Genomic DNA, 221,594 nt, shown 5'->3' on the forward strand with positions numbered 1-221,594 from the left:
CGCCGGGCCGGCACCGGACGAGGGCGTGCGCCGGGATGCCGGTCTCGTGCACGGTCTCGACGAGTGCCTGGGACGGGGTGAGGCCACCGAGTTCGAGGCCGACGCAGAGCTCGACGCGGTCGGCGCCGTGGTCGCGGGCGACGACGGCCCCGGCGGGTGACGTCACCGCGATCTCGAGGGCGACGGGGACAGTGGTCACGCGATGGCTCCGAGCGGTTCGTTCGACGGCGGGATGATCCGGGCGCCGAGGTCGGGCGCCGACGGGAACTCCCGATCGTAGGGGAACATCGGCCGCTGGATCCTGTGGTGCCCGAGCCGCTCGAGGTCCTGGTCCACGCCACCCGGGGTGAGCGCGAGCATCCAGTCCGCAGCCATGTCGAAGAGTTCGGGTTCGAGGTACCCGATCTTCACGATGACGACGTCGGCGTCCCGTGGGGCGAGGTCGAGGTCGGTGAAGTCGTGCTCGTGGTGGTACGGCTTCCGGAGCGTCGTGAGGATCGCGAACACCGACCCGACCTGGAGCACGACCTCGGTCTCGGCGTCGCGGTCCCCGTGCTTGACGGCGTGCACCCGGCCGGTCATGGTGAGCGGCCCCGCGTGCACGGCGTCGACCGCAGCCCCGGCGGTGACGGTCACGGTCGCACCGACCCCGGCCTCGACGGCGGTGGCGACGGCCTCGGGCCCGGGGACGCTCGCGTAGATGACGGTCGGGCCGTCGGGCGACGAGAACGCCGGGTTCGCGAGCACCTGCGTCAGCCCCCACGTCATGTCGCCGGAGCCGCCTGCGGTGGGGTTGTCGCCCGAGTCCGAGACGAAGTACGGTCGCGCGGCCCCCGGCGCGAGCGCAGCGGCGAGGCACTCGTCGAACGAGCCGGTCGGTGCGACGAACACGAAGTCCTCGCGGACGTCCCAGAACGCGCGGGCGAGCCGTTCGGCGCCGGCGGCGACGGCCTCGCGGTCCCACCCGGTGACGACCGTGACGGCGCGGTCGCGGGGCTGGTCCGCCCAGGCGTAGCCGACCCAGATCGCGGCGTCGAGGACACCCGGGGTGGCCTCGACCTCCGGCACCTGCGCGTACAGCGAGGCCGCGGGTTCGATGCGCGTCGAGGTCTGCTCGCCGGGCAGCAGCACGGGGATCGGCACCCAGGCCTTCACGGGACGTTGCTCGCCGACCGGCTTGGTCGTGAGCACGTCGACGAGGTTGCGGACGGCGCGCTCCTTCGTCTCGAGGGCGTCCTCGTGCGGGGCCATCCGGTAGCAGGTGACGAGGTCGACCTGGTGTGCGAGCTCCGCGGTGACGTTGCCGTGCAGGTCCATCGAGGCCGACACGACGACGCCCGGTCCGACGACCGCGCGGATGCGTCCGAGCAGGTCCGTCTCGGCGTCGTCGAGGCCCTCGACCACCATCGCGCCGTGGATGTCGTACCAGAGGCCGTCGACGGCCCCGTCCGCGACGATCGCCGCCAGCCGGTCACAGATCTCGGTCGCGAGCGACTCGTACGAGTCGCGGTCGACCATGCCGCCGGGAAGGGCGTGCCCGATGAGCGCGCCGCGGAAGTCGGCCCGGTCGGCGTACGACGCGAGGAACGGGTACCGCGCCACGACCTCGTCGCCGCGGTCCGGGTGGAACGCCGGTGCGTGCGTCCGGGTGGGGGTGAACGTCGAGGTCTCGATGGCGAGCCCCGCGATCGCGATCACCGGGCGACGGACGCCGGACGCAGCGGGCGCGGCAGGCACGGACTCAGACACGGACTCAGACACGGACGTTCCTCTTCCTGACGGTGGACTGGGGGATGGGCGCCGAGAGCTCCTCGAGCGAGGCGGTCAGGCCCCGCTGCAGCGCGAACTGGCCGGCGCCGACGAGCCCGGCGTCGGCGCCGAGCGACACCGGTTCGATCGCGAGGTGCTGCGTCATGAGCGGGTGGCAGCTCTCGTACAGCTGGCTCCGGACGGCGGCGATGAACGGGTCGAGCGTCGACAGGATGCCGCCGAGGTAGACCGCGTCCGGGTTGAAGAAGTTGACGTTGGCCGCGAGGACCTCACCGAGGTACCGGCCGGCGAGCCGCACGGCACGGGTGGCCTCGGGGTGCGCGTCCGAGGCGAGCCGGACCACGTCGGCCGTGGACTCGACCGCGACCCCGGCGTTCGACAGGATGCGGACGAGCGCGGCACCGGAGGCCACCGTCTCGAGGCAGCCGGTGTTGCCGCACGAGCACGGGGTGTCCCCGGCCGCGTCGATGCGCACGTGCGTGATGTCGCCGGCGGACCCGGTCGACCCGCGGTAGAGCCGGCCGTCGATGACGATCCCGGCACCGATGGCCGAGCCGGCCTTGATCGTGATGGTCTGCCGACGCGACGGGTCCTGCACGCTCCGCTCACCGGCGGCCATGCAGTTCGCGTCGTTGTCGACGACCGCCGGCAGCCCGAACCGCTCGGTGAGCCAGGACGCCACCGGGAAGCCGTTCCACCCGGGCATGCGGCTCGGCAGGTCGACCACGCCGGCCTCGACGTCGACCGGGCCGGGCAGGCTGAGGCCGACCCCCCGGAGCCCCGCGCGCCCCTGCTCGTCGGCGAGACGCTCGAGCATCCCGGCGAGTCGCTGGAGCCCGGCGGTCGGACCGTCGGCGAGCGCGAACGGGACGTTCGCGACGGACTCGAGCGCGCCTCCCGGTCGGACCACGCCGATGCGGGCGTGACCGCCACCGACGTCCGCGGCGACCGCGTACTCGTCGGCCCCGCCGATCCGGAGCACCTTGCGGGGGCGCCCGCCCGTCGAGACGTCGGTGCCCTCCTCGGCGAGGAGCCCGTGCGCGAGCAGCTGCGCGACCACGTGCGAGACGGTCGACGGCGCGGCACCCAGCAGCGTGGCGATCTCGGTGCGGCTCGAGGCCTGTCCCGAAGCGACGAGCTCCAGGACGCGGGCGCTGAGGTCGGCCACGACTTTCTCCAATCCGGTGGAAAGCGATCGGCGACCGCCCGTGAGTCCGAGCCTAAGCGGCAGATCGACCCGTCCACCCTTTCGCCCGAACCGCAGAAACGAACTATTTACATCGGATTGTTTGTTTTTCCAACGCCTTTGGTCATTGACTGTCCCCGTGCCGACCGGCACGCGTGCTCCACACCCCGACACCTCCCACGCACCAGGAGACACACATGACCAAGCCCCGTCGCTGGGCGCTCCTCACCGGAGCCGCGATCGCCGTGAGCGCGCTGCTCGCCGGCTGCTCCGGAGGCGGCAACGCCTCGTCCGGCAGCAGCAACACCGACGAGATCAACTACGCGCTGCCGGCGAACTTCACGCCGAACTGGATCCTGCCGATCGGCACGGCAGCGCACCTCAACACGAACAACGGCTCGATCGCGCAGTCGCTGTACGAGCCCCTCGTTGCGTACGACGGCTCGACGGGCAAGATCGCGTGGAACAAGGCCGGCTCCGTGGCCACCGACGCAGCGTTCGCGAAGGACGGCACGAGCGTCACGATGACCCTCGGCGACCGCCACTGGTCCGACGGCAAGCCGATCACGAGCCGCGACGTCGAGTTCTGGTTCAACCTCATCAAGGCGAACAAGGACCAGTGGGGCTCGTACTCGAAGGGCAAGGCGCCCGACAACTGGACCTCGTTCAAGGCCGTCGACGACACCCACTTCACGATCACGTTCGACAAGGCGTACAACGCCGACTGGATGCTCGCGAACCAGCTGAGCCACATCATCCCGCTGCCGCAGCACGCCTGGGACAAGACGAGCGCGAGCGGTTCGGTCGGCAACGCGGACGAGACCACCGCGGGCGCGAAGCAGGTCTGGAAGTACCTCAACACCGCCGCCGGCAAGATCTCGGACTACGCCAGCGACGACCTCTGGAAGACCATCTCCGGCCCGTACGGCGTGAGCGCGTTCACCACCGCCGGCAAGGTCACGCTGACGGCCAACAAGGAGTACGACGGCGGCGAGGAGCCCGCCATCAAGACCGTCAACCTGCTGCCGTTCACGTCCGCCGACGCCGAGGTCAACGCCGTCCGCTCGGGCGGGGTCGACTACGGCTACATCAACGCCACCGACATGGACCAGAAGGCATCCTTCGAGGCCAAGGGCTACGAGGTCAAGCCCTGGACCGGCTGGGCCATCACGTACATGCCGTACAACTTCAACAACCCGACCATGGGTGCGGTCTTCAAGCAGCTCTACGCCCGCCAGGCCGTGCAGATGTCGATCGACCAGACCTCGCTGTCGAAGGTCGTGTTCAACGGCACCGCCACCTCGACCTACGGCCCGATCCCGCAGGCGCAGGAGTCCGACTACGTCTCGTCCGTGCAGAAGGACAACCCGTACCCGTTCAGCACCTCGAAGGCCAAGGCGCTCCTGACCAGCCACGGCTGGGAGGAGCAGGGCGGCACCATGGTCTGCACCGACCCGGGTACGTCCGACAGCCAGTGCGGCGAGGGCGTCGACAAGGGCACGAAGTTCACCATGAACGTGCTCTCGCAGTCCGGTTCCACCGTCACCGACAACATGATGAGCGCGATCCAGTCCTCGCTCGCGAAGACCGGCATCGGCTTCACGATCAAGACCGCGCCGGTGTCGAGCGTCCTGTCGCAGACGCCGACCTGCACCAGCGACGAGGCCAGCTGTGACTGGGACCTCTCCTTCTTCGGCACCGCGGGCAGCTGGTACTTCCCGGCCTACCCGACCGGTGAGTCGCTCTTCCAGACCGATGGTTCGGCCAACTTCGGGTCGTACTCGAACAAGGAGGTCGACCAGCTCATCGACGCGACCACCACGTCGACCGACTCGACCGCCGTGCAGGACTACAGCGCGGCCGTCGCGAAGGACCTCCCGGTCATCTGGCTCCCCGAGCCCGACTACCAGATCTCGGTCGTCAAGAAGGGTCTGACCGGGTTCGACCAGGACTCCCTCGCGAACTTCCACCCCGCCCAGTGGAAGTGGAGCAAGTAACACCCAGGACAGCCGGGAGGCGCGGTGCGCGTCCGACGCGCACCGCGCCTCCCTCCCGGCTCACGTCTCCAATCCGACCATCGGAAGCCGCATGACCACCGCTCTCTACCTGCTCCGGCGCGTGCTGCAAGCACTCGCCGTGGTCCTCATCGTCACGATCGTCGTGTTCTGCCTGCTGCACGCCCTGCCGGGCGGACCCGCCCGCGGCGTCCTCGGCGTCTCCGCGACGCCGGCGCAGATCGCCGCGTTCAACCAGTCGCAGGGACTCGACCAGCCGCTGCCCGTGCAGTACCTCCGGTTCCTCGGACGCCTGCTCACCGGCGACATCGGCATGTCGTACACGCTCAACGAGCCGGTCTCGCAGCTCATCGCCGAGCGCCTGCCGAAGACCCTCGTGCTCACCGGCATGTCCGCCGTCCTCGGGCTCGTCATCGCGATCCCGGTCGGGATGTGGCAGGCCGTCCGCCGCAACGGTGCGGTCGACTACGCGGCCACCGCGCTGGCGTTCGTGTTCTACTCGACGCCCGCGTTCTTCCTCGGACTCGTGCTCATCATCGTCTTCAGCCAGCAGCTGCCGTGGCTGCCGTCCCAGGCGCCGAGCGGGAACACCCTCGCCGAGGTGTTCCAGGACCCGGCCGGCCTCGTGCTCCCCGTCGTCACCGGCGCCCTCGCGATGATCGCCGTGTTCAGCCGGTACATGCGGGCCTCGACGCTCGAGAACCTCCAGGAGGACTACGTCCGCACGGCTCGGGCCGGGGGAGCCTCGACGGCGACGATCCTCCGGCGGCACGTGTTCCGGAACTCGCTCACCCCGGTGGTCGCGATGCTCGGCTACTACCTGCCCGTGCTGTTCGGCGGGGCCCTCGTGACCGAGCAGCTGTTCAACTACCCCGGCATGGGGCTGCTGTTCTGGAACGCGGCGCAGACGTCGGACTACCCGACGCTGCTCGGCTGCGTCCTCGTCATCTCGATCGCGACCGTCGTGGGCACGCTGCTCGCCGACGTCGCGCAGTCCCTCATCGACCCGCGAACGAAGGCGAGCCGCGCATGAGCGTCGTCACGTCCCTCATCGACACTGCGCCCACCGACGACGTGATGGGAGTCCGCGCATGAGCGTCGTCACGTCCCTCATCGACACTGCGCCCACCGACGACGTGATGGGAGTCCGCGCATGAGCGCCGTCGCGTCCCTCATCGACACTGCGCCCACCGACGACGTGATGGGAGTCCGCGCATGAGCGCCGTCCAACTGGCACCGGAGGCCCCCGGCGCACCGGTCACCGTCGCCGCGACCGGCTGGAAGCTCGCGGTCCGACGCTTCCGCCACAACACCCTCGCGGTGATCGGCCTCGTCGTCATCGTGGTGGTCGTCCTGTTCTGCTTCGTCGGCCCGTTCCTGTACCCGACCGACCAGACCCACACGCAGCTCGACCAGGTGAACCTCGCCCCGAGCGCCGCGCACCTGCTCGGCACCGACGCCGTCGGCCACGACGTCCTCGGCCGCCTGATGTTCGGCGGCAAGGTGTCGCTCTTGGTCGGCATCGCGGCGGGCATCCTCGCCACCGTGGTCGGCACGCTGTGGGGCTCGGTCGCCGGGTACGTCGGGGGGTGGGTCGACGCCGTGATGATGCGCGTCGTCGACGCCGGCATCGCGATCCCTGCGCTGTTCATCCTGCTCGTCATCTCGGCCATCACGACCCCCGGGGTCTGGGGGCTCGTCGTGATCCTCGGGCTCGTGTCGTGGCTCGTGCCCTCCCGACTCATCCGCGCCGAGACCCTCACGCTCAAGAACCGCGACTACGTCCTCACCCTGCGCGCCATCGGTGGCTCCCACGCCCGGGCGATCGGTCGCCACCTGCTGCCGAACTCGGTGTCCACGATCGTGGTCGCGGCCACGTTCCAGGTCGCCGACGCGATCCTCCTCGTGGCGTACGTCTCCTACCTCGGACTCGGCGTCCAGGCCCCCGCCACCGACTGGGGCGGCATGCTCTCCGCCGGCCTGACCTCCGCCTACTCCGGACGCTGGTGGCTCATCGTGCCACCGGGACTCGCCGTGATCCTCGTCGTCTGCGCGTTCAACGCCGTGGGCGACGGGCTCCGGGACGCCTTCGACGTGAGGGGCCGCTGATGTCCGTCCTGACCACCACCGACCTCGGGGTCACCTTCTCGACCGAGTCCGGGACCGTCGACGCCGTCCGCGGTGTCACCCTGCACGTGGAACCGGGGGAGACGCTCGCGCTCGTCGGGGAGTCCGGCTCCGGCAAGTCCACCGTGGCGCTCGCCGCGATGGGACTCCTCTCCGGCAACGCCACCGCGACCGGCAGCGCCGTCGTCGACGGGCACGAGGTCGTCGGCGCCCCGGAGTCCGCACTCCGTCCGCTCCGCGGGTCGACCGTCTCGATGGTCTTCCAGGAGCCCGCGACCGCGCTCGACCCGCTCACCCGGGTCGGCGCGCAGATCGCCGAGGTGATCCGGAACCACGAGGACGTGTCCGCCGCGGCCGCGTCGGCCCGTGCGGTGGAGCTCCTCGACCGGGTCGGCATCCCGTCGCCGGCCTCCCGCGCGAGGGCGTACCCGTTCGAGCTGTCCGGCGGACAGCGGCAGCGCGTCGTCATCGCGATGGCGATCGCGAACGCGCCGAAGCTCCTCATCGCCGACGAGCCGACGACCGCGCTCGACGTGACGGTGCAGGCGGAGATCCTCGAGCTGCTCCGCGGACTCGCCGCCGACACCGGCACGGGCGTGCTCCTCGTGACGCACAACATGGGCGTCGTCGCGGACTTCGCGGACCGGGTCGCGGTCATGCTGCAGGGCGAGGTCGTCGAGACCGGCGGCGTCGAGGAGGTCCTGCTCCGTCCGCAGCACGACTACACGAAGCGGCTGCTCGCCGCGGTGCCGCGGCTCACGGTCGCGACGGGCGATCGGCCGTCGGCGTCCGACGCGGCCGTGACGGCCGGGAGGCACGACACACCCCCGGTGGTCGACCTCCGGGACGTCTCGGTGACGTTCGGGCGCGGGGCGCGTGCGGTGCACGCCCTCCGTGGGATCGACATCGCCGTCCACGCCGGGGAGACCGTCGGACTCGTCGGCGAGTCCGGCTCGGGCAAGTCCACGGCCGCACGCGTCGCGCTCGGCCTGCAGAAGCCGACCTCGGGCAGCGTGCACCTCTTCGGGACCGACCTCGCCCGGGCTCGCGGACGCGATCGCCGCACGCTCCGCTCCGGCATCGGCGTCGTGCTGCAGGACCCCGTCGCCTCGCTCGACGCCCGCATGTCCGTCGCCGAGTGCATCGCGGAGCCGCTCGCCGTGCACCGTCGTGGCACGTCCTCGGCCGACAAGCGGCGCCGCATCGACGAGGTCCTCGACGCCGTCCGACTGCCCCGGACCCTCGCGTCCCGGGCGCCGCGGGAGCTCTCCGGCGGGCAGCGCCAGCGGGTGTCCCTCGCGCGGGCGCTCGTGCTGTCGCCACGGCTCCTCGTCGCCGACGAACCGACCAGCGCGCTCGACGTGAGCGTGCAGGAGACCGTGCTCGACGTGCTCCGGGAACTCCAGGGCGAGCTCGGGTTCGCCTGCCTGTTCGTCTCGCACGACCTCGCCGTCGTGCAGCAGTTCGCCGAGCGCGTCGTCGTGATGCGTCAGGGCGTCGTCGAGGAGCAGGGCGCGACCGGTGCCACCCTCGTCCACCCGGAGACCGACTACACCCGGCGGCTCCTCGCGGCCGTCCCGGTGCCCGACCCCGTCGTCCAACGTCGCCGCCGCGCCGAACGGCTCGCCGGACTCGGTACGGTGACCGCATGAGCGCCGAGGTCATCGCCGGCATCGACGTCGGCGGGACGAACACGAAGGTGCTGCTCACCACGCCGGACCTCGAGGTGCTCGACCGCGTCGACCTGCCGACACCGGCGCACGCCGGCGGGGCGGCCATCGTCGCGACCGGCGTGCGCGCGGTGACGGACCTGCTCGACCGGCACCGGGCCTCCCTGGCGGGTGTCGGGATCGGCGCAGCCGGTGTCGTCGACGCGGGGACCGGCACGGTCCTCGTGACCGGCAACTCGTTCACCGGTTGGGCCGGGTACGGCGTGACCACGGCCGTGTCCGAGGCCCTCGGCGTCCCCGCGACCCTCGACAACGACGTGAACGCGTTCCTCCTCGGCGAGGTCGCGACCGGCGCCGTCGCGGGGGAGCCCGACGTGCTCGGCATGACGCTCGGCACCGGGGTCGGCGGGGCGCTCGTGCTCGGCGGGACGCTCTTCGCCGGGCCGCGCGGTGCCGCGGGCGAGATCGGACACGTGCCCGGCTTCGGGGACGCGCTGTGCACGTGCGGACAGGTCGGGCACCTCGAGACGCTCGCCGGAGCCCGCGGCATCGCCGACCGCTACGCCGAACGCTCCGGACGCCGGGTCTCCGCCCGCGAGGTCGCCGAGGCCGCCCGTGCGGGAGACCTCGACGCCGCCGCCGTGTTCGAGCGGGCCGGGTGGGGTCTCGCGCGTGCTGCCCTGCTCACGGCGGGGATCCTCGACGTGACGACCGTCGTGATCGGCGGTGGGATCGCCCGCTCGTGGGACCTCCTCGAACCGGCCGTGACCGCCGCCATCGCCGCCGAACCGCCCGTCAGCGGCGCCCCGATCCGGCTCGCGCAGTCGACGCTGGGGTCCGACGCCGTGGCGCTCGGCGCGGCGGCGCAGGCGCGGGACCTCGTGCTCGGGGGCGCGCCCGTCGTCTGACGCGGAGGCGCCGCCGCCGACTGCACGACCGCCGGGCGCGCCCGGCGACCGCACCGTCGTGCGCCGCCGCCGCACAACCGAAGACAGTGCGAACCGTGGATCTCCACGGTTCCGACGGACTTCGGTTGTGCGGCGGCCATCCGCGTCGGCGCGCAGCCGGGCGCGCGCCCGTCGGCCGCCGGCGCGCGCCGGCGTCCGATGCGCGCAGCCGCCCGCACGCTGGACCGGTACCGAGCGAAGCGCGGGCATCGTGGGCGCATGAGCCAGTACGACAAGCGCGACCCGAACACCCTCTACCCCGCACCGCCGTACCCGGAGCAGGAGCAGTCGCTGCCCGGTGCCGCGTGGAAGATGGACCCCGAGCCGGACCACGGCGAGCAGAGCTACGTCGGCAAGGAGCGGCTGACCGGCTACCGCGGCATCGTCACCGGCGCCGACTCGGGCATCGGCCGCGCCGCCGCGATCGCACTCTCCCGCGAGGGCGCCGACCTCGTGCTCTCGTACCTCCCCGACGAGCAGGAGGACGCCGAACAGGTCCGCAACCTCCTCGAGGGCGAGGGGCGACGCGCGGTCCTCTTCCCCGGCGACATCTCCGACGAGCAGTACTGCCAGGACCTCGTGCAGAAGGCCGTCGACGAGTTCGGTGGCCTCGACACCCTCGTCATGGTCGCCGGTCGGATGGACAGCAACGACGACATCCTGACGCTCAGCACCGAGCACTTCGACTCCACCTTCAAGACGAACATCTACTCGCTGTTCTGGCTGACCAAGGCCGCGGTGCCGCACCTCGAGCCCGGGTCGACGATCGTCACCACCGGGTCGATCCAGGCGAGCACGCCGTCGCCGGACAAGATCGACTACGCGGTGTCCAAGGGGGCGGTGAAGCTCTTCACCGAGGCCGTCGCCCAGCAGCTCGCACCGAAGGGCATCCGGGTGAACTCCGTCGCCCCCGGTCCGGTCTGGACGCCGCTGCAGCCGGGGTCCGACGACGCCGAGACCGTGGCGCACTTCGGCGAGTCGTCGCCGTTCGGCCGTCCCGGGCAGCCCGCCGAGCTCGGTGCCGCCTACGTGCACCTCGTCAGCCCGGAGTCGAGCTACCAGTCGGGCTCGACCGTCACGATCGCGGGCGGGACGCCCGCCTTCTAGACCTGCCCAGGAAGCAGACTGGCGCGCCCCGCTCGGCGGCGACGCGAAGCGTTGCGCGGGGCGCGCCGACCGAGCCTGCGAGGGAGGTCGGTGCCAGCTGGCACCGCGCCTCCCGTCCGTCACCCGGCCGCCTTCGCGACCGGCGGCCGTCAGCCCTGCGGGGGCGCGTACAGCTGCAGGTCGTTGCCCTCGCTGTCCGTGAACGGGACGATCCGTCCCCACGGGTGCTCACTGATGTCGCCCGTGAACTCGGCCCCCTTCGACCGGAGGGCGACGACCTCGTCCTCGAGGCTCCCGTCCGGCTGGAACGTGACGACCGCGCCGCCACCCTCCGACGGGGTGGCCGACTCCCGGGCGTTCAACCCGAGCCGCAGCCCGTTCGCGTCGATCTCGCTCCAGTCGTCCGACTCGCTCGCGACCGCTCGCTGCATGTCGCTGACCGGTACCCAGACCGCTGCCACTCCACTCGCCATGGTGTTCCCTCTCGTCGTCGTTGTCGTGCCCGGCCGACGGTGGGTCGCGCGGATGGGCACGGTCACAGGCGCGGAGGTGTCCCAGCCGGGCACGGGCAGCATGGGTCGTGACGACGGGAGCAGCGATGGCAGGCGTGACACACGTGGTACTGGTGGCGTGGAACGGGACCGAGGGACTGGCCGCGCAGGCAGACGCCCTCGCGCAGGAGCACCTGCCGCGCATCGACGGCGTGGAGTCGGTGCGCTCGGGCCCGAGTGTCAGCACCGAGGGCCAGGAGGGTGGTTTCGACTGGATGCTCGTCGTGCGGTTCCGCGACCGGGCGGCGCTCGACGGGTACCTGCCACACCCCGAACACCAGCCCGTGTCCGCGCACATCCGAGCGGGCAGCGAGCGCGTCGTGGTGTTCGACGTCGCGGACTGACCGTCACGGTGGGGCTCGCGCCCGTCATCGCTCCCGGTCCGGCTCCCGTGGACGACTGACCGGGCCGAAGAAGTCGGCGTAGACGGGGTCGTGGGGCAGGTTCTCCGCGAGTCGTCGGTGCACGAGGGCCTCGACGTCGGCGGGGTGGAGCATGCCGCGGCGGTGCCACTCGCGGCGGTCGTGGACGTGCCCGCAGGCCACGTCTTCGTCGTCGGACCGCTCGAACGTCCCCATGCGCGCCCCGCTCGTACATCACCGTTCAGGGGTAACACTACACAGACGGATCCGTGCCTCGGGAACTGCTGGTTCGCGCGTTGCGGTATCGTGTTGAGCACGACGGGCCGGTTCCCGGGACGTCGCCAGCCGAAGGCCCCGTACGTGGGGCCTTCGTTCTTTCCAGGGACGGGGTCAGGGGACCCACGTCTGCCGGTGAACGACCACGGGCTCCACGAGGTCCCACTGCCGTCGGAGCGTCCGGCGGGCCGCTTCGTGGCGAGAGCGCACGCGCTCGCGCCGGTAGTGCACGTACAGCGCGAGGTCGACCACCTGCAGTCCGTCGCTGAGCCTCGACGTCGCGAAGTTGATCGGCGCCGAGAGGTGCGTCAGACGAGACGGATGCTCGCCCGAGGTGCCGAACGCCTGGTAGCCGGTGAAGGCTCGTTGGTGCTCAGCCTGGGTCGTGATCTCGTCCGCGACGATGATGGCCTGCTCGTCAGGGTCGTGCATCCCGACGTAGTGGTCGATCTGCTCGAGGAGGTGCGCGAACACGATCGCATGGGGTGGCTCCGGGTAGCGGAACCTCGCCTTCAGGCGGGCGACGTCGAGTCCGCGGAAGATGTACCGCACACCGCTCTCGCGCGCTGCTGACAGTGCTGCGAAGGAGATTCCGGCAGCTTCTCGGTGGCGACCCCGGAGCGCCGCCCACGGCCCGGTGCCGCCCATGAGTTCGTGCCCGTGGAACTCGATGTCGTGGGCGGTCCCGTGCTCGCGGGCGGTGCGGTGCCGAACGGCGCTGAGCCGAGACGAGAGCGTCTCCCACTCGTCGAACGTGGCGATGGCGGCACCGATGAAGTAGGCATCGCGATCGTACGATTCGTCGACGTACGCGATGAGCATCGGACAAGCGTTCCATGACCGCGCCGGATCTGCCGGGTCCTGTGGATACGGGATGGGTGAGCGCCGGAACGGAGGCGCGGGGTGGGCCCGCACCGCGCCTCCCGTCCGATGTCGGCCCGTACGGGCCGTGCGGAGGCGCGCGTTCTCGTCAGGCCGCTCGAGGTGCGTCCGCACGTGCCGCGCGACGGCGCACCATCGCGTTCCCCGACGCCCGGACGAGCACGGCGAGCACGAGGAACCCGACGAGCAGCGCGGCACAGTAGAGCGCGACCCCGCCGTGACCACCGACCCGTGCCGGGTTGAAGAACGGGTACGAGCGAGTACGCGGTGTACACAGCAGGGACGATCGCGGCCGCCCAGATCATCGAGACGGGCTGGCGGTGCCGCGGGCGGTCCACGAACCAGTCGAGCACCACCGCTGCGGGGATCACCATGTGGTGCACCACGTTCACCCACGGCACGAGCTCACCGAGGTCCGCGCCGGCCAGCAGCGTGTTGAACACGAGCCCCACGAAGGCGAGGTACACGACCGACGCTCCGCGCACGACCTCCCACACGCGGGACGACGGCACACCGCGCAGCAGGCGGACCGCACCGACCACGAAGACCGTGCTGGCGTAGAGGTTGCTGAGGATCGTGAAGTAGCTGAAGACGCTGACCAGGCTGAAGTCGGCACGGATGCTCAGCACGACCTGCGTCACGACCCCGGCGACCGACGCGGCGGCGAATGCGAGACGGTCGGCAACCAGGAGGGCTGTCTTCACGGGGCCACCATGACGACGGCCCGGCACCCTGGTCTCCCGCACACGCACGCACCTCGGTGCCTAGGCTGGTGGCGTGGCCGACACGACCGGAACGACCGTCCTGCTCACCGCCTTCGAGCCGTTCGGCGGCGCTGCGACGAACCCGTCCTGGGACGCGGTGTCGGCGCTCGCCGCACACTGGGACGGCCCGGCTCGGCTCGTGACCGAACAGCTCCCGGTGGTGTTCGCCGAGGTGCGGCAGCGCCTCGCGGCGGCGATCCTCGAACACCGGCCCACGGTGGTCATCGCGACGGGCCTCGCCGAGGGACGGACCGCGGTCACGCCGGAGCGGGTCGCGATCAACGTGCAGGACGCCCGGATCCCCGACAACGCCGGAGCGCAGCCCGTCGACGAGCCGATCGACCCGAACGGGCAGCCGGCGTACTTCACGACCCTCCCGATCAAGCGGATCGTCGCCGAGGTCCGCGCCTTCGGCATCCCCGCGGCCGTGTCGAACACGGCGGGGACCTTCACGTGCAACCAGGCGTTCTACGAGGTCATGTCCCTCGCCGGCCGTGAGGGACTGCGTGCCGGCTTCGTGCACGTGCCGGCCACCCCGGGTTTCGGTGACGGAACAGCGCCGACCCTGCCGCTCGACGACGTCGTCCGTGCACTCGAGGTCGTCGTCCGCGAGGCGCTCCGCGGCGGGCCCGACCTGGTCGAGGAGGGTGGCGCGGAACACTGAGCCGGCCGCCGGGGTCCCGGTCGCTGAACGGTCTCTGATGGATCGTCACGGGAATCGGGGCCGCGGTCGTCGCCGACCTGGGACGATGGTCGGATGACCGCCGACGACTCGCAGCTCCGCCGCTCGTCCGCCGATCGCGACGTCGTCGGCATCCTCGAGCCCGCCCGGTACCCGCTCGCGTCGGTGCTGCTGGCCGTCGTCGCGGTGCTCGTGATCACAGGGGTCGGGTTCACGCTCGGGACGCTCGACCTCGGGCTGTCGAAGGCGCTCAACGCACTGCACACCGGGGTCATCGGCGCGTTCACCGACGCCGTGTACCACGTCATCAGTCCGGTCCCGGCGATCGCGATCACGTTCGTCGTCGTCGGCGTGGTCTGGTGGCGGACGCGCGACCTCCGGCCGGCGATCGCGTTCGGCGGGACCATCGCGATCACCTGGATCCCCTCGGCCGTCGTGAAGGAGATCGTGCACCGCGCGCGGCCCGACGTCGCCGTGCTGCCGCACCCGTTCCCGGTGCAGCCGGACCCGGGCTACCCGAGCGGGCACACGGTGTACATCACGGCGTTCGTGATCGCCCTCATCTGGCTGCTGCGCGAGAACCGCTGGCACCGGGTCGTGCTCGTCGCCGGTGTCGTGGCGATCGTCGTGGTGTTCTTCGCGGTGTCGATCGACGCCGTGCACTACCCGACCGACGCGGCGGCCTCGATCCTGTGGTCGCTCGCGGTGGCCCCGGGCGTCCGGGTCGTCTGGGTCGACTGGCTCATGCCGCGCATCCCGTTCCTGCGCGGTCCGCGTCGGGCCTGAGCGCGACGGTCTGGCCCCGGGCCGGGCCGGGCCGGGCCGGGCCGGGCGACGAAACGCGCGCGTTTCGACGTTGCACGCGTCGATCGACGCGCGGGACGTCGGAACGCGCGCATTTCGTGAGCTCGCACTCGCACTCGCACTCGCACCCGCACCCGCACCCGCACCCGCACCGAACCCCGCGTGCGTCAGTCCTCGATCGGGAGCAGGCGCCGGGCGCCCGCGCCGTCCGCCCCCATCGCGTCGCCCGGGTTCATCACCAGGCAGGCGTTCAGTGAGACGCACCCGCAGCCGATGCACTGCGTCATCTCGTCCTGCAGTCGCTCGAGTTCGAGCTGACGGGCCCGCAGTCGCGCGCGCCACCGCTCGTTCAGCCGCGCCCAGTCCCGGAGCGACGGCATCCGGTCGCTCGGCAACGTCTCGAACTGCTCGGCGACCTCGCTGAGCGGGATACCCAGCCGCTTCGCGACCTGGATGATCGCGATCCGGCGTTCGACGTGCCGCGGGTAGAGCCGTGTGCCGCCGGTCGTGCGCTCGGGGTGGATCAGGCCCTTCCGCTCGTAGAAGTGCAGGGCCGAGGCTGCGACACCGGTCCGGCGGACGACCTCCCCGATCGAGAGCAGGTCGGTCGGCTTCGGCGTCGGGATCTCCACCATGGTGAAGATCGTACGCACACACCCGGTTCCCATCGCACCTGACATTGCATCAGACCGGCAACATGTTGGACATCAGAACGCCGACGCAGGGTCGGCGGCAACCTGAAGACGACCATGACTGTTCTCTCGCAGCAGGACATCGCCCGCCCCGTCTCCTCGAACTGGCCCGCACCGACCGGCAACCCGGCTCTGGATGCGGTGCTCTCCGGCCTCGAGCTGTTCGCCGCTGCTCTGCCCCACGCCCTCGCGGTGCCCGTGATGGTCGCGCACGAAGCGCTCTGCACCCTCACCCAGCACCGCTGACGGCGGGTCACCGCACGAGCGTCCGGCCCCGCAGTCGCTCCCGGGACAGCGCCGGCAGCGCGATCCCGGTGTCCTGCTCGAGCACGTGTGTGCCCGGCGGAACCTCGAGGTCGACCGCGTCCAACAGGTCATCGTCCAGCGCCACCTCCGACGCCTGGAGGAACGCGTCCAGGTGAGAGGACGTCCGCGGCCCGACGACCACGCTCGACACGTCCGGGTGGGTCAGCACGAAACCGACGGAGAGCTCGAACAGCGTCAGCCCGGCCTCGTCCGCGATCCGCCCCAACCGGTCCACGACCGCGAGCTTGCGGCGGTTCCCCGGCGACTCGACAGCGTAGGCGTCCGGGTCAGCCGCCGCTCGTGGGGACACCGGCTGGCCGCCCCCCTCCCGGTAGGCCCCCGCGAGCCACCCTCCTGCGAGCGGTGCGCCCGCGAACACCCCGAGCCCGAACCGCCGTGCGACGGGCAAGACCGTCCGTTCGGCGGTCCGGGCGAGCAACGAGTAGGGCACGTGGGTGGCTGTCGCGCTCTTGCCCCCCGAACGCAGCCATTGCGCCTCGACGAGCTCCTCCGCGGGGAACCCCGGGATGCCGAACGCCCGGATCCGTCCGAGCGCCACGAGGTCCGCCAGTGCGTCGAGCGTCTCGTCGAGGGAGGTCGCCGGGTCCGGTCGTGCGGGCTGGTAGAGGTCGATGACGTCGACGCCCAGTCGGTCGAGGCTGCGTTCCACCGCGCGGAACATCCACCGGCGTCCGTTGCCGCGGTGCGCCGGGTCCGCATCGACCGGGTCCCCGAACCGTACGGACACGAAGACGTCGTCACGCCGACCCGCGAGGGCCGCCCCGACCGCCTCCTCGGCCAGACCGGCACCGTCGGCGTCGGACACGTCGACCGCGGTGACCCCGCGCTCGAGCGCCTCGTGCACGAGTGCGGCCGCGGCGCCGAGGTCGCGTGCCGCGACCCCGGCCAGTGCGCGGGTGCCGAGCGTCAACGCGCTGACGGGAGCCCCCGTCCGTCCGGTGCGTCGCTGTTCCATGCGCGACACGATAGGTGGCCTGCCGGGCACCGCGACCGCCGGTGACGCAGGGTTACCGCCCGTCGGCCGGGAGGCCCGTCGCGGCGCCGACCCGTGCCTCCCGGCCGACAGGCGGTACCCTCGACAGCGCAAGCAGAACACGCAGTGTGTATCTACCGGCCGTCGGCCGCCCCACGGGGCCCGACGGACAGCGGCGGCACCCGATGGGCCCGCCCCCCTGTCCGGCCGGGCCGAGAAGGCACACCCCCATGCTCCAAGCACGACCCACCTCCCTGATCGGCCACGCCGGCCGGTGGTACTTCCCGATCGCGTTCATCGCGCGGCTCCCGTTCGCGATGATGGTCGTCGGCGTCCTGACGCTCGTCGTCGCCGCCCGCGACTCGGTGGCGCTCGGCGGCATCAACTCCGCGTCCGTCGGCATCGGCTCGGCGGTCTTCGGCCCGATGGTCGGGGCGGCGGCCGACCGCTTCGGCCAGCGACGCGTCCTCGTCCCGGTCGGCATCGTCAACGGCGTCCTGCTCGGGGCGCTCCCGTTCGTGGTGTCGAGCGCGGCGCCGGACCTCGCCGTCCTCGCGATGTCCTTCCTGATCGGTGCGTCCGCGCCGCAGGTCGCCCCGATGTCCCGCACGCGACTCGTCGCGATCATCCGGCAGCGGATGGCGGCGGACCGGCACGAGAAGGTCCTCAGCGGCACCATGGCGTACGAGTCCGCCGCCGACGAGACCGTGTTCATCATCGGCCCGTTCCTCGTCGGGGTGCTCGCGAGCGCGATCGCGCCGTGGGTCGCCGTCGCGGGGGCCTCGGTGCTCACCTTCGTGTTCGTGACCGCGTTCGCGCTCCACCCGACCGGGAAGCTCGCCGTCGCCGCGTCCGGTCCGGTCGCCCAGGCGCCGGCACGGGAGCTGCTGCGGCCGCGTCTCGTCGTCGTGGTGCTCGGCATCCTCGGCATCGGTCTGTTCTTCGGCGCGACGCTGACCTCGTTGACGGCGTTCATGGAGTCGCACGGCGGAGCCTCCCGCGCGGGGCTCCTCTACGGCGTGATGGGCATCGGGTCGGCCGGGCTCGCGCTCGGGTCCGCGGCGTTCCCGCGGCGGTTCGGCCTCGGGTGGCGCTGGCTCGTGTTCGGGGCGGTGCTGCTCGCCGGCGCGGTCGCGTTCGCGCAGGCGGACTCCGTCGCCGCGGTGGCGATCGTGCTCGGCGTGATGGGGATCGGCATCGGGCCGACGCTCGTGACGCAGTACTCGCTCGGGTCGGACCGTTCCCCGGTCGGGCGCTCGGCGACGACCATGACGATCCTCGGCTCGGCGGTCATCGTCGGGCAGTCGCTGGCCTCGGCGGTGACCGGTGAGGTCGCCGAACGGTCGGGGGCAGCGGGCGCGATGGTGCTGCCCGCTGTAGCGGCGGCCGTGGTGGTGGTCGCGGCGGTGGCGAACCTCGTGCTGTCGCGGGCCCGGCGCCCGGCCTGACCCGCCGAGCGCCACCGGGCTCCTCGGGGTCCGGCGTCGGGAGCCGTGAGGTCCGGCGCTGCCGCTGCCGGACGACAGGCCCGTCGACGTACGACAGCGGCGATGTCGTCCGTTGCGGACGCGGCCAGTGCGCGCGTGCAGCGAGCGACACGTCCGTTGTCGTACGACAGCGGCGGTGTCGTTCAGAGACGGACGGGACCGTCCGCGGACGCCCGACATCCGGCACCCGCCTTGCCACGCCCGACGCCCCCGCGCCGTCAGGGCTACTCGGTGTCGTCGTGCAGCAGCGCGTCGTGGCGGTAGTCGCCCGACCGGAGTCCGGCCCGCGCGATCATGTGCGTCGACACCGGCACCAGGAACAGCTGGAACACCATGATCGGCAGGACCACCCAGAACGCCGTCCACGTCCACACCGCCACGACGACCGCCGCGAGCGCGAACGCCAGCCCGAGGACCTGCGGCTTCGCCATGGCGTGGAGCCGGACGAGCGGGTCGGGGAACCGGACGATGCCGACCGCGGCTCCGAGGGACAGCACGGAACCGACGAGCAGCAGCCCGACGGCGATCCACGCGCGGACGCCGGCGCCGTCGACGAAGCCCTCGATCAGTTCGATCACGGTGTCTCCTCCTCGATGGCGTGCTCCGGGGTGGTGACGTCGGACCCCTCGTCGGACGGGTCGGACGACGGCGTGACCGCCCGCGCCACGGCGATCGTCGCGAACACGCTCGTCGCCGCGATGACCACGAGCACGGGGACGGCGGTGAGGTCGCGCCGGAGCACCATGGCCGCGGCGATGACGAGCAGGACGGTCGTCAGCACCATGTCCGACCCGATCATCCGATCGAGGATCGTCGGCCCGCGCACGATGCGTCCGACCGCGAGCGCCAGCGTGACGCCGAGCAGGAGCAGGACGAGGGCGATGCACACCGCCATGACGGCCACCGCGGCGCTCACCGGACCACCTCCGGCAGGGGTTCGGACAGCTCCGAGACGTCCTGCCTCGAACCGAGTGCCCGGATGACCATCGCCTCGATCCGGAGCGCGGTCCGCCGTTCGGCATCGACCTGCTCGAGCCGCTCGGTGTCGAGCACGTGCAGCAGGATCCTGCGGTGTCGGAGGTCGACGTCGGCGACGTACGACCCCGGCACGAGCGAGATCGCGATGGTCGCGAGGGTGAAGGTCATCTCGGACGTCGTGTGCAGCTGCACGAGCACGATCGAGCTGCGCCGCACCCCGCGCGGTCGGAACGCCGCCCAGGCGACCCGGAACGATGCCGCGACGACGAACCCGCTCCACACCACGAGGAACCGGAGCGCCGACGGGACGGAGAACCGCGCCGACAGCGGGACCGGCGGCAGGGGCAGCAACTGGGTCACGAGGAGCGCCACCACCAGGCCGCAGAGCAGCGTGAGCGCAGTCCACGATCCCCAGAGGAGCGCCCACAGCACGGTCAGCCCGGCGACGAGCGGGACGTCGTAGCGCCAGGCGACGGCGATCCGCCGCGCGTTCGTGATCCGTCGGGTGTCGCTCACCGGTCACCCCCGAGCACGGCCTGCACGTAGCGGTCCGGTGACTCGAGCGACTCGGCCGCGCGGGTCGCGTAGCCGTACAGGGGTCCGGCGACGACGGTCAGGGCGACCGACCCGAGGACCGCGACGGTGGTCACACCGACGAGCATGCGGGGGAGGCGGACGCGTCCTGGCGCCTCGCCTGCGGTGGCCGTGGAACCTGTCGCCGGACGGGAGGCGGTGCTCACGTGCGGTGCGTCGGTGACGGTCACCGAGCCTCCCGGGTGGTACGCCTGACCGCTGTCCTCGGACACCGTCAGCGGCGCCGGTTCCGGCGACCGCAGGTGCGCGTGCGGCTCCGCCGTGCTCGCGTGCGGCGCGGCCGGCTCGGCGGCCGGTTTGGGCCGCCAGAAGGCGGCGTCCCAGACGCGCATGAGCGCGTAGAGGGTCAGGAGGCTCGTGACGACCCCGGCGGCGATCGTCGCGTACGCGAGGGGGGAGCCGTCCTCCGCGGCGGCGCGGAACAGGCCGAGCTTGCCGATGAACCCGGAGAACGGGGGGATGCCGCCGAGGTTGAACGCCGGCACGAGGTACAGGGCCGCCAGCAGCGGAGCGGCCTTGAGGAGCCCGCCGAGGGACCGTGTCGAGGTCGTCCCGCCGACGCGTTCCATGAGTCCCGAGACCAGGAACAGCGTGGTCTGCACGACGATGTGGTGGACCGTGTAGAACACCGCCGCTGCCGTGCCGACGACCGAGCCGAGCCCGATGCCCATCACCATGAAGCCGATGTGGCTGATGAGCGTGAAGGACAGCAGCCGTTTCACGTCCGTCTGCGACACCGCGCCGAGCACCCCGACCACCATCGTGAGGATCGCCACCACGAGCAGCACCGTGTTGAGCTGCGGCCTCGGGAAGATGATCGTCTCGAGGCGGATGATCGCGTAGATGCCGACCTTGGTGAGCAGACCGGCGAAGACGGCGGTGACCGGTGCCGGGGCGGTCGGGTACGAGTCGGGCAGCCAGAACGCCAGCGGGAACACGGCGGCCTTGATGCCGAACCCGATGAGCAGCATCGTGTGGAGCAGGAGCTGCACGTGCTCGGGCAGGTCGGCGACGCGCTCGGAGATCTGGGCGATGTTCACCGTGCCGGTCGCCCCGTACACGAGCCCGATGGCGGCGAGGAAGATCGCGGACGCGATGAGGCTCGTCACGATGTACGTCGTGCCGGCGCGGACCCGCTGCTCGCTGCCGCCGACGGTGATGAGCACGTACGAGGCCACGAGCAGCATCTCGAACGCGACGTAGAGGTTGAAGAGGTCGCCGGCGATGAAGGAGTCGAGCACACCGGCCGCGAGCACGAGGTACGTCGGGTAGAAGATCGTGACCGGGGCGTCCTCGTCGTCGTCGGCGAGCCCCTGCCCGATCGAGAAGAGCAGGACGAGCAGGAGCACGCTCGCGCTCACGGTGAGCAGCAGCGCGCTCAACCGGTCGACGACGAGCGAGATGCCGTACGGCGCCTGCCACCCCCCGACCTGGACCACGATCGTGCCGTGCCGGTCGACCAGCACCATGAGCGTCGCGGCGACCACCACGGCGACGACGAGCACACCGACCGTGATCGCCCGCTGCGTCTTCTGGTGGCGGACGAGACCGAGTGCCGCCGCCGCACCGAGCAGCGGGACGAGCACGAGGAGGGGGACGAGCCAGGTCATCGAGTGTGCTCCTCCTGCTGGGCGGCCTCTGGGTCGGTGTCGAGCTCGGGGTCCTCGTCGCCGGGGTCCGCGTCGGCGTCGTCGTCGCGTTCCCGACCGATGGCGACGTCGGCCTCGTCGACCTCGACCTCGTCCGCGCGCGAGAGCTTCCAGGAGCGGTGGATCAGCGCGAGGAGGAACGCGCTCACGGCGAAGGTGATGACGATCGCGGTGAGGGCGAACGCCTGCGGGAGCGGGTCGGTGATGCCCTCGGCGGACTTGCCGATCGGTGGCTTGCCAGCGGCACCGGACATCACGAGCAGGAGCAGGTTGAGGGCGTTGCCGAGGAGCAGGAACCCGAGGAGCATCCGCGTGAGCGAGCGTTCGAGCAGCAGGTACACGCCGCACGAGAACAGCACCGCCATGGCGATGACGAGGACCAGGGTGACGGTCACGTGGCACTCCCTTCCGGGGTGGCGGCGGCGGCGTTGTGGGCGGGGTCGGACTCGGTCGTGTCGGCGATGGGCGCGCGGGAGTCCTCGAGGCGCTGTCGGTCGACCTCGGCGCCGAGGCTGCGGAGGACGTCGAGCACGAGTCCGACGACCACGAGGTAGACGCCGATGTCGAAGACCGTCGCCGTGACGAACTCCACGTGCCCGAGCACCGGGACGGTGGCCTCGACGAACTCCGAGTACAGGGCTTCCCGGCCGAAGAACAGCGGCACGAGCGCCGTGACGGCCGCGGTCGCGACACCGAGCCCGAGCAGGCGACCCGCGCGCACCGGAGCTGCTGCGCCGAGTTCGGCCGGGCCACCGGCGAGGTACCTGGCGGCGAGCGCGATGCCGGCGACGAGGCCCCCGGCGAACCCACCGCCCGCGGCGTTGTGCCCGGCGAAGAGCAGGTACACCGACAGCACGATGAGGCCGTGGAAGAGGAGTCGGACGACCACGTCGAGGAGCGCCGAGCGACCGGTCGGGATCGCGGCGCTCGTCGGCAGCCAGGCGCGGGGTTCACCGTCGGGGCGGTGCTTGTCGCTCGTGATGCTCGACGGGAGGTCACGGAGCCGCGGCAGCGTGTCCTCGCGCGAGTTCACGAAGATGAGGCTCGCGACGCCCGTGGCGGCGGCGACGACGACGGTCAGTTCGCCGAGCGTGTCCCACCCGCGCAGGTCGACGAGGGCGACGTTCACCACGTTGAGCCCGTGCCCGAACGAGCTCGTCAGCGCAGGGAGGTCGGGCCAGAGCGGCTCGGCGGTGCGGGAGGACGCGGCGACGACGACCACGATCGCGAGGGTGAGTCCGGCCAGCCCGGCGAAGAGCGCGCGCACGATGCGGAAGCGCGAGGGGTTCGCCGTCGCGATCCGCGGGGGCAGGCGACGCAGGACGAGGACGAACGCGATGAGCGTCACCGTCTCGACCACGAGCTGCGTGAGTGCGAGGTCGATCGCGCCGTGCAGCACGAAGAGGACCGACATGCCGTACCCGGTGACCCCGACGAGGACCGCGGCGGCGAAGCGGGTCTTCGCGGTGAGCACGGCGATCGCGGCGATGCCCATCACGACGACGACGGGGACCTGCCCCCACGAGTCCGCGAACCGGACCGAGAACGCCCACGGTCCGCCGAGGACGAGGTTCAGGATCGCCCCGGCGACGAACACCGAGAGGATGACCGTCAGGTAGTAGGGGAGCGAACCGCGCTGGAGTGCGGCGGTCAGCCCGGTCGCGGCCCGGTCGAGTCCGCGCATCACCTGGCGGTAGGTGCCGGCGGCGCTCGGAGCGCCGGCGAGACGGTGCTGCAGCGCCTCGACCGGGCGGCGAACGAGGAAGAGCGCGACACCGCCGACGAGCGTGATCGCGGAGATGCCGAGCGCCGGCTCGAGACCGTGCCAGAGGGCGAGGTGCGGGACCGGCGCGGCGCCGATCGACGCGGCGCTCGCGGCCGGTTCGATGCCCTTCGCCACGAGCGGGGTGAGGACACCGAGCACGAGGCCCGCGATGCCCAGCACGGACGGCACGACGCCGAGGCCGTGCAGGCCGTGCGGCGTCGTCTGGGCGACACCGGGCTTGCGGGCGAACGCGCCCCAGACGAAGCGCAGCGAGTACGCCATCGTGAGCACCGAACCGACGGTGACGCCGACGAGGGCGAACCACGCCCAGGCGCTGCTGTCGCCGTGCAGCGCCTCGACGAAGCCGGTCAGCACGGCTTCCTTCGCGACGAAGCCGATCGTCGGGGGGAGCCCGGCCATCGAGGCGAGCGCGAGGACCGTGACGACCAGGAGCCAGGGCATCCGGCGTCCGAGGCCGCTCAGACGGGTGAGGTCACGCGTGCCGGCCGCGTGGTCGATCGCCCCGACGACGAGGAACAGGGTCGACTTGAACGTCGCGTGCGCCACGAGGAGCGCCACCCCGCCGAGGGCGATCGCCGGCTCCCCCCAGCCCACGGCGAGGACGAGGAACCCGAGCTGGGCGACCGTTCCGTACGCGAGCAACAGCTTGAGGTCGGTCTGCCGGAGCGCGCGGTAGCCGCCGACCACCATGCCGAGGACGCCGAGGACCGTGACGGTCTCCCGCCAGCCGTCGACGAGCGCGAACGCCGGGGCGAGTCGCGCGACGAGGTAGATGCCGGCCTTCACCATCGCGGCGGCGTGGAGGTAGGCGCTCACCGGGGTCGGCGCGGCCATCGCGGCGGGCAGCCAGAAGTGGAAGGGGACGATCGCGGACTTCGTCAGGGCGCCGAGCAGCACGAGCGCCACGGCCACCGGGACGAGTGCGCCGCCGGACGCCGCGAGCGCGGGACCGTCCTCGACGATCGCGCTGAGCGAGGTGGTGCCGGCGCGGACGGAGAGCAGGACGAGCCCGGCGAGCATCGCCAGCCCGCCGGCCGTGGTCACGACGAGCGCCTGCATCGCGGCGGCCCGGCTCGCCCGCTTCACGGCGTCGTGACCGATGAGCAGGTACGAGAAGACGGTCGTGGCCTCCCACAGGACGAACAGCACGATGACGTCGTCGGCGACCACGAGCCCGTACATCGAGCCGGCGAAGGCTGTCAGCACGCCCGCGAAGCGCCCGAGACCGACCTCGCGCTCCTCGAAGTACGACGCGCAGTAGACGAGCACGAGGGTCCCGACCACGGTCACGACGAGCGCCAGCACCCACGAGAGGGCGTCGACCCGGAGACCGACGGCGAGGTCGAGCTGCGGCACCCAGGTGAACCGCTCCCGGACCCCGGGGCCGAGGGCGCGGGGCGTCTGGGCGATCGTCAGGACCGCGGCGGCCGCCGGCGCGAGGGCGGCGACGAGGAACACGCGGCGCCCGAGCCAGGGCGTGAGTGCCGGCACGATGAGGGCGAGTGCCGTGAACGCGACGAGGACGGTGACCATGGGGCACCTCCTCGGGGTCGGGCTGCAGTCCGGCTCACTGGATGCTCCCAGCTTACGAAGCGTCGGATGGGCAGAACCTGTGTGCCCGGACAGCGTTGGTGGTCGCCCGCGCGACCACGGGTCCACTCTGCTCGTGTCCCGGTAGCGTCGTCCGGTCAGCGACCGTGCGCCCGCGCGGGGATCTGCGTCGCGAGCTTGCCCCCGGACACGTCGACGAGCGTCCCGGTGATGTACCCGGCCGCGTCGCTCGCGAGGAACACGAGCAGGTCGGCCACGTCGTCGGGCGTCTCCCACCGCCGGAGCGAGAGCGTGTCGAGCAGCCGGTCCTGCTGCTCGGGCGGCATCTCGGCGAACCCGTTCATGGCAGTCGGCACCATCCCCGGCGCGTACGCGTTCACGGTGATGCCCCACGGCCCGAGCTCGGACGCGAGCACCCGGGTGAACTGCACCACGGCCGCCTTCGACGCCGCGTAGGCAGCGCTCCCGACGCTCGGCACGATCGCCGCGAACGACGCCGCGTTCACGATCCGACCGCGGCCGGCGGCGCGCATGACCGGCGCGACCGCCTGGCTCACGAGGAAGGTCCCACCGACGTTCACCTCCATGCAGCGCCGCCACGCGTCCCAGTCGAGGTCGGCGACGAGTCCCTCGACGTTGATGCCCGCGTTGTTGACGAGCACGTCGATCGTCCCGTGTCGCTCAAGGACGGTGTCGACCGCCGTCCGCACGGAGTCCGGGTCGGTGACGTCGCACACCACCCGGTCGACGTCGGGACCGGGACCCGCGGCCGGGTCGAACGCGAGGTCGAGCGCGACCACGCGGCACCCCTCGGCGGCGAAGCGTGCGGCGATCACGGCGCCGATGCCGCGCGCGGCTCCGGTCACCACCACCACGCGGTCGGTCAGGTCGAGGTGCATCGTCGCTCCCGTCGTCGGTCCCCAATAGGCATACTATTCACCCATGACGGATGCACGGGTGCTCTGGATCACCGGCGGCGGGAGCGGCATGGGTGCCGCGGTGGCGGTGCAGGCCGCGAGCGACGGGTGGACGGTGGTGCTCAGCGGCCGCAGGGTCGAGCGGCTGGACGCCGTGGCCGAGCAAGTCCGCGCAGCCGGCGGCAGCGCCGACGTGCTGCCGCTCGACACCGCCGACGTCGAGGCGGTCGCGACCGCTCGGGACACGCTGCTCACCCGCCACGGCCGGCTCGACGGGCTCGTCCTCGCTGCCGGCCTGAACGCCCCCGAACGTCGCTGGGACGACCAGTCCATGGCCGACTTCCGGGCGATCGTCGACACGAACCTGACCGGCGTGGTCGCCGCCGTGGATGCCGCACTCCCGTCGCTCCGCCTGGCCGGCGGCACGGTGGTCGTGGTGTCCTCGTACGCCGGGTGGTCCTTCCAACCCGGTGCGGGCGTCGCGTACTCGGCGTCGAAGACCGCCCTCGCCTCCGTCGTCCGGACGCTCAACCAGCAGGGCGCCGAGCACGGCGTCCGTGCGACGCACCTCTGCCCGGGCGACGTCGCGACGGACTTCCTCGACCGTCGTCCCGTCGTCCCGGACGCCGCTGCCCGCGCGGTGATGCTCCAGCCGGAGGACGTCGCGCGCGCCGTCGCCTTCGTGCTCGAGGCGCCCGCACACGTGCGGGTCGACGAGCTCGTCATCAGTCCGGTCGCACAGCGGTGATCTACGACCGGGTCCTCGACGACCTCGGGTCGGCCGTCGTGCACGGCGCCTTCGGCACCGATCCGGTGAGCATCGACGACCTCGTGGTCCGGACCGGCGCGAGCCGCAGCATCGTCCGCGAGGCGGTCCGCGTCCTCGTCGGCGTCGGGCTCCTCCGGGCGCGGCGGCGGGTCGGCGTCGTCGCGCTCCCCGCGGCCGAGTGGGACGTGCTCGACCCACGCGTGGTCGGGTGGCGGCTCACCGGACCGGACCGGCAGGTGGCCCTCCACGAACTCCGCGCGCTCCGCCGCGCCGTCGAACCGGCCGCGGCAGCGGCTGCGGCGTCCGCGACCGGTGACGCCGACGGCCTGGAGGCACTGCTCGCCTCCGCCGACCGTCTCGCCGCCGCCGCCGGTCCAGACGACGCCGCCACGTTCCTCCAGGCCGACCGCGACCTGCACCGACGCGTGCTGGACCGGTCCGGCAACGCGCTCTTCCGGCGCCTGCACGGCGTCGTCGAGCGCGCGCTCGACGAGCGCGTCGGGATCGGACCCGACGCGCACGACGTCCGCCTGCACGGCGCGCTCGCGCGCGCCGTCGCGGACGGCGACCCGGCCGCCGCCCGGGCCGCGATGCAGGAGATCGTCGACCGGACGTGACCCACGGCCGGTGCGATGCTGGCCGTACGACCAACGCGAAGGAGCGTCATGGAGTTCACCGAGCTCGTCCCCGACCCGTCCGCCGTCGAGCGGATCGCCACCGGGAGCACCTGGGCCGAGGGGCCGTGCTGGGTCCCCGCGACCAGGACCCTCCGGTGGTCGGACATCCCCGGCGACCGCATCCTGCAGTGGCACGCGGACACCGGCGAGGCCGGCACGTACGCCGAGGCCGTCGAGTTCACGAACGGGCGGTTCCTCGACCGCGACGGCTCGGTCGTGCAGTGCTCGCACGGCCTCCGGCGGGTCGAACGGGACCGTGACGGCGAGGTGACCGTGGTCGTCGACGGGTGGAACGGCGGCCGGCTCAACTCCCCGAACGACGTCGTGGTCGCATCCGACGGCGCAGTGTGGTTCACGGACCCCGCGTACGGCATCACCCAGCCGCGCGAGGGACACCCCGGCGTCCGCGAGTACGGCGATCACTGGGTGTTCCGGTGCGGACCGGACGGGGCCGACCTCCGACCGGTCGTCACCGACGCCGACGAACCGAACGGCCTCGCGTTCTCGCCGGACGAGCGGGTGCTCTACGTCGCGAGCTCCTCGGGTGCGCTCCCGGTCATCCGGGCGTACGACGTGGACGTCGACGACGTCGGCGTCCGCGTGAAGAACGGGCGCGAGTTCGCACGGCTCGGCGCCGACGAGGGCATCCCGGACGGCATCCGCGTGGACGAGCACGGGAACGTGTGGTCGTCGTCGCACCGGGGTGTCGTCGTGTTCGACCCGGCGGGCGAGCGGCTCGGCGAGGTCCCGGTGCCCGAGGTCGTCTCGAACCTCTGCTTCGGCGGGGACGACGGCACCGAGCTGTTCTGCACTGCGACCACGTCGGTGTACCGGCTCCGGACCGGGACGCGGGACGCCCGACAGGGGGCGTACGCCGTATCCTGAGCCGGCCATGCAGTGCGACTACTTCGACCGCGGGGTGTGCCGATCGTGCACGCTCATGGGCCAGCCCTACGCCGACCAGGTCCTCGACAAGGAGATCCGGACGCGGGAGCTGCTGCACGACGCGGTCGAGGCGGCCGGGGGTCCGTCGGCCGTCGACTGGCTTCCGGCCGTCACCAGCCCGGAGTCGGCCTACCGGAACAAGGCGAAGATGGTCGTCGGCGGATCCGTGCAGCGCCCCACGGTCGGGATCCTCGATCACCGGCAGCGCGGGGTGGACCTGCGGCACTGCGGCATCTGCACGCCCGGCATCCAGCGGGCGCTGCCGATCCTGGCGCAGTTCATCGAGGACGCCCGGCTGATCCCGTACGACGTCGCGACCCGTCGGGGTGAGCTCAAGTTCGTGCTCGTCACGGAGTCACCCGACGGCGAGCTCATGGTCCGGTTCGTGCTGCGCTCCGAGGGGCAGCTGCCCCGGCTCCGCGAGCACCTCGGCGCGCTCCGGTCGGTGCTGCCGGAGGCCGTGGTCGTCACGGCGAACCTGCTCCCCGAACACAAGGCGGTCACTGAGGGCGACCGGGAGATCGTGCTGACCGACCAGGAGACGCTGCCGATGCGGATGGGTGCCGTCACGATGCACCTCCGCCCGCAGAGCTTCTTCCAGACGAACACCACCGTCGCCACGCAGCTCTACGCCCAGGCGACGACGTGGATCGACGAGGTGGACCCCGCGTCGATGTGGGACCTGTACTGCGGCGTCGGCGGCTTCGCCCTCCACGCGGCCCGGCCGGGGCGTGCGGTGACGGGCATCGAGACCAGCCGTGAGGCCGTCCGGTCCGCGGGGCAGTCCGCACGCGAGGCGGGTCTCTCGGACGTCCGGTTCGCCGCCGACGACGCCACCGAGCACGCCCTCCGTGCCCGACCGGACACCGTGCCGGATCTCGTCGTCGTGAACCCGCCGCGACGCGGGATCGGGGCGACGCTGTCCGAGTGGCTCGAGCAGTCGACCGTCGAGCACGTCGTGTACTCGAGCTGCAACCCCGTCACCCTCGCGAAGGACCTCGCACGCATGGCGTCGTTCCGGCTCGACCGGGTCCGGGTGCTCGACATGTTCCCGCAGACCGGCCACCTCGAAGCGGTGACGCTGCTCTCGCGGTGGTGAGGGGTGCCTCCAGGCCGGTTTTCCCAGGGAATTGCCAAGGGAACATCTTGGGGTACATGGTGATCTGCGCTACGGCGGCGATCGCCGCGTACAGGAAGACGCCCGGGGGACACAGCACCACTGGGTAGAACCGTTTGTCTCGGTTTGATAACGGTGCGGAGTTTCCTATGGTGGCCCACCGAGGTGCCACCGGCGCGAGACCACTGCCCCCGGTGGCGCACCCCACAACGTGACCGCGGACGGTCGGGGTGGGCAGTGGACAGCCGGATCCTCCCGGCGCGTGACCCCGGTGGAGCAATCACATGAAGAAGCTTTCCCGTACCCGCACCATCGTCGGTGGCCTCGCCTTCGCAGGCATCGCCGCGACGGGTGTCGGCCTCGCGGCGGCGCCCGCGAACGCAGCGTCCGGTTCGACCTGGGACGCGCTCGCACAGTGCGAGTCCGGCGGCAACTGGGCCATCAACACCGGCAACGGCTACTACGGCGGGCTGCAGTTCACCCTCGGCACGTGGCAGGCCAACGGCGGCTCCGGCAACCCGGCCTCGGCGAGCCGTTCGGCGCAGATCGCCGTCGCCGAGCGCGTCCTCGCCTCGCAGGGTTGGGGTGCATGGCCGGCGTGCTCGGCCAAGCTCGGCCTGAGCGGCACCACCGGCGCGGCCCCGCAGGCCGCGGCGCCGGCGCCCGCTCCGCAGCAGAGCACCACGCAGGCGGCTCCGCAGCAGGCGGCGCCGCAGCAGGCCGCCCCGCAGCAGGCGGCGCCGCAGCAGGCTGCCCCGAAGGCCACCGCCCCGGCGGCGTCCAGCAAGCCGGCTCCGGTGAAGACGAGCGGCAAGACCTACAAGATCGCCTCGGGTGACACGCTCGACAAGATCGCGACGAAGCTCGACCTCGAGGGCGGCTGGAAGCAGCTCTGGGCGGCGAACACGTCGACCATCGACGACCCGAACCTCATCTACGCGGGTCAGACCCTGCAGCTCCCGGCCTGATCGCCGTGACTATGTGACGAACCCCCTCGGTCACGACCGAGGGGGTTCGTCGTCCGTCCGGCACTACTGCGGGTTCGCCTCGAGCCAGGTCGCCACGTCGTCGGAGCGCAGCGCCTGCGACAGGGACTGCACGGCGAGGTCGTTCAGCGTGACGTACGACTGATCGTCCGGCGACGTGCCCCCGCCCGCGCTCGGCATCGTGAAGGTGACGAGGTCGGACGAACGAACGTCCCGAAGGGACCACCCGAGACCGGCCAGGGTCCGGAAGTCGAGCCCGGGGTCGACCGAGAGGTGCTCGCTCGTCGCCGACACGAAGTCCTGGATGCGCCCGGGGTTCGTGATCGTCCCCTTCGACAGCACGCCGTCGACGACGCCGCGCATGAACGCCTGCTGGTTGCGGACGCGGGTGTGGTCGCCGTCGGCGAAGGCGTGTCGCTCGCGCACGAAGGTCAGGGCTGCATCGCCGTCGAGGCGGTTCGGGCCCGCGGAGAAGTGCGTGCCCGCTCGCGCCGTGAAGTCGGACGGCGATCGCACGGTGACGCCGCCGAGTGCGTTCGTCATGTCGCGGAACCCGGCGAAGTCGATCTCGGCGACGTGGTCGATGCGGGTGTCGAGCAACTGCTCCACGGTCTGCACGACGAGCGGCACGCCACCCCAGCTGTACGCGGCGTTGATCTTCGCCCTGCCGCGCCCCGGGACCTCGACCCACGAGTCGCGCATGATCGACATCAGGTACACGGCGTCCCGGTCCGCCGGGACGTGCGCGAGCATCAGGGCGTCGGAACGGCCGCCGGCCGCGCGGTCGCCGTCCGGGTCGTCCTGCGCGCGCGAGTCCGACCCGATCAGGAGGATGTTCTGCGCTCCGTCGGTCGCCGCGGGACGCGGACCCGACGGGAAGGCGTCCGGGAGCGTCGTCGTCCTGTCGTCGAACGACCGCGCGAGGCCCCCGACGAAGAGGCTCGCGGTGACAGCGATCACCGTGGCGACGCCCAGGAGCGAGCCGAGCGTCGCGATGAGCGCGACGAGGAACGGGCGCTTACGGCGCGCCGATCGATGGGCGACCGCGACGGCGTCGGCGGCGGTACGGGCGGCACGGCGTTCGGACATGCGGGCTCCTGCTCGACAGGTCGGCCCTGACGCCGACCTGGCCAGCGTACCGCATGCGGTATTCCAGATGCTAGGGTGCGCGCTCGATGATGGCGGCGAGTGCCTGACGCAGGCGCTCGTCCTCGGGGAGGACCTCGCGCTCGACGTGCTTCGCCGTGTCCCAGGCCGCCCGCCCGGCGTCGGTGACCGTCACGACCCGACGCCGACGGTCGTCAGGGTGGGGTGACCGCTCGACGAGTCCGTCCCGCTCGAGCCGTTCGAGCGTGCGCGACATCGTCTGTGGCTGCACCCGTGCGACCCGGGCGATCGTGTCCGCTCCGGTCGGCCCGGTGCGGATGAGGATGTCGATCGCGATGAGCCCGGCGTGCGGGAGCCCGATCTCGCGGAGGCGCTCGTCCCAGTCGCGTTCGACCCGTCGGGCGGCCGCGGCCAGCAGGCGACCCATGGGCCAGGCTGCGGGCTCGTCGTGCATGGATGCAGTCTACGGAGGCCGCATCGACACCAGATGATCAGCATGCTGACGATCCGTGTACGCTCGCACCGTGTCCCGCTTGCTCCGCATCGTGCTCCCCGCCGTCGTCATCGTCGCCTGGCTCGCCGTCGCCTCCGTCGGCGGACCGTACTTCGGCAAGATCGCCGACGTCTCGACGAACGACCAGACCTCGTTCCTGCCGGCATCGGCGGACGCCACGAAGGTGCAGGAGCGTGCCGCCGAGTTCCGGCAGGCGTCCGGGGCACCGGCGATCGTCGTGCTCGAGCGCGACGGTGGACTGACCCGGTCAGACCGCACCGCCGCCGCGCAGCTCGCCGACAGGCTTGGTGACCGCGGCGACGTGCAGGGCGTGAGTCCTGTGATCCCGAGCGAGGACGGCGACGCCCTCGAGATCGTCGCGACGCTCACGCAGTCCGCGGAGACCGGTGACGCGGTCGAGGCGATCCGCGCGGACGTCGACGACGCCCTCCCGTCCGGGTTGCGCGGGTACGTCACGGGACCGGCCGGGTTCACCGCCGACCTGACCGAGGCGTTCGCCGGCATCGACGGGCTCCTGCTCGGTGTGGCGCTGGCCGCGGTGTTCGTGATCCTCATCGTCGTGTACCGGTCGCCGCTCCTGCCCGTGCTCGTCCTCGGCACGGCGTCGTTCGCGCTCTGTGCCTCGATCCTCGTCGTGTACTGGCTCGCGAAGGCCGACGTCGTGACCGTCAACGGCCAGGTGCAGGGCATCCTCTCGATCCTGGTCATCGGCGCCGCGACCGACTACGCGCTGCTGTACACCGCGCGCTACCGCGAGGCACTCCGAGACCACCGGACCGGATGGGGTGCGACGAAGGCGGCCCTGCGCGGGAGTCTGGAACCGATCCTCGCGTCGGGTGGCACGGTCATCGTGGGCGTCCTCTGCCTGCTCTTCTCCGACCTCAACTCGAACAAGGCGCTCGGCCCGGTGGCGGCGATCGGCATCGCGTTCAGCCTGCTCGCGGCGCTCACGCTCCTCCCCGCGCTGCTGCTCGCCTTCCGGCGCGCGGCCTTCTGGCCGCTCCGGCCGGCGCACGGGTCCGCCCACCCCGTCGTGTCGGGTCCGGACGCGAAGGGGCTCTGGGCATCGGTCGGGAGGCTCGTGGCACGTCGGTCGCGGATCGTCTGGGTCGTGTGCACGGTCGGCCTCCTCGCCATGGGGGCGGGGCTGTTCGGCCTGCGTGCCGACGGCGTGCCGCAGAGCGACCTCGTGATCGGGGCGTCGCAGGCCCGCGACGGCCAGGACGTGCTCGCCGACCACTTCCCGGGCGGTTCCGGCAGCCCGGCGCAGGTCATCGGGAGCGCAGCGCGGCAGGACGCGCTGGTGCGGGCGATCTCCGACGTCGACGGCGTGGACGGGGTGACCGCGGCGGCGAAGGACTCGCCGTCCGGCACCGTGCCCGTGAGCGGCGAGCGCGACGGGACGACCGGCGGTGGCGCCGGCGGGAGCTCGGGCGAGCCGACCGTGTCACGCGGGGACGTCCTGCTCGAGGCCACACTCGCCGACCCGGCGGACTCAGCGGCCGCCGAGCAGACGGTCCGCGACCTCCGGACCGCCGTCGAGCGGGTCGACCCGGACGCGATCGTCGGCGGGGTCACGGCGACGGCCCTCGACACGAACGACACGGGCATCCGCGACCGCTCGGTCATCATCCCGATCGTCCTCGTCGTGATCCTCCTCATCCTCATGCTCCTGCTGCGGAGCATCGTCGCGCCGCTGATCCTCATCGGCAGCGTGATCGTCTCGTTCGCGGCCGCGCTCGGCGTCGGTGCTCTCGTCTTCGACCACGTGTTCCACTTCCCCGGCGCCGACCCGAGCGTGCCGCTGTACTCGTTCGTGTTCCTCGTGGCGCTCGGCGTCGACTACAACATCTTCCTGATGACCCGGGTCCGGGAGGAGGCCCTGCTGCACGGCCCGCGCGAGGGCGTGCTGCGGGGCCTCGGCGTCACCGGTGGCGTGATCACCTCCGCCGGCATCGTCCTCGCGGCGACCTTCGCGGCGCTCGGCGTCATCCCGATCCTGTTCCTGGCGCAGATCGCGTTCGTCGTCGCGTTCGGCGTGCTGCTCGACACCGTGGTGGTCCGGTCCCTGCTCGTCCCGGCCCTGACGTACGAGCTCGGACGGCGGGCATGGTGGCCGTCGCGCCTCTCGCGCGCTGCCCATCACATGTGACACGCTGGGCGCATGCCAGTGCCCTCCACCCAGCCCGCCGCCGAACGGAAGCTCCTCCGCGACACCGTCCAGGACAAGATCCGCGACGCGATCATGGACGGCACCCTCGAGCCCGGTGAGCGCCTGAACGACGACGACCTCATCGCCTGGCTCGGCGTCTCCCGCACCCCCATCCGCGAGGCCCTGGCAGAGCTCTCCCGGTCCGGCCTGATCGAGATGGCACCGAACCGCTACACCCGTGTGGCAGCGCCCACGAAGGACGAGCTCCTCGACGCCTACCGGACCCTCGGGGTGATCTACGGCGGGGTCGTGCGCCTCGCGGTCCCGCGCTTCACCGAGTCGCAGCGCAAGAAGGTCGTCAAGATGCTCGACGACGTCGTCGCCCGCTCGTCGAAGGGCAAGCAGGACGAGGTCGCCCGTGACGGCGCGAACATCTACGCGATGTGGGTCGAGGCCTGCGGCAACGCGTCGCTCGCGTCACTCTGCCGGTCGACGACCGACGGCCTGGCGTTCAAGCTGAGGGTGCCCGAACTCGCCGAGCTGATCCCCGTGGACACGGTCGTCCCCGAGCTCGAGAAGCTCAAGGCCGCCGTGCTGGCGAAGGACCCGATCGCGGCCGAGCTCGCGATGGAGGCCGTGCACCTGCTGCCCTCGCGCGACCAGTAGCGAGGGTCGCGGACGCGACCACCCAGCGGACGGGAGGCGCGGTGCCGGCCCGCACCGCGCCTCCCGTCCGTCTCGTGGTCACGGCGGTCCGGAGCGACCTGCCAGGCGTTCTCATGGCAGGTTCGAGCACTGCAGTTACCCTTTCCGGGTGAGCGATGCACCCGACGAGACGACCCGCCGCGCCCGGCGCGGCTCCGTGCCGCCCCGCCACGGGCGGCAGAAGCGGCGCCTGAGCGCCGTCTTCCCGGCGATCGCGGGTGTGGTCACCATGGCGATCGCCCTGAGCGGCGCGTACGCCTTCTACACGTACGACCAGCTGGCGGGCAGCGTCACGATCGTCAACGCGATCACCGGCAAGAAGGACACCAAGAACGACGTCGACGGCGAAGCGCAGAACATCCTGCTCGTCGGCGACGACCACCGGCCGGACAACGCGACCCCCGAGCAGATGGCCGAGCTCAGCACGACGAGCGACGGCGGGGCGACCAACACGGACACGATGATCGTGCTCCACATCAACGCCGACGGCTCGCAGGCGACGATGATCTCCTTCCCGCGCGACTCGTACGTCGACATCCCGGGCGTCGGCAAGGGCAAGCTCAACAGCGCCTTCTACTACGGCACCCTCAACGGCGGGGGCGACACCGGCGGTGCGAAGCTGCTCATCAAGACGATCGAGAACGTCAGCGGACTGCAGATCGACCACTACGTCCGCGTCTCCCTGCTCGGCTTCTACCAGGTCGTCAAGGAACTCGGGCCGGTCGACGTCTGCCTGAACAACGCGGTGAACGACCCGTACTCGGGCGTGAACCTGCCCAAGGGCAAGAGCTCCCTCGACGCAAAGCAGGCGCTCTCGTTCGTCCGCCAGCGCCACGGTCTGCCGAACGGCGACCTCGACCGCAACGTCCGCCAGCAGTACTTCCTGTCCCAGGAAGCCCGGAAGGTCCTGTCCGCCGGCACGCTGCTCAACCCGGTCAAGCTCGGCAACATCCTCAAGGCGGTCGGCGGATCGATCCAGACCGACACCGACCTGGTGTCGCTCGCGGCCCAGATGCGCGACCTCCGACCCGGCAACATCCAGTCGGCGACGATCCCGACGCTCGGCACGCCGACGATCTACGTCAACGGGTCCGCGCTCTCGATCGTCCAGGTCGACGAGGTCGGTCTGCCCGCCTTCGTCCAGGGTCTCGTCGGGCAGCCCGAGGCCTACACCAAGGCCACGAGCGCACAGCCGGCGAGCACGACGGTCACCGTCCTGAACGGCAGCGGGGTCACCGGCGCCGCGGCGGCCGCGACGCAGAACCTCACCGCGCGCGGCTTCCAGGTCGGGACGCCCGGGTCCTCGGAGACCACGAAGGCCACGCAGGTGCAGTACCCGAAGGGCATGGAGTCGCAGGCGAAGGCCGTCGTGGCGGCCACCCCGGGGGCCGTCGCGGTCCGGACGAACGACGTCACGGGCGTCACGCTCGTGCTCGGCTCCGACGGCAAGACGGTCTCCGCTCCGGCCCAGCCCGGGTCGTCGGCCTCGACGCCGACCGCCGGCGGGTCGGGCTCGTCCGGTGGGTCGTCCTCCGGCGGGTCCTCGTCCGGTGGATCGTCCGCGAAGCCGAGCAGCGAGCCCTCGCCCAAGTCGACCGACGTGCACAACTACGGCAAGGCGAACGTCTGCATCAACTGACGCCGGCGCCCGGTGTCACGCCGCGGTCGCGTGCTGCCGGATCGCCGCGATCGCGGTGTCCAGGCCGACGACGAGCGGTCGCACGTCGCGGTGGACCTGCGCGAGGAGCAGGCCGCCCTGGAGCGCCACCATCACGGCGGTCGCCAGCGTGGCCGGGTCTGCGTCGGTGTCGAGCACGCCGCGCTGCTGCATCGTGGCGATCCCCCGGCGGAAGCCCTCCTCCCAGCGGCTGAACCCGGCGGACACCAGACCGCGTGCGGCGCTGTCCCGTTCGGCGACCTCGGTGCCGAGGGAGCCGAGCGGACACCCGCCCACGCAACCACCCGCGTGCGCGCCGTCCACCATGCGGTCCCGCCAGCGTGACCAGGCCTCCCAGGTCGAGAGGTCGGCGTGGTCGGCGCCCTGGTGCGTCAGGACCGCTTCCGCCTGCCGGTCGATGACGTCGTGGACGAGTGCGTCCTTGTCCGAGAAGTAGTGGTACAGCTGCGACCGCCCGACACCGGCAGCAGCACCGATGTCGTCGAGGGTCGTGCCGGTGACGCCGCGGGTCAGCATGAGCTCCGCGGCGACGTCGACGATGCGGGCCCGGGTCCGCAGTCCCTTCGCGGTGCTGCGGCGAACGGTAGCGGGGCTGGTCCGTGTGGCGGGCATGTGGAGAGTGTACTTGTGAGTCCATTTTGCAGCATGCAAAATACCGGATATGAACGACGAACTCCTCGCCAAGCGCTCCCAGGAGCGCGACCTGATGCTCGCGGTGGCCGCCGGTGACCGTCGCGCGTTCACGGCCCTGCACGAACGCTTCCGCCCGCTCGTCGAACGGTACGTGCGCCACCAACTGAACGACCCCAGCCAGGTGGAGGAGGTCGTGCAGGACGTGTTCCTCGAGATCTGGCTGATCGCCGAGCGCTACGACCCCCGACACTCGGTCATCGCGTGGGTCCGGACGATCGCGCAGCGCCGGGCCATCGACCGTGTCCGGAAGAGCCGCGCCGACCGAGACCGCGACCTCCGCATCGGAGCCCGGGACCACGAGGTCGTCGACCACTCCGCCACGGAGCGTGCCGAGAGTGTCCTCGACCGCGCGGCCCTCCGCCGTGCCGTCGCCGAGCTGCCCCCGAGGCAGCGCGAGGCAGTCGTGCTCCGGCACCTCGTGGGGCTCTCCGGGCCGGAACTGGCGACCGAACTCGGGGTCCCGGTCGGGACCGCCAAGACGCGGGCCCGGGACGGCGTCATCGCGCTCCGGCGGGTCATGGTCCCGGAGCCCGCGTGATCGGTAGGTTCGACGGGTGAGCAGCGCCGAGCGTCCGATCACCCTGATGACGTACAACATCAAGAACCCTGATCCCGCACACGACTGGCCCGCGCGGCTGCCGGTGCTGCTCGACATCGTGCGACGCCACGACCCCGACGTCCTGTGCGTCCAGGAGGCGTTCGACCACCAGATGGACGACCTGCGTGCCGGACTGCCCGGGTACGGCGACGTCGGTCAGGGCCGGGAGGGCGGGAGCGCGGGTGAGCACGCTGCCGTGTTCTTCCGACGTGATCGACTCCGTCCCGTCGAGCACGGGTCCTTCTGGCTGTCGGACACACCGGACGAGCCGGTGTCCAACACCTGGGGGAGCGTGTTCCCCCGGATCGTCAACCACGCGCGGTTCCTCGACGTCGACGGCGCGGCCTTCACGCTCGTGACGACCCACCTCGACCACGAGGAGGGCCCGCACGGTGACGAGGTCCGGGCGAGGAGCACGGCCGTGATCGCGGAGCGCACGGCCGCCGTCGACGGGCCGGTCGTGGTCGCCGGGGACTGCAACGAGCCGGCCGGCGTCGGTCGGGCGTCCCGGGTGCTCGTCGAGGCCGGGTTCACGGACGCGTGGGACGTCGCCGGGGACCCCGAGGACCGGACCGCGACCTTCAACGACTGGGAGCCGCCGGTGGCGTCGGGTGAGCGCATCGACTGGGTGTTCACGCGGGGTGTACGCGCCGTGGACCGGGTCGTGATCGACCACGACGGGCCGGAGACCTGGTTCGCGAGCGACCACTTCCCGGTCGTCGCGACGATCCGGGTCTGAGGATCAGCAGCCGTTCGTCGCGTTGACCGGCATCGGGGAGCCGAGCACGGTCACGGTGGTGTCGTCGGTCAGGGCGGAGACACCGTTGCGCTCGGTGTCGTCGCCCCGGGGGTCCTTCGCGCCGTCGGTGTCCTCGTCCGACGCCGCACGCGCGCGGCGGTCGTCGCTCGACCGGTCGTCGCTCGACCGGTCGTCCGTGCGCTGCTCGGTGTCGTCCCAGCCGCGCTGGAGGAGCACCTGCCAGGCCGAGGGGTCGTCCGAGTCGTCCGAGCCGAAGGACATCCGGTCCTGCGGGGCGGTCCGTTCGATGCGTCGCTCGATGTCGTCGCCGACCTGCACGCCGTGCGGACCGGACAGCTCGACCATCGACCCACTGCGGGACCGGACCTCGTCACGGAGGACGCGGATCTCGACGGCGTTGCCGAGCTCGGCGGGCGTGGCCAGTGCGGCGACGCGGATCGCACCGCCCCAGGTGTAGGTCGTGCCGGCCGGGAAGCACGCCCCGCCGTCTCCCTCGGCCGTCTGGGTGCGCGACGGCGTACCGAGGAGCCGGTTGAGCAGTGAGACGGTCGACCGTGCATCGCGCATCGACACGTCGACGACGGTGCGGTCGTCACGCTCGAGGACGAGCGACTCGGCGCGGAGCTCGATGGCGTCGACGCGCTTGAGCTTGCCGTTCGACACGGACGACGTCGAGGTGGCCGTCTGCGTGGGTTCCGCCGCCCCGGCGGGTGCGCCGGTCGCGAGCACGGTCGCCGAGGCGGCCAGCACGGCGACGCCGAGCGCGAGGGAGGGGCGGAAGGTCACCAGTCGACCGTACGGCCTCGGACCTCGGTGGACGACGGGTGTTACCGAATCGGTTCCGGGCCGTCACCGCACCGTGACATTCGGCGACACCCGTCGGGGGACAGTGCCTGGACGTCGGCGCTGCCCGGCCTGCGTACCGTACGGCGCATGACGGACCAGTACACGATGCAGGACCCGACCGCGATGTACGCGGACAAGAAGCCCGACGAGCAGTACCTGCCCGGCGCCGGCACCGACGAGGAGATGGCGCAGAACGTGCCGGCCGACCACGGTGAGGACACCTACCGCGGCTCCGGTCGTCTCGAGGGCCGGAAGGCGCTCGTCACCGGCGGGGACTCCGGCATCGGCGCCGCCGTCGCGATCGCGTACGCACGGGAGGGCGCCGACGTCGCGATCTCCTACCTGCCCGAGGAGGAGGAGGACGCGCAGCGCATCGTCGGACTCATCGAGGCCGCCGGACGGACGGCGGTGGCGCTGCCCGGGGACATCACGTCGAAGGAGTGGTGCGAGGAACTCGTCGCGAAGGCCGTCGAGGGCCTCGGCGGACTCGACATCGTCGTGAACAACGCCGGCAAGCAGCAGAACGTCGACTCGATCACCGACATCGAGGACGAGGAGTTCGACGAGACCTTCAAGACGAACGTCTACGCGACCTTCCGCATCACGAAGGCCGCCGTGCCGCACCTGGCTCCCGGGTCGACGATCATCAACACGACGTCGATCCAGGCGTACGCGCCGTCACCGCACCTCGTGCACTACGCCGCGACGAAGGCGACCGTGAACAACCTCGCCAAGGGCCTCGCCGCGCAGCTCGCGCCGAAGGGCATCCGGGTGAACGCCGTCGCACCCGGTCCGATCTGGACGCCGCTGCAGCCCGCCGGCGGGCAGAAGCCCGAGGACCTCCCGAGCGCGGGCGAGCAGACCTACCTCGGTCGCTGGGGCCAGCCCGCCGAGCTGGCGCCGGCGTACGTGTTCCTCGCCAGCGGCGAATCGTCCTACGTCGTGGGGGAGACGCTGCACGTCGACGGCGGGATGCCGACGCCGTAGCGGCGACCACGTGACGGACGGGAGGCACGGTGCCGGCTGGCACCGTGCCTCCCGTCCGTCAGACCGCGAGCGCCGTCAGTGCGCTCGCGGCGTCCGCAGGAGCAGCCACACGAAGTACGGCGTCCCGACGAGCGCGGTGAGGATGCCCGCGCCGAGCTGCGCCGGCGCGATGACCGTCCGTCCGAGCAGGTCACCGAGGCAGACGAGCACCGCACCGAGCAGCACCGCCACCGGCACGACCCGGGCGTGCGCTCGACCCACCAGCGAGCGGGCCGCGTGCGGAGCGACCAGCCCGACGAAGCCGATCGTGCCGACCGCCGCGATCGCCGTCGCGGTGAGCAGCACCGAGAGCGTCAGGAACCCGAGTCGGGTCCGGCCGAGTCGGACGCCGAGCAACCGGGGCGAGTCCTCGTCGAGTGAGACGAGGTCGAGCTCCCGGTGCGCCGGCAGCACGAGCACGAGCGCGACGACGAGCACCACGACGACCGGGAAGGAGTCCTGCCACGTCCGGCCGTACGTCGAGCCCGACAACCAGGTCAGTGCCTTGTTCGCGTTGAACGGGTCGGTGACCACGATGAGCAGGCTGATGAGTGCCGTGAGCCCGGCCGACACCCCGACGCCGACGAGCACGAGGCGGTTCTGTCGGAAGCCCCCGCGGGCAGCGAGACCGAACACCACGAGCGCCGCCAGCGCGGCACCGGCGAACGCGGCCCCGGCCACGCCCCACGTCGACGCCGCGGGGACCGCCGTCACGACGAGCACGGCACCGAGTCCGGCTCCGCTCGAGACGCCGAGGACCCCGGGGTCGGCGAGCGGGTTGCGGGTGACGCCCTGCACGAGCGTCCCGGCGAGTGCCAGCGCTGCACCGGCGAGGAGCGCGGCGGTGACCCGCGGGACGCGGGTGTCGAGGATGAACGAGATCGCCTGGTTCGCCCGGCCGGTCAGCCAGTTCGTCACGTCACCGAGCAGGAGCTTCGCGTCCCCGAGCAGCACCGATGCGACGACCACGCCGACGAGCACGGCCACGAGGGCGACGACCGTCAGGGTGACCGCGAGTCGACCGGGGATGCGCGAGACCTCGAGCGGGGTGGTCTGCCCGGTGTCGCGCATCCGGAGCGCCATCACGACGAGGAACACCGCGCCGACGACGCTCGTGACGACGCCCGTGGGGACGGTCACGGCCCGGTCGCCCGACACGACGGCGCGGAGCAGGACGTCCGAGGCGACCACGATGCCGGCTCCCACGAGGCCCGAGACGGTCAGGAGCGCCCAGGAACGGTGCAGGGTGGGGAAGGTCCGCGCGACCGGACGGACGAGTGCCGGCGCGCACAGGCCGACGAAGCCGATCGGTCCGGCGATCGTCACGGCCGCGGCGGAGAGCAGCACCGCGAGGACGACCGCGACGATGCGGGTGCTCCGGACCGGGACGCCGAGCCCGCGGGCGGCGTCGTCACCGAGTGCCAGGGCGTCCACCCGGTGGGAGAGGACGAGGAAGCCGACGACCCCGACCGCCACCACCGGGAGCATCGGCAGGATCGTGTCGTACCCGTTCTGCGCGATGCCGCCCTGGTTCCAGCTGTAGAGCCCCCGGGTCTGCTGCGGGAACAGCAGGACGAGCGCCTGCGTGACGGAGCCCAGGCCGAGGGCGAGCGCCGTGCCGGCCAGGACGAGCCGCAGGGTCCCGCTGCCGAGTCCGGACAGCGCGAGCACCAGGGCGGCGGCCGCGAGTCCCCCGAGGAAGGCGATGCCGGACTGCGCGACGACCGGCAGTCCGATGCCCGACACCGAGACGATGCCGAGCGCGAGGTACGCGCCGGCGTTGACGGCGAGGGTGTCCGGCGCGGCGAGCACGTTCCGGGTCACCGCCTGCAGTGCGGCGCCGGCGACACCGAGCGCGAAGCCGACGACCAGCCCGGCGACCGCACGGGGGAAGCGGGAGGCGACGACGACCGACGCGTCGGCGCCGTCCACCCGGCCGGTGAGGGCCTTCCAGACGTCGGCGACCCCGACGTTCGCGGTGCCCTGGGTGGTGTCCACCGCGGCGAGCACGGCGACGAGCGCGATCCCGGCGACGAGGAGCAGGACGCCGAGCGCGGGCCGGGCGACGCTCGTGGAGCGCCTCCCGGCCCGCGCCTGCGTGGCGGTGCCGGTCACCGCTACTTCGTGAGCGCGGCGACCGCGGCGTCGACGTAGGCGTCCATCGCGCCGGGCCCGCCGAACATCCAGATGCCGTCGTCGAGACGGTGCACGTGGTCCTGCTCGACGAACGGCAGCGACTTCCACACGGCGTTCGACGCGAGGGTCTTGCCGAAGACGTCGTCCTCGCTCGCGGCCTTGTTGTCGATGTAGAGGAACTGCGTGTCGGCGGGGAGCTTCGTCAGTCCCTCGACGTCGGTCGAGCCGAGGCCGTACGCCGCGTCGCCCTCGATGCCCGTGCCGGACCAGGCGTCCGCGAGCCCGAGCTCCGCGTTGACCTGACCGATGAGCGAGCCCTTCGTGTACGGACGGATCGTGACCTGGTTCGACAGGACGTACCCCCGTCGGCGAACGCCACCTTCGTGCCGGCCTTGCCCGCGTCGGCGATCTCCTGCTTGCCGTCCGCGATCTTGTCCTCGAGGGCCTTCCACACGGTGTCGGCCTTCGCGGTCGTGCCGGTGGCCTCCGCGATGAGGTCGAGCGTGTCCTTGATGGTCTCGAGCTGGGCGCCCGACTTCGCCGAGGCGATGACGATCGTCGGGGCGATCTTGCGGAGCTGCGTGATGACCGAGTCCTTGAGGTCGGTCGTCGCGACGATGAGGTCCGGGGCGATCGAGGCGATCGTGTCCGTACTCGGCTCACCGCGGGTACCGATGTCCTTCGGGTCGCCGGTCAGCGGGACCTTCGAGTCCCACTGGCTGTAGCCCTTCACGTCCGCGACGCCGGCGGGTGCGACGCCGAGGGTCTCGAGGTCCTCGACGACGTTCCACTCGGTGCCGACGACCTTCTTCGCGGGGCCGTCGAGCGTCACCTTCGTGCCCTGGGCATCGGTGACCGTGATCTTCGCGGCGGAGGGGCTGGCGTCGGAGGCCTCCTGCGTGGAGCCGCAGGCGGTGAGGGCCAGCGCGGCTGCGGCGGCGATGGCGGTGGCGGTGAGGAGTCGTCGCTTCATGGCGGCTCGGGTTCTTCCTGTTCGGTGGGGGTGGAGCTGTCGGTCGGACGCGTGCTGCGCGCCCCGTCGTCAGCGGGTGGGTGCAGGGGTGGTCCGGGAGTGGTGTCGACCGACCGCGCGGGTCCGGAGTGCACCGGTGGAGGGGTCGTGGTCGACGTCGATGCGGATGCCGTACACGTCCGAGAGTCGCTCGGCGTCGAGGACGTCCTCCGGGGTGCCGTCCGCGACGACGACGCCGGCGCGGAGGAGCACCAGCCGATCGGCGACGGCTGCCGCCTGGTCGAGGTCGTGCAGGACGACGCCGACCGCCGTCCCGTGGACGTCCGCGAGGTCGCGGACGAGGTCGAGCAGCTCCACCTGGTAGCGGAGGTCGAGGTACGTGGTCGGCTCGTCGAGCAGGAGGACGCCGGTCTGCTGTGCGAGGCAGCTCGCGAGCCACACCCGCTGCAGCTGCCCGCCGGACAGCTCGTCGGCCGGCCGCTCGGCGAGGCTGGTCAGTCCGGTCACGTCGAGCGCGTGGGCGACGACGACCTGCCCGTCCGGGTCCTGTCCGCCGAAGCGGCCGCGGTGCGGGTGCCGACCGAAGGTCACGAGGTCGCGCACGCGGAGTCCGCCGGGCACCGGGCGGCCCTGGGTCAGCAGTGCGACCTGGCGGGCGAACGCCTTCGGGGTCAGGGCGAGGCCGTCGACGACGTCGCGTCCGGCGTCTGCGGCCACGCGTGCCGTCGCCGTCGGCCTGGAGGCACGGCTCGCGGCGTGCGCATCGGTCGCGCCGCGCAGGTGCACGGTCCCGGAGCGCGTGGGCTGCAGCCGTGCGACGGAGCGCAGGAGCGTGGACTTCCCCGACCCGTTCGGGCCGACGAGGGCGGTCACCGTCCCGGCGGTGAGCTCGAGCGAGGCGGCGTGGACGACGTCCTCGCCGTGGTAGCCCACGGTGACGTCGCGTGCGTGCAGATCGACCACGGAGGTAAGGGTAGCCTCACCTACTTAGGTTTACCTAACGTGTGACGGGATTCCTTCGCGTCGCCCGGTCAGCAGGGTGCCCCGCAGGTCCGCGCCAACCGTTCGAGGAGCTCACGGGCGGACAGCGCGGCGGCCAGTTCCACCTCGACCGGGTTGATCCCGATCGCCCGCTCGAACGCACGGCGCCGTGCCTGGTCCGCGATCGGGACCTCGGGGCGCTGGGGGAGTTCGGCGATCGCCCGCGCGGCGGCGTCGAACGCGCCGACCGGTCGACCGAGCTGCTCCCACATCGTCCGGACGTCGTGGGCGACCTGGTCGGCGTCGCCGCCGAACTCGAAGCCGGCGGACGCCATGGTCGCGAGACCGTGCGCGATCGAGTCGTTCGGGGTCATGTCGGCATCGTCACACGACCGGCCGCGAACGGGCTGAGCGGGATGCTTGTCCCCCGGAATGCCGACACCCGGACCGGGGATTCTGGTGTCCCCCGACATCCACCAGGATGGGGTGTGCACTCGTTCCGGGTGCAGCACGCGCCCCACGAGGGCGCCCCGGACAGGACGTCCGGCGATCGGAGGGCACGATGCTCGAGAACACCAGCGCGGACACGCACGCGGCAGCCGCTGCGGCCGCCACCCTGCACCTGCGGATCACGATCGTCGGGACGACCGTCGACCTCCTGCGCGACGTGCCCTTCCACGAGGCGCGGCCGGAGCAGGTCGCGGAGCGCATGGGGATCACGGTCGCCGAACTCGAACTGCACTTCCCGTCGTGGGACGGTCTCGTCCTCGCCGCCGTCGACCGCTGGAACGGCGGCCGCATGGAGGAGGTCACGGCGGAGGTCGGCGACGCCGCCACGGTGGACTTCCTCCGCGCGATCGTCGCGTCGAACGCCGAGGACCCGGCACTCATGCGGCTGCTCGTCGCCCTGCTGTCCGTGGCCGGCAACCCGTCGCACCCGATGGCCACGTACCTGCGCTCGCGCTACCAGCTGTTCTTCTCGCAGATCAAGCGCGGACTCGAGCGGGACGTCGCCGTCGGCCGGGCGCCGCACACGATGGACCCCCGCCGCGGGGCCGAGCAACTGATCGCCCTCTACGAGGGGCTGCAGCTCCAGGCGCTCCTGCGAGCGGACATGGACCTCGTGCAGGCGTTCGACCGGGCCGTGGCGCGGCTCGAGGCCGGCTGGATGGAGCGGTACCAGCCGCGCGCCCAGGTCCAGCACGCCACGTGGAGTGACCCGGGCAGCTGGGAGATCTGACCGCACACGGCCCGGTGGGGTTGGCCGGGATGCGCGGAACCGTGCCGGGGCAGAGTCCGGCGGGGGTACTCGGTGGAGACCCCAACCGGAAGGAGCCGTCGTGGCGAACCCCAACCCGATCGAGATCCAGAAGTACCTGAGCGGCATCGAGTACCCGGCGTCGAAGGACGACATCGTCGCCACCGCCGAGCGTGAGGGCGCCTCGGGCGATGCGCTCGAGGCGCTGAAGAACATCCCGGACGGCGACTACGACGCACCCACCGCGGTGTCGAGCGCCGTCACCGAAGCCAGCTGAGTCCCGGCACGACCGGCAGCGCGGCCGGCCGCGGTCACCAGCGCGGTCGGCTGCCGTCCCCGGGGTCGTAGCCCGAGTCGCGGATGACGCGGAGCGCGGTGGTGTCGCTGTGGACCGAGTGCACGACGACCTTCCGCGCGCGCCGGAGGGCTCGTCGGGCACCCGGCGTCGCGAAGAGCCCGCCGAGGACGAGACCGGCGCCGATCGCGAGCGCGACGGTCACGGCGGACACGAAGTCGAGCGCCGAGGTCGACGACCCGGACATCACGTTGAGCAGGGCGTTCGACACGGCGACACCGGGGAGCAGCGCGCCGCAGAACGCGGGGACGGCGATCGCCCCCACCGCGGTGCGCATCCGTGCCGCCGCGATCGTCGCGAGCACGCCGAGCAGCACGGACGCGAGGAACGTCGCGCCGAGCAGGGGCAGCCCGAGGTGGCGCATCGCCCACAGCGACGCTCCGGCCGTGACCGAGAAGACCACCGCGACCGGGATCACCCGCGCGCTGGCCTGCTGCACGAAGCAGTTCGCCGCGGCGGACACGACCGTGAGGGACAGCGACGCCCACAGCGGGAGCGGGTCGAGCACGATGCCGGACGGGTCGACCTCGATGCGGAGCCAGTGGGTCAACGCGATGCCGGCCGGGACGCCGACGACGATCGCGGCGATGACGAGCAGGATCGAGAACGCCCGCGCGACCGCCATCGCGCGGAACCCGGAGATCGCGTCCTGCGCCCAGGTCACGAGCGAGACGTGCGGCAGCAGGAGCACCACGAGCGCCGCCACCATGGTCGCCGCGCCGGCCGGACCGAGGATCCCGGCCGCGATCGCGAGGGTGCCGAGTGCTGACGCCACCGCCCCCTGCGCACCGGAGACGAAGAACTGCGGGAAGCCCCGACCGGTCAGCCACCGGCCGGACACGATGATCCCCATCATGAGGACGAACGCCCCGAGACCCGCACGCCAGCCACCGCCCGCCTGCATCGCGATCGAGGTGCCGAGGACGGCGAGCCCGACGTCGGCGAGCCAGGTCGGCCAGCGGGGCGGCATGCGGAGCACGGCGACGAGCGCGCTCACGGCGGAGGTCATGTCGCGCGAACCGTGCACGAGGTCGTCCACGATCTGGTTCGCCCACGCGAGACGCCCGAGGTCCGACCCGTCGATGGTCACGGTGCGGAACTTCACGAGCGCGGGACCGTCGGCCGGTGCGTACTGGATGGTCACCGAGCTGCCGGTGAGGTCGAGGTCGAGCGGTGCGAGGTTCCACTTCGTCGACACCGCGACCACCGCGGTCTCGACGCTCCGGGTGTCGGCGCCGGAGGCGAGCATCACCTCGGCGAGGTCGAGGCAGAAGTCCACGATCTGCACCGGCGAGTACTGCTCGCGCGGTCGGAGGTCGGGGGTGACGTCCTCGTAGATCGTGCCGCGCAACCGGGCACGGGCGTCGCGGAGGTCGTGCTGCGCGACCTTCCGGACGCGGGGCCGCGGCGGGCGGCCGGGCCTCGGCGCGCCGGGGAGGAACTGCTCGGCCATCCCGCCATCGTGCCAGCCGCTCGGCGCCGAGTCCGGATGCCGGCTGAACGTGGCCGTGTCGTCGGCTGGGCGGGTCAGCGCGGCCCGCGGAAGCGAGCGCTCAGGCGTCCGGCGGCGAAGGCCGCGACGACCGCGCCCACCGCGGCGGTCAGCGGGCCGACGACCTGCTGCCACGAGTGCGTCACCGGGTCGAAGACCGTCCCCGCCAGCGGGGCGTACGCGAACCAGCCGAACGACGCGCTCGGCGCAGTGGCCCAGATGGTCACGCCCGCGACCAGGGCCGCGAGGCCTGCCCACAGGGCGAGCCAGGTCGGGGTGGCGAAGCGGCGACGTCTCACGCTGGTGAGCGTACCGACGACGGACGGGAGGCGCGGCGCCAGCCGGCACCGTGCCTCCCGTCCGGAACGCAGTCGCGTCAGCGACGCGTCGTGACTACTGCTCGAACGTCGCGCGCAGCTCGATGTCGACGCCGGTGAGGGCCTTCGAGACCGGGCACGTCGCCTTGGCCTCGTCGGCGGCCTTCAAGAACGCTGCCTCGTCGATGCCGGAGACCTCGCCGCTGACGGTGAGGACGATGCCGGTGAGCTTGAAGCCGTCGGCGGAGTCCGGGCCGAGCGAGACGTCGGCCTTGACGTCGAGCGCCTCGACGGTGCCGCCGGCCTCGCCGAGGATCGCCGAGAACTGCATGGCGTAGCACGAGGAGTGGGCTGCGGCGATGAGCTCCTCGGGGCTGGTGGTGCCACCAGCGTCGTCCGCGGCGCGCTTCGGGAAGGACACGTCGTAGGTGCCGACCTTCGAGCTCGAGAGTTCGACCTGGCCGGAACCGTCGTTGAGGCCGCCGTTCCAGGCGGTGCGTGCGGTGCGCGTGGGCATTCCCGCTCCTTTCGTGTGGGGTCGGCCCCGTTCGGAGCCGTCGACTCCGGTCCGGAGCCAAGGCCGAGTCAATCGGAGAACGACCGTTCTCGCAACCTGCTCACGGGGAAGACGCAGGTCTGCCCTACGATCGGGCGCATGGGGGACAGCACGTCGTTCCGGTCGCGCGTGACCGAGCAGGGACCGGTCGACGTGTCCCGACGCCCGGACGTGGCCTGGGTGCGCTTCTGGACGCAGGGCTGGCGGTTCCACGGCCGCGCCAGCCGGACCGAGTTCTTCTGGGTGATCGCCCTGCAGGCAGTGGTCACCCTCGTGGTGTGGTGGCTCGTCGAGCAGCTCGGCATGACGGCACGCTGGACGGTCTACGCCGACCCGTTCGGCATCGTCCCGTCGCCGCAGGTCGGGTTCCACCTGTTCGAGATCCACCAGGGTCGGTACTCCTCTGCGTGGTGGGGGTACGGATCGGGTCGCGACGCCTGGCCCGACAGCTGGGACGTCGCGATCATCATCGGCCTCCTCGCGACCGCGATCCCGCGGTGGTCGTTGCTCGTGCGGCGCCTCCACGACCGCGACCACACCGGGATGTGGATCCTGCTCCTCGTCTTCACCGGCCCGATCGGGTGGTTGGTCGTCACCGGCATGGTGGTCAGTCGTCCCCGCGTGCGTGGTGCGCGCTTCGACCGTGGGCTGTTCGCCGGGCGTCGCGAGTCCCTGCCCGACCCGGATCCGGGCCCGGCACTTACGCAACAGGTGTAGTTTGGCGGTGGATCGGCCCGATCCGATCGCGACGCCGCACCCCCTGACGCCCGACGAGTCGAGTCGACGCTCACCAGTGACCCGTCAGAAGGAGCAGCAACCATGCGTGCCGTCGTGTTCGAGCAGTACCAGACCTTCCCGTCCCTCAGGGACGTGCCGAAGCCCACGCCCGGGCCGGGCGAGGTGTTGCTCGAGGTCGCCGGCGCCGGGGCGTGCCACTCCGACGTCGCCGTCTACCGCGAGTTCCGCGAGGGCCAGCCGGGAGCGCAGGCACCCGCGTTCGTCCTCGGGCACGAGAACTCCGGCTGGGTCGAGTCGGCCGGCCCCGGCGTGACCGGGTTCACCTCGGGGGACGCCTACCTCGTGTACGGCCCCGTCGGGTGCGGGCACTGCTCGTACTGCTCCAAGGGGCAGGACACGTACTGCGAGAACGCCGCCACGAACCCGTACGCGGGCATCGGCCTCGGCCGGGACGGCGGCATGGCCGAGTACGTCGTCGTGCCCGCGCGGAACCTCGTGCCCCTCGGCGATGCCGACCCGGTCGCCGCGGCACCGCTCAGTGACGCAGCGTTGACGCCGTACCACGCGATCAAGGCCTCGCTGCCGAACCTCGCGGGCGGTGGGAAGTACGCGCTCGTCGTCGGACTCGGCGGTCTCGGGCAGATCGCCGTGCAGATCCTCACCGCGCTCACCGGTGCGACCGTCATCGCGACGGACATGAAGCAGGACGCCATGGACCGTGCGGCGGCCCGCGGCGCGATCACGGTCCCCGGCGGCCCGGACCAGGTCGCCGCCATCCGGGAGATCACCGGCGGACGCGGCGTCGACGCGGCCTTCGACTTCGTCGGTGCGACCCCGACGGTGAAGACCGCGCAGGCGTCGATGGCGATCGGCGGCCGCTTGACGGTCGTCGGGATCGCCGGGGGCACGACCGAGTGGAACTTCTTCTCGACGCCGTACGAGTCGACGATCACGAACACCTACTGGGGCACCATCGAGGACCTGCACGAGGTCGTCGCGATGTACCGGGCGGGACAGATCGTGCCGGACGTCGAACGGTACGCCCTCGACGATGCGCTCGAGGCGTACCGGAAGCTCGAGGCCGGCGAGCTCTCCGGTCGAGCCGTCGTCGTGCCGACCCTCGGTCGCTGACGATCCGCACACTGACGATCGGCACGCTGACGACGATCCGGTAACGCTCCCGGTGTGCTCGGTCCCGCCGGGGCTACCGTGGAGTCGTGGGGCAGCGGCTGCTCCGCAGTGGGGAGCAGATCATGTCGACGAACCCGGACTACACCGAGGCTGTCAGGCCGCGGAGCTCAGGCGACGGGACCACCGACGGTGGCATGACGATGGGGATCCCGTACGACGCCCCGGGACGTGGCCTCGTCAGTGGAGACGTCGAGCCGGTCTCGCGGTCGGGGCTCGCCTGGCGGGTCGTCGCGTCGCTCGTCCTCGCCGCGATCGGCATCAACGCCCTCGTGGTCGTCGTCCGGATCCTGGCCGGGCCCGCGGACGTCTGGGCGGGAGCCATCGGGATGGCGCTGGTGGCCGCGCTCGCGCTCGCCTACCCCGTCGTGAACGTGGTGCGCTGGGTGCGCGTCTCCCGGCGGTAGACCCGCGCGGAAACCGACGGGAGGCACGGTGCCAGCTGGCACCGTGCCTCCCGTCCGTCGTCAGCGCGCGATCGCGTACCCCTGAGCACCCCGGGAGTTCGCGGCTGCTCCCACGACGCCGGTCGACGGGTCGCGGGTGACACAGCACAAGCGGCCCAGCGACCAGTCACCGGCGCGGGTGACGACGTGGCCGCGTGCCTCCAGCGCCGCGATGACGTCGTCCCCGAGTCGGTCCTCGACCACGAGGCCCGCGGGCTCCCACGTCCGCGGCCAGAAGGAGCCCGGGAGTGACGTCGTGTGCAGCGCCGGAGCGTCGATCGCCTGCTGGGGTGAGTAGCCGCCGACGATCCACCGCAGCAGGAAGAGCAGCTGCCACTGGTCCTGCTGGTCGCCGCCGGGGGAGCCCAGGGCGGCCACCGGTCGATCGTCGCGCAGGACGAGCGTCGGCGTGAGGGTGGTGCGCGGTCGTTCCCCCGGCGTCAGCGTCGAGGCGGTGCCTTCCTCGAGCCAGGTCATCTGCAGCCGGGTCCCGAGGGCGAACCCGAGACCGGGGACGGTCGGCGAGGACTGCAGCCAGCCGCCCGACGGGGTCGCGCTGATCATGTTGCCCCACCGGTCGACGACGTCGATGTGGACCGTGTCTCCCCGAGTCTCGCCGGTCGGGGCGACGAACGGCTCGCCGCGGTCTTCCACCGGGACGGCCCGCTCGGCGTCACGGGCGACCCGGACGGTCGGTTCCCCGGCGCTCCCGCCCGCATCGGCGTCGTACTCGGTCCGGAGGGGCGGCGCGGCGGGCGCGACACCCGGGACGGTCCCCGGACGCAGCTCTGCCGAGGCGCGCTCGCCGATCAGGGCACGACGTTCGTCGGTGTACGCGTCCGAGAGCAAGACCTCGAGGGGCACGTCCCCGTCGCCGTAGAACAGCTCCCGGTCGGCGAGGGCGAGCTTCTGCGCCTCGACGACGGTGTGCGCACCGAGCTCGGTGGACGGGTCGAGCAGGGCGTCGTCGAGGGGATCGAGCAGTCTGAGGGTCTCGAGGAGCGCCGGACCCTGACCCCACGGTCCGGTCTTGGCGACCGTGCACCCGCGGAACTCCGCCGTCGTCGCCGGCTCGTAGGTCGCCCGGAACGCGCGCAGGTCCGACGCCCGCAGCACGCCGGCGTGGTCGGTGCCCGATGCATGGCGGTGCGGTTCGCGGACGAAGCGGTCGATCGTCTGCGCGACCAGGCCCTCCGCCCACTCGGTGCGAGCAGCGTCGATGCGGGCCGTCCGACCGGCGTGCTCGCCGCCAGCGGCGACGAGCCGCTCGTAGACGGACGCGAGTGCCTCGTTGCGGAGGAGGTCCCCGGGGACCGGCACCGTGCCTCCCGGCAGCCACTGCGCAGCCGACGTGGGCCAGTGCTCGCGGAACAGGTCCTGCACGGCCGTGATCGTCCGGACAACACCGGCGGTGACCGGGTGACCGTCCCTGGCGTAGCCGATCGCCGGGGCCAGGACGTCCGCGAGGTCCCACGTCCCGCGATCACGGAGCAGGAGGAGCCAGGCGTCCACCGCCCCGGGCACCGCGGCCGCGAGGGCGCCGGCGCCGGGGACGAGGTCGAGGCCTTCCGCGGTGAAGTGTTCCGGCGTCGCGCCCGCCGGCGCCGGTCCCTGCCCGCAGAGCACGACCGGTGTCGGGTCGTCCGCCGGCGCGAACACGGCCGTGAGGTCACCGCCGGGGCCGTTGAGGTGCGGCTCGACCACCTGCAGCACGAAGGCCCCAGCCACCGCGGCGTCGAACGCGTTGCCGCCGCGCTCGAGCACCGACTGGGCCGTGGCGGTCGCGATCCAGTGTGTGGACGCGACCGCTCCGAACGTGCCGGCGAGGTCTGGGCGGGTCGGTGTCGAGGTGGGCGGGACGAAGGCGGGGTTCGGTGTCGGCATGCTCACCATCCTGCTCCGACGACACCGTGCCCCCGGAACTGGGGTTGTCCTCAGGAACGCAGAACACCGACCATCGTTCGGTGACTCGTGCAGGGCGGGTCGCAGTCCGTGCAGGGGCACGGCGCACCGACCAGCAGGGGAACCATGACCAGCAACCCGTCCACCGCCACGCGTCCGCGTCCGGCGTTCCGAGCCCGCGCTTCCCGCCTGGCGGCAGGCCTCGCGGCGCTCGCCGTCGTCGCCGGCGGCATCGTCGGCACCGCGGCGCCGGCGTCCGCGTCCGTCGTCTGGAAGGGATCCGTCCCGGCGGGCACGACACTGAACCCGGGTGACTCGGTCACCTCGCCGAACGGACAGTTCCGACTCGTCCTGCAGGGTGACGGCAACCTCGTCGAGTACGGCATCGGCAACGCCGTGCTGTGGGCGTCGGGGACCTCGAACAAGCCCGGCGCGATCGTGAAGATCGGCAAGAACCGCGCGGTCGACCTGCTCCTCGGCGGCAAGCGGGTCACGCGGTGGTCGTCGGCCGGCACGAAGCAGTCGACCTCCTTCGTCCTCCGCGGCGACGGCACGATGGCGTTGCTCTCCGGTGCGACGCCGATCGTCAACTGGAAGGGCTACCAGGACCGTGTCCCCGCCGGGTACACGATCCTCGGCGGCACCACCCTCCGCTCCGACGCGAGCGCCACCCGCACCCTCGAGATGCGCACCGACGGCAACCTCGTGCAGTCCGTGTCCGGCAAGGCGGTGTGGTCGTCCGGCACGTCGGGGAACCCCGGGGCGTACGCCGCCGTGCAGGCCGACGGCAACCTCGTCGTCTACACGGCGGCGAACGCGGCCAAGTGGTCGACGCGCACCTACAAGTACGGCGGCGGTCAGCTCCTCGTGCAGGTCGACGGCAACGTCGTGCTCTACGGGAAGAGCGACACGCGGGTCTGGTCGACGAAGCCGGTGACCGGCCTGCGCTGGCCGGTCGCGAGCACGAAGATCTCCGGACGCTTCGGCGACGACCGCGGGGCGAACCACACCCCGCGGTACCACCAGGGCACGGACTCCCCGGTGGCCGTCGGCACGCCCGTCTACGCGTCCGGGGCCGGCACCGTGACGACCACCGTCTCCAACAACGCCACGTACGGGAACTACGTCGTCGTGACCTACGGCAACGTGACCGTCCTGACGGCGCACCTCAGCGCGATCCAGGTCAAGAAGGGCCAGATCGTGTCGCTCTCGACGATGATCGGGAAGTCGGGCAACACCGGGCAGTCGACGGGGCCGCACGTGCACGTCGAGACCCGGCGCGGTGGCACCCTCATCGACCCGCTGTCGGTCCTGCACTTCCGCTGACGCGGCGCACGGTCGCCGCCGCAGCTCGGCGCTGACCCTGCCCGGTCCCCGTCGGGCAGGAACGGCCCGCACGCTCCATGCGTGCGGGCCGCCCGTCTCAGTCCTTCCGCCAAACGTCGAGCAGGAGCCTGGCGACGGCCACGAGCAAGCTCGCGACCGGCAACCAGGACACCCGACGCCTGGGCTCGGACCCGTTGTCCTTCGACAACGAGACCTCCTCCGTGTGTCAGCGCCGGCGGACACGAGGAGCGGGGGTGCCGAGGGGTGCGTCCGTGACCGCGGTCACGTACGCTGGTTCCGAGCGTTTCGCTCGGGACGTACGCGGTTCCTCTGCACTCCACTCGGAGAGCAACTCGAAGCCCATCACCGTTGCCCCGGTGGTGGGCTTCAACCTTGCCCGGGGCGATCGTCCGGCGAACCGCCGCCCCGCACGGCAGCCCACGGCCTGTGATACTCCAGTTCCACGCGGCGCGCGCCGTAGGCTGGGACGATGCGCCGGACCCTCGCCCTCGTCGCGATCGGCATCGTGGCCGGACTCCTCTCCGGGCTGTTCGGCGTCGGCGGCGGCGTCGTGGTGGTCCCCGCGCTCATGGCGGTGCTCGGCATGGACCAGCGCCGCGCCTCCGCCACCTCGCTCGTGGCGATCGCCCCCGCGGCCGTCGTCGGCGCGGTCACCTACGGCGTGCAGGGCGAGGTGCACTGGCTCGCAGCGCTGACCCTGGCGGTCGGCAGCGTGGTCGGTGCGCCGATCGGTGCCCGGCTCCTCCGGACGATCCCGCTCCGCGCACTGCCGTGGATCTTCGTGGGCTTCATCGCGGTGGTGCTCGTGTCGCTCTTCTCGACGGTCCCGACCCGCGGCGGCGACGTGCACTTCGGCGTCGTCGAGGCCCTGGTGTTGCTCCTGCTCGGTCTGCTGTCGGGCGTGCTGTCCGGGCTCGTCGGCGTCGGCGGCGGCGTCGTCATCGTGCCGGGGCTCGAGGTCGCCCTCGGCGCTGGTGACCTGCTCGCCAAGGGGACCTCCCTGCTGACGATGGTCCCGACCTCGGTGTCCGGCACGGTCGCGAACCTCCGTCGGCGTGCGGTGGACGTCCGGGTCGGCCTGACCGTGGGCACCACCGCGGCGGTGTGCTCGCCGGCGGGTGCGTGGCTCGCCCGACTCGTCGACCCGCAGGTCGGCACGTGGATGTTCGCGGCGTTCCTCGTGGTGGTCGCCGTGATCGTGCTGCGGCGCGGTCGCCGGGCCCGGCCGACGGCGGAGGCGACCGACGGGGAGGTCGCGTGACGGGCCTCCAGGCCGGTGGGTCGGCGGAGGACGTCATCTCGGCGCTCGCGCGCACGAACGGTGACGTCGCGGCGGCCCGCAGGGTCGTGCGGCGGTTCGCCGCCCTCGACGAGGGCGAGCGCTCGGCGCTGCTCTGGAGCGAGGACGCGGGTGCGCGGCTGGTCGCGGTGCTGCTGCTCGTGCGGGCGATGCGGGCGCATCCGGACGACGAGCTGACCGAGGAGTACCTCGCGGCGGCGAAGGCCGAGCGGTTCGACGACCCGATGCTCGTGGACCTCGCGGCGGAGGAGCTCGTCGGCGCACCCCTCGTCGCCAGCGGCTCCACGGGGCAGCTCTTCGCGCTCGCGAAGTCGGACGTGGCGATGGTGCGGCGGATCGCGGTGGTCGCGACGCTCGCGTTCGTCAAGCAGGGCGACGCGGACGTCGCGCTCGGCATCGTGGGCCGGCTCGTCCGGGAGCGCGGCGACTCCGTGCAGTCCGCGGTCGGCTGGGTGCTGCGGGAGGTCGGGAAGCGCGCGTCGGAACCGGCGCTCGTGGCGTTCCTGGAGCGGCAGGGTCGCTGGCTCTCGCCCGGCGCGCGTGCGACCGCGACGGAGCACCTGCCACCCACGGAGCGGGACCGCTTGCGCGGGTGACGGCCGGGAGGCACGACTCGCCTCCGGCGGGCCGCTCCTGCGAGCAGACTGTGCAGTCGGTACTGCCGACCAATTGGTCGGTTAGGCTCGCGGTGTGACAGCGACCTCCTCCGTGCCCACCGTCCGAGCCACGCCGCGTGAGTGGGCGGCGCTCGGCGTCCTGACCCTCGCGGTCGTGCTGCTCGCGATCGACGGGACGGTCCTCGCGCTCGCGGTGCCGTCGCTGACCGCCGACCTCGGCCCGAGCGCCACGCAGCTGCTCTGGATCGGCGACGTCTACTCGTTCGCGCTGGCCGGGCTGCTGGTCACGATGGGCAACGTCGCGGACCGGATCGGACGGAAGCGCCTGCTGCTCATCGGGTCGGTCGCGTTCGGCCTCGCGTCGGCCGGGGCGGCGTTCGCGCAGTCGCCCGAGGTGCTCATCGCGGCGCGTGCGCTGCTCGGCATCGCGGGCGCGACGCTCATGCCGTCGACGCTGTCGCTGGTCCGGACGATCTTCCGCGACGCCCGGCAGCGCACGACCGCGATCGCCGTCTGGTCGGCCGGTGCGACGGGCGGTGCGGCCGCGGGGCCGCTCGTGGGCGGTGCGCTCCTCGAGCACTTCTGGTGGGGCTCGGTGTTCCTCATCAACCTGCCCGTCATCGTGGTGATCGTGGTCGCGGGGGCCGTGCTGCTGCCGGAGTCGCGGGGGAGCGCGCGGAACCCGATCGACCTGCTCTCCGCCGCGCTCTCGGTGCTCGCGATCGTGCCGCTCGTGTACGCGGTGAAGCACCTCGCCGGGCACGGTCTCGACTGGACGGTCGGCGCCGGGGTGGTCGTCGGCGTGCTCGCCGGCTGGTGGTTCGTGCGACGGCAGCGACGGCTCGTCACACCGCTCATCGACCTGCAGCTGTTCCGCATCCCGGCGTTCAGCGGGGCCGTGGTGGCGAACTCGCTGTCGGTCTTCGCGTTCAGTGGCCTGCTGTTCTTCTTCTCGCAGTACCTGCAGCTCGTCCGGGGCTTCACCCCGCTGCTCGCCGGGGCGGCGGAGCTCCCCGCGACGCTCGCGTCCATCGCGGTGATCGCGGTGGTCGGACTGCTCGCGCGGCGGGTCGGCCCGGGGCGGTCGATCGGACTCGGGCTCGCCGTGGCGGCGCTCGGCATGGCGGGACTGGCGTTCGCCGAGGGGCTCCCGACCTACGTCGGGATCGCGGTCGCCCTCGCGGTCGTCGGGCTCGGCGTCGGGGTGTCGATGACGCTCGCGACCGACGCCGTCGTCGCATCAGCGCCCCGCGAGCGTGCCGGTGCGGCGAGCGCGATCTCGGAGACCGGGTACGAACTCGGCGTCGCGCTGGGCATCGCGGTGCTGGGCTCGCTGCAGACCGCCTTCTACCGCGGTGCGCTCGACCCCGACGCCCCGTCGGCGGTCCGGGAGTCCCTCGCGAGCGCAGCGCAGGCCCTCGACCCCGCGTCGCCGCTCCTCGTGCACGCCCGTGAGGCCTTCACCGGTGGCATGCAGCTCGCGTCGGTGTGCGCGGCGGTGATGCTCGCGGTCGCCGCGGTCATCGCGCTCCGGGTGATCCCGAACCGGCAGGATGGACCGCATGAGCACTGACCGCGATCGCGAGCGCACCCGAGCGGCCGTCCTGGAGTCGGCCGAGCGGCTGCTCACCGAACGCGGAACCCGGGTGAGTGTCGCCGAGGTCGCCGCGGACGCAGGGGTGTCGAAGAGCGGCCTGCTCCACCACTTCCCGTCGAAGGACGCGTTGCTCCTCGCGGTCGCCGAGCACGGACTCGCGACGTTCAAGGCGGAGGTGTTCCGGCACGTCGACCTCGCCGAGAACCGGCCGGGCAAGGTGCTCCGCGCCTACGTCCGGACGCTGTGCGGCGGCAGTCCCCGGGCGATGGCGGTGTTCTCGCCCTCGACGCTCTGGACCGGGCTGACCGCGGTGCCCGGGATGGGGCCGATCACGGCGGCGGACGCGGAGGACTGGCGTGGGACCTTCGCGCGCGACGGGCTGCCCGAAGCGCGTTCGCTCGTCGTCCGGCACGCGGCCGAGGGGCTCGCGGCGGCCGCGGGGATGCCGCCCTACCTCGACGAGCGCGAACTCGCCGTCGCGCGGGACGCCCTGCTCGACCTTGCCGAACCGGACGCGTGACGCATGTCCACCGACGCGCCCCGCATCGACGCCGACCTCGTCCGACGGCTCGTGGCGACGCAGTTCCCCGAGTGGGCCGGACTGTCGGTCCGCGAGGTCGCGCACCAGGGATGGGACAACCGGACCTTCCGGCTCGGTGACGACCTGAGCGTCCGGCTCCCGAGCGCCGCCGGGTACGTGCCCGCGGTGGAGAAGGAACAGCGGGTCCTGCCGTACCTCGCTGCACGTCTCGACGTCCCCGTGCCGGAACCCGTCGCGCTCGGTTCGCCGGACGCCGACCACCCGTTCCCGTGGTCGGTGCGCCGGTGGCTCCCCGGCTCGGTGCTGATGGACGTGCCGGACCTGGACCGTGCCCGACTCGCGGCCGACGTGGCGACCGTCCTCGTGCAGTTGCGCGGCGTCCCCGTCGGTCCGGGGCTGGCCGCGGGAGCGCACTCGTTCCACCGTGGCGCACACCCGTCGCGCTACGCCGCCGAGGTGGTCGCCGCGCTCGACGCGCTCGGCCCCGGCGTCGATCGCCGTGCGTGCGAGGCCGTCTGGGGCGCCGCGACCCGCTCGACGTGGAGCGGCCCGCCCGTGTGGTTCCACGGCGACGTGGCTCCCGGCAACCTCCTCGTGGACGACGCCGGCCGCCTCAGCGCCGTGATCGACTTCGGGACGTGCGGCGTGGGCGACCCGGCGTGCGACCTCGTACTGGCGTGGACGTTCCTCGACCCAGACGCCCGCCGGGTGTTCCACGACGCGGTCGGCCTCGACGCGGGCACGTGGGCGCGGGCCCGGGCGTGGGCGCTGTGGAAGTCCCTCATCATGCTCGCCGGGAGCGCCGGACCCGGTGGTGCGGCCGAGCACCGTGCGGTCCTCGATGCGGTGCTCGCCGACCCGGTCACGCCGCCGGACGCGGTCTGACCGGGCTCGTCATCGCGCTGGGCCGGTGCGTCGGGTCAGTCCGCCGGGTCGGTCCGCCGGGTCGGGCTCCGGCGCGAGCGCCGCGCGCAGCACGACGTCGAGCGCGGCCGTCTGCCGCGCGGGCGCCCAGTGGTCCGGGTCGCCGGCAGCGAGTGCGGTGACGCCCTCGACCGCCGCACCGAGCGATGCCGCCCGGGCCGCGCTGGTGTCCGCGGGCAGGCCGGTCGCGGTGCCGATCAGTCGCGCGAGCCGCTCCGTGAAGGCCCGGGCGTTCGTGGCGTGCCGCTCGGCGAGGACCGGGTCGCCGAGCGCCGCAGCGAGGAAGCCGACCCAGACGCGGGCCTCCGCAGCGCGGTCGGCGTCGGTGGCGAGTGCCCCGAGGGCCACCGCACGGACGGCGGCAGCGGGGTCGGCAGCGGTCGACTCAGCCTGCTCGGCGCGTGCACGGGTGCGCTCGTGCAGGACGTCTCGGGCGTGCAGGAGCAGTGCGCGCTTGTCCGGGAACGTGTGCAGGACGAGCCCGGTGGTGCAGCCCGCCCGCTCGGCGACGGCGCGCAGGGTCAGCCCGGTGGGGCCGAGTTCGGCGATGGTCGTGAACACGGCGTCGGACAGGCGTGCGCGCTGCGCTGCGTCGTCGCGGGTCCGTGGCACACCGGAAGCGTAACAGGTGTTACCGTAACGATCGTCACGGAGAGGACCGCCATGCCACCGCTCGCCACGCCCTGGATCATCACGACGACGCCGTTCGACGACGCCGACGCCGACCGGCTCCGCCGTGCACAGCGCCGGGAGCTCGACGCCCGCTACGGCTCGAGCGACCACGAGCCGGGCGTACCGCCCTCGGCCGCGGACGTCCCGGTGTTCCTCGTGGCGCGGAGCGAGGACGGCACCGCGCTCGCGTGCGGCGGGCTCCGGCCGCTCGCCGACGACGTGCTCGGGCCCGGCGTGGTCGAGGTGAAGCGGATGTACACCGCCCCCGAGGCGCGGGGCACCGGGGTCGCCACCGCCGTCCTCCGAGCGCTCGAGGAGGAGGCCCGTCGGCTCGGTGCCACCCGGCTGGTGCTCGAGACCGGCACCGCGCAGCCCGACGCGATCCGGTTCTACCAGCGCGAGGGGTACGCTCCGATCCCGCTGTTCGGCGCCTACGTCGGTTCCGGCAACTCGGTCTGCTTCGGCCGGTCGCTCGACGCCGGAGCCGACGGCGCGTCCGGCGCGGCCGGTGCTCAGCGCGCGAACACGTCGTCGAGCGTGTAGGTCCCGAGGCGGCGCTGCCGGAGCAGGCGTCCGAGGCGAGGGAGCGCACCGATCGTCCCGGGGTGGTTCGCGTGCCCGATGACGATCCGACCGGCCGTGAACCACTGGTCGGCGAACCCGACGATCTGCCCCGCACCGATGTCCCCGGAGTCCGCGAGCGTGCCGTACCAGAGCAGCGGCGTCGTGTAGCCCACGCGCGCGGCTGCCGCGTCGACCCGGGCGTCGTGGTACCCGTACGGCGGCCGGAAGTACGGGCGCGCGTCCACGCCGAACGTCCGCTCGATGAACTCGTGGTTGCGCGTGAGCTCGTCCTCGATCGCCCGGTCCGACAGTCCGGTCAGGGCCGGGTGGTCCCACGTGTGGTTCCCGATCTGCACCTGCCCCGACGCCACCAGCGGCCGGAGGGCCGCGGCGTGCTCCGTCCACGACGGCCGCACCCCGTTGACGAAGAACGTCAGACGCGTGCCGGTCTCCCGTGCGAAGCGGACGTAGGCGCCGACGACGTCGGAGGACGCGCCGTCGTCGACCGTCCACGCGATCCCGGGGGTCCCCTCGGGCAGGCCCGTCACCGTCCCGGTCGGGAGCGGCTTCCGCGCGATCGCGGGCGGTGTCCACGTGGGGCTCGGCGTGGGCGTGGACACGGCGGTCGAGGTGTCGATGGCGATCGGCGAGCGCGACGGCTCCGACACACGACGGGGTGCGGTCGGCGAGCACGCCGACAGCGCCGAGGTGGCGAGCAGGGCACCGGCTCCGGCGAGCAGGGTGCGGCGGGTGGTGCGGTGGTCCATCCCCACCACCATCCGTCGTGGTCGGGTCCCGCACATCGCCTCGCGGAACGATCCTCCGGTGGCCGGTCGGCCATCGCGCGCCTGCTGTGCGTCGGCTCGCGGGCCGGTCTGGAGGCACGGGGCGCGTCCGGTGCGCGCCGCGCGTCGTGGACGCGGCTGGGAACGCGCCACGGGGCGGGCGGGTAGCGACGGGGCGGAGACGAGCCGTGCCTCCCGGCCGGCCCGAAGCGACCACGAGAGGAACGCGACGTGCGCGCACTGACCTGGCAGGGCACCGAGAAGGTGTCCGTCGAGACCGTCCCCGACCCGACAATCCAGGAGCCGACCGACGCGATCGTGCGGATCACGTCGACCGCGATCTGCGGCTCCGACCTGCACCTGTACCGGGTGCTCGGCCCGTACATCGACAAGGGCGACGTCCTCGGGCACGAGCCGATGGGCATCGTCGAGGAGGTCGGGTCCGGTGTCACGAACCTCAAGGTCGGCGACCGCGTCGTCATCCCGTTCAACATCTCGTGCGGCCACTGCTGGATGTGCCGGCACGGCTTCCAGTCGCAGTGCGAGACGACCCAGGTGACGGAGTACGGCTCCGGTGCGGCCCTGTTCGGGTACACGAAGATGTACGGGCAGGTCCCCGGCGGCCAGGCTGAGTACCTCCGGGTGCCGCACGCCGACTACGGGCCCATCGTGGTGCCGGAGTCCGGCCCGGACGACCAGTGGCTGTTCCTCAGCGACATCCTCCCGACGGCGTGGCAGGCGGTGCAGTACGCCGACGTGCCCAAGGGTGGCACGCTCGCGGTGCTCGGTCTCGGCCCCGTCGGACAGTTCGCGGCCCGCATCGGGAAGCACCTCGGCTACCGGGTGCTCGCCGTCGACCCCGAGCAGGTCCGGCGTGACCTCGGGGCGAAGCACGGCGCCGAGGTGTTCGACCTGTCCGACGACCTCGTGCCGCAGCTGGTCGACCTGACCGACGGCCGCGGACCCGACGGCGTCGTCGACGCGGTCGGCATGGAGGCGCACGGCAACCCCGTCGCCGGGTTCGCGCAGCGTGCCGCCGGGCTGCTGCCGGACAAGCTCGCACAGAAGGCGATCGAGACCGCGGGGGTCGACCGGCTCGCCGCCGTGCACACCGCCATCGACCTCGTCCGCCGCGGCGGCACGGTGTCGCTCAGCGGGGTCTACGGCGGGATGGCCGACCCGATGCCGATGATGACGCTGTTCGACAAGCAGATCACGATCCGCGAAGGGCAGTGCAACGTCAAGCGGTGGATCGACGACATCATGCCGCTCGTGCAGGACTCGTCAGACCCGCTCGGCACCCTCGACCTCACGTCGCACCGGGTGTCGCTCGAGGACGCACCGCACATGTACTCGGTCTTCCAGAAGAAGGAGGACGACTGCGTGAAGGTCGTGCTCGACCCCGCGACGGCGGCGGCGTGACCGGCGGGATCGTCTGATGCGGATCGTCGTCGTCGGGGCGACCGGGAACGTCGGGACCGCGCTCCTGCGTCGGCTCGCCGCCGCACGCCTCGCCGGGGAGTGGTCCGGCGCGGGCTCCGGTGACGGAGTCGGTGACGATGACCTGCAGGTCGTCGGTGTCGCGCGCCGGCTGCCGGACGCCCGGGTCGCCCCGTACGACGTGGCCGTGTGGCACGCGCTCGACGTCGGCGACCCCGGCGTCGTGCCGCAGCTCGCCGCCGTGCTGCAGGGCGCGGACGCCGTCGTGCACCTCGCGTGGGCACTCCAGCCGACGCACGACATCCCGGCCCAGCGGCGCACCGACGTCGACGGGCAGGCGCACGTCCTCGAAGCGGCGGTGCGGGCCGGCGTCGGACACGTCGTCATCGCCTCGTCCGTCGGGGCCTACCGCGGCGTGGACCCGGCGGGGAAGCGCACGCCCGTCGACGAGACCTGGCCCGCCACGGGCATCCCGACCGCGACCTACTCGAAGCACAAGGCTGCGAACGAAGCCGCCCTCGACGCCTTCGCCGCCGCGCACCCGACGATCACCGTGTCGCGACTCCGCCCCGGGCTGGTGTTCCAGCGGAACGTCGCGGCCGAGGTCCGGGGCCTGTTCCTCGGACACCTCGTCCCGATGCGCATCGTCCGCTGGGTGCGGTGGGCGGTGCTGCCCCTGCCGTACCCGTTCGTGTTCCAGGCCGTGCACGCCGACGACCTCGCCGACGCGTACTGGCGTGTCGTGGACCGGCGAGCGGCTGGAGCGTTCAACATCGCTGCGGCGCCCGTGCTCAACCCGCCGCGGATCGCCCGGGCGCTCGGCATGCGCGGGGCCGTCCGGATCCCGCTCCGGCTGCTCCACGGGATCGTCACGCTCACGTGGCGGCTCCGACTGCAGCCGACCGACGTCGGGTGGATCGACATCGCCGCCGGTGTACCGGTCATGCGCACCGACCGTGCGCGGTCCGAGCTCGGGTGGGAGCCGCGGTACACGGCGGAGGAGGCCCTGCGGGAGCTCGTGAGCGGGTTCACGGACGGGGCGAACGTCCCGGCGTCCGGTCCGCTGCGGGGTTGAGGTCGGGACCTCGTTCGCGGGGCAGCACGACCGGCACGGCGTCCACTACGGTCGGAGCAGTCCGACGAAGGGGGACCACGTGTTCGGAGACGAGATCGAGGTCGGCTTCGGTGCCTTCGGGGTGCTGTTCGGGATCGTCTCGGCGTTCATCGGCCTCGGGTTCGTGGCCATCGTCGTGACGATCGTCGTCCGCAGCAGCCGGATGGCGAAGCGCGGGCAGAACCCGTTCACGATGCAGGAGGACCTGGCCTACCAGGCGATGCGGAGCCAGACCCTCGCACCCGCGAAGTCGCTCGAGCAACGGCTCGCCGAGCTCGACGACCTCCACGCCCGCGGCGTCATCTCCGACGAGGAGCACCGGGCGGCCCGCGCGGAGGCCCTCGGCGGGTGAGCATCCCCGACCACGACGTCGAACCCGCCGCCGGGCCGCGGTTCTGGGCGGTCCTCCTCGGCGTCGTCGGGGCGGTTGCCGGCGTACTCGCGGTGATCGGCTGGCCGCTGCCCGTCGGCGGCGGACGGTACGGCGTCGACGAGGCCGCATGGGCGCGCACCGTGCACGGCGTCCAGGCCTGGTCCACGCACGAAGGCTGGCGGGTGTCCGGGTCGTCCTGGGTGTTCGGCGCGGCCGCGGCGGCCGCGCTGTCCGGTGTCGCCGCGCTCCTGCGCCCGTCGTGGCCGGACCGGCGGCGAAGGTTGCTGGTCGTCATGCCTGCTGGCACGCTGCTCCTCGTCGGGCCGGCGACGCAATGGGCCCTCGGCCTGCCCTGGTCGAACTACGGTGTCGGTTCGACGGCCGGCATCGCCGGCGGGCTGCTCGCCGCGGCCGCCCTGGTGGCGGTGGGCTCCGCAGTGTGGCTCGCGCTCCGTCGTCGCCCGCGTGCACCCGACGGTGCGGGTCCGCGGTCGTAGGGTGGACGGGTGCTGCAGCCGACGGACCTCCTCGGGGAGTGGGAACTCCGACGGAGCGTGGTCGACCGGCTCGCCGGCGTCGAGGGCACCGTCACGGGGAGCACGACGCTGTCCCTGACCGACCCGGACGAGGTGCGCTGGGACGAGTCCGGCACGATGACCCTCGACGGCCGCACGGTGCCGGTCTCGCGCACGCTGTCCGTCCGGCGGAGCGATGACGACGTGTGGACGGTGCACTTCGCCGACGGTCGCGTCTTCCACCCCTGGGTGTGGGGCACGTCCGTCGCCCACGCCTGCGCGCCCGACGACTACACGGGCGTCCTCGACGGCGACGCCGAGCGGTGGACCGTCCGCTGGGAGGCCCACGGCCCGGCGAAGGACTACACCCTCACCAGCGAACTCCGACGTCGGACGCGCGCGGCAGACTGAGCACATGGCCCGCAGAACCGACGGCACCGACGCCCCGCGCACCACCGTCCCGTCCCCGTCCGACCTCGAACCGTGGACGCCCGGCCCCGGCGACGTGCTGTCCGGCGACCGGATCGAGGGCAAGCGCATCGCGGTGCTCGACCTCGCCGGCGAGCGCCTGCCCGACGTCGAGCTCGAGGAGTCCGTCGTCGAGACCCTCCGCGCCGGCGACGCAGACCTCCGTGGGCTGCGGGTCCGGGACACCGTGGTCGAGGAACTGGACGCACCCGTGCTCCGCGTCTCGAGCAGCACCTGGCGCGACGTCCGGGTCACGGGCGGGCGCGTCGGGTCCGCCGAGCTCTACGACTCCGGGCTGAACGGCGTCGAGTTCGTCGGCATGAAGCTCGGGTTCGTGAACCTCCGCGGAGCGTCCCTCACCGACGTCGTCTTCCGCGACTGCGTGGTCGACGAGCTCGACCTCGCCGACGCGAAGCTGCTCCGGGTGGCGTTCCCGGGCACGCGGATCCGGGCGGTCGAGGGGACGAACACCCGGATCGAGCACGTGGACCTCCGCGAGGCCGACCTCGACCGGGTGGAGCGGCTCGAAGGCCTCCGCGGCGCGACGATCGGCACCGACCAGCTCTACACGCTCGCTCCGCTGCTGGCGGCGCAGGCGGGCTACCGCGTCGACTGAACCCGAGGCGAACCCGACCCCGACGCCGCCGCCGCAGCAACCGCCTCCGCGAGCTCCGCCTGCACGAGATCCCCGTGCACGGCCGCACCGACCGCCGTCCCCGCAGCGGCGGACGCGATCACCGTCGCCATCGGCGCGGTCACGTTCCCGGCCGCGTACACGCCACGCACCGCCGTCTGCCCGACCCCGTCGACCGTCAGCGCACTCCCGAACCGGTGGTCACCCACGACGAAGTCGGTGGCCTCCAGGCCGACCCCGGAGAGGAAGTCCACCCGCGCCTCGACCGTGCTCGCGGCGGCGAGGGCGTCGAGGGCCACGAACTCGCCGGACCCGAGGGCCACGCCGGTCAGTCGGTCGCCCTCGGACTCCACCGCCGCGACCGGCTGGCGCACGACCGTGATCCCGCGGGCGCGGAGACCTGCCAGAGCGGTGTCGTCGACGAGCGTCTCATCGGCGACGAACGCGGTCACGTCATCGCTCAGTGCGCGGAACACGAGGGCGTGGTGGGCACCGTTCGGGGTCGTCACGAGCACGCCGATGCGCCGATCGCGGATCTCCCACCCGTGGCAGAACGGGCAGTGCACGACCCCGCGCCCCCACTGCTCCGCGAGCCCCGGGACCTCCGGCAGGACGTCGACGGCGCCGGAGGCGACGACCAGCCTGCGTGCCGTCACGACCGCGCCCGAGTCGAACGTGACCGAGAAGCCGACGGCGTCGGTCCCGTCTCCGTCCGTGGCGGACGTCGCCACGATCCTCCCGGCCGTCACCTCGACGCCGTAGTCGGCGACCTCCTCGCGACCGACGCGACCGAGCTCCGCGGGTGACGCTCCCTCGCGCCCGAGGTAGTTGTGGATGCCTGCCGCGGGGGCGTTGCGGGGCTCGCCGGCGTCCACGACCAGGACCGAGCGCCGGGACCGGCCGAGGATGAGGGCTGCTGACAGGCCGGCGGCCGCGCCGCCGACGACGATGACGTCGAAGTGATCTCGCATGCCGACAGCATGCGCAACGCGACTGCCGATCAGCAAAGAACGTTGCCGTCATGGCAACATGGCGTCATGGCACACGACCGGGAGGCACGGATCGCCCCGCGCACGACGGCCGACGTCGTCGAGGCGGTCGGTCCACGACTCCGCGCGCTGCGCGGGCGACGCGACGTCACGTTGGCGGCGCTCGCCGCCGAGACCGGGATCTCGGTGTCGACGCTCTCGCGGCTCGAGTCCGGGCAGCGCAAGCCGACGCTCGAGCTGCTCCTGCCGCTCGCGCGGGCGTACCAGGTGCCGCTCGACGACCTCGTCGGGGCGCCGCCGACGGGGGACCCGCGCGTGCACCTCAAGCCCGAGGTGCACGGCGGGCGCGTGGTCGTGCCGCTCACCCGGCGCACGGGTGGGGTCCGGTCGTTCAAGCAGCTCATCCCACCGGAACCCGCGAACACCGACCGGACGCTGCGGACGCACGAGGGCTACGAGTGGCTGTACGTGCTGTCCGGTCGGCTCCGGCTCCTGCTCGGCGACCGGGACTTCGACCTCGGGCCGGGCGAGGTCGTCGAGTTCGACACGCACACGCCGCACTGGGTGGGCAACACCACCGACGAGGTCACCGAGGTGCTCTGCCTGTACGGGCCGCAGGGGGAGCGGGCGCACATCCGGTCGCGCCCGGCCCGTTAGAAGACGTGCGCGACGACGTCGTCCAGCAGGCCCGAGGTCGACACGTTCGACTGCTGGACGTGGATGCCGACGTCGCCGCGGGTGAAGTAGGTGTCGCCGTCGGTGACGGGGTACTGCGCGTTCTGCGAGACCTTCTGGCAGCGGTAGCCGTACCCGTCGAGCGAGCAGTCGTAGCCCTGGAGCGCGCTCTGCAGGTGCGGGTACGCCGTCGTGGAGTCCACGACCGCGACGCGGATCGACAGGAAGGTGGTGTCCGCCCGAGGGTCACGCCAGACGCAGTACAGGGACTTCCCGTCGGGCTGCAGCACCGGCGTCAGGGCGTCCTTCGGCACCTCGACCGGGTCGCCGACGACGCCCGGGTCGTTCAGCGGCGCCGAGGCGAAGGCGTCGTCCCACCTGCCCGCGGTGATGAGTCCGGTGCAGGTGTCGGGGAGTGCCCCGGCGTCGTCGTCCACACCGGGGACCGGGGTGATCGTGGAGGTCGGGCGCGGGGTCGGTGCCGCCGAGGTCGGGCCCGCCGTGGCTGCGTCGGCGGTCGCGGTGGGCGTGCTGGTCCCGGAGAACGGACGCGCGGTGGGATCGGCTGCGGTCGTGGGTGTGCATCCGGTCAGCGTGAGGACCGTGAGGAGCGCGAGTCCGATGCCCGTCCCGACCACCGACCCCGCCCCGACCTGTCGTTGCCTGCCTGCCATGACCGTCCCCTTGGTCGCTCGTGCACTCGATCGTCCTCGAGGTGCACGGTAGCCCCGGGTCCGGTCGTCCGGATCGCCGCCGGCGAGGTCGTCACCGAATCGTGTCCGGCCGGCCCGGACGGCGAGCATCAGCCGCGTGGCGGGGTCAGCCGCGCCAGACCACCCGCGGCGCGAGCAGGCGGTGGCCGGTCGTGGCCGGCAGGACCGAACGACCAGACCCCATCAGGAGCTCGACCGCCGCCGAGGCCGCCGCGTCCAGGGGCTGCTCGACGCTCGAGATCCCGACGGCCTCGGCGACCGGGGTGTCGTCGTACCCGACCACCGGCACCTCGGGTCCGAGGGCGAACCGGGCCCCGAGCGCGAGCGTGTCCGACGCGCAGACCACGGCGTCGAAGGCCGCCCCGTCGTCCACTGCCCGGGATGCGGCGGCCGCGGCCGCAGCGACGTCGTCCTCGCACGTGAGCGGCACGGGGTCGTCGTCGATCCCCGCTGCCGCCAGGGCGTCGCGCCAGCCGAGCCGGCGTTCGTCGCCCTGTCCGGATGGGCTCGGCCATCCGAGGAACCCGATCCGCCGGTGGCCTCGCGCGACGAGCCCGGCGGTCGCCTCACGGAGACCGGCCCGCCCGTCGACGTCGACCCAGGGGTGCGGGGCGTCGTCCATGTCCGGCACGCCCCACGGCCGGCCGAAGGTCACGAACGGCACGGCACGCTCGCCGAGCCATGCCGCACGCGGGTCGCCGTGGGCCGTGGAGGTCAGGACGAACCCGTCGACGTCCGACCCCTCCACGAGCCGCTCCATGTGTGCGAGCTCGTCGTCGAGGTCCGTCGCGGTGAAGAGCAGGATGCGCATCCCGCGTTCGTCGGCGCGCTCCACGAGGGCGTGGAGGAACCGGTCGAGGACCGCCCCGGAGATGCCGTGCACCGGCGGGAGTCGCACGCCGAGCGTGGAGCTCTGCCGCGTCCGGAGACGCCGGGCCGACGCGTGCGGCCGGTACCCGAGGTCGTCGATCGCGGCGCGGACGCGGGTGAGCGTGTCCGGCCGGACGACCTCGGGCCGGTTCAGCGCGTTCGACACCGTCTGCCGGGACACACCCGCGGCAGCGGCGACGTCGGCGACGGTGGCTGGTTGGGACACGGGGTTCACGCTAGCGCGTCGAGGGTGTACCGTGGACGCGTTTGATCGATCAAATTTGAACGATCGAACCCAACTCGACGAGGAGTCCTCCCTGATGCAACGACGCACAGCACGCAAGCTGACCGCCGGCGCGATCGCGCTGACCGCGGCCCTGACCCTCTCCGCCTGTGGCTCGGGCTTCTCCGGCTCCGGCGGTTCCGGCGGCTCCGGTGACGCCGGGAAGCTCACCTCGAGCGACAAGGCCCTGACCGTCCTGATCGGCTCGTCCGGCGACGCCGAGACCGCTGCGGTCAAGAGCGCCGCCGCATCGTGGTCGAAGTCGTCCGGTACGAAGGCCACCGTGCAGGCCGCCAACAACCTCGACCAGCAGCTCGCCCAGGGCTTCGCGTCCGGCAAGCCCGCGGACGTCTTCTACGTCAGCACCTCGTCGCTGGCGGGCTACGCCTCGAACGGCTCGCTCCTGGCCTACGGCGACCAGCTGCAGGACAAGGGCGACTTCTACCCGACCCTCACGAAGTCGTTCACCCTCGACGATCAGCTCTACTGCGCGCCGAAGGACTTCTCGACCCTCGCGCTCTTCATCAACAAGGCCGACTGGAAGGCCGCGGGGCTCACCGACGCCGACGTGCCGACGACCTGGGCCCAGCTGAAGTCCGTGTCCGAGAAGCTCACGCAGGACGGTCGCGTCGGACTCGCCGTGAGCCCGCAGGTCGAGCGGCTCGGGGCCTTCATGGCGCAGGCCGGCGGCGCGCTGACCAACAGCGACCAGACGAAGGCCACGGTCGACTCTGCCGCGAACGTCGAGGCGCTCGACTACGTCAAGGGCCTGCTCGACGACGGCTCGATGAAGTTCTCGAGCGACCTCGGCGAGAGCTGGGGCGGTGACGCGTTCGGCAAGAACAAGGCCGCGATGACGATCGAGGGCAACTGGCTCACCGGCGCGATGTCGTCCAGCTACCCGAGCGTCGGCTACGAGGTCGCGAAGCTCCCCGCGGGGCCGAAGGGCGCCGGCACGCTGCAGTTCACCAACTGCTGGGGCATCGCGAAGGACTCCCCGAACCAGAAGGCCGCGCTGTCCTTCGTCGAGAAGATGGTCGGCAAGGACCAGCAGCTCGCGTTCGCGAAGGCGTTCGGCGTCATGCCCTCCGTCGAGTCGGCCGCGGGCACCTGGAAGCAGGAGTACCCGCAGTACGCGCCGTTCCTCGACCAGGCCGGCGACGCGGTGGGCCTGCCGACGAAGAGCGGGACGGCCGACGTCATCGCGGACATGGACTCGAAGCTCGGCACACTGAGGAGCACCGACGTGAAGACGCTGCTCGAGGGCGTCCAGAAGAACATGTCCGCCGCGCTGCAGGGCTGACCGACGTGTCCCGGAAGAACCGCGGCGAGACCGTCTCCGGCTGGCTGTTCACGGCACCCACGGTGATCGTGCTCGGCCTGTTCCTCCTCGTCCCCGTGGTCATGGCCGCGTGGGTGAGCGTCTCGGACTGGCGCGGCGTCGGCAGCCCGTTCTCGTCCGGCGTGCAGTTCGTCGGCGGGCAGAACTACGCGAAGATCCTCGGCGGGGGCGGCCTCGACGAGCAGAACTTCGGCACCGCCCTGCGGAACAACCTCTGGTACGTGGTGTTCGTCGTGCCGCTGCAGACCGCCGTCGCGCTCGGTCTGGCCGTCCTCGTGAACGGTCGGGCCCTGCGCGGCCGCGGGTTCTTCCGGACCGCGTTCTACTTCCCCTCGGTGACGAGCTCCGTCGCGATCACGGTGCTCTGGCTGTTCCTGTTCTCGTCCACCGGTGCCGTCAACGCGATCATCGGGTGGATCGGGGTGAAGGGGCCGAACTGGTTCAACGAGCCGACCGGCATCTTCCAGCTCGGAGGGGGCAACCCGCCCGCCTTCCTCGCCGACCACACCGCGCTCGGCATCCCGTGGTCCGAGTGGCTCGCCGGGCCGTCGGTGGCGATGACGGCGTTCATCCTGCTGGCGGTGTTCACGACGAGCGGCACCTTCATGCTGCTCTTCATCGCGGCGCTGCAGAACCTGTCGCACGACGTCGACGAGGCCGCGATGATCGACGGCGCCGGCGCGTGGACGCGGTTCTGGCGGGTCACCCTGCCGCAGCTGCGCCCGACCCTGTTCACGGTGCTGACCCTCGGGCTGATCGGGACGTGGCAGGTGTTCGACCAGATCTACACGGGCACCAGGGGTGCGCCGGCGAACACCACCATCACCCCGGCGTACCTGTCGTACTCCACCGCGTTCGGGAGCCAGCAGTGGGGCGTCGGTGCGGCGATCGCCTTCATCCTGTTCGGCATCATCGTCGTCTTCGCGCTGCTGCAGCGCTGGGCGCTCCGCGAGCGTCCCGTGTCGCGGCGCCGCATGCGCTGGATCGAGCAGGGAGGTTCACGATGACCGCCACCTCCACCCGGCCGGGAGGCGCGGTGCCCGACCTCCGCGCCGCCACCGTCACGCAGTCGCCCGGCCCGGGCCGGCGGCCGCGTCGGCTCACCGGGCGCGGGATCGCCCTGCTCGTCGTCGGCGCCGTCATCGCCGTCGTCTACCTGCTGCCGTTCTACGTCGCGATCGTGAACGCCTTCAAGACCGACCAGGACGCATCGCTGCACCCGCTGGCGCTCCCCGCGACGTGGACCGGTGCCGCCTTCCGCACCCTGTTCGAGAACTCGGACTTCGGCGTGTGGGCCATGAACTCCGTCATCGTCGCGGTCTTCGTGACGCTCGGGCGGATCTTCTTCGACTCGCTCGCCGGGTACGCGCTGGCACGCCTGCGGTTCCCCGGTCGGCAGACCGTGTTCGCGCTCATCATCGCGGTGATGGCGGTGCCGAACGTCGTGCTGCTCATCCCGAAGTTCCTCGTCATCAACCAGCTGGGCATGTACGACTCGTACTCGGGCATGATCATCCCGCTGCTCGTCGACGCCGCCGGGGTGTTCATCATGAAGAACTACTTCGAGTCGATCCCCGCGAGCGTCGAGGAGCAGGCGAAGGTCGACGGTGCCGGGGTGTTCCGCACGTTCTGGTCGATCGTGCTGCCGATGGCACGACCGGCCGTCGTCACCATCACGATCCTGTCGTTCCAGGGTTCGTGGAACGAGCTCGCGCACTTCATCGTCTCGACCTCGTCGCCGAGCCTCACGACCCTGACGAAGGGCGTCGCGTCGCTCGCGTCCGGGGCGCTGAGCGCGGGCAACCAGTACCCGATCAAGCTCGCCGCCGCGTTCGTCATGACGATCCCGGTCGCCGTCGCGTTCTTCGTCTTCCAGAAGCGCATCATGAACTCCAGCGAAGGGGCGGTCAAGGAATGACCACCACGTCCACCAGCACGCCCACCACGACCGCCGAGGCCCACGTGACGCCCCTGCAACCGCTGCTCCACGACGAGGTCGTCGTGCTCGCCGCACCGACGCAGGCGTGGTCCGACCGGAACGGCGCCGTCGGCACGAACCCGGTCCACGGCTACTGGACCGGCGACCAGCGCGTGGTGTCCGCGGTCGGCGTGAGCGTCACCGGTTCGGACCTCGAGCCCGTGTCCGTCGCCCCTGCCTCAGCGCGCGAGGTGGTGTTCTCGGCGCTCCTCCGCGGACTCGACGCTCCGGGTGCCGACCCCGACGTCCGACTCGACCGCCGTCGCACCGTCCGGACCGACGGCGTGCGCGAGACCCTCCGGATCGAGGACCGTCTCGCGTCCTCGGCGGCGGGGACGGACGGCCGCACGCTCGAGGTCGTGGTCCGGATCACGCCGGACGCGAGCGGCATGGACGCGGTGAAGGGGGGCGGCGCCCCCGCGCCGGTGCCGGCCGTCCTCGCACCGGACGCCGACGCTGTCGGGGTGCGCCGTGCCTCCTGGACGGCCGGTTCGGTCGACGTGACGCTCGACGCCCCCGGAGCCGACGTCGGGCTCGACGACGGCGACGTCGTCCTCACCTGGCGCGTCCCACGCGCCCGGATCACCGAACTCGGCTGGGACTGCGCGGTCGTCGCGCCCGACGCCGTCGTCGGCGGCGCGACCACACCCGTGACCTTCTCCGCGCCGGACGGAGTCGCGGACGACCGACTGCGACGCTGGCTCGTGCGGGCGGCCGAGGACCTCGACGCCCTGCGGCTCACGAGGCCGGAGGGCGAGTTCCTCGCGGCCGGTGCACCGTGGTTCTTCACGCTCTTCGGCCGCGACTCGATCTGGGCGGCGCGCTTCCTGCTGCCCGTCGACACGTCGATCGCCGGCGGGACGCTCCGGGTGCTCGCCGCGCTGCAGGGCACCCGGACCGACTCCGCGACGGCCGAGCAGCCCGGCAAGGTCATGCACGAACTCCGCCAGGCGACCCTCGCGATCGACAACGACGAGCTCTCGCTGCCGCCGCTGTACTACGGCACCGTCGACGCCACCGCGCTCTGGGTCTGCCTGCTGCACGACGCCTGGCGAGCCGGGCTGCCGGACACCGAGGTCGAGGCGCTGCTCCCTGCGCTCGAACGGGCCCTGGCGTGGATGCGAGACCACGGTGACGACGACGGTGACGGGCTGCTCGAGTACGTCGACGAGACCGGCCGCGGCCTGGCGAACCAGGGCTGGAAGGACTCCGGCGACAGCGTCCAGTGGCGCGACGGCACGCTGGCGGAGGGGCCGATCGCGCTCTGCGAGGTGCAGGGCTACGCGCACGAGGCAGCCGTCCACGGCGCGGACCTGCTCGACGCGTTCGGGCGGACCGGCGGCGACGGCTGGCGGGCGTGGGCCACACGGCTCGCGGAGCGCTTCCGCGAGGCGTTCTGGGTCCGCGACGAGGTCGGACCGTACCCGGCGATCGCCCTCGACGCCGCGAAGCGCCCGGTCGACTCCGCCACGAGCAACATCGGGCACCTGCTCGGCACCGGGATCCTCAGCCCCGAGGAGGAAGCTGTCGTCGCCGCCCGTGTCGTCGCCCCGGACATGGCGAGCGGGTTCGGCCTGCGCACGCTGTCCACCACGGCCGCCGGCTACTGGCCGCTGAGCTACCACGGTGGCACCGTGTGGGCGCACGACACTGCGGTCGTCATCAATGGGCTCGTCCGGTCCGGCCACGGGGCCGAGGCCCGGGTGCTCGCCGAGCAGCTCCTCGCCGCGGCGGTCGCGTTCGACTTCCGGATGCCCGAGCTGCACGCCGGGGACGCGGCGGACGAGGTGTCCCGTCCGGCGCCGTACCCCGCCGCCTGCCGGCCGCAGGCGTGGAGCGCGGCCGCGGCGTTCCCCGTGTGGGTGGCGCTGCGCTGACGGCGGGCCGGGCGGGGCCAGGCCGCTGCCGGATAGCGGCTCCCACCTGCGCCACCATGCGCTCGGCGCGTGATGTATCATCCGACTGCGCGTGGCAGTAGCTGCGCGAAGTAGGCCTGGCAGTCTTCCGGACGGTACGACGAGCCAGGCTCGCGCTCTTTCCGGGCAGGATTCACCCGGTCAGGACTCACCCGGTCAGGACTCACCCGATCAGGCGAACGCGCCGCCGGGTGATCGGCGCGAACCGCCGCCGCCGGTCGCCTCCGGCGTGGTGGGCCCAGGCGAGTGCATCGGCGATCCAGAGCACGGGCTCGGCGTGCGCGTCCTGGTGTCCGTACCGGACGTCGCCGACGACGCGCTGGAGCTCGCTGCGGATGATCCGACGATCCCACGCCTCCACGGACTCGTCCCGCTCCAACACGACGAGGGCCACCCCGCCGTCGACCGCATCGCGCACGAGGCGACGGAGACACGCGGTCCGTGCCTCCTTGTCTGACATGCCCTTCGCCGAGTAGACGACCCCCACGACCGGTTGCTGGAGCAACGGTCCGGTGAGCCCGCGGCGTGACGATTCGCTCTCCCTCGTGAAGTGGAGGCGTCGCTGACCCGGTCGGCACAGTGCGCGGAGTCCTCGACGGACCTCGGCCAGGAGTTCCGGTCGGACCTCGACTGCGGCGAGGTGGTACCCCCGACTCTTCGACTCGTCCACGAAGACGTGGGAGCCGCGCGTGAACACTGGATCGCCGATGTGCATGGTCAACGTGCCTACCCGACGCTCCGTCGCAGCAGCGAACCATGTGGATACCGCCACGCCGTACGACATCCGGGTGCTCCCGCGCACCGTGGACAGCGGGACTGCGCTGCGCGGACGGTCTGGACCGGGTCGGAGCGGCGCGGGCGCACGGTCGGTCCCGAACCCGCGGGCGTCGTGCTCGCGGTACCGAACCGGAAGGCCACCATGACCACGAACCCACCCGGGAACGACTCCGGGACCCCGATCCACGACCGCACCGCTGCCGCCGACGGCCTGCCGAGCACCAGCCCCGACGCGCCGCAGACCTACGACCCGTTCGGCGAAGGCGCCGCGCAGCACGCCGGCCGGGGTGTCGACCCCCTGCTCGACGAGCCGCTCGACGCCCTCCCCGCCGACGAACAGCTGCCGGCGACGCCGAGCGCGGCCGGCTCCGCGGGCATCGGTCTCGCGAGCGGCGACGCCGGTGCGAGCAGCAGTGGCACAGCCGACGGCGCTACCGGCAGCGGGAAGGCTGACGCCGCGAAGGGTGCGGCCCAGGACGTCGCCGGCGACGCGAAGGACAAGGCCGCGAACGTCGCCGGGACCGCCAAGGAGCAGGCCGGCAAGGTCGCCTCCGAGGCCACGGACCACGCCAAGCAGCTCTACGGTCAGGCGAGCGAGACCCTCAAGTCGCAGGCCGCCGACCAGCAGCAGCGCGCGGCGTCGGGTCTCCGCGACATCGGCGAGCAGCTCGGACGCATGGCCGAGAACGACGACGAGCAGGGCATCGCCTCGAAGGTCGTGCGCGACCTCTCGCACCGCGCAGGCAGCGCCGCCGAGTACCTCGACGGCCGTGACCCCGGCTCGCTCCTCGACGAGGTGAAGTCCTTCGCCGCGAAGCGCCCCGGCACGTTCATCGCGATCGCCGCTGGCGCGGGCATCCTCGCCGGACGCCTGACGAAGGCGCTCGCGACCGAGGTCAAGCACGAGAAGGAAGCGGACGGCGCATGAGCCAGACGCCACCGAGCGCCCCCGGGACCCCGCTCGGCGAGCCGAGCCCGCAGGAGCGTGCTGCGACCACCCCGCTCGGCGAGCTCCTGTCGGACGTGTCGAAGGACCTGTCGAGCCTCTTCCGGCAGGAGGTCGCGCTCGCCAAGGCCGAGCTCACCGAGTCGGCGAAGAAGGCCGGCAAGGCGGGCGGGATGTTCGGCGGCGCCGCGATCACCGCGCTCTTCGCGCTCCTGTTCCTGTCGATCGCGGCGTGGTGGGGACTCGGGTACCTCATCGGCAACGCCTGGTCCGCCGTCGTGATCGCAGTGGTCTACGCGATCGTCGCGGCCGTCCTGGCGCTCCGCGGCCGCAAGGAGATCAAGGAGATCCAGGGCTCGCCGCAGACCGTCGAGACGGCCAAGGAAGTCCCCGAAGCACTCAAGCCCCACACCACCGGGAGGAAGTCATGAGCACCCCCAACGAGAGCCGCACCCCCGACGAGATCCGCGCGGAGATCGAACGCACGCGCGGCGAACTCGGCTCCGACGTCGACGCACTCGCCGACAAGGTCAGCCCGTCGTCCATCGCCCACCGCCAGACCGAGAAGGTCAAGGGGCGGTTCCAGAACGTCCGTGAGTCCGTGATGGGCGCGGCCGACTCCGCCCGCTCGAGTGCGTCGGGCTCGACCTCCGGCGTCGCCGACCACGCGAAGGACGTCGCGCACCAGGGCGTCGCGAAGGCCAAGGGCAACCCGCTCGCCGTGGGGCTCATCGCCTTCGGCGCCGGGTGGCTCGCGTCGTCGCTCATCCCGACGTCGGACAAGGAGGAGGAGCTGGCCGGCGAGCTGAAGGACAAGGCCGCTCCGCTCGTCGAGGACGTCAAGGAGCAGGCGAAGGACGTCGGCTCGCAGCTCGGCGACGCCGCGAAGGAGCACGCGCAGGACCTGCAGGGCACCGCGAAGGACGCGGCGCAGACCGTCAAGGACGAGGCACAGGGCGCCGCGTCCGACGTGAAGGACCACGCGCAGGGCGCGGCGCAGGACGTGCGCAGCAGCTGACGCGACCGACAGTCGGCCGGGAGGCCCGTGGCGGCGCCGCCACGGGCCTCCCGTCCGCCCAGGGGTAGCGTTCAGGGCATGGAGTTGACGAAGTACACCCACGCCACGGTCGTCCTCGAGCGGGACGGCGCGACCCTCGTGATCGACCCCGGCGCCTTCACCCCGGAGGCCGCCGACCTGGTGCGTGCGGCGACCGGCGTCCTCGTCACGCACGAGCACTTCGACCACTTCGACGTCGACGCGGTCCGCGCCGGGCTCGAGGCGAACCCCGCACTGGTCGTCCGCGCTCCGCAGTCCGTGGTCGACCAGCTCGGCGAGCACGACGGACGCGTCGCGTCGGTGCAGGCCGGCGACGCGTTCGCGGTCGGCCCGTTCTCGGTGCGCGTGTTCGGCGAGCAGCACGCCGTCATCCACCGTGACATCCCGACGATCGCGAACGTCGGCTACCTCGTCGACGACACCGTGTTCCACCCCGGCGACGCGTACCTCGTCCCCGGAGTCCCGGTGCCGACGCTCCTCGTGCCGACCAGCGGTCCGTGGACGCACACCGCGGAGGCGGTCGACTACGTGCGCGCGGTCGCTCCCGAGCGTGCCGTGCAGATCCACGAGGCGATGCTCAGCGAGATGGGGCAGCAGTCCACCGCACGCTTCCTGGGGTCCGACGGACTCGGGCCGGTCCCGGTGACGATCCTCGGGTCCGGGGAGTCGATCACGGTCTGACGGACAGCCCTGGGAGGCGTCACGTCGGTCGCCGAGGACCATGGCGACATGGCCGACGCACCCACGACCGCAGTCCTCTTCGACATCGACGGCACGCTCGTCGACTCCAACTACGCCCACATCGACGCCTGGTGGCGTGCGTTCACGGCGATCGGCGAGTCCGTCGACGCCTGGCGCATCCACCGGTCGATCGGCATGGACTCCGCGAAGCTGCTCGAGGCGCTGCTGCCGGACGCCTCCGACGACACCCGAGACGCCGCGAAGCAGTACCACTCGGCGTACTACGCGGAGCAGCAGCCCCGACTCCGGCTCCTGCCCGGTGCACGCGACCTGCTCGCCGCCGTGGCCGACGCCGGGCACGCGGTGGTCCTCGCCACGAGCGCGCCGGAGCCCGAACTCGTGCGACTCCGCGAGCTGCTCGACGCCGAGGAGTGGCTGACCGCGGTCACCAGCTCCGAGGACGTCGAGCAGGCGAAGCCGGACCCGGGGATCATCTCGGTCGCGCTGGAACGGGCCGGAGTGCCCGCCGGGTCCGCGGTCATGGTCGGCGACGCGGTGTGGGACGTCGAGTCGGCCGGACGGGTGGGTGTCACGAGCATCGGAGTGATGACCGGCGGCGTGGGCGGCGACGAACTCCGCGGGGCGGGCGCTGCGGCGGTGTACGACGACGCGGCCGCGATCCTGTCGGCGTTCCGCGCGGGTGACGGGCCGATCGCCGCCCTGCGGTGAGCGGCGCCGCGCGGTCATCCGGACCCGCGCGGTCATCGGCGCCCGGGCGTGCGAGGATCGTTCTTCGTGATCACGATCGAACGCGTCGCCTGGGACGACTCCCGCGGGGTGGCCCTCCGCGCCACCATGGACGAGGAGATGCACGAGCGGTACGGCTCGGCGAACGCCGCGGAGGACCCTGCCGTCACCGCCGAGCGCGACCGGGTGCTGACGGTCGACCCGGCCGACGTGATCACGTCGCTCCTCGCGCTCGACGAGGACGGCACCCCGCTCGGGCACATCGCCGTCCGTCGTCTCGGCGACGAGGTCGAACTGAAGCGCCTCATCGTCCTGTCGGCCGCACGCGGCAAGGGCGCCGCCACCGCGCTGCTGGCCGAGGGTGAGCGGGTCGCGCGGGAGCAGGGAGCAGCCCGGGTGATCCTGCAGACCGGTGACAAGCAGCCCGAGGCCGTCGCGCTCTACCGCAAGACGGGCTGGGAGCAGATCCCGGTGTACTCGCCGTACGCGGAGACCATGCCGTGGTCGTTCTGCTTCGCGAAGGCGCTCTAACCGAAGAGCATACATTGCACTCTCGGACCGATAGTGCAATTCTTGTGTGGTGACCACCACCGAACGCACCCGCGCGCTGCGCCGACGCATGATCGTCGAGGCGCGCCGTGCGACCGTCGAGCACGGGTTGCACGGCTTCACGATCGAGCAGCTCTGCGAGACCGTCGGGGTCTCCCGTCGCACGTTCTTCAACCACTTCTCCTCGAAGGACGACGCGGTGCTCGGCATCGAGCAGGGCGCGTCCGCGGCGATGCTCCGCGACTACGCCGAGCGGGCCGTCGTGGGGGAGGAGCTCGACCCGCTCGGGTCCGTCGTCGCGCTCGCCGTCGAGCAGCTCCACGTCGTCGGGCTCGACCGCGCGGACGAGGCGCTCGTCCGCCGGGTGTTCGACCGCGAGCCCGCGATGGTCGCGAAGTTCCTCACGGCTGCCGACGCGCAGCTCGCCGCGGTCGCCGGCGCGGTCCGGGACCGCTTCGGCTGGCCGGACGACCCGAGCGACCACCGGGCGCAGTTGGTGGCCGAGACGGCGGCCGCCCTGCTCAAGGTCACCGCCGGCACCTACTTCGACGACACCTACGACGAGAGCACCGGTCCACCGTTCGACGTGCTGCTCACCGACAACCTCCGCCAGCTCAGGGCGGCCATCACCACCACCGGACAGGACCCCACCGCATGACCGCCACCGCGCAGGGTGCCAGGCGCACCCGCCCCGGCACCGACGGGCCGCTGCTGCTCACCCAGCGGCGCATCTGGATCATCTTCTCGGCGCTCATCGCCGGGATGCTGCTGTCCAGCCTCGACCAGACCATCGTGTCGACCGCGATGCCGACCATCGTCGGCGACCTCGGCGGAGTGGCGCACCAGGCCTGGATCACGACCGGCTACCTGCTCGCCTCGACCGTCGTGATGCCGATCTACGGCAAGTTCGGTGACGTCATCGGCCGCCGGAACCTGTTCCTCGTGGCGATCGCCCTGTTCACGCTGGCATCGCTCGGCTGTGCGATGTCCACCGACTTCTGGCAGTTCGTGGTGTTCCGCGCGCTGCAGGGCCTCGGCGGCGGCGGGCTCATGATCCTGTCGCAGGCGATCATCGCCGACATCGTGCCGGCCTCGGAGCGCGGCAAGTACCTCGGCCCGCTCGGCGCGATCTTCGGGCTCTCCGCGGTCGGCGGGCCGCTGCTCGGCGGCTTCTTCGTCGACCACATGACCTGGCACTGGGCGTTCTGGATCAACATCCCGGTCGGGATCGCGGCGTTCGCGGTGGCCTGGTTCGCGCTGACCCTGCCGAGCAAGAAGGCGACGCGTCGCATCGACGGGCTGGGCGTCCTCCTGCTCTCCGCGACGACCGCCTGTCTGGTGTTCTTCACCGAGTCCGGCGGCAACCGCGACCACGGCTGGGGTGCCCCCGAGACCTGGGCCTGGGGTGCCGGGTTCCTGGTCGCGGCGGCGCTCTTCGTGTTCGTCGAGTCCCGCGCCGAGGACCCGATCATCCCGCTGTCGTTCTTCCGCAACCGCACGTTCGTGACCGCGACCGCGATCGGCTTCGTGCTCGGCGTCGGCATGTTCGCGGCGATCGGCTTCGTCCCGACGTTCCTGCAGATGGCGTCGGGCACCTCGGCCGCGGTGTCCGGCCTGCTGATGCTGCCGATGATGGCCGGCCTGATGGGGACCTCGATCCTCTCCGGCACGCTCATCACGAAGACCGGGAAGTACCGGATGTTCCCGATCGTCGGCACGATCCTGGTCGGCCTCGCGATGCTCTCGATGACGACCCTCGCAGCGAGCACCCCGATCTGGCTCATCTGCGTCTACCTGTTCGTGTTCGGCGCCGGGCTCGGACTCATCATGCAGGTGGTCGTCCTCGTGGCGCAGAACGCCGTCCCGCCGGAGCAGGTCGGCACCGCGACGTCCACGAACAACTACTTCCGCGAGGTCGGCGCCTCCCTCGGCGTGGCCGTCTTCGGCGCACTGTTCACCTCGCGCCTGACCGACGCGCTCCGCGACGTCTTCACGAGCGCCGGTGGCAGCGCGTCCGACGCGGCGTCCGCGAGCGCGAGCATCGACCCGACGGCGCTCGCGAAGCTCCCGCAGGCGATCCAGGACGGCATCGTGAACGCCTACGCGGACTCGCTCGCGCCGGTGTTCTGGTACCTCCTGCCGTTCATCGCGGTCGCGCTCGTGCTCGCACTGTTCATCCCGCAGATGCAGCTCGCCGACGTGGCCGGGATGGTCGCCCGCGGCGAGGCCGTCGGCGGTGCCGAGGCCGACGAGCTCGAGCGCGCGCAGCGCGGCCCGGCTGCACCGGCCGCTGCGGCTCCCGCCGGGACGGAGGGCGACGGCCGAGACTCGGCCTGACCGGTTCCCCGCGTCACCACCGACGGACGGGAGGCACGGTGCCAGCTGGCACCGCGCCTCCCGTCCGTCATGTGGTGCTCCGGCACTCGCCGGGACCACGCGCGTCCTGTCACCATCGCGAAAGCGACAGCATGCCGCGGACCGGACGCACGCACCTGTCGCTCTCGCGGCACAGAGGTGGTCGCGTCAGCCGGCGGTGCTGGCGCGGACGACGAGTCGTGTGGGGAGCGACGGCACCTCGGCGGCACCGCCGTCGAACGTCGCGAGGAGGCGGAGCGCTGCAGCCCGGCCGAGGTCCGCTCCCGGCAGGGCCACGCTCGTCAGCGCCGGAGCGGTGACCGAGGACGACGGCAGGTCGTCGAAGCCCGCGACCGCGAGCTGGCCCGGGACGCGCAGTCCCCGGTCCGCGGCCACCCGCAGGACGCCGTACGCCAGGGTGTCGGCGGCCGCGACGACCGCCGTGACCCCGTCGGCGACCCACTGGTCGAGCAGCTCCGACGCCACCGAGGCACCGGCGTCCACCGTGAGGTCCGCGCGCCCGACGAGCGGCGACACCGTGAGTCCGGCGGCGGTCGCAGCACCTTCGAGCAGGCGTCGGCGGAGCGCGAAGGTCGCCGCGCGGGAGGTGCCGTCGAGGTACCCGATCCGGCGGTGCCCGGCACCGGCAAGGTGCTCGACCAGCTCGTGCACGCCGGTCGTCAGGTCGTAGTTCACGGCGTCGACCCCGCCCGGGGCGTCGAGCTGCACGACGGGCACGCTGGCGGAGAGGTCCTCGCCGGCGGCCGGAGCGTCGACGAGGATGCCGGCCGGTCGGAGCCGCTCGAAGCGCCGCACGTCCGAGGTCTCGGGCTGCCGTCCGCGCTCGGTGACCGAGAGCACGAGCTGGAAGCGGTCGGTCAGGGTGTCCCGGACACCGCGGATGACCTCGGCGAAGAACGGGTTCGACAGGTCGGGGGCGATGAGCACCACGAGGTCGCCACTGCCACGAGCGAGGGAGCTCGCGGCGTGGTCGACGACGTACCCGAGCTCGTCGACCGCTGTCCGGACCCGTTCGGCGATCGGGGCCGAGACGCGGCCGCGGTCCTTCCCGTTGACCACGAGCGAGACGGTGGCGATGCTGGTGCCGGCGCGCTCGGCGACCATCGCGGCGGTGACGCGGGTGGGGGAGGACACCTGCCGATCGTACCGACAGGCCTCGCAGCAACTTGACGTCAAACGCTTGACGTGATTCCATGTCAAACGCTTGACGTGCCGCGGGAGCTGATTCCTCCGCCGCGGACCCCACCGCGTCAGGCCTCGACGTTCCATCCCCGACGAAGTGGAGACCCCGTGGCAGAAGACCGCGTGCCGGCTCGCGTGCCGAGCAAGATCATCCTCGACTGCGACCCCGGCCACGACGACGCCGTCGCGATGCTGCTCGCCCACGGGAACCCCGACATCGACCTGCTCGCCGTGACCACGGTCGTCGGCAACCAGACCCTCCCGAAGGTCACCCGCAACGCCCTCGCCGTCGCCCGCATCGCCGGCATCACCGGCATCCCGTTCGCCGCGGGCGCGCCCCGACCGCTCCTGCGCGAGATCGAGGTCGCCGAGGACATCCACGGCGAGAGCGGCCTCGACGGGCCGATGCTCCCCGAACCGTCGTTCGACCTCGACGAGCGGCACGCGGTCGACCTCATCATCGACACCGTCATGGCGCACGAGCCCGGGACGGTCACGCTCGTCCCGACCGCCGGCCTGACGAACATCGCCCTCGCGGCCCGCAAGGAGCCCCGCATCGTCGAGCGCGTCAAGGAGGTCGTCCTGATGGGCGGCGGCCTGCACGTCGGCAACTGGAGCCCGGTCGCCGAGTTCAACATCGTCATCGACCCCGAAGCCGCGGACATCGTCTTCAGCGCCGGGTGGGACGTCGTCATGGTCGGGCTCGACCTGACGCACCAGGCACTCGCCACCCCGGAGGTCGCCGCCCGCATCGCCGCCGTCGGCACCGGCCCGGCCGCGTTCGTCGGCGAGCTCCTCGACTTCTTCGGGCAGACCTACAAGGACGCCCAGGGCTTCGACGCGCCGCCCGTGCACGACCCCTGCGCCGTCGCGTACGTCATCGACCCGACCGTCGTGCGCGCCGTGAAGGTGCCGATCACCGTGGAGACGAAGGGGGAGCACACCCTCGGCATGACCGTCGCCGACTTCCGCGCCCCGGCCCCGGCGGACTGCCGCACGAGCGCCGCGACCGAGCTCGACCACGGCCGGTTCTGGGACCTCGTCGTCGACGCCCTCGAGCGCATCGGCGAGACGCCCGACACCGGCTGGACCCCGCGTGCCGCAGCCTCCACCCTCACCGACGCCGACACCGCCGTCACCCCGGAGCACTGACCCCCATGACCACCACCTCGACGAAGAAGTCGATCGGCGCACTGACCGCCGCACTGCTCGCCGCCTGCGTCGCGTTCCAGCTGAACGCGAGCATGCTCAGCCCCGCCCTCGTCACGATGGCGCGCGAGCTCCGCACCGACGACGCCACGATCGGGCTCTCGCAGACCCTGTTCTTCACCCTCGCGGCGCTGTTCTCGTTGTTCCTGCCCCGACTGTCGGACATCGTCGGCCGGAAGCGCGTCCTGCTCGGCATGCTCGTCGTGATGCTCGTCGGCAGCGTCGTGGCCGCCCTCGCCGTCAACGTTCCGATGCTGTTCGTCGGCCGCATGATCCAGGGCGTCACCGGGCCGGTCGTGCCGATCGGCCTGCTCATCCTCCGCAACGAGATCGCCGACCCGAAGCGCTACGGCGCCGCGCTCGGCCTGCTCACCGCGGTCAACGGCGGCATCGCGGGTGTGGACGCCCTCGCAGGCGGGTGGATCGCCACGCACTTCGGCTTCCGCGGGATCTTCTGGGTGATCGCCGTCGTCACGGTGGTGGCCGCGCTCATGGTCGCCGTGTGGGGCGTCGAGTCGAAGCCGTCCGCCGGCACCCGGATGGACTGGTGGGGCGTCCTGCCGCTCGTCGTCAGCGTCGGCGCCCTGCTCACCGCGTTCAACGAGGCGGGCAAGCTCGCGGCCGCGGACTGGGCGCTCGTGGTCGGCGGGATCGTCGTCGCCCTCGTCGCGTTCGGCGTCTTCTGGGCGGTCGAGTCGCGGGTCCGGGAACCCCTCGTCGAGACGCGGTTCCTCAAGCGCCGCGGCACCTGGGCGCTCCTCGTCACGACCCTGCTCACGATGACCGGTGTCTTCGCGGTGGTCAACGGGTTGGTCACGTCGCTCGCGCAGAACGCGGAGGTGGGCTTCGGGATGGAGGCCGACCTCGCCTCGCTCGCGTTCCTCACGCCGTACGCGCTGGTCGGCTGGATCGTCGGGCCGTTCGCCGGTCGGCTCGCGCCCACCCTCGGCTACCGGGCCGTCCTCCGTGTCGGACTCGTCGGGAGCATCGTCGCGACGCTCGTGATGGCCTTCGTCGGCGTGCACTCGCTCCCGGTGCTCGTCGTCGCGACGGTCCTGATCGGCATCACCTACGCGGGCATCGCGAACATCATCCTCAACGGACTGGGCATCGTGCTCTCGCCCGAGTCGAACCCGGGGTTCCTGCCCGGCCTGAACGCCGGTGCCTTCAACCTCGGCGCGGGCATCAGCTTCGCGGTCCTCCCGGCGTTGCAGATCGCGCTCGGGACCGGTGGGTCCGCGGGCACCGCCGGGTACTCCGGTGGCATGCTGCTCGGAGCCGTGATCACGTGCGCGGCCCTCGCCACGTCCTTCCTCATCCCGCGCCCGGCCTCGGCCGAGACAGGAGCAGCCGCATGACCGGCATCGTCGTCGTGGGCAGCCTCAACGCGGACCTCGTGGTCCGCACCGAGCGCTTCCCGAAGCCCGGTGAGACCCTGCAGGGCTCGGACCTCGCGATCCTCCCCGGCGGCAAGTCCGCCAACCAGGCGGTGGCAGCCGGGAGGCTCGGGGGCACGGTGCGCATGATCGGTGCGGTCGGCGACGACGGGAACGGTGCGCTGCTCCGCGACTCCGTCGCGGCGGCCGGTGTCGACACGACGCACGTCGCCGTCCGGCAGGGAACGGCGACCGGCACCGCCGTCATCACGGTCGACGGCGCGGGGGAGAACACCATCGTGATCTCCGCCGGCGCGAACGGCACGCTGACGCCGGACGACCTCCCCGCCGACGCCTTCGCCGACGCCCGTGTGCTCGGTCTCTGCCTCGAGGTCTCGATCGACGTCGTGCTCGCCGCCGCCCGCGCCGCGCACGACGCCGGCGTCACCGTGCTGACGAACCTGTCGCCGTTCGGCGCCGTCCCGCAGGAGCTCCTCGACCTGACCGACGTCCTGCTCGTGAACGAACACGAGGCGGCCGAGCTCGGCGACCACGGTGTCGCGCGCTCGATCGTCACCCGGGGCGGAGCCGGCTGCACGGTGCACGACGGCGACACGGACCCGGTGTCGGTCGACGCCGTCCGCGTGGACCCGGTCGACACCACGGGCTGCGGCGACGCGTTCATGGGAGCGGTGGCGCTCCGGCTCGCCGCCGGGGACTCCCTCGCCGACGCGGCCCACTTCGCCGTCGGGGTCGGGGCGTACGCCGCGACGAAGCCGGGCGCGCAGGCGTCCTACCCGACCACCGCCGAGCTGGAGGCGTTCCTGCGGGCGTGAGCTGCGCCTCCCGGCCGCTAGCGTGGTGCCATGCGCGTCGGAGTCCTCGACATCGGGTCCAACACCGGCCACCTGCTCGTGGTGGACGCCCACGGCGGGGCCGCCCCGCTGCCGGCGTCCTCGTTCAAGCAGCCGCTGCGGCTCGCCGAGCACCTCGACGACGCCGGAGCCGTGACGCAGCGGGGGATCGACGCGCTCACCGCGTTCGTCGCCGACGCCGTCCGCGTCGCCGAGGAACGCGGCTGTGAGGACATGCTCGCGTTCGCGACCTCCGCCGTCCGCGACGCGGTGAACTCGGACGCCGTCCTCGCGCACGTCCAGGACACGACCGGCGTCGAGCTCGCCGTGCTCACGGGCGACGACGAGGCGCGGCTGACGTTCCTGGCGGTCCGCCGCTGGTTCGGGTGGTCCGCCGGACGGCTCGCGGTGTTCGACATCGGCGGTGGCTCGCTCGAGATCGCCGGCGGAGCCGACGAGGCACCGGACGTGGCGTGGTCGATGCCGATCGGTGCCGCCCGGCTCGCGCGGTCGTTCTTCGCCACGGGCGCACCCACCGACGACGACGTCCGGCGGCTCCGGCACGAGATCCGGGTGTCGATCGCGCGGGACGCCGGGCTCCTGCTCCGCTCCGGGCGGCCCGACCGGGCCGTCGCGACGTCGAAGACGTTCCGGTCGATCGCCCGGATCTGCGGCGCGGCGCCCTCGGCCGACGGGCCGCTCGTCCCGCGGTCCCTCGACGGCGCCGAGCTCCGACGACAGCTGCCCGCGCTGCTCGGCATGACGGTCGAGGAACTCGCGACGCTCCCCGGGGTCTCACCGAGCCGCGCGCACCAGGTCGTCCCCGGCGCACTCGTCGCCGAGGCCTGCCTCGACATCTTCGACCTGCCGGCGCTCGAGATCTGTCCGTGGGCCCTCCGCGAGGGTGTCATCCTCGAGCGGCTCGACCAGCTGTCCGTGCTGGGCTGAGGTCGGGGCCCGTGGTCGGGCGGGGCTGCGGTCAGGCCTTCCGGGACGGTGCGAGCAGCCAGGGTCGGATCAGCTTCGTCACGAACGGCAGCACCCAGAACGTCATGATCGGGGTGAGCACGAGCGTCGTGATCAGCACCCGCGGCAGCACGGCGAGGTGCCCGAACGCGGGGACGAGCCAGCCGACCAGGAACGTGAACGCGAGGTTGACCGGGAAGAACCCGAGCCAGATGCTCACCGCCTGCTTCCACCGCGGGGGAGCGCTCGAGGCCGGCGTGTCCTGCGGGGCGTCGAACCAGCCCTCGATGCCCGTGCGCTTCTCGACCCGGGACTCCACCACGAGGTCACGGCCGAGGTCGAGCCACCGCAGACGGTCGTCGGAGGACTCCCACGTCGCGAGCTGCTCGTGGTCGGCGAACCGGTACAGCACGTGCCACTCGCGGCTCGTCGCGTGCGAGCGGACCCACCCGGAGCCGAGGAAGCCCGGGTAGCGGTTCGCGAGGTTGACGCCGGACTGCACCCAGCGGGTGGCCTCCGGGATGCGGTCGGGTTCGACGAGGCGGGTGATGGACACGGTGACGGGCGGGCCTGCGCTCACGGATGACGAGGTCAGGCTCCCAGGCTCTTGTGGAGTCATGCTCCCAGTGTCCCCGAAGCGTGTTTCCGGCTCGTGACGGAGCGGGGCGATCCGCGGGCCGGCGCTGGCAGTACGGTCGCGGCATGAGCGAGTTGCAGCGGGGTCGGAACGAGACCCCGACCGAACGGTGGGACCGCAACTGGAGCGACATCCAGCAGGAGCTGCGGATCGTGCAGACGGGGACGCAGATCCTCGCCGGGTTCCTGCTGACGCTGCCGTTCCAGCAGCGGTTCTCGTCGCTGACCGTCCGGCAGGAGACGATCTACCTCACGCTCGTCGTGCTCGCGGTCGTCGTGACCGTCGTCGCGCTCGCCGTCGTGGCCACCCACCGCCTCGTCTTCAAGCAGCGGCAGAAGCACGACCTCGTGCGCGCGGGGAACGTCCTGCTGCTCGTGACGCTCTTCGCCGCGGCGCTGCTGTTCGCCGGGACCGTGTGGTTCGTGTTCGACGTGGTGCTCGGCGGCCGCGGGGGGATCATCGCCGGGGTCGCGGTGTTCGTCGGTACCGGAGCGCTGTGGACGGCGCTGCCGACGGTGCTGCGCCGCACGGCGCGGGACACCGAGGACTAGCTGGCGCGCTTCTTCGCCGGTGCCTTCTTCGCCGGCGCCTTCTTCGCCGGTGCTCTCTTCGCCGGTTCCTTCTTCGTCGTGGTCCCCGAGGTCGACGCCTTCGTCTTCGTGGTGCTCGTCTTCGCGGTGCTCGTCCGCTTCGAGGCGGGCGTCTGCTCGGCCGGCGCGTCGTCGGCGGTGGAGTCGTGCGTCGCGGAACGCGACCCGCTCCGGGAACGCGACCCCGAGCCTCCCGTCCGCTTCTTGTCGACCGACGCCCGCAGGGCGGCCATCAGGTCGATGACGTCACCACCCTCACCCTCGTCGTCGTCCTCGTCGCGCTCACCGAAGGTCTCGGCGGTGTCGACGTCGTCGCCGGACGCGAGCTTCGCGTCGATGAGTTGCTGCAGCTCCTCCTGGTAGGCGTCCGTGTACCGGTCCGGGTCGAAGTCGGTGGACATGCTGTCCACGAGCGAGGACGACATCTTCAGCTCGTTCGCGCTCACCTTCACGGAGGTGTCGAGACCCTTGAAGTCCGCTGCACGGACCTCGTCACCCCACAGCAGTCCCTGCAGGAGGATGACGTCGTCGTTGACCCGCAGGACGCCGAGCCGGGTCTTCTGCCTGAGGGTGAACTGCACGATCGCCAGCCGGTCGGTCTTCGCCAGCGTCTCGCGGAGCAGCACGTACGCCTTCGGGGACCGGGAGTCCGGCTCGAGGTAGTACGACTTCTCGAACATCATCGGGTCGACCTGCTCGACCGGCACGAACTCCAGGACCTCGATCTCGTGCGACTGCTCCTCGGGGAGCTGCTTGAAGTCGTCGGCGGTGAGCACGACGGTCTTCTCGCCGTCGTCGTAGGCGCGCTGGATGTCGGCATACTCGACCTCGTGGCCGAACTCGCACACGCGCTTGTACCGGATGCGGCCCTTGTCCTCGTCGTGGACCTGGTGCAGGGAGACGTCGTGGGTCTCGGTGGCCGCGTACACCTTGATCGGCACGTTGACCAGCCCGAACGCGATGGAGCCCTTCCAGATCGACCTCATGGCCACATGATGCCCGTCCCTGCACCGGAACGTCCGGAGGGACGGGTTCTCCACAGGTCCGCCGCTGCTGTGCCGGTGCCGGGGAAGGGCGAGCACGATGGGCACATGAGTCAGCTCGACAAGCAGGACCCGCGGACCCAGCACCCCCGCCCACCGTTCCCCGCGCAGACGCAGGACGGCTCCGGCCTCGCGAGTGCGATGGACCCGGCGCCCGACCACGGCGAACGGTCCTACCAGGGGAGCGGTCGCATGACCGGCTACCGCGTGCTGGTCACGGGCGCCGACTCGGGCATCGGGCGGGCAGCGGCGATCGCGATGGCGAAGGAGGGCGCGGACGTCGCCCTGAACGCCCTGCCGGACGAGCTCAGCGACCTCGAGGACGTCCGCGACGTGATCGGCGACCTCGGACGCAAGGCGGTCCTGCTGCCGGGCGACCTCACCGACGAGGACTTCTGCGCACGGCTCGTCCGCGACGCCGTGAGCACCCTCGGCGGGCTCGACGCGCTCGTCACCGTCGCCGGGTTCCAGCAGGTGCACGAGGACGTCGTCGAGCAGACCACCGAGTCGTTCGACCGCACGCTCAAGGTCAACCTGTACTCGCTGTTCTGGCTCGTCCGGGCCGCGGTCCCGCACCTGGCACCCGGCAGCGCGATCGTCACGACGAGCTCGGTGTCGGCGTACGAGCCGCAGGCGCGGATGATCGACTACGCCGCGACGAAGTCCGCGATCATCACGTACACCAACGGCCTGGCCCGGCAGCTCGCGCCGAAGGGCATCCGGGCGAACACGGTCGTGCCGGGGCCGGTCTGGACACCCCTCCAGCCGATCAGCTACCCGGGCGACGAGATCGCCCACTACGGCGAGGGCACCCCGTTCGGACGACCGGCGCAGCCCGTGGAGCTCGGGAGCGCGTACGTGTACCTCGCCGGGCCGGAGTCGTCGTACACCTCCGGGTCCACCCTGACCGTGGCGGGAGCGACCGGGGTGGCGCTGTGAGCCCGGTCGCGAAGCGGCGGACGGTGCTCGTCGGCGGGCGGTCGATCAGCCTGAGCAACACGGACAAGGTGCTCTACCCGGAGACCGGGACCACCAAGGGACGGGTGATCGAGTACTACGAGCGGGTCGCGCCGTGGATGATCCCGCACGTGAAGGACCGCCCGGTGACCCGGAAGCGCTGGGCGAACGGCGTCGACGGGAAGGTCTTCTTCGAGAAGAACCTCCCCGACTCCGCGCCCGACTGGGTGCGGCACCACACGATCGCCCACAAGGAGCACGACACCGAGTACCCGATCGTCGACGACGTCGCGACCCTCGTCTGGATGGCGCAGCAGGCCGCGCTCGAGCTCCACGTGCCGCAGTGGCGCTTCGGCCCGCGTGGCGGGCACCAGAACCCCGACCGGCTCGTGCTCGACCTCGACCCGGGCGAGGGCGTCGGACTGCCCGAGTGCGTCGAGGTCGCCGTCGCTGCGCGCGAGGTCCTGCAGGGCATGGGGCTCGAGCCCTACCCGGTCACGTCCGGGTCGAAGGGCATCCACCTCTACGCGGCACTCGACGGGCGTGCGACGACGGCCCAGGTGTCCGACGTCGCGCACGAGCTCGCACGGGCGCTCGAGCAGGACCTCCCCGACCTCGTCCTGTCCTCCATGAGCCGCGCCGAACGCACCGGCAAGGTCTTCGTCGACTGGTCGCAGAACAACGGCAACAAGACGACGATCGCGCCGTACTCGCTCCGCGGCCGTGACCGGCCGACGGTCGCCGCCCCGCGCACCTGGGACGAACTGACGCAGCGCGGGCTCGCGCAGCTCACCCTCGACGACGTGCTCGACCGCCTGGAGGCCCGTGGGGACCTCCTGCACCCGGTCGCCTCCGCCTCGCTGGCCGTCGGACGACCCGACGCCGGCCACTGGGACAGCGACCGGACCGCCGACGCGAACCAGGCGAGCGAGGACCGCCTGACGGCGTACCGCGCCAAGCGCGACGCCGCGAAGACGCCGGAGCCCGTGCCCGCCGGGGCACCGACCGTGCGGGACGACGGCACCCCGACGTTCGTGATCCAGGAGCACCACGCCACCCGGGACCACTACGACTTCCGCCTCGAGCACGACGGCGTGCTCGTCAGCTGGGCCCTCCCGAAGGGCGAGCCGACGGACCCGGGGAAGAACCACCTCGCGGTGCAGACCGAGGACCACCCGCTCGAGTACGGCTCCTTCGAGGGGACCATCCCGAAGGCCGAGTACGGCGGTGGGACGGTCACGATCTGGGACGACGGCACGTACGAGCTGGAGAAGTGGCGCGACGGCGAAGAGGTCATCGTCACGCTGCACGGCCGGACCGGGGGAGCGCGACGGTTGGCGCTCCTGCACACCCGGGGGCGAGGACGCGGACGCGACGGCGACGAGAAGAACTGGCTCATCCACCGCACGAAGGACCAGCCCGACCGCGAGCCCGGCAGCACGGCCGGCGCGACGCGCGGGGCGGGGCCGACCCGTGCCTCCCGGCCGGCAGTGCACGCGGCCAGCCCCGCGACCGAGCGCCCCGAGGAACGCCGCACCATGCAGGCGACGCTGGCGAAGGGCGAGCCCCGGCTCGACCCCGCGGACTGGGCGTTCGAGCTGAAGTGGGACGGCGTCCGGGCGCTCGCGACCGTCCGGGACGGCCGGGTCACCCTCCGGAGCCGGAACGGCAACGACCTCACCGCCCAGTACCCCGAGCTGCAGGACCTCGCCGAACGAGCCGCGGTCGACGGCGTCTACGACGGGGAGATCGTGGCACTCGACGACCGCGGACGGCCCTCGTTCCAGCTCCTGCAGAACCGGATGGGCCTCACGAAGACGCGCGAGGTCGAAGCGGCCCGTGCGACGACGCCGGTGCGCCTGCTGCTGTTCGACGTGCTCGAGGCCGACGGCCACGAGCTCACCCGCCACGGGTACGCCGCCCGACGAGAGGCGCTCGCGACGGTCGTCGAACCCGGCGGCGTGGTCGACGTCCCCGACGCCGTCGAGGGGGACTTCGCCGCCGCGCTCGCCGAGTCCGAGCGACGAGGGCTCGAAGGGGTCGTCGCGAAGAAGCGCAGCTCGAAGTACGCCGAGGGTCGGCGCTCGGAGGCCTGGCTCAAGGTCAAGCACCACGCCACGCAGGAGGTCGTGGTCGGCGGGTGGCGCCCCGGTGCGGGGCGGCGGGCGGGCGGCATCGGCTCCCTGCTGCTCGGTGTGCCGGGCGCCGAGGGGCTCGAGTACGTCGGCAAGGTCGGGACCGGGTTCCGCGACCGCGACCTCGACGAGATCGCCGGGGTGCTCGAGCCGCTGGCCCGCGACGACTCCCCGTTCGTGGACGTCCCTCGCCCGGATGCGCGTGACGCGCACTGGGTCCGACCGGTGCGGGTGGGCGAGGTGCAGTTCGCGGAGTGGACCGGGGACGGACGGCTCCGCCAGCCCTCGTGGCGTGGATGGCGTGCGGACAAGGACCCCGACGACGTCGTGCGCGAGTCCTGATCGCGCAGATGCACACGCATGGGGTCCGCCCCGGGCGAACAACCGTCCCCCGTTCGACGCGTCTCCGGGGGACGATCGCGGGACCACCCTCTGCCGAGGGTCCTGCGACTGTTACGTTCGCCGGGACGGAAGGGCGTGACCATGAGCGCGAGCAACTACCTGCCGCCCTTCACGCCGAAGGAGCGCGGATCGGCGGCGAGCCCGCGACCGCAGCACGTCCCGGCGCACCCGGAGGGCGGCACTGCAGACGGTGAGGTCACCTACGCCGACTTCCTCGGCGACGAGGTCGACGACTGAGCCCTGCGCCCGCAGCGGAACCCGCGGGTGAAGGCGACCCGTGCGCCGGATCAGGGAACGCACGGGCCGCCGTCCGAGCGCCGTGACCGGCGTTCAGGGATGACCGGCCACGGCGCGCTGACGCCAGCCGCGGTGAGCAACTGGCAGGCTCACTGCTGAGACGGGTCGGCGGACCGGTTCGTCACACCTGATCGGAAGTTTTTCTGGGCCCGCTTGTCCGGGCCGGCTTTCCTGGCCGCGATCGCTGGGCAGCTCAGGGCGCGGGCGCCGGGCCGTCGCTCGGTTCGGCGTCGTCCGCCACCGGGAGGTCCTGTTCGACGAGGTCGTCCTCGTCGGGCTCGGTCACGTCGGCCGCAGCGGCCTTCGCCTCGTCGATCGCGTCCTGGGAACGGCGGAGGAGTTCGTCGTCGTGGTCCGTCATGCTCGCGAACCTACGCGGGCGTCCCTGTGTCGGCCTCCCGGCGGGGGAGCGGCACGGAGGGCATCGGCGTCCGCGGGGCCCGCGACGAGTCGAGGTCGACGGCGGAGGTCGGCGCCGGCGTGGACGGCATCGCAGGGGCAGCGGGAGCGCCGAACGCATCGGCCGCGTCGAGCACAGCACGGGTGGCGGCGGCCGCGGTCCGCAGGGCATCGGCGGTCGGCATGGCGCGGTGTGCTGCGGTCCGGACCTCGACGCCCCACGGCTCGTCGAAGCCCAGGTCGCGCACGGTCCGGACGAAGCCGGGCAGGTCCCACGCCCCGGAGCCGGGGAGGTGCCGTGCGGCGCGGGATTCCTCGGCGAGGGTCATGCCGGCCGGCGTGTGGAGGAGCCCGTCGCTCAGCTCGACCGCGGCGAGCACGGCGGGCGCGACGCCCTCGTGCACCGATGCCAGGGTCGAGCCGCCCCGCAGGGTGTGCATCGCGTCGAGGAGCAGACCGCCGTTCGGGTGTCCCGCGGCGGTCACGAACCGAGCGGCACGTTCGACCGTCGGCAGGTTCGACCACGGCTCCGGCTCGAGGACGAGCTGCGCACCGAGCTGCTCGGTCCGCGCCGCGAGCGCCACCCAGTCGTCGATCATCGCTGCGGGGCGGACGGTCAGGGTCGTGTCCGCTCCGACGACGACCTGCCACGCACGCAGCGCCGCGGTCGCCTCGAAGACCACACCGCGGTCGGCGTCCTCGTCGGCGGAACGGTCGTCGCTCGACCACCAGCGGTCGAGTGGGCCGAGCTGCACCCAGACGATCCCGGAGCCGTCGAGGATGCGCCGGAGCTCCGCGAACCCGATGGTGGCGCGGACCTCGTGCAGGTCGCCGACGGTGAGGGAGAGTCCCGCGAACCCGGCGGCACCGACGGCGCGCACCCGCTCGCCGATCGGTTCGTCGCCCGCCCAGGTCGAGGACGTGGCGAGCAGGTCGTGTTCGAGCACGGCGGCACCTCCGGTTCCGGACGGCCTGCTGCTCCCCGGCACCCGGCCCTGTCCGTGATGTTGCGACGTCGCTGACCCCTGACGTCACATGAGGTCTACGCTGCAGACCTGCGAGCGCTCCCAGTCCGTCGACACGTGCGCGAAACGCGGCGGAACCCCGAGTGTGGAGGGGCGTCGCGGCTCGCTCAGACGATGACGGTGCGGACCGACCCGACGCCCGCGATGCGCCCCTCGACCTCGTCGCCCCGGACGAGCGGACCCACGCCGTCCGGCGTGCCGGTCATGAGGAGGTCGCCGGGAGCGAGCCGGACCGAGCGGGACAGTTCTGCGATCGTCTCGGCGACCGACCAGATCTGGTCGGCGAGGTCGCCGGCCTGCCGGAGGGTGCCGTTCACCGTCAGCTCCACGGTCCCCTGTGTCGGGTCCACCCCGGCGGCGGGGACGAGGACGCCGACCGTGGCAGACGCGTCGAACCCCTTCGCAGCGTCCCACGGGCGGCCGAGCCGCTTCGCCTCGGCCTGGAGGTCGCGGCGGGTGAGGTCGAGCCCGACGCCGTAGCCCCAGACGACGCCCAGCGCATCGGCCACCGGGACATCCACCGCGGCGGCGCCGATCGCGACCACGAGTTCGACCTCGTGTTCGAGCTGCGCGGTCAGCGGCGGGTACGGGGTGTCGGCACCGTCACCGACGACGGCGTCCGCGGGCTTTGTGAAGAAGAACGGCGGCTCACGGTCGGGGTCGTGGCCCATCTCCCGGGCGTGCGCGGCGTAGTTCCGGCCGACGCAGAAGACCCGCCGGACGGGGAACCGGCCACCCGTGGTCGTCGGGACGGTCGGTTGCGGCGGGGCCGGGATGACGAGGTCGCTCACCCGTCCACCCTGGCACGGCGCTGCTCGGCACGGCCCGGCGTGCGCCGGCCTGCTCAGCCTTCGGCGAAACGGCCCGGCGTGCGTCGGCCTGCTCAGCCTTCGGCGAAGGAGGCCTCGGCGCGGAGCTTCCGGGCGCGGGCGCGTTCCTCGCGCTCGCGGCGCTCGATGCGCATCTCCTCGAGTTCAGCGAGGGAGCCGTCCGATCGGATGATCGGTCCGTAGTGCGGATCCTGCAACAACCTGCTGGTGCTGCGTTCCAAGCGCGCGAGGATCTCGAAGAAGCGTTCGTCTTCCATGTCAGTGATCACGTCGTGCCTCTCTCCGTCGTCGCCGAGTCGCTTGGTACTCGTGCATGTCCAAGGCTCGTTCCATCCAGTCGTCGTCCGGTGTCGACCACGAACGACTCAGGACCGCCCGAGCCATCAACGCTGCGGCGTCGTGGTCGCACTCGGCGTTCGAGAGCGCCCGCTCGGCGGTCCACGACCAACGCTGCCACCAGTGATCGTGGTGGGCCAAGTACTTCGTATGTCGCCTTGCCCGTACCCCTTCGAGAACCGTCACCACCAGGCTCGCCACCGCCACCACGGCGCCGATCACCGCCACCGCTGCGCTCGTCCACCCCACGTCCATGTCCTGAGCCTGGCGGCACAGGACCGGCCACGCGACGGGCGTGACCGGTCCGGTGGAGGGGGATCCGAGCCTCCAGGTCGGTGCAGGAGACGCGTCCGGCGCGGGAGCCGAGCCTGACCGCGCGGACCTGCGGACCCGCGGCTCAGTCCTGCCGCTCGGTCCGGCCGCTCAGTCCTGCGGCCAGCCGGCGAACTCCCACCCCGCGACCGACGGGTGGTCCTCGCCGCGCGTGTAGGCGTACTCCCGCGCCGCGTCACGAGCCGCACTGAGGCGGTCGAGCAGCTCGGCGTGCGCCGACGCGTCGACCCGGGTCAGCGCATCATGTGCCAACGCGAAACGGTCCATGTCGTTCCGCACGAGCATGTCGAACGGCGTGGTGGTGGTGCCCTGCTCCTGGAAACCGTGCACGTGGAGGTCGTCGTGCCCGTGTCGGCGGTACGTGAGCTGGTGCACGAGTGCCGGGTACCCGTGGAAGGCGAAGACGGCCGGCGTCCCGGGGAGGAACACCTCGTCGTACCGCTCGTCGGAGACCGGGTGTTCGTGCTTGCGCGGGTCGCCGATCGACAGCAGGTCGACGACGTTCACGACCCGCACGCCGACCGAGGGTGCGTGCTCGCGGATGATCGCGGCGGCCGCCAGCGTCTCGACCGTGGGGACGTCGCCAGCCCCGACGAGCACGACGTCCGCCCGGCCGACCGAGGTCTCGGTGCCGGCCCACTCCCACACGCCGAGTCCTGCCTCGGCGTGTGCGACGGCGTCCTCGAGCGACAGGAACACCGGCTCCGGGTGCTTCCCGGCCACGATGACCTCGATGCGGTTCGTGGTCTCGAGCGCGTGGGCCGTGACGGCCAGCAGGGTGTTCGCGTCGGCGGGGAGCTTGATCCGTACGAGGTCCTGCTGCTTCGACGCGACGACGTCGAGGAACCCGGGGTCCTGGTGGGAGAAGCCGTTGTGGTCCTGCCGCCAGACGTGCGACGAGAGCAGGATCGTGAGGTTCGACACCGGCATCCGCCAGTCGAGGTCCGCGGAGGACTCGAGCCACTTCGCGTACTGCCCGACCATCGAGTCGATGATGTGCGCGAACGCCTCGTACGTGTTGAGTATGCCGTGCCGACCGGTCAGGACGTAGCCCTCGAGCATGCCCTCGAGGACGTGCTCGGACAGGACCTCGATGACGCGGCCGCGCGCCGAGAGGTGTTCGTCGCCGGGTGCCCGGTCCGCTCGCCAGACCCGGTTCGTGACGTCGAACACCGCGTCGAGCTTGTTCGAGATCGTCTCGTCGGGGCCGAACAGGCGGAAGTCCGACCCGTTCCGCTCGACCAGGGCCGCGAGCCACGGGCCGAGGGTCCCGGTCGCCGAGACGGGCTCACCGGCGGGGACGCCGTGGTCGGCGATCGCGGGGAGGTCGAGCGCGGTCCGGACCCGGCCGCCGTTCGCGAACGGGGTCGCGCTCATGCGGAGGTCGCCCTCGGGACGGATGGATCCGAGGATGCCGATCGGCCGGCCGTGCTCGTCGAACAGCTCCTCCGGGCGGTAGGAGCGCATCCACTCCTCGAGCCGGGCGCGGTCCTCGTCGTTCGTCCGGACGTCGGGCAGCGGGATCTGGTGCGAGTGGAAGGTGCCCTCGTTCGGCCCCGTCCAGCCCTTCGGGGTGCGGAGGACGATCATCGGCCACCGCGGACGGAGGTCCGCAGCACCCGCGAGCTGTCCGGCTGCGGCGCGTTCGGCCTGCGCGCGGGCGGCCGCCTGGATGTCGTCGATGCGGGCGAGCGCCCGCCGGAGTGCGGCGTCGAGCAGGGCGTGCACGGCGAACGGGTCGTGGTCGACCCGGGAGGAGTCGACCGTGATCGGCTCGTAGCCGAGCCCGCGGAAGTACGCGTCGAGGTCCTCCCCGGGGATGCGGGCGAGGACGGTCGGGTTCGCGATCTTCCACCCGTTGAGGTTGAGGATCGGCAGGACGGCGCCGTCGGACACCGGGTCGAGGAACGTGTGCGCCTGCCAGGACGCGGCGAGCGGCCCGGTCTCGGCCTCGCCGTCGCCGACCACGCACGCGACGACGAGGTCCGGGTTGTCGAGCGCCGCACCGTAGGCGTGGGCGAGGGAGTACCCGAGCTCACCGCCCTCGTTGATCGAACCGGGGGTCTCCGGCGCGGCGTGCGACGGGATGCCGCCGGGGAACGAGAACTGCCGGAAGAACCGCTGGAGCCCGTCGGTGTCCGGCGTGATGTCCGGGTAGAGCTCGCTCCACGTGCCGTCGAGCCACGCGTTCGCGTTCATCGCCGGGCCGCCGTGCCCCGGCCCGCAGACGTACAGCAGCTGCCGGTCCGTCTCGGCGATGAGCGCGTTGCAGTGCGCGTAGACGAGGTTGAGCGCCGGCGAGGTCCCCCAGTGTCCGAGCAGGCGCGGCTTGATGTCGTCCGGCTCGATCGGCCGGGTGAGGAGCGGGTTGTCGAGCAGGTGGATCTGCCCGGCGGTGAGGTAGTTCGCGGCGCGCCACCAGGCGTCGATCGCCCGGATGCGGTCGGTGGTCGCGATGGGTGCAGGGGACATGCGCCCACGGTACGGAGGGGCGGGTGGAGATTTTCCAGCAAACCGGCCAAACCGTTCGGCGAGGGGTGCCGAATGCAAGTCACCAGGGCGAAACGCCCAAGAAGCTCCCCGGTCACGTACGGCCGGTACACGTCTCCCGCACAGTGAGGGAGGCAGGGCCACCGGCCGGAGCACCGACACAGCAAAGGAAGCATCATCATGCGCAAGAGCCTGAAGACCACGATCACCCTCGCCACGACCGGCGCGCTCGTCCTCGGTGGCGCCGCGTTCGGTGTCGGTGCCGCGAACGCCTCGACCCCGTCGGTGCACACCGTCTCCTCCAGCTCGTCGAAGATCCCGGCGCCGGTCGCGTCGGTGCCCGAGGTCCTCGGTGGCACGACCGCGGTGAAGCTCGACTCGGGCTTCACCGACGCGCTGACCGCGCTGAAGCTCACCCCCGGGGTGTCGGGCAACGCCAAGCTCGAGGACGGGTCGGTGTCGTTCCCGATCACGGCCGGTTCGGTGACGTACTGGAACCCGGACGGCTCGTACCGTCCGTACGTGCAGGGGCTGCTCAACCACGACGACTCGGGGCTGACGCTCAAGGCCGGTGACACGACGGTGACGCTGGAGAACTTCGTGGTGAACCCGGGTTCGTCCAAGCTCTACGGTGACGTGCTGGTCAACGGCAAGGTCGCCGCGGCGAACGCGTACCTGTTCGAGCTCTGGGGCGGCACCCTCAAGCCGCTGCAGCTCGAGGGCGACAACGCGATCCTGACCGGCACCACGGTCCACGTGTCCGAGGACGCCGCGGGTCTGCTGAACAAGACGTTCGGCACCGACGCGGTCAAGCGCGGCCTGCTCGTGGGCACCGCGACCATCACCGCCAAGATCAAGTAACACCCGGAACGACTCCGAGAGCGTCGTCCCCGACAGGGGACGGCGCTCTCGTGCGTGTGGGCCGGCCTGGAGGCGCAGATCACCTCAGCGACGACGGCGCCACCAACGAGGTTGCCGGGTGTCGGACGCCGCAGCCCGTGCGGCCGCCGCGGCCGCGTCGGACGCGGCTCGAGCCTCCCGACGGGCGTGCCACGCCGACACCGCTGCATCGACGTCGCGGAGCGGTGTCACCACGGGCGGGCCGCCGAGCAGCTGCCGTCGGGCTTCCTTGACCCGGGCGTTGAAGTCCTCGAGGACGTCGCGGACGTCGCCCTCCGTCGAGAGCGCGTCGAGCTGGTCCTCGAGCTCGGCGTCCTCCTTCCGGAGCGCGAACGCCGGCGGCGCGATCCCGCTGATCTGTTCCCGCTCGATCTTCGAGCGGATCCACCAGTCGGGGTCGTGGCGGCCGTCGTTCGAGGGGAGCGGCTTGCCGTGGTACGGGTTGCCCTCGAACACGCCGCGGCGCTCGGCCTCCTCGATGAGGGCCCGGGCGTGCTGCCCGACGTCCTTCGCCTGCAGCAGCCGTCGCTCCTCACGGACCTCGTCCGGGTCGAGGGACCCGCGCTCGATCTCGCTCTCCACGAGCCGCTCGTACCGGTAGCGAGCGGCGCGTCGGAGTCGGTCCATGCGTGCGTCGACGTCGTTCATGACCCCTCCATGATCACGCTGTGCGGTCGGACCCGCCAGTGTCGTCCCCGTCGGCCGTGTCGCTGTCAGCCGTCTCGGCCCGGACCTCCTCGATGGTGAGCGCGGCCTGGATCAGTGCGAGGTGCGAGAGCCCCTGCGGCAGGTTCCCCATGAAGGAGCCGTCCTCGCTGATCATCTCGCTGTACAACCCGACGTCGTTCGCCTGCGCGACCATCGCGTCCATGAGCCCGGCCGCGTCGTCCACCCGCCCGGTGCACGCCATCGCGGCAGCGAGCCAGAACGAGCACGCGACGAACGGCGACTCCTCCTGCTCCATGCCCGAGTACCGGTAGACGAGCGGACCGCGCTGCAGCTGCTCCTCGATCGCGCGGATCGTGGACGCCATGCGCGGACCGCGGTCGAAGGCGCTCATCGCGTGCAGCAGGATCGAGGTGTCGAGCTTGTCCGAGCCCGGGTACATCACGTAGTACCCGCGTTCCTCGTCCCAGCCGTGCTCGGCCACCCACTGCTCGATGAGCTCGCGGTTCTCGACCCACTTGTCCCGCGGGCCGTCGATCATGCCCGCGTCGTGCAGCTCGGCAGCGGCGTCGAGGGCCTGCCAGCACCCGATCTTGCTCGTGACGTAGTGCTGCGTGTCCTGCAGCTCCCACATGCCGGAGTCGGCTTCCTCCCACCGGTGGCACGCGTCGTCCGCGAGCCGTTCGAGGACGGCGGCGGTCTTGCGGTCGAGCACGTTCCCGGCGCGGACGTACTGCCGCAGGATCTCGAAGACGTCGCCCCAGACGCCGAGCTGGAGCTGGTCGCCGGCGCGGTTGCCGATCGTCACCGGCCCGATGCCCTGCCACCCCGGCACGTCGCGGTCCTCGACGCCGTCGCTCTTCGACCCGTCGAGCTCGTAGAAGATCGGCATCGACGAGTCGTGCTCGGCGATGGTCCGCATCACCCAGGACACCGCCGCGTGCGTCTCCTCGCGCAGCCCGAAGCGGGTGAGGGCGTGCACCGTGTACGACAGGTCGCGGACCCAGGCGAAGCGGTAGTCCCAGTTCTTCCCGCCGGTGCGGTCCTCCGGGAGGCTCGTGGTCGGCGCCGCCGCGATCGCCCCCGTGGGGGAGTAGATGAGCAGCTTGAGGGCGAGGGCGCTCCGCTGCACGGCGTCAGCCCACGGCCCGTCGTAGTGGAAGGCCTCGGACCAGGTCGCCCAGTTGTCGATCGTGCGGTCCATCGCGGCGAGGGCCGACTCGGGCTTCGGCATGAAGATCGGCTCGTCGTGGGTGCCGACGATCGTGAGGATGTGCTTCGAGCCCTCGGTCGCGGTGAACCGGCCGGAGAAGCGCGGCCCGTCGTCGTGCACCGGCTCGAAGCCCTGCTCGACGATCGCGATCGTGATGCCGTCGACGCCGATCACGGCGCCGTTCGCGGTGTCGAGCCGCTTCGGCTCGGTGGTGCCCAGCAGCGTGCCGGGCACCACGGCCCACTCGAGCTCGACCGACCCGCGGACGCCCTGGACACACCGGGCGACTTCGGCCCACGGCAGCCGACCGGCGACACCGGTGACCATCGCGTCGGACACCGTGACCTGCCCGGAGGGCGTGGTCCACGTCGTGACGAGGACGTTCGTGCCCGGCAGGTACTCGCGGGAGACCTCGGCGTCGCCGACCGGCCGGAGTGCGACGTGCCCGCCGTGCTCGGCGTCGAGGATGCTCGCGAACACCGGCGGTGAGTCCATCGACGGGATCGGGAGCCAGTCGATCCGACCGTCGAGCGCGATGAGGGCCACCGTGCGCCCGTCACCGACGGCGCCGTAGGACCGCAGGGGCACGTACCCGTCGGTGCGTTCCTCGTTCTCGGTCGCATCAGGGGTGTCCCGGGTCCGTTCGCTCATGCATCCAGCCTGCCCCTGGGGTGCGACCGGCCATCAGCGGGACGTACCCCGTTGTGGACGGCCGTACCGCGCCTCCAGGCTGTGCAGGAGCCGTCAGGCGACGTCGGTGAGCCCCGTCGCCGCGACCAGCCGGTCGAGGAGGAGCCGCCGGAACGGCACGGACGACCACCCGTGATCGGCGCCCTCGACCGGGGTGAACGCCGCCCCGGGCAGGACCTCGCCGTAGCGCTCGCCGTAGGACAGCGGCACGATCTGGTCCGCCGTACCGTGGAACACCTCCGCCGGACCGGTGTAGCGGTCGATCCCCGCGTACACGTCGAGCCCGGCGGTCACCTCGTCGATGAACGCCGTACCGAGCGCCATCCCACCAAAGTCGAAGAAGCCCTGCTCGCGTGCCGGCGCCAGCGGCTGTCCCTGGATCTCGTCCTTGCTCGCGATGTCGTCGACGACCACGCCGGCGGGTGACCACAGGGTCAGTGTCGCGACGAGGTCCGGCTCGCGTGCGGCGGCGAGGGCGGACTCGACGGCTCCGAGGCTGTGCGCGACGACGTTAACGCGGCCGTCGACGTCCGCGGCGAGCGTCCGGACCATGGTCGTGACCTGCTCGACCTCGTCGCCGATGGTGATGTCTGCGAAGTCACCGTCGCTCGTTCCGTGGCCGAGTCGGCTGTACGAGCGGACCGCAGCGCCGTGGTCGGCGAGCCGTCGTGCGGTCTGGACGAGGAGCTGCTGCCCGCCGGTGTCCGTGCTGCCGAACCCGTGCACGAGGAGCGCCGCCGGGCGCCCGGGCTCGTCGGCGCCGAGCTGCCAGCCGCGGAGCGTCCGGCCGTGGTGCTCGAGACTGATCGGCTCCATCAGTTCGTCCGGTCCGCGAAGCCGGCGGGGAGGTCACCGGGGGCGGTGTCGACGACGGTCTCGTCGTCCTCGCCGACGTGCTCGAACAGCGTGATGTACGCGAACTCCGGCACGACGTAGATCGGGTAGGTGGGGCCCTGGTCGCGGTACTCGCGCATGCGGTCGAGGTGGTCGTTCTGGAAGAGCACCGTCTTGCTGCCGTCCTCCTCGACCCAGTGCGGGAAGAAGATCGTGCCGTGCAGCACCCGCTCGCCCGGGACGACCGTCACCACGACGCTCGTGCCCGTGGGTTCGTTCCACGAGACCTTGTAGACACCGGCGGTCAGCGCCACGACGTCGACGTGCTGGTCCTTGACCCAGCGGCCGCCGACCATGCCGGAGTGGATTCGGTAGTCGATGGTCGTCGCGTTCTTGACGTACATCTCGTACCGCCAGCCGTTCGCGTACGTGTAGATGAACCGGTGTCCGACGATGCCCGAGAGGTCCTGCTCGGGCACGGGGTGTTCGACGCTCGTCGTGATCTGCATGCGTTGAGTTTGCTCCAGTGATGCGTTTGTTGCACACGTATTTCCGGTGCGTACCCTGGGAGGGTGACGATCAGTCCGAGCGACCCCGACCTGCCGGCAGTCGCGCGTCGGCTGAGCGCCGAGGTCGGCCCGTTCCGACGGTCGCTCCTCAACACCGCGCGACGCTCCGTCGACCTGCCCGACATCCCCGACGCGCAGATCGAGGTCCTGCGACGGCTCGACGTCGACGGGTGGTCGAATCCGACGGCGCTCGGCCGGGCGCTCGGGCTCGCGCGCTCGACCGTCAGCAACCTCGTCGCCGCGATGGAGCGCGACGGGCTCGTCGAACGGCGGCTCGCGCGCGGTGACGGGCGGAGCACCGAGGTCGGGCTGACCGACCTCGCACGGCAGCGGCTCGCCGTGTACGACGCCTCGGCGGAGCGCGTGCTCGTCGCCGCGATGGAGGCCCTGTCCGACGGTGAGCGGCGGGTGCTGCGGGACGCGGGACCCGCGCTGGAGCGGCTGCGGCAGCAGCTCGAGACGCGAGCGGACTGAGCCGTGCCAGGGCGTGTCGCCCTTGCGCACCCCGGGCGTGTCGCACTACTGTCGTGCTCTTGCCCACCGGCAGGACCGCCCGTCCCGGGCACCACGGAAGGACCGCGCATGCGCGCCGTACGGCACCTCGAACAGCGGGTCGAGCCCACGCTCGACACGCTCGTCGTGCTGCCCGGACGGCAGTACGCGAGCCAGTCCCTCCGCAACCCCGCGTAGGCACGCGACCGTCACCCGACGCCCCGCGTGCCCACCCGGCTCGGGGCGTCCTCCTCCTGCTCTCCGCGCACGGTCCACCCTCGGGGCGGACCCGTCCGCCCGCAGCGTCGTCGTCCCGGACCGCCACCGAAGGCCGTCACCACGGCCGCGACACCGTCACGGAAGCGAGACGAACGATGCAGAAGATCAACGACCGATTGCTCAGCTGGGCCTCGGTGCTCGAGGAGAACACCGAGCAGCAGGCCCGCACGACGGCGCGAATGCCGTTCGTGTTCCCGCACCTGGCACTCATGCCCGACGCCCACCTCGGTCTCGGCGCCACCGTCGGCTCGGTCATCCCCACCCTCGGTGCGGTCATGCCGGCGGCGGTCGGCGTCGACATCGGCTGCGGCATGATCGCCGTGCGGACGCAGTTCAGCGCGGCCGACCTGCCGTCCGACCTGCGGACGCTCCGCGAGCAGATCGAGCGGGCGATCCCGCTGTCCGCCGGCGCTGCGAACCGGAAGATCGTCGCCACGGCCGAGCCGCGCATCGCCGAGCTCGAGACCCTGGCCGAGGCCGCCGGCTTCGACCCGGCACGCGCGCACGGCGGGTGGCGGAACCAGCTCGGCACGCTCGGGTCCGGGAACCACTTCATCGAGGTGTCCCTCGACGAGGCGGACCGGGTCTGGCTGTTCCTGCACTCCGGCTCCCGCGGGGTCGGCAACAAGATCGCGCAGCGGCACATCGCGGTCGCGAAGAAGCTGACGCAGCGCTGGTGGATCGAGCTCCCGGACCCCGACCTGGCCTACCTCGTCGAGGGCACCGCCGAGTTCGACCGGTACATCGCCGAGCTCCGGTGGGCGCAGCACTTCGCCCTGCTCAACCGCGAGGAGATGATGGACCGCGTCGTCCGCCAGCTGGACGAGGTGCTCGGGACCGGGGTCGACGAGCAGGAGCGGATCAACTGCCACCACAACTTCACGCAGCGCGAGACGCACTGGGGGAAGAGCGTCCGGGTGTCCCGCAAGGGTGCGATCCAGGCGTCGGCCGGACAGCCCGGGCTCATCCCCGGGTCGATGGGCACCGCGTCGTACGTCGTGGAGGGGCTCGGCAACAAGCCCTCCCTCGAGTCGTCGCCGCACGGCGCCGGCCGACGGTTCTCACGGTCCGCGGCCCGGAAGGCCTTCACGCACGGCGAGCTGCGGGCGGCGATGGCCGGCATCGAGTACCGGGACACCGACGCGTTCCTCGACGAGATCCCGGCGGCGTACAAGGACATCGACCAGGTGATGGCGGACGCCGCGGACCTGGTCCGCGTCCGGCACACGCTCCGGCAGGTCGTCAACGTCAAGGGCGACTGACGGACGGGAGGCCCGTGGCGGCGCCGCCACGGGCCTCCCGGCGGCAGGCGGACCGGTCCGGCGACCGCACCGCCCGGACACGGCGGCGGCGGACGGGCACGCTGGATCGATGAGCGGAACGGCGGAACGAGCGGTCGAGGACGCCGGGCGACAGGCCCGACGGGTGGCGGACAGTCGCTGGTTCGAGCTGCTGGCCCGCGGCGGCTTCATCGGCAGCGGTGTCGTCCACCTGCTGATCGGGTACCTCGTCGTCCTGCTCGGGATCGGCAGCGCGGCCGGCGGGAGCGAGACCGACCAGTCCGGGGCGCTGCAGCAGATCGAGCGTGTCCCCGGCGGGGTGTTCCTGCTCTGGGTCGTCGCGGTCGGGACGGCGGCGCTCACGATCCGGCTCGTCGTCGAGGCCGTCGTCGGCGGTCGGAGCGACAGCGCCCGCGCATGGGGTGCCCGGGCGAAGAACGCCGGCAAGGCCATCGTGTACGGGGCGGTCTCGGTGTCGGCGGTGCAGTACGCGATCGGCGCCGGGACGAGCTCGAGCGGTTCGTCGAGGAGTGCTGCGGCGAAGGCCCTCGCGACGCCGGGTGGGGTTCTCCTCCTGCTCCTCGTCGCCGCCGTGGCGATCGGCATCGGCGTCGCACTGGTCGTCGAAGGGGCCCGGCGCTCGTTCTGGAAGCAGCTCGTCCGGCCCCGACGACCGGTCGAGCACGCCGTGACGGTGCTCGGGACCGTCGGCTACGTGCTCAAGGGCGTCGCGGTGATCGCGGTGGGCGTGCTCGTCGCCGTGGCGGCGTTCCGGAGCGACCCGGACCAGGCGACCGGGCTCGACGGCGCCTTCGACGCGCTGCGCGGCGTGCCCGGAGGGACGGTCGTGCTCGTCGTGATCGGCATCGGGTTCGTGGCGTTCGGCGCCTACAGCTTCTTCCGCGCCCGGTACGCCCGCCTCTGAGGCAGCGGGCGGTCACCGCGGGGCGAATCTCCACCCGGGCCCGGATCGCTACGAGGGTTCGTCGTCGACCGGGTCGGCGGGCTGGGACGTCTCCCTCGGTTCCATCCCGGACGCGAAGAACTCCCCGACCGACACCGCGAGCCCGACGGCCGTCCCGACGACGATCGCGGCGCTGCCGACGGCCACGTACGCCCAGTCGCCGAGGCGTGCACGGAGGGACGGTCGTGGCTTCGGCGTCATGGGGCCCCCTCCTGTCGTCGGGACGTCGCGGACGATGGAAGCCCAACGATCCGCTCGTCGCGCCGCGGGGGCAAGCCGTCCGGACCAGGAACCGGGTGAGAGTCCGCACACCTTGTCGGACGGGCACGGAGCTTGTCGGACGGGCACGGAGCTTGTTGGACGGGCACGGAGCCGACCGCCGGTAGGCAGGACCGATGGACACCGTGACCACCGGACCCGTGACGGTCTTCTGCGACGACAAGGCCGTGCTCGCCGAGAGCATCGTCTGGAGCCCGGAGGAGCAGGTCCTCAGCTGGACGGACATCACCCTCGGCACGCTCACCACCGCCGCTGCCGACGGCGCGGTCCAGAGCGTCGTCCCGCTGCCGCCGCCCCTCGCGAGCTTCCAGCCCCGGGCCGCGGGTGGGTTCGTGGCGGCCCTCGGGGACACCGTGGTGCTGACGGGCCCGGACGGCGCGGTCGAACGCGAGCTCGTGCACGTGCAGCACGCGACGCCCGGCATCCGGTTCAACGAGGGCAAGTGCGACCCGTTCGGCCGCTTCGTCGTCGGCAGCATGGACCTCGGTGGCGAGGACCCGGCCGGGGCGCTGTACGCGGTCGAGTCAGACGGCTCCGTCCGGACGCTGCGTGGCGGGTTCGGTGTCGCGAACGGCTTCGAGTGGACGGCGGACGGCTCCGCGATGTTCGTCACGGACACGAGCACGTCGACGATCTACCGCGCGTCCTACGGTCCGGACGGGCAGCTCGGCGAACTGGTGCCGTTCATCAGCGGGGCCGCGCACGACGGCCTCGTGCGGGACCACGAGGATTGCCTCTGGACGGCGGTCTACGGCGCGGGCCGGGTCGAGCGGTGGGGGCCGGACGGAGCACACCTCGAGACCGTGGAGGTCCCTGCCCCGAACGTGACCTCGGTGGCGTTCGGCGGCGAGGACCTGTCGACGCTCTACGTCGGGACCGCGCGGGAGAACCTCGCGGAGGAGGACCTGGAGCACCACCCGCACTCGGGCGCGGTGTTCGCGGTGCCGACCCGCGTGCACGGCTTCCCCGCGTACACGTTCAGCGGCTGACGGGGTGGGGTCCGCCGGGCGGACCGCCACCGCGGGTATCCTGGGCGACCGTTCGACCCGAGGAGACACCGTGGACGACGACCGCACGCCGCACGACCGCACCACGCACGCCGCCGACCGCGCTGCCCGCACTCCCGACCGCGCTGCTCACGCACCCGACCCGGCGAGCCGCCTCGCCGAGGCCGAGGACGCCGACGTCACCGTCGAGGTCGACCGCATCGCCGTCGACGGCACCTACGTCCGCGTCAGCTCCATCGGTGAGCCGGGCGACCGCGCCTTCGTGCTCGTCGCCGGACTTGGCATCGCCGCGACGTACTACGAGCGGCTGGCACCGCACCTCAACGAGAACGGTCCGGTGCACGCCCTCGACCTGCCCGGCTTCGCGGGCGTGCCGCACTTCCGCGGCAGGGTGTCGATCGAGCGGTACGCGGACGCCGTCGAACGGGTCATCGACGAGCTCCGGCTCGAGGACCCGGTGCTCGTCGGCCACTCGATGGGCACCCAGGTCGTGACGGAGGTCGCGGCCCGACGTCCGGGCATCTCCGACCTCGTGCTCATCAGCCCGGTCGTCGACTCCCGCGCCCGCACCGTGCGGCAGTCGGCGTTCCGGTTCCTCCGGTCGACCGTGCACGAGCCCGCTGCGGTGCGCTGGCACGGCATCACCGCGTACGTGCTCTGCGGATGGCACTGGTTCTCGAAGGTGCTGCCGCGGATGATCGCGTTCCCGATCGAGGAGCGCGCCGCCGAGGTGCAGGCCCGGACGCTGATCGTGCGCGGCGAGCACGATGCGATGGTGCCGCGCGACTGGGTCCGCCGTCTCGCGCGGGTGTTCCCGTACGCGGTGCTCCGCGAGGTCGTCGACGGCGCGCACTCGGTCATGCACGCACAGGCGGACGCGGTCGCGCGGCTCGCGGTGGACCACGTCGCCGGGCGCATCCCCGACCGCGGGGTGTCCTCGCTCCAGCGGGTGCGCGACGACTCGACGTCCTCGGACCTCGCCCGGCTGAGCCCCGGGGACGCCTGGCTCCTCGTGAAGTCGCGCTTCATCGAGCTGTTCGGCATGGCGCGGAACGACGACGAGGCGCTCGAGGCCGCGAAGTCCGCGCACGCGGTCGCGATGGCGGACGGGGACGGCGTACCGGTCGACCCGGCCGACCGACGCGAGGTGGTCGACGAGGTCGCCCCCGAGGCGCGCGACGCGCGCTGACGCCCAACGCGACTGACGGACGGACGGGAGCGCGCCCCGCTCAGCGGCGACGCGGAGCGTCGCGCGCGGCGCGCCGAACGCGACTGACGGACGGACGGGAGGCGCGGTGCCAGCTGGCACCGCGCCTCCCGTCCGTCGGTCGGTCCGGCCCGTCAGGGTTGGATGCGTCCGATGAGCATGTCCGGCGTGAGCGAGTGGGCGTCGGCGAGCACCTTCCGGGCCTCGTCGGTCTTGTCCCACACGTTCCAGAGGAGGACACCCTTCACGACCTGGTCGTCGTCGAGGTAGTAGACGACGCCGGTCACGGTCGGCTCCCGCCAGTCCTCGACGGTGTGGAGTGACGAGGTGACCTGCCCCACGGCCTCGTAGCCCATGTCGAACACGTCCGAGTAGAACATCGGCGTGTGGTCGTAGGTCTCGTCGGCGTCCGCGAGGTTCCGCCCGGCCTGCCGGCCCTGCTGCTGCGCGTTGTCGACGTGCTCCACGCGGCGGGTGCCGAGGATCCGGTCCGGGTACTCGGCCACGTCGCCCGCGGCGAAGACCGACTCGTCGTCGGTCCGGAGCGTCGAGGACACGACGATGCCGTCGCGCACGGTGAGGCCGGCGTCGGCGGCGAGCTGCGTGACCGGCTCGATGCCGAGCCCGACGACGACCGCGTCGGCCTCGACCGTCGTCCCGTCGTCGAGCGTGAGCACGACGCCGTCGGCGGTCTGGGTGCCCGACTCGACGCGGCGACCCAGGCGGAGGTCCACCCCGGCGTCGACGAACCGCTGCTGGAACGCCTGCGCGAGGTCGTCGGGGAACATCCGTCCGCCCACCACCTCGTCGGGGTCCACGAACGTGACCTCCGCCCCGTTCTGCGAGATGCCCGCTGTGATCTCGGTGCCGATGTAGCCACCACCGACGACGACCACGTGCGCGCCGGCGTCCGCGAACTCCCGGAGCTTCCGGTAGTCGGCGGCGCTCCGGTAGTCGAGCACGCGGTCGGAGGGTTCGAGTCCGTCGAGCCCGCGGGGCTTGCCGCCGGTCGCGATGAGCAGTCGCTCGTACCCGTGGGTGTCGCCCTGGTCGGTCGTGACGGTCTTCGCGTCGCGGTCGATCGACGTCACCCGGGTGCCGAGCACGAACGTGGCGCCGGTCTCCTCGGTGTGGAGGTCGACCTTCTCGTCCCAGCTGAACTCGGGGTCGGTCCACAGCTTCTTCGAGAGCGCCGGCCGGGCGTAGGGCCGGTCGACGTCCTCGCTGATGATCCCGATCGACCCGTCGGCGTCGAGTTCGCGGATGCCGCGCGCAGCGGAGTCCGCGACCATCCCGCCGCCGACGATGAGGTACCGGAAGTCGGTCATGTCCTGCTCCTAGATCGTGGCGACCGAGCCGGAGTCGACCCGGTAGTTCGCGCCGTTGACGAAGCTCGCGAGGTCGGAGCAGAGGAACGCGACGACGTTCGCGACCTCCTCCGGTTCCCCGCGGCGTCCGAGTTCCATGTACGGGCGTTCCTCGTCGAGGAACGACGAGACGGCCTCGTCGAACGACGTCCCGAGTTCCTTCGACCGCTTGTCCATCATCGCGTCGGTCATCGGCGTGTGGATGAACGCCGGGCTGACGCAGTTCACGAGCAGGCCCTCGGACGCGTAGCTGCGCGAGAGGCCCTTCGCGAACGAGAGGACACCGGCCTTCGCAGCGCAGTACGGCAACTCGTCGTCGTACGGCTGCGAGGCGTCCTCGGACACCAGGTAGACGATGCGACCCCAGCCGCCGCTCCGCAGGTCGGAGATGAACTCGCGCGTGATCCGCACCGGCCCCATGAGGTCGATGTCGATCGTGTCGAGCCAGCCCTGCTCGTCGATCTCGTGGAACAGCCCCTGGGCGCCGGTGACGCCCGAGGACTGCACGAGGATGTCGATCTCGCCCACGGCCTCGCGCACCCGGTCGTGCAGGGCGGCGAGGCTGTCGGCCTTCGTCACGTCCGCGGCGAAGGCGAACAGCTTGCCGTGCGGCGCCTCGAGCTGGTCGGCGCTGGTGTCCAGGCGGCCCTGGTCGAGGTCGGTGACGATGACCGTCGCGCCCTCGGCGAGGAGGATCCGCGCGGTGTTCCAACCGATCCCGGAGTCCCCGCCGAAGACGAGCGCGGTCTTGCCCCGGATGCCGAGGTCCACGTGGCCCCCGGCGTCCTAGGAGTGCGCCGAGGCGTCGGCGACCGCGGGTGTCGTCGCGGAGGCGAGCGGCGTGCTCGGTGCGCGGTTCTCCGCGGAGACCATCCACGCGAGCTGCTCGAGGCGCTCGATGAAGCCGTGGAGCAGGTCCGCGGTGGTCGGGTCCTCCTCGTCGACCTCGTCGTGCACGTCGCGCATGGTGCCGGTGGCCTGGTAGAGGCGCAGCGTGACCTGGTCGATCGCGTCGTGCGTCGTGATCTCGCCCTCGGGGAACTGGTCGAGGTGGCTCGTCGCGGCGACGGTCGAGGACCGCCCGTCCGGCACGGCGTACAGCGCGCGCATGCGCTCGGCGGTGTCGTCCGCGAACTCGCGCGCGGCATGGACGATCTCGTCGAGCTGCAGGTGGAGGTCACGGAAGTTCGTGCCCAGGATGTTCCAGTGGGCCTGCTTGCCCTGGAGGTGCAGGTCGATGAGGTCCACGAGGACCGCCTGGAGGTTCTTGGCGAGCTTGTCCGATGCGTGCATGATCGGCTCCTTCCACGTCGGTGACCACTCCGGTCTACGCGGGGTCGCCTCAGTGCTCCCTGGCCGTCCGTCCCCCGGGTGCGCTCGCCGGACGCGCGGCACGCTCGGCGTGCGGGCCTCAGTGCGCGGGGACGGGGTCGACGTGGTCGACGGCTTCGCGCATGTCCTCGAGGAAGCGCGCCACGATGCGGGCGTCGCCGGCGGGCAGGCCCTCGGCGATCGCCATCATGCGGCGGTGCATCACACCGAGCGTGGCGCGGACCTCTTCGTCGGTCTCCGTGGTCGGCACGATCACGAGGGCCCGGCGGTCGGTCGGGTGCGGCTCGCGGCGGACGTGGTTCGACTTCACCAGCCGGTCGATGAGGATCGTCGTCGAGGCCGAGGAGATCTTGAGGTACGCCGCGAGGTCCTTCGGGCTGACCTGCCGACCGGAGCGCTGCGCCTGGAGCAGGAACCGCACCGCGAGCAGGTCGGTCTCACCCATGCCCATGGAGTCGCGGGTGCGGCGACGCATCGCGGTCTCGGCGGAGCGGTAGCGGCGCAGGGCGTTGAGGACGGCGACGCCGCGCTGCGTCGCGTCGTCGTCGGGGAACCAGTACCCGGACGCCTCGGTGATCTCCTGCGTGGACATGCGGGACAGCGTAACCCGTCTCCTTACTAGAGCGTCTAACGACTCCGTGGATGGGGGACAGGCGCATGCGTCCGCATGCTGTGCTGGAGACGGACTGGAGGCGCGGAGCGGGCCGGCACCGCGCCTCCGGGCTGCAGACGGTCGCGTCGGGGCGACCCGCGATCGCTCCGTCGTGACCCCGTGGGCGCTAGGCGGCGACCGGCTCCGCGGCGGTCGCTGCGAGCGCACGCAGTGCGCCCTGCACGAGCGAGACGACCTCGTCGTCCTCCTTCGGGTGCGTCTCGGCGAACCGGACGACCGACTGCGGGATGGCGACCTTGACGTCCTCGAGGACCTTCGCGCCGGCGATGCCGGCGACCTTGCGGGCGTCGTCGTGCGCCCAGACCCCGCCGTACTGCCCGAACGCCGAACCGATCACGGCGAGCGGCTTGCCGGAGATGGGCGAGGCGCCGAACGGACGCGAGGCCCAGTCGAGCGCGTTCTTCAGCACGGCCGGGATCGAGCCGTTGTACTCCGGCGTGACGAGGAGCACGCCGTCGGACGCGGCGAGGGCCTCGCGGAACGCGACGGCGGCGGCGGGCGGGGTGTCGCCGTCGATGTCCTCGTTGTAGAAGGGCAGGTCGGTGATCGCGTCGTACGTGGAGAGCTCGACGCCCTCAGGAGCGTGCTGCTCCGCTGCCTCGGCGAGCTTGCGGTTGATGGAGCCGGCGCGGAGGCTGCCGACCAGGACCAGGACGTTCGTCATCAGCGTTCCCTTGTTCGTTGACGGAAAGGTGTCACGTACAACCAATCAGGTCACCGGGGCCGCTATTCCCGTGCGCAGCCGGCGTCGGTATCGTCGGCCGCGTGAGCACCCCGAGGACGCCCGCCAGCACGCCCCGCACCCCCGATGCCGACTGGTGGCGTGACGCCGTCGTCTACCAGGTCTACCCGCGGAGCTTCGCGGACGCGGACGGCGACGGGCTCGGGGACGTGGCAGGGATCACCTCGCGGGTGCCGTACCTCGCCTCGCTCGGCGTGGACGCGGTGTGGCTCTCGCCGTTCTTCCCGTCGCCGCTCGCCGACGGCGGCTACGACGTGGCCGACTACCGGGCGGTCGACCCGAGGCTCGGGACGCTCGACGACTTCGACGCGTTCCTCCGCGCCGCGCACGAGCACGACCTCCGCGTGATCGTCGACATCGTGCCGAACCACACCTCCTCGGCGCACGCGTGGTTCGAGGCAGCGCTCGCCGCGCCGCCCGGTTCCCGGGAACGTGCTCGGTACGTCTTCCGTGACGGCGCGGGGGAGTCCGGCGAACTCCCGCCGAGCGACTGGGTGTCGAACTTCGGTGGCAGCGCCTGGACGCGCGTGCCGGACGGGCAGTGGTACCTGCACCTGTTCGCGCCGGAGCAGCCGGACCTCGACTGGTCGAACCCCGAGGTGCGGGCCGACTTCGAGGAGACGCTGCGGTTCTGGGCGGACCGCGGGGTGGACGGGTTCCGTGTCGACGTCGCCCACGGCCTCGCGAAGGACCTCTCGACGCCGTACCGCCCGTCGAACGAGCAGGCGTTGCCGCTCGACGGCTCCGACCCGCTGTACGACCGCGACGAGGTGCACGAGATCTTCGAGGGGTGGCGCCTCGTGCTCGACGAGTACGACCCGCCGCGGGCCGCCGTCGCCGAGGCATGGGCCCCGGCGCCGCGTCGCGTGCTCTACGCCCGGCCGACCGAGCTCGGTCAGGCGTTCAACTTCGACCTGCTCGAGGCCCCGTTCGACGCCGAGGTGTTCCGGACGATCATCTCGCGGAACATCGCAGCGGCGGAGGAGTCCGGTGCGTCCTCGACGTGGGTGCTCTCGAACCACGACGTCGTCCGGCACGCCACCCGCTACGGCCTGCCCGAGGGGACCGACACCGACGCCTGGCTCATGACCGACGGCACGACGCCGGCGCTCGACCGGGAGCGCGGGCTCCGGCGGGCACGGGCCGCGACGGTGCTCCTGCTCGCCCTGCCCGGTTCGACCTACGTGTACCAGGGCGAGGAGCTCGGGCTGCACGAAGCGCCCGCGATACCGCACGACGAACTCCAGGACCCGAAGTGGATCCGGACCGGGCACACCGTGAAGGGCCGCGACGGCTGCCGTGTGCCCATCCCGTGGACCACGTCGGGGCCGTCGTTCGGGTTCGGTGCCGTGGCGCCGCACCTGCCGCAGCCGGAGGACTTCGGGGCGAGTTCGGTGGAGGCCGAGGACGGCGAACCCGGGTCGACGCTGAGCCTGTACCGTGCAGCGCTCGCGGAGCGGGGCCGACTGCAGCGCGGCGAGGAGCTGACGTGGGTCGACGGAGCCTCGGAGTCCGTCGTCGCGTTCGACCGGCACGACGGGTGGCGGTGCGTCATGAACTTCGGGACGGACCCGGTGCCGCTGCCCTCGGGGCAGGTGGTGCTCGCGTCCGGACCCCTGGGTGACTGGGTGCTGCCCGGTGACACCACGGTCTGGGTGGCCCCGGTCCGCTGACCGCTGGTCGTGTGCGTCCTCCCGATCCCTGCACAGGTGCTGCGCTGACCGCGTCCGTCCACCGACGGGACGACCGGCCCACGGCGACGGTCTCCTGCTCGCGACGATCGGGGCATGACAGAACCCAGCACCACCAGACCCCGGATCATCCGTCGGCTGGCGGGCGCGGCGAGCGTGTGCACCGCCCTCGCCGTGCTCGCTGCCCCCGCACTCGTCTCCGCCTCCTCGACCGCAGCGGAGCTCACGTTCCCCTACGACCACCGGTTCACGTCGCCCGCAGGCGGTTCGCTGCACGGCGACGCGACGATCACCGACGGTCGTCTGCGCCTCACCACGGACGACCGCAAGCAAGCGGGAGCGTGGTCGACCGACGACACGTTCCCGTCCGACACCGGGCTCGAGATCGAGTTCACGTACACGATGCACACCGCGAAGGACGATCCCGGCGCGGACGGCCTCCTGCTCTTCCTCGCGGACGGGGCCGCTCCCCAGGGCGTCGGCTCGTTCGGCGCCGGGCTCGGCTACACCTGTCGGAAGGAGTCGACCGAGGGCGGCAGCCGGCAGTGCGACCTGCCCGGCGTCCCCGGCGGCTTCGCGGCCGTCGCGCTCGACCACTACGGCAACTTCTCGGCGCGCATCAACGGTTCGGGCCCAGGAGCGAGCCCGCAGCACGTGGTCATCCGCGGCTCCGGCGACGGGGTCGAGGGCTACCGCTACATCGCCGGGGCGCCCGCGCCGACCGGGGTCCTCGCACCAGCTGACGACCCGCGGCGCGTCCGGATCACGCTGCTGCCCGGCGACGCCGGCGAGCTGACGATGAGCGTCCGCCTGCAGGAGGGCGACGAGATGCGGCCCGTCCTCGCGGACGTCCCGCTGCACGGGGACGGACAGGCACCCCTGCCCGCGACCCTGCGGCTCGGGTTCTCCGCCGCGACTGGCAGCCACGTCAACGTCCACGAGATCGAGGAGTTCTCCGTCCGCAAGCCTGCCGACCTCGCCGTCGAGCAGGACCTGCCCGCGCAGCTCGCACCCGGCGCAGCGGTCGAGTACACCGCGACCGCGCGGAACGTCGGTGTGAACGCGAGTGCGCCCAGCGCGTTCGCCGTGGACGTCCCGGACGAGCTGCAGGACGTCACCTGGCGGTGCGCCGGGGCCGACGGTGCCGCGTGCGGAACGGCGTCCGGCACCGGCGACGTTGGCACCGACCTCGACCTGCCCCGGGGCTCGGCCGCGGCCGTCACGATCAGCGCCACGGTGGCCGAGCAGGCCGCGGGGACGCTGGAGAGCACCGCGACGATCGCTGCCGCGCCCTCCGTGTCGGACGTCGACGAGTCCGACAACACCTCACGCGCGACGGCGACGGTGGACGGCGTCGCACCGGTCGCCCACGTCGAGACGAACAAGCGCGTGGCCCCGGCCGACGGCGTCGAGCCCGGCGACGAGGTCGAGTACACCGTGACGGCCCGCAACCGGGGTCCTGCCGTCGCCGAGGACGTCGGCGCCGTGGACGTCCTCCCCGGACCGCTGCGCTTCACCGGCTCGCCGGACGACTGCACCGCCGAGGGGCAGACGGTCACGTGCCACTCCGGACGCTCGCTCGCGGCGAGGGAGACCACCGCGTTCCGCATCCGGGCCGAACTCGACCCGGACTACCGCGGCGACGGCTCCGACATCCCGAACGTGGCGACGGCCACGTCACCGACCGACCCCGACGGTGGTGACGAGTCGGAGGAGGTGGTCATCGGCGTCGTCGATCCGGCCGGCCCGGAACCGTCCGTGTCACCGCAGCCGTCGGTCTCGCCGGAGCCCACCGGCACGCCGACCGACGGTGACGGCCGACCCGGAGCCGACCGATCGCCCGTCGCGGCGCCGGACGGGTCCGACGCTCGTGCCGGTGGACCGACGGCGCTCGCGTACACGGGTGCTGCGGACCTCGCGATGGTCGCGGCGCTCGCCGGGGTCGTGCTCGCCGCCGGAGGCGCCTGCTGGTGGCTCGCGCGTCGGCGGCACCGCCTCGTGACCGGCGCCACCGACCGGGTCCCGGCACCCGGTGTCGGCTCCGGGTCGGACGTCGATCCGGTCTGATCGGGCGCGGCCGCCCGACCGGGTTCGAGCATCCTCAGCGCGGACGCCCGGCCCCGGTCGGGCGTCCACCCCGCCGGCGGTAGGATCGACCGTACGATCCGCATGCCTGAAAGAGGTCCTGTGTCCGACTCCGTGGACGACGTCTCCACCATGGACGACGCCACCCGTCGCGCACGGTACTGGCCGATCCCGGTCCTTCGGGCCGTCCCCGCTGCGGTCGTCGCGCTCGTGATCACCTTCTCCTCGAACCACGCCGCCGGCTACGGTCTGCTGCTGTTCGGCGGGTACGCGGTGGTCGAGGGCATCGTGCTGGCCGCCGGCTCCCGTCGACTCGACGGCGACGGGCGCGCTCGCCGGTCGACCCTCGCGCAGGCGATCATCGCGGTCCTCTGCGGGATCGCCGCGCTGGTCCTCAACGGCGGCGGTCTCCCCGCGTTCATCACGATCGTCGTGGCGTTCGCGGTCCTCACCGGCGCGCTCGAGCTCACACAGGGACTGCGCGCCCGCGGCCGGTCTCCGTTCGCTCGCGACTGGACGACGGTCGGCGGCCTGACCCTGCTGCTCGCCATCGCCTTCCTCGTGACCCCGCCCGACTACTCGAAGCAGCTCGGTGGCATCGACGAGGCCCAGGGCACCCTCGACGCGCCGATCATCCTGGTCGGCCTGCTCGGCGCCTACCTCGCCGTCACGGCGGTCTTCCACGTGATCGCCGGACTCTCGCACAAGTGGGGCACGGCCGCTCCGGCAGCCGCCCCGGACGGAGCACCACACGCATGACCACCCCCAGCCGCCGCGACCGTCTGCGCCCGGCCGAACTCCTCGGCATCTCGGCGATCATCGCCGTGTTCGTCGCGCTGGTGGTCCTCATCTCGACCCGTGAGCCCCACCTCGCCGTCATCTTCCTCGGTGTCGCGTTCATCGTCGTCGTCGTCGTGCTCGCGATGCTCCAGCTGGCGTCCACCAGCGACCAGGACGACAACGACATGCTCGGTGGGCACAAGACCCCGGGCGAGAGCGACGGCGACGACTTCCACTGACCGCAGGCGTCCGGCCCCGTCCTGGGTCGTGACCGGTCCGTCCCGACACGCCCGGACGCTCGATCCGGACACTGCGCTGTCATGATCGCGGGTCCTGCCGACACTCCTCGTCGAAGGAGGTGGGATGTGGACGTGGAGACGAGGACCGAGACGGACGAGCAACTCGTCCGGGCGATCGGGCACGGCGACCAGCAGGCGCTCGCGAGGGCGTTCGACCGGTACGCGGCCACCCTCACCCGGTACGCCTGGGCCGTCGTCGAGAGCCGCCCGGACGTCGAGGAGGCCGTGCAGGACAGCTTCCTCACCCTCTGGCAGCGTGCGTCGACCCTCGAGCTGCCGGCCGACACGATGTTGCCGTGGCTGCTCGTCGTCTGCCGGAACCACGCGCTCAACGTCGGTCGGAAGCAGGCGCGACGCCGCGGGGTCGAACTCCCGGAGGAACTCCCGGCACCCGATGACCACGCGGAGGCCGCCGACCGACTCCGCTGGGTCCGTGACGAGATCGCGGCCCTGCCCGAGACCGACCGACGGATCTGCGAGCTGTGCCTCCTCGAGGGACACTCCTACGCCGAGGCGGCACAGCTGCTCGGCCTGAGCGTCGGTGCGGTCACCCAGCGGGTCGCACGGTCCCGCGCACGACTGCGGAAGGCGGTGATGCACGATGAACACTGAACCCCCCGAGGGAGACGACCTCCAGCGGATGCTCGTGGCGATGAAGCAGAACGTCCTCGAGCGCGCCACCCCGCGTTCCCGGCGTCGCCGCATCCGTCCGGGCATCGCGATCGGTGTCGTCGGGCTGCTGGCGCTCGGGACCGCATCGGGCGCGGTCGCGGTGTCGCTGTCCCAGCAGGACCAGCCGGTCGCCGCACCCACCGCGACGCAGGAGCCCGCGCCGGCTCCGTCTGCGACCACTCCGACGTCCGCGCCGATCACGACGACCCCTGCGCCCCGCCCGACACCGACGAGCACCGCGACGGCGGCGAGCGAGCCGGACGTCCGGATCCCGGGAGACTGCTACCTCCTCGTCCCCGATGCCGACTACGCCCGCTTCTTCGGCGCTGCTCGGCAGACGTCCACGATCTGGACGGCCGACGGCGGCGAACGCGAACCGGACGGCAACGACCGCATCCAGAAGCTCCGCGACCCGGCGGAGTCGCTCGCCTGTGGGTGGCAGAACGAGGGCGTGGCGGCCCACATCAGTGTGACGGTCCGACCGGTGACGTCGGAGCTCAACGAGTACGCGGCGAGCAACGTCGACAGCTTCGATCCGACGTGCGTCGACCGTCTGGGGGGTCGGGCGTGCACCTACCGTCCGGGGACGGACAGCGGTGTCGACGTGACCGGTACCTACTTCACCCGCGGGAACCTCGCGATCGAGATCGTGCAGACCGACTTCCCGACGAACGGGCTCCTGCCCGCGATCGTCGGGGAGATCTGGGGGGACTGACGGCCTGGAGGCGCGTGGCGGCACCGCACCGCGCCTCCAGTCCGTCGGTCGGGTGACTACCCGACGCGCGCCGCGACGATGTCGCGGGCCAGCGTCTGCGTCGCGCGGTTCGGCTCCGGGACGGTGCGCATCGCGAGGCCGATCCGCAGCGGCGGTACGTCGTCCTCGAGTTCGAGCACCGCGCCCTCGTGCCGCACCCCCGAGTCCGGCACCACACCGACCCCGAGGCCGGCGGCCGCGAACCGGACGACCGCCGGCATGTCGTTCATCTCCGCGACGATCCGGCGCCGGATGCCGCGCTGCTCGAGCGCCTGGTCGAGGATCACCCGGTTGCCGAACCCGTGCGCCGTGTCGACGAACGGTTCGTCGGCGAGCTCCGCGAGTGACACCGACGCCCGACCGGCGAGGGGGTGGTCCGGCGCCGTGAACACCCGGAACGGCAACTCCCGCAGCGGCTCGACGACGACACCGCTCGGTGGGTTCGGCAGACCGGAGTACGCGAGGTCGATCCGCCCCGCCACGAGGTCCTGCACGAGTCCGGTCGTCCCCGACGGCGACGTCATCAACTCCACCGCGACGAGCGGGTGCCGCTGCCGGAACCGTCGCAGCACCCCCGTGAGGTCCACGATGTCCATGCTCGTGAAGATCCCGAGCCGCACCCGTCCGCGCAGGTCGGCGTCGTCCACCGTCGCGAGGTCGCGCATCCGGTCGAGGGACTCCAGCACGGCCCGGGCGTGCGGCAGCAGGTCCTCACCCGCGGTCGTGAGCACGAGGGTGCGGCCGGTGCGATCGAACAACCGGACGCCGAGCGACCGTTCGAGCGACGCGAGGCCGGCGGACACCGTCGACTGCGCTGCCCAGAGGCGTTCGGCCGCACGGGTCACGCCACCCTCGTCGGCCACGGCGACGAACTGTTCCAGCAGGCGGGTCTCCATGACCCGATCATCGACCAGATCGATGGTGATCATCAAGAGCGTCCGTTGGACTCGATGCTCGACGAGGCAGAGGATCGGACCATGTCAGTCATCGAGCACAGCACGGGATCCGTCCGGACGACCCGGGTCGCTCCCGCCCCGCGCGGTCGGCGGGCCCACACGCGACGTCGACACGGCGCCGGCTTCTGGGCCGTCGCGTTCGCCTTCCTCTCGGTGATGGCCTTCGCGACCGTCCCGGCGCCCCTGTACGTCATCTACCAGGCGCGGGACGGCTTCCCCACGATCACGACGACCGTGGTGTTCGCGGCGTACGGCGTGGGCGTCGTCGGCTCCCTCTGGCTCGCCGGACACCTCAGCGACGTCCACGGGCGGAAGCCGCTCATCCTCGTGTCGATCGCGCTCGAACTCCTGGCGGCGGTGCTCTTCCTGGTGTGGAACGACGTCACCGGGCTGGTGGTCGCGCGGCTGGTGACCGGCCTCGGCGTCGGTACCCTGACCGCGACGGCGACCGCGCACCTCGGCGAGCTGCGGGTCCGGGCGACCGGCTCCGAGGCGTCCGCGAAGGGTGCTAGCGTCGCCGCCGGAGCCGTCAACCTCGGTGGGCTGTCCCTCGGTGCCCTCGTCGGTGGCGCGCTGGCCGAGTTCGTCGGACAGCCCCTCTTGGTCCCGTACGTCGTCTTCGTCGTCGCGCTGACGATCGCGTTCGTCGTGGTGCTCGTCGCGCCCGAGACCGTCGACCGCCCGGCGTCGCGGGTGTCGTACCGCCCGCAGCGCCTGCAGGCCCCCGAGGGCAAGGGTGCTGCGTTCTGGGCAGCCGGCACGGGGGCGTTCGCGGCGCTCGCCGTCCAGGGCCTCTTCACCTCGGTCGCGCCGACGTTCCTCGCCACCACGTTCCACGTGACCGACCGGCTCGCGGCGGGCGCGACCACGTTCGGGGTGTTCGCCGCGAGCGCCCTGAGCCAGCTCGTGTTCGCCCGGCTCTCGCAACGGGGGCAGATCCGGCTCGGCGTCGTGCTCCTCGTCGGCGGGCTCGCGGTGCTGGCCGTGGCCGCCGTGCTCCTGCAGGTCGGGGGCTTCATCGGCGGCGGGGTCGTCGCGGGTGCGGGCGTCGGGCTGCTCTTCCGGGCGTCGATCGCCAGCGCGGGCGCCCTCGTGGGGCCCGAGCGTCGGGGTGGGGTGCTCGCGGCGACGTTCCTCATCGCGTACGCGGGCCTCACCGTCCCGGTGGTCGCGGTCGGCGCAGCTCTGCTGGTGCTCCCGACGATCGTCGTGCTCGTCGGGTACGTGGTGCTCGTGGCCGTGCTGGCGGTGTTCGCCGGGCAGCGGCTCGCGGCGCGGGCGTAGTCGACACGGCCCGTGACGCGGGCCCGGCCGACGCGGGAGGTCCGCGGGTCGGCGGGTCGGCAGGTCGGCGGGTCCGACCCGGCCTGGAGGCGCGGTGCCGGTCCGGCATACTGTCCGCATGTCCCAGAAGCGTCGCCGGTCCGTCATCACCGGTGTCGCCGCCGTGGTCGCCGCCGGGCTCCTCGCGGGCGGGCTCGTGCTCACCGCGGAGCGCGGCGTCGACGAGCCGGTCCTGGACGGAGGCGCCGCGTCCGGCGGTCCGTCGACCCCGGGGGCCACGCTGCCGAGCGACGGCGTCGTGGTCATCACGCGCGACGGCCCCGACCTGCCCGGTGCGGACGTCCTCGACCGGTGCGAGACCGACGGCCGACAGGTCGTGGCGCAGTACGACACCGACGCCCTCGGCCGCGTCGTCCTGCAGTGCGGCAACTCCGGGCAGGGCTACGAGCACATCCGGGCCCGGCACGACCAGGACTGGACCGAGGTCCTCGGCGGGCGGGGTTCGCGCGACTGGGACGACGCCATGCTCACCGCGGTCCGGACAGCGCTGACGACCCCGCGCTCGGGCTACCCGCAGGACGCCGGCGACGGCAAGGTCTGCTTCGCCGCGCCGGTGTCGTTCGACGACGGATCACGCCCCGAGCGCGAGCCCTTCGTCAAGGTGATCGTCTCCGCGACGACGGACCGCGTCATCACCGCCTACCCGACCCGCACCGACGGCTGCTGACCCGCGCGTCCTGCCCCGCTCGGGTGTGTGCACGAAACGCGCGCGTTCCGACGACGCACCCGTCGTTCGACACGTGCATCGTCGCTCCGTGCTCCCGCATCGACGTGCCAGGAACGCGTGCGACGAAACTCGCCGAGATCGACGCGCGGGACGTCGGGACGCGCGCGTTTCGTGGCAAGCGGGAACCCGGCGGGACGCCCGGGTGCGCGGGCTAGGCGTGCACCTCGTGCTCGTGCCGGCGGTGGGACGCGGGCTCGAGCTGGAACGTCGAGTGCTCCACGGGGACGTCGAAGTGCTGCGCCACGCACTGCTGCAGCTCGTCGAGGATGCGCGGCGCGTGGGCGGTCGAGAAGCAGTGGTCGTCCACCACGACGTGCGCGGTGAGGTTCGGCACGCCCGTCGCGACGAGGGTGGCGTGCAGGTCGTGGACAGCGATGACGTGGTCGAGCTCCAGGATGTGGCCGCGGACGGCGTCGAGGTCGAGCCCCGGCGGCGTCGACTCCAGCAGCACGTTGGCGGTCTCGCGCAGCAGCCGGAGCGCCCGCGGCAGGATGAGCAGCCCGATCAGGATCGCCGCCACCGAGTCCGCACGCTCCCACCCGGTGACCATGAGCACGACCGCCGCGAGGATGACCGCGACCGAACCGAGGGTGTCGTTCAGCACCTCGAGTCGGGCGGCCCGTGAGGTGAAGCCCTCGCCCGAGGCCCGGAGCAGCACCGCGTAGGCCACGAGGTTGCCGACGAGCCCCACAACGCCGAAGACGAGGAGCGGACCCGAGTGGATCTCCGCCGGGACGAACAGCCGCTGGATGGCGGAGATGATCACGAAGGCACCGACCGCGAGCAGGATGGCGGCCTGGGCCGTGGCGCCGAGCACCTCGGCACGCTGGTACCCCCACGTGCGCTGTGCCGTCGGGCTCCGCCGGGCGAGCCGGGTGGCCACGAGGCCGATGCCGATCCCGCCCGTGTCGACCACCATGTGCCCGGCGTCGACGAGCAGCGCCAGGGACCCGGTGACCACGGCGCCGACCACCTCGGCGAGGAGGATGCCCGCCGAGATGCAGAACGCGACGAGCAGGGCACGCTCCGAGGCGTGTCCGTGCGTGTGCCCGTGGTCGTGTCCCATGCCGACATCGTAGGAGCCGCGACCGACGGCGTGCCAGGATCGGGGCGTGGTCCGGTCGCCGTACGAACTGAGCACGCCCGCCGACGTCCTGGCCGGGCTGCACCCACGACTCCGCAGCTACTTCGGCGCGGTGCCACCGGGTCACGTGGGCCGGGGCACGGGGGTGTTCGACGTCATCGGCACGCCACGGCGGTGGCTCTGGCCGGTGCTCGCCTGGTTCGCCCGCGACGCGGTGATGTTCCCCGTGTGGGAGCACGACGTGCCGTTCACCGTGGAGAACCGGCCGGTGCGGGTCGGGCGCGGACGAGGGGCAGAGGGGCACGTCGCGGTCCGGGCCCACCGGACGTTCCGGTTCCGCACCGGCGACCGCACGATGGTGGACGCGATCACCGCCGGCCCCGACGGCCTCGTCGACCACCTCGGGCGTCGCGGGCGCGTCAGCGCACGACTCCGGGCGGAGGTCGACGCGGGCGGACCCGACGCGGGCGCCCTGCGCCTGGTCTCCACGCACGTGACGTTCCGGGCGCTGGGACGCGAGTGGGGCCTCCCGGCGGTGATCGCTCCGCGTGTGACGCTCGTCGAACGATTCGATGACGATGCGGGTCTCCAGCGCGTGTCCCTGGTGCTCCGTGCGCCGTTCGTCGGCACGCTGTACCGGTACGAGGGGGCGTTCAGCTACTCCGTCGTGCCGGAAGGAGGACGCTGATGGCAGCACCGGGACCGGGCCCGAAGGCCCGGGTGGTCGTCGCAGGAGCGAGCGGCTTCGTGGGGCAGTACCTCCGTCGCGCGTTCGCGGACGAGGGGTACGAGGTCGTCACCGTCGGACGGACCGGCGACGCCGTGTGGGGCAACACCCTCCGGATCCGTGAGCTCGTCGACGGCGCAGCGATGGTCGTCAACATGGCGGGCAAGAGCGTCAACTGTCGGTACGGGCGACGGAACCGTCGGGAGATCCTGCGCTCCCGGGTGGAGACGACGCTCGAGCTCGCCGAGGCGATCCGCACGAGCGAGCACCCGCCGCCGCTGTGGGTGAACGCCTCGACCGCGACGATCTACCGGCACGCCGACGACCGCCCGCAGGACGAGCACACCGGGGAGCTCGGCGAGGGGTTCTCGGTCGGCATCGCGACGGCGTGGGAGCAGGCGTTCTTCGGGGCCGACCTGCCGTCCACTCGGCGGGTCGCACTCCGGATGGCGATCGTGTTCGGCGACGGAAGCGCCCTCGTACCGCTCCTCCGACTGGCCCAGGCCGGGCTCGGCGGCCCGCAGTACGACGGCGCGTGGTTCCCGACCCCGGCACGGCTCCGTGCGGGCACGTACCACGAGCACCGCCGCACCCGGGGACGGCAGAAGTTCTCGTGGGTGCACATCGACGACGTCCTCGGCGCGATCCGCTTCGTCCGAGACCGCCAGGACATCGAGGGACCGGTCAACGTGTCCAGCCCGAACCCGTCGGACAACCGGACGGTGATGGCGACGATCCGGGACGCCGTCGGACGCCACATCGGGCTCCCGACGACGCGGTGGATGCTCGAGCTCGGGTCGTTCGCGATCCGCACCGAGACCGAGCTCGTCCTCAAGAGCCGGTGGGTGGTGCCGACGCGGCTCCTCGAGGCGGGCTACGAGTTCCGGTACCCGGAGCTACGTGGGGCGCTCGCCGGGATCATCGCGGAGCGTCGGCAGCACCGGGGCTGAACGCCGGAGCCGCCGCGCCAGCGGCGCCCGGCACGGCGGCCAGCCCGGCCGGCCCACCCGGCACGGCGCCCGGCCCACCCGGCACGGCGCCCGGCCCGCCCGGGACGGCGCCCGGCCCGCCCGGCACGGCGGCCGCGACCGCCGCTCCAGCGGCGGCCGACCCGCCCGCAGCCGGCCCGCCCGGCAGCGCCCGTGCCGCCGGCCGCGACGACCACAGCACAGCCCCGACGACGACCGCCCCCGCCACGATCTCGACCGCGTCCGGTACCTCCCCGAACGCCACCCACGACGCGAGCACCCCGATCACCGGCACGAGCATCGAGAACGGCGCCACCATGCTCGACGGGTACGACGCCAGGAGACGGGACCAGATGCCGTACCCGACGAGCGTCGCCACGAGCACGATGTAGAGCAGCCCGAGGTCGGCGGACAGGGCCGATGGCGTGAACACGGTGCCGAGCGCCCGCCCGATGCGCGCCGGCCCCTCGACCGTCAGCGACAGCACGGCCATCGGCACGGGCGGCACGATCGACCACCACAGCGTCAGGTGCAGCGGGTTCGACGCCCCCGCCCGCCGGGTCGCGACGTTGCCGATCGCCCACCCGAGCGCCCCGCACAGCGCGAGCACGACGGGCAGCAGCGCCGCCGCCTGCGCCCGGTGCACGGCGATCGCGGCGAGGGCGCACACCGCCACCGTCACCCCGATGACCTGCCGTCCGGTGAGCCGCTCGCGGAGGAACACCCCCGCGAGCACCACGGTGAACGGCGCCGACGCCTGGAGCACGAGCGATGCGAGCCCCGACGGCATCCCCGACGCCATGCTCAGGTACAGGAACGCGAACTGCAGCACGCCGAGCCCCAGCCCGACGAGCAGGAGCCGTCCGAACGGGATGCGCGGGCGCGGCACGAACAGCACGGTCGGCACCGCGAGGAGCGTGAACCGCAGCGCCGCGAGCAGGAACGGCGGGAAGTGGTCGAGGGCCAGCGCGGTGGCGGGGAAGTTCAGTCCCCAGGCCACGGCGACGACGACGGCGAGGAGACGATCACGGGCGAGCACCCTCCAACGATGGCTGCCGAGACGCTGTAGCACCAGCGAACAGTTCGACACCAAGGTTGTAGGGTCCCTGCATGGTCGACTTCGACGTGCAGCTCCTCGCCGTCCTCCGGGAGCTCGCCGAGCGCGGCAGCGTCACAGCCGTCGCCGAGGCCACCCACCGAACGCCGAGTGCCGTCTCGCAGCAGCTCCGCACCCTGCAGCGACAGGTCGGGACACCGCTCGTCGAGCGCAGTGGCCGCGGTGTCCGCCTCACCGAGGACGGGCGGGTGCTCGCCGGGCTCGCCGCCGGCATCGCCACCGCGGTCGCCGAGGTCGACGCGGCCTGGCGCGACCACGTCGGCGGAGCCGTCGGCCGGGTGGACCTCGCGATCTTCCCGTCGGCCGCGGAGCTGCTGCTGCCGGGCCTCCTCACCCGGATGCGCGAGCACCCCGGCATCGAGCTGGTCCTGGTCGACGTGGACGTCAGCGAGGACGAGTTCGGCCCGCTCGCCGCCGACCACGACGTCGTCGTCGGGCACCGGCCGGACGGGGCGCCACCGGCGGGTCGGTCCGGCCTCGAGACCGTCCCGCTCCTCCGGGAACCGCTCGACGTCGCGTTCCCGCCGGACCACCCGCTCGCCGGACGCCGACGGGTCGGGATCGACGACGTCGTGGGGGAGACCTGGATCGGTGTCCCGGAGGACTACCCGATCGATCGCGTGCTCACCGCGCTCGCCGCGGCGACGGACACCCCGCCGAGCGTCGCGTTCCGGACCATCCACCTACCGGTGATCGAGAACCTCGTGGCCGCCGGACACGGCATCGCGCTCGTGCCGCGGTACACGTCGGGCACGCGCGCTGCCGGACGGTTCCACCTGGCGGAGCTCGCGGACGTCCGAGCGGGACGGCGCATCGATGCGCTCGTCCGTCCGGACCGTGCGGTCCGTCCCGGCGTGCGCACCGTCCTGGAGGCACTGGTCGCCGAGGCGCGGGACGTCACCACCTGAGGTGGTGACGTCCGCGGCGGGGCCGACCCGTGCCTCCCGGCCGGCGCATGCGCGCGACCACCCCGAACGCCGACGGCCGCCTCCGCAGATCGCGGAGACGGCCGTCGGACTCGGAGGTCACACGTCGAGGTGGTCGACCAGCTCGTCCGCCAGCCCGGTGTAGGTGGCGGGCGTGAGGTTCGTCAGCCGGGCCTTCGCGCCGTCCGAGATGTCGAGGCCGTTCACGAACGCGACGAGGTCCGCCTGCCCGATGCGCTTGCCGCGGGTGAGCTCCTTGAGCATCGCGTAGGGGTCCTCGATGTTCGACTGCCCGGCCGTGACCTCGGCGCGGATGACCGTCTGGATCGCCTCGCCGAGCACCTCCCAGTTGCCGTCGAGGTCCTCCGCGAGCCGCGACTCGTTCACGGCGATCTCCGACAGCCCGCGGCGGAGGTTGTCGAGCGCGAGCAGCGAGTGCCCGAACGCGACGCCGATGTTCCGCTGCGTGGTCGAGTCCGTCAGGTCGCGCTGCAGCCGGCTCGTGACGAGCGTCTCGGACAGCGTGGAGAACAGCGCGGACGAGATCTCCAGGTTCGCCTCGGCGTTCTCGAACCGGATCGGGTTGATCTTGTGCGGCATCGTCGACGAACCCGTCGCACCGGCGACCGGGATCTGCGTGAAGTACCCCATCGAGATGTAGGTCCACACGTCGGTCGCGAGGTTGTGCAGGATGCGGTTCGCGTGCCGGACGCGGTCGTACAGCTCCGCCTGCCAGTCGTGCGACTCGATCTGCGTCGTCAGCGGGTTCCACGTCAGGCCGAGGCCCTCGACGAACTCGCGCGACAGCGTCGGCCAGTCGGCCTCGGGGTCCGCGGCGAGGTGCGCCGAGAACGTGCCGGTCGCGCCGCTGAACTTGCCGAGGTACTCGGTCGCCTCGACCTGGGCGAGGACGCGCTCGAGGCGGTACACGACGACCGCGAGCTCCTTGCCGAGCGTGGTCGGGGTGGCCGGCTGACCGTGCGTGTGCGACAGCATCGGCACGGCCTTGAGGTCCTCGGCCATCGTGCGGAGCGCCGCGATGACGGCCTTGAACGCCGGGAGCCAGACCTGGTCGACGGTGTCGCGGACGGTGAGGGCGTACGACAGGTTGTTGACGTCCTCGCTCGTGCACGCGAAGTGCGTCAGCTCGGCGATCGCGTCGAGCCCGAGCTCCGAGAGGCGACGACGGACGAAGTACTCGACCGCCTTGACGTCGTGCCGGGTCGTGGCCTCGATCTCGCCGACCTCCGCGATCTGCTCCTGCCCGAACGTCTCCGCGACGCGGCGGAGCGCGGCCTTGTCGTCGACGCTGAGCGGCGACGTGGTGAACATCGCGTGGTCGGTCAGGAAGACCAACCACTCGACCTCCACGACGATGCGTGCGCGGTTGAGGCCGGCCTCGGAGAGGTGCTCGCCCACCGTGTGCACGATCGGGTAGTACCGCCCGTCGAGCGGGCTGATCGGCTGCGGGGGAAGGGGGGTCATGGGGCTCCCTGACGGACTGCCGGCTCGAGCTGTCGGAAGAGCGCCCGGCAGGCCCGCTCGACGGTCGAGAGCACTCGGTCGAACTCGTGCCGGTCCGCGTAGTACGGGTCCGGTACGTCGGTCTGCTGGGGCCAGGCGTCGTCGTACCGCAGGAGGAGCGTCACCTTCGCGGCGTCGTCCATGGTCGGTGCCCACGAGCGCAGGACGCGTTCGTGGGAGCGGTCGAGTGCGACCACCAGGTCGAGGTCCGGGAACCGGTCCGGGTCGAACTGGCGGGCGCGATGCCTGCTGCCATCGTATCCGCGCGCGGCGAGGGCCGCGATCGTGCGCTCGTCCGCGGGCTCGCCGACGTGCCAGTCGCCGGTGCCGGCGGACTCGACGACGAAGCGGTCGCTCAGCCCGGCGTCGGCGGCGAGCTGGGCGAAGACGATGCCGGCCATGGGGGAGCGGCAGATGTTGCCGCTGCAGACGAACGAGACGCGGAACGGGGCGTCGGCGTCCTGTGTCATGGGGACATCATGGCGCAGTGCGGTGACGTCGGCGACACCCGTGATCCTGCCGGGAGGCACGGTGCAGGTCGACGGGGCCGGCGTCGTCGGGCGGTCGGTCGGTTCCGGCGCGTGCGCGCTCACACGCCTGCGCGGTGCGGTCCGGTGCCCCGTCGGCGCGGGCGCCGGCGCGCTCACGCCCGCTGGCGGCTCAGCACCGGCCGGACGAAGAGGCCGATCAGCCAGGCGAACACGGCCAGCACGAAGGCGCCGACGATGCCCCAGCCGAACGACTCGACCTGCAGGCCGAAGCCGATGGCGGTCGAGATGCCGGCGACGATGAGCAGGAGCACCGCGTTCACGACGAACGAGATGAGCCCGAGGGTCAGGATGTAGAGCGGGAACGCGACGACCCGGATGATCGTGCCGATCACGGCGTTCACCAGACCGAACACGAACGCGACGAGCAGGTAGGTGAGGACGGTCGCGGTCGTGCCGCCGTCCCCGAACGCGGTCACGGAGACGCCGCTCACGAGGAGCGTGGTGAGCCAGAGCGCGAGGGCGTTGACGACGAGGCGGACGAGGAATCGCATGCGCCCATGATGCCGTCGTGCAGCCGCGAGGGTGCCGCTAACCTGCTGTGATGAGCGACGAGCGCGTCCACATCCGCCCCGACATCGCGGTGCTCCCCGCCTACAAGCAGGGTCGACAGGCCGCGGCCGACGCCTTCAAGCTCTCCAGCAACGAGAACCCCTTCCCGCCGCTCCCCGGTGTCGTGCAGGCGGTCCAGGCGCAGACGGCGTTCAACCGCTACCCCGACGCCACCGCGCTCGCCGTGCGCGCCGAGCTCGCGCGCCGCTTCGACATCACCGCCGACGAGGTCCACGTCGCTCCCGGCAGCGTCGCGATCCTGCACGAGCTCGCGAAGGCCACGAGCGGCGCCGGCGACGAGGTCGTGTACGCGTGGCGGTCCTTCGAGGCCTACCCCGGCGTCGTGACGGTTGCGGGGGCGACGAGCGTGCAGGTGCCGAACCGGCCGGACGGCGGGCACGACCTCGACGCGATGGTGGCCGCCGTGACGGAGCGCACGCGCATGGTGATCGTCTGCACGCCGAACAACCCCACGGGGCCGATCGTCACCGCGGACGAGTTCGAGCGCTTCATGGCCTCGGTGCCCTCGACCGTGCTGGTCGTCCTCGACGAGGCCTACGCCGAGTTCGTCACCGACCCCTCGGCGGTCCGCGGCGGCGCGCTCGTCGGCCGGTTCCCGAACCTCGTCGTCCTGCGCACGTTCTCCAAGGCGTACGGGCTCGCCGGCCTCCGGGTCGGGTACGCGATCGGGCCGCAGTACGTGCTCGACGCCGTCCGTGCGTGCGCGATCCCGCTGTCGGTGACGGCACAGGGCCAGGCCGCGGCGCTCGCGAGCCTCGAGCGCGAGGACGAACTGCTCGAGCGCGTCGCCGAACTCGCCGCCAGCCGGGACCGCATCGTCGCGGAGCTCCGGGAGCAGGGCTGGCCGGTACCGGACGCCCAGGGCAACTTCGTGTGGCTGCCGACCGGTGCCGGGACCGCCGCCGCGGCCGAGGCGTTCGAGGCCGCCGGCATCATCGTCCGGGCATTCCCGCCCGAGGGGATCCGCATCTCGATCGGCGAGCACGAGGCTGTGGAAACGCTCCTCGAAACGGCGCGGTCGCTTGTGGGGGACCTCACATCGGCACGTTGAGTGCTGCCGCTACGCTGGCCCGCATGTCATTCCGCGCCGCGGCCCCCGCGACGACCACCGTCCGGCTCCTCGACCCCGAGGGCCGGTTCGTGGAGACCGACGAGAACGCCGAGTTCGCCGCCGCAGCGCGGGCGATCCCGGACGAGACCCTGCTGGCGATGCACCGCCGCATGGTCCTCACCCGTCGGTTCGACCACGCCGGTCACAACCTCCAGCGCACCGGGCAGCTCGGCCTCTGGGTGCCGAGTCACGGGCAGGAAGCCGCGCAGACCGGCTCCGTGTTCGCGCTCCGCGCCCAGGACCACGTCTTCCCGTCGTACCGCGAGCACGCCGTCACCACCGAGCGTGGTGTCGAGCCGATGGAGATCATCGCGATGTACCGCGGCCAGACCCACGGCGGATGGGACCCGGACGAGCGCGGCAACACGCACATCTCGACGCTCGTGATCGGCTCGCAGACGCTCCACGCCACGGGCTACGCGCTCGGCCAGAAGCTCGACGGGGTGGTCGGCACGGGCGACCCCGACGTCGACGCATGCTCCATCGTGTACTTCGGTGACGGCGCGACCAGCCAGGGCGACGTGAACGAGGCGTTCGTCTTCGCCTCGTCGACGAAGGCCCCGGTCGTGTTCTTCCTGCAGAACAACCACTGGGCGATCTCGGTCCCGGTCACGGTCCAGTCGCCGACCCCGCTCGTCGACCGACCGCGGGGCTTCGGCATCCCGAGCGTGCTCATCGACGGCAACGACATCCTGGCGTCCTACACGGCGTCCGTCGTCGCGACCGAGCACGCCCGGAGCGGGCAGGGTCCGGCCTTCATCGAGGCCGACACCTACCGCATCGGCGCCCACACCAGCTCGGACGACCCGAGCCGGTACCGCGCCGACGGCGAGCTCGAGGACTGGGTGCGCCGCGACCCGATCGTCCGCTCCGAGGCGTACCTCCGCTCGAAGGGCGCGACGGACGAGCAGTTCGCGGCGTTCGACGCCGAGGGCGAGGACCTCGCCGCCGACGTCCGCCGCCGGACGGTCGAGCTCACCGTGCCGCCCGTCGACGTCATGTTCGACCACGTCTACCGCGAGCCGCACCCGCTCGTCACCGAGCAGAAGGCGTGGCTCGAACAGTACGAAGCCGGCTTCGAGGGGAGCGCCCACTGATGAGCACCACCGAGCAGCTCTTCGACTTCACGCTCCGCGCCCACCCCGGCGCCGGCGAGGTCCCGAGCGACCCCACCCCCACGCTGACGATGGCCAAGGCGCTGAACGCCGGGCTCGCCGCCGCGATGCAGGCCGACGACAAGGTCCTGCTCATGGGCGAGGACATCGGCCAGCTCGGCGGTGTCTTCCGCATCACCGAGGGCCTGCAGGACCGCTTCGGCCCCGAGCGCGTGCGCGACACCCCGCTCGCCGAGTCCGGCATCATCGGCACCGCGATCGGTCTCGCCCTGCGCGGCTACCGGCCCGTTGTCGAGATCCAGTTCGACGGCTTCGTGTGGCCCGGCTTCGACCAGATCACCTCGCAGCTCGCGAAGATGCAGAACCGGCTGCCGGCCCACATGTCGCTCCCGGTCGTCATCCGCATCCCCTACGGCGGCCACATCGGTGCCGTGGAGCACCACCAGGAGTCCCCGGAGGCGTACTTCGCCCACACCGCGGGCCTCCGGGTCGTGAGCCCGAGCACCCCGAACGACGCCTACTGGATGATCCAAGAGGCAGTGGCGTCGAAGGACCCGGTCGTCTTCCTCGAGCCGAAGTCCCGGTACTGGCCGAAGGGGCAGGTCGACCTCGTCGACGGCCACGTGCCGATGCACACCACGCGCGTCGCCCGCACCGGCACCGAGGTCACCCTCGTCGGCCACGGCGCGATGGTCGCGACGCTCATGCAGGCTGCGGAGATCGCCGAGTCCGAGGGCACGAGCTGCGAGGTCGTGGACCTCCGGTCGATCTCCCCGATCGACTGGGAGCCGCTGCTCGCCTCGGTCGCGAAGACCGGCCGACTCGTCGTCGCGCAAGAGGCCTCCGGCTTCGTCAGCGTCGGCAGCGAGATCGCGGCGACGGTCGCCGAGCGGGCGTTCTACACGCTGCAGGCCCCGCCGCTCCGGGTGTCCGGCTTCGACGTGCCGTTCCCGGTGTCGAAGCTCGAGCACCTGCACCTCCCGGACGCCGACCGCGTCCTCGAGGCCGTCGACCGCGCCCTCGCGTACTGACCCCCGTCCGACCCCGAACGACGTCGAAGGAGCCGTAGTGGCCGCCGCCGAATTCCCCCTGCCCGACGTGGGCGAAGGCCTGACCGAGGCCGAGATCGTCCAGTGGCGCGTCGCCATCGGGGACGAGATCGCCGTCGACCAGGTCCTCGTGGAGATCGAGACGGCGAAGTCGCTCGTGGAGCTCCCGTCGCCGTTCTCCGGCACCGTCACCGGCCTGCTCGTCGCCGAGGGCGACACGGTCGAGGTCGGCCGACCGATCATCCGGGTCGACTCGGACGCGCTCGCCGGTGGCCAGCCGGGAGGCGCGGCCCCCGTCGCCGACGCAGCCCCGGCCTCGCCCGTGGTCGCGCCCACCCCGTCGGTCGCGCCCGCCCCGGCGGCACCGGCTCCCACTGCGTCCGCGCCCGTCGCTGCGCCCGTGGCACCCGCCGCCGCCCCGGCGGCAGCCGCCACGCCGGTCGCTCCGGCCGTGCCGGCGGCCGCGGCACCGACGTCGGTCGCCGACGGCGCGGGCGTCGTCGGGACCGACGAGACCTCCGGCGCGGTCCTCGTCGGCTACGGCTCGGCGACCTCCGCACCGTCCCGCCGGAAGCCGGGCGCCCGCCGGGCCGCGGCCCTCGCTGCGGAGGCGAGCCGTGCCTCCAGTGCGGACGCCGCAGCGCTCGCCGCAGCCGCTGCGGACCCGGGTGAGGACTCGACCGCGGACGCCGTCGCGAGCCAGGGCACCCGCCCGCGGAAGCAGAGCGTCGCGACCAACGTCCTCGCGAAGCCGCCGATCCGGAAGCTCGCCCGTGACCTCGGGGTCGAACTGAGCGAGATCGTCGCCACGGGGCTGTCTGGCGAGATCACCCGCGACGACGTCATCCGGCACGCGAAGCAGGCCAGCGTGTTCCGCAACATCGAGACGCCCGAGTGGGGCGAGGTCCGCAGCGAGACCATCCCGGTGAAGGGCGTCCGCAAGGCCATCGCGACCGCGATGACCACCTCGGCGTTCACCGCGCCGCACGTGTCGCTGTTCGTGGACGTGGACGCGACGCACACGATGGAGTTCGTCAAGCGCCTCAAGGCCTCGCCGACGTTCGCGGGGGTCAAGGTCTCGCCGCTGCTCATCGTCGCGAAGGCCGTCATCTGGGCGGTCCGTCGCAACCGCTCGGTGAACTCGACCTGGACCGACCGCGAGATCATCGTCCACCACTTCGTCAACCTCGGCATCGCCGCGGCGACCCCGCGCGGGCTCATCGTGCCGAACATCAAGGACGCGCAGGACATGTCGCTGCTCGAGCTGGCGCAGGCGTTGGAGGAACTCACCCTCACCGCCCGCGACGGCAAGACGAGCCCGGCACAGATGGCGAACGGCACCGTCTCGATCACGAACATCGGCGTCTTCGGCATGGACACGGGAACGCCGATCCTCAACCCGGGCGAGGTCGCGATCGTCGCCATGGGCACGATCAAGCCGAAGCCGTGGGTCGTCGACGGCGAGGTCCGGTCGCGCATGGTGACCACGATCGGTGCCTCGTTCGACCACCGGGTCGTCGACGGCGACGTGGCGTCGCGGTTCGTGCACGACGTGGCCTCGGTGCTCGAGGAGCCGGCGCTCCTGCTCGACTGAGGCTCCGCGTGCGGGATGCCGCACGTGGCGAGCCGAGTCGCGCGGATGTCGCGTGGTGTTCACGCGGATGTCGGTGGTGCGGGTGAGGATCGGAGCATGGTCCACCAGCTCCTGGTCCCCCCGCAGGAGATCCGAACGGATCGCCTGCTCCTGTCACCGCTGACGCCCGGTGACGTCGACGACGTGCACGCGCTCTTCTCGGACGCGCGCACGTGGCAGCACCTGCCCGCGGGTCGGCACCACTCCCGGGCGCAGACGGTCGAGCTCGTCCAGGCCAAGATCGGTGGACGCATCCGGCACGGCCTCGGTTCCTGGGCTGTCCGCTCGGCGCACGACGGCACGTTCCTCGGGGTCGCCGGGGTGGACATGACCGTCGGGCACCTGTGGAACCTCGGCTACCGGTTCGTCCCGGAGTCCTGGGGCAACGGCTACGCGACCGAAGCCGCTGCCGCCGCGGTCCGGGCGGCGCACGACACCGCGGCGGACGTCCCCGTCACCGGGCGCGTGCTCACGAACAACGCCGGGTCGGCCGTCGTGCTCCGGCGCTCCGGGCTCTCCCTGGTGTGGCAGGGCACGACCTCGTCGCCGACGCCCGCCGGGGTCGAGCGCCAGGTGTGGTCGGACCGGGCCCTCAGCAGCGAGCAGCACGACTGGCTCGTCGCGCACGCCTGAGCGGGGCGTCCGCCACGTCCCGTCACGGCGCGGCTGCGCCGTCGAACCACGGGTCCGACTGCGAACCAGGCGCGGCGGTCGGTTCGACGTCGGTTCCGTGGTTCGATGCCGCTGCCGTTCCTGCTCGGGGGCACGCCAGGTCGACGGTCAGTCGGCGAGCGCGTCGCAGAGCTGCGGCAGCTGCGAACGCAACGACCACTGCACGGTGTTCCAGTCGTGGCCGCTCTTCGGCGCGGGCATGAACCGCGTCCGGATGCCGGCGCGCGCTGCGGCGGCACCGAGCAGCCGAGCGTTCTCGGTGAACTCCCGGTCGCTCGACCCCGCCGTGAGCCAGAGGTCGTGCCCGCGGTAGGGCGCGTGGTCGGCCATCAGCGCCCGGGGTGCAGCGGCCCTCCACCGCGCGACGGACCCGCCGAACGCCTGGTCCGCGCTGTGCTGCGGCGACTGGTCGATCGGCTGGAGCTCGCTCGAGATCGCCAGCGCCGCCGCGAAGTCGGACGGGTGCCCGGTGAGGAACTGCACCGCGCAGGTCGCTCCCTGCGAGAAGCCGACGAGCCCCCAGTGCGACCGGTCCGGCGTCACCGGCAGGTGTGACTCCGCCCACGCCGGGACGTCCCGGGTGACGTAGGTGTCGACGTCCCCGAGTCGGGAGTCGACGCACATCGTGTTCCGACCGGGCGCGGAGAGCTGGTCGACGGAGAGCACGATCGGCGCACGACCGTGGTGGGCCCGGGCGTAGGCGTCGAGCACGGTGCCCATCTGCCCGGCGGTGAACATGTCGCTCGGCGCACCGGGTTGACCGGCGAAGGCGAGGACGACGGGCAGCGGGCGGGGGTCACGGACGAGGGCGGCCGGCGGGAGGTACACGATCGCGGGCCGGGCGTCGAAGTGCGACCGGCGTCCGGGGATCGTCACCGTGCGGACCTCGCCGACGGCCGGCATCGTGGCGGCGGGGGCCGCGTCCGGGTCGAACGCCGGGTACGGGTCGCTCTGGACGACCGTGCCGAGCGTCGGGTACTTGGCGAACTCGACGTTCACCCCGAGCGCCGGCACGAGGAGTGCGGCGGGCACGAGGACGACCGCGACGGCCCGACGCCAGCGCCCGCCCTGCACCAGGGCCGTGACCGCGAGCGCGAGTGCCGCTGCGGCGAGCGCGCACCACATCCGCGTCACGGGGCTGAGCGCCACGCCGAACAGGTTCAGCACGTCGCTCGTCACCCAGCAGGCGAGCAGCACGACCACCGCCGCGGCAGCCGCGATCCCCGCCCGCAGCCCGACACCACGCCACGCGGCGCGGGAGTGCCAGGCCGCCGCCCGTCGCCGGACCGCGGGGAGCAGGACGAGCAGGGCGACGACGACGAAGGCGAGGTCGATCGGGACGAGCTTCGACGGCGCCTGCAGCTGGGTGGCGAGGAGCCACTCGGTGACGGTCACGAGCGACCGGCGGCAGCGGGCGGCGTCGTGGCCGGCTGCTGCTCCGGAGCGTGCGACCGCCGGTGCGCCTGACGGAGCGCCCACAGGTGCTTCGGCCGCAGCCCCGGCACGTACGCCGTGGCGAGCGCACGGGCGACCCGCGGCACGTGCAGCGGCGTCGGGACCACGAGCCAGAGCGGCTCGTGCCGGGCACCGAACTTCTCCTTGAAGCGCTGGAGCGACCGGAAGCCGTACACCGGCTCGAGGACACGGGCGAGCACGGCGGAACCCCGGGTGACCAGGACTCCGGCGCCCGGGTGCACGGCGAGCGGCGTCCCGGACAGGCTGATCGTGGTGAGGCCGGCGTCGCGTGCACGGAGGGCGGTCCGGGCGATGAGGAACTCCATCACGCCGGGCATCCCCTCCTCGCCGCGGCGCATCACGTCGAGCGTCCACCCGGTGAGGGCACCGCGCTCGTGCACGGGGAGCCAGCTCGTGACCCCGACCACGCGGTCCTCGGCGTCGATCGCGAGCATGAGCCGCACGTCCGGGTCGTCGAGCTCCCGGAGTCCGCCGAGCGTGAAGCCCATCTCCGGCAGCCGTCGGTCGGCCGCCCACCGGGTGCAGATCGCCTCGACCTCGCTGCGGTGCTCGGGCGACAGCGCGGCGAACGTCGTCCACTCGTCCCGCACGCCTTCGCGGTCCGCGCGGTTCGAGGCGGTCCGGAGGTCCTGGCGCTTCTTGCCGCTCAGGCTGAACGCGGTGACGTCGAGCACGGCCTCGACCCCGACCGGCACGGACGTCCAGCCGTCGGCCGCGAGGATCTCCCGCACGGGTTCGTGCACGCTCGTGAACGCGGGCACCCAGCCGTTGCGCTCGCAGGCCGCCGCGAAGGCACCGAGCACCTCGGCGCGGTCCGCAGCGGCGCACACCGGGTCCGAGACGGTCAGCGCGACGTCGCCGTGCACGCGGTACGCGACCGCGCCGAGGCCGTCCGGGTGCACCCAGGTGGCGTTGCCGTGCCAGGTGCCCATGTGCCCGAGGCTGCCGGCGTCCCCGTCGCGGAGCATCTCGACGAGCGCGGCCTGCGACCCGTCGACGGCGCGGAAGCGTGCGCGGACGAGGCGGCCGTGCAGCCCGAGCACCACGACGACGACCGTGGCGGGCACCAGCCACGCGCCGAGGAGCGTGACCTGCCACTCGAGGGCGTCGAGGCCCAGCCCCTGCCACTGCACGCCGCCCTCCTGCATCGGCTCGATGAGGAACGCATCGGCGAGCACCGCGGTCAGCGTCACGAGGACGCCGACGGCGATCGTCACGCCGAGTCGCCGGCCGTGCTGGACGAGCCAGGCCGCGATCAGCAGGAGGACGCCCACGGCGGCGACCGACCGGTCGCTCATCGCGTCCGCGAACGGCGACAGGACGCCGTCGGCCTGCGGGACGACGAGGGTCACCAGCGTGCCGGCGCCGAAGGCGCTCAGGGTCGCGACGACGAGCGTCCGCGGTGGCGGCACCGCGCGTCCGGTGCGCTCCACCGGCCGGGAGGCACGGGGCGCGACGAGCACGCCGGCTGCGGTCCCGAGGAGGGTCGCCAGGGCACGGGCCAGGTCCGACCCGTGGCCAGCGAACAGCACGAGCGTGAGCACGACGGTCCAGAGGACCGCGCGGACGCGCCACCGCGACTGCGTCGGCATCGTGGCGGACGCCGCGCCGAGCAGCGCCACCGCGACCGTGGACGGCGCGGTGAGGGGCTGCCCGACCGCGGCCTCCGCATGCGCCTCACCGAGTGCCGATCCGAGGCTCACGACGGCGAGCGTGATGCCGGCGGCGAGCAGGGGTGCGGCGACCCCGACGAGGACCGTCCGGACCGAGCCGAGCCGGCGTTCGGCGACGAGCGTCGCGAGGACCACGGCGACGAGGGCGAGGCACGCCACCGGCGGGTGGTGCGGGAAGTCCGGCTCGGAGTGCATCATCCGCGCTGAGACGATCAGTGCCGTCGCGACGACCGCGACGACGACGGTCACCGGGAACGAGCGGAGCCGGGAGAGGACGGGAGGGAGTGCCACGTTCTCATCGAAGCGGCGGACGGGGTGCCGGCACATCGCTCCGGGGCGTGATCCTCGGGTGGCCGATCGGCCATCCGGACCTCATCCGCCCGACGGTGTGTGGTCGGCGGGGATGCGGAGGTGCAGCGCGTACCCGTCGCCGGGCTGCGGGCCGGCCTCGAGCGACCCGCCGAGCAGCGACGCGCGTTCGCCGAGTCCGATGAGGCCGAGCCCCGAGCCGGGCAGTTCGAGCCGTTCGGCACGCGCGGGGCCGTTCACGAGGTCGACGAGGACCACGCCGTCGTGCATCCGGGCACTCACCCGCACGGCGGCGTCGGGTGCGTGCTTCCGGACGTTCGTCAGCCCCTCCTGCACGAACCGGTACACCGCGCGCTGCACGGGCTGTCCGAGCGTCTCCGGCAGGTCGACGGTCGCGGTGATCTCGAGGCCACTGTCGGCGATGAGCCGCGGGAGGTCGGCGAGCACCGGCTGCGGGGCGATCTCCCGCGCGGTCCCGCCCGAGGCGCGCAGCACCTGCACCATCTCGCGGAGTTCCTGCAGCGTCACGACGCAGAGCTGCCGGATCGTCCGGGCGAACCCCCGCTCGGCCTCGTCCCGTCCCGCGACCTGGACGGCCCCGGCCTGCACCGCGATGAGCGTCACCTGGTGCGAGACGACGTCGTGCATCTCGCGCGCGAGGAGGGCGCGCTCGCGGGACAGCGCGACCTCGGCCGCCTGCCGTCGTTCCTCCTCACGGGCGAGCCGGACCTCGGCGAGCTGCTCGGTCAGCCGCGCGCGGGTCCGGACGAGCAAGCCGATCGCCAGCGGCCCGAGCGCGAAGATCACGGCGTAGAGGATCGACACGACGAGCTCGTCGAGGCTCTGCGGCGGGCCGACGAAGCCGCTGAAGCCGACGAACTGCACGGCCGCGGCGACGAGCATGAGCCAGCGTCGGTCCGTGCGCTCCCCGAGCGTGAAGAGGGCGATGCTCGCAGCGACCACGGCCGACCCGACGAACAGCCCCGGCATGGTGAGCGCGAACGCGAGGACCGGCAGCCGACGACGCAGGAGCAGCGCCGCGGCGGCGAGGAGCGACAGCCCGGTCTCGACGGAGGTCGCGCCGGAGATGTCGAGCACGGCGTCCGCGACGGCGGCCACGACGAACAGGACGTCGACCACCCACCAGGGTGCCCGGTGGGTGCGCGCCCATCGCAGGCCGACGTCGACGAGGCGGTCGAGCCTCCCGTCCGTGTCGCGGAGGGCCTGCACCAGCCGCGACCGGTCCCGGTGCTCAGCCATCCAGCAGTCCCGCCTCGGCTGCGCGCAGTGCGAGCTGCACCCGCGTCGGGACGCCGAACGCCACCAGGAGTGCGCGGACGTCCTCCTTGACCGTGCCGGTGCTCACCCCGAGCCGTCGCCCGATGTCCGGGTTGCTCGCGCCGTCGGCGATGCACCGGAGCACCTGGCGCTCGCGGTCGCTCAGCGGCGGGACCGCGACGGGGCTCCTCGTCGCGAAGAGCCGGCGGCGGTCGACCCCGGGTGCGAGGACCACACCGCCGCGGGCGAGGACGCGGACGTACTCGGCGAGGGCCTCGGGGTCGGTGTCCTTGAGCAGGAACCCGGCAGCGCCGAGCTCCATGGCGCGCCCGATGTACTCCTCGGCGTCGAACGTCGTGAGCATCGCGACGGCCGGAGGCTCGGGCAGGGCGTGCACCTCCCGCAGGACGTCGAGACCGTTCACGTGCGGCATCCGCACGTCGAGCAGGACGACGTCCGGGCGGTGCTCGGTGACCACCCGGACCGCGTCGACGTCGTTGGCGGTGGCGACGACGTCGATGTCCGGCGCCGCCCCGAGGATGAGTTCGAAGCCGTAGCGCACGAGCGTCTCGTCGTCGACGATCACCACCGAGGTCACGGCCGTCATCATGTCACGGGCGTTGGCGTTCCGATGTGGACTCGCTACTGTGATGGGAACTGGTCATGTCCGCGCATGACCACCCCTCGTACCACCAGGACAGCAACGGAGCAGACCGAGCGATGACGACCCGCATCACCGAGGGTGCCGAACCCAAGCACCAGCAGCTGCGGCGCATCCTGCTCGACCTCGCGACCGCGCGGCTCGCTCCCGGCGCGGCGATCCCGTCCGAGCGGCAGCTCATCCAGGAGTACGGCGTCTCGCGGATCACCGTGCGCGAGGCCCTCGGCCAGCTCGTCAACGAGGGTTACCTCGAGCGCGTCCGCGGCAAGGGCACGTTCGTCGCCCACCGGCCCGTGCAGTCGACGCTGCACCTCGCGTCCTTCACGGAGGAGATGCGGGCGCTCGGGCACGTCCCGACCACGGTCGTCCTCGTCCGTGAGGAGCGCGTGCCGCCGACGGACACCGTCGCCGCGCTCCGGCTCGCCGAGGACGAGACCGCGTACCACCTCAAGCGCCTGCGGATGGCGGACGGGGCACCGGTGTCGATCGACGACGCCTGGCTCTCGGCGTCCGCGTTCCCCGGGCTGCTCGACCACGACCTGTCCGGGTCCGTCTACTCCCTCGCGGCGACCGAGTACCGGACGCCGATCGACCGGGCGCAGCAGACCGTGGCGGCGAAGCCGGCGGCCGACGACGTGGCGACGCTGCTCGGCACGAAGACGGGCGCCCCCGTGCTCGAGTTCGACCGGGTGTCGTACTCGGGGGACCGCCCTGTCGAGCACAGTCGCTCGTGGTACCGGTCGGACCGCTACCGCGTGCAGATGGAGGTCACCGCGACGGCGCCGCAGGCGGTCGCGTAGCCGCGCCGGTCGCATCGTGCCCGCGAAGGCGACAGTCTTCCGCCCGGACGGCGGGGCAGACTGTCGCTTTCGCGTGTTCGTCGGAGCTGTACCGCGACCTACGCCTCGAAGAGCGCGTCGCCCTCGCGGACCGTGGTGCCGACGGCGCCCTGCGGTACCGAGTCCGGCGCGGAGCCGAGCACGACGACGGGGCAGATCGGCGAGTAGCCGGCGGCGGAGATCACCGACGGGGTGAACCGGACGACCGGGTCACCCGCCGCGACCGTGTCGCCCTCGGCCGCGAGGAGCTCGAAGCCCTCGCCCGAGAGCTTCACGGTGTCGATGCCGACGTGCACGAGGACGTCCGTGCCGGAGGCGCCCTGCAGTGCGAACGCGTGCGGGTGCAGCTTCACGATCGTGCCGTCGACCGGGGCCACCGCGGTGACCGGGCCCTCGACGCCCGTCGGGTCGACGGCGACGCCCGCGCCCACGAGCTGCCCCGCGAACACCGGGTCGGGCACGTCCGCCAGTGCGACGACCGGCCCGCCGAACGGGGTGCGGACCGCCGTCGTCACAGTTCGTCCTGGATGTCCTGCGCGAGGTTGTCCGCGATCGGGCCGACGATGACCTGCCAGCCGGTGCCTCCGCCGACGACGGCCTGGGCTCCGGCTGCCTGGAGGGCGGCCTTGTCCACGAGGTCGCCGTCCTCGACCTCGACTCGGAGGCGCGTGATGCAGCCCTCGACCTCGTCGATGTTGTCGGCTCCGCCGAGCGCGGCGATGATGTCGGCTGCCTTGATGTCGGCCATCGTTTCCTCCTTCGTTGAGGCGTTCCGTCCCAGGTTGACACGGAACCGGTCTCGGTTCAGACTACGAAACTGGTCATGACCGGACAGGACCGGCCAGGTGTCGCTCCGAGCGTACCTGCGCCCGACCGTGCGACTCAACCCGCCCACAGCTCCACCAGCCGTAGCTCCACCACCCCGCAGCTCCACCCAACGACGAGAGGAACTCCGATGAGCGCCACCACCGCCACGGACGTGCCGGAGAAGAAGACCCCGAAGAAGCAGTCGAAGCTCTTCGCCAACGCGCAGCGCCTCGGGCGGAGCCTGCTCCTGCCGATCGCGGTCATGCCCGCCGCGGGCATCCTGCTCCGGCTCGGTCAGTCGGACATGCTCGGCGCGATCCCCGGCTTCCAGCAGGGTGCGACGATCATCGCGGCCGCCGGCAACGGCGTGTTCACCTGGTTGCCGCTGCTCTTCGCGGTCGGCATCGCGATCGGCTGGGCGAAGAAGTCCGACGGCACCACGGCGCTCGCCGCGGTCGTCGGCTACATGGTCATGTACCAGGTCTTCGCGGCGATGTCGCCGATCGTGCTCGCGGGGGTGAAGGACGCGAACGGCGACCAGGCGACGATCAACTTCGGCGTCCTCGGCGGCATCGTGATGGGACTCGTGTCGGCGATCCTGTGGCAGCGGTTCCACCGCACGAAGATGCCCGACTTCCTCGGCTTCTTCTCCGGCCGCCGCCTGGTCCCGATCCTCACCGCGGTCGCCGGTCTCGTGATCGCGGTCTTGATGTCCTTCGTCTACCGCTACTTCGACATCGCCCTCACCGCGGCCGGCCAGGCCGTCGCCGACAACGCCGTCCTGGGCGGCGGCATCTTCGGGTTCGTGAACCGCATGCTCATCCCGATCGGGCTGCACCAGCTCCTCAACTTCTTCCCCTGGTTCCAGCTCGGCAGCTTCACCACCGGTGGCGTGACCTACCACGGTGACATCGCCCGGTTCCTCGCGGGTGACCCGACGGCCGGCATCTTCCAGACCGGCTTCTTCCCGATCATGATGTTCGCCCTCCCGGCCGGTGCGCTCGCCATCTGGCGGAACGCGAAGCCGCAGAACCGGAAGCTCGTCGGCGGCATCATGATCTCCGCCGCGCTCACCTCGTTCGTGACCGGCATCACCGAGCCCCTCGAGTACTCGTTCATGTTCGTGGCGTTCCCGCTCTACGTCATCCACGCGTTCCTCACGGGCACCTCGCTCGCCCTCGTCAACGCGCTCGGCATCAGGGACGGCTTCTCGTTCTCGGCCGGGGCGATCGACTACGTGCTGAACTTCGGCAAGGCGGACGGCGCGATCTGGCTCATCCCGATCGGCCTCGGCTACGCGGTCGTCTACTACTTCCTGTTCTCGTTCGTGATCAAGAAGTGGAACCTCCGCACGCCCGGCCGCGAGGAGGACACGATCGCCGAGAACACGATCGACGCGGCCACCAAGGCGTAGCTCGGTCGCTCCGCGACGCGACCGACCGACGGACTGGAGGCGCGATGCCAGCCGGCACCGCGCCTCCAGCCCGTTGTCTGACCGTTTGCTCACGCGACTGATTTTGACAACCGTTATCAAGAAGCAGTAGCGTCGACGACATGCAGCAGCGTCTCCTCGCCCTCCCGCTCATCGCCGGCGCAGCCGCGCTCGCCCTGTCGGGCTGCGCGACCAGCTCGGCCTCCGGTGACGGGAGCTCGGACGGCACCATCCGGGTGGTCGCGTCGACCAACGTGTACGGCTCGCTCGTCCAGGCCGTCGGTGGCGACGACGTGTCGGTGACGAGCATCCTGGACGACCCCTCGCAGGACCCGCACTCGTTCGAGTCGAGCGCGAAGACGCAGCTCGCGGTGTCGAAGGCCGACCTCCTCATCGAGAACGGCGGTGGCTACGACGACTTCATGACCACCCTCGCAGACGCCTCGAACACGAAGGCCGACACGATCAACGTGGTGAAGCTCTCCGGGCTCGACAAGGGCGGCGACGCCGAGTTCAACGAGCACGTGTTCTACGACTACCCGACGATGGTGAAGCTGGTGGACGACGTCGCCACCCGCCTGGGCGACCTCGACAGCTCGGGCAAGAGCACGTTCGAGGCCAACGCGAAGACCCTCACCGGCAAGCTCGACCAACTCGAGTCGCAGACCGCGTCGCTCAAGACGCAGTACGACGGTGAGAAGGTCGCGTACACCGAGCCGGTCCCGGGCTACCTCTTCGACGCGATCGGCCTCGACAACGTCACCCCGGAGAAGTTCTCCGAGGCGATCGAGGAGGGCGACGACGTTCCGCCGGCCGCCCTCAACGACACGCTCAAGCTGTTCAGCCAGAAGACCGTGAAGCTCCTCGCCTACAACGACCAGACGTCGAGCGCGGAGACCGAGCAGGTCAAGCAGGCCGCCGAGAAGGCCGGTGTCCCGGTGGTCGGTGTCACGGAGACCCTCCCGAAGGGGGATGATTACGTCTCGTGGCAGCAGGCGAACATCGACGCGGTGAAGGCGGCGCTGGCGAAGTGACCGTCCAGGCCCCCGAACGGACCGCCGCTGCACCACGCAGCGGCGGTTCCGCCGTGCTCACGCTCCGCGACGCCGGGCTCTCCTACGGCTCGCGGAAGCTCTGGGACGGCCTCGACCTCGACGTCGCGCCGGGGGAGTTCGTCGCGGTCCTCGGACCGAACGGCGCCGGCAAGACCTCGCTGCTCCGGACCGTCCTCGGCCAACAGGCGCTGACGAGCGGCAGCATGACGTTCCTCGGCCAGCCCGTCCGCCGCGGTCACCGTCGCATCGGCTACATCCCGCAGCAGCGGCTGATGGAGGCGGGGACGCCGCTCCGCGCCCGGGACATGGTCGCGCAGGGCGTCACGGGGCACCGGTGGGGCGTCCGTCCGGCGTCCCGTGCCGACCGTGCCCGGGTCGACCGGATCCTCGACGAGGTCGGCGCGACGGCGTTCGCGGACGCCCCGGTCGCCGAGCTGTCCGGTGGCGAGCAGCAGCGCACCCGCGTCGGGCAGGCGATCGCGGCCGACCCCGCGCTCCTGCTCTGCGACGAGCCGCTCATCTCGCTCGATCTCCGGCACCAGCGCGGCGTGACCGAGCTCATCGACCGCCAGCGCCGACAGCAGGGCGCCGCGGTGCTGTTCGTCACGCACGACGTCAACCCGATCCTCGACGTCGTCGACCGGGTGCTCTACATCGCCGGCGGCCGCTTCCGGATCGGTGCCCCCGACGAGGTCCTCCGCACCGACGTGCTGAGCGACCTGTACGGCACACCCGTCGACGTCGTGCGCACCATGGGCCGCATCGTGATCGTCGGCGCGAACGAGGCCGCGCACGACCACCACTGCGACCCGGACCCGCACGCGGCGACGACGGACGAGGGGCGGATCTGATGGACGTGTGGTCGCAGGTCTTCTCCTTCCAGGACTACGGCGAGCTCCTCGTGCTCGTGCAGAACTCGATCTGGGCGGGCGCGGTGCTCGGCATCGTCGGCGGACTCATCGGTCCCTTCGTCGTCGCCCGGAACATGCCGTTCGCGGTGCACGGCATCTCGGAGCTCTCGTTCGCCGGTGCCTCGGCGTCGCTGCTCCTCGGGGTGAACGTCGTCACCGGATCGCTCGTCGGGTCGGTGATCGCGGCGCTGCTCATCGGCGTGCTCGGGTCCCGGGCGCGGGAGCGCAACTCGATCATCGCGGTGCTCATGCCGTTCGGCCTCGGGCTCGGCATCCTCTGCCTCGCGCTCTACAAGGGTCGCGCGGCGAACAAGTTCGGCCTGCTCACGGGCCAGATCGTCTCGGTCGACAACCCCCAGCTGACGTTCCTGATCGTCATCGCGGCCATCGTCGTCGCCACGCTGCTGGTGATCTGGCGCCCGCTGATGTTCTCCTCCGTGGACCCGGACGTGGCGGCCGCGGCCGGGGTCCCGGTGCGGACGCTCGCGATCGTGTTCATGCTCGCGCTCGGCCTCGCCACCGCGGTGTCGGTGCAGATCGTCGGGGCGCTGCTCGTGCTCTCCCTGCTCGTCACCCCGGCCGCCGCCGCGCTCCGTCTGAGCTCGCACCCGGTCGTCGTGCCCGTCCTGTCGACGGTGTTCGCCGTGACGAGCGTCGTCGGTGGCATCCTGCTCGCCCTCGGCGGAGGCCTGCCGATCAGCCCCTACGTGACGACCATCTCGTTCGCGATCTGGGTGGTGTGCCGGATCGTCGGAGCGCGGAAGGACAAGCGCGGACGCGACCGCGTCGCACGACGCGAGCGGACCGGCGGAGGTGATCCGGGCCTCCGGTCAGGTGCCGGAGCAGCAGCGAGGATCGGAGTCAGCGCGTGAACGCCGTGCAGAAGCCCAAGCGGAACACCTGGCAGCGTGAGGCCGTCCGCGGCGCGCTCGACTCGACCGAGGGGTTCGTGAGCGCGCAGGCGCTCCACCAGCACCTCCGTGAGGGTGGCTCCACGATCGGCCTCGCGACCGTCTACCGGGCGTTGGCCGACCTGGCGTCCGATGGGGACGCTGACTCGCTGCAGCAGGACGGCGAGTCGCTGTACCGCGCGTGCACGACGGACAAGCACCACCACCACCTCATCTGCCGGAACTGCGGGCGGACCGTCGAGATCGAGGCAGACCCGGTCGAGCGGTGGGCGCAGGAGGTGGCCGCGCAGCACGGGTTCACAAACGCGAGCCACGTCGTGGACATCTTCGGCGAGTGCGCGGCGTGCACCGCGGCGCGTTCTGAGGCGTAGCCTGCGCGGCATGCACGTGATCCTGGTGCCCGGGTTCTGGCTCGACGCGAGTGCGTGGGACGACGTCGCTCCGGTGCTGGTCGAGGCCGGCCACTCGGTGCAGGCCGTGACCCGCACGGGCGACTCGCTCGACGAACAGGTGGCGTCGCTCGTCGCGGTGCTCGACGAGGTCGCGACGGCTGACGAGCCGGTCGTGCTCGCGGGGCACTCCGGCGCCGGGCCGATCGCCTACATGGCTGCGGACCAGCGGCCGTCGCTCGTGGCGCACCTGCTCTACGTCGACACGTTCCCCGGCCCGGGAGGTGGCTGCGTCAACGACGAGCTGCCCGTGGTCGACGGGGTCGTGCCGCTGCCGTCGTGGGACGTCTGGGAGGCCTCGACCCTCCGCGGCATGACCGACGAGGTGCGCGCTCGGTTCGAGCGCGTCGCGATCCCCGAGCCGGCGTCGGTGCCCTCCGACCCCTTCCACTACAGCGACCCGGCGCGGCACGCGATCCCCGCGACGGTGATCTCGTGCGAGATCCCGGCGGCCGACCTGGCGCAGATGGTGAACGACCACCAGGCGTGGGCGGCCGAGCTCGTGGCGACGGAGGAGCTCACGATCGTGGGACTCGACACGGGGCACTGGCCGATGTTCACGGCGCCGCGGGAGCTCGGCGAGCTCATGGTGCAGGCGCTCGCGCCGAAGCCGACCGACGGGCCGTAGGGCGCGGGGGCGGCGGCGCGCGCGGTGTCGGTGTTGGTGTCGGGTCTTGGGCGCTCGACATGCCGCCTGCGTCCTGCGGTGGTCGCAGGAAGTGTCGCTCGGGCGGAACGTGAGCGGCACGTCGTGCGACCAAGCGCCCCGACGCGCGGCGGGCCGCAGCCTGCGCGCCGGACCCGCACCGTGCCTCCAGGCCGATCCCGACCCACCCGCTCCGGCTTGCGACACGCCCGACGCTCGCGTAACGTATACCCCTGGTCCTCCGCGCCCGCGCGGAGAACAGCTCGTTCCAAGCCCTCCGACCGTCGCGAATGCCGCGGTCGCGCGGTGTCCGCCGGCCCTTCGACAGGGTCATCGGGCCTGGGCGGTGCGCACAACCCCCTCGCCGGTCCCCGGACCAGCGCGTGCGCACCAGGCAAGTGACCTTGGGTGCGGTCGTCCGACCGCACGGTACTCAGGAGGAAACCATGGCAGCAGTGTGCCAGGTGACCGGCGCCACCCCCGGCTTCGGTCACAACATCTCGCACTCGCACCGCCGGACGAAGCGCCGCTTCGACCCGAACGTGCAGAAGAAGACGTACTACGTGCCCTCGCTTCGTCGTAACGTCACGCTCACGCTCAGCGCAAAGGGCATCAAGGTGATCGACGCACGCGGCATCGAGTCCGTCGTCAAGGATCTCCTCGCCCGTGGGGAGAAGATCTGATGGCGAAAAAGGGTCAGGACATCCGTCCGATCATCAAGCTCCGCTCCACGGCGGGGACCGGGTTCACGTACGTGACCAAGAAGAACCGTCGGAACAACCCCGACCGTCTCGTGCTCAAGAAGTACGACCCGGTGGTCCGCAAGCACGTCGACTTCCGTGAGGAGCGCTAAGCATGGCGAAGAAGAGCAAGATCGCGAAGAACAACCAGCGCGCCGAGGTCATCGCGCGCTACGCCGAGCGTCGCCTCGAGCTGAAGAAGGCCCTCGTGGACCCGAACGGCACCGACGAGTCGCGTGAGGCCGCCCGCGTCGGCCTGCAGAAGCTCCCGCGCGACGCGTCGCCGGTGCGCTACCGCAACCGCGACGCCATCGACGGTCGCCCCCGTGGCCACCTCGGTGAGTACGGCATCAGCCGTGTCCGCTTCCGCGACATGGCCCACCGTGGCGAGCTCCCCGGCATCACGAAGAGCTCCTGGTAAGCATCCGCTTCCCGTCGAACGCCCCGTCACCTGTTGGTGGCGGGGCGTTCGTGTTCCCTCGGCGGGGCGTTCGTGCTCCGTCGGCGGGGCACCGGTGTTCGCTCGGTAGGGGCTGTGAGCGGGGTACACGGACCGTCACATCCGTCACATCTGCCCCGCCAGACCCGCGACAGGCCCGGAAATCCGGGCGAGTCGGCCGGAAACGCCCTGGGTGGCTGGTAGGTTCGACCCCGGTTCCACGGGCATCGCGCCTGATGGCCCGACCGATACCGAAGAAGTCCGAGGAGGACATCCAATGGCTGACAAGTCCCTGAACCGTACCGAGCTCGTCGCTGCCGTCGCGCAGGAGTCCGGCCAGAGCCAGGCCACCGTGAACGGCGTCGTCGACGCGCTGTTCAGCGTCGTCTCGAGCTCGGTTGCCGACGGCACCAAGGTCACGATCCCCGGCTGGATCGCCTTCGAGAAGACCCACCGCGCAGCCCGCACCGGCCGCAACCCGCAGACGGGTGAGGCCATCGAGATCGCCGCGAGCGACTCGGTCAAGGTCAGCGCCGGCTCGAAGCTGAAGGCTGCTGTCAAGTAGGACGGTTCTGCTGGTGGGAGGGACGGCTGCGGCCGTCCCTTTCGCATGTCCGGGTGGCTGTCCACCCTCCACCGGCCTGGAGGCGCGGATCACCACCCACAGGTCGCCCCGGCGGATTCTGTGGCCGGGTGGGCAACGCCTAGGCTTGACGGGTGAACCGGATCGCGCGCACCATCGGCCCCGCCGTGCTGCTGCTCGCCGCGTTCTTCTCGCTGCTGGTCGCGCTGGTGATCGGTGGCGGAGCGAACCCCGCGCTCATCGCCGACCCGGGTGCCGTCGTGCGCTTCGGGCTGCCGATCGCCCGGGTCGTGGTCGACCTCTCCGCAGCAGCGACGATCGGTGGGCTCGCCCTCGCGACCGTCGGCTTCTCGCGCACCGCGCCGGAGTGGGACCGCGCGATCGACGTCGCCGCCGCTGCCGCCGGACTCTGGACCGTGTCGAGCGTCGTCACGACGTTCTTCACGTTCCTCAGCGTCGCCGGGTCGCAGGTCTCGCTCGACGAGCAGTTCGGGCAGTCGATGGGGGTGTTCCTCACCGGCACGGACCTCGGGCTCGCGTGGCTCGTGACCGTCCTCGTCGCGGCGTCGGTCACCGTGCTCTGCTTCGCCGTGCGGGCGCGGGGCATGGTCGCCCTGACCGCCGGGGTCGCGATGATCGGCCTCGTCCCGCTCGCGCAGCAGGGGCACGCCGCCGGCACCGCGAGCCACGACGCCGCGGTCACCGCGCTCGGGCTGCACCTCGTCGGCGCTGCGCTGTGGGTCGGCGGGCTCGTGATGGTCGTCCTCGTCCGGCCGGTCCTCGGTGGCGAGCGGCTCCCGCTCGTCATCGGCCGCTACTCGAGCATCGCGCTCGGGTGCTTCGTGCTCGTGGCGGTGTCCGGGGTCGCGTCCGCGCAGATCCGCGTCGGCGCGTTCTCGAACCTCGCGACGCCGTACGGCGTCCTCGTGCTCGTGAAGGTCGGCGCGATCGTCGCGATGGGTGTCCTCGGAGCGGTGCAGCGCCGCCGGGCCATCCGATCGCTCACCGAACGCCCGGGCAGCGGCCGGACCTTCTGGGTGCTCATCGTCACCGAGCTCGCGGTGATGGGCGTCGCGTCGGGGTTCGCCGCGGCACTCGGACGGACCGCGACCCCGACGGACCAGATCGCGCTGAGCAAGACGACGGACCCGACACCGGCCGAGCTCCTCACGGACGACCCGCTTCCGCACGCTCCGGGGTCGTGGGGCTGGCTGACCGCGTGGAACATCGACCTCTTCTGGCTCATGGCGGCCGTCCTGCTCGCCGCGACGTACGCAGCCGGGGTCGTGCGGCTGCGTCGTCGCGGGGAACCCTGGCCCGTCCGGCGCTCGGTCGCCGCGGGCATCGCCGTCGTGTGCCTCGTGGTCGCGACCTCGGGCTCGCTCCACACCTACGACCGCTTCCTCGTCTCCGCGAACGTCGGCGCCCACGTGCTGCTCGGACTCGTCGTCCCGGCGCTCGCCTGGGCGGCCGCGCCCGTGCAGCTGATCCGGGCGGCGGTGCACCAGCGACGCGACGGCAGCACCGGCGTCCGCGAGTGGACCGACCTCCTCGTCGACAACGCCGTCGTGCGCTACCTCGTCCAGCCGTTCCCGGCGTTCCTGCTCCTCGCCGCCGTGTGGTGGGCGTACGCCGCGACGCAGGCCCTGCGGTGGTCGGTGAGCGACTCCACCGGTCGCACCGTGATCGACGTGGTGTTCCTGCTCGTCGGGCTGCTCGCACTGCCCGGCCTGCTGACCCCCGTCGCAGCCGGTGCACGGCGCGCGTCGATGTCGGCCGCCGTCGTGCGGATCATCGGTGCGGTCGTGGTCGCAGCGGGTCTCGTCTCGCTCGGCATCGCGGTGCAGGGGCCGCTCGGGCTCCTGCAGGCGTCCTGGTTCGGGGCGATGGGCCGGACGTGGGGGCCCGACCCGTACGCGGACCAGGCGCGTGCCGGCACGCTGCTCGTGGCGTCCGGGGTCGCGGTCGTGGTGCTCGTCGTCGTGGTGGTGCTCGTCCGGCTGCGGCGGGACCGGCCCGCGACGGACGCCGAGGTCGGGGCGTCGGTCCCGTCGATCGTGCACGGCGGGGCGGCCGGGTCGAACCTCGGAGCCGACGTCGCGCCGGGCGATCGCGTGGTTCGACGTCGGGACCGAAGTTCGACGTCGAGCCGCGTCGCAGACCCCGAGGACGACTTCGACGACGTGAGCGATGACGGCGAGGCCGCCCGGGCCGGCCACGCCGACGAGGCGGGTGCGGAGGCGAGGGCGACCCGTGCCTCCCGGCCGAGCAGCGACCACGGGGCGGACGCGCCGTGACCGTCGAGCTCAGCGCCGAACAGCGCGCGGTCTTCGACTACATCGAGCACACGCGCGACCACGTGTTCATCACCGGCCGCGCAGGGACCGGCAAGTCGACGCTGCTGAACCACCTGTCCTGGCACACCGAGAAGCAGGTCGTGATCTGCGCGCCGACCGGTGTCGCTGCGCTGAACGTCGGGGGGCAGACGATCCACTCGCTGTTCCGGCTCCCGATCGGGCTCATCGCCGACGCCGAGCTCCGGCAGGGGCCGGACACCCGCAAACTCCTCAACACCATCGACACCCTCGTGATCGACGAGGTCTCGATGGTGAACGCCGACCTCCTCGACGCGATGGACCGCTCGCTCCGGAAGGCGCGCGGTCGGCAGTTCGAGGCGTTCGGCGGTGTGCAGGTCGTCATGTTCGGCGACCCGTACCAGCTCCCGCCGGTGCCGGGCGACGGGGACGAGCGCGCGTACTTCACCGACCACTACCGCTCGATGTGGTTCTTCGACGCGAAGGTCTGGCTCGAGGCCGAGCTCCACATCGTCGAGCTCGCGACCGTGCACCGGCAGCGCGACGACGCCTTCGCCGCCATGCTGACCGCCGTGCGGCACGGGCGGGTGACCGCGGACATCGCCGGACAGCTCAACACCGCGGGGGCGCGGCCGGCGCCCGACGACGCGATCACCCTCGCGACGCGGAACGACACCGTGGCGCGGATCAACAAGGCGGCGCTCGATCGACTGCCCGGGAAGGTGAAGACCGCGCGGGCCGACGTCAACGGCGACTTCGGTGGGCGGAACTTCCCCGCGGACGAGGCCCTCGAGCTGAAGCCCGGGGCCCACGTGATGTTCCTCCGCAACGACCCCGACCAGCGCTGGGTGAACGGGACCCTCGGTGTCGTGACGACCATCCGTGACACCGTGTGGGTCGACGTCGACGGGGAGTCCTTCGAGGTCCAGCCGTCCGTGTGGGAGAAGTTCAAGTACTCCTACGACCCGGACAAGAAGGAGCTCAAGAAGGACACCGTGGGGGAGTTCCAGCAGTTCCCGCTCCGGCTGGCCTGGGCGGTGACGATCCACAAGTCGCAGGGCAGCACCTACGACCGCGCCGTGGTGGACCTCGGGAACCGGGTGTTCAGCGCCGGCCAGACGTACGTCGCGCTGTCGCGGCTGACCTCCCTCGAGGGGCTGTACCTGACCAGACCCCTGCGTCCGCAGGACATCATCGTGGACCTCGACGTGCGGCGCTTCATGTCCGAGGCGCCGCGCGTGGTCGCGACCGAGCTCGAGGCGCCGAAGCCGGCCGACGGCTGACGGCTGACGGCGCGCGCCCGTGGGCGCCCGCGGGCGGCGCCGGCACGCACGTGTGCGTCGGGGGCGAACCATGAACGCGACATCGCACCGAGCACGGTTGTCGGTTCGATGTCGTGTGCATGGTTCGACGGGACCGAACGCGCCCCGGACGACGACGCCCCGCCGACCTCGAGGGTCGGCGGGGCGTCAGGAGTGCGGAGCGTCAGCCGTGGGTGGCCTCGGCACGCAGCGCGTCGAGGTTGTCGCGGTCGGCGCGGAGCGCGCGGAGGTTCTCGCGGTCGGCAGCGAGTGCCGTGACGAGCAGCACGAAGCCGACGATCGCGTTGAAGCCGTTGTCGACCGTGTTCAGCGCGAACACGTTGGCCGAGGTGTTCATGAACAGGAAGCCGTAGAGCGCGAGCACGAGCAGCACGACGCCCGCGACGAGGTTCAGGTTGCGCGACCCGATGGTGGTGCCGAGGCCACCGATGAGCATCGCGGCGGCGAGGAGCGTCCAGACGAGGCACAGCGCGGGGTTCACGAGGAACACGCCCCAGAGGTAGCCGCCGTCGTTGCCGAAGAAGGCGTGGCCACCCTCACCAGCGAAGAAGAAGCCCAGGATGCCCCAGAGCGCCAGGATCGCGCCGACGGTCAGGGCCAGGCCCCGGTTCGGAGAAGCGGTGATGCCCGGTTCCTTGACTGCCACTTCGGTTTCCTCCTCGTACACGGCGGGCGACGAGTACGCCAGCGCGTTGCCAGCAGGCCGTCGTTCCGCCGCGTTCCCAGCGTTCGACCTGCTCGTCAACGGTATCGTGTCGGACCCCGACCGACCGAATCGGACGGCCTGCCCGCCCCCGTCCGCTGGACGCCCGCGGAAGCGGCCGACGAGCCGGACGACGACCCCTGCCAGCAGCACCCCGAGGAGGACCAGACCGGTGACGCGAACACCTGTGCCAGGCCCAGTCGTCTCGCGGCGGGGACGGTGGGCGCTGCTCGCGGTTCTCGGGTTCGTGATCGTGCCTCTCGTGTACGCGGTCGCCGTCCTGACGCCGCTCGGTCAGCGGGCGGAGGACGCCGCACTCGGCGGCGTCCGGGAGTCCGACCTGTTCGGGTCGGACACGGCACTCAACGTGATCTCGGTGCCGGTGATCCTGTTGCTCGTCGTCGTGATGGTCGCCGTCGCGTTCGCCCGGCGACGCCTGGCGGTGGGGCTCGGAGCCGGTGTCGTCGTGCTCGCGTCGGCAGCGACCTCGACGCTCGTCAAACATATCGCCGTGCGCCCGGAGATCGCCCAGTCGACGACGCCGAACTCGTTCCCGTCGGGGCACGCGACGATCGCCCTGGCCGCACTGTTCGGCGTGCTGATGGTCACGCCGAGGCGCTTCCGGCCCGTCGTCACCCTCGTCGGCGCCGCGTACGCCGTCTTCGTCGCGAACCAGACCGTCGTCTACGGCTGGCACCGGGTGAGCGACATCGTGGGTGCCTCGGCGATCGCGCTCTTCTGGGTCGGCGTCGTCCGTGCCGTCGGGCCTCGGGTGGACCGGGGCGAGCGTGGCGACCGTGACGGACGACGCGGCCCCCGGCGGGTCGTGAGCGCGGTGCTGCTCATCGCCACCGGACTCGCGCTCGCGGTCGGCATCGCGGCGCTCGTCGTCGGGGTGTCCGGCGCGGCACACGACCACGCAGCGATGCTCGTCGCGGGCCGGCTGGCATCGAGCGTCAGCATCCTCGCCGTCATCGCTGCGGTGTGGTTCGCGGACGGGATGCACACCGCGCCCCGCACCGACGCCCCGTTCTCCTAGCGCTCGCGATCGTCACTGCTGTGGCGCGAGTCCGAGGTGTTGCGCGCGCGGACCCTCGAGGACGACGCCTGACCCGACAGCGCGCGGCCGGTGTCACGCTGAGCACGCTCACTCGTACCGCAGCGCGGCGACCGGTGCACTCCGCACCGCGCGGGCGGCCGGGCCGACGGCGGCGGCGAGCCCGGTGACCACCGCGCCGGCGACCACGGTCACGATCACCCACGCGGGGACGACCGGGGTGATCAGCTGCGCCTCCGGGGTCGCCCCGAGGAGCGTGTACGCACCGGACCAGCCGTACGCGGTGCCGAGCAGCACGCCGAGCAGGACGGCGACGGCGATGGTCATGGCCGTCTCGGTCAGCACGAGCGCCCGGACCTGTCGCCGCGACGTCCCGATGACCCGCAGCAACCCGAGCTCCCGCGTGCGCTGGGCGATCGTGAGCGCGGTCACGACGACCACCCCGGCGGCGGCGATGACGCCCGCGGCACCGGTCAGGCTCGCGAACAGCACCGCGAGCTGGTCGAACTGCTCCTCGATGTCGCGGTAGTACACCGGGTCGGCCGCGGACTGCTGCTGGAGCATCCGCGCGTAGGTCCCGAAGCCGACCGCGAAGGTCACCATCAGGGTCACCGCGATGAGGAGCCCGACGGTCGCCCGGGCCGTCCGACGGGGGGACCGCAGTGAGTTCCGCGCGGCCATCGCCCCGATGACGCTCCGGGAGGCGCCGGCCGCGACGAGTCGGATCGTCGCGGGCACGAGCACGGGGGTGGCGATGACCACTCCGGTGAAGGACACGGCTCCGGCCGCGACGGCGAGGAGCAGCGCACTCACACTCGTCGCACCGAGCACGATCGCGGCTCCGATCCCCGCAGCACCGACCACGAAGAGCGCCGAGGCGACGAGCCAGCGCGATCGTGCGCCCGAGCCCTCGGGCACGCTCTCCTCGGCGGCGGCGTCGAGGGCACGCAGCGGTGGGATCGTCAGCACCGCACGGGATCCGAGCCGGTACGCGGCCGTGGTGATCGCGGCGACCAGGACGGTCACCGGGACGACGGCGACCGGCAGGAGCAGGCCGACCCCCGGCAGGACCGTAGCGACGGCGGCGAGTGCCAGCGCACCGTTCGCGACCACGACGCCGAGCACGGCTCCGACGACCGAGCCGACGACCCCGGCGACGAGGCCCGAGCGCGTGATCTGGCTCCGCAGCTGCGCACCCGTCGCCCCGAGCACGCGCTGCAGGGCGAGGCTCCTGGTCCGGCCCGCGATGACGGTCGCGCACGTGTTCGAGGCGACGACGGCGCTGACGTACAGCGCGATCCCGACGAAGACCCACGCGACCACGGGCAGGATCATCGCGACGGTGGCGGACTGGCCGGTGCGCTCGCCGAGTTCGACGACGCGTTCGGCGGCGGCCGAGCCCGTGACGACGAGCGTGCCGAGCCCGGTGGACAGCGCCGCGACGCCGAGCGTGGCACGGTCGTCGCGCAGCGACAGCGGCGACCGACCGGATGACCGGCGACGGACCCCGTCACGGTGTCGTGACGAGGTCACTTCCCGTCCTCCGTGTTGGGCGTCCACGCGAGCCAGCGGGTGCCCCTCGAGGTCATCGACCACGCGCCGCACTTCGTGACCTCCTGTGCGGCGTAGGGATCCGGAGCCTCGTCGAAGGTGAGCGACGGAGCGGACATGCGGGGTACCTGCTCACAGCGATCGGCGGTGACGCCGTCCTCCGTGGTGAAGAGCATGCTCTTCGGCGCCGTTGCCGGGTCGGAGCTCTTCGTCCCGACGACGGTCGAGATGTCGGTCGCGTCCGCCGGGAGCCAGCTCGGAGCGTCCCGGACATCCGCACGACCGTCTGCGTGCGACCTCGCCTCGCCGTGCGCGGCGTCGGAGAACTGCGCGCAGCCGCTGAGGCCGAGGGCCCCTGCCGTGACAGCGCCCAGTGCGAGGACCTTCGTGATCAAGGAGTGCATGGGAGCCCTTTCCGTCGAGGTTCGCTTCCATGCTGCCGAGGCCGCCGGCATGTCACATCGCACTGCGGGATGACCTGCGTCGGTCCTGCAGATGACGTCGTCGACCTGGCGGGAATGGACGGGCGTGCGCTACGTTGTACCCAGCAAGTCGATGCAAACGTATCGAAATGGCGAAGGGCAGCACACCATGCAGTTCGGGATCTTCACGGTCAGCGACGTCACGACCGACCCCACCACCGGGACGACCCCGGACGACACCCAGCGGGTGAAGGACATCCTCACGATCGCCGAGCACGCGGACCAGGCCGGTCTCGACGTCTTCGCGACGGGCGAGCACCACAACCCGCCGTTCGTCGCGTCGAGTCCGACCACGATGCTCGGCTACCTCGCCGGACGGACGAAGAACATCACGCTCTCGACCTCGACGACCCTCATCACGACGAACGACCCCGTGCGCATCGCCGAGGAGTACGCGATGCTCCAGGTCATCTCCGACGGTCGCATGGACCTCATGATGGGCCGCGGCAACACCGGCCCCGTCTACCCCTGGTTCGGGCAGGACATCCGGCAGGGTGTCAACCTGGCGATCGAGAACTACGCCCTCGTCCGCCAGCTCTGGGAGAACGACGTCGTCAACTGGCAGGGCAAGTTCCGCACCCCGCTGCAGGGCTTCACCTCCACGCCGCGTCCGCTCGACGGCGTCCCGCCCTTCGTCTGGCACGGCTCGATCCGCACGCCCGAGATCGCCGAGCAGGCCGCGTACTACGGCGACGGCTTCCTCCACAACAACATCTTCTGGCCGATCCAGCACACCGAGCAGATGGTCGGGCTCTACCGCCAGCGCTTCGAGCACTACGGGCACGGTCGGGCCGACCAGGCGATCGTCGGGCTCGGCGGGCAGTTCTTCGCCCGGAAGAACTCGCAGGACGCGGTCGACGAGTTCCGCCCGTACTTCGACAACGCCCCGGTCTACGGTCACGGGCCCTCGATGGAGGACTTCACCACGCAGACCCCGCTCACGGTCGGTTCGCCCCAGCAGGTCATCGACCGGTACGCGACGATGAAGGACCACGTCGGGCACTACCAGCGCCAGCTGTTCCTGGTCGACCACGCCGGCCTGCCGCTGAAGACGGTCCTCGAGCAGATCGACATCCTCGCGGAGGACATCGTCCCCGAGCTGCGCAGGATCAACGACGAGGGGCGCCCGGCCGACGTGCCGTCCGACCCGCCGTCGCACGCGGACCGCGTGGCGGCGGCCGTGGCCGCCGGCACGGCGGGCAGTGACCACGTCGCCGCCGAGGACGAGTGGACGGGCGCGTCCGTCTGACGACGTGACGCGGAGACGGCCTGGAGGCGCGGTGCCAGCTGGCACCGCGCCTCCCGTCCGTCCGTGGTCGCGTCCCGCGACCGGCGCTCCCGAGCCTCGTGCTGAGCGACGACTCTCGCGACCCGGAGCCCGAGCAGTGTCGCCTACGCCGAGTCTCGTGCCGCGCTGGACGAGTCTCGCGCTGCGCCGACCGAGTCTCGCGCTGCGCCGACCGAGTCTCGTGCCGGGGCGACCGAGACTCGGCGAGCCCGTCCACGCGCCGGCCGAGCCGGCACGAGCTTGAGCCCGACGACGCACCCGACGATGCCGGCGATGAAGAGGAGCCGGAGGAGTGTCACCGGCTCCGCCCCCGTCGCCATGCCCCAGAGCACGGTCAGGGCGGCACCGGTCCCGGTCCACACCGCGTACGCCGTGCTGATCGGGATGTGCCGCAGCACGTACCCGAACGCGCCGAGGCTCACCGCGATCGTCGCTGCGAAGACCAGGCTCGGTCCGAGCCTGGTGAAGCCGTGGCTCTCGCCGAGCGCGGTCGCCCACACGGTCTCGAGTGCGGCACTGACGAACAGGACCACCCAGGCCACGTCAGCTCACCACCTTGAGGCCGACGACGCAGGCCACGAGTCCGAAGACGAGGGCGAGCCGGGCGAAGGACGCGGCCTCCTGCCGGCGGAGCACCGCCACGACGACGGTCAGCGACGCTCCGATGCCGACCCACACGGCGTAGGCCGTACCCACCGGGATGGCCGTCATGGCGTACGCGAGGCCCAGCATGCTGAGCGCCATGCCCGCGACGAACACGATCGTCGGCACGATCTTCTTGAACCCGTCGGACGCGCTGAGGGCGGTGGCCCACACGGCTTCGAGCACGCCCGACAGCACCAACACGATCCACGTCACGAGTGCTCCCTCCCGGATAGTCGCACAACTGTACGACAAAGAAGGTAGCACAGTCGTGCGACCATGGCCCCGTGGCGAGGAGCATCGACATCGGCGAACGGCGCCGCACCGTGTCCGACGCGGCCGCGCGGGTGCTCGCCCGGAACGGCCTCGGCGCGCTGAGCGTCCGCGGGGTCGCGGCCGAGGCCGGGCTGCCCCCGTCGACCGTCCGGTACGTGTTCCCCACGCAGGCGAGCGTCCGGACGCACGCGCTCGAGACCGTGTTCGACGCGACCGCCCGCCGGGTCGACGCGGTGCCCGACACGCTGTCGGACCGCGAACGAGCGCGCCGCATCCTGCTCGAGCTGCTGCCGCTCGACGAGGAGCGGCTCGTCGAGCTCGACGTGTACCTCGCCCTCGGCAACGCGGCACTGACCGACCCGGAGCTCCGGCCGGCGCTCGACCGGGTCGTGTCGGACATGCAGGAGTGGACCGAGCGCATCGTCCACCTCGTCGGGGTGCCGGACGCCGATCGGGCGTACGAGGCTCGTCGCCTGCACGCCCTCATCGACGGGCTCGCGATGCACGTGTCGCGACTGGCTCCGGGGGAGTCGGCGGACTGGGCGATCGAGCTCCTCGACCGGCACCTCGACGGGCTCGCGGCGCGCTGACGAGCCGGCCGCCGTCGACGTCGCCTATCCTTGCGCAGGTGACGCGCGCGACCGCCACGGCCACGACCCCCGCCCCCGCCCGGAGCCTCACCGGCCCGGGGCTCGTGCTGCTCGCCGTCATCGTGCTCCTCGGCGTCCGGATCGTCTCGCCGAGCGTCGGGTCCGCGGGTCTGCCGGACGTCGTGCAGGACTTCCTGACGCTCGCGATCAGCGTCGTCGTCGAGTCCCTGCCGTTCGTCGTGCTCGGCATCCTGCTGTCGATCGTCGTCGAGGTCTGGGTGCCCGTCGGGGTGCTCGAACGGATCCTGCCGCAGCGTGCCGTGCCCCGTCGTGCGGTGATCTCGCTCATCGGCATGCTGTTCCCGGTGTGCGAGTGCGGCAACGTCCCCCTCGCCCGCGGCCTCATGCTCCGAGGGTTCACCCCCGCCGAGGCAGTCACGTTCCTCGTCGCCGCGCCGATCCTCAACCCGCTCGTGATCATCAGCACCGCGCAGGCGTTCGGCTGGTCCGGCTGGATCCTCCCGGTGCGGATCGTCGGCGGGTTCGTCATCGCGAACCTCGTCGGCTGGATCGTCGCCGCCCACCGACGCCCGGCCGACCTGCTGCTGCCCGCGTTCGAGGCCCGTTGCCGCGCGACCGTCGGGGCGCCCCGCTCCCGGAACCGCTGGCGGGACAGCGCCGCGCAGTTCGGCGGTGAGACCGCGACGATGATGCCTGCCCTCTTCGTCGGCGCCGGACTGGCCGCGGCGATCCAGGTCGCCGTGCCCCGCTCGACGCTCGTGGCGATCGGTGCGAACCCAGTGCTGTCCGTCGGCGCGATGATGCTCCTCGCGATGACGGTGTCGCTCTGCTCGAACGTCGACGCCTTCTTCGCCCTGTCGTTCGCGTCGACGTTCCTGCCCGGGTCGATCACGGCGTTCCTCATCATCGGCCCGATCATCGACGTCAAGATGATCGCCCTCCTCCGCACGACGTTCCGCGCACGCTTCCTCGTGCTGCTCGCCGTCGTCTGCGTCCTGTTCGCCGCGACCGTCGGGTTGGTGATGAATGTCCTCGTCTGAGTCGACGGCGCCCGCCGCCCTGGGGCTCGGGTCCGTCCTCGCGGTCGCGTTGTGCACGCTCTGGCTGGCGCTGGTCGGGCACCTCGACCTCTACATCAACCCGCGGTACGCGGTCTTCACGATCGTGCTCGCCGTGCTCGCCGTGCCGGCGGCGGTCGCCGGGCTCGTCGTCGTCGCGCGCGGCCACGGGCACACGCACGGCGACGAGCCGGCCGGCGGCGGACACACGCACGACGACGCGGCCGACGGTGCGCCCGCGCCCGCGGGCCCGGCAGCGGGACCGCACGACCGCGGCGGTCGGCCGGGAGGCGCGGGTCGCCGCACACGGGCCGTCCTCGGCTGGGCGGCGGCAGCCGTCACGGTCGGGGTCACGGTCGCCATGCTCGTCCTGCCGCCGACGACCCTGTCCGCCCGGACCGCGCAGCAGCGGAGCGTCGACGCCGCCACCCTCTCGAACGCCACCGGCACGCAGGGCGTCGCGCTCCTCGGCAGCGACGCCGTCGACACGTCCGACTACGGCGTCAAGGACTGGGCCGCCCTGATCCGCCAGACCACCGACACGAGCGCGCTCGTCGGCAAGCGGGTGGAGCTCACGGGCTTCGTCGTCCCCGCCGGAGACGGCTCGTTCACGCTCACCCGCTTCGTGATCAGCTGCTGCGCGGTCGACGCCCAACCCGTCGGCCTCGGCGTCACCACGAGCGGCGCCGTCCCCGACGCCGACCGGTGGGTGACCGTGCGGGGATCACTCGTCGCCAACCCCGACCAGTCCGCCGCCGCCAGGATCGTCGTCAAGGCGTCCTCGGTCCGACAGATCGCGCAGCCGAGTGACCCCTACGAGTACTGACCACGACCGTCGCCCCCGCCGCGACCGCTTCCGCGCCAGGTACCTCGCCGTCGCGGTGGTGCTCGTCGTCGTCGGTACGCTCGCCGCGGTCGTCGGGTCGCAGCAGGGTCCGCGCCTCCGGGACGTCACCTACGACGCCACCGGGCTCGTGTCGAAGCCGGCGCAGCGGGTGATCCTCACCGCGAACCAGGCCCTGCAGCCGGTCCGGGCCGCGGACGTGCGGGTCCGGCCGGCGGCAGCGCACACGGTCACCTCGAGCGGCAACACGATCGCGGTCGAGTTCGCCGGACCCCTGGCGTACGACCGGTCGTACGAGATCGCCGTGTCCGGGGTCCGTGCTCCGGGGCAGTCCTCGACGTCGACGCTCCGCGCCGAGGTCCGGACCGGGAGCACCGACGTCCTCGCGCTCGTGCCCGCCGGGTCGGACGGCGGGAAGGACCGGATCGTCCGACGCTCGCTCGACGCCGGCGGCGCCACGACGGTGTACGCCGACACCGGGATCACGGAGTTCGCACGCCTCGGTCGCTCGCTGGTCGTCGTGCGCGACGCCGGCCGGGGCGCGTCGGCCGTCGACGTCGTCCCGCTCACCGGCGGCGTGCAGGACGACACCGTCCCGGTCGAGCACCTCACGCTGCCGACCTCGGCGGGCCGGGTCACCGCCCTGCACGCCGCCGACGACGGCGCCTCGTTCGGGTTCGAGTACGCGGACACCTCGACGGGGCGCTCCGCCGACGTCGGGCTCTACGTCGTCGACATGACGGGGACGCACATGCCGACCGCGATCGCGGCGGACGGGAAGCCGACGACGGGCGCCGTGCCGATGACGGTCGGCCAGTGGGCGTACGTGCCCCGGACCGAGAGCGCCCTCGTCCGCACCAGCGGCGACGACCTCGTGCTCGTCGACATGGGCGGAGCGGCAGCAGCGGTCCGGCTCGGCAGCGCCACCACCCTGCACGGCTTCGTCGGCTCGGGCACCACGGCCGTCGTCGAGACCGGCACCGGCATCGAGTACCTCGACCTGACCGACGGCGCCCGGACACCGGTCGCCACCCCGACGGGCAGCACCGGTGCGCCCTACCTCGGCCGGATCGCGCCGCTCACCGACGCGACCTACCTGCGTGTGGTGGGCACCGTCCGTGCCGACGGGACGCTCGACCAACGCATCCTCCGTGTCGAGGCGACCCGCGCCTCCCGGCTGGCGGTGACGCTGCCCGCGGACGCGGGCGTCACGGCCGTGTGCCCCTCCCCGAACGGGCAGTTCGCCGCCGTCGTCACCCGCTCGGCCACCAGCGACCTGGTCAGCATCGTCGACGCGACCTCGGGCGCGCTCGAGGCGAGCGTCGAGGCGTCCACGGTCGACTGGTGCGGTGCGCTCCCGACGGGCGACGAGGTCGGTTAGCGCCGACGGAGGGTGTTCTTCGGGTACTCGCCGAAGCGCTGCAGGAACTCGCTCGAGAACCGGCCCATGTGGCTGAAGCCCCAGCGTCGCGCGACGTCGGCGACCGTGGTCTCCTCGATGGAGGAACGGAGCAGGTCCTCGTGGGCGCGGCGCAGCCGGACCTCGCGGAGGTACTGCATCGGCGTCCGGTCGAGTGCCCGCTGGAACGACTCCTGCAGGCCACGGACACTGAGGTCCGCGGCGCGCGCGATGTCCGACACCGTCAGCGGCAGGGCGGCGTTCGCGTGGATGTGCTCGACTGCTGCCCGGACCCGGCGGTTGCTCCGCGCACCGAAGTGCTCGGGGAGCTTCGGTGCCTGGAAGCGGTACAGACCCAGGAGCGCCCGGGCGACACCGCGCTGGGCCTCGTGCCACGCGAGCGACTCCGCGCCGTCCTCCCGGAAGGCGCGGACCGCACCGGCGACCGACCGCTGCCACTGCTGGATCGCGGACGCGTCCGGCTCGACCCCGCGCTCGAAGCCGAGCGTCCCGTCGACGAGGTACTGCTCCGCAGCCACGTCGAGCACGAGGTCTCGTCGCAGGTGCACGAGCCGCTGGTCCCAGTCGCGGTACTCCATCTCGAAGCGCTGCTCGATCGGGAAGAGGACGGGGACGCCGAGGCGCATGGGGGTCGCGTCGCGGTGGGTGTCGACGGTCGCGGTGCCGGAGTCGATCCACTGGACGACCACCTCGCCCTCGACGGCGACGTCGCCGCGGAGGTAGCCGTGCATCTGCGAGCGTCGGACGCTCATCCGGGCGTCGCCGATGCCGGCGTACCGGTACCAGTAGTCGTCGTCCACGTGGGCGGAGTACCACTGCTTGCCCGCGTACATCCCGGCGAGGTCACGGATCGCCGAGTCCGTGTCGCTGCCGGCCACGGAGACGAGCGCCGCGGGGGAGGGGATGGAAGTGGTGGACATGACCCCCACCATCCTCCGGCTGGACCGCTCCGTCGACCCGGTTGCGTGCCGCGGACGACGCCGACGCGGTCTGCGGATGAACGGGCGGCACGTTGCTGCACGTGGGTGCGGGCGCGGTGACGGGCTGTCGCCCCAGACGGACTGGAGGCGCGTGGCGGACTCGCCACGCGCCTCCCGGTCGGTCTCCGATCGCGTCAGGCGAGCGTGGCCGCGTCGATCACGAAGCGGTACCGGACGTCCGAGGACAGCACACGCTCGTACGCCTCGTTGATCTGGTCCGCGCTGATCAGCTCGGTCTCCGGCAGGATGCCCTTCTCTGCGCAGAAGTCGAGCATCTCCTGGGTCTCGCGGATGCCGCCGATGGCGGAGCCGGCCCAGCTCAGGCGACGCGGGATGAGCGCGAACGCCGGCACCTCGAGGGGCTCGGACGGGGCGCCGACGTTCACCATGGTGCCGTCGACCTTGAGGAGCCCGAGGTAGGACGCCATCGGGATCTTCGCGGAGACGGTGTTGATGATGAGCTCGAACGAGTTCGCGAGCTTCTCGAACGTCTCCGGGTCCTTCGTCGCGTAGTGGGCCGTCGCGCCGTAGCGGAGCGAGTCCTCCTGCTTCGACGTGGTCTGCGACAGGACGGTGACCTCGGCGCCGAGCGCGACCGCGATCTTCACCGCCATGTGCCCGAGGCCGCCCATGCCGATGACGGCGACCTTCGAGCCGGGGCCGACGCCCCAGTGGTGCAGCGGCGAGTAGGTCGTGATGCCGGCGCAGAGCAGCGGTGCGACCTTCTCGATGTCGAGCGACTCGGGGACGCGGAGCACGAAGTCCTCGTTCACCACGATGGCCTGCGAGTAGCCGCCCTGCGTGATGCTGCCGTCGGCCGGGTCGACGCCCGCGTAGGTCTGGATGTTGCCCTTGAGGCAGTACTGTTCCTCGCCCTTGACGCAGTTCTCGCACTCGCCGCAGGAGTTCACCATGCAGCCGACGCCGACGCGGTCGCCGACCTGGTGCTTCGTGACGTCGGAACCGACGGCGGAGACGTGGCCGACGATCTCGTGACCGACGACCTGCGGGTACTGGATCTCGCCCCACTCACCACGGACGGTGTGGATGTCCGAGTGGCAGATGCCGGCGTAGGCGATGTCGATCTCGACGTCGTTCGGACCGAGGTCGCGGCGGGTGATGGTGGTCTTGACGAGCGGCTCCGTGGCGGACGGGGCAGCGTAGGCGTTGACGGTGCGCAATGGTCTCCTCGTGGGGTGGGTCGATTGCTGGAGGGGCCGGTTCCGGCCCCGACTCCAATTCTGCTGGAGCGCGCCACACCGAGGGTGGTCACGCTGGGGCACCCCTGCTGGAGGAACTCTCAGGCCATCCGGGCGAGTCGGGTCCCGGCGATCGTCGCGAACCGCAGCGGGTCGCGGAGCGCGTCGGTCGGCTCACCCGTGGTCTGCGTCGCGATCACCGTCAGCGAGGCCGCGGCGGCGAAGGCGTCCAGCGGAGCCTCGATCGCCCCGGCGACGAGCATCGCCCGGGCGCCCGGTGCGTGCTGCCCGACGAGTTCGTGCACGACCGAGACCACCTTGCCCGCCGCGCTCTGCCCGTCGAACCGCCCCTCGCCCGTGACCACGACGTCGGCGCCGTCGAGCAGCGACGGCAGGCCCAGGACCTCGGCGACCCCGTCCGCACCGCGCACGAGGGTCGCACCCCACGCGAGCAGCCCGAACCCGACGCCACCAGCGGCCCCGGCCCCGGGGGTCGCCGGGTCGACGTGGGGGAAGCGCGCGGCGAACGCCGACAGTCGGGCGTCGAACTCGGCCACGCGCTCGGGGGCGATGCCCTTCTGCGGCCCGAACACCGCGGCGGCACCCGTCGGCCCGACGAGCGGCGAGGTGACGTCGGTGAGGACCGTCACGCCCCCGCTGGGGAGCGGCCGGTCGGCGAGGACGTCGAGCACCGAGGCGCCACCGTCGGTCGAGGCGCTGCCCCCGATGCCGAGCACGAGCCCGATCACGCCCGCGTCGAGCGCCGCGACGATCGCCTCGCCGAAGCCCCGCGAGGTCGCGGTGTCGGGCAGCAGCTCGCCGCCGAGCAGCGGCAGGCCGCTGGTCGCCGCGAGCTCGACCACACCGCGTCCGTCGGGGAGGAGCAGCCACGCGGCCTCGACGGGTTCGCCAGCAGGCCCGGTGATGGTCACGGGCTGCCGGACGGAACCCGGGAACGCGGTGTCGAACGCATCGAGGGTGCCCTCGCCGCCGTCGGCCATCGGCGCGAGGACCAGTTCGTCGTCCGGCCGCTCGACCCGCCAGCCGTCGGCGATCGCCGCAGCCACGGACGCCGCGGTCGCGGTGCCCTTGAACGAGTCCGGAGCCACCACGATGCGCACCCGACCACCGTAGTGGGACGGCTCGGCGGCGACCAGCCGGGTCGCGCGCAGCCGGTCAGCCGGTCAGTGCGAACCGCGGGTGCGGAGCGCCCCCGAGGGCCAGGTCCGCGAGCATCTCGCCCAGCAGCGGCGCGAACTTGAACCCGTGTCCGGAGAAGCCCGTCGCGACGGTGAGCGGCCCGCGGCGGTCGATGACGAAGTCCTCGTCGGGCGTCGTGTCGTAGAGACAGCTGATGAAGGTCGGCCTCGAGGCGTCGACGCCGGGGACGTACCGCGCGACGTACGCCTGCAGGCGCTCGGCCTCCGCAGGCACCGGCTTGGAGTCGCGATGGTCGGGGTCGACCACCGGCCCTGTCCCGTGGAAGCCCACCTTCACGCCCTCGCCCGGGGTCAGCAGGCCGTACACGTCGTCGCCGTCGGCCCAGTGCACGAAGCTCGGCCACGCCTCGTCCGGCAGGTGACTGGGGAAGTGGGCGGGCTGCTCCTGGGTGACGCGGACGGCCGGGAGGCGCGCCCCGCGTCGGGCGAGCAGGTCACCGACCAGCGTGAGGGCCCAGGATCCCGTGGCCGCGATCACCGACCGGCTGCGGATCCGCGCGCCGTCGCTCGTCGACACCGTCAGTTCGTCGCCGTGGTCCTCGATGCCCGTCACCCGGGTGTCGAAGCGGAGGTCCGCCGACCCGGTGGCCTCGGCGAGCGTCAGGAACGCCTCGATCGCCTCGGCGGAGCGGATGCGTCCGGCGGTGGCGTGGGTGAGCACGTGCCCCTCGAACGCGATGCCGGGCCAGCGCTCGGCCGCCTGCTCCGGCGTGAGCGTCTCGTGGGGGATGCCCGCGTCGGCCAGTGCCGCGGCGATGGCGTCGACCACCTCCGGCCGTCCGTGGTCCACCGCGCCGGTCCGGTCGAGAAGCTGTCTGCCCGCACGCGCCTCGAGCGCGTCCCAGCGTGCGAGCGCCCGGGTCGTCAGGGCGACGTAATCGGCATCGGCGTAGCCCTGCCGGAAGATCCGCGTGGCTCCGTGCGACGAGCCCCGGTCGTGCCCGCTGCCGTGCTGCTCGACGAGGACGACGCGCTCGCCGCGGGCCGTGAGGGCGTAGGCCGTTGCTGCTCCGACGACCCCGCCGCCGATGACGAGGTGGGCCGGTGCGAGCTCGTGGGCGGGCATGGGGCGAGCGTAGTGCGCCGGCGGCGGCCGCGTGCGAACGAGTGTGTCCGCACGAGCGCATGCTCGCGGCGCAGTCAGACCAGGAGTGGAGCGAGTGACGGGAATCGAACCCGCGCTACCAGCTTGGGAAGCTGGAGTTCTACCATTGAACTACACTCGCGCATCCCGCTCGGCGGGACGTCGACAACCCTACCGGATTCTCCGCTGGAAGCCAGCCGAACGCGCTCCGGGAGTCTCCGTGGCGGCGGTGATCCGTGCCTCCAGGCCGTGTCCGTGTAGGCGCTGTGAGCCCACCGGCGTGACGGACAGGTGTCGCCCTCGTGTGTACCGTCCAGGGGGACCCGAGCGGCAGGACGACCGAGGAGGAACCGGATGGTCAGGCATCCCCTCATCGACGACGTGGTCGGTTCAGCGATCGTGGTGGACTCCGCTTCGTCGGTGGTGTGGCTGACCGACGCCTTCGCATCCCTGCTCCGCCGCGCCTCCGCTGCCGGCCGGATGGTCGTGCTCCGCACCGGGGCCGGCGCGGCCCTGACCCCGGCCGTGCGCCACGCACTCGGTGCGCACGGCGCGGCGTGGGCGGTCACCGACCCCGACGGGTCCGTGCGTGACGGACGCACCGGCGCGGCGGCGACCGGTGTCGAGGACTTCGTCCGACGCGGTCCGGAACTCGTCGGGACGCCGTCGCCGGAGCACCCGGTGTCGTCGGACTCGGTGCGGCAGATCAGCATCGACCTCACGCTGCGGCACCACGAGGGGCGCGCGGTCGACATGGGGTCCGCCATCGAGGCGCTCTGCGACACCGTCGGTGCGTGTCCGACCCGCTGGGGGACCGCCGAGCCCCTGACCGTGCCGTGGGACCGTTGGGTCGTGACGCAGTACGCGAAGCACGAGGCGCCGGGCGTCTCCACCTCGTACGCGATCGGCGACGGGTTCTCGGCGACGATGACCGCGCACCTGCAGGACGGGGTCGTGATCGAGACCATGTCGGCGGTGCTCACGGTGCCGGAGGAGCACGCCGACCCGTCGCTCGCCCCACGTCTGTTCGACGCCGTCCAGCGGGTCGCCGACGAGGTGGAGCCGGTGTTCGGCGTCGTCATGCAGCGCCGCGGTGACGCGGACCACCTCGTGCGGGCGGTTTCGCACGGCGAGCCGTCGCCGCTCGCGGTCGTCGTCGGACCCGAGGCCACGGCGTTCCTCGACCGCGACGGGGAGTGGCCGCCGCCGCACACGTCGACCACCACGTTCGGGACAGCTGCGGCCGCGGGCGCGGAAGCGTCCGCCGGTTCCACCGGAGACGCCCGGGTTGGCGGGGACGCCGGGCTCATCGTCCGGTTCGAGCACGGGTGGGAGGCGCTCGAAGCGTTCCTCGACCGCATCGACGAAGACCGCTTCCTGCAGCTCGTCGGCGGCGCTCCGCTCGACCCTGCGCACGAGGACGGGCACGTGGGAGCACCGGTCAGCGGAGGTCCCGGTGCCGCGTGAGGTGACCCTCCTCTGTCGTCGGCCCGTGGAGATCCGCGACGTGGCCGAGGCGCTGCTGCTGCACGACGAGACGTGGGGTGTGCGTGCGCTCGACGACGGGCCGGTGATGCAGGTCTGCCGTGACGCGACGCACCCGGTGCTGACGGTGCTCGGTGTCCGACGGGTCGACGCCTTCGACGAGGTCGAGCGGATCCTGCCGGAGGCTCCGACGCTCGAGGTGCCGCTGTGGTGGGTGGACGTGGTGACCCCCGCGGGGCCGGATGGCGAGTCGGGGATCTCGGCGGCGCTCGAGGCGGCGATGGACCTCGACGCCGTGTGCCTCGTGCACGGCGACTGACGCGCTGGGGCGGCCGGCGCGGCGGCGCCGCCGGGCGCGGCCGCCCCGGCCGTCGGCGCACAACCAAAGTCCATCGACACCACGGGAAAGCGCGGTTCGAGCCGACTTTGGTTGTGCGAACGCGAAGCGCACCGGACGCGCCGGGCGCACCGGGCGCACCGGGCGCACCGGGCGCACCGCCCGCGCCTGCCGCCGCTCAGTCGCGGTCGCGCAGCGCCGCGAGCCGATCGTTGTACGCCTTGAGGTCGGCGTCCCCGTCGCGGTCGGCCTTGCGGTCGAGACGCTTGGCGTCCCGCGCATCCGACCGCACCCAGTTCCGCACCACGAGCAGCGCGACGAACACCATCGGCAGCTCACCCGCACCCCACGCGATCCCGCCGCCCGTGTGCTGGTCGGCCAGGAGCGCCGCGTCGTTCGTCTGCCCGAGCGCGTGGAACCAGTCGGACGCGAACACCGACGCCGAGGTCATCACCGCGACGCCGAAGAACGCGTGGAAGGCCAGCGTCGCGAGCAGGGCGATGATGAGGATCGGGTACTGCGGGCGGGCGGGGCCGGGGTCGATACCGACGAAGACCCAGAAGAAGAGGTACCCGCTGAGGACGAAGTGCACGACCATCACGACGTGCCACTCGTGCGACTGCATCGCGTACTCGAACGCGGGCGTGAAGTAGAACACCACGAGGGAGCCGGCGAAGATCACCCCGGCGACCGCTGGCTTCGCCATGAACTGCATGTAGCGGGAGTGCACGAAGAGCATGAGCCACTCGCGGGCCCCGCGGGAGCCGTCGTTGCGCACCGGCAGCGTCCGGAGGGCGAGCAACACCGGGCCGCCGAGGACGAGCGGCAGCGGCACGAACATCATGAGCAGCATGTGCTGCACCATGTGCGACGAGAAGTGGATCATCCCGTAGACGGCCGGGCCGCCCGAGGTCGTCCAGATGAACAGCGCGCACCCGATCAGCCAGGCGATCGTGCGCCCGACGGGCCACTTGTCCCCGCGCTTCCGGAGCTTCCGCACCGCGAGCAGGTACCAGCCGGCACCGGTCACGGCGAGGGCTGCCCACACCCAGTCCCAGTGCCACTCGGTGAAGTACGTGTGCGGGGTCTGGGTCGGCGGGTACGGGTAGCCGATGAGCCCGGAGCGGGTGTCGTCCCCGGTCTCCGGCGTCTGCGGGATCGGCGGCTGCGAGCGCGACACCGCGACCGAGACGCCGATCGCCACGGCCATGAACACGATCTCGGCGAGGGCGAAGCGGGTGAACGAACGGCGGTCGAGCGGCGAGCGGAGGAGTGCCGGCACCAGGCGACGGCGCTGCACGACCCCGGCGAGGCCGAGCAGCACGAGGATCACGGCCTTGGTGGTGATCAGCCAGCCGTACGTCGTCGTGAACAGGTCGAGCGGGCCGGTCAGCCGCAGCGACGCGTTGACGATGCCCGAGAACGCCACCGCGGCGAACGACCACCCGGCGAGCGTCGAGTAGCGCGACACGACCCGGCCGGTCGCGCCCTTCGTCCGGGTGCGGAGCAGCAGCACGGCGACGAGTCCGCCGGCCCAGACGCACACCCCGACAAGGTGCACCGCGAGCGAGTTCACCGCGTTCGCGTGCTCGAGCGACCCGGCGGCGTGCCCCGAGAGCGCCAGCGGCAGCAGCGCGAACAGGGCGAGGACGGTCGCCACGGCGAGGGTCGTCACCCGGGTGGCGAACGCGGCGACGACGGTCGCGCCGAGGATCGCGACCGCGGAGACGACGAGTGCCTGACCGATCTCGACCTGGAACGCGAAGAGCAGGAAGTTCCGGGCGAACACCGGTGACGACAGCGGGACGCCGAGCGTGTTCGCCCCGGTGAGGACGATGCTCACGACCGCGGCGAGGAACCACACGCCGCCGGTCGCCGCGGCCCACCGGGTCGCCCGGTGCTGCACGCTCGAGACCGCCCCGTGGTCCTGCTTGCGAGCGGGGAGCGCGAACGCCGCGACGATGAGGAGGCCGATGGTGACGGCGGCCATCGTGTCGTGCACGGCACGCGCGATCGGCAGGCCGTAGGTCACGAGGTCACCGGCGGAGACGAGCTGCTGGTCGGAGCCGAACGCTCCGGTGACGACCATCCCGAGCACGGCGCAGGCCGCGGCGAGCGGGACGGCGACGACGAGGACCGTCGCGACGGTGGACGTGCGCGCGGTGACGGGCGCCGATTCCGGCGCCGCGCCTCCGGACGGGGGTGCGGAGGACGTGACGGTCATGACCGTCCCATGGTAAGCGCCCCGGCCGGGAGGCACGGTGTGCGTCCGCGACGCCGGCTGCGGTCCGGCTCAGGCCGGGTCGGTCCGCCGACCCGGCCAGCCGGGGCCCGCTTCAGTCCCGGTGCTCCCAGATGCCCTCGCTGCCGACGCCGACGAAGCCGACGGCCTCGTTCACGTCGAGCATCGGCCGGTTCTCCTCGGCGTTGAACGTGACGATCGACGGGCGTCCGGGGAATTCCCGCTCGACGAACGCGATGCCCTCCACCTTGAGCAGCCACCCGAGCCGGTGTCCGCGGTGCTCCCGCAGCACGAGGGTGTCCCACTGCATGACCGCGCGCTCCGGGGCGTCCGGGACGGCCAGCTGCGTGAACCCGACGAGCGTGCCGGAGTCGGCGTGCTCCACGGCGATCGTCACCATCGTCCGCGGCGCCCGCTCGAGCTCGGCCTCCTGCTCGCGGAGACGGTCGGCGTCCCAGACGTCCTCCGGCTCCTCCATGTCACCCTCGGGGGCGTCGGTCGACATCCGGGTGTGCAGCAGTGCGACGCCGTCGAGCCACCGCTCCGGCGTCCGACCGGTCCAGGCGTGCACGCGGTACGCGTCACCCGCGGCACCGGCCGCGCGCTCCCTGAGGGCGGCGACGACCGAGGCGTCGGCGGGCAGCGCGAGTCGGCTGATCCGGTTCACCTGGCCGAAGCGCCACCCGCGACCCTGGAGGAAGCGGACCGCGGCCTCGTCCGCGGGGACGGCGCCGTACCCGGTCGGTGCCTGCAGGAACCCGTCGCCGGCCCCCGGGCCGACCTGGCGCGACACCGCGTACGTCTTCCACTGCGTGCGGCCCTCGTCCCGTGCGACCTGCTCGACCCGGTCGGCGAGCAGGGTGCCGATGCCGCGGCCCTGGTGTGCAGGGTCGACGCCGACGGCGAGCCAGCAGTTCGTGGTCCCCGCTTCGTCCTTCGAGTCGTACGACGCCGAGCCGACGACCGTCCCGGCGGTGTCCCGTGCCACGAACAGCCGACTCGGCGCCCCGGGGGTGTGGCACTGCGGGAGGTACTCCTCCGCGGTCCAGGCGAGCTCGGTCAGCCCGTGGACGTCCGCCTCGGCGCGGTCGGACACGTCGAGCCAGGCACGGAAGGCATCGACGCGTCGGGCGTCGTCGTCCATCGTGGTGGGGACGTCGAGTTCCTCGACGGTGTACGGCGGTCGGCCTGCGGTGGTCATCGTCCTGCTCCCGTTCGCCGCCCGGACCTGGGCAGCCTCACAGGATATCGACGCGGACGACCGGCCGCTAGGCTTCCAGCGTGCTGCTCTCCGACCGCGACATCACCGCCCAGCTCGCCGACGGCCGCATCGGTCTCGACCCGTACGACGCGTCGCTCGTGCAGCCCTCGAGCATCGACGTCCGGCTCGACAAGTACTTCCGGCTGTTCGACAACCACAAGTACCCGCACATCGACCCGGCGGAGGACCAGCCGGAGCTCACGCGGCTGGTGGAGACCGACCCGGACGAGGCGTTCGTCCTGCACCCGGGGGAGTTCGTGCTCGGGTCGACGTTCGAGGTCGTGAGCCTGCCGGACGACATCGCGGCACGGCTCGAGGGCAAGAGCTCGCTCGGGCGTCTCGGGCTGCTGACGCACTCGACGGCGGGCTTCATCGACCCGGGGTTCTCCGGGCACGTCACGCTCGAGCTGTCGAACGTCGCGACACTGCCCATCAAGCTCTGGCCGGGCATGAAGATCGGCCAGCTCTGCTTCTTCCAGCTGTCCAGCCCCGCGGAGAAGCCGTACGGGTCGGCCGAGTACCAGTCGCGCTACCAGGGGCAGCGCGGACCGACCGCGTCGCGCTCGGCGCAGAACTTCCACCGCACGGACGTCTCCACGCGCGACTGAGGCAAGCGGCGGGCCCGCGGTGGGCCCGCGTCGGGCCCGCGTCGGCCGCGGATCAACGACACACCGCGATATAGCAGGAGCAATCCCCGCAACCGGTTGTGGCGAACCGCAGTACATGGGCCGGCAAATTTCGCATTCTGTGTATCGTGGCCGCATGTCCGCAGTCCTCCCCAGGCCCGCGCCGCCGGTGTCGGCAGCCGAGCTCATCCGTGACGCCCGCGTCCGCGCCGAGCTGACACAGGTGCAGCTCGCCGTCCGGGCCGGTGTCACCCAGAGCGTCATCAGCACCTACGAGAACGGTCGTCGGGAGCCCTCGCTCGCCGCACTGCAGCGGCTGCTGCTCGCCGCCGGCTTCACCGCGTCGATCGAGCTCGAACCCGTCGAGGAGCCGCCGCCCCTGCGGGAACGGGTGGCCGCCGTGCGGAACGAGCTCCACGCCATCGTGCGGCGGCTCGGCGGACGCAACCCGCGCATCTTCGGCAGTGTCGCGCGCGGGGAGGACGGGCCGGGGAGCGACGTCGACCTCATGGTCGACCTCGGGCGCGGGCTCGGCATCTTCGCGCTGATGCGGATCCAGGACGAGGCCGAACAGCTGCTCGGGACCCGGGTCGACGTCGTGGACGCCGCGGGGATGGACCCGAAGGTCGTGCGCGAGGCGATCCCGCTGTGACACGGGGGACGGGGGAACGCCTGGACGACGTGATCCGGGCGTGCGGGGTGATCGGCGAGTACGTCAGCGACGACGGGCTGCCGGAACACCTCGTGTACGACGCGGTCCGGATGCGACTGGTCGAGATCGGGGAGGCGGTGCGGATGCTCCCGGGGGAGGTGACCGCCTCCGAACCGAGCATCCCGTGGGCGAAGGTGTCCCTGCTCGCGGAGCGGCTCACCCGTCGGTACTTCGACACGACCCCGGCGGTCGTCTTCGGGACCGCGCGGACCGACGTGCCGCACCTGTGCGCCGCGGCTCGCCGCCTGCGGGCGGCGCACGTCGAGGACGCGACCACGTGACGGCCGGGAGGGACGGTGCGGGCCCGCACCGTTCCTCCCGGCCGTCGTCCGGTCCCGTCCTCGGGCGCGGGACGGCCCCGTCTCGCGAGTGCGAGACGGGGCCGTCCGTGTGCTGTGTGCCGAGGGGACTCAGCCCTTCTTGGCGAGCTCCTCGAGGGTGTCGTTGCCCTTGTAGGCCTCGACCGCGTTCTCCTTGGTGACGAGGATCGGGGTGAGCTCGATCGCCGGGACCGTCTTGACGCCGTTGTAGTTGTTCGTCTTGTCGATCTTGGTGTCGGGCTTGTTGCCCTTCGAGAGGTCGGACACCAGGTCGATGGCGGCCTGCGCCTCCTCGGTGGTGTTCTTGTAGATGGTCGAGTACTGCGTGCCCTTCATGATGAGCGGGATCGACGCGGTCTCCGAGTCCTGACCGGTGACGACGGGGTTCGGCTTGCCGGCCGCCTTCGTCGCGGTGAGGATCGCACGGGCGAGGGTGTCGTTCGGCGACAGGACGCCGTCGAGCTTGGTGTCACCCGAGTAGTACTGCGACAGCAGGTCGGTCATGCGCGACTGGGCGTTCTGCGCGAGCCAGCCCTTGGTCTGGACCTTCTGGAACGTCTCCTGGCCGGACACGACCTTGACCGTGCCGTCCTTGATCTTCGGCTCGAGCACGTTCATCGCGCCGTTGAAGAAGACCGTCGCGTTCGCGTCGTCCGCCGAACCGGCGAAGAGCTCGATGTTGTAGGGGCCGTCACCCTTCTCGGCCTTGAGTCCGTCGAGGAGTGCCTGCGCCTGCAGCTGGCCGACCTTGTAGTTGTTGAACGCCACGTAGTAGTCGACGTCCTTGGTGTTCAGGATGTTGCGGTCCCAGGCGATGACGGTGACGCCCTTCGCCTTGGCGGCCTTCACCTGCGAGCCGAGCTGCGAACCGTCGGCGGCACCGATGATGACGACCTTCGCGCCCTTGGTGACCATGCCCGAGATCTGCGACTGCTGGTCCGGGACCGGGTTGCCGGCGTTGGCGTACTGGATGTCGGCCTTGAAGCCGGCGTCCTCGATCGACTTCTCGAACGCGGCGCCCGCGAGCACCCAGTTCTGCGAGGTCTTGGCCGGCAGGGCGACACCGATCAGGTCACCCTTCTTGATCTCCGTGCTGGCGGAGTCCGAACCGGAGGTCCCGCGAGCGGAGCAGCCGCTGAGGGCGAGGCCCGCGACGAGGGCCAGGCCGATTCCGGCGATGAGCTTCTTGCGCATGAGATTGCTTTCTCTTCGTTGAGGGGTGGTGCTGTGGTGGTGGGGTTCGTGCGCCGGGCGGACGGGCCGCCCGGCGCAACGTTCTACTGGGGGTTGACCTTGTCCGGCTGGTCGTCGATCGACCGCGGCTGCTGGGCGGCCACCGTGTTCTGCTCGGTGTCCTTCCGCTGGAACTGCCGCATCATGCCGCCGATCAGCGACGGGCGTCCCTGGGACTTCGAGTAGACGTCGAAGGCGACCGCGACGAGGAGGACGAGACCACGGATGATCTGGACCTTGTTCGACTCGATGCCCATGAGCTGGAGACCGTTCGACAGGAGCGCCATCACGAGGCCACCGATGATCGACCCGGAGATGGTGCCGATGCCACCGGCGACCGCGGCGCCACCGACGAACACGGCCGCGATCGCGTCGAGCTCCCAGCCGGTGCCGTCGGCAGGACCGGAGGCGTTCGAGTAGCCGACGAAGACCATGCCCGCGACGGCGGCCAGGACCGACATGTTCGCCATGACGAAGAAGTTGACCTTGCGGGCGCTGACGCCGGACAGGACGGCGGCGCTGGCGTTGCCGCCGACCGCGTAGACCTGGCGGCCGAAGATCGTGTTCTTCGTGATGAAGCCGTACACGATCGTGAGGACGCCGAGGATGATCGCGACGATCGGGACCGAGGTGCCGACCGGGCCGGCGCCGAACAGGTAGGTCGCGACGAGGGTGACGGCGACGAGGATGCCCGTGCGGACGACGGAGACCCACAGCGGCGGGACCTCGGCCTGCATCTTGCGGCGACGACGGCGACCGCGCACCTCGATGATGATGAGCGCCGCGATCGTCACGAGACCGAGCAGGAGCGTGCCGTTCGAGTAGCCGAAGTCCGGGCCGAAGTCGGGGAGGTAGCCTGCGCCGATCGTGTTGTACGAGTCCGGCGTCGGGACCGAGGTGGACTGACCGATGATCTGGTTCGCACCGCGGAAGATGAGCTGACCGGCGAGCGTCACGATGAACGCGGGGACCCGGACGAACGCCACCCAGAAGCCCTGCCAGGCACCGACGAGTGCACCGACGGCGAGGCCGAGGATGATCGCGGCCCAGGCCGGCCAGTGCCACACGGACATCGACTGCGCGACGATGATGCCGACGAAGGCCGCGACCGAACCGACCGAGAGGTCGATGTGGCCCGCGATGATCACCATCACCATGCCGAGCGCGAGGATGAGGATGTAGGAGTACTGCAGGAACAGGTTGATCACGTTGGTGGGCTCGAGGATGAGCCCGTCGGTCGTGAACCAGAAGAAGGCGACGATCACGACGAGCGCGATGATCATGCCGTACTGGCCGATGCTGTTGCCCTTGCCGAAGAGCAGTTTCAGGTTGTTCATGAGACGGTGGCGCCCTTCCGCGCGGAGGTCATGCTGCGCATGAGGGTTTCGGGGTCGGCCTGGTCGGCCGGGAGGTCAGCGGTGATCTGGCCCTCGAAGATCGTGTAGATCCGGTCCGAGAGGCCGAGGAGTTCGGGGAGCTCGGACGAGATGAGGATGATGCCCTTCCCCTCCGCCGCGAGCTGCTGGATGATGCCGTAGATCTCGAACTTCGCGCCCACGTCGATGCCGCGGGTCGGCTCGTCGAGGATCAGGATGTCCGGGTCGGTGAACATCCACTTCGACAGGACGACCTTCTGCTGGTTCCCGCCGGAGAGCTTCCCGACGTTCTCCTCGACGGTCGGCACCTTGGTGCGGAGCAGCTTCCGGTACTTGTCGGCGACGTTGTACTCCTCGAGGGAGTCGACGACGCCGGCCTTCGAGATCTTCGGCAGGTCAGCGGAGACGGTGCTGCGCTTGACCGTGTCGAGCAGGTTCAGGCCGAGCGCCTTGCGGTCCTCGGAGACGTAGCCGATGCCGTGCTCGATCGCCTGCTGGACGTTCTTCACCTCGATCGTGCGGCCGTCCTTGACGATCTCGCCGCCGAGCCAGGTGCCGTAGGAACGACCGAAGATGCTCATCGCGAGCTCGGTGCGGCCGGCGCCCATGAGACCAGCGAAGCCGACGATCTCACCGCGACGGACGTGGAAGTTCGAGCCCTTGCAGACCAGGCGCGACGGGTCGAGCGGGTGCTGCACGGTCCAGTTGCGGACCTCGAAGAACGTCTCGCCGATCTTCGGGGTGCGGTCCGGGAAGCGGCTCTCGAGCGACCGGCCGACCATCCCGCGGATGATGCGGTCCTCGTTGACGCCGTCGCCCTTCACGTTGAGGGTCTCGATCGTCTTGCCGTCGCGGATGATCGTGATGCTGTCCGCGATCTGCTCGATCTCGTTGAGCTTGTGGCTGATGATGATGCTCGAGATGCCCTTGGCCTTCAGCCCGACGATGAGGTCGAGCAGGTGCTGGGAGTCGTTCTCGTTCAGCGCGGCGGTGGGCTCGTCGAGGATGAGGAGCTTGACGTCCTTGTGCAGGGCCTTCGCGATCTCCACGAGCTGCTGCTTGCCGACGCCGATGTTCTTGATCTGCGTGTCCGGGTCCTCGGCGAGGCCGACGCGGGCGAGCAGGTCCTGCGCGCGGAGCTGGGCGCTCGTCCAGTCGATCACGCCGAACTTCGACGGCTCGTTGCCGAGGAACAGGTTCTCGGTGATCGAGAGCTCCGGGATCAGCGCGAGCTCCTGGTGGATGATCACGATGCCGGCCTGCTCGGACTGCTTGATGTCCTTGAAGCGGACCTCTTCGCCCTCGAAGACGATCTCGCCCTCGTAGGTGCCGTACGGGTACACGCCCGAGAGGACCTTCATGAGGGTCGACTTGCCCGCGCCGTTCTCGCCGCAGATCGCGTGGATCTCGCCGGCGCGGACGTCGAGCGACACCTCGGAGAGGGCCTTCACGCCCGGGAACTCCTTGGTGATGGACCGCATCTCGAGGATGGTCTCGGCTGCGGTCACCGACCTGGTGGCCAGGTCGGGGCCCTGTGGGGTTGACGCCACGGTGCATCTCCTTCTGCCGCTCCAGCGCGGCAGTCATTCGGGTTGACACTGCGGCAGCGGGGGCGCAGTCACCTGCGTGGACCTCGTTGTCGCGTCCGGTGCCCCGGCCGTGTGACGGTCCATGTGAACGGTCACATCGGCTGGAACGGGGGCAATCCTACGCACAGGTGTGCGGATGCTGTCAATTCAGGATTGTCGCGTTTGTGTAACGGCCCGCGTCATCCGGCGCGACGCGCCGGTCCACGTCCCCCGGTGTGGGGTACTTCCGCGTCCTGTTGCGGATGTCCGCACACGTCGGCGGGGTCTGCGTGCACCGGCCTGGAGGCGCGTGGCGGGCCCGCCACGAGCCTCCAGGCCGGTGGTGGGTCGCGTCGGACCGCCGGGTCGGGACGACTCGTCAGGGCGGTGCGTCAGCGCGAGCGCGGCGCGCTCGTGGAGCCGCGCACCACGAGCTGCGGGACGATGTCGATCGGCCGGAGCTGCTCGTCGTCCCGGGGGAGCAGGAGGTCGACGCACCGCCGGCCGAGCTCCGCGAAGTCGACCTGCACGGTGGTGAGCGGCGGCCAGAAGTGCTTCGCCTCGGGGATGTCGTCGTAGCCCACCACCGAGAGGTCGCCGGGGACGTCCAGGCCGTAGGACCGCGCCGCGTGCACGAGCCCGAGCGCCATCTGGTCGTTCGAGCAGAACACCGCCGTGCAGTCCCGCCACCGCAGGAGTTCACGGCCCGCGTGGTAGCCGAAGTCGGCCGTCCAGTCCCCGAGGATCGGCGCCACGACGGGCATCTCGCGGTCCGACATCTCGCGCAGGAAGCCCTGCATCCGGGCGTCGGCCTCGATCCAGTCCTGGGGTCCGGCGATGTGTCGGACGTACTCGTGACCGAGGTCGAGCAGGTGCGCGGTGGCGAGCCGGGCGCCCTCCATCTGGTCCACCCAGAGCGCGGTCGGGTCCTCGCCGACGCTGGCCCGCATCGTGACGTACGGCGTCCGGATGCCGAGCTCCTCGATGAGGTCGAACACCTTCTGCTGCGGGGCGATCACCACGATCCCCTCGACGTCGAGGTCGAGGAGCCGCTGGATGCTCTCGCGCACCGCCTCGTCGGTCGTCTCGGTCAGCGTCGAGGTCGTCACGTTGTACCCGCGGGCCACCGCTGCGTCCTCGATCGCCTGCAGCGCGACCGCGGGGCCGTAGTGCGCCCGCCGCGCCGTGAGGACGCCGATCGTGTGCGTCCGGCTCGTCACCAGCGCCCGCGCGGCCCGGTTCGGCCGGTACTGCAACTGCTCCATCGCGGCGAGGACCCGGTCGCGGGTCTCGGCGCGGATCGCCTCGGAGTTGTTCAGGACACGGGAGACCGTCTGGTGGGAGACCCCGGCGACCCGTGCGACGTCGCGGATGCTGGGCGCACGCGACTGCTGTGCTCGCGTCGACGCCATTGCTGCTCATTCCTGCCCGGTGTCGTGGCACGTCGATGTGCACGTTCACATTCCGGGCCTGATCATTATGCACGCCTCGTCGCTCCACGCCACCCGGGACCGATCACGGCGGCGGCCATCGTCGGCGGACGTGACCGCAAGGCGGCCTGGGGGCGCGGTGCGGCCCCGCACCGCGCTCCAGGCCGTCACGCGGTCGTGTCTGCGCCCCTCGCGGCTACAGCCAGTTGCGCTTGCGGAAGACCGCCCAGAGCACGGCCATCAGGACGAGCATCGCGACGATCGCGACCGGGTACCCGAACCGCCAGTGCAGCTCCGGCATGTCGTCGAAGTTCATCCCGTAGATGCCCGCGATGAGCCCCGGAGCGAAGAGGATCGCGGCCCACGACGAGATCCGCTTCACCTCCTCGCCCTGCCGGTGCGCCGCCCGGGCGAGCTGGCGGCTCTCCTCGCCCTGGGCGAGGCTCGCGCTGGTCATCCGGCGCATCGCCTCGTTCTGCTCCTGGGAGACGAGCGTCGAGTGCAGGGTGAGGGCGTTCTCGAGCAGCGCCCGGAACGAGTCGACCCGCTCGGTGACGCGCAGGGCGTGGTCGAGCACGTTGCGCAGGCGGTGCTGGACCTCCTCGTCGACGCCGTACTTGTCGGCACCGCGCAGGAGACCCTTCACCATCGCGGGCACCGGCGTCGTCGCGCGCTGGAAGCCGAGGACCTCGCTGAGCAGCTGGTAGATGCGCTTCGAGACACCGGGGTCGACCTGGCCGGCGAAGAGCTGGTCCTCGATCGCGTCGATCTCCTCCTGCAGGATCTCGACGATCGGCGCGTACCCGTCGACCACCTCGTCGAGCACGGCCGCGGTGACGGCCTCGGACCCGCGGGCGAGGAAGTCCGGGTCGGCCTCGCACCGGGCGCGCAGTGCCGCGAGGTCCGGACGCTCGGCGTGCCGGACGCTCACCACGAACCGGGCACCGACGAAGAGGTGGACCTCGCCGAACCGGACCTCCTCGGCGGTGCGGTCGTACCAGGCCGGACGGAGGACGAGGAAGAGGGTGTCGCCGTACCGCTCGAGCTTCGCCCGCTGGTGTCCCTTGCGGGCGTCCTCGACAGCGTTCTCGTGCAGGTCGAACTCGGCCGCGACGGCGGCGAGCTCGGACGGCTCGGGGCGGAGCAGCCCGATCCACGCGAGGTCGCCCCGGGTGGCGCGCGACGGGGTCGACGGCGAGTCGACGCGGTGTCCTGCGACGTAGACGGCGTTGTCGATCAGTGCCATGGCGTGCTCCTTGCGTGTCGGGAGCAGGCAGGCGCGAACCGCCCGTGGGCGGTGCGGGATCAGGGACGGGGCGCGTGGATCCGCCGGGGCAGGGTCCGTCGGCCCGATCGAGGATGGTCACCCGACATCGCGCCTCACCTGCCCTTCTGGTCGTCCGTGGGCTGCCTCGTGCAGCCGACCTCCGAGCCTAGTCACGCGCCTCGAGGGCGTCGACCCCGGTCGGCGACCGCGGAGCCGGACCTGAGCGCCCTCACATGTCCCGCCCGCCACATGTCCCGGACGTCGCGGGTCGACGAGGCGACGGCGACCGCTCCCGCAACGAGCGCCGCCCGGTCCTTCACGCTCGCGATGACCGGGTCGTCGCGGAGGGCGTCGAGGACGGCGTCGGCGGCACTGGTGGCATCGCGCTCCGCGGTGGTCGTACGGACCATTGTCGATGCGGTGCGCTGGACACTGCCTGGTCCGCGAGGGCGAGTCTCGGCTGGTGCCGCACGAGTCTCGACCGGTGCGGCACGAGTCTCGGCGTGAGCGACACCGCTCGCGCGTCGGCGCGCGAGAACGGTCGCGCAGCGCGAGTCTCGGCATCCCGCGGCGGCGCGCGGCACACGCCCGCGGGCGCGCTACGGCGTGATGCGGAGCCCGGCCTGCTCGGTCTCGGCGAGCTGCCACCCGAGCCAGGGGCTCCACGCGAACGGCGCACCGGCCACCGAGGCCCGCAGCTCGTCCTCGGACACCCACGCGTACTCGGCGACCTCGTCGTCCGCGGGCGCCGGCACGTCGTCGGTCACGGCGCGGAACACCGGGCAGACCTCGTTCTCGACGATCCCGGAGGCGTCGACCGCGCGGTACCGGAAGTCGGGAAGGACGGACTCGACGTCGCGCACGGTGATGCCCAGCTCACGGGAGGCCCGACGGGCGATGGCGTCCTCGAACGTCTCGTCCGGACCGGGATGACCGCAGAACGTGTTCGTCCACACCCCCGGCCACGTCTTCTTCGACAGCGCCCGGCGGGTCACGAGGACCTGCCCGGCGGTGTTCCGCACGTGGCACGAGAAGGCCAGGTGGAGGGGCGTGTGGTCGGTGTGCACCGTGAACTTGTCCGCCGTGCCGACCGGGGTACGGTCATCGGCCAGCAGCACCACGGATTCAGGGAAAGTCGTCATCTGCACCGATAGGTTAGGCCAATGAGCGAGGAAGCGACCACCATGGCGCAGAACGACCTCGCGCTCGTCGACGACTGCCTCGAACGCTTCTTCGCCGTGTCGAGCGCCCGGGCCGAGCGGTACGGCGGTCCGAACCCGGAACTCTGGCGGGTGCTCCGCAAGGCGAGCATGGGCGGCAAGCGCTTCCGGCCGCGCATGGTCCTCACCGCCTACACGGCGCTCGGGGGCACCGACACCGCGGCGGCGGTGCAGATCGGCGCCGCCTACGAACTCCTGCACACCGCGCTCGTCGTGCACGACGACGTCATCGACCGCGACTGGTCCCGCCGTGGGCAGCCGAACGTCGCCGGGTCCTTCCGCGACACCGGCACCACGGGTGGACTCCCGCTGCCGACCGCCGAGCACCGGGGCACGAGCGCCGCGGTCATCGCCGGTGACCTCGCGCTCGCCGCGGCACCTCGCTTCATCGAGGCGTCGGGCGTCACGGGGGAGCGACGCTCCCGGCTGCTCGACATCTTCGACGAGGCCGTGTTCGCGAGCGCCGCGGGCGAGATGGCCGACGTCGACCTCGCACTCGGACCGATGCCGACCGTCGACGACGTCCTCGCGATGGAGCGCGCGAAGACGAGCGTGTACTCGTTCGAGGCGCCGCTGCAGTCCGGGGCCGTGCTCGCCGGCGCCCCAGAGCCCGTCATCGCAGCGCTCGGTGCGTTCGGCCGCGAGATCGGGATCGCGTACCAGATCGTCGACGACCTGCTCGGGGTGTTCGGTGCCGAGGCCGAGACCGGCAAGACCGTCCTCGGCGACCTGCGGGAGGGCAAGCGCACGGTCCTCATCGCCCACGCCGCGGCGACGGACTGCTGGCCCGAGCTGTCGCTGCACCTCGGCGACCCGGACCTCACCGAGGAGCGGGCCGCCGAGCTCCGTGCCACGCTGGTGTCCTGCGGCGCCAAGTCCGCAGCCGAACAGCGCGTCGCCGAGCACACGGCACTGGCCCGCGCCGAGCTCGCGGGCCTGCCCTACGACCTCGCCGACCGACTGGAGTCCATCGTGTCCGAACTCGTGGAGCGAGCCCGGTGACCCTCGCGCACCACCCGCAACCGAACCGCTCCGCCCGACTCCCGCTCTACGACGCGACCGCCGAGGCCGCCTCCGGGGTCGTCATCGACCGGTACTCGACGTCGTTCGGCCTGGCGTCGCGCCTGCTCCGGAAGGACGCCCGCGAGCACATCCGCAACGTCTACGCCCTCGTCCGCGTCGCCGACGAGGTCGTGGACGGCCCCGCGACCGAGGCCGGCCTCGACCGCGGGCTCGCCCGCACGGTCCTCGACGAGCTGGAACGCGACACCGAGCGCGCGATCGAGCTCGGCTTCTCGACGAACCCGGTCGTGCACGCCTTCGCCCGGTCAGCCCGTGTGACCGGTTTCGGCGCGGAGCTCACCCGACCGTTCTTCGCGTCGATGCGCATGGACCTCGACCGCACCGTGCACGACGACGACTCCTTCCGCGAGTACGTGTACGGCTCCGCCGAGGTCGTCGGTCTGATGTGCCTCCGTGCGTTCCTGTACCGCGCCGGGCGCCCGACGTTCGACGACTCCGTGCTCGTCGACGGCGCTCGGGCCCTCGGTGCCGCGTTCCAGAAGGTCAACTTCCTCCGCGACCTGCACGCCGACTTCGAGGTCCTCGGCCGCTCGTACTTCCCCGGCGTCGACATCCGCAGCTTCGACGAGGCCACCAAGGTCCGGCTCGTCGCCGACGTCCAGGCCGACCTCGACCGTGCCGCGATGACCATCCCGCTGCTGCCCAAGGACGCCCGACACGCGGTCGGCCTCGCCCACGCGCTGTTCCAGGAGCTCAACACCCGCATCGCGCGGACACCCGCCGCGCAGCTCGTCGCGACGCGCGTGCGCGTCCCGAACCCCGTCAAGGCGCGGCTCGCCGCGCAGGTCCTGTCGGGTCGTGGGCCGGCCACGCGACGGCCTGGAGGCACGGCGTGACCCCGCCCCGCGCCTCCCGTCCGGCCGGCTCCGCGTCCACCACCCGGCGCAAGGTGCCCGTCCGCCGCGCCGTCGTGATCGGCGGCGGCATCAGCGGACTCGCGTCCGCTGCGCTGCTCGCGCGCGACGGCTACGCCGTCACGCTGCTCGAGCAGCGCAGCCAGCTCGGCGGCCGCGCGGGCTCGTGGGAGCGCGACGGCTTCACGTTCGACACCGGACCGTCGTGGTACCTCATGCCCGAGGTGTTCGACCACTTCTTCCAGCTCCTCGGCACCACCGCGGCCGAGCAGCTCGACCTCGTCACGCTCGACCCCGGGTACCGCGTGTACTCCGAGGGCCACGACGAGCCGCTCGACCTCCGCGCCGACAAGGAAGCCAACATCGCGCTCTTCGAGTCGGTCGAGCCCGGGGCCGGAGCACGGATCCGGAAGTACCTCGACTCAGCCGAGGAGACCTACGCCATGGCGGTGCGGCGGTTCCTCTACACGACCTTCGCGGACCTCCGGAAGCTCGCCGCCCCGGACGTCCTGCGCCGGCTCCCGAAGCTCCTCCGTCTGCTCACCGAGCCGCTCGCGAAGTACGCCGAGACCGCCGTGCGCGACCGTCGGCTCTGGCAGGTCCTCGGCTACCCGGCGGTGTTCCTCGGCACCAGCCCGTACAAGGCGCCGAGCATGTACCACCTCATGAGCCACCTCGACCTGGCCGACGGCGTGCAGTACCCGAAGGGCGGCATCCACGAGATCATCGGCGCGATCGGACGACTCGCCCGCGCCGAGGGCGCGCAGGTCATCGCCGGCGCGAAGGTCGAGCGGATCGTCGTCGAGGACGGCCACGTCACCGGCGTCGTGCACCGCGACCGCGACGGTGGGCAGCACGTCGCACCGGCCGACCTCGTCGTCAGCGCGGCCGACCTCCGGCACACCGAGCTGCAGCTGCTCGACCCCGAGCACCGCTCCTACCCGGCGAAGCACTGGCAGAAGCGCGACCCGGGGCCGTCCGCCGTCCTCGTCTACCTGGGCGTCGACGGACCGGTACCGGGGCTCCTGCACCACACGCTCGTGTTCACCGCCGACTGGCAGGCGAACTTCGGCGCGATCTTCGGCAAGGACCGCCGCGTCCCCGACCCCGCGTCGATCTACGTGTGCGCGCCGAGCGAGACCGACACGACGGTCGCGCCGCCCGGGTCGAGCAACCTCTTCGTCCTCGTGCCGCTGCCGGCCGACCTGTCCATCGGCAAGGGCGGCATCGACGGGGCCGGCGACTTCGAGGTCGAGCGGATCGCGGACCGCGCGATCGACGTCATCGCCGAACGCTCCGGCGTGCCCGACCTCCGCGACCGCATCCGGGTCCGCCGGACGATCGGGCCGCAGGACTTCGCCGACGACTACAACGCGTGGAGCGGCTCGATGCTCGGGCCGGCGCACACCCTGGCGCAGAGCGCGTTCTTCCGGGAGCCGAACCGGTCGAAGAAGGTCGACGGGCTGTACTACGTCGGCGCTTCGACGACGCCGGGCATCGGGCTGCCGATGTGCCTGATCAGCGCCGAGGTGCTGCTCAAGCGCCTGCACGGCGACACCAGCACCGAGCCGCTCCCGACGCCGCTCCGGCGGGACGCGGCGGTCTGATGCCGGGGCTGTACCTCGCCGGGCTGGTCGTGTCGCTCGTCGGCATGACGGTGCTCGACGCCCGCTTCCGGCTGTTCTTCTGGCGGGCACCGTGGCGGGCGGCGGCCGTGATGGCGATCGGCATGGTGTTCTTCCTCGTGTGGGACGTCGCCGGGGTCGCCGCGGGCATCTTCTTCATCGGGCCGCAGCGGGTCCTGACCGGGCTCGTCGTGGCGCCGGAGGTCCCGGTCGAGGAGATCTTCTTCCTCCTGCTGCTCTGCTACACGACGATGAACGCGTTCGGCGCGGTCACGCCGCTCGTTGCGAAGGCGCTCGATCGGCGGCGCACGTGAGCTCGCACGCCGCGTACGCCCTGCTCGCGGTGCCGTTCCTCGCCGTCGCCGTCGTCGTCGCGGTCACTGCCGGGGTCGTCGCCGCTCGGCGTGCCCGGGCCGCAGGTCGGCCGTCGGGGCCCGGTCGCCGGGTCGCGCTCGTGGGCGGGCTGATCGCGGCCGTGGTGCTCCTCGTGATGACGATCGTGTTCGACAACGTCATCGTGACGCTGCGCGTGGTCGCGTACGACCCGTCGCTCATCAGCGGTGCGAAGATCGGTGCGATCCCGGTCGAGGACCTCGCGTACTCGATCGGTGCGGTCCTGCTGCTGCCCGCCCTGTGGGTGCTGCTCGACCGTCCGTCCTCCACCGCGCCACCGGCGCGACCGTCCCGCGACGCGCCCGGTGCGCGACCGTCCGCAGAAGGCGAGCCGACCCCATGACCGCGACCCGTGCCTCCCGGCCGTCGACCCTGCGCGCCCTGTTCACGTCCTCGCGGCCGATCAGCTGGGTGAACACCGCCTACCCGTTCGGTGCCGCGTACCTGCTCGGCACCGACGTCTTCGGTTCGGTGCTCGGCGTCGTGACCTTCGTCGTCGGCGTCGTCTACTTCCTCGTGCCGTACAACCTCGCGATGTACGGCATCAACGACGTGTTCGACTACGAGTCCGACCTGCGGAACCCCCGGAAGGGCGGGGTCGAGGGTGCCCTGCTCGACAAGAGCGTGCACCGCACCACGCTCTGGGCGGTCGTCGTCACGAACGTGCCGTTCCTCGTCGCGCTCGTCGTGCTCGGCGGGCTGAGCGGGAACGGTCCGTGGTCGTGGCTCGTCCTCTCGATCAGCGTGTTCGCCGTGATCGCGTACTCGGCGCCGGGGCTGCGGTTCAAGGAGAAGCCGTTCCTCGACTCCCTGACCTCGTCGACGCACTTCGTGTCGCCGGCCGTGTACGGACTCGCGCTCGCCGGGCCGCACTGGACCGGGCAGCTCGTCGCCGTGTGCGTGGCGTTCTTCCTCTGGGGTGTGGCGTCGCACGCGTTCGGTGCCGTGCAGGACGTGCTCGCCGACCGGGCGGGTGGCATCGGCTCCGTGGCGACCGTGATCGGTGCCCGGGCGACGGTGCGGCTGGCCTTCGTGGCGTACGTCGTCGCGGGCATCGTCCTGCTGTTCTCCGCGTTCCCGGGGCCGATCGCCGCGGTCGTCGTCGTGCCGTACGCCCTCAACGTGCTGCCGTGGTGGAACGTCACGGACGCCGGGGCCGAGGCGGCGAACGCGGGGTGGAAGCGTTTCCTGTGGATCAACTACCTCGCGGGCTTCCTCGTGACGATGGCGCTCATCGCGTACGTGTTCGTGCGCTGACGCGGGCGCGGCGCGCGTCGCTCGCTGTCGGCGACGCCTGACAGACTGGAGGGACGTGCGCCGTCGAGGCCGCACGAGCCGAACACGAAGGAGTGCACGCATGCCGGTCCGCATCATCCACGTCGGTCTCGGAGGGTGGGGCGGCAACTGGGCCCGCACCGCCATCCCCGAGGTGTCGGAGGTCCAGGTCGTCGGCATCGTCGACCCCGTGCCCGCGACGCTCGACGCCGTGCGCACCGACCTCGGCCTGCCGGCGGCCGCCGCGTTCGCGTCCCTCACCGAGGCGCTCGCCGGGGTCGAGGCCGACGCCGTCGTCATCACCGCCCCTGCCGTCACGCACGTGTCGCTCGCGCTCGAGGCCCTGGACGCGGGCAAGCACGTCCTCGTCGAGAAGCCCTTCGCCAACACCGCGGAAGAAGCGGCGACCGCCGTCCGTCGCGCCGAGGAACTCGGGCTCGTGCTGCAGGTCAGCCAGAACTACCGCTGGTACCCGGCACCCCGCGTCGTGACCGAGCTGCTCGAGGCGGACGTGGTCGGCGAGGTCGCCACGATCGACGTCGACTTCCGCCAGTGGGACAACGACCTCCCGTTCGAGGAGCACCCGCACTACCGCTTCCCGCACGCGATGATCAACGACATGGCGATCCACCACTTCGACCTGATGCGGATGGTCACCGGCCGTGAGCCCGTGCGGGTCTACGCCCGCGCCTCGTCGCCGTCGTTCAGCAAGTACCAGGACGAGGCGATCGCGTCGATGCTCATCGAGCTCGAGGGCGGGCTGGTCGTCAGCTACCGCGGCAGCTGGCTCTCCCGCGCACCCCGCACGGCCTGGGCGGGGGAGTGGAGCATCCAGGGGTCGGACGGCGAGCTGTGGTTCACGAGCCGTTCGGGTGAGCCGAACGCCGTCGAGGGCGACCGCGTCACGCTCCGCCGCACGCAGGACGACGAGGCCGAGCCGGTGGAGCTCCCGACGATGGAGCACACCGATCGGCAGGGTGGGCTGCAGGCCTTCGCGCGGTCGGTCACCGGTGGGCCGGCGCCGGAGACGAGCGGTCGCGACAACCTCCGCAGCCTCGCGGTGATGGAGGCGGCGCAGCGGTCGGCGGAGTCCGGCGTCCCCGAGGACGTCGTCGTCCCGGAGTAGGCGGCGCCGCGACTCGGGCGCGGCCTTGCGCGGCCGCGTTCTGTTGCTCCCGCGAAAGCGACAGAACGCGGCGACCCGACTCCGACATCTGTCGCTTTCGCGGCCCGCGCCGCGGCGCTCGCCGGGTGACTGTCGCTTCGGCGACGGCGCAGCGACCAGGAGACGGACGGGAGGCGCGGTGCGGGCCCGCACCGCGCCTCCCGTCCGGCACACGGTCGCCGCCACCGCGCCTGCACGCCGCACCCCCGCGCCGCACCGACGCCCCCGCGCCCGCGCCGACGCACCCGCCGCACCGACGCACCCGCGCCCGCCGCACCGCCGCGCCGCCGCTACGCGACCGCCGCCACGCGGCCCCGCCCGCGGGCGCCAGGCGCTACGCCGCGACCCCCGCCGCGCGCCGCGCCTGCGCCACCGCCGCCCGCACCCCGAGCGACCACGCCGGACCGTGGCCCGGCAGCACGTGCGCCGCCTCGGTGTCCACGAGCCGGTCGAGCGACGCCACCGCCTCCGGCACGTCCGCCGTCGCCGCCGGGGCCACCACCCGCGGCCCGATCCCGCCTGTGTACGGGTCGAGCGTCACGAGCGCGTCGCCCACGATGACGGCATCGCGGTCGGCGAAGTGCAGCGCCACGTGCCCGTCGGTGTGCCCCGGGGTCTCGATGATCCACGGCGACCCGGGGACCTCGGCCCGGGACGCGAGCGACCTCGTGTCCGAGACACCGGACACCCAGGCAGCCCCGGCGAGGAGCATCCGTCCGAGGGGCGCCAGCCCGCCGGGGTGCAGCGCGACGAAGCCGAACCGGTTCGTCTGCGGCCGGTAGGAGTACGGGTGCGCAGCCAGCTCCCGGTCGCCGGGGTGCACGTACACGGGCGTCCCCCACTCCCGGCGCATCCGGTCCGCCGTGCCCACGTGGTCGAAGTGCCCGTGGGTGAGGAGCAGCGCCTCGACCGCGGCCGGCGAGTACCCGAGGTCCCGCACCGCGAGCTGCAGGTGCGGCCACACCGCCGGGAGGCCGGCATCGACCACGAGCAACCGGTCCCCGGTCTCGACGAGGTAGGTGTTGGTGTGGGCGACCTCCAGTCGGTGGATGCCCTCGGCGACGTCTCGGAACAACATGCCCGGCACCGTAGACGCCCCGAACTGTGGGCCGTCGCGGATCGGCCCTGGTAGGCACGGTGTATGCCCAACGACAGCCTCCCCGAGCTCGAACTCGCGAACACCCGTGCGCGCGAGGGCATCACCGACACCGTCGCGGAGATCCGCCGCCGTGCGGACGTGCCCGCGCGCACCCGCCTGGCCATCGCGAAGACGAAGCAGCGGTGGCACCGGGACCCCACACCGCTCGTGGCGATGGGGATCACCGCCGCGGCCGGCATCGCCGCGATCATCCTCGGAGCGCGGATCGGCCGCACGGACGCCGGACACCTCGCACGACCCCCGGCGCAGACCGCGTTCACCGCGCTGCTGCCCTTCGGCGCCCGCGGCGGCGACGGCCCCGGTGCGGCCGAGCAGTCCCAGCCCGGCCGCAAGGGCCGGAAGGCGCGGAAGAAGGCGGCGGAGGAAGCGCTCGAGCGCGACCCGATGCACCGCAACCGGGTGAAGCAGCGCGCCGGCATCGCCGCCGTCCAGCGCCGCGCGACGAAGAACCGCAAGCAGGCCGCTGCCCGCGCGAAGGCAGCGTCGAAGGCAGCGTCGAAGGCGGCGGCGAAGGCCGCAGGCAGGGGCTGACCATGGCACGCGAACGACAGAAGCCCGACGCCGACGACCCGCGGAAGCCGGACGGCCCCACCGACCTCACGAAGCCGACCGTCGTCTACACGCTGAAGAAGACGCTCCGTGAGTTCTCGAGCGACCAGTGCACCGACCTGGCCGCGAGTCTGACGTACTACACCGTGCTGGCGCTCTTCCCCGGCATCCTGGCGGTGGTCTCGATCCTCGGCCTCGTGTCCGACCCGACGAAGACCATCGACGACGTGCTCAAGGTCGTGACGAACATCGGTGGCGGCGACGTGGCGAAGCTGCTGCGGGACCCGATCGAGGGCCTCGTGCGCTCGCCCGCGGCGCCGATCACGTTCATCGTCGGTCTCCTGGGCGCGCTGTGGTCGGCGTCCGGGTACGTCGGAGCCTTCGGCCGGGCGATGAACCGCATCTACAACGTCCGCGAGGGCCGTCCGATCTGGAAGCTCCGCCCGACGATGCTCGGCGTGACGCTCTTCACGGTCGTGCTGCTCGTCATCGGCCTCGTCGTCCTCGTCAGTGGTCCCCTCGCGAAGAGCGTCGGTGACCTGATCGGTCTCGGCGACGCGGCCGCGACCGTGCTGCTCATCGTGCAGTGGCCGGTCCTGCTCGTCATCGCCGTGGTCGTGGTCGCGGTGCTGTACTACTGGGCGCCGAACGTCGAGCAGCCGAAGTTCCGGTGGGTGAGCGGCGGTTCGATCGTCGCGATCCTCATCCTGATCATCGCCAGCGTCGGGTTCGGGTTCTACGTCGGCAACTTCTCGAACTACAACGCCACGTACGGCTCGCTCGGCGGCGTGATCGTCTTCCTGCTGTGGATCTGGATCACGAACAACGCGCTGCTGTTCGGTGCGGAGTTCGACGCCGAGCTCGAACGCGGTCGCGAGCTGCAGGCAGGCATCCGCGCCGAGGAGGACATCCAACTCCCCGAGCGCGACACCCGCCAGATCGAGAAGCAAGACGAGCAGCGGGCGAAGGACGTCCTCGAGGGGATCCGGATCCGCCAGGGCGCCGACCGCGACTGACCCGGCCGACCGCGACTGACCCGGCCGGGTCGGACTGAGGACATTCCCGGCGGGCGCCGCTACCGTTCGCCCGTGCCGTCCTTCCTCGACGACCTGCCGTTCTGGCCGCTCGTCGCCACCCTGCTCGTCATCGTGTTCTGCCGTGCGCAGGCCACGTACTGGCTGGCACGACTGGCGGTGACCGGGGCGGCACGCTCGCGGTGGGGGCGGTGGCTCGACTCGGCAGCGGTCCGTCGGGGCTCGGCACTCCTCGACCGCTGGGGGCTGCCGGTCGTCACGATCAGCTTCCTCGCCGTCGGCCTGCAGACGATGGTGAACGCGGCCGCGGGCCTCGCCCGGGTCCCGTGGTGGCGGTACACGGTCGCCATGCTGGTCGGGTGCGTCGCGTGGGCCTTCGTCTACGCGACCGTCGGTCTGGCCCTGTTCTGGGCGGTCCTCGCCGCCTTCGCCGGCTCGCCCTGGGGTGTCGCTGTGATCGTCGCGGTCGTCGCGGCCGGCGCAGTCGGGTGGGTGGTGCTCCGCCGCCGGCGCGGCGCGTCCGTCCCCTCTCGCTGACACGACCTGCGGTCGCACACCCGGCCTGGAGGCACGGTGCGGCCCCGTCGGACCGCATCCGTAGGCTGGTGCGCATGACCGACACCGCGCCTCCCGTCAGCCTGCCCACCGCACTCGTGACGGGCGCGACCCGTGGGATCGGCCGCGCCATCGCGCTCGACCTCGGGCGGACGCACCACGTGTACGTGGGCGGTCGGGACGCCGGGGCCGTCGACGCCCTCGTGTCCGAGCTGCCGAGTGCGTCGCCGTTCGTCGGCGACCTCGGTGCCGGTGACGCGCCCGCCCTGCCGGACCGCCTCGACGTCCTCGTGCACAACGCCGGCGTCGAGGAGGGCACCACCGTCGCGGACACCGAGCGCGCCGTGTGGGAACGGGTCTTCGCGACGAACGTGTTCGCGGTCGCCGAGCTCACCCGTCGCGCGCTGCCGGCCCTCCGCGCGGCCCGGGGCATCGTCGTGCCGATCAACAGCGGCTCGGGGTTCCACTCCGGCCCCGGTGGCGGGGTCTACGCGGCGTCGAAGTTCGCCCTCCGTGCCTTCGCCGACGCCCTGCGCGAGGAAGAGCGCGCGAACGGCGTGCGGGTGTCGAGCGTGCACCCGGGCCGGACCGACTCGGACATGCAGCGCGCCCTCACCGAGAAGCTCGGCGAGGACTACGACACCGCGTACTACCTCGCTCCGGAGGACGTCGCGGCGGCGGTCCGCACCGTCGTCGACCTGCCGGAGCGTGGCACGGTCGAGTCGCTCGCGATCCGGCCGACGAAGCGCCGCTGACCGTCCCGCCGGGGCCGGGGCCGGGGCCGGGGCCGGGGCCGGGGCCGAGGCCCGCGGTCCCGGTCACGACAGCTCGATCCGGGCCGTGAGGTCGAGCCGCTCGAGGAACGTCTCGTCGTGGCTCACGACCACGAGCGCACCCCGGTAGGACCGCAGCGCGTCGACGAGCTGGTCGACGCTCGTCAGGTCGAGGTCGTTCGTCGGCTCGTCGAGCACCAGCAACTGCGGCGGCGGGTCCGCGAGCACGAGCGCGGCCAGTGCCACCCGGAACCGCTCGCCGCCGGAGAGGTCCCCGGCGCGACGGTCCACGGCGTCCCCGCGGACGAGGAAACGGGCGAGCCGGTTCTTCACCTCGGCGTCGCTCGCGGTCGGGGCGTGCCGGCGGACGTTGTCGAACACGGTCGCGGTGTCGTCGAGCGAGTCCTTCCGCTGCGGCAGGTAGCCGATGCGATCGACGTGCGGGACGGCACCGGTGCTCGGGAGCGGGTGCTCGCGGGCGGCCGGGCGACCGACGAGCTGCTCGAGCAGCGTCGTCTTGCCGACCCCGTTGTCGCCCGCGACCGCGATCCGTTCCGGGCCCTGCACGATGGTGTCCCGCCCCCGGACGGTCACGGTGGCGATCATCCGGGAGGCCGGCACCTCCGGATCGGGCAGCGCGACCGTGATCGACTCGTCGACCCGCAGCCGGGCCTCGGCCTCGTGCTTCGCCGCCAGCGCCGCGGCCTCGTCCTCGGCGTACCCGGTGCGGAGTCGCCCGGCGGTCTGCTCGCCACGCTTCCGCATCTCGTTCGAGAAGATCTTCGGCATGCCCTCGGCGGCCTTCTTGCCCGAGCGGGCACGCCGGGCGATCTTCGTCTCCGCCTCGATGCGCTGCCGCTTCTCGGTCCGGTGCCGCTGCTCGGCGACCCGGACCTCGCGCAAGGCGGCGGCCTGCTGCACCGCGAGGTGCTCCTCGTACGCGCTGAACGTCCCACCGAACACGGTCAGCGTCCCGGAGCGCAGCTCGCAGGTCTCGTCCACGTGCTCGAGGAGCTCCCGGTCGTGGCTCACCAGCACGAGCGTGCCCGACCATTCGTCGACCATGTCGAGCAGGACGCCGCGGGCACGTCGGTCGAGGTTGTTCGTCGGCTCGTCGAGGAACGCGATCGGTGCTCGACGCATCCGGATGCCGGCGACGGCGACGAGCACGGCCTGTCCGCCGGACAGCGTCGACACGGGACGGTCGAGGTCGGAACCGTCGAGGCCGAGCCCGATGCCGGACAGTGCGGCGGCGGCCTGCTCCTCGACGTCCCAGTCGTCGCCGATCACGTCGAAGTGCTCCGGTGATGCGTCGCCGCCGAGGACCGCGCGGAGCGCCGTGACCGTCGGTCGGATGCCGAGGAGGTCCGTGACGGTGTCGTCGGGCCGCGCGGTCAGGCGCTGCGGCAGCAGGTCGACCGGACCGGTCGTCGTGACCGATCCCGAGGTGGGGTGGAGCTGCCCCGTGACCAGCCGGACGAGCGTGGACTTGCCGGCCCCGTTCCTCCCGACCAGGCCGGTGCGGCCGCGGCCGAAGGCGGCGGTGAGGTGGTCGAGCGCGACGGTGCCGTCGGGCCAGGCGAAACTGAGGTCGTTCAGGACGACGGACGGACTGATGGGCATACGGGTGCCTCCCCGGTTGTCGGTGCTGGGCGCACGACACCGGAGCCACCACCGTGCGGTCGGGCACGAGCGGTGGAGCGCCCGACGGCGGGCGCGATCACGGTGTCAGCGCGTGGGCTGAGCGGAACCGGTGATCGACAGCAACTCATCTGCTTCCGTCGGGGACCCCCGTGGCCGTCACCCGTGGCGGCGGCCGGTCGTCCCGCACCGCGACCCCGTGGTGACGACGGGGTGGGCCACCACGGTACGCCCCGGGGTGCTGCCGCGCAAGAGGTGACAGGCTGGAGGCATGCCGGAGAACCTGCTGCCGAACCCAGCCACCCCCGAGACCCTGCTGCCCGAGGAACCGGAGGTGACGTCGGCGCTCGCCGCGGACGCTCCCGTCGCCTCCGTGGTGGTGTCGCACCCGTCGTCGAGCCTCGCGTGGGCGCTCCTCGCCGACGAGGCCTGGGACCGCGGTGCGACGCTCGAGTCGTACGCCTACGCCCGGGTCGGGTACCACCGCGGGCTCGACGCGCTGCGGAAGGCCGGGTGGCGCGGAGCCGGTCCGGTGCCGTGGTCGCACGAGCCGAACCGCGGCGTGCTCCGGGCGCTGTTCGCGCTGCGTCGGGCGGCCGAGGCGATCGGTGAGGACGGCGAGCCGGAGCGGCTGACGGCGTTCCTCGAGCAGAGCGACCCGGACGCGCTGCGCGCGCTCGGCGCGTAGCGCGGCGGGCGCGCCGCGCGGTCGCATTGAACCACGGAAGCGACATCGAACCGGGTTGAGTGCCCGGTTCGATGTCGCTTCCGTGGTTCTTCGCGGCGCGAACGCGCCGCCCCGCTCTAGCCCAGCACCACGCTCCACGACGCCGCGTGCGGCCACAGCTGGTGCTCCGGCAGCACGTCGAGGCCGCACGCCCGCGAGCCCAGCCCGTGCTGCGCGACGTCGAGGTACAGGTACGCGTGGTCCGGCGTCTGCAGCTCGTACGGGTGCCCGGCGCGCGTGACCTGCTGCGCGGTCCACGGTGTGAGCGTGAAGCCCGCGCGGTGAGAGCCGACCGTCGTCACGGCGATGTCGCCGACGCTCAGCGAGCGCAGCTCGGGCCGGTGGCCGGACTCCTGCGGCCGCGAGTACTCCACCGTCAGCGAGCGCACCGGCGCCGAGAACCGTCCGACCCGGGCCGCGTGGTCGGAGTCCGGGTAGGACTCCTCCGGACCGGTGCCGAACCACGTCGCGGTCTCGTCGAGGAACGACACGGGCAGGTCGAACCGCACGCCGAACCGCGGCCACGTGACGTCCCACGCCCCGAACGGCACCGCGTCCGTCTGCAGCTGCAGTCCGGCGTCCGTCAGGGTCCAGCGGTGCGTGACGTCGACGCCCCACCCGCTGTTCGCCGCCGCGACCCGGACCCGCTGCACGAGGCCGTCCGCCGTGCGGTCGACCGACACCAGCCGGTGGGTCAGCCGGTCGAGCCCACGCTCGACCCACCGCTCGGCCGACGCCGGAGCGTCCGGGTCGCCGACGCCGCCGGTGAGCACGGGGTCGGCCGTCTCGTAGCCGCCCTGTGACGACAGTCGGTCGTTGTCCGTCGGCGCGCGCCAGAGCTCGAGTCGCGGTCCGGCGACCTCGTGGCCCTTGAACGAGACCAGGTCACCGCGGGCGGTGAAGGTGCCGTCGCCGAGACGGTCGCCGTCCCACCCCTGCCGGGAGGCCCGTGGCGCGTCCGCCGGTCGGCTCGCGACGAGCCGCTGCGTGCGTGCCACGACGTGGCCGGTGTCCGCCCACGCGGTCGGTCCGGCGAGCTCCGCGGTCACGTCGAACCAGAGCTCGTCGCCGGGTGCGACCGAGCCGGCGGCGGCCTGCAGCACCTCGTCCGGCACGGGCACGGTCGCGGACGCCCGAGCGGCGATCACGCCGGGTGCGAGCCGCCCGGACGCCTCGACCTCGCCGTTCCGCGACAGCGTCCAGCTGAAGCGGAGTCCCGCGGTCGAGGCCGAGTGGTACCGGTTCTCGACGAGCAGCGTGGTGTCCGACGACGACATCCGGATCGGCGCCACGACGGCCGCGAACTCCGCGAGGCCAGGGGTCGGGGTGTCGTCGGGCAGCACGAGGCCGTCCATCACGAAGTTGCCGTCGTGCACGACCTCGCCGAAGTCGCCGCCGTACCCGTAGTACGGCGTGCCGTCGGCGGTGTGGGTGAGCAGGCCGTGGTCCCGCCACTCCCACACGAAGCCGCCGTGGAGCCGCGGGTACTTGTCCACGAGGGCCTCGTACTCGGCGATCTGCCCCGGTCCGTTGCCCATCGCGTGCACGTACTCGCAGTGGATGAACGGCTTCGACCGCTGCCGTGCCGCCTCGGCCGGGCCGCACTCCATCAGGGGCGTGGGCGTGCCACCACCGATCGACTCGGTCTCCTGCAGCGTCGGGTACATGCGCGAGTACACGTCGGTGTACTCGCCCGTGTAGTCGCCCTCGTAGTGGACCGGCCGCTCGTCGTCGCGGTCGTGCACCCACTGCGACATCGCCGCGAGGTTCCGACCGGTGCCCGACTCGTTGCCGAGGGACCACATGACGATCGACGGGTGGTTCTTGTCCCGCTCGACCGTCCGCGCGATCCGGTCGAGGTACGCGTCGCGCCAGGCCGGGTCGTCGGAGGGGTTGCCCACCCACCCGGTGAACAGGAAGCCGTGGGTCTCCAGGTCGCACTCGAGGACCACCCAGAACCCGAGCTCGTCCGCGAGGTCGAGCACGCGCGGGTGCGGCGGGTAGTGCGAGGTGCGGATCGCGTTGACGTTGCTCCGCTTCATGAGCGCCATGTCGGCGCGGGCGTGCTCCTCGTCGAAGACGCGCCCGCGCACGGGGTGGGTCTCGTGCCGGTTCACGCCGTGGAAGACCACTCGCTCGCCGTTCACGAGGAACCGGTCGCCCTCGATGCGCACCGACCGGAAGCCGAGGCGGAGCGAGACGGTCTCGCCGCCCGTGCGTCCGCCGGCGGCGGTGCCGGTCGACAGCGTCGCGTCGTACAGCCGCGGCAGTTCGGCGCTCCACGGCTCGACGCCCTCGACGGTGATCGGTGCGACGTCGGACGCGGACCCCCACGTCACGTCGACGTCGAGCGACGGAACGGCGAACCGCACCGGGAACACGGCGTCGAGCGTCGGCACGGTGATCGTCCCTGTCCCCGTCGACGGCCGCCCCGACGCGGCGGTGCCGGCGGTCGCGGCGGACCCGAGCACCGGCGCCCATCCGGCGCGCACGAACACGTCGTCGATCGCCGCGGTCGGACGCGCGAGCAGCGTGACGTCGCGGAAGATGCCGGGCAGCCACCACTGGTCCTGGTCCTCGAGGTACGAGGCACCGGACCACTGGTGCACGCGCACGAGCAGCTCGTTCGACCCCGGACGCAGCAGCGCGGTCACGTCGAACTCGGTGACGAGCCGGGAGCCGGTGCTCCACCCGACGAGCGAGCCGTTCAGCCACACCCGGAAGTGCGACTCCACGCCGTCGAACCGCAGCACGACCCGGGCGGCCGCGTCGAACGAGTCCGGCAGCGAGAACGTGCGCCGGTGGTCACCGGTGGGGTTCTCCTCCGGCGGGTGCGGCGGGTCGATCGGGAACGGGTACTGCAGGTTCGTGTAGCTCGGTGCCCCGTGCCCGTGCAGCACCCAGTGCGACGGCACCGGCAGGGTGCCCCAGTCGTCGTCCGCCCCGGGGACCGGGACGTCGGCGACGGGCGACCAGCGGAAGTCCCACTCGCCGTCCAGCGACAGCGAGGGGGCGTCCGTGTGCAACCAGGCACGGGGTGCCAGTCGCGAGTCGGAGCCGGGGGCGGTGGACGCCAGGTCGACGCGTGCCGAGTCGGCGGATGGCTGTGCAGTGACGGTCAACCCTTGACCGATCCTTCCGTGAGGCCCCCGCGCCAGAAGCGCTGCAGGACGATGATCGCGATCACGAGCGGGATGACCGAGACGAGCACTCCGCCGGTGGTGAGCTGGTAGAACTCTGGCAGACGATCGACCTGTGCACGCCAGTTGTTGAGTCCCAGTGTGATCGGGTACAGCTTCTGGTCCGCCAGCATGATGAGCGGCAGGAAGAAGTTGTTCCAGATGCCGACGACCTGGAACAGGAACACCGTCACGAGCGCCGGCGTCATCTGCCGCAGCACGATGGTGTGGAAGATCCGCAGCTCACCGGCCCCGTCGATGCGCGCCTGCTCGAGGAGCGCCGTGTCGACTGACGCCGCCGCGTAGACCCGGCAGAGGAACAGCCCGAACGGGGAGACGAGGCTCGGGATGAGCACGCTCCAGTACGTGTCGGTCAGCCCGAGCGTCGAGAACAGCAGGAACAGCGGCAGCGCCGTCGCGGTGCCGGGGACGAGCACGCCGCCGAGGATCGTGCCGAACACGAGCTGTCGCCCGCGGAACTCGTACTTCGCGAGGGCGTACCCGCCGGCGGCGGCGAAGTACGTCGCGAGCACGGCACCGACGCCCGAGTACAGGATGCTGTTCGCGATCCACCGGACGAAGATGCCGCCGTCGTACGAGAACACCTGCGCGATGTTGCTGAACAGCGCGAACTCGCCGCCGAACCAGAACCCGTTCGTCGCGAACAGTGCCCCGGTGGTCTTCGTCGCCGCGATGACCACCCAGTACAGCGGCACCAGGAAGTAGATCGCGACGATGACGAGGATCCCCGTCACGACGATCTGCGACTTCCCGGACCGGTCGAGCTTGCGGCGCTGGTGCGCCGTGATCGCGGTCGTGTCGACGGGCTCGGCCGCCTGCTCGGTCACCGGCGCGCTGGAGCTCTGAGCGACGCGCCAGCGGCGCCGCGACGCCAGCGCCGCAGGAGCCTGCGACTGCGGTCCGTCAATGCGTTCGCCGCTCATCGGTTGTCCCCTTCGGCCTGGAGGCGCGCTGCGGCCCCGATGGTCGTGCTGCGGTTCGCGACGCCGGTGGCGGGCCGCGACCCACCGTCGGCGGTGACGCGCGTCTGGAGCGCACGCCGTGCCTCCAGGCCGTCGCGCTTCGCGCGCCTCTTCTGGTCGCGCTCGCTCTTCGGCGGCCGGTTCGTCAGCGCGAGGAACGCGAACGACAGGATGAACGCGGCCAGCGCGATGATCACGGCCTGGGCCGAGGCGACGCCGTACTCGTTGAAGGCGAACGCGTTCGTGTAGGCCGCGTAGTTCGGCGTGTACTCCGTGTCGATCGCGGGCGCGACCGTGGACAGGATCTGCGGCTCCGCGAAGAGCTGCAGCGTGCCGATGATCGAGAACACGGTCGTGAGCACGAGCGCCGGCGCGATGAGCGGGATCTGGATGCGCCACGCGACCTGGAAGGCGTTCGCGCCGTCCATCTTCGCGGCCTCGTAGACCTCGCCCGGGATGGACTTGAGCTGCGCCACGATGATGAGCATGTTGTAGCCGGTGTACGTCCAGGTGACGATGTTCGCGATCGACCACAGGACGCTGTTCGCGCCGAGGAAGTCCGGCTGCAGCCCGACCGACTGCAGCAGCGCCACGATCGGGGAGAGCCCGGGGACGTAGAGGAACGACCACAGGATCGTCGCGATGACGCCGGGGACGCCGTACGGCATGAAGTACACGGCCCGGAAGAACGCGGGCCAGCGGGCGCTCGCCGACTCGAGCAGCAGCGCCAGGATCGTGCAGAGGATGATCATCACCGGGACCTGCACGATGCCGAACAGCAGCATCCGGCCGATCGAGGCGACGAACCCGGAGTCCTGCAGCGCGATCGCGTAGTTGTCGAACCCGGCGAACCGGCCGACGACGCCGTCCTCGCCGAACAGGCCCTTGCGGTCGACGGTGGTGAAGCTCTGGAACAGCGCGCTGATGATCGGGATGATGAACGTCAGGACGAACAGCGCGAGGAAGGGTCCGAGCAGGATCCACGGCGCCCGCTTCTGCGCGCTGGTGGCCTTCGTGCTCGTCCGGAAGGTCGGCGTGGTGCCGCTGGTCTGCTGGCTCATCGTGCGGTCCTCACGCTCAGGCCCTTGTCCTTGAAGGACTGGACGATCTCCCGTTGGGCGAGCTCCACCGCGTCGGTGAGCTTCAGGCCGCCGGTCAGCTTGCGGCGGAACTGGTTCTGCAGGCTCGTGAACGCGGACTGCGTGACCGGCGACCACGACCAGTCGACGTTCTGCTCCTGCGCCGCGGGGACGAAGACCTCTTCGTTGTAGTTCTGCCCGGAGAACCACGCGCTCGGCTTCTGTCGCGCGGCGCCGATGTAGTCCTTGGCGGGCGACCAGCCGATGCCGCAGTACTTGATCATCGCGTTGATGCCCTCCTGCGAGGTGGTCATCCACGTGATGAACTCGAGCGCCTCGGCCGGGTGCTTCGCGTTGGCGAGGACCGCGGCCGTCGAGCCGCCGATCGCGCTCGAGCCGAAGCCCGTGTCGCCCCACGTCTGCATGGGCGCGACCTTCCACTTGCCCTCGCCGCCCTGCACCGACTGGATGAGCGCGTCACCCCAGCTCGCGCTCGTGACGGCCGCGATCTTGCCGCTCGCCGCCGCGGCGTACCAACCGGGGGAGTACGCGCCGGCGCTCGTGTCGACGAGCTTGTCGTCGATGACGCCGTCGAAGAACTCGGCGACCATCATCGTCTTGTCGTCGGTCATGTCGACGACCCACTCGTCGCCGTCGATCTTGAACCACCGCGCACCGGCCTGCTGTGCGTACGCGGCGAACGGCGACGCGTCGGCGACCGGGAACACCTCGAGGTAGTTGCCGTTGCCGGTCCCCCGCACCTTGTCGGCGAGGTCGCGCCACTCGTCCCACGTCTTCGGGGGTTCCCCGCCGGCCTGCTCGAGGATCGCGGTCTGGTAGTAGAAGCCCATGGGGCCGGTGTCCTGCGGGATGCCGTAGATGCCGTCCACGAACGAGACCTGCGCCCACGCTGCCTCGTCGTACTTCGACTCGAAGTCCTTCGCGCCGTACCGGGCGAGGTCCGTCAGGCCGTTCGCGAGCATGAACTCGGGGATCTGGCGGAGCTCGACCTGTCCGATGTCCGGGCCACCGCCGGCCGCGAGCGCGGAGTACATCTTCTGGTAGCCGCCGCTGTTGCCGCCGGGGATCCAGTTCGCGGTGACCTGGATGCGGGGGTTCTTCGCGTTCCACACGTCGCAGACCTTCTGCAGGTCCTTGAGCCACGCCCAGTAGGTGAGCTGGACGGTCTCGCCGCCCGACGCGGCGGGGATCAACGCCGCCTTGTTCACGTTCGTCGAGCCCGGCACCGCACAGCCGGCGAGCAGGCCCGCCGCCGCCGTCCCCAGGCCGAAGCCCAGGAGTTGTCGTCTCGTGATGGGGCTTCTTCTGCCTGTCGGCGTCATCGCACGGCTCCGGTTCGTCGTCGATCGGGGTCCCGCCCAGCCAACCACAAAACCGAGCGTTGCTGTACTTTCACGCAGGTCGCTGGGCGTTCCCTCCGCACTGTGGACGCATCCGGGTCGACGGGTGGAGTGTGGGCTGACGCGGACGCAGGGGACCGTGACAGGGTCCGTCCGAACCGGTGTCCGCCGTCGGGGCAGACCTGCTCCGGCACGCTGAGCGGAAGGAGCTGCCATGACGTCGACCAACGCGACGAGCGAACTGCACGGGATCCTGGGACAGCGGCTGGAGGACGGGGGCACGTGGGCCTGGGCCTACGCGGACGTCTCCGGCAACGTGGAGGACCCGAGGCGGCAGGCGGCGCTCAAGCTCCGCGCGGTCGAGGAGTCGCTCCGTGCGCAGGGCGCCACCGACGCCGTCGTGGACGCCGTCGCCGCCGAGTTCGAGCAGGAGGCCGGCGTCCCCTCGCCCGTCACCCGGTACGTGCTCGTCCACGAAGGATCGATCGTCCTGAGCGAGGTGCTCCCCGGACACCTGCACGGCGTGGAGTCGGTCGGCGTCGGGGCCGTCCCGGACCTCGTGCCCCTCGTCGCCCACCGCCCCGTCGACCTGCCGTTCCTCGTCGTGCACGCCGGCAAGGAGGGCGGGGCCTTCCGCACCTACCGGCTCGGCCACGCGCCCGTCGCCCCGGACGAGCAGCAGGTCGAGGGCCGCAACGACACCCTGCACTACGCCAAGGCCGGCACCGGGTGGAAGCAGCCGCACTGGCAGCAGCACACCGAGGAGATCTGGAAGCAGAACCAGTCCGAGCTCGCTGGTGCCCTCGACGCCACGGTCCGCGAGCGCCGACCAGGGCTCGTTGTGATAGCGGGGGACGTCACCGCACGCGAGCTGCTGGTGAAGTCCCTGTCGGCCGAGACGAAGGCCCTCGTGTCGGTGTTCCCCGGTGACCCCCGCGCCGACACCGCGTCGAAGCAGGCCTTCGTCGAGCACGTCGAGATCGCACTCGCCCGCGTCGTCGCCACCCGTCGGCACGACCTCGAGGAACTCCTCCGGACCCACGTCGGACGCGGCGACAACCAGGCGGTGACCGGGCTCGGCTCCGTGGTCGAGGCGCTGCAGCAGGCGCAGAGCTCGGTGGTCGCGCTCGACGCCGTCGCCATCGGGGACCGGACGCTCCTCGCACTCGGGGCGGCGCCCTGGGTCGCGACGGCTCCGGAGCAGGCCGGCGGCGTCCCGGTGATCGGGCCGGTGCCCGCGGTGTGCGCGCTCGTCCGGGCGGCGGTGCTGACGGACGCGGAGCTCGTGCTCGTCAACGCGGCGTCCCTGCCGGGCGGTGCAGCGGCGGCCGCGCTCCTGCGCTGGCCGGTCGGACCGGCCGTGCCCGCCTGATCACGTGACCCCTGACGGACGGGAGGCCCGTGGCGACCCCGCCACGGGCCTCCAGTCCGTCCCGCGCGCGCGTCCGCACCCGAGCCGCCCTGCCGAGGTTCCGGAACACCGGCATCTCGCCGGCTCCCGCCTCGGTCGTCGGAACCTCGGCGACCTGCGGGCGGCGAGTCGCGCAACCTCGGTACCGCACGCCCGGGCGCGTCAGTCGTGCGAGCGGTCCGCCCTCGGTACGAGCGGGAGCGCCAGCAGCGGCAGGACCGCCACGATCGAGAAGGACGCCGCGAACCCGAGGCCCGCGACGAGCGCGCCGACCCCGGGCCCGACGGCGCTCGCCGCGATGAACTGCCCCGTGTTCTGCGCCCCGAGGGCACGACCCGACCAGAACGGTCCCGCGGCCTCGGCCACCGACGTGTACGCCAGCCCGTTGTCCGCGACGGTCACGCTCGTCGCCACCACGAGGAACACCGCCCCCGCCGCCAGGTGTGTCACGTCCACGAGCGCGAGCACGCCCATCACCGCCGCGGCGCTCAGGGCGACGATCCGCAGGGGGCCGACGCGGGAGCCGACCCGGTCGCTCCAGGCCCCGACGAGGATGCGCCCGACGGCACCGACGAACTGTGCGCCGCCGACGAGGAGTCCGGCCGCACCCGTCGACCATCCGAGCCCGACGAGCCACACCAGCCCGTACGTGGACAGGGTGAACTGCGGCACGACGAGCAGCACCGACACCGCGTGCACCCGCCAGAGGAACCCGTCGGTGCGGTAGGGGTTCGCCACGTGCTCCGCCGGGGCGTCGGCCCGCGAGGCCCGCGGCGGGTTGACGATGCCGATCGCGCAGAGGACCGCGAGCACGGCGCAGAGCAGGACCGGCAGCACGAGCGAGGCCCGGATGCCGGCGCCCTCGGCGAGCTGGGGGACCGTCACCGCGGCCAGGGTCACGCCGAGCGGTTGCGACATCTGCCGGATCCCCATCGCGAGACCGCGGCGCTCCTTCGGGAACCACCCGACGACCACGCGTCCGCTCGCCGCGTTCGTGGAGGCGCTCGTCATGCCCGCGGCCAGGAACGCGATGCCGAGCAGGACGGTGTCGCCGGCCGACGCCCACGCTGCCGCCACCGCGATCGTCGTCAGGACGAGCCCGCCCGCGATCACCACCCGCTCGCCGAACCGGTCGGTGACGGCACCCCACGCGATCAGCGTCAGGACCATGCCGAACGTGGGCGCCGCGGCGAGGACCCCGGCGACGGGCAACGGTGTGCCGTGCGCGTGCAGGTACGGGATGAGGAGTGCCGGCGCCGACACGACGAGGGTCCCCGCCGCCTGTGCCGCGACCCCGAGCGCGAGCATCGTCCAGGCACGTCGGGTCGTCGTCGGGCGGAGGGCGGTGGTCGTCGTCACGATGGTTCCGTTCCAGAACTGATTGGTATACCACAACGGTATACCATGCCTGCTAGGCTTCCGCACCGTGGCTGGAACGACAGACGTGGTGACCGTGGACGACGCGCCGGTCTCGCAGACCGCGCAGCTCTACGACAACCTCCGGGCGGCGATCCTGACGCTCGACATCGCCCCGGGCGAGCGCATCTCCGAGCGCGGACTCGAGGCGCGCTTCCACGCCTCCCGCACCCCCGTCCGCGCCGCGCTGTCGCGGCTCGAACGCGAGGGGCTCATCCTGCACGAGGGGCGCTCGTGGACGGTCACCCCGATCGACCTCGACGAGATCGCCTCGCTCGCGGAACTCCGTGGCGTCCTCGAGCCCGCGGCCGCCAGGCTCGCGGTCGCGCGCGCCTCCACCGAGCAGCTCGACGAGGTCCGGGCACACCTCGACGACCTCCGCGAGGCACCCGACCAGCGCTCGGGCATCCGGATGGGCTCGACGTTCCACCTCGACCTCGCGTCGCTCGGCGGCAACCGGTTCATCACCGACGCCGTCGCGGACGCGCTCACCCGCCTCGAGCGGACCCGCTGGATCGAGGTGCGGACGCCCGAGGCCCGCGACGCCGCCTGGGACGAGCACAGCCAGATCCTCGACGCCGTCCGTTCGGGCGACGCCGACCGCGCGGCGGAACTGCTCGCAGCGCACGTCGCCGGTACCAACGACCGGCTGCTCGCGTTCATCGCGCAGGAGCGACGGCGGCTCCGCGGTGCGGGCATGGCGATCGTCGGGCCGACCGAACGCTCCGGCGTGCCGGCCGAGCGCGCCAACGGGTCGACGGAGCGCTGACGGCGCTAGCTCGCGTCGACCGGCGCGTCAGAGCGTCGGTTCCTCGCTCCCGTCGGCCTCACCGAAGATCCAGGCGTTCTGGTTGCCCTGACTGTGGTCGAGCAGTCCGCTCTTCACCTCGTCGATGGCGATCGACTCGGTGATGACGTCACGGCTCTGTCCACGGGTGTTCTTCGACATCGTCGGCTCCTGTGTGTGTGGGCATCGGATCGGTGGCGCAGGCCCCTGCCTGCGGATGCGCTTCCTCACGGGACGTACTGAGGTCGCTCAAGTGTGACCGTGTTCGTCCGCGGAGCGCAAGGGTCTGCGCGCACCTGTGGACGGGTCGGCCCGGACGGCGTGCCTAGGATGGTCCGGCCGCACCGGGCGCGGCACCACCAGCGCGACGGCGGACGGGAGGCACGGCTTGGCTGGACAGCGCACCGCACCTCCCACGGTCTACGACGTGGCGTCCGCCGCCGGTGTCTCCATCGCCACCGTCTCGCGCGTGCTCCGGACGCCCGACGCCGTCCGCGAGGGCACCCGTGACCGGGTGCAGGCGGCCATCCGGACGCTCGGTTACGTCCCCTCCGGCAACGCGAGGGCGCTCGCCGGCAAGCGCACCGGCGTGGTCGGGCTCCTGCTCCCGGGCTTCGACGTCGTGCCGGACGAACGGCCGGACCTCGTCACGGACGGCGGTGTCCGGGTGGTCGACGATCGCCGGCACGTCACGCAGCCGTTCTCCTCGAACCTCTACTTCGACGAGGTCCTCCGCGGCGCCGAGGTCGAGGCATGGCAGCGCGGCCTCGCGCTCATGGTCGCGGCCGGTCGGGGTCCGTCGCGGGACGTCATCGTGAACGACGTCGCCGGCCGGGTCGACGGCCTCGCCGTGCTCGCGCAGACCGTCCCGGACGAACTGCTCGAGCACGTCGCCCGGCGCATCCCCGTGGTGGTGCTCGCGGACGACCGGCGCTCGCACGGCTTCGACTCGGTGAGCGTCGACAACGCCGCGGGCATGCGGACCGTCGTGTCGCACGTGGTCGGACGCCTCGGGATCCGCTCGATCGCCTACGTCGCCGGTCCGATCGACTCGCCGGACGACATGGAGCGCGCGGCGGGGTTCCGCGCGGCCCTCGTCGAGCACGGGGTCGACCCGGCCGACGTGCCCGTGGTGCACGGCGACTTCGGCCGCGCCCGCGCCCGGGAGCTCGCGACGTCGCTCTTCGAGGGTGCCGTCCCCCGTGCGGTCGTCTGCTCGAACGACCAGTCAGCGCTCGGCACGCTCGACGCCGCTGCGGCCCTCGGCATCCGCGTGCCGGAGGACGTCGTCGTCACCGGGTTCGACGGCATCGACGCTGGTCGCTTCTCGCAGCCGCGCCTCACGACCGTGCACCAGCCGATGGGGGAGCTCGGGCGTGCCGCCGTGCGGGCGATCGTCGAGCGGCTCGCCCGCCCCGACGGGCCCCCGCGTGCCGTGCGCCTGCCGGTCGAGGTGCTGCTCCGCGAGAGCTGCCCGCCGGTCCTCGACGCCTGACGGCACCGGACGCCGTGTTGCACCCCGCCGATCAGGACCGGTGGTTGCACGCCGCGATGTAAGCGCATACATTGGTGCGGTACCCAATCGACACGGAGGTCGACCGAGCAATGACGCTTCCCCCACAGCGCATGCGCGAGCCAGGCATGCGCGAACCAGCAGGCCCACAGACGGCCGCTCCGCGCGCAGCCCGCGGCACCCGTGCCACCGGCCCCGCCCGTCCCCGCCGGCGCGGCCGTCTCCTCGCCGCCCTGGCCGGCATCGCCGTCGTGGCCCTCGCGGCGAGCGGCTGCAGCATCCAGGTCCGCTCCCAGCCGGACCCGAGCATCGGCAAGGACACGATGCTCATCAACGCCGACCACGGCAACCCGCTGTTCGACCGCAACTTCAACCCGTACATCTCGAACGCCCGCACCGCGAGCAAGTGGATGTACGAGCCGCTGATCGAGGTCAACCCGCTCGACGGCAAGGGCACGCCCTGGCTCGCGAGCAGCTGGACCCAGCCGGACGCGCGCACGATCGACATGACCATCCGGCAGGGCGTCGAGTGGTCGAACGGCGATCCCTTCAGCGCGAAGGACGTCGTCTTCACGTTCGACCTGCTCAAGAAGTTCCCCGCGATGGACATCAAGGGCGCCTGGCAGCACATCGACCGCATCGAGCAGGACGGCGACCACGTCGTCTTCCACCTCAAGAGCGACGACGTGCCGAGCCTCAACATCATCGGCGCGACGTACATCCTCGGCGAGCAGCACTGGGGGAAGGTCAAGGACCCGACCACGTGGCGCGACCCGAACCCCGTCGGCACCGGGCCGTTCGTGCTCGGCAACTACACCGACCAGCAGTACTCGATGGACAAGAACCCCCGGTACTGGCAGGCCGACAAGATCGCCATCAAGCACCTCATCCTCCCAGCCACGAACACCCAGCTCGACACCGTCACGCGTGGCTACGACTGGGCGTACTCGTTCATCTCGGACGTCAAGGGCACGTGGGGTGCTGCGTCGAAGACCAACACGTGGTGGTTCCCGGCCGGCGGTGTCATCGGCCTCGTGCCGAACCTCACGAAGGCGCCGTACAACGACGTCAACGTCCGCAAGGGCATCTCGTACGCGCTCGACCGGCAGGACATCGCCGAGACCGCGACCGAGGGCAACCTGACGGCCGCCGGTCAGACGGGCCTGATCCTGCCGAACCAGGAGCAGTACCTCGACCCGTCCATCCCGGACAAGGGGATGATCACGCAGGACACGAAGCGGTCGCTGCAGGAGTTCGCGAAGTCCGGCTGGACGCAGCAGGGCGGCAAGCTCGTGAAGGACGGCAAGCAGCTGACCATCACGATCATGACCGCGAACGGCTACTCCGACTGGCTCCGCGCGGCCCAGCAGGTGCAGCGCGACCTCACCGCGATCGGCATCAAGGTGTCCCTCCAGGCGCCGCAGCCCGCCGGCTACCAGGCCAACCTCAACAACGGAAAGTTCGACATGGCCATGGGCGGGATGGGCAACGGTGACGTCTACCAGGCCTTCAACTCGCTGCTGTCGAGCGACTTCTACCAGCCCGTCGGCAAGTCGACGGTGAACAACTTCGAGCGGTACCGGAACGCCGACACGCAGGCGCTCCTCGACGAGTACAAGGCGACGACGGACGAGTCCCGGCAGCGGGCCATCCTGCACCAGCTGCAGAACATCGTCTACGACGACGTCCCGGTCATCGGCATGTACTACGGCGGCCTCTGGGGTCTGTTCAACACGAACAAGTTCGTCGGGTGGCCGAGCGCGGAGGACCCGTACATGGCACCGCAGAACTACGACTCCGCACCGCTGCTGATCTTCTCGAAACTGCGGCTCCGCGACAGTGCCGCAGGCCGCCAGATCCTCGAGGAACAGGAGGAAGCGAAGTGAAGTACCTCCTCCAGAAACTCGTCCTGTTCGTCCTGACCCTCTGGGCCGCGGTCACGCTGAACTTCGTGCTCCCTCGGCTCATGCCGGGCAGCCCGACCGACGCCGCACTCGCGAAGCTCAGCCAGAACGGCCCCGTCACCGACGCCACGAAGAAGGCGATCGAGGCGCAGCTCGGCGTCCCGAGCGGCAACCTCTGGGACCAGTACGTCAGCTACCTGCACCAGGTCGTCACCCTCGACTTCGGCACGAGCTACACGTTCTACCCCCAGCCCGTCGGCGACCTCGTGGCGCAGGCGCTGCCGTACACGCTGGTGCTCGTCGGGCTCGTCACGATCATCGCGTTCGTGCTCGGCACCCTCATCGGCGTCGGGGCGGCGTGGAAGCGCGGCACCTGGCTCGACTCCCTGCCGACCCTGTCCGGCAGCTTCATGTCGACGTTCCCGTACTTCTGGACCGCGCTCCTGCTGCTGTTCTTCCTCGGCTACGTCCTGCACTGGTTCCCGACGACCGGGGCCTACTCGGCCACGACCACGCCGGGCTTCAGCGGACAGTTCATCGGGGACGCCCTGCAGCACGCGATGCTCCCGGCGATCACGATCCTCGTGACGAGCCTCGGCGGCTGGATCATCGGCATGCGCAACGCGATGATCAACACGCTCGGCGACGACTACGTCACCTTCGCCGAGGCCAACGGGCTCCGCGGCCGAACGGTCGCCGTCCGGTACGCGGCCCGGAACGCGATCCTGCCGAACCTCACCGGCTTCGGCCTCGCGCTCGGCGGTGTCGTCGGCGGGTCCGTGCTCGTGGAGCAGGTGTTCGGGTACCCGGGCATCGGCTACCTGCTGTTCAACGCCGTGATCGGGCAGGACTACCCGCTCATGCAGGCCCTCTTCCTGATGATCACCGTGTCGGTGCTCATCGCCAACTTCATCGTGGACGTCCTCTACGGCGTCCTGGACCCGAGGACGCGCCGATGACCCAGACCAAAGCACCGGACACCACTGTCGCAGTACGCACGCAGCACGAACCAGCAGCCCCGTCCAAGTGGCTCGCCGCCGCCCGCCAGTTCGGCGTCGTGTGGAGCAACACCAAGGCCCGCATCGGCATCATCATCCTCGCCGTGTTCGTCGTCGTGGCCATCGCCGCCCCGCTCCTCGCCCCCTACGGCGCGAGCCAGAACGGCTTCGCCCGCAGCGCCGACGCCACCTGGGCACACTGGATGGGCACCACCGCCGCCGGCGAGGACGTCCTCTCCCAGCTCATCTACGGCGCCCGGGTCTCCGTGCTCGTCGGTGCGGTCGCGGGCTTCCTCTCCACGCTCGTGGCCGTCGCCATCGGACTGAGCTGGGGCTACATCCGCGGCTGGGTCGCCGAGGTCATCGGGTTCATCGTGAACCTCTTCCTCGTCATCCCCGGCCTGCCGCTCATGATCGTGATCGCCGCGTACCTGCAGAACGGCGGCATCGCGGTGATCATCGCCGTGATCGTGGTCACCGGCTGGGCCTGGGGCGCTCGCGTCCTCCGGAGCCAGACGCAGTCCCTTCGGAGCCGTGACTTCGTGACGGCCGCGCAGTTCTCCGGGGACGGCGCCACCCGCATCGTGTTCCGCGAGATCCTCCCGAACATGACGAGCCTCATCGTCGGCTCGTTCTTCGGCGCGGCGACGAGCGCGATCCTCGCCGAGGCGGGCCTCGAGTTCCTCGGGCTCGGTGACTCGTCGATCGTCAGCTGGGGCACGATCCTCTACTGGGCGCAGAACTCGAACGCGCTGCTCACCGGTCAGTGGATCCTGCTGTTCGCCCCCGGTCTCTGCATCGCCCTCCTGGCGATGAGCCTGACCCTGATCAACTTCGGCGTCGACGCCGTGTCCAACCCGCGGCTGCGCGAAGGCGCGCGCCGCAAGCGCAAGGAGGCCACCGCATGAGCGGCGCACCCACGCACGCAGCAGACGGCCGGGAGGCCCGTGGCGGCGCCGCCACGCGCCTCCAGTCCGAAGGTCCCGACGCTGGTGACGTCCTGCTGGACGTCCGCGATCTGTCGGTCGTCTACGAGTCCGCCGGCCAGGAGGCCGTCCAGGCCGTCGACCACGTGTCGTTCTCCCTGCGGAAGGGCGAGTTCGTCGGCCTCGTGGGGGAGTCCGGCTCCGGCAAGTCGACCCTCGGGTACGCGCTGACGCGGCTGCAGAAGCCTCCAGCGCGCACCAACGGCGGCAACATCTTCTTCGCCGGGTCGGACATCCGCGACCTCGACGACGAAGCGCTCCGCCAGCAGCGGCAGGGCGGGTTCGCGATGGTGCTGCAGTCGGGCATGAACGCGCTCAACCCGGTGCGGACGATCCGCAACCACTTCATCGACGTCTTCAAGGCGCACGGGCACGTGTCGCGCGAGCGGTGGGACGCCCGGATGCGGGAGCTCATCGAGAAGGTGAAGCTCCCCGCCACGATGCTCGCCCGCTACCCCGGTGAGCTCTCCGGCGGCATGCGGCAGCGCGTGTCGATCGCGCTCGCGCTGTCGCTCGAACCGCGGCTCATGGTGTTCGACGAGCCGACCACGGCGCTCGACGTCCTCGTCCAGCACGCCGTGATGGACACGATCATCGAGCTGCAGCGGTCCGAGGGGTTCACAGCGATCCTCATCAGCCACGACCTCGGCATCGTCCTCGAGGCCACCGAGCGCGTGCTCGTCATGCACGAGGGCCGCATCGTCGAGGACGGCGGTTCGACGGAGATCCTGCGCGACCCGCAGGACGAGTACACGAAGATGCTGCTGTCGCACTACGCCGACCCGCGTGCCGAGGTCGTCTCGCTCCCGGGGTTCCCGGACCGGTCGCAGCGCGGTCCCTCGGCCACCCGCCAGGAGACGACGTCGTCGTTCAGCACGGTCGGCTCCCGCGAGCGCAGCGCCGCGCGCAACCCGATCGTCGTCGACCACCTCGTCAAGACGTACCCGGCGCCCCGCCGTGGCGAGCAGCCCGTCCAGGCCGTCCGCGACGTCTCGTTCACGCTCGAGCCCGGGCAGTCGCTCGCCCTCGTCGGCCAGTCCGGCTCCGGCAAGTCCACGATCGCGAAGATGCTGACCGGCGTCGAGAAGCCCACCACGGGCACCGTCCGGTTCGGCGACACGGACGTCGCGAAGCTCGGGCGACGCGGGCTGAAGGACCTCCGCTCCGAGGTGCAGATGGTGTTCCAGGACCCGTACGCGGCGCTCAACCCGCTGCACACGGTGGAGTACATCCTGTCCCGGCCGATCGCGAACTACACCGGACTCCGCGGCCGTGACGCGAGGCGACGGATGCTCGAGCTGCTCGAGACCGTGGGACTGACGCCCGTCGAGCAGTTCGCGCAGAAGCTCCCGCACCAGCTCTCCGGCGGGCAGCGCCAGCGTGTCGTCATCGCCCGGGCACTGGCGTCCGACCCGCAGGTCATCATCGCCGACGAGCCCGTCTCGATGCTCGACGTCACGCTCCGTGCCGGGGTGCTCGCGCTCCTCGAGGACCTGCGCGAGCAGTGGGGCGTCTCGCTCCTCTACATCACGCACGACCTGCTGAGCGCGCGGCTCATCACGGACGACATCATGGTGCTGCACGACGGTGCCGTGGTCGAACGGGGCCGCACGGCCGCGGTGCTGCAGGACCCGCAGGACCCGTACACGGTGGCGCTGCTCGACGCGGTGCCGAACCCTCGAAGGGCACTGCTGGCATGACCACGCTCCACGACTTCCCGACCGTCCCCGCGTTCGGGCACCTCCCCACCCCGGACGGCGTCGACGTCGTCGGCATCGACCTCCCCGTCGGGCGGCTCACCGCCTACCGCGTCGTGCCGACCGGGAGATCGAAGGGTGTCGTGTTGATCGTCCCCGGGTACACGGGGTCGAAGGAGGACTGGCGGACGTTCATGCCGCTCCTGGGTGACGCCGGCTGGACCGCGGTCGCGATCACCCGACGTGGGCAGGCCGACTCGGCGCGGGCGGCGTCGCCGTCCGGGTACACGCTGCAGGAGGAAGCCGCCGACGTCGTCCGGGTCGCTCGGCTGCTCGACGACGGCGCTCCCGTGCACCTCATCGGACACTCGCTCGGCGGTGTGATCGTCCGCGAGGCCGCCATCGCTTCGCCGGACTCGTTCCGTGACGTCGTCCAGTTCTGCTCCGGACCGTACGGCTGGCCCTACCGCAAGGTCACCGAGCTCACGATCCTGCACGACACCGGCGGGAACCTCCGCCAGCTGTTCGACTCGACGAACCCGCTCTGGGCCCACCGCCCCGACGAGGAGCTCCCCGACGACCCGCGCTTCGTCCGCGACCGCTTCGACGCACACGACCCCGCGAGCGTCGTCGCCGGTGGCCACATCCTCGAGGACCACACCGACGCCTCCGCCGAGCTCCGCGCTACCGGCCTCCCGGTGCTCGTGACCCACGGCGAGTGGGACGGTGCCTGGCCGATCCCGTGGCAGCGGCAGATGGCGGAGGACACCGGCGCCGCCTACGAGGTCATCCCCGAGAGCTACCACGGCCCGCAGGTCGAGAACCCGGCGGCGACGCTCGCCGTCTTCGACCGCTTCCTGAGCACGCACTGACCCGAGCACGCACTGAAAGGCACCATCATCACCACGCTGCAGTTCCCCGACGGCTTCCTCTGGGGTGCCGCCACCGCCGCCCACCAGATCGAGGGCAACAACGTCAACAGCAACTGGTGGGTCCACGAGCACGAACCCGACACCACCATCGTCGAGCCCTCCGGCGACGCGGCGGACAGCTACCACCGCTACCGCGAGGACATCCGGATCGCCGCCGACCTCGGCCTGAACTCCTACCGGTTCAGCATCGAGTGGGCGCGCATCGAGCCGGAGCGCGGCTTCGTCTCCCGTGCGGAGATCGACCACTACCGCCGCATGGTCGAGACCTGCCACGAGTTCGGCATCGAACCCATCGTCACGCTCATGCACTTCACCGTCCCGCGCTGGTTCGAGCGCGACGGCTTCTGGCGCGCACCCGACGCGGCCGACCTGTTCGCCCGCTACACCGAGGCCGCGCTGCCCGTGGTCCAGGACGGCGTCCGCTACGTCTGCACGATCAACGAGCCGAACATCGCCGCGATGCTCGCCGGGGGAGAGGACGCGTCGAACCTCGTCGCGTACGGCCTCCCGAACCCGGACCTCGGCGTCGCCGACGCCCTGCTCGCGTCGCACCAGCGATCCCGCGAGGTCCTGTCACAGGTGTCCGGGCTGCAGTCCGGCTGGACCATCGCGACGCAGGCCTTCCGGTCGAACGGCGAACCCGGTTCGGACGAGATGCTCCGCGAGTACGGGTACCCGCGCGACGACTGGTACCTCGAGCAGGCCGCCGGTGACGACTTCCTCGGCGTGCAGGCGTACACCCGCACCTTCATCGGCCCGGACGGTCCGTTGCCCGTCGCGGACGACGTCGAGACGACCCTGACCGGCTGGGAGTTCTACCCCGAGGCCTCCGCGGACGGCCTCCGCTCGGCGTGGGAGCTCTCCGGTCACGTGCCGCTCATGATCACCGAGAACGGCATCGCCACCGCGGACGACTCCCGCCGGGTCGCGTACACGCAGGGCGCCCTCGAGGGCATCCACCGCTGCATCGAGGACGGCATCGAGGTCCTCGGCTACCAGCACTGGTCCCTGCTCGACAACTACGAGTGGGCGTCGGGCTACCGCCCGACCTTCGGGCTCGTCGCGTGGGACCCGGAGACGTTCGAGCGGACGCCGAAGGACTCGGCGCGCTGGTACGGGCGGGTCGCGCAGGCGAACGCGCTCACCGTCTGAGACGACACCAGCCGGGAGGCGCGACCTGCGTGGAGACGCAGGTCGCGCCTCCCGGCTGGTTCAGTCCGCCGATTCGTCGGAGGTGGGGTCCTCCGCGGTGAAGTGCAGCCCCGCGGTCTGGTCGTCGAACCAGGCGAGCAGGACCTCCTCCGCCTTCCGCGAGCCGCGCTCGCGGGCGAGATCCAGAGCACTGCGCCCCTCGGCGTCGAGCACCGTCACGTCCGCGCCCCGTTCCAGCAGCGCCTCCGTCGTACCGCGCCGGTCGAACCAGGCGGCAGCGTGCAGCGGAGCGAAGCCCCAGCGGGGGTCGACCTCGTCGATGCCGACCGTTTCGCCACCGATGCCGTCGAGCGCGAGCGACAGTCCGCCGACGTCGCCGTGTGCCGCCGCTCGCACCGCCGGCGTCGCCCACTCGACCCAGCCGTCCGGCACCGGGCCGTGCCAACCGTGCTGCCGGCGCTGCTCAAGCTTGGCCCAGTCGTCCTCGTGCACGGACCGGACCTCGATCGCGACGTCACGGAAGTGCACGGCGAGCTCACCGGTGGGGGAGAGCAGGAGTCGGAGCTCCCAGACGTCGGCGTCGACGTGCGCGAGCTCCCCGCGCGTGACGTGGACGTCCCCGGCCAGGAGGTCGAGGGTCTCAGTGTCGCGCGGTTCGAGCACAGCGCGGTCGAAGCGCAGCGTGACGCGGGCGTGGTTCCAGCGCTTCCAGAGGCCGTCCGGGGTGTCGAGCACCTCGTCGTTCCGGACCACCACGGCCGCGCTGACCGAGGCGCTGCCGCCGTCCGCCGGGGCGACGACGTCCCATCGCTCGACGCGTGCCTCGTTCCACGTGACCGACGCGAGGGCGGCCACGGTCGGCGGAGCGTCGGTCAGGAGCCGGGCGAGGTGCTCGGGGTAGCCCTCGACGTCCTCGAGGGAGACGTACCCGACCCCGGGCCAACCCACTCGACTCCATCGCACGCCTCGACCCTACTGTGGCCGGCACGGTGACGGCTTCGGGGCAGCACGACCCGGCCGCCGTGCTGCGAGCCTCCTGCGCAGCCTGCCCACCGGCTGCTCGATGACGACTGCTGAGACCAGAGCGACACCGATCGCGGTTGCACCCACCACCGCACGCCCGAACGGGCCCTCGACGGACGGCAGCAGCAGCGCGTAGACCGGAAGGTGCCAGAGGTAGAGCGAGTACGAGGCGTTCTTCCCGAACCACGCGACGGGCGTCATCGCGAGGGCTCGAGCCACGAGCGTCTGCGCGGCACCGAGTCCGAGTGCGAGGATCGTCACCGAAGCCGCCGTCGACGGGATCACGATGAGCGAGACCCACGGTTCGCTCTTCCAATCGGCAGGGACCGCGAGCGCGAGCGCGAGCGTGCACCCGGCCCCGATCCAGGTCAGGATGCCGCCGATCCGCTCGGAGACCGCGAGACGGCCCGTCCCGTGGACGATCAGCGCGCCGAAGGCACCGAGGAGAGCACACGCGAAGCTGAGCGTGACGGAGTAGTACACCGGCGGAGCGCTCTCCGGGGAACCGTGCACCCCAGCGCTGGCCGAGGAGACCACGAGTCCGATGATGACGACCGGCATCGCCCAGCGCAGGAGACGGTCGCCGCGAGCAGAAGTCGCCACGGCCACGACGACGAACGGCCACACCAGGTAGAACTGCCCCTCCGCGGCGACGCTCCACAGCGGCTCGAGGGGCCCGGCCCGGAACTCGGTGTGGGTCCGGAAGATGTTGGTCGTCCCGGTGAGTGCTGCACCGGCGATCCGAGCGAACGTGCTCGTCTCATCGTCCTTCTCGAGCAACGGCCAGATGAAGCCGACGATCGCAACGACCATGGTGCCCGGAGGGATGATGCGGAGCGCACGGTCCAGGAAGAACACACTGAGCCCTGCACGGCCGAGGGTGTCGAGTCGTGCACGGAGGGCGCCGGTGATCAGCAGTCCGGACAGGGCGAAGAAAGCGGGTACGGCGAGGATCCCCGCTTGGGCGCCCGGGACCCCGAGGTGGTAACCAGCCACCGCGAGAGCCAGAACGGCCCGGAAACCATCCAGAGCTCGGGAGCGAGAGGAACGGAGGTGCACACTCCCACTTTCACGGAGGGTGCGCTCCGTCTCCTCATTGTCCACACTTCGTACTCCGCCGATGTGATCACCTTTGGTATGTTAATATTTCGGTATGACACTTCGACCGGATGAGCGCCTTCGGATCTTGGTCGTCTCGCAGTACTACCCGCCCGAGGCACACGGGGCGACAGCACGTTCGCTCGCAGTCGAGCTCTCGGATCGTGGACACGACGTCGAGGTCCTGACCACGTTCCCGAACCACCCGTTCGGCCGGCTCTTCCCTGGATGGGCGCAGCGGTTCGGTCACGTCGAGATCGACGGAGCGGTGACGGTTCGGCGTGTACCGACCGTGGTCGACCACTCGCTGCGCGCATCACGCCGGATCCTCTCCTACCTGAGCTTCGCGGTCAGCTCGCTGACGGCTTCTCGCGCTGCCCGCCGAGCAGACGTCGTCTACGTCTACGGTGCCCAGCCCACCGCGGCGATCGCGCCCATGGTGTGGCGTGCGTTGTTCGGAACGCCCTACGTCCTGCACGTGCAGGACATCTGGCCGGAGTCCGTGCTCGGCGCGGGGATGCTCCCGTCCGGCGTCGCGAGCGTCGCAGCCCGGCGTGTCATCCTCAGGTGGCTGCGACGCGTGCACAGCCGGGCCGCTCGGGTCATCGCGATCGGACCAGGCGCAGCTCGCCTCCTGGAGGAACGCGGCGCTGATCCGGCGCGGACGACGTCGTGCTCCAACTGGGTGACGGCGGCGCCGGTGGCCTGTGCACGGTCATCGCGGGAGGGGACCCGGGTCGTCTACGCGGGTTCGATCGGTCCTGCTCAAGGCCTGGAAACCGTCGTCCGCGCGGCGGCCCGCTGTCAGGACCTCGCGGAGCTGCGTTTCACGATCGTCGGCGATGGGGTTCACCGCGCGGGGCTGGAGGACCTCGCCGCTCGACTCGGGGTCCACACGATGGACTTCGCACCGCCGGTCCCACGCGAGCGGATGACCGAACTGCACGCGGCGACCGACTTCGCGATCGTGTCCCTGCGGGCAGACCCCATGACCGCAGTCACGATCCCGTCCAAGCTGCAGGACCTGCTCGCGAACGGCGTCCCGGTGCTCGGCGCACTCGACGGGGACGCGGCAGCGATGCTGTGTGACGCCCGCGCGGGGTACGTCGCGCCCCCGGGCGACGTCGACGCGCTCGAAGCGATGTTCCGTGCGGCGCACGCCGCGAGCCCCGCACAGCGGCAGTGGTTCAGTGCCGCGGGGCGAGCGTACGCCTCGCGCGCATTCTCGCTCGTCCGCGGAGTGGACCACGTGGAAGACGCCCTGACTGCTGCTGCGCTGCCCGTTCCCCCCGCACCAACAACCTCGTCCGCCCCGGAAGGAGCACCCGCATGATCCTCGAAACGCACACTCCCCACCCGGACGACCACCTCGGTCGCCGGCGGTACGACACCGTGAAGCGCTGGTGCGACATCACCGCTGCCATCGTGCTCCTCATCGTGCTGGGTCCGTTGCTGCTCGCTGTGACATGCGCACTTCGAGTGAGCGGCGGCGGCCCCGCGATCTACCGGCAGACCCGGCCCGGCCTGGGCGGGATCGGCTTCGAGATCCTGAAGTTCCGCACGATGCGCCCGGATGCTGCCCTCGAACGGCTCGGTGCCGACGCTGATCACTTGCGCATCACGCGCCTCGGCAGGATCCTCCGCGCGACCAGCATCGACGAACTGCCACAGCTCGTCAACGTCCTCCGCGGCGAGATGAGCATCATCGGACCCCGCCCGCACCTCATGTCCTACCTCGACCTCTACTCGCCCCACCAAGCGCGCCGGCACGAAGTCCGTCCGGGCATCACCGGTCTGGCACAGGTCCGCAGCCGCAATGCCATCGCGTGGGACGTGCGCCTCGAGCACGACGTCGAGTACGTGGTCCGTCGCTCGCTCGCCGTCGACTGCTCGATCCTCGTCGCGACCGTGGGGACCGTACTCGGTCGGCAGGGGGTTTCCGCTCCCGGGCACGCAACGATGGCGCTCTTCCAGGGCTCCCCCGAGACGACGGTCGCGGTCCGGACCCCCGCTGCGGTCGGAGCGCCCTGAACGACCCTGTGCACGACGAACGCCCCGACACTGACGTGTGCCGGGGCGTTCGTCGTTCAGCACCTGCTCTCCTGAAGACCTGCGATCAGATCGAACACGTGTGGCGCTGCTTCTGCACTGCGCCACGAGTCGTAGGTCTCAGCAGCTCGACGCGCACGTTCGGAGCGCTCAGCCACGGGCATCCCCGCCCAGGTGGCGAGCGCACGGCGCCAGGCCGCAACGGTGTCGTCGTGCACGACCGTGCCTCCCCCGGCGGAGACCCTGTCGGACCACGGTGTCGTGTCCGAGAGGAGGACGGGGCGCCCAGCCGCGAGTGATTCCGCGACGGTGTGCCCGAAGTTCTCCCCAGCAGTCGCCGAGACCATCGCGTGCGCATCCGACAGGAGCTCGATCACTCGCTCGTGCGGCACGGACCCCATCCAGTCGACCGTGACGTTCTCGTTCAGCTGGCTGATCAGCGCACGGCATCGCCTCGAATAGGCAGCGTCGTCGACCGGTCCGATCACCGTCAGCGAGATCCGCGACGCCGGGGCGAGGGACACCAGCGCCTCGAGGACGAGGTGGACGCGCTTCTTCGGCGCGATCCGCCCAAGGGCGACCAGCCTGAGTTCGTCGACGTCAGGTGGGAGACTGCGGCTTGCCTTGTCCGGGAGACGGGTCTCGTTCTCCCGGACGACGATCCGCGCCTGGGCACCGACGACCGAACGGATGTGCAGGGCCTCCGCATCGGTTGAGGCGTGCCAGATGGTCCCACGGAAGAACCCGAGCGTGCGCGCAGCGCGGAGGTACCGGAGTTTCTTGCCGGGACGGATGGCCAGGGCACCCGGATCGAACTCGCCGCGGGGCGCGATGACGACCGTGCCTGCGCGCGACAGACCTGCGCGACGGAGGGTCAGCGGCAGGATCGAGAACCGGGCGTCGAAGACGCTGTTCAAGTAGGCGAGGTCGGGTCGTCGCGCGCTCAGCGCCCGAGCGAGCCGAACGACACCGACGAACCCGCGCGTGTCGATGTAGTGCACGATCCGGCGTCCGGCCCGGGCGGTCACCGGCACGGAGAGCCGTTCGCTGCCTCCGAGGTCGCGGTCCCGGGTCAGTACTTCGACTTCGAAGCGGGAAGGGGCCGCGAGCGTGAGCGCGTCGAGCGTCCGGATCGGACCTCCGCCATCCACAGCGGGGACGAAGTACGGCGCCATCACCAGCACTGTGGTCGTCATCGCTGCGTCTCCCGTTCCAGGAGTTCCCACGCGAGTGATCGCCATCGTGCGGCGGCCACCTTCCGGTCGAACTCCTTCAGCGCATGGTGTCGCGCCGAGGCTCCCATGCGGTCTGCGCGATCGCGGTCCGCCGTCATCCGTCCGATAGCGGCGGCGAAGTCCGCGACCACGGTCTGGCCGAAAGGAAGGACGTCACCGACTCCTGACGGCACGGCGAAGCAGGCGCCCCTGGTCGCGGTCGTCACGATCGGGAGACCCGAGGCCATGGCCTCGAGGAAGACGACACCGAGCCCTTCCTCTCGTGATGCGAGCGCGAAGCAAGAAGCGCCTCGCAGGATCTCGGCGAGCTCGTCGTCCGTCGGGGAGGAGACGATGTCGACGTCCCTGGCCAGTCCGAGCTCGTCGATGAGCCGCAGCTCGGCTTCCCCGGGTCGGTGCCTCCCCGCGAGGACGAGTCGATTCTGCACTCCATGGTGTCGCCGCGCGTGGTCGTAGGCGCGCAGGAGCGTCGGGATGTCCTTCCGCGTGTCGTTGAGCCGGCTCACCATGACGATGGGCCCGTCAGCGGCGCGGATCGGGGCAGGTCGGAACGACTCGGTGTCGACCCCCGGGGGGAGGAGCCGGACCGGTCGATCCGTCAGCCCGCGGAGCCGCTCGGCGAGGGTGTCGTTGATGGTGACGATCTCGTCGGGCAGCTGGAGGGCCGATCGGTCCGCCCGTCGCGTGCTCGCTGTCGCCATCCGGAGCAGGGCGCCGCGCACTCCTCGAGTGCTCGAGAGCCGGGCCGCTCGCTCTTCTTCGACGAGCGACGCGACTTCGAGCGCCCACGGGACGGCAGTCCCGGCCATGACACAGCCAAGGGCGGGCGTCCCCGCGATCACGACCGCCGCGTCGCAGTCCTCGACGAGTGCTGTCAGCGCCCTTCGCGGGCGGTACCGGTTCTGCTC

Annotated in this window: 223 protein-coding genes, 1 tRNA gene and 2 pseudogenes (2 of these 226 cut by a window edge); 130 read left to right on the top strand and 96 right to left on the bottom strand. The window is 72.0% G+C overall.

The features are described 5' to 3' along the window. The 3 genes in view from ACRQ4C_RS01765 to ACRQ4C_RS01775 are tightly spaced (each overlapping or abutting the next) and all read right to left on the bottom strand, a layout consistent with a single transcriptional unit that may run on beyond the window. Nucleotides 1-199, bottom strand: partial view of a copper homeostasis protein CutC gene (locus tag ACRQ4C_RS01765; RefSeq protein ID WP_439689849.1) — the start only. It extends 551 nt beyond the left edge of the window; the window shows 199 of its 750 coding nt (coding positions 1-199); its start codon is at nt 197-199; its stop codon lies off the left edge, out of view. Beyond that, a complete protein-coding gene (locus tag ACRQ4C_RS01770) occupies nt 196-1,761 on the bottom strand; it encodes a M81 family metallopeptidase (protein ID WP_290133126.1) in 1,566 nt (521 codons plus the stop codon). Before ACRQ4C_RS01770 ends, ACRQ4C_RS01765 begins: the two co-directional genes overlap by 4 nt. Continuing rightward, a complete protein-coding gene (locus ACRQ4C_RS01775; RefSeq protein ID WP_439689850.1) occupies nt 1,754-2,938 on the bottom strand; it encodes an ROK family protein in 1,185 nt (394 codons plus the stop codon). The genes ACRQ4C_RS01770 and ACRQ4C_RS01775 overlap by 8 nt, the downstream gene beginning before the upstream one ends. 215 nt (nt 2,939-3,153) lie before the next feature. On the opposite strand from ACRQ4C_RS01775, the gene ACRQ4C_RS01780 reads away from it, so the two are divergent. The 6 genes from ACRQ4C_RS01780 to ACRQ4C_RS01805 all read left to right on the top strand — a co-directional run bounded on the left by ACRQ4C_RS01780 (nt 3,154) and on the right by ACRQ4C_RS01805 (nt 10,822). Then, nucleotides 3,154-4,953 (top strand): peptide ABC transporter substrate-binding protein, encoded by a 1,800-nt coding sequence (locus ACRQ4C_RS01780; protein ID WP_439689851.1) that lies wholly within the window; start codon nt 3,154-3,156, stop codon nt 4,951-4,953. Nucleotides 4,954-5,044: 91 nt separating this feature from the next. Next, complete coding sequence (locus ACRQ4C_RS01785) at nt 5,045-6,004, top strand: ABC transporter permease (RefSeq protein WP_290133123.1); 960 nt, start codon at nt 5,045-5,047, stop codon at nt 6,002-6,004. A 182-nt stretch (nt 6,005-6,186) separates the two neighbouring features. Continuing rightward, nucleotides 6,187-7,080 carry an ABC transporter permease gene (locus tag ACRQ4C_RS01790; RefSeq protein ID WP_439689852.1) on the top strand — a complete coding sequence of 298 codons (894 nt, stop codon included), beginning with the start codon at nt 6,187-6,189 and terminating at the stop codon, nt 7,078-7,080. Continuing rightward, a complete protein-coding gene (locus ACRQ4C_RS01795) occupies nt 7,080-8,750 on the top strand; it encodes a dipeptide ABC transporter ATP-binding protein (protein WP_439689853.1) in 1,671 nt (556 codons plus the stop codon). The genes ACRQ4C_RS01790 and ACRQ4C_RS01795 overlap by 1 nt, the downstream gene beginning before the upstream one ends. Next, the gene (locus tag ACRQ4C_RS01800) at nt 8,747-9,676 is read left to right on the top strand and encodes an ROK family protein (RefSeq protein ID WP_439689854.1); all 930 of its coding nucleotides are present in this window, start codon (nt 8,747-8,749) and stop codon (nt 9,674-9,676) included. Before ACRQ4C_RS01795 ends, ACRQ4C_RS01800 begins: the two co-directional genes overlap by 4 nt. A gap of 258 nt (nt 9,677-9,934) precedes the next feature. Further along, complete coding sequence (locus ACRQ4C_RS01805; RefSeq protein ID WP_439689855.1) at nt 9,935-10,822, top strand: SDR family oxidoreductase; 888 nt, start codon at nt 9,935-9,937, stop codon at nt 10,820-10,822. A 149-nt stretch (nt 10,823-10,971) separates the two neighbouring features. Here the strand turns inward: ACRQ4C_RS01805 and ACRQ4C_RS01810 are convergent, their stop codons facing one another. Continuing rightward, the gene (locus ACRQ4C_RS01810; protein WP_439689856.1) at nt 10,972-11,295 is read right to left on the bottom strand and encodes a VOC family protein; all 324 of its coding nucleotides are present in this window, start codon (nt 11,293-11,295) and stop codon (nt 10,972-10,974) included. A 125-nt stretch (nt 11,296-11,420) separates the two neighbouring features. On the opposite strand from ACRQ4C_RS01810, the gene ACRQ4C_RS01815 reads away from it, so the two are divergent. Further along, entirely contained in the window at nt 11,421-11,717 is a 297-nt protein-coding gene (locus tag ACRQ4C_RS01815) for a Dabb family protein (protein WP_439689857.1), read from the top strand. 24 nt (nt 11,718-11,741) lie between these two features. Here the strand turns inward: ACRQ4C_RS01815 and ACRQ4C_RS01820 are convergent, their stop codons facing one another. The 3 genes and pseudogenes from ACRQ4C_RS01820 to ACRQ4C_RS01830 all read right to left on the bottom strand — a co-directional run. Further along, nucleotides 11,742-11,951, bottom strand: a complete 210-nt coding sequence (locus tag ACRQ4C_RS01820) for a hypothetical protein (protein ID WP_439689858.1) — start codon at nt 11,949-11,951, stop codon at nt 11,742-11,744. A gap of 174 nt (nt 11,952-12,125) precedes the next feature. Continuing rightward, nucleotides 12,126-12,833 carry a DUF3800 domain-containing protein gene (locus tag ACRQ4C_RS01825; RefSeq protein ID WP_439689859.1) on the bottom strand — a complete coding sequence of 236 codons (708 nt, stop codon included), beginning with the start codon at nt 12,831-12,833 and terminating at the stop codon, nt 12,126-12,128. 323 nt (nt 12,834-13,156) lie between these two features. Further along, nucleotides 13,157-13,645: pseudogene (locus ACRQ4C_RS01830) on the bottom strand (Pr6Pr family membrane protein); the annotation flags it as partial. Nucleotides 13,646-13,670: 25 nt separating this feature from the next. Here ACRQ4C_RS01830 and pcp point away from each other — a divergent pair. Beyond that, entirely contained in the window at nt 13,671-14,321 is a 651-nt protein-coding gene (pcp, locus tag ACRQ4C_RS01835) for a pyroglutamyl-peptidase I (protein WP_439689860.1), read from the top strand. Nucleotides 14,322-14,414: 93 nt separating this feature from the next. Beyond that, entirely contained in the window at nt 14,415-15,125 is a 711-nt protein-coding gene (locus tag ACRQ4C_RS01840; RefSeq protein ID WP_439689861.1) for a phosphatase PAP2 family protein, read from the top strand. Nucleotides 15,126-15,310: 185 nt separating this feature from the next. Here ACRQ4C_RS01840 and soxR read toward each other — a convergent pair whose 3' ends face one another. Then, the gene (gene soxR, locus ACRQ4C_RS01845; RefSeq protein WP_439689862.1) at nt 15,311-15,778 is read right to left on the bottom strand and encodes a redox-sensitive transcriptional activator SoxR; all 468 of its coding nucleotides are present in this window, start codon (nt 15,776-15,778) and stop codon (nt 15,311-15,313) included. Between the two features lie 114 nt (nt 15,779-15,892). Here soxR and ACRQ4C_RS01850 point away from each other — a divergent pair, with 114 nt between their 5' ends. Beyond that, complete coding sequence (locus ACRQ4C_RS01850) at nt 15,893-16,081, top strand: hypothetical protein (RefSeq protein ID WP_439689863.1); 189 nt, start codon at nt 15,893-15,895, stop codon at nt 16,079-16,081. 7 nt (nt 16,082-16,088) lie between these two features. Here the strand turns inward: ACRQ4C_RS01850 and ACRQ4C_RS01855 are convergent, their stop codons facing one another. Continuing rightward, nucleotides 16,089-17,117, bottom strand: a complete 1,029-nt coding sequence (locus ACRQ4C_RS01855; protein WP_290133109.1) for an aldo/keto reductase — start codon at nt 17,115-17,117, stop codon at nt 16,089-16,091. A 248-nt stretch (nt 17,118-17,365) separates the two neighbouring features. Between ACRQ4C_RS01855 and ACRQ4C_RS01860 the strand changes: the two genes are divergently transcribed. After that, nucleotides 17,366-18,583, top strand: coding sequence for an MFS transporter (locus ACRQ4C_RS01860; protein ID WP_439689864.1), 1,218 nt, complete (start codon nt 17,366-17,368; stop codon nt 18,581-18,583). Nucleotides 18,584-18,846: 263 nt separating this feature from the next. Here the strand turns inward: ACRQ4C_RS01860 and mnhG are convergent, their stop codons facing one another. The 7 genes from mnhG to ACRQ4C_RS01895 form a co-directional block, all read right to left on the bottom strand. Beyond that, entirely contained in the window at nt 18,847-19,200 is a 354-nt protein-coding gene (mnhG, locus tag ACRQ4C_RS01865) for a monovalent cation/H(+) antiporter subunit G (RefSeq protein WP_439689865.1), read from the bottom strand. Next, the gene (locus ACRQ4C_RS01870) at nt 19,197-19,538 is read right to left on the bottom strand and encodes a sodium:proton antiporter (protein ID WP_290133106.1); all 342 of its coding nucleotides are present in this window, start codon (nt 19,536-19,538) and stop codon (nt 19,197-19,199) included. Before ACRQ4C_RS01870 ends, mnhG begins: the two co-directional genes overlap by 4 nt. Further along, nucleotides 19,535-20,116 (bottom strand): Na+/H+ antiporter subunit E, encoded by a 582-nt coding sequence (locus tag ACRQ4C_RS01875; RefSeq protein WP_439689866.1) that lies wholly within the window; start codon nt 20,114-20,116, stop codon nt 19,535-19,537. Before ACRQ4C_RS01875 ends, ACRQ4C_RS01870 begins: the two co-directional genes overlap by 4 nt. Beyond that, nucleotides 20,113-21,804: a Na+/H+ antiporter subunit D gene (locus tag ACRQ4C_RS01880; RefSeq protein ID WP_439689867.1), complete on the bottom strand. Its 1,692-nt coding sequence runs from the start codon at nt 21,802-21,804 to the stop codon at nt 20,113-20,115. The genes ACRQ4C_RS01875 and ACRQ4C_RS01880 overlap by 4 nt, the downstream gene beginning before the upstream one ends. Next, nucleotides 21,801-22,238, bottom strand: coding sequence for a Na(+)/H(+) antiporter subunit C (locus ACRQ4C_RS01885; RefSeq protein WP_354670486.1), 438 nt, complete (start codon nt 22,236-22,238; stop codon nt 21,801-21,803). Before ACRQ4C_RS01885 ends, ACRQ4C_RS01880 begins: the two co-directional genes overlap by 4 nt. Continuing rightward, nucleotides 22,235-25,162 (bottom strand): Na+/H+ antiporter subunit A, encoded by a 2,928-nt coding sequence (locus tag ACRQ4C_RS01890; RefSeq protein WP_439689868.1) that lies wholly within the window; start codon nt 25,160-25,162, stop codon nt 22,235-22,237. Before ACRQ4C_RS01890 ends, ACRQ4C_RS01885 begins: the two co-directional genes overlap by 4 nt. Before the next feature lie 155 nt (nt 25,163-25,317). After that, on the bottom strand, nt 25,318-26,079 hold the full coding sequence (locus tag ACRQ4C_RS01895) for an SDR family NAD(P)-dependent oxidoreductase (protein ID WP_439689869.1): 762 nt from the start codon (nt 26,077-26,079) through the stop codon (nt 25,318-25,320). 43 nt (nt 26,080-26,122) lie between these two features. Here ACRQ4C_RS01895 and ACRQ4C_RS01900 point away from each other — a divergent pair, with 43 nt between their 5' ends. From ACRQ4C_RS01900 to ACRQ4C_RS01920, 5 genes are all read left to right on the top strand, one after another. After that, complete coding sequence (locus ACRQ4C_RS01900) at nt 26,123-26,845, top strand: SDR family oxidoreductase (RefSeq protein WP_439689870.1); 723 nt, start codon at nt 26,123-26,125, stop codon at nt 26,843-26,845. Then, a complete protein-coding gene (locus tag ACRQ4C_RS01905; RefSeq protein ID WP_439689871.1) occupies nt 26,842-27,483 on the top strand; it encodes a FadR/GntR family transcriptional regulator in 642 nt (213 codons plus the stop codon). The genes ACRQ4C_RS01900 and ACRQ4C_RS01905 overlap by 4 nt, the downstream gene beginning before the upstream one ends. A 48-nt stretch (nt 27,484-27,531) precedes the next feature. After that, on the top strand, nt 27,532-28,428 hold the full coding sequence (locus ACRQ4C_RS01910) for an SMP-30/gluconolactonase/LRE family protein (RefSeq protein ID WP_439689872.1): 897 nt from the start codon (nt 27,532-27,534) through the stop codon (nt 28,426-28,428). A gap of 7 nt (nt 28,429-28,435) precedes the next feature. Continuing rightward, nucleotides 28,436-29,587 carry a 23S rRNA (uracil(747)-C(5))-methyltransferase RlmC gene (rlmC, locus tag ACRQ4C_RS01915; RefSeq protein WP_439689873.1) on the top strand — a complete coding sequence of 384 codons (1,152 nt, stop codon included), beginning with the start codon at nt 28,436-28,438 and terminating at the stop codon, nt 29,585-29,587. A gap of 302 nt (nt 29,588-29,889) precedes the next feature. Continuing rightward, the gene (locus ACRQ4C_RS01920; RefSeq protein ID WP_439689874.1) at nt 29,890-30,573 is read left to right on the top strand and encodes a transglycosylase family protein; all 684 of its coding nucleotides are present in this window, start codon (nt 29,890-29,892) and stop codon (nt 30,571-30,573) included. Between the two features lie 63 nt (nt 30,574-30,636). Here the strand turns inward: ACRQ4C_RS01920 and ACRQ4C_RS01925 are convergent, their stop codons facing one another. After that, on the bottom strand, nt 30,637-31,680 hold the full coding sequence (locus ACRQ4C_RS01925) for an LCP family protein (RefSeq protein WP_439689875.1): 1,044 nt from the start codon (nt 31,678-31,680) through the stop codon (nt 30,637-30,639). A 70-nt stretch (nt 31,681-31,750) separates the two neighbouring features. Next, entirely contained in the window at nt 31,751-32,152 is a 402-nt protein-coding gene (locus ACRQ4C_RS01930) for a MarR family winged helix-turn-helix transcriptional regulator (protein WP_439689876.1), read from the bottom strand. Nucleotides 32,153-32,222: 70 nt separating this feature from the next. Between ACRQ4C_RS01930 and ACRQ4C_RS01935 the strand changes: the two genes are divergently transcribed. From ACRQ4C_RS01935 to ACRQ4C_RS01945, 3 genes are all read left to right on the top strand, one after another. After that, nucleotides 32,223-34,364, top strand: a complete 2,142-nt coding sequence (locus ACRQ4C_RS01935; RefSeq protein ID WP_439689877.1) for an MMPL family transporter — start codon at nt 32,223-32,225, stop codon at nt 34,362-34,364. A 12-nt stretch (nt 34,365-34,376) separates the two neighbouring features. Continuing rightward, a complete protein-coding gene (locus ACRQ4C_RS01940) occupies nt 34,377-35,030 on the top strand; it encodes a GntR family transcriptional regulator (protein ID WP_290133088.1) in 654 nt (217 codons plus the stop codon). A gap of 148 nt (nt 35,031-35,178) precedes the next feature. Next, nucleotides 35,179-36,708: an LCP family protein gene (locus ACRQ4C_RS01945; RefSeq protein ID WP_439689878.1), complete on the top strand. Its 1,530-nt coding sequence runs from the start codon at nt 35,179-35,181 to the stop codon at nt 36,706-36,708. Nucleotides 36,709-36,723: 15 nt separating this feature from the next. Here ACRQ4C_RS01945 and ACRQ4C_RS01950 read toward each other — a convergent pair whose 3' ends face one another. Beyond that, nucleotides 36,724-37,359 carry a TetR/AcrR family transcriptional regulator gene (locus ACRQ4C_RS01950; protein ID WP_439689879.1) on the bottom strand — a complete coding sequence of 212 codons (636 nt, stop codon included), beginning with the start codon at nt 37,357-37,359 and terminating at the stop codon, nt 36,724-36,726. A 49-nt stretch (nt 37,360-37,408) separates the two neighbouring features. Here ACRQ4C_RS01950 and ACRQ4C_RS01955 point away from each other — a divergent pair, with 49 nt between their 5' ends. Together ACRQ4C_RS01955 and ACRQ4C_RS01960 are read left to right on the top strand one after the other, a co-directional pair. Next, nucleotides 37,409-37,978, top strand: a complete 570-nt coding sequence (locus tag ACRQ4C_RS01955) for a sigma-70 family RNA polymerase sigma factor (protein WP_439689880.1) — start codon at nt 37,409-37,411, stop codon at nt 37,976-37,978. A 16-nt stretch (nt 37,979-37,994) separates the two neighbouring features. After that, nucleotides 37,995-38,777: an endonuclease/exonuclease/phosphatase family protein gene (locus ACRQ4C_RS01960; RefSeq protein ID WP_439689881.1), complete on the top strand. Its 783-nt coding sequence runs from the start codon at nt 37,995-37,997 to the stop codon at nt 38,775-38,777. Between the two features lie 3 nt (nt 38,778-38,780). On the opposite strand, the gene ACRQ4C_RS01965 is transcribed toward ACRQ4C_RS01960, so the two are convergent. Continuing rightward, the gene (locus tag ACRQ4C_RS01965) at nt 38,781-39,584 is read right to left on the bottom strand and encodes a hypothetical protein (protein WP_290133083.1); all 804 of its coding nucleotides are present in this window, start codon (nt 39,582-39,584) and stop codon (nt 38,781-38,783) included. Nucleotides 39,585-39,731: 147 nt separating this feature from the next. Between ACRQ4C_RS01965 and ACRQ4C_RS01970 the strand changes: the two genes are divergently transcribed. Beyond that, complete coding sequence (locus ACRQ4C_RS01970; RefSeq protein ID WP_439689882.1) at nt 39,732-40,631, top strand: SDR family oxidoreductase; 900 nt, start codon at nt 39,732-39,734, stop codon at nt 40,629-40,631. Nucleotides 40,632-40,706: 75 nt separating this feature from the next. On the opposite strand, the gene ACRQ4C_RS01975 is transcribed toward ACRQ4C_RS01970, so the two are convergent. From ACRQ4C_RS01975 to ACRQ4C_RS01995, 5 genes are all read right to left on the bottom strand, one after another. Then, complete coding sequence (locus ACRQ4C_RS01975) at nt 40,707-42,785, bottom strand: iron ABC transporter permease (protein WP_439689883.1); 2,079 nt, start codon at nt 42,783-42,785, stop codon at nt 40,707-40,709. A 2-nt stretch (nt 42,786-42,787) separates the two neighbouring features. Beyond that, nucleotides 42,788-42,916: a hypothetical protein gene (locus ACRQ4C_RS01980; RefSeq protein WP_439689884.1), complete on the bottom strand. Its 129-nt coding sequence runs from the start codon at nt 42,914-42,916 to the stop codon at nt 42,788-42,790. 92 nt (nt 42,917-43,008) lie between these two features. Beyond that, nucleotides 43,009-43,779, bottom strand: coding sequence for an ABC transporter substrate-binding protein (locus tag ACRQ4C_RS01985; protein WP_439689885.1), 771 nt, complete (start codon nt 43,777-43,779; stop codon nt 43,009-43,011). Nucleotides 43,780-43,848: 69 nt separating this feature from the next. Next, nucleotides 43,849-44,742, bottom strand: coding sequence for an ABC transporter ATP-binding protein (locus tag ACRQ4C_RS01990; protein ID WP_439689886.1), 894 nt, complete (start codon nt 44,740-44,742; stop codon nt 43,849-43,851). A gap of 68 nt (nt 44,743-44,810) precedes the next feature. Continuing rightward, the gene (locus tag ACRQ4C_RS01995; RefSeq protein ID WP_290133078.1) at nt 44,811-45,134 is read right to left on the bottom strand and encodes a hypothetical protein; all 324 of its coding nucleotides are present in this window, start codon (nt 45,132-45,134) and stop codon (nt 44,811-44,813) included. A 188-nt stretch (nt 45,135-45,322) separates the two neighbouring features. Between ACRQ4C_RS01995 and ACRQ4C_RS02000 the strand changes: the two genes are divergently transcribed. Together ACRQ4C_RS02000 and ACRQ4C_RS02005 are read left to right on the top strand one after the other, a co-directional pair. Further along, nucleotides 45,323-46,000: a TetR/AcrR family transcriptional regulator gene (locus tag ACRQ4C_RS02000; RefSeq protein ID WP_439689887.1), complete on the top strand. Its 678-nt coding sequence runs from the start codon at nt 45,323-45,325 to the stop codon at nt 45,998-46,000. Between the two features lie 100 nt (nt 46,001-46,100). Beyond that, on the top strand, nt 46,101-46,295 hold the full coding sequence (locus tag ACRQ4C_RS02005) for a DUF2795 domain-containing protein (protein WP_290133076.1): 195 nt from the start codon (nt 46,101-46,103) through the stop codon (nt 46,293-46,295). Nucleotides 46,296-46,329: 34 nt separating this feature from the next. Here the strand turns inward: ACRQ4C_RS02005 and ACRQ4C_RS02010 are convergent, their stop codons facing one another. The 3 genes from ACRQ4C_RS02010 to ACRQ4C_RS02020 form a co-directional block, all read right to left on the bottom strand. Next, a complete protein-coding gene (locus tag ACRQ4C_RS02010; RefSeq protein ID WP_439689888.1) occupies nt 46,330-47,826 on the bottom strand; it encodes a threonine/serine ThrE exporter family protein in 1,497 nt (498 codons plus the stop codon). Between the two features lie 74 nt (nt 47,827-47,900). Beyond that, nucleotides 47,901-48,164: a hypothetical protein gene (locus ACRQ4C_RS02015; protein ID WP_290133074.1), complete on the bottom strand. Its 264-nt coding sequence runs from the start codon at nt 48,162-48,164 to the stop codon at nt 47,901-47,903. Nucleotides 48,165-48,258: 94 nt separating this feature from the next. Then, nucleotides 48,259-48,699 carry an OsmC family peroxiredoxin gene (locus ACRQ4C_RS02020; protein ID WP_439689889.1) on the bottom strand — a complete coding sequence of 147 codons (441 nt, stop codon included), beginning with the start codon at nt 48,697-48,699 and terminating at the stop codon, nt 48,259-48,261. Between the two features lie 138 nt (nt 48,700-48,837). On the opposite strand from ACRQ4C_RS02020, the gene ACRQ4C_RS02025 reads away from it, so the two are divergent. The 3 genes from ACRQ4C_RS02025 to ACRQ4C_RS02035 all read left to right on the top strand — a co-directional run bounded on the left by ACRQ4C_RS02025 (nt 48,838) and on the right by ACRQ4C_RS02035 (nt 51,071). Further along, nucleotides 48,838-49,455 carry a DUF805 domain-containing protein gene (locus ACRQ4C_RS02025; RefSeq protein ID WP_439689890.1) on the top strand — a complete coding sequence of 206 codons (618 nt, stop codon included), beginning with the start codon at nt 48,838-48,840 and terminating at the stop codon, nt 49,453-49,455. A 102-nt stretch (nt 49,456-49,557) separates the two neighbouring features. Next, nucleotides 49,558-50,607, top strand: coding sequence for an NAD(P)-dependent alcohol dehydrogenase (locus ACRQ4C_RS02030; protein ID WP_439689891.1), 1,050 nt, complete (start codon nt 49,558-49,560; stop codon nt 50,605-50,607). An 86-nt stretch (nt 50,608-50,693) separates the two neighbouring features. Further along, nucleotides 50,694-51,071, top strand: a complete 378-nt coding sequence (locus ACRQ4C_RS02035) for a hypothetical protein (RefSeq protein WP_439689892.1) — start codon at nt 50,694-50,696, stop codon at nt 51,069-51,071. 60 nt (nt 51,072-51,131) lie between these two features. On the opposite strand, the gene ACRQ4C_RS02040 is transcribed toward ACRQ4C_RS02035, so the two are convergent. After that, nucleotides 51,132-52,994, bottom strand: coding sequence for a gamma-glutamyltransferase family protein (locus ACRQ4C_RS02040; protein ID WP_439689893.1), 1,863 nt, complete (start codon nt 52,992-52,994; stop codon nt 51,132-51,134). Between the two features lie 144 nt (nt 52,995-53,138). Here ACRQ4C_RS02040 and ACRQ4C_RS02045 point away from each other — a divergent pair, with 144 nt between their 5' ends. The 6 genes from ACRQ4C_RS02045 to ACRQ4C_RS02070 all read left to right on the top strand — a co-directional run bounded on the left by ACRQ4C_RS02045 (nt 53,139) and on the right by ACRQ4C_RS02070 (nt 59,299). After that, nucleotides 53,139-54,338, top strand: a complete 1,200-nt coding sequence (locus tag ACRQ4C_RS02045; RefSeq protein WP_439689894.1) for a peptidoglycan DD-metalloendopeptidase family protein — start codon at nt 53,139-53,141, stop codon at nt 54,336-54,338. Nucleotides 54,339-54,828: 490 nt separating this feature from the next. Further along, nucleotides 54,829-55,620: a sulfite exporter TauE/SafE family protein gene (locus ACRQ4C_RS02050; RefSeq protein ID WP_439689895.1), complete on the top strand. Its 792-nt coding sequence runs from the start codon at nt 54,829-54,831 to the stop codon at nt 55,618-55,620. Further along, nucleotides 55,617-56,255, top strand: a complete 639-nt coding sequence (locus ACRQ4C_RS02055; protein WP_439689896.1) for a DNA alkylation repair protein — start codon at nt 55,617-55,619, stop codon at nt 56,253-56,255. The genes ACRQ4C_RS02050 and ACRQ4C_RS02055 overlap by 4 nt, the downstream gene beginning before the upstream one ends. 94 nt (nt 56,256-56,349) lie before the next feature. Continuing rightward, a complete protein-coding gene (locus ACRQ4C_RS02060) occupies nt 56,350-57,849 on the top strand; it encodes an MFS transporter (protein WP_439689897.1) in 1,500 nt (499 codons plus the stop codon). Continuing rightward, nucleotides 57,839-58,393 (top strand): TetR/AcrR family transcriptional regulator, encoded by a 555-nt coding sequence (locus ACRQ4C_RS02065; RefSeq protein WP_439689898.1) that lies wholly within the window; start codon nt 57,839-57,841, stop codon nt 58,391-58,393. Before ACRQ4C_RS02060 ends, ACRQ4C_RS02065 begins: the two co-directional genes overlap by 11 nt. A gap of 3 nt (nt 58,394-58,396) precedes the next feature. Further along, the gene (locus ACRQ4C_RS02070; protein ID WP_439689899.1) at nt 58,397-59,299 is read left to right on the top strand and encodes an aminoglycoside phosphotransferase family protein; all 903 of its coding nucleotides are present in this window, start codon (nt 58,397-58,399) and stop codon (nt 59,297-59,299) included. A gap of 9 nt (nt 59,300-59,308) precedes the next feature. Here the strand turns inward: ACRQ4C_RS02070 and ACRQ4C_RS02075 are convergent, their stop codons facing one another. Continuing rightward, the gene (locus ACRQ4C_RS02075) at nt 59,309-59,950 is read right to left on the bottom strand and encodes a TetR family transcriptional regulator C-terminal domain-containing protein (protein ID WP_439689900.1); all 642 of its coding nucleotides are present in this window, start codon (nt 59,948-59,950) and stop codon (nt 59,309-59,311) included. Nucleotides 59,951-60,001: 51 nt separating this feature from the next. Here ACRQ4C_RS02075 and ACRQ4C_RS02080 point away from each other — a divergent pair, with 51 nt between their 5' ends. After that, a complete protein-coding gene (locus ACRQ4C_RS02080; RefSeq protein ID WP_439689901.1) occupies nt 60,002-60,553 on the top strand; it encodes a GNAT family N-acetyltransferase in 552 nt (183 codons plus the stop codon). Here ACRQ4C_RS02080 and ACRQ4C_RS02085 read toward each other — a convergent pair. Further along, nucleotides 60,523-61,341 carry a polysaccharide deacetylase family protein gene (locus tag ACRQ4C_RS02085; RefSeq protein ID WP_439689902.1) on the bottom strand — a complete coding sequence of 273 codons (819 nt, stop codon included), beginning with the start codon at nt 61,339-61,341 and terminating at the stop codon, nt 60,523-60,525. The two genes, ACRQ4C_RS02080 and ACRQ4C_RS02085, sit on opposite strands and share 31 nt — an antisense overlap. A gap of 249 nt (nt 61,342-61,590) precedes the next feature. Between ACRQ4C_RS02085 and ACRQ4C_RS02090 the strand changes: the two genes are divergently transcribed. From ACRQ4C_RS02090 to ACRQ4C_RS02115, 6 genes are all read left to right on the top strand, one after another. Next, entirely contained in the window at nt 61,591-62,781 is a 1,191-nt protein-coding gene (locus ACRQ4C_RS02090; RefSeq protein ID WP_439689903.1) for a zinc-dependent alcohol dehydrogenase, read from the top strand. A gap of 16 nt (nt 62,782-62,797) precedes the next feature. Continuing rightward, entirely contained in the window at nt 62,798-63,874 is a 1,077-nt protein-coding gene (locus ACRQ4C_RS02095) for an NAD-dependent epimerase/dehydratase family protein (protein WP_439689904.1), read from the top strand. A 79-nt stretch (nt 63,875-63,953) separates the two neighbouring features. Beyond that, a complete protein-coding gene (locus tag ACRQ4C_RS02100) occupies nt 63,954-64,265 on the top strand; it encodes an SHOCT domain-containing protein (RefSeq protein WP_439689905.1) in 312 nt (103 codons plus the stop codon). After that, complete coding sequence (locus tag ACRQ4C_RS02105; protein ID WP_439689906.1) at nt 64,262-64,783, top strand: hypothetical protein; 522 nt, start codon at nt 64,262-64,264, stop codon at nt 64,781-64,783. Before ACRQ4C_RS02100 ends, ACRQ4C_RS02105 begins: the two co-directional genes overlap by 4 nt. Nucleotides 64,784-64,792: 9 nt before the next feature. After that, entirely contained in the window at nt 64,793-65,212 is a 420-nt protein-coding gene (locus tag ACRQ4C_RS02110) for a DUF6314 family protein (RefSeq protein ID WP_439689907.1), read from the top strand. A gap of 4 nt (nt 65,213-65,216) precedes the next feature. Next, nucleotides 65,217-65,885 (top strand): pentapeptide repeat-containing protein, encoded by a 669-nt coding sequence (locus ACRQ4C_RS02115; protein WP_439689908.1) that lies wholly within the window; start codon nt 65,217-65,219, stop codon nt 65,883-65,885. Here the strand turns inward: ACRQ4C_RS02115 and ACRQ4C_RS02120 are convergent. Beyond that, nucleotides 65,870-66,874 (bottom strand): NAD(P)/FAD-dependent oxidoreductase, encoded by a 1,005-nt coding sequence (locus ACRQ4C_RS02120; RefSeq protein WP_439689909.1) that lies wholly within the window; start codon nt 66,872-66,874, stop codon nt 65,870-65,872. The genes ACRQ4C_RS02115 and ACRQ4C_RS02120 overlap by 16 nt on opposite strands. 66 nt (nt 66,875-66,940) lie before the next feature. Between ACRQ4C_RS02120 and ACRQ4C_RS02125 the strand changes: the two genes are divergently transcribed. Next, nucleotides 66,941-67,549, top strand: coding sequence for a helix-turn-helix domain-containing protein (locus ACRQ4C_RS02125; protein ID WP_439689910.1), 609 nt, complete (start codon nt 66,941-66,943; stop codon nt 67,547-67,549). On the opposite strand, the gene ACRQ4C_RS02130 is transcribed toward ACRQ4C_RS02125, so the two are convergent. Then, nucleotides 67,546-68,241: a hypothetical protein gene (locus ACRQ4C_RS02130; RefSeq protein WP_439689911.1), complete on the bottom strand. Its 696-nt coding sequence runs from the start codon at nt 68,239-68,241 to the stop codon at nt 67,546-67,548. The genes ACRQ4C_RS02125 and ACRQ4C_RS02130 overlap by 4 nt on opposite strands. A 145-nt stretch (nt 68,242-68,386) precedes the next feature. Continuing rightward, entirely contained in the window at nt 68,387-69,376 is a 990-nt protein-coding gene (locus tag ACRQ4C_RS02135; RefSeq protein WP_290133050.1) for a LacI family DNA-binding transcriptional regulator, read from the bottom strand. Nucleotides 69,377-69,470: 94 nt separating this feature from the next. Here ACRQ4C_RS02135 and ACRQ4C_RS02140 point away from each other — a divergent pair, with 94 nt between their 5' ends. Genes ACRQ4C_RS02140 through ACRQ4C_RS02155 form a run of 4 tightly spaced genes read left to right on the top strand, consistent with a single transcriptional unit; the run spans nt 69,471 to nt 74,630 of the window. Then, nucleotides 69,471-70,736, top strand: coding sequence for a sugar ABC transporter substrate-binding protein (locus tag ACRQ4C_RS02140; protein ID WP_439689912.1), 1,266 nt, complete (start codon nt 69,471-69,473; stop codon nt 70,734-70,736). A 5-nt stretch (nt 70,737-70,741) separates the two neighbouring features. Then, the gene (locus tag ACRQ4C_RS02145; protein ID WP_290133048.1) at nt 70,742-71,782 is read left to right on the top strand and encodes a carbohydrate ABC transporter permease; all 1,041 of its coding nucleotides are present in this window, start codon (nt 70,742-70,744) and stop codon (nt 71,780-71,782) included. Further along, entirely contained in the window at nt 71,779-72,693 is a 915-nt protein-coding gene (locus tag ACRQ4C_RS02150; protein WP_290133047.1) for a carbohydrate ABC transporter permease, read from the top strand. Before ACRQ4C_RS02145 ends, ACRQ4C_RS02150 begins: the two co-directional genes overlap by 4 nt. Next, on the top strand, nt 72,690-74,630 hold the full coding sequence (locus ACRQ4C_RS02155; protein ID WP_439689913.1) for an amylo-alpha-1,6-glucosidase: 1,941 nt from the start codon (nt 72,690-72,692) through the stop codon (nt 74,628-74,630). The genes ACRQ4C_RS02150 and ACRQ4C_RS02155 overlap by 4 nt, the downstream gene beginning before the upstream one ends. A 202-nt stretch (nt 74,631-74,832) precedes the next feature. On the opposite strand, the gene ACRQ4C_RS02160 is transcribed toward ACRQ4C_RS02155, so the two are convergent. Next, nucleotides 74,833-75,390, bottom strand: coding sequence for a hypothetical protein (locus tag ACRQ4C_RS02160; RefSeq protein ID WP_439689914.1), 558 nt, complete (start codon nt 75,388-75,390; stop codon nt 74,833-74,835). 198 nt (nt 75,391-75,588) lie between these two features. Here ACRQ4C_RS02160 and ACRQ4C_RS02165 point away from each other — a divergent pair, with 198 nt between their 5' ends. The 8 genes from ACRQ4C_RS02165 to ACRQ4C_RS02200 all read left to right on the top strand — a co-directional run bounded on the left by ACRQ4C_RS02165 (nt 75,589) and on the right by ACRQ4C_RS02200 (nt 81,763). Then, nucleotides 75,589-76,374 carry a hypothetical protein gene (locus tag ACRQ4C_RS02165; protein ID WP_439689915.1) on the top strand — a complete coding sequence of 262 codons (786 nt, stop codon included), beginning with the start codon at nt 75,589-75,591 and terminating at the stop codon, nt 76,372-76,374. Further along, nucleotides 76,371-76,823 (top strand): phage holin family protein, encoded by a 453-nt coding sequence (locus ACRQ4C_RS02170; RefSeq protein ID WP_439689916.1) that lies wholly within the window; start codon nt 76,371-76,373, stop codon nt 76,821-76,823. The genes ACRQ4C_RS02165 and ACRQ4C_RS02170 overlap by 4 nt, the downstream gene beginning before the upstream one ends. Then, on the top strand, nt 76,820-77,410 hold the full coding sequence (locus ACRQ4C_RS02175; RefSeq protein WP_439689917.1) for a DUF3618 domain-containing protein: 591 nt from the start codon (nt 76,820-76,822) through the stop codon (nt 77,408-77,410). Before ACRQ4C_RS02170 ends, ACRQ4C_RS02175 begins: the two co-directional genes overlap by 4 nt. A gap of 78 nt (nt 77,411-77,488) precedes the next feature. Continuing rightward, nucleotides 77,489-78,130, top strand: coding sequence for an MBL fold metallo-hydrolase (locus tag ACRQ4C_RS02180; protein WP_439689918.1), 642 nt, complete (start codon nt 77,489-77,491; stop codon nt 78,128-78,130). A 48-nt stretch (nt 78,131-78,178) separates the two neighbouring features. After that, nucleotides 78,179-78,859: an HAD family hydrolase gene (locus ACRQ4C_RS02185; RefSeq protein ID WP_439689919.1), complete on the top strand. Its 681-nt coding sequence runs from the start codon at nt 78,179-78,181 to the stop codon at nt 78,857-78,859. Between the two features lie 66 nt (nt 78,860-78,925). Further along, nucleotides 78,926-79,408, top strand: a complete 483-nt coding sequence (locus ACRQ4C_RS02190) for a GNAT family N-acetyltransferase (protein WP_439689920.1) — start codon at nt 78,926-78,928, stop codon at nt 79,406-79,408. A gap of 49 nt (nt 79,409-79,457) precedes the next feature. Beyond that, the gene (locus ACRQ4C_RS02195; protein ID WP_439689921.1) at nt 79,458-80,084 is read left to right on the top strand and encodes a TetR/AcrR family transcriptional regulator; all 627 of its coding nucleotides are present in this window, start codon (nt 79,458-79,460) and stop codon (nt 80,082-80,084) included. Further along, nucleotides 80,081-81,763 (top strand): MDR family MFS transporter, encoded by a 1,683-nt coding sequence (locus tag ACRQ4C_RS02200; RefSeq protein WP_439689922.1) that lies wholly within the window; start codon nt 80,081-80,083, stop codon nt 81,761-81,763. Before ACRQ4C_RS02195 ends, ACRQ4C_RS02200 begins: the two co-directional genes overlap by 4 nt. A gap of 186 nt (nt 81,764-81,949) precedes the next feature. Here the strand turns inward: ACRQ4C_RS02200 and ACRQ4C_RS02205 are convergent, their stop codons facing one another. Then, on the bottom strand, nt 81,950-82,936 hold the full coding sequence (locus ACRQ4C_RS02205; protein ID WP_439689923.1) for a LacI family DNA-binding transcriptional regulator: 987 nt from the start codon (nt 82,934-82,936) through the stop codon (nt 81,950-81,952). Between the two features lie 183 nt (nt 82,937-83,119). On the opposite strand from ACRQ4C_RS02205, the gene uriH reads away from it, so the two are divergent. The 4 genes from uriH to ACRQ4C_RS02225 are packed head-to-tail and all read left to right on the top strand — an operon-like array spanning nt 83,120 to nt 87,371. After that, on the top strand, nt 83,120-84,136 hold the full coding sequence (gene uriH, locus ACRQ4C_RS02210) for a uridine-preferring nucleoside hydrolase UriH (RefSeq protein WP_439690933.1): 1,017 nt from the start codon (nt 83,120-83,122) through the stop codon (nt 84,134-84,136). Between the two features lie 5 nt (nt 84,137-84,141). Continuing rightward, complete coding sequence (gene uriT, locus ACRQ4C_RS02215) at nt 84,142-85,551, top strand: uridine transporter UriT (protein ID WP_439689924.1); 1,410 nt, start codon at nt 84,142-84,144, stop codon at nt 85,549-85,551. Continuing rightward, nucleotides 85,548-86,405: a ribokinase gene (locus ACRQ4C_RS02220; protein WP_439689925.1), complete on the top strand. Its 858-nt coding sequence runs from the start codon at nt 85,548-85,550 to the stop codon at nt 86,403-86,405. The genes uriT and ACRQ4C_RS02220 overlap by 4 nt, the downstream gene beginning before the upstream one ends. A gap of 30 nt (nt 86,406-86,435) precedes the next feature. Further along, nucleotides 86,436-87,371 (top strand): Ppx/GppA phosphatase family protein, encoded by a 936-nt coding sequence (locus ACRQ4C_RS02225; protein ID WP_439689926.1) that lies wholly within the window; start codon nt 86,436-86,438, stop codon nt 87,369-87,371. Nucleotides 87,372-87,402: 31 nt separating this feature from the next. Here ACRQ4C_RS02225 and ACRQ4C_RS02230 read toward each other — a convergent pair whose 3' ends face one another. Continuing rightward, entirely contained in the window at nt 87,403-88,008 is a 606-nt protein-coding gene (locus tag ACRQ4C_RS02230; RefSeq protein ID WP_439689927.1) for an antibiotic biosynthesis monooxygenase, read from the bottom strand. A gap of 83 nt (nt 88,009-88,091) precedes the next feature. Here ACRQ4C_RS02230 and ACRQ4C_RS02235 point away from each other — a divergent pair, with 83 nt between their 5' ends. After that, entirely contained in the window at nt 88,092-88,577 is a 486-nt protein-coding gene (locus tag ACRQ4C_RS02235; RefSeq protein WP_290133032.1) for a DUF6328 family protein, read from the top strand. On the opposite strand, the gene ACRQ4C_RS02240 is transcribed toward ACRQ4C_RS02235, so the two are convergent. Then, entirely contained in the window at nt 88,574-89,602 is a 1,029-nt protein-coding gene (locus tag ACRQ4C_RS02240) for a Ku protein (protein ID WP_439689928.1), read from the bottom strand. The two genes, ACRQ4C_RS02235 and ACRQ4C_RS02240, sit on opposite strands and share 4 nt — an antisense overlap. 105 nt (nt 89,603-89,707) lie before the next feature. Here ACRQ4C_RS02240 and ACRQ4C_RS02245 point away from each other — a divergent pair, with 105 nt between their 5' ends. The 3 genes from ACRQ4C_RS02245 to ACRQ4C_RS02255 all read left to right on the top strand — a co-directional run bounded on the left by ACRQ4C_RS02245 (nt 89,708) and on the right by ACRQ4C_RS02255 (nt 93,390). Continuing rightward, nucleotides 89,708-90,598, top strand: coding sequence for an SDR family oxidoreductase (locus tag ACRQ4C_RS02245; RefSeq protein WP_439689929.1), 891 nt, complete (start codon nt 89,708-89,710; stop codon nt 90,596-90,598). Next, nucleotides 90,595-93,093 carry an ATP-dependent DNA ligase gene (locus ACRQ4C_RS02250; RefSeq protein WP_439689930.1) on the top strand — a complete coding sequence of 833 codons (2,499 nt, stop codon included), beginning with the start codon at nt 90,595-90,597 and terminating at the stop codon, nt 93,091-93,093. The genes ACRQ4C_RS02245 and ACRQ4C_RS02250 overlap by 4 nt, the downstream gene beginning before the upstream one ends. 141 nt (nt 93,094-93,234) lie before the next feature. Further along, entirely contained in the window at nt 93,235-93,390 is a 156-nt protein-coding gene (locus tag ACRQ4C_RS02255) for a hypothetical protein (protein ID WP_439689931.1), read from the top strand. Nucleotides 93,391-93,643: 253 nt separating this feature from the next. Here ACRQ4C_RS02255 and ACRQ4C_RS02260 read toward each other — a convergent pair whose 3' ends face one another. The 5 genes from ACRQ4C_RS02260 to ACRQ4C_RS02280 all read right to left on the bottom strand — a co-directional run bounded on the left by ACRQ4C_RS02260 (nt 93,644) and on the right by ACRQ4C_RS02280 (nt 98,845). Further along, the gene (locus ACRQ4C_RS02260; protein WP_439689932.1) at nt 93,644-93,811 is read right to left on the bottom strand and encodes a hypothetical protein; all 168 of its coding nucleotides are present in this window, start codon (nt 93,809-93,811) and stop codon (nt 93,644-93,646) included. 10 nt (nt 93,812-93,821) lie between these two features. Further along, a complete protein-coding gene (locus ACRQ4C_RS02265) occupies nt 93,822-94,796 on the bottom strand; it encodes a sugar phosphate isomerase/epimerase family protein (protein ID WP_439689933.1) in 975 nt (324 codons plus the stop codon). Nucleotides 94,797-94,981: 185 nt separating this feature from the next. After that, a complete protein-coding gene (locus tag ACRQ4C_RS02270; RefSeq protein ID WP_439689935.1) occupies nt 94,982-95,665 on the bottom strand; it encodes a fumarylacetoacetate hydrolase family protein in 684 nt (227 codons plus the stop codon). Nucleotides 95,666-95,757: 92 nt separating this feature from the next. After that, nucleotides 95,758-95,973: a hypothetical protein gene (locus ACRQ4C_RS02275; RefSeq protein ID WP_439689936.1), complete on the bottom strand. Its 216-nt coding sequence runs from the start codon at nt 95,971-95,973 to the stop codon at nt 95,758-95,760. Nucleotides 95,974-96,463: 490 nt separating this feature from the next. After that, nucleotides 96,464-98,845, bottom strand: a complete 2,382-nt coding sequence (locus ACRQ4C_RS02280; protein WP_439689938.1) for a phosphoketolase family protein — start codon at nt 98,843-98,845, stop codon at nt 96,464-96,466. A gap of 198 nt (nt 98,846-99,043) precedes the next feature. Between ACRQ4C_RS02280 and ACRQ4C_RS02285 the strand changes: the two genes are divergently transcribed. Next, a complete protein-coding gene (locus tag ACRQ4C_RS02285) occupies nt 99,044-99,724 on the top strand; it encodes a hypothetical protein (RefSeq protein ID WP_290133275.1) in 681 nt (226 codons plus the stop codon). Nucleotides 99,725-99,808: 84 nt separating this feature from the next. Here ACRQ4C_RS02285 and ACRQ4C_RS02290 read toward each other — a convergent pair whose 3' ends face one another. From ACRQ4C_RS02290 to ACRQ4C_RS02305, 4 genes are all read right to left on the bottom strand, one after another. After that, nucleotides 99,809-100,411, bottom strand: coding sequence for a DUF1992 domain-containing protein (locus ACRQ4C_RS02290; protein ID WP_439689940.1), 603 nt, complete (start codon nt 100,409-100,411; stop codon nt 99,809-99,811). A 13-nt stretch (nt 100,412-100,424) separates the two neighbouring features. Continuing rightward, a complete protein-coding gene (locus ACRQ4C_RS02295) occupies nt 100,425-102,293 on the bottom strand; it encodes a glycoside hydrolase family 15 protein (protein ID WP_439689941.1) in 1,869 nt (622 codons plus the stop codon). 93 nt (nt 102,294-102,386) lie between these two features. After that, a complete protein-coding gene (locus ACRQ4C_RS02300; RefSeq protein ID WP_439689942.1) occupies nt 102,387-103,148 on the bottom strand; it encodes an alpha/beta hydrolase in 762 nt (253 codons plus the stop codon). Beyond that, on the bottom strand, nt 103,148-103,675 hold the full coding sequence (locus ACRQ4C_RS02305; protein WP_439689944.1) for a phenolic acid decarboxylase: 528 nt from the start codon (nt 103,673-103,675) through the stop codon (nt 103,148-103,150). Before ACRQ4C_RS02305 ends, ACRQ4C_RS02300 begins: the two co-directional genes overlap by 1 nt. Nucleotides 103,676-103,738: 63 nt before the next feature. Between ACRQ4C_RS02305 and ACRQ4C_RS02310 the strand changes: the two genes are divergently transcribed. The 3 genes from ACRQ4C_RS02310 to ACRQ4C_RS02320 all read left to right on the top strand — a co-directional run bounded on the left by ACRQ4C_RS02310 (nt 103,739) and on the right by ACRQ4C_RS02320 (nt 106,711). After that, entirely contained in the window at nt 103,739-104,209 is a 471-nt protein-coding gene (locus ACRQ4C_RS02310; protein ID WP_290133016.1) for a MarR family winged helix-turn-helix transcriptional regulator, read from the top strand. Nucleotides 104,210-104,601: 392 nt separating this feature from the next. Continuing rightward, nucleotides 104,602-105,768 (top strand): RtcB family protein, encoded by a 1,167-nt coding sequence (locus tag ACRQ4C_RS02315; protein ID WP_439689946.1) that lies wholly within the window; start codon nt 104,602-104,604, stop codon nt 105,766-105,768. A gap of 109 nt (nt 105,769-105,877) precedes the next feature. After that, nucleotides 105,878-106,711 (top strand): DUF1206 domain-containing protein, encoded by an 834-nt coding sequence (locus ACRQ4C_RS02320; protein ID WP_439689948.1) that lies wholly within the window; start codon nt 105,878-105,880, stop codon nt 106,709-106,711. A gap of 48 nt (nt 106,712-106,759) precedes the next feature. Here ACRQ4C_RS02320 and ACRQ4C_RS02325 read toward each other — a convergent pair whose 3' ends face one another. After that, on the bottom strand, nt 106,760-106,951 hold the full coding sequence (locus tag ACRQ4C_RS02325; RefSeq protein ID WP_439689950.1) for a hypothetical protein: 192 nt from the start codon (nt 106,949-106,951) through the stop codon (nt 106,760-106,762). Between the two features lie 194 nt (nt 106,952-107,145). Here ACRQ4C_RS02325 and ACRQ4C_RS02330 point away from each other — a divergent pair, with 194 nt between their 5' ends. Both ACRQ4C_RS02330 and ACRQ4C_RS02335 read left to right on the top strand, forming a co-directional pair. Further along, nucleotides 107,146-108,018 carry an SMP-30/gluconolactonase/LRE family protein gene (locus ACRQ4C_RS02330; RefSeq protein ID WP_439689952.1) on the top strand — a complete coding sequence of 291 codons (873 nt, stop codon included), beginning with the start codon at nt 107,146-107,148 and terminating at the stop codon, nt 108,016-108,018. 70 nt (nt 108,019-108,088) lie between these two features. Beyond that, the gene (locus tag ACRQ4C_RS02335; RefSeq protein WP_439689953.1) at nt 108,089-109,225 is read left to right on the top strand and encodes an alpha/beta fold hydrolase; all 1,137 of its coding nucleotides are present in this window, start codon (nt 108,089-108,091) and stop codon (nt 109,223-109,225) included. A 152-nt stretch (nt 109,226-109,377) separates the two neighbouring features. On the opposite strand, the gene ACRQ4C_RS02340 is transcribed toward ACRQ4C_RS02335, so the two are convergent. The 5 genes from ACRQ4C_RS02340 to ACRQ4C_RS02360 all read right to left on the bottom strand — a co-directional run bounded on the left by ACRQ4C_RS02340 (nt 109,378) and on the right by ACRQ4C_RS02360 (nt 113,279). Beyond that, nucleotides 109,378-110,571, bottom strand: coding sequence for an NAD(P)/FAD-dependent oxidoreductase (locus ACRQ4C_RS02340; protein WP_439689954.1), 1,194 nt, complete (start codon nt 110,569-110,571; stop codon nt 109,378-109,380). 9 nt (nt 110,572-110,580) lie between these two features. Next, nucleotides 110,581-111,381: an SDR family NAD(P)-dependent oxidoreductase gene (locus tag ACRQ4C_RS02345; RefSeq protein WP_439689956.1), complete on the bottom strand. Its 801-nt coding sequence runs from the start codon at nt 111,379-111,381 to the stop codon at nt 110,581-110,583. A gap of 15 nt (nt 111,382-111,396) precedes the next feature. Then, the gene (locus ACRQ4C_RS02350) at nt 111,397-111,903 is read right to left on the bottom strand and encodes a Dps family protein (RefSeq protein ID WP_439689958.1); all 507 of its coding nucleotides are present in this window, start codon (nt 111,901-111,903) and stop codon (nt 111,397-111,399) included. A 118-nt stretch (nt 111,904-112,021) separates the two neighbouring features. After that, on the bottom strand, nt 112,022-112,534 hold the full coding sequence (locus ACRQ4C_RS02355) for a MarR family winged helix-turn-helix transcriptional regulator (RefSeq protein WP_439689960.1): 513 nt from the start codon (nt 112,532-112,534) through the stop codon (nt 112,022-112,024). 187 nt (nt 112,535-112,721) lie between these two features. Further along, entirely contained in the window at nt 112,722-113,279 is a 558-nt protein-coding gene (locus ACRQ4C_RS02360) for an NADPH-dependent FMN reductase (protein ID WP_290133006.1), read from the bottom strand. A 101-nt stretch (nt 113,280-113,380) separates the two neighbouring features. Here ACRQ4C_RS02360 and ACRQ4C_RS02365 point away from each other — a divergent pair, with 101 nt between their 5' ends. The 6 genes from ACRQ4C_RS02365 (at nt 113,381) to ACRQ4C_RS02390 (ending at nt 119,599) form a co-directional block, all read left to right on the top strand. After that, a complete protein-coding gene (locus tag ACRQ4C_RS02365) occupies nt 113,381-115,030 on the top strand; it encodes a glycoside hydrolase family 13 protein (RefSeq protein ID WP_439689962.1) in 1,650 nt (549 codons plus the stop codon). Nucleotides 115,031-115,144: 114 nt separating this feature from the next. Continuing rightward, entirely contained in the window at nt 115,145-117,115 is a 1,971-nt protein-coding gene (locus ACRQ4C_RS02370; RefSeq protein WP_439689964.1) for a hypothetical protein, read from the top strand. A 120-nt stretch (nt 117,116-117,235) separates the two neighbouring features. Then, nucleotides 117,236-117,892, top strand: coding sequence for a DUF308 domain-containing protein (locus tag ACRQ4C_RS02375; protein ID WP_290133003.1), 657 nt, complete (start codon nt 117,236-117,238; stop codon nt 117,890-117,892). After that, the gene (locus tag ACRQ4C_RS02380) at nt 117,889-118,152 is read left to right on the top strand and encodes a hypothetical protein (protein WP_290133002.1); all 264 of its coding nucleotides are present in this window, start codon (nt 117,889-117,891) and stop codon (nt 118,150-118,152) included. The genes ACRQ4C_RS02375 and ACRQ4C_RS02380 overlap by 4 nt, the downstream gene beginning before the upstream one ends. A gap of 132 nt (nt 118,153-118,284) precedes the next feature. Further along, on the top strand, nt 118,285-118,824 hold the full coding sequence (locus ACRQ4C_RS02385) for an RNA polymerase sigma factor (RefSeq protein WP_439689966.1): 540 nt from the start codon (nt 118,285-118,287) through the stop codon (nt 118,822-118,824). After that, complete coding sequence (locus ACRQ4C_RS02390; protein ID WP_290133000.1) at nt 118,814-119,599, top strand: hypothetical protein; 786 nt, start codon at nt 118,814-118,816, stop codon at nt 119,597-119,599. The genes ACRQ4C_RS02385 and ACRQ4C_RS02390 overlap by 11 nt, the downstream gene beginning before the upstream one ends. 56 nt (nt 119,600-119,655) lie before the next feature. On the opposite strand, the gene ACRQ4C_RS02395 is transcribed toward ACRQ4C_RS02390, so the two are convergent. Then, complete coding sequence (locus tag ACRQ4C_RS02395; protein WP_439689969.1) at nt 119,656-120,567, bottom strand: LysR family transcriptional regulator; 912 nt, start codon at nt 120,565-120,567, stop codon at nt 119,656-119,658. A 48-nt stretch (nt 120,568-120,615) separates the two neighbouring features. Here ACRQ4C_RS02395 and ACRQ4C_RS02400 point away from each other — a divergent pair, with 48 nt between their 5' ends. Both ACRQ4C_RS02400 and ACRQ4C_RS02405 read left to right on the top strand, forming a co-directional pair. Further along, nucleotides 120,616-121,878: an MFS transporter gene (locus ACRQ4C_RS02400; RefSeq protein WP_439689970.1), complete on the top strand. Its 1,263-nt coding sequence runs from the start codon at nt 120,616-120,618 to the stop codon at nt 121,876-121,878. Nucleotides 121,879-121,996: 118 nt separating this feature from the next. Continuing rightward, entirely contained in the window at nt 121,997-122,605 is a 609-nt protein-coding gene (locus ACRQ4C_RS02405) for a hypothetical protein (protein WP_439689972.1), read from the top strand. A gap of 211 nt (nt 122,606-122,816) precedes the next feature. Here ACRQ4C_RS02405 and ACRQ4C_RS02410 read toward each other — a convergent pair whose 3' ends face one another. Continuing rightward, the gene (locus ACRQ4C_RS02410; RefSeq protein ID WP_439689974.1) at nt 122,817-123,731 is read right to left on the bottom strand and encodes a cation diffusion facilitator family transporter; all 915 of its coding nucleotides are present in this window, start codon (nt 123,729-123,731) and stop codon (nt 122,817-122,819) included. Between the two features lie 46 nt (nt 123,732-123,777). Here ACRQ4C_RS02410 and ACRQ4C_RS02415 point away from each other — a divergent pair, with 46 nt between their 5' ends. Both ACRQ4C_RS02415 and ACRQ4C_RS02420 read left to right on the top strand, forming a co-directional pair. Beyond that, nucleotides 123,778-124,437 (top strand): DUF4166 domain-containing protein, encoded by a 660-nt coding sequence (locus ACRQ4C_RS02415; protein WP_439689976.1) that lies wholly within the window; start codon nt 123,778-123,780, stop codon nt 124,435-124,437. After that, nucleotides 124,437-125,426, top strand: coding sequence for an epimerase (locus tag ACRQ4C_RS02420; protein WP_439689978.1), 990 nt, complete (start codon nt 124,437-124,439; stop codon nt 125,424-125,426). Before ACRQ4C_RS02415 ends, ACRQ4C_RS02420 begins: the two co-directional genes overlap by 1 nt. On the opposite strand, the gene ACRQ4C_RS02425 is transcribed toward ACRQ4C_RS02420, so the two are convergent. Then, nucleotides 125,395-126,483 carry an EamA family transporter gene (locus ACRQ4C_RS02425; protein WP_439689980.1) on the bottom strand — a complete coding sequence of 363 codons (1,089 nt, stop codon included), beginning with the start codon at nt 126,481-126,483 and terminating at the stop codon, nt 125,395-125,397. The two genes, ACRQ4C_RS02420 and ACRQ4C_RS02425, sit on opposite strands and share 32 nt — an antisense overlap. 71 nt (nt 126,484-126,554) lie before the next feature. On the opposite strand from ACRQ4C_RS02425, the gene ACRQ4C_RS02430 reads away from it, so the two are divergent. Further along, nucleotides 126,555-127,469, top strand: a complete 915-nt coding sequence (locus ACRQ4C_RS02430) for a LysR family transcriptional regulator (RefSeq protein ID WP_439689981.1) — start codon at nt 126,555-126,557, stop codon at nt 127,467-127,469. A 117-nt stretch (nt 127,470-127,586) separates the two neighbouring features. Here ACRQ4C_RS02430 and purB read toward each other — a convergent pair whose 3' ends face one another. The 3 genes from purB to ACRQ4C_RS02445 all read right to left on the bottom strand — a co-directional run bounded on the left by purB (nt 127,587) and on the right by ACRQ4C_RS02445 (nt 130,053). Further along, the gene (gene purB / locus ACRQ4C_RS02435; RefSeq protein WP_439689982.1) at nt 127,587-128,972 is read right to left on the bottom strand and encodes an adenylosuccinate lyase; all 1,386 of its coding nucleotides are present in this window, start codon (nt 128,970-128,972) and stop codon (nt 127,587-127,589) included. Continuing rightward, on the bottom strand, nt 128,969-129,481 hold the full coding sequence (locus ACRQ4C_RS02440; RefSeq protein WP_290132990.1) for a low molecular weight protein-tyrosine-phosphatase: 513 nt from the start codon (nt 129,479-129,481) through the stop codon (nt 128,969-128,971). Before ACRQ4C_RS02440 ends, purB begins: the two co-directional genes overlap by 4 nt. A gap of 173 nt (nt 129,482-129,654) precedes the next feature. After that, nucleotides 129,655-130,053 (bottom strand): phage holin family protein, encoded by a 399-nt coding sequence (locus ACRQ4C_RS02445; RefSeq protein WP_290132989.1) that lies wholly within the window; start codon nt 130,051-130,053, stop codon nt 129,655-129,657. Between the two features lie 50 nt (nt 130,054-130,103). Here ACRQ4C_RS02445 and ACRQ4C_RS02450 point away from each other — a divergent pair, with 50 nt between their 5' ends. The 5 genes from ACRQ4C_RS02450 to ACRQ4C_RS02470 all read left to right on the top strand — a co-directional run bounded on the left by ACRQ4C_RS02450 (nt 130,104) and on the right by ACRQ4C_RS02470 (nt 135,673). Beyond that, complete coding sequence (locus tag ACRQ4C_RS02450; RefSeq protein ID WP_439689985.1) at nt 130,104-131,183, top strand: histidinol-phosphate transaminase; 1,080 nt, start codon at nt 130,104-130,106, stop codon at nt 131,181-131,183. 23 nt (nt 131,184-131,206) lie between these two features. Next, complete coding sequence (locus ACRQ4C_RS02455) at nt 131,207-132,340, top strand: thiamine pyrophosphate-dependent enzyme (protein ID WP_439689986.1); 1,134 nt, start codon at nt 131,207-131,209, stop codon at nt 132,338-132,340. A gap of 89 nt (nt 132,341-132,429) precedes the next feature. Beyond that, nucleotides 132,430-133,389 carry an alpha-ketoacid dehydrogenase subunit beta gene (locus ACRQ4C_RS02460; protein WP_290134158.1) on the top strand — a complete coding sequence of 320 codons (960 nt, stop codon included), beginning with the start codon at nt 132,430-132,432 and terminating at the stop codon, nt 133,387-133,389. Between the two features lie 37 nt (nt 133,390-133,426). Continuing rightward, nucleotides 133,427-135,001: a dihydrolipoamide acetyltransferase family protein gene (locus ACRQ4C_RS02465; RefSeq protein WP_439689988.1), complete on the top strand. Its 1,575-nt coding sequence runs from the start codon at nt 133,427-133,429 to the stop codon at nt 134,999-135,001. Between the two features lie 96 nt (nt 135,002-135,097). After that, nucleotides 135,098-135,673 (top strand): GNAT family N-acetyltransferase, encoded by a 576-nt coding sequence (locus ACRQ4C_RS02470; RefSeq protein ID WP_439689990.1) that lies wholly within the window; start codon nt 135,098-135,100, stop codon nt 135,671-135,673. A gap of 147 nt (nt 135,674-135,820) precedes the next feature. Here ACRQ4C_RS02470 and ACRQ4C_RS02475 read toward each other — a convergent pair whose 3' ends face one another. The 4 genes from ACRQ4C_RS02475 to ACRQ4C_RS02490 form a co-directional block, all read right to left on the bottom strand. Next, nucleotides 135,821-137,107 carry an alpha/beta hydrolase gene (locus ACRQ4C_RS02475; protein WP_439689992.1) on the bottom strand — a complete coding sequence of 429 codons (1,287 nt, stop codon included), beginning with the start codon at nt 137,105-137,107 and terminating at the stop codon, nt 135,821-135,823. Then, nucleotides 137,104-139,152, bottom strand: coding sequence for a bifunctional lysylphosphatidylglycerol flippase/synthetase MprF (locus ACRQ4C_RS02480; protein ID WP_439689994.1), 2,049 nt, complete (start codon nt 139,150-139,152; stop codon nt 137,104-137,106). Before ACRQ4C_RS02480 ends, ACRQ4C_RS02475 begins: the two co-directional genes overlap by 4 nt. An 81-nt stretch (nt 139,153-139,233) precedes the next feature. Beyond that, nucleotides 139,234-140,430: a histidine kinase gene (locus ACRQ4C_RS02485; protein ID WP_439689995.1), complete on the bottom strand. Its 1,197-nt coding sequence runs from the start codon at nt 140,428-140,430 to the stop codon at nt 139,234-139,236. Next, nucleotides 140,423-141,055: a response regulator gene (locus ACRQ4C_RS02490; protein ID WP_439690934.1), complete on the bottom strand. Its 633-nt coding sequence runs from the start codon at nt 141,053-141,055 to the stop codon at nt 140,423-140,425. The genes ACRQ4C_RS02485 and ACRQ4C_RS02490 overlap by 8 nt, the downstream gene beginning before the upstream one ends. 56 nt (nt 141,056-141,111) lie before the next feature. On the opposite strand from ACRQ4C_RS02490, the gene ACRQ4C_RS02495 reads away from it, so the two are divergent. Continuing rightward, on the top strand, nt 141,112-141,909 hold the full coding sequence (locus ACRQ4C_RS02495) for a GntR family transcriptional regulator (RefSeq protein ID WP_290132981.1): 798 nt from the start codon (nt 141,112-141,114) through the stop codon (nt 141,907-141,909). Between the two features lie 98 nt (nt 141,910-142,007). Here the strand turns inward: ACRQ4C_RS02495 and ACRQ4C_RS02500 are convergent, their stop codons facing one another. Together ACRQ4C_RS02500 and ACRQ4C_RS02505 are read right to left on the bottom strand one after the other, a co-directional pair. Further along, on the bottom strand, nt 142,008-142,463 hold the full coding sequence (locus ACRQ4C_RS02500) for a PTS sugar transporter subunit IIA (RefSeq protein WP_439689998.1): 456 nt from the start codon (nt 142,461-142,463) through the stop codon (nt 142,008-142,010). After that, nucleotides 142,460-142,729, bottom strand: a complete 270-nt coding sequence (locus tag ACRQ4C_RS02505) for a glucose PTS transporter subunit EIIB (RefSeq protein ID WP_439690935.1) — start codon at nt 142,727-142,729, stop codon at nt 142,460-142,462. Before ACRQ4C_RS02505 ends, ACRQ4C_RS02500 begins: the two co-directional genes overlap by 4 nt. A gap of 174 nt (nt 142,730-142,903) precedes the next feature. Here ACRQ4C_RS02505 and ACRQ4C_RS02510 point away from each other — a divergent pair, with 174 nt between their 5' ends. From ACRQ4C_RS02510 to ACRQ4C_RS02565, 12 genes are all read left to right on the top strand, one after another. Beyond that, nucleotides 142,904-144,169, top strand: a complete 1,266-nt coding sequence (locus ACRQ4C_RS02510; protein WP_412879530.1) for a PTS transporter subunit EIIC — start codon at nt 142,904-142,906, stop codon at nt 144,167-144,169. Nucleotides 144,170-144,309: 140 nt separating this feature from the next. Beyond that, the gene (locus ACRQ4C_RS02515; protein WP_439690000.1) at nt 144,310-145,221 is read left to right on the top strand and encodes a metal ABC transporter solute-binding protein, Zn/Mn family; all 912 of its coding nucleotides are present in this window, start codon (nt 144,310-144,312) and stop codon (nt 145,219-145,221) included. Then, nucleotides 145,218-146,093, top strand: a complete 876-nt coding sequence (locus ACRQ4C_RS02520; protein ID WP_439690002.1) for a metal ABC transporter ATP-binding protein — start codon at nt 145,218-145,220, stop codon at nt 146,091-146,093. The genes ACRQ4C_RS02515 and ACRQ4C_RS02520 overlap by 4 nt, the downstream gene beginning before the upstream one ends. Beyond that, entirely contained in the window at nt 146,093-147,025 is a 933-nt protein-coding gene (locus tag ACRQ4C_RS02525; protein WP_439690004.1) for a metal ABC transporter permease, read from the top strand. The genes ACRQ4C_RS02520 and ACRQ4C_RS02525 overlap by 1 nt, the downstream gene beginning before the upstream one ends. Further along, the gene (locus ACRQ4C_RS02530; protein WP_439690006.1) at nt 147,022-147,435 is read left to right on the top strand and encodes a Fur family transcriptional regulator; all 414 of its coding nucleotides are present in this window, start codon (nt 147,022-147,024) and stop codon (nt 147,433-147,435) included. The genes ACRQ4C_RS02525 and ACRQ4C_RS02530 overlap by 4 nt, the downstream gene beginning before the upstream one ends. A 10-nt stretch (nt 147,436-147,445) precedes the next feature. Continuing rightward, nucleotides 147,446-148,141 (top strand): alpha/beta fold hydrolase, encoded by a 696-nt coding sequence (locus ACRQ4C_RS02535; protein WP_439690007.1) that lies wholly within the window; start codon nt 147,446-147,448, stop codon nt 148,139-148,141. Between the two features lie 464 nt (nt 148,142-148,605). Next, entirely contained in the window at nt 148,606-148,842 is a 237-nt protein-coding gene (gene rpmB, locus ACRQ4C_RS02540; protein ID WP_022903747.1) for a 50S ribosomal protein L28, read from the top strand. Next, nucleotides 148,842-149,012, top strand: coding sequence for a 50S ribosomal protein L33 (gene rpmG / locus ACRQ4C_RS02545; RefSeq protein ID WP_022903746.1), 171 nt, complete (start codon nt 148,842-148,844; stop codon nt 149,010-149,012). Before rpmB ends, rpmG begins: the two co-directional genes overlap by 1 nt. A gap of 2 nt (nt 149,013-149,014) precedes the next feature. Then, nucleotides 149,015-149,320: a 30S ribosomal protein S14 gene (gene rpsN / locus ACRQ4C_RS02550; protein WP_022903745.1), complete on the top strand. Its 306-nt coding sequence runs from the start codon at nt 149,015-149,017 to the stop codon at nt 149,318-149,320. Nucleotides 149,321-149,615: 295 nt separating this feature from the next. After that, the gene (locus tag ACRQ4C_RS02555) at nt 149,616-149,903 is read left to right on the top strand and encodes an HU family DNA-binding protein (RefSeq protein WP_022903744.1); all 288 of its coding nucleotides are present in this window, start codon (nt 149,616-149,618) and stop codon (nt 149,901-149,903) included. A 152-nt stretch (nt 149,904-150,055) separates the two neighbouring features. Beyond that, complete coding sequence (locus ACRQ4C_RS02560) at nt 150,056-152,218, top strand: cytochrome c oxidase assembly protein (RefSeq protein ID WP_439690011.1); 2,163 nt, start codon at nt 150,056-150,058, stop codon at nt 152,216-152,218. Beyond that, complete coding sequence (locus ACRQ4C_RS02565; protein ID WP_290132972.1) at nt 152,215-153,519, top strand: ATP-dependent DNA helicase; 1,305 nt, start codon at nt 152,215-152,217, stop codon at nt 153,517-153,519. Before ACRQ4C_RS02560 ends, ACRQ4C_RS02565 begins: the two co-directional genes overlap by 4 nt. 202 nt (nt 153,520-153,721) lie before the next feature. On the opposite strand, the gene ACRQ4C_RS02570 is transcribed toward ACRQ4C_RS02565, so the two are convergent. Beyond that, nucleotides 153,722-154,204, bottom strand: a complete 483-nt coding sequence (locus tag ACRQ4C_RS02570; RefSeq protein WP_439690013.1) for a DUF4383 domain-containing protein — start codon at nt 154,202-154,204, stop codon at nt 153,722-153,724. Nucleotides 154,205-154,514: 310 nt separating this feature from the next. Here ACRQ4C_RS02570 and ACRQ4C_RS02575 point away from each other — a divergent pair, with 310 nt between their 5' ends. After that, nucleotides 154,515-155,300 carry a phosphatase PAP2 family protein gene (locus tag ACRQ4C_RS02575; RefSeq protein ID WP_290132970.1) on the top strand — a complete coding sequence of 262 codons (786 nt, stop codon included), beginning with the start codon at nt 154,515-154,517 and terminating at the stop codon, nt 155,298-155,300. 108 nt (nt 155,301-155,408) lie between these two features. Here ACRQ4C_RS02575 and ACRQ4C_RS02580 read toward each other — a convergent pair whose 3' ends face one another. After that, the gene (locus ACRQ4C_RS02580) at nt 155,409-156,851 is read right to left on the bottom strand and encodes an FtsX-like permease family protein (RefSeq protein ID WP_439690015.1); all 1,443 of its coding nucleotides are present in this window, start codon (nt 156,849-156,851) and stop codon (nt 155,409-155,411) included. Next, on the bottom strand, nt 156,848-157,273 hold the full coding sequence (locus ACRQ4C_RS02585) for a hypothetical protein (RefSeq protein WP_439690017.1): 426 nt from the start codon (nt 157,271-157,273) through the stop codon (nt 156,848-156,850). Before ACRQ4C_RS02585 ends, ACRQ4C_RS02580 begins: the two co-directional genes overlap by 4 nt. A 187-nt stretch (nt 157,274-157,460) precedes the next feature. Between ACRQ4C_RS02585 and ACRQ4C_RS02590 the strand changes: the two genes are divergently transcribed. Beyond that, nucleotides 157,461-158,600, top strand: coding sequence for a CE1758 family FMN-dependent luciferase-like monooxygenase (locus ACRQ4C_RS02590; RefSeq protein WP_439690019.1), 1,140 nt, complete (start codon nt 157,461-157,463; stop codon nt 158,598-158,600). 143 nt (nt 158,601-158,743) lie between these two features. Here the strand turns inward: ACRQ4C_RS02590 and ACRQ4C_RS02595 are convergent, their stop codons facing one another. Together ACRQ4C_RS02595 and ACRQ4C_RS02600 are read right to left on the bottom strand one after the other, a co-directional pair. After that, nucleotides 158,744-159,181: a DMT family transporter gene (locus ACRQ4C_RS02595; protein ID WP_439690021.1), complete on the bottom strand. Its 438-nt coding sequence runs from the start codon at nt 159,179-159,181 to the stop codon at nt 158,744-158,746. Nucleotide 159,182: 1 nt separating this feature from the next. Further along, the gene (locus ACRQ4C_RS02600) at nt 159,183-159,497 is read right to left on the bottom strand and encodes a DMT family transporter (protein ID WP_290132965.1); all 315 of its coding nucleotides are present in this window, start codon (nt 159,495-159,497) and stop codon (nt 159,183-159,185) included. A 71-nt stretch (nt 159,498-159,568) separates the two neighbouring features. Here ACRQ4C_RS02600 and ACRQ4C_RS02605 point away from each other — a divergent pair, with 71 nt between their 5' ends. From ACRQ4C_RS02605 to ACRQ4C_RS02620, 4 genes are read left to right on the top strand one after another with little or no spacing between them, the layout of a single operon-like run. Next, entirely contained in the window at nt 159,569-160,147 is a 579-nt protein-coding gene (locus tag ACRQ4C_RS02605; RefSeq protein WP_439690023.1) for a TetR/AcrR family transcriptional regulator, read from the top strand. A gap of 38 nt (nt 160,148-160,185) precedes the next feature. Beyond that, nucleotides 160,186-161,208, top strand: coding sequence for a permease (locus tag ACRQ4C_RS02610; protein ID WP_290132963.1), 1,023 nt, complete (start codon nt 160,186-160,188; stop codon nt 161,206-161,208). Beyond that, complete coding sequence (locus tag ACRQ4C_RS02615) at nt 161,195-162,052, top strand: TIGR03943 family putative permease subunit (protein ID WP_439690025.1); 858 nt, start codon at nt 161,195-161,197, stop codon at nt 162,050-162,052. Before ACRQ4C_RS02610 ends, ACRQ4C_RS02615 begins: the two co-directional genes overlap by 14 nt. Further along, a complete protein-coding gene (locus ACRQ4C_RS02620; protein WP_439690027.1) occupies nt 162,033-163,451 on the top strand; it encodes a hypothetical protein in 1,419 nt (472 codons plus the stop codon). The genes ACRQ4C_RS02615 and ACRQ4C_RS02620 overlap by 20 nt, the downstream gene beginning before the upstream one ends. On the opposite strand, the gene ACRQ4C_RS02625 is transcribed toward ACRQ4C_RS02620, so the two are convergent. The 5 genes from ACRQ4C_RS02625 to ACRQ4C_RS02645 form a co-directional block, all read right to left on the bottom strand. Then, nucleotides 163,448-164,410 carry a helix-turn-helix transcriptional regulator gene (locus ACRQ4C_RS02625; RefSeq protein WP_439690028.1) on the bottom strand — a complete coding sequence of 321 codons (963 nt, stop codon included), beginning with the start codon at nt 164,408-164,410 and terminating at the stop codon, nt 163,448-163,450. The genes ACRQ4C_RS02620 and ACRQ4C_RS02625 overlap by 4 nt on opposite strands. Before the next feature lie 194 nt (nt 164,411-164,604). Further along, entirely contained in the window at nt 164,605-165,651 is a 1,047-nt protein-coding gene (locus tag ACRQ4C_RS02630) for an NAD(P)-dependent alcohol dehydrogenase (RefSeq protein WP_400410791.1), read from the bottom strand. 119 nt (nt 165,652-165,770) lie between these two features. Next, on the bottom strand, nt 165,771-166,790 hold the full coding sequence (locus ACRQ4C_RS02635; protein WP_439690029.1) for a glycerate kinase: 1,020 nt from the start codon (nt 166,788-166,790) through the stop codon (nt 165,771-165,773). A gap of 55 nt (nt 166,791-166,845) precedes the next feature. After that, nucleotides 166,846-167,955: an FAD-dependent oxidoreductase gene (locus ACRQ4C_RS02640; protein WP_439690030.1), complete on the bottom strand. Its 1,110-nt coding sequence runs from the start codon at nt 167,953-167,955 to the stop codon at nt 166,846-166,848. 86 nt (nt 167,956-168,041) lie between these two features. Next, nucleotides 168,042-168,115, bottom strand: a tRNA-Gly gene (locus ACRQ4C_RS02645). Nucleotides 168,116-168,327: 212 nt separating this feature from the next. Between ACRQ4C_RS02645 and ACRQ4C_RS02650 the strand changes: the two genes are divergently transcribed. Both ACRQ4C_RS02650 and ACRQ4C_RS02655 read left to right on the top strand, forming a co-directional pair. After that, on the top strand, nt 168,328-169,440 hold the full coding sequence (locus ACRQ4C_RS02650) for a DUF6177 family protein (RefSeq protein WP_439690031.1): 1,113 nt from the start codon (nt 168,328-168,330) through the stop codon (nt 169,438-169,440). Nucleotides 169,441-169,465: 25 nt separating this feature from the next. After that, a complete protein-coding gene (locus ACRQ4C_RS02655) occupies nt 169,466-169,777 on the top strand; it encodes a hypothetical protein (RefSeq protein ID WP_290132955.1) in 312 nt (103 codons plus the stop codon). 196 nt (nt 169,778-169,973) lie between these two features. Here ACRQ4C_RS02655 and ACRQ4C_RS02660 read toward each other — a convergent pair whose 3' ends face one another. Both ACRQ4C_RS02660 and ACRQ4C_RS02665 read right to left on the bottom strand, forming a co-directional pair. Then, complete coding sequence (locus ACRQ4C_RS02660; RefSeq protein WP_439690032.1) at nt 169,974-172,019, bottom strand: cytochrome c oxidase assembly protein; 2,046 nt, start codon at nt 172,017-172,019, stop codon at nt 169,974-169,976. Between the two features lie 112 nt (nt 172,020-172,131). After that, nucleotides 172,132-173,238: a GNAT family N-acetyltransferase gene (locus ACRQ4C_RS02665; RefSeq protein WP_439690033.1), complete on the bottom strand. Its 1,107-nt coding sequence runs from the start codon at nt 173,236-173,238 to the stop codon at nt 172,132-172,134. Nucleotides 173,239-173,318: 80 nt separating this feature from the next. Here ACRQ4C_RS02665 and dcd point away from each other — a divergent pair, with 80 nt between their 5' ends. The 3 genes from dcd (at nt 173,319) to ACRQ4C_RS02680 (ending at nt 174,917) form a co-directional block, all read left to right on the top strand. After that, nucleotides 173,319-173,906, top strand: a complete 588-nt coding sequence (gene dcd, locus ACRQ4C_RS02670; protein ID WP_022903028.1) for a dCTP deaminase — start codon at nt 173,319-173,321, stop codon at nt 173,904-173,906. 154 nt (nt 173,907-174,060) lie between these two features. Then, nucleotides 174,061-174,576, top strand: coding sequence for a helix-turn-helix domain-containing protein (locus ACRQ4C_RS02675; RefSeq protein ID WP_290132951.1), 516 nt, complete (start codon nt 174,061-174,063; stop codon nt 174,574-174,576). Further along, nucleotides 174,573-174,917: a HepT-like ribonuclease domain-containing protein gene (locus tag ACRQ4C_RS02680; protein ID WP_290132950.1), complete on the top strand. Its 345-nt coding sequence runs from the start codon at nt 174,573-174,575 to the stop codon at nt 174,915-174,917. The genes ACRQ4C_RS02675 and ACRQ4C_RS02680 overlap by 4 nt, the downstream gene beginning before the upstream one ends. A gap of 129 nt (nt 174,918-175,046) precedes the next feature. On the opposite strand, the gene ACRQ4C_RS02685 is transcribed toward ACRQ4C_RS02680, so the two are convergent. From ACRQ4C_RS02685 to idi, 7 genes are all read right to left on the bottom strand, one after another. Next, a complete protein-coding gene (locus tag ACRQ4C_RS02685; protein WP_290132949.1) occupies nt 175,047-176,150 on the bottom strand; it encodes a substrate-binding domain-containing protein in 1,104 nt (367 codons plus the stop codon). Nucleotides 176,151-176,233: 83 nt separating this feature from the next. Further along, the gene (gene mmsB, locus ACRQ4C_RS02690; protein ID WP_400410770.1) at nt 176,234-177,526 is read right to left on the bottom strand and encodes a multiple monosaccharide ABC transporter permease; all 1,293 of its coding nucleotides are present in this window, start codon (nt 177,524-177,526) and stop codon (nt 176,234-176,236) included. Further along, nucleotides 177,523-179,046 (bottom strand): multiple monosaccharide ABC transporter ATP-binding protein, encoded by a 1,524-nt coding sequence (gene mmsA / locus ACRQ4C_RS02695; RefSeq protein WP_290134156.1) that lies wholly within the window; start codon nt 179,044-179,046, stop codon nt 177,523-177,525. The genes mmsB and mmsA overlap by 4 nt, the downstream gene beginning before the upstream one ends. 479 nt (nt 179,047-179,525) lie before the next feature. Further along, complete coding sequence (locus ACRQ4C_RS02700) at nt 179,526-180,545, bottom strand: LacI family DNA-binding transcriptional regulator (RefSeq protein ID WP_290132947.1); 1,020 nt, start codon at nt 180,543-180,545, stop codon at nt 179,526-179,528. A gap of 214 nt (nt 180,546-180,759) precedes the next feature. Then, a complete protein-coding gene (locus tag ACRQ4C_RS02705) occupies nt 180,760-181,809 on the bottom strand; it encodes a magnesium and cobalt transport protein CorA (RefSeq protein WP_290132946.1) in 1,050 nt (349 codons plus the stop codon). Nucleotides 181,810-182,000: 191 nt separating this feature from the next. Next, nucleotides 182,001-182,240, bottom strand: a complete 240-nt coding sequence (locus ACRQ4C_RS02710; RefSeq protein WP_439690034.1) for a hypothetical protein — start codon at nt 182,238-182,240, stop codon at nt 182,001-182,003. A 189-nt stretch (nt 182,241-182,429) separates the two neighbouring features. Continuing rightward, entirely contained in the window at nt 182,430-182,972 is a 543-nt protein-coding gene (gene idi, locus ACRQ4C_RS02715) for an isopentenyl-diphosphate Delta-isomerase (protein WP_290132944.1), read from the bottom strand. A 21-nt stretch (nt 182,973-182,993) separates the two neighbouring features. Here idi and ACRQ4C_RS02720 point away from each other — a divergent pair, with 21 nt between their 5' ends. From ACRQ4C_RS02720 to ACRQ4C_RS02750, 7 genes are all read left to right on the top strand, one after another. Beyond that, nucleotides 182,994-184,052 (top strand): polyprenyl synthetase family protein, encoded by a 1,059-nt coding sequence (locus tag ACRQ4C_RS02720; protein ID WP_439690035.1) that lies wholly within the window; start codon nt 182,994-182,996, stop codon nt 184,050-184,052. Next, nucleotides 184,049-184,969, top strand: coding sequence for a phytoene/squalene synthase family protein (locus ACRQ4C_RS02725; protein WP_290132942.1), 921 nt, complete (start codon nt 184,049-184,051; stop codon nt 184,967-184,969). Before ACRQ4C_RS02720 ends, ACRQ4C_RS02725 begins: the two co-directional genes overlap by 4 nt. Further along, nucleotides 184,966-186,594: a phytoene desaturase family protein gene (gene crtI, locus ACRQ4C_RS02730; protein WP_439690036.1), complete on the top strand. Its 1,629-nt coding sequence runs from the start codon at nt 184,966-184,968 to the stop codon at nt 186,592-186,594. Before ACRQ4C_RS02725 ends, crtI begins: the two co-directional genes overlap by 4 nt. Further along, nucleotides 186,594-186,926 carry a lycopene cyclase domain-containing protein gene (locus ACRQ4C_RS02735; RefSeq protein WP_290132940.1) on the top strand — a complete coding sequence of 111 codons (333 nt, stop codon included), beginning with the start codon at nt 186,594-186,596 and terminating at the stop codon, nt 186,924-186,926. The genes crtI and ACRQ4C_RS02735 overlap by 1 nt, the downstream gene beginning before the upstream one ends. Further along, complete coding sequence (locus tag ACRQ4C_RS02740; RefSeq protein WP_290132939.1) at nt 186,923-187,348, top strand: lycopene cyclase domain-containing protein; 426 nt, start codon at nt 186,923-186,925, stop codon at nt 187,346-187,348. The genes ACRQ4C_RS02735 and ACRQ4C_RS02740 overlap by 4 nt, the downstream gene beginning before the upstream one ends. Then, nucleotides 187,345-188,262: a prenyltransferase gene (locus tag ACRQ4C_RS02745; protein ID WP_439690037.1), complete on the top strand. Its 918-nt coding sequence runs from the start codon at nt 187,345-187,347 to the stop codon at nt 188,260-188,262. Before ACRQ4C_RS02740 ends, ACRQ4C_RS02745 begins: the two co-directional genes overlap by 4 nt. A gap of 100 nt (nt 188,263-188,362) precedes the next feature. Further along, nucleotides 188,363-189,406 (top strand): Gfo/Idh/MocA family protein, encoded by a 1,044-nt coding sequence (locus tag ACRQ4C_RS02750; protein WP_439690038.1) that lies wholly within the window; start codon nt 188,363-188,365, stop codon nt 189,404-189,406. Between the two features lie 373 nt (nt 189,407-189,779). On the opposite strand, the gene ACRQ4C_RS02755 is transcribed toward ACRQ4C_RS02750, so the two are convergent. Then, nucleotides 189,780-190,523, bottom strand: a complete 744-nt coding sequence (locus ACRQ4C_RS02755; RefSeq protein WP_439690039.1) for an MBL fold metallo-hydrolase — start codon at nt 190,521-190,523, stop codon at nt 189,780-189,782. A 63-nt stretch (nt 190,524-190,586) separates the two neighbouring features. On the opposite strand from ACRQ4C_RS02755, the gene ACRQ4C_RS02760 reads away from it, so the two are divergent. The 4 genes from ACRQ4C_RS02760 to ACRQ4C_RS02775 all read left to right on the top strand — a co-directional run bounded on the left by ACRQ4C_RS02760 (nt 190,587) and on the right by ACRQ4C_RS02775 (nt 193,497). Next, the gene (locus ACRQ4C_RS02760) at nt 190,587-191,135 is read left to right on the top strand and encodes a hypothetical protein (RefSeq protein WP_439690040.1); all 549 of its coding nucleotides are present in this window, start codon (nt 190,587-190,589) and stop codon (nt 191,133-191,135) included. Between the two features lie 2 nt (nt 191,136-191,137). After that, a complete protein-coding gene (locus ACRQ4C_RS02765) occupies nt 191,138-192,169 on the top strand; it encodes a YihY/virulence factor BrkB family protein (protein WP_439690041.1) in 1,032 nt (343 codons plus the stop codon). 72 nt (nt 192,170-192,241) lie between these two features. Beyond that, nucleotides 192,242-192,724 carry a DedA family protein gene (locus tag ACRQ4C_RS02770; RefSeq protein ID WP_439690042.1) on the top strand — a complete coding sequence of 161 codons (483 nt, stop codon included), beginning with the start codon at nt 192,242-192,244 and terminating at the stop codon, nt 192,722-192,724. Nucleotides 192,725-192,798: 74 nt separating this feature from the next. After that, nucleotides 192,799-193,497, top strand: a complete 699-nt coding sequence (locus tag ACRQ4C_RS02775; protein ID WP_290132932.1) for an SDR family oxidoreductase — start codon at nt 192,799-192,801, stop codon at nt 193,495-193,497. Nucleotides 193,498-193,560: 63 nt separating this feature from the next. Here ACRQ4C_RS02775 and ACRQ4C_RS02780 read toward each other — a convergent pair whose 3' ends face one another. Next, complete coding sequence (locus ACRQ4C_RS02780; protein WP_439690043.1) at nt 193,561-195,138, bottom strand: ABC-F family ATP-binding cassette domain-containing protein; 1,578 nt, start codon at nt 195,136-195,138, stop codon at nt 193,561-193,563. Nucleotides 195,139-195,427: 289 nt separating this feature from the next. Here ACRQ4C_RS02780 and ACRQ4C_RS02785 point away from each other — a divergent pair, with 289 nt between their 5' ends. Then, nucleotides 195,428-195,844 carry a DUF3151 domain-containing protein gene (locus ACRQ4C_RS02785; RefSeq protein ID WP_439690044.1) on the top strand — a complete coding sequence of 139 codons (417 nt, stop codon included), beginning with the start codon at nt 195,428-195,430 and terminating at the stop codon, nt 195,842-195,844. A gap of 116 nt (nt 195,845-195,960) precedes the next feature. On the opposite strand, the gene ACRQ4C_RS02790 is transcribed toward ACRQ4C_RS02785, so the two are convergent. The 4 genes and pseudogenes from ACRQ4C_RS02790 to ACRQ4C_RS02805 all read right to left on the bottom strand — a co-directional run bounded on the left by ACRQ4C_RS02790 (nt 195,961) and on the right by ACRQ4C_RS02805 (nt 202,467). Then, on the bottom strand, nt 195,961-199,005 hold the full coding sequence (locus ACRQ4C_RS02790) for a glycoside hydrolase family 2 TIM barrel-domain containing protein (RefSeq protein ID WP_439690045.1): 3,045 nt from the start codon (nt 199,003-199,005) through the stop codon (nt 195,961-195,963). Continuing rightward, nucleotides 199,002-199,910: a carbohydrate ABC transporter permease gene (locus tag ACRQ4C_RS02795; protein WP_439690936.1), complete on the bottom strand. Its 909-nt coding sequence runs from the start codon at nt 199,908-199,910 to the stop codon at nt 199,002-199,004. The genes ACRQ4C_RS02790 and ACRQ4C_RS02795 overlap by 4 nt, the downstream gene beginning before the upstream one ends. Nucleotides 199,911-200,182: 272 nt before the next feature. Then, a pseudogene (locus tag ACRQ4C_RS02800) lies at nt 200,183-201,078 on the bottom strand (carbohydrate ABC transporter permease); the annotation flags it as partial. A gap of 24 nt (nt 201,079-201,102) precedes the next feature. Next, the gene (locus tag ACRQ4C_RS02805) at nt 201,103-202,467 is read right to left on the bottom strand and encodes an extracellular solute-binding protein (protein WP_439690046.1); all 1,365 of its coding nucleotides are present in this window, start codon (nt 202,465-202,467) and stop codon (nt 201,103-201,105) included. Between the two features lie 232 nt (nt 202,468-202,699). Between ACRQ4C_RS02805 and ACRQ4C_RS02810 the strand changes: the two genes are divergently transcribed. Continuing rightward, a complete protein-coding gene (locus ACRQ4C_RS02810; RefSeq protein WP_439690047.1) occupies nt 202,700-203,857 on the top strand; it encodes a baeRF2 domain-containing protein in 1,158 nt (385 codons plus the stop codon). A gap of 201 nt (nt 203,858-204,058) precedes the next feature. Here the strand turns inward: ACRQ4C_RS02810 and ACRQ4C_RS02815 are convergent, their stop codons facing one another. Then, nucleotides 204,059-205,204, bottom strand: a complete 1,146-nt coding sequence (locus ACRQ4C_RS02815) for an MFS transporter (protein ID WP_439690937.1) — start codon at nt 205,202-205,204, stop codon at nt 204,059-204,061. 118 nt (nt 205,205-205,322) lie between these two features. Between ACRQ4C_RS02815 and ACRQ4C_RS02820 the strand changes: the two genes are divergently transcribed. Beyond that, nucleotides 205,323-206,081: a GntR family transcriptional regulator gene (locus tag ACRQ4C_RS02820; RefSeq protein ID WP_439690048.1), complete on the top strand. Its 759-nt coding sequence runs from the start codon at nt 205,323-205,325 to the stop codon at nt 206,079-206,081. A 27-nt stretch (nt 206,082-206,108) separates the two neighbouring features. Here ACRQ4C_RS02820 and ACRQ4C_RS02825 read toward each other — a convergent pair whose 3' ends face one another. Beyond that, a complete protein-coding gene (locus ACRQ4C_RS02825) occupies nt 206,109-206,261 on the bottom strand; it encodes a hypothetical protein (RefSeq protein WP_400410731.1) in 153 nt (50 codons plus the stop codon). A gap of 226 nt (nt 206,262-206,487) precedes the next feature. Between ACRQ4C_RS02825 and ACRQ4C_RS02830 the strand changes: the two genes are divergently transcribed. From ACRQ4C_RS02830 to ACRQ4C_RS02860, 7 genes are all read left to right on the top strand, one after another. Further along, nucleotides 206,488-207,594 carry a LacI family DNA-binding transcriptional regulator gene (locus ACRQ4C_RS02830; protein ID WP_439690049.1) on the top strand — a complete coding sequence of 369 codons (1,107 nt, stop codon included), beginning with the start codon at nt 206,488-206,490 and terminating at the stop codon, nt 207,592-207,594. 146 nt (nt 207,595-207,740) lie between these two features. Continuing rightward, entirely contained in the window at nt 207,741-209,498 is a 1,758-nt protein-coding gene (locus ACRQ4C_RS02835) for an ABC transporter substrate-binding protein (protein ID WP_290132921.1), read from the top strand. Then, nucleotides 209,495-210,475, top strand: a complete 981-nt coding sequence (locus ACRQ4C_RS02840; RefSeq protein ID WP_290132920.1) for an ABC transporter permease — start codon at nt 209,495-209,497, stop codon at nt 210,473-210,475. The genes ACRQ4C_RS02835 and ACRQ4C_RS02840 overlap by 4 nt, the downstream gene beginning before the upstream one ends. Further along, a complete protein-coding gene (locus ACRQ4C_RS02845) occupies nt 210,472-211,422 on the top strand; it encodes an ABC transporter permease (RefSeq protein WP_290132919.1) in 951 nt (316 codons plus the stop codon). Before ACRQ4C_RS02840 ends, ACRQ4C_RS02845 begins: the two co-directional genes overlap by 4 nt. Beyond that, nucleotides 211,419-213,200 (top strand): ABC transporter ATP-binding protein, encoded by a 1,782-nt coding sequence (locus ACRQ4C_RS02850; RefSeq protein WP_439690050.1) that lies wholly within the window; start codon nt 211,419-211,421, stop codon nt 213,198-213,200. Before ACRQ4C_RS02845 ends, ACRQ4C_RS02850 begins: the two co-directional genes overlap by 4 nt. Then, nucleotides 213,197-214,069: an alpha/beta fold hydrolase gene (locus ACRQ4C_RS02855; protein WP_439690051.1), complete on the top strand. Its 873-nt coding sequence runs from the start codon at nt 213,197-213,199 to the stop codon at nt 214,067-214,069. The genes ACRQ4C_RS02850 and ACRQ4C_RS02855 overlap by 4 nt, the downstream gene beginning before the upstream one ends. A gap of 24 nt (nt 214,070-214,093) precedes the next feature. Next, the gene (locus ACRQ4C_RS02860) at nt 214,094-215,281 is read left to right on the top strand and encodes a glycoside hydrolase family 1 protein (protein ID WP_439690938.1); all 1,188 of its coding nucleotides are present in this window, start codon (nt 214,094-214,096) and stop codon (nt 215,279-215,281) included. 60 nt (nt 215,282-215,341) lie between these two features. On the opposite strand, the gene ACRQ4C_RS02865 is transcribed toward ACRQ4C_RS02860, so the two are convergent. Both ACRQ4C_RS02865 and ACRQ4C_RS02870 read right to left on the bottom strand, forming a co-directional pair. Continuing rightward, a complete protein-coding gene (locus ACRQ4C_RS02865) occupies nt 215,342-216,244 on the bottom strand; it encodes a hypothetical protein (protein WP_439690052.1) in 903 nt (300 codons plus the stop codon). A 9-nt stretch (nt 216,245-216,253) separates the two neighbouring features. Further along, nucleotides 216,254-217,408 (bottom strand): acyltransferase family protein, encoded by a 1,155-nt coding sequence (locus ACRQ4C_RS02870; protein ID WP_439690053.1) that lies wholly within the window; start codon nt 217,406-217,408, stop codon nt 216,254-216,256. Between the two features lie 49 nt (nt 217,409-217,457). On the opposite strand from ACRQ4C_RS02870, the gene ACRQ4C_RS02875 reads away from it, so the two are divergent. Together ACRQ4C_RS02875 and ACRQ4C_RS02880 are read left to right on the top strand one after the other, a co-directional pair. Continuing rightward, nucleotides 217,458-218,735, top strand: coding sequence for a glycosyltransferase family 4 protein (locus tag ACRQ4C_RS02875; RefSeq protein WP_439690054.1), 1,278 nt, complete (start codon nt 217,458-217,460; stop codon nt 218,733-218,735). After that, on the top strand, nt 218,732-219,433 hold the full coding sequence (locus ACRQ4C_RS02880; RefSeq protein WP_439690055.1) for a sugar transferase: 702 nt from the start codon (nt 218,732-218,734) through the stop codon (nt 219,431-219,433). The genes ACRQ4C_RS02875 and ACRQ4C_RS02880 overlap by 4 nt, the downstream gene beginning before the upstream one ends. Nucleotides 219,434-219,489: 56 nt before the next feature. On the opposite strand, the gene ACRQ4C_RS02885 is transcribed toward ACRQ4C_RS02880, so the two are convergent. Next, nucleotides 219,490-220,647, bottom strand: a complete 1,158-nt coding sequence (locus ACRQ4C_RS02885; RefSeq protein WP_439690056.1) for a glycosyltransferase family 4 protein — start codon at nt 220,645-220,647, stop codon at nt 219,490-219,492. Continuing rightward, nucleotides 220,644-221,594 carry the 3' portion of a glycosyltransferase family 4 protein gene (locus ACRQ4C_RS02890; protein WP_439690057.1) on the bottom strand. Its footprint extends 279 nt past the window's final position, so 951 of the gene's 1,230 nt are visible here — the last part of the coding sequence; its start codon lies beyond the right edge, outside the window; the stop codon is at nt 220,644-220,646. Before ACRQ4C_RS02890 ends, ACRQ4C_RS02885 begins: the two co-directional genes overlap by 4 nt.

The sequence above is a fragment of the Curtobacterium sp. SP.BCp genome, assembly GCF_051903255.1.
Classification (GTDB): Bacteria; Actinomycetota; Actinomycetes; order Actinomycetales; family Microbacteriaceae; genus Curtobacterium.

Bases quoted from the DNA above. Each gene is read 5' to 3' on its own strand.
- ACRQ4C_RS01780 (WP_439689851.1), top strand. From the start codon at position 3,154: ATGACCAAGCCCCGTCGCTGGGCGCTCCTCACCGGAGCCGCGATCGCC.
- ACRQ4C_RS01785 (WP_290133123.1), top strand. From the start codon at position 5,045: ATGACCACCGCTCTCTACCTGCTCCGGCGCGTGCTGCAAGCACTCGCC.
- ACRQ4C_RS01790 (WP_439689852.1), top strand. From the start codon at position 6,187: ATGAGCGCCGTCCAACTGGCACCGGAGGCCCCCGGCGCACCGGTCACC.
- ACRQ4C_RS01795 (WP_439689853.1), top strand. From the start codon at position 7,080: ATGTCCGTCCTGACCACCACCGACCTCGGGGTCACCTTCTCGACCGAG.
- ACRQ4C_RS01800 (WP_439689854.1), top strand. From the start codon at position 8,747: ATGAGCGCCGAGGTCATCGCCGGCATCGACGTCGGCGGGACGAACACG.
- ACRQ4C_RS01805 (WP_439689855.1), top strand. From the start codon at position 9,935: ATGAGCCAGTACGACAAGCGCGACCCGAACACCCTCTACCCCGCACCG.
- ACRQ4C_RS01810 (WP_439689856.1), bottom strand. From the start codon at position 11,295: ATGGCGAGTGGAGTGGCAGCGGTCTGGGTACCGGTCAGCGACATGCAG.
- ACRQ4C_RS01815 (WP_439689857.1), top strand. From the start codon at position 11,421: ATGGCAGGCGTGACACACGTGGTACTGGTGGCGTGGAACGGGACCGAG.
- ACRQ4C_RS01820 (WP_439689858.1), bottom strand. From the start codon at position 11,951: ATGGGGACGTTCGAGCGGTCCGACGACGAAGACGTGGCCTGCGGGCAC.
- ACRQ4C_RS01825 (WP_439689859.1), bottom strand. From the start codon at position 12,833: ATGCTCATCGCGTACGTCGACGAATCGTACGATCGCGATGCCTACTTC.
- ACRQ4C_RS01840 (WP_439689861.1), top strand. From the start codon at position 14,415: ATGACCGCCGACGACTCGCAGCTCCGCCGCTCGTCCGCCGATCGCGAC.
- soxR (WP_439689862.1), bottom strand. From the start codon at position 15,778: ATGGTGGAGATCCCGACGCCGAAGCCGACCGACCTGCTCTCGATCGGG.
- ACRQ4C_RS01850 (WP_439689863.1), top strand. From the start codon at position 15,893: ATGACTGTTCTCTCGCAGCAGGACATCGCCCGCCCCGTCTCCTCGAAC.
- ACRQ4C_RS01855 (WP_290133109.1), bottom strand. From the start codon at position 17,117: ATGGAACAGCGACGCACCGGACGGACGGGGGCTCCCGTCAGCGCGTTG.
- ACRQ4C_RS01860 (WP_439689864.1), top strand. From the start codon at position 17,366: ATGCTCCAAGCACGACCCACCTCCCTGATCGGCCACGCCGGCCGGTGG.
- ACRQ4C_RS01880 (WP_439689867.1), bottom strand. From the start codon at position 21,804: ATGACCTGGCTCGTCCCCCTCCTCGTGCTCGTCCCGCTGCTCGGTGCG.
- ACRQ4C_RS01890 (WP_439689868.1), bottom strand. From the start codon at position 25,162: ATGGTCACCGTCCTCGTCGCGTTCACGGCACTCGCCCTCATCGTGCCG.
- ACRQ4C_RS01895 (WP_439689869.1), bottom strand. From the start codon at position 26,079: ATGCACCTCGACCTGACCGACCGCGTGGTGGTGGTGACCGGAGCCGCG.
- ACRQ4C_RS01900 (WP_439689870.1), top strand. From the start codon at position 26,123: ATGACGGATGCACGGGTGCTCTGGATCACCGGCGGCGGGAGCGGCATG.
- ACRQ4C_RS01910 (WP_439689872.1), top strand. From the start codon at position 27,532: ATGGAGTTCACCGAGCTCGTCCCCGACCCGTCCGCCGTCGAGCGGATC.
- rlmC (WP_439689873.1), top strand. From the start codon at position 28,436: ATGCAGTGCGACTACTTCGACCGCGGGGTGTGCCGATCGTGCACGCTC.
- ACRQ4C_RS01920 (WP_439689874.1), top strand. From the start codon at position 29,890: ATGAAGAAGCTTTCCCGTACCCGCACCATCGTCGGTGGCCTCGCCTTC.
- ACRQ4C_RS01925 (WP_439689875.1), bottom strand. From the start codon at position 31,680: ATGTCCGAACGCCGTGCCGCCCGTACCGCCGCCGACGCCGTCGCGGTC.
- ACRQ4C_RS01930 (WP_439689876.1), bottom strand. From the start codon at position 32,152: ATGCACGACGAGCCCGCAGCCTGGCCCATGGGTCGCCTGCTGGCCGCG.
- ACRQ4C_RS01940 (WP_290133088.1), top strand. From the start codon at position 34,377: ATGCCAGTGCCCTCCACCCAGCCCGCCGCCGAACGGAAGCTCCTCCGC.
- ACRQ4C_RS01950 (WP_439689879.1), bottom strand. From the start codon at position 37,359: ATGCCCGCCACACGGACCAGCCCCGCTACCGTTCGCCGCAGCACCGCG.
- ACRQ4C_RS01955 (WP_439689880.1), top strand. From the start codon at position 37,409: ATGAACGACGAACTCCTCGCCAAGCGCTCCCAGGAGCGCGACCTGATG.
- ACRQ4C_RS01970 (WP_439689882.1), top strand. From the start codon at position 39,732: ATGACGGACCAGTACACGATGCAGGACCCGACCGCGATGTACGCGGAC.
- ACRQ4C_RS01985 (WP_439689885.1), bottom strand. From the start codon at position 43,779: ATGAAGCGACGACTCCTCACCGCCACCGCCATCGCCGCCGCAGCCGCG.
- ACRQ4C_RS01995 (WP_290133078.1), bottom strand. From the start codon at position 45,134: ATGACCCCGAACGACTCGATCGCGCACGGTCTCGCGACCATGGCGTCC.
- ACRQ4C_RS02000 (WP_439689887.1), top strand. From the start codon at position 45,323: ATGCTCGAGAACACCAGCGCGGACACGCACGCGGCAGCCGCTGCGGCC.
- ACRQ4C_RS02010 (WP_439689888.1), bottom strand. From the start codon at position 47,826: ATGGCCGAGCAGTTCCTCCCCGGCGCGCCGAGGCCCGGCCGCCCGCCG.
- ACRQ4C_RS02020 (WP_439689889.1), bottom strand. From the start codon at position 48,699: ATGCCCACGCGCACCGCACGCACCGCCTGGAACGGCGGCCTCAACGAC.
- ACRQ4C_RS02025 (WP_439689890.1), top strand. From the start codon at position 48,838: ATGGGGGACAGCACGTCGTTCCGGTCGCGCGTGACCGAGCAGGGACCG.
- ACRQ4C_RS02030 (WP_439689891.1), top strand. From the start codon at position 49,558: ATGCGTGCCGTCGTGTTCGAGCAGTACCAGACCTTCCCGTCCCTCAGG.
- ACRQ4C_RS02040 (WP_439689893.1), bottom strand. From the start codon at position 52,994: ATGCCGACACCGAACCCCGCCTTCGTCCCGCCCACCTCGACACCGACC.
- ACRQ4C_RS02045 (WP_439689894.1), top strand. From the start codon at position 53,139: ATGACCAGCAACCCGTCCACCGCCACGCGTCCGCGTCCGGCGTTCCGA.
- ACRQ4C_RS02050 (WP_439689895.1), top strand. From the start codon at position 54,829: ATGCGCCGGACCCTCGCCCTCGTCGCGATCGGCATCGTGGCCGGACTC.
- ACRQ4C_RS02065 (WP_439689898.1), top strand. From the start codon at position 57,839: ATGAGCACTGACCGCGATCGCGAGCGCACCCGAGCGGCCGTCCTGGAG.
- ACRQ4C_RS02070 (WP_439689899.1), top strand. From the start codon at position 58,397: ATGTCCACCGACGCGCCCCGCATCGACGCCGACCTCGTCCGACGGCTC.
- ACRQ4C_RS02080 (WP_439689901.1), top strand. From the start codon at position 60,002: ATGCCACCGCTCGCCACGCCCTGGATCATCACGACGACGCCGTTCGAC.
- ACRQ4C_RS02085 (WP_439689902.1), bottom strand. From the start codon at position 61,341: ATGGACCACCGCACCACCCGCCGCACCCTGCTCGCCGGAGCCGGTGCC.
- ACRQ4C_RS02095 (WP_439689904.1), top strand. From the start codon at position 62,798: ATGCGGATCGTCGTCGTCGGGGCGACCGGGAACGTCGGGACCGCGCTC.
- ACRQ4C_RS02115 (WP_439689908.1), top strand. From the start codon at position 65,217: ATGGCCCGCAGAACCGACGGCACCGACGCCCCGCGCACCACCGTCCCG.
- ACRQ4C_RS02120 (WP_439689909.1), bottom strand. From the start codon at position 66,874: ATGCGAGATCACTTCGACGTCATCGTCGTCGGCGGCGCGGCCGCCGGC.
- ACRQ4C_RS02125 (WP_439689910.1), top strand. From the start codon at position 66,941: ATGGCACACGACCGGGAGGCACGGATCGCCCCGCGCACGACGGCCGAC.
- ACRQ4C_RS02130 (WP_439689911.1), bottom strand. From the start codon at position 68,241: ATGGCAGGCAGGCAACGACAGGTCGGGGCGGGGTCGGTGGTCGGGACG.
- ACRQ4C_RS02140 (WP_439689912.1), top strand. From the start codon at position 69,471: ATGCAACGACGCACAGCACGCAAGCTGACCGCCGGCGCGATCGCGCTG.
- ACRQ4C_RS02150 (WP_290133047.1), top strand. From the start codon at position 71,779: ATGACCGCCACCTCCACCCGGCCGGGAGGCGCGGTGCCCGACCTCCGC.
- ACRQ4C_RS02155 (WP_439689913.1), top strand. From the start codon at position 72,690: ATGACCACCACGTCCACCAGCACGCCCACCACGACCGCCGAGGCCCAC.
- ACRQ4C_RS02165 (WP_439689915.1), top strand. From the start codon at position 75,589: ATGACCACGAACCCACCCGGGAACGACTCCGGGACCCCGATCCACGAC.
- ACRQ4C_RS02170 (WP_439689916.1), top strand. From the start codon at position 76,371: ATGAGCCAGACGCCACCGAGCGCCCCCGGGACCCCGCTCGGCGAGCCG.
- ACRQ4C_RS02175 (WP_439689917.1), top strand. From the start codon at position 76,820: ATGAGCACCCCCAACGAGAGCCGCACCCCCGACGAGATCCGCGCGGAG.
- ACRQ4C_RS02180 (WP_439689918.1), top strand. From the start codon at position 77,489: ATGGAGTTGACGAAGTACACCCACGCCACGGTCGTCCTCGAGCGGGAC.
- ACRQ4C_RS02185 (WP_439689919.1), top strand. From the start codon at position 78,179: ATGGCCGACGCACCCACGACCGCAGTCCTCTTCGACATCGACGGCACG.
- ACRQ4C_RS02200 (WP_439689922.1), top strand. From the start codon at position 80,081: ATGACCGCCACCGCGCAGGGTGCCAGGCGCACCCGCCCCGGCACCGAC.
- uriT (WP_439689924.1), top strand. From the start codon at position 84,142: ATGACCACCACCTCGACGAAGAAGTCGATCGGCGCACTGACCGCCGCA.
- ACRQ4C_RS02220 (WP_439689925.1), top strand. From the start codon at position 85,548: ATGACCGGCATCGTCGTCGTGGGCAGCCTCAACGCGGACCTCGTGGTC.
- ACRQ4C_RS02225 (WP_439689926.1), top strand. From the start codon at position 86,436: ATGCGCGTCGGAGTCCTCGACATCGGGTCCAACACCGGCCACCTGCTC.
- ACRQ4C_RS02230 (WP_439689927.1), bottom strand. From the start codon at position 88,008: ATGACTCCACAAGAGCCTGGGAGCCTGACCTCGTCATCCGTGAGCGCA.
- ACRQ4C_RS02235 (WP_290133032.1), top strand. From the start codon at position 88,092: ATGAGCGAGTTGCAGCGGGGTCGGAACGAGACCCCGACCGAACGGTGG.
- ACRQ4C_RS02240 (WP_439689928.1), bottom strand. From the start codon at position 89,602: ATGAGGTCGATCTGGAAGGGCTCCATCGCGTTCGGGCTGGTCAACGTG.
- ACRQ4C_RS02245 (WP_439689929.1), top strand. From the start codon at position 89,708: ATGAGTCAGCTCGACAAGCAGGACCCGCGGACCCAGCACCCCCGCCCA.
- ACRQ4C_RS02255 (WP_439689931.1), top strand. From the start codon at position 93,235: ATGAGCGCGAGCAACTACCTGCCGCCCTTCACGCCGAAGGAGCGCGGA.
- ACRQ4C_RS02260 (WP_439689932.1), bottom strand. From the start codon at position 93,811: ATGACGGACCACGACGACGAACTCCTCCGCCGTTCCCAGGACGCGATC.
- ACRQ4C_RS02280 (WP_439689938.1), bottom strand. From the start codon at position 98,845: ATGTCCCCTGCACCCATCGCGACCACCGACCGCATCCGGGCGATCGAC.
- ACRQ4C_RS02285 (WP_290133275.1), top strand. From the start codon at position 99,044: ATGCGCAAGAGCCTGAAGACCACGATCACCCTCGCCACGACCGGCGCG.
- ACRQ4C_RS02290 (WP_439689940.1), bottom strand. From the start codon at position 100,411: ATGAACGACGTCGACGCACGCATGGACCGACTCCGACGCGCCGCTCGC.
- ACRQ4C_RS02295 (WP_439689941.1), bottom strand. From the start codon at position 102,293: ATGAGCGAACGGACCCGGGACACCCCTGATGCGACCGAGAACGAGGAA.
- ACRQ4C_RS02300 (WP_439689942.1), bottom strand. From the start codon at position 103,148: ATGGAGCCGATCAGTCTCGAGCACCACGGCCGGACGCTCCGCGGCTGG.
- ACRQ4C_RS02305 (WP_439689944.1), bottom strand. From the start codon at position 103,675: ATGCAGATCACGACGAGCGTCGAACACCCCGTGCCCGAGCAGGACCTC.
- ACRQ4C_RS02315 (WP_439689946.1), top strand. From the start codon at position 104,602: ATGCAGAAGATCAACGACCGATTGCTCAGCTGGGCCTCGGTGCTCGAG.
- ACRQ4C_RS02320 (WP_439689948.1), top strand. From the start codon at position 105,878: ATGAGCGGAACGGCGGAACGAGCGGTCGAGGACGCCGGGCGACAGGCC.
- ACRQ4C_RS02325 (WP_439689950.1), bottom strand. From the start codon at position 106,951: ATGACGCCGAAGCCACGACCGTCCCTCCGTGCACGCCTCGGCGACTGG.
- ACRQ4C_RS02330 (WP_439689952.1), top strand. From the start codon at position 107,146: ATGGACACCGTGACCACCGGACCCGTGACGGTCTTCTGCGACGACAAG.
- ACRQ4C_RS02340 (WP_439689954.1), bottom strand. From the start codon at position 110,571: ATGACCGACTTCCGGTACCTCATCGTCGGCGGCGGGATGGTCGCGGAC.
- ACRQ4C_RS02350 (WP_439689958.1), bottom strand. From the start codon at position 111,903: ATGCACGCATCGGACAAGCTCGCCAAGAACCTCCAGGCGGTCCTCGTG.
- ACRQ4C_RS02355 (WP_439689960.1), bottom strand. From the start codon at position 112,534: ATGTCCACGCAGGAGATCACCGAGGCGTCCGGGTACTGGTTCCCCGAC.
- ACRQ4C_RS02360 (WP_290133006.1), bottom strand. From the start codon at position 113,279: ATGACGAACGTCCTGGTCCTGGTCGGCAGCCTCCGCGCCGGCTCCATC.
- ACRQ4C_RS02370 (WP_439689964.1), top strand. From the start codon at position 115,145: ATGACAGAACCCAGCACCACCAGACCCCGGATCATCCGTCGGCTGGCG.
- ACRQ4C_RS02380 (WP_290133002.1), top strand. From the start codon at position 117,889: ATGACCACCCCCAGCCGCCGCGACCGTCTGCGCCCGGCCGAACTCCTC.
- ACRQ4C_RS02390 (WP_290133000.1), top strand. From the start codon at position 118,814: ATGAACACTGAACCCCCCGAGGGAGACGACCTCCAGCGGATGCTCGTG.
- ACRQ4C_RS02395 (WP_439689969.1), bottom strand. From the start codon at position 120,567: ATGATCACCATCGATCTGGTCGATGATCGGGTCATGGAGACCCGCCTG.
- ACRQ4C_RS02400 (WP_439689970.1), top strand. From the start codon at position 120,616: ATGTCAGTCATCGAGCACAGCACGGGATCCGTCCGGACGACCCGGGTC.
- ACRQ4C_RS02405 (WP_439689972.1), top strand. From the start codon at position 121,997: ATGTCCCAGAAGCGTCGCCGGTCCGTCATCACCGGTGTCGCCGCCGTG.
- ACRQ4C_RS02410 (WP_439689974.1), bottom strand. From the start codon at position 123,731: ATGGGACACGACCACGGGCACACGCACGGACACGCCTCGGAGCGTGCC.
- ACRQ4C_RS02420 (WP_439689978.1), top strand. From the start codon at position 124,437: ATGGCAGCACCGGGACCGGGCCCGAAGGCCCGGGTGGTCGTCGCAGGA.
- ACRQ4C_RS02430 (WP_439689981.1), top strand. From the start codon at position 126,555: ATGGTCGACTTCGACGTGCAGCTCCTCGCCGTCCTCCGGGAGCTCGCC.
- purB (WP_439689982.1), bottom strand. From the start codon at position 128,972: ATGACCCCCCTTCCCCCGCAGCCGATCAGCCCGCTCGACGGGCGGTAC.
- ACRQ4C_RS02440 (WP_290132990.1), bottom strand. From the start codon at position 129,481: ATGACACAGGACGCCGACGCCCCGTTCCGCGTCTCGTTCGTCTGCAGC.
- ACRQ4C_RS02445 (WP_290132989.1), bottom strand. From the start codon at position 130,053: ATGCGATTCCTCGTCCGCCTCGTCGTCAACGCCCTCGCGCTCTGGCTC.
- ACRQ4C_RS02450 (WP_439689985.1), top strand. From the start codon at position 130,104: ATGAGCGACGAGCGCGTCCACATCCGCCCCGACATCGCGGTGCTCCCC.
- ACRQ4C_RS02455 (WP_439689986.1), top strand. From the start codon at position 131,207: ATGTCATTCCGCGCCGCGGCCCCCGCGACGACCACCGTCCGGCTCCTC.
- ACRQ4C_RS02460 (WP_290134158.1), top strand. From the start codon at position 132,430: ATGGCCAAGGCGCTGAACGCCGGGCTCGCCGCCGCGATGCAGGCCGAC.
- ACRQ4C_RS02470 (WP_439689990.1), top strand. From the start codon at position 135,098: ATGGTCCACCAGCTCCTGGTCCCCCCGCAGGAGATCCGAACGGATCGC.
- ACRQ4C_RS02485 (WP_439689995.1), bottom strand. From the start codon at position 140,430: ATGGCTGAGCACCGGGACCGGTCGCGGCTGGTGCAGGCCCTCCGCGAC.
- ACRQ4C_RS02490 (WP_439690934.1), bottom strand. From the start codon at position 141,055: ATGACGGCCGTGACCTCGGTGGTGATCGTCGACGACGAGACGCTCGTG.
- ACRQ4C_RS02495 (WP_290132981.1), top strand. From the start codon at position 141,112: ATGTCCGCGCATGACCACCCCTCGTACCACCAGGACAGCAACGGAGCA.
- ACRQ4C_RS02510 (WP_412879530.1), top strand. From the start codon at position 142,904: ATGAGCGCCACCACCGCCACGGACGTGCCGGAGAAGAAGACCCCGAAG.
- ACRQ4C_RS02515 (WP_439690000.1), top strand. From the start codon at position 144,310: ATGCAGCAGCGTCTCCTCGCCCTCCCGCTCATCGCCGGCGCAGCCGCG.
- ACRQ4C_RS02525 (WP_439690004.1), top strand. From the start codon at position 146,093: ATGGACGTGTGGTCGCAGGTCTTCTCCTTCCAGGACTACGGCGAGCTC.
- ACRQ4C_RS02535 (WP_439690007.1), top strand. From the start codon at position 147,446: ATGCACGTGATCCTGGTGCCCGGGTTCTGGCTCGACGCGAGTGCGTGG.
- rpmB (WP_022903747.1), top strand. From the start codon at position 148,606: ATGGCAGCAGTGTGCCAGGTGACCGGCGCCACCCCCGGCTTCGGTCAC.
- rpmG (WP_022903746.1), top strand. From the start codon at position 148,842: ATGGCGAAAAAGGGTCAGGACATCCGTCCGATCATCAAGCTCCGCTCC.
- rpsN (WP_022903745.1), top strand. From the start codon at position 149,015: ATGGCGAAGAAGAGCAAGATCGCGAAGAACAACCAGCGCGCCGAGGTC.
- ACRQ4C_RS02555 (WP_022903744.1), top strand. From the start codon at position 149,616: ATGGCTGACAAGTCCCTGAACCGTACCGAGCTCGTCGCTGCCGTCGCG.
- ACRQ4C_RS02585 (WP_439690017.1), bottom strand. From the start codon at position 157,273: ATGCACTCCTTGATCACGAAGGTCCTCGCACTGGGCGCTGTCACGGCA.
- ACRQ4C_RS02590 (WP_439690019.1), top strand. From the start codon at position 157,461: ATGCAGTTCGGGATCTTCACGGTCAGCGACGTCACGACCGACCCCACC.
- ACRQ4C_RS02615 (WP_439690025.1), top strand. From the start codon at position 161,195: ATGTCCTCGTCTGAGTCGACGGCGCCCGCCGCCCTGGGGCTCGGGTCC.
- ACRQ4C_RS02625 (WP_439690028.1), bottom strand. From the start codon at position 164,410: ATGTCCACCACTTCCATCCCCTCCCCCGCGGCGCTCGTCTCCGTGGCC.
- ACRQ4C_RS02640 (WP_439690030.1), bottom strand. From the start codon at position 167,955: ATGCCCGCCCACGAGCTCGCACCGGCCCACCTCGTCATCGGCGGCGGG.
- ACRQ4C_RS02650 (WP_439690031.1), top strand. From the start codon at position 168,328: ATGGTCAGGCATCCCCTCATCGACGACGTGGTCGGTTCAGCGATCGTG.
- ACRQ4C_RS02660 (WP_439690032.1), bottom strand. From the start codon at position 172,019: ATGACCGTCACGTCCTCCGCACCCCCGTCCGGAGGCGCGGCGCCGGAA.
- ACRQ4C_RS02665 (WP_439690033.1), bottom strand. From the start codon at position 173,238: ATGACCACCGCAGGCCGACCGCCGTACACCGTCGAGGAACTCGACGTC.
- ACRQ4C_RS02675 (WP_290132951.1), top strand. From the start codon at position 174,061: ATGTCCGCAGTCCTCCCCAGGCCCGCGCCGCCGGTGTCGGCAGCCGAG.
- ACRQ4C_RS02685 (WP_290132949.1), bottom strand. From the start codon at position 176,150: ATGCGCAAGAAGCTCATCGCCGGAATCGGCCTGGCCCTCGTCGCGGGC.
- mmsB (WP_400410770.1), bottom strand. From the start codon at position 177,526: ATGAACAACCTGAAACTGCTCTTCGGCAAGGGCAACAGCATCGGCCAG.
- mmsA (WP_290134156.1), bottom strand. From the start codon at position 179,046: ATGCGGTCCATCACCAAGGAGTTCCCGGGCGTGAAGGCCCTCTCCGAG.
- ACRQ4C_RS02700 (WP_290132947.1), bottom strand. From the start codon at position 180,545: ATGGCGTCGACGCGAGCACAGCAGTCGCGTGCGCCCAGCATCCGCGAC.
- ACRQ4C_RS02705 (WP_290132946.1), bottom strand. From the start codon at position 181,809: ATGGCACTGATCGACAACGCCGTCTACGTCGCAGGACACCGCGTCGAC.
- ACRQ4C_RS02710 (WP_439690034.1), bottom strand. From the start codon at position 182,240: ATGGTCCGTACGACCACCGCGGAGCGCGATGCCACCAGTGCCGCCGAC.
- idi (WP_290132944.1), bottom strand. From the start codon at position 182,972: ATGACGACTTTCCCTGAATCCGTGGTGCTGCTGGCCGATGACCGTACC.
- ACRQ4C_RS02720 (WP_439690035.1), top strand. From the start codon at position 182,994: ATGAGCGAGGAAGCGACCACCATGGCGCAGAACGACCTCGCGCTCGTC.
- ACRQ4C_RS02735 (WP_290132940.1), top strand. From the start codon at position 186,594: ATGCCGGGGCTGTACCTCGCCGGGCTGGTCGTGTCGCTCGTCGGCATG.
- ACRQ4C_RS02745 (WP_439690037.1), top strand. From the start codon at position 187,345: ATGACCGCGACCCGTGCCTCCCGGCCGTCGACCCTGCGCGCCCTGTTC.
- ACRQ4C_RS02750 (WP_439690038.1), top strand. From the start codon at position 188,363: ATGCCGGTCCGCATCATCCACGTCGGTCTCGGAGGGTGGGGCGGCAAC.
- ACRQ4C_RS02755 (WP_439690039.1), bottom strand. From the start codon at position 190,523: ATGTTGTTCCGAGACGTCGCCGAGGGCATCCACCGACTGGAGGTCGCC.
- ACRQ4C_RS02760 (WP_439690040.1), top strand. From the start codon at position 190,587: ATGCCCAACGACAGCCTCCCCGAGCTCGAACTCGCGAACACCCGTGCG.
- ACRQ4C_RS02765 (WP_439690041.1), top strand. From the start codon at position 191,138: ATGGCACGCGAACGACAGAAGCCCGACGCCGACGACCCGCGGAAGCCG.
- ACRQ4C_RS02775 (WP_290132932.1), top strand. From the start codon at position 192,799: ATGACCGACACCGCGCCTCCCGTCAGCCTGCCCACCGCACTCGTGACG.
- ACRQ4C_RS02780 (WP_439690043.1), bottom strand. From the start codon at position 195,138: ATGCCCATCAGTCCGTCCGTCGTCCTGAACGACCTCAGTTTCGCCTGG.
- ACRQ4C_RS02785 (WP_439690044.1), top strand. From the start codon at position 195,428: ATGCCGGAGAACCTGCTGCCGAACCCAGCCACCCCCGAGACCCTGCTG.
- ACRQ4C_RS02805 (WP_439690046.1), bottom strand. From the start codon at position 202,467: ATGACGCCGACAGGCAGAAGAAGCCCCATCACGAGACGACAACTCCTG.
- ACRQ4C_RS02810 (WP_439690047.1), top strand. From the start codon at position 202,700: ATGACGTCGACCAACGCGACGAGCGAACTGCACGGGATCCTGGGACAG.
- ACRQ4C_RS02815 (WP_439690937.1), bottom strand. From the start codon at position 205,204: ATGCTCGCGCTCGGGGTCGCGGCACAGGCGGCGGGGACCCTCGTCGTG.
- ACRQ4C_RS02825 (WP_400410731.1), bottom strand. From the start codon at position 206,261: ATGTCGAAGAACACCCGTGGACAGAGCCGTGACGTCATCACCGAGTCG.
- ACRQ4C_RS02835 (WP_290132921.1), top strand. From the start codon at position 207,741: ATGCGCGAACCAGCAGGCCCACAGACGGCCGCTCCGCGCGCAGCCCGC.
- ACRQ4C_RS02845 (WP_290132919.1), top strand. From the start codon at position 210,472: ATGACCCAGACCAAAGCACCGGACACCACTGTCGCAGTACGCACGCAG.
- ACRQ4C_RS02850 (WP_439690050.1), top strand. From the start codon at position 211,419: ATGAGCGGCGCACCCACGCACGCAGCAGACGGCCGGGAGGCCCGTGGC.
- ACRQ4C_RS02855 (WP_439690051.1), top strand. From the start codon at position 213,197: ATGACCACGCTCCACGACTTCCCGACCGTCCCCGCGTTCGGGCACCTC.
- ACRQ4C_RS02875 (WP_439690054.1), top strand. From the start codon at position 217,458: ATGACACTTCGACCGGATGAGCGCCTTCGGATCTTGGTCGTCTCGCAG.
- ACRQ4C_RS02880 (WP_439690055.1), top strand. From the start codon at position 218,732: ATGATCCTCGAAACGCACACTCCCCACCCGGACGACCACCTCGGTCGC.
- ACRQ4C_RS02885 (WP_439690056.1), bottom strand. From the start codon at position 220,647: ATGACGACCACAGTGCTGGTGATGGCGCCGTACTTCGTCCCCGCTGTG.